At 63.2% G+C, this 225,616-nt stretch carries 210 protein-coding genes and 2 tRNA genes (2 of these 212 cut by a window edge); 136 read left to right on the plus strand and 76 right to left on the minus strand.

Annotated features, from left to right (window positions below):
* From dbpA to ABIE32_RS02820, 4 genes are all read left to right on the plus strand, one after another.
* On the plus strand, positions 1–513 hold the 3' portion of the coding sequence (gene dbpA / locus ABIE32_RS02805) for an ATP-dependent RNA helicase DbpA (RefSeq protein ID WP_224153103.1). 900 nt of this gene lie to the left of the window's left edge; only the last 513 of its 1,413 coding nucleotides appear in the window; the start codon falls outside the window, past its left edge; its stop codon occupies positions 511–513.
* Between the two features lie 48 nt (positions 514–561).
* Positions 562–1,491 carry a cation diffusion facilitator family transporter gene (locus tag ABIE32_RS02810; protein ID WP_377779589.1) on the plus strand — a complete coding sequence of 310 codons (930 nt, stop codon included), beginning with the start codon at positions 562–564 and terminating at the stop codon, positions 1,489–1,491.
* A 110-nt stretch (positions 1,492–1,601) separates the two neighbouring features.
* Positions 1,602–2,057 carry a D-aminoacyl-tRNA deacylase gene (dtd, locus tag ABIE32_RS02815; protein WP_377779590.1) on the plus strand — a complete coding sequence of 152 codons (456 nt, stop codon included), beginning with the start codon at positions 1,602–1,604 and terminating at the stop codon, positions 2,055–2,057.
* Between the two features lie 228 nt (positions 2,058–2,285).
* Positions 2,286–3,116 carry a hypothetical protein gene (locus tag ABIE32_RS02820; protein ID WP_429013739.1) on the plus strand — a complete coding sequence of 277 codons (831 nt, stop codon included), beginning with the start codon at positions 2,286–2,288 and terminating at the stop codon, positions 3,114–3,116.
* Between the two features lie 121 nt (positions 3,117–3,237).
* Here ABIE32_RS02820 and ABIE32_RS02825 read toward each other — a convergent pair whose 3' ends face one another.
* Positions 3,238–3,651 carry a hypothetical protein gene (locus ABIE32_RS02825; protein WP_429013741.1) on the minus strand — a complete coding sequence of 138 codons (414 nt, stop codon included), beginning with the start codon at positions 3,649–3,651 and terminating at the stop codon, positions 3,238–3,240.
* Between the two features lie 347 nt (positions 3,652–3,998).
* Positions 3,999–4,547: a hypothetical protein gene (locus tag ABIE32_RS02830; RefSeq protein WP_429014282.1), complete on the minus strand. Its 549-nt coding sequence runs from the start codon at positions 4,545–4,547 to the stop codon at positions 3,999–4,001.
* A 180-nt stretch (positions 4,548–4,727) separates the two neighbouring features.
* Between ABIE32_RS02830 and ABIE32_RS02835 the strand changes: the two genes are divergently transcribed.
* From ABIE32_RS02835 to ABIE32_RS02845, 3 genes are all read left to right on the plus strand, one after another.
* Positions 4,728–5,702: a quinone oxidoreductase family protein gene (locus ABIE32_RS02835; protein ID WP_429013743.1), complete on the plus strand. Its 975-nt coding sequence runs from the start codon at positions 4,728–4,730 to the stop codon at positions 5,700–5,702.
* A gap of 15 nt (positions 5,703–5,717) precedes the next feature.
* A complete protein-coding gene (locus ABIE32_RS02840; RefSeq protein WP_429013746.1) occupies positions 5,718–6,662 on the plus strand; it encodes a LysR family transcriptional regulator in 945 nt (314 codons plus the stop codon).
* A gap of 117 nt (positions 6,663–6,779) precedes the next feature.
* Positions 6,780–8,534, plus strand: a complete 1,755-nt coding sequence (locus ABIE32_RS02845) for a dipeptidase (RefSeq protein WP_429013749.1) — start codon at positions 6,780–6,782, stop codon at positions 8,532–8,534.
* Positions 8,535–8,606: 72 nt separating this feature from the next.
* Here ABIE32_RS02845 and ABIE32_RS02850 read toward each other — a convergent pair whose 3' ends face one another.
* The 3 genes from ABIE32_RS02850 to ABIE32_RS02860 all read right to left on the minus strand — a co-directional run bounded on the left by ABIE32_RS02850 (position 8,607) and on the right by ABIE32_RS02860 (position 10,730).
* On the minus strand, positions 8,607–9,245 hold the full coding sequence (locus ABIE32_RS02850; RefSeq protein WP_429013752.1) for a 2-dehydro-3-deoxy-6-phosphogalactonate aldolase: 639 nt from the start codon (positions 9,243–9,245) through the stop codon (positions 8,607–8,609).
* The gene (locus tag ABIE32_RS02855; RefSeq protein WP_429013755.1) at positions 9,242–10,210 is read right to left on the minus strand and encodes a 2-dehydro-3-deoxygalactonokinase; all 969 of its coding nucleotides are present in this window, start codon (positions 10,208–10,210) and stop codon (positions 9,242–9,244) included. The genes ABIE32_RS02850 and ABIE32_RS02855 overlap by 4 nt, the downstream gene beginning before the upstream one ends.
* A 133-nt stretch (positions 10,211–10,343) precedes the next feature.
* Entirely contained in the window at positions 10,344–10,730 is a 387-nt protein-coding gene (locus ABIE32_RS02860; protein WP_184708833.1) for a RidA family protein, read from the minus strand.
* Between the two features lie 135 nt (positions 10,731–10,865).
* Here ABIE32_RS02860 and ABIE32_RS02865 point away from each other — a divergent pair, with 135 nt between their 5' ends.
* The 12 genes from ABIE32_RS02865 (at position 10,866) to ABIE32_RS02920 (ending at position 24,285) form a co-directional block, all read left to right on the plus strand.
* The gene (locus ABIE32_RS02865; RefSeq protein ID WP_429013758.1) at positions 10,866–12,440 is read left to right on the plus strand and encodes an ABC transporter substrate-binding protein; all 1,575 of its coding nucleotides are present in this window, start codon (positions 10,866–10,868) and stop codon (positions 12,438–12,440) included.
* 30 nt (positions 12,441–12,470) lie between these two features.
* Positions 12,471–13,421, plus strand: a complete 951-nt coding sequence (locus ABIE32_RS02870; protein ID WP_224153115.1) for an ABC transporter permease — start codon at positions 12,471–12,473, stop codon at positions 13,419–13,421.
* Positions 13,421–14,326, plus strand: a complete 906-nt coding sequence (locus tag ABIE32_RS02875) for an ABC transporter permease (protein WP_429013761.1) — start codon at positions 13,421–13,423, stop codon at positions 14,324–14,326. Before ABIE32_RS02870 ends, ABIE32_RS02875 begins: the two co-directional genes overlap by 1 nt.
* Positions 14,326–15,453: an ABC transporter ATP-binding protein gene (locus ABIE32_RS02880; protein ID WP_429013763.1), complete on the plus strand. Its 1,128-nt coding sequence runs from the start codon at positions 14,326–14,328 to the stop codon at positions 15,451–15,453. The genes ABIE32_RS02875 and ABIE32_RS02880 overlap by 1 nt, the downstream gene beginning before the upstream one ends.
* 2 nt (positions 15,454–15,455) lie before the next feature.
* A complete protein-coding gene (locus ABIE32_RS02885; RefSeq protein WP_429014242.1) occupies positions 15,456–16,475 on the plus strand; it encodes an ABC transporter ATP-binding protein in 1,020 nt (339 codons plus the stop codon).
* A gap of 10 nt (positions 16,476–16,485) precedes the next feature.
* Positions 16,486–17,757 (plus strand): amino acid deaminase, encoded by a 1,272-nt coding sequence (locus tag ABIE32_RS02890; protein WP_429013766.1) that lies wholly within the window; start codon positions 16,486–16,488, stop codon positions 17,755–17,757.
* A 179-nt stretch (positions 17,758–17,936) separates the two neighbouring features.
* Positions 17,937–18,926 (plus strand): MurR/RpiR family transcriptional regulator, encoded by a 990-nt coding sequence (locus tag ABIE32_RS02895; protein ID WP_429013768.1) that lies wholly within the window; start codon positions 17,937–17,939, stop codon positions 18,924–18,926.
* 23 nt (positions 18,927–18,949) lie between these two features.
* Entirely contained in the window at positions 18,950–20,428 is a 1,479-nt protein-coding gene (locus ABIE32_RS02900; RefSeq protein ID WP_429013771.1) for an N-acyl-D-amino-acid deacylase family protein, read from the plus strand.
* A gap of 185 nt (positions 20,429–20,613) precedes the next feature.
* Positions 20,614–21,588, plus strand: a complete 975-nt coding sequence (locus ABIE32_RS02905) for a Bug family tripartite tricarboxylate transporter substrate binding protein (protein ID WP_429013774.1) — start codon at positions 20,614–20,616, stop codon at positions 21,586–21,588.
* Positions 21,589–21,670: 82 nt separating this feature from the next.
* Entirely contained in the window at positions 21,671–22,066 is a 396-nt protein-coding gene (locus ABIE32_RS02910) for a cupin domain-containing protein (RefSeq protein WP_224153121.1), read from the plus strand.
* 16 nt (positions 22,067–22,082) lie between these two features.
* Positions 22,083–23,258, plus strand: a complete 1,176-nt coding sequence (locus tag ABIE32_RS02915) for an acyl-CoA dehydrogenase family protein (RefSeq protein WP_224153122.1) — start codon at positions 22,083–22,085, stop codon at positions 23,256–23,258.
* A 112-nt stretch (positions 23,259–23,370) separates the two neighbouring features.
* Positions 23,371–24,285, plus strand: a complete 915-nt coding sequence (locus tag ABIE32_RS02920) for a LysR family transcriptional regulator (RefSeq protein ID WP_429013777.1) — start codon at positions 23,371–23,373, stop codon at positions 24,283–24,285.
* A gap of 34 nt (positions 24,286–24,319) precedes the next feature.
* On the opposite strand, the gene ABIE32_RS02925 is transcribed toward ABIE32_RS02920, so the two are convergent.
* Positions 24,320–26,356 (minus strand): site-specific DNA-methyltransferase, encoded by a 2,037-nt coding sequence (locus ABIE32_RS02925; protein ID WP_429013780.1) that lies wholly within the window; start codon positions 26,354–26,356, stop codon positions 24,320–24,322.
* Positions 26,357–26,497: 141 nt separating this feature from the next.
* Between ABIE32_RS02925 and ABIE32_RS02930 the strand changes: the two genes are divergently transcribed.
* On the plus strand, positions 26,498–26,968 hold the full coding sequence (locus ABIE32_RS02930; protein WP_224153125.1) for a transcriptional regulator: 471 nt from the start codon (positions 26,498–26,500) through the stop codon (positions 26,966–26,968).
* On the opposite strand, the gene ABIE32_RS02935 is transcribed toward ABIE32_RS02930, so the two are convergent.
* The 3 genes from ABIE32_RS02935 to ABIE32_RS02945 form a co-directional block, all read right to left on the minus strand.
* Positions 26,946–27,695 (minus strand): sulfite exporter TauE/SafE family protein, encoded by a 750-nt coding sequence (locus ABIE32_RS02935; RefSeq protein ID WP_429013784.1) that lies wholly within the window; start codon positions 27,693–27,695, stop codon positions 26,946–26,948. The two genes, ABIE32_RS02930 and ABIE32_RS02935, sit on opposite strands and share 23 nt — an antisense overlap.
* A 309-nt stretch (positions 27,696–28,004) precedes the next feature.
* Complete coding sequence (gene ybeY / locus ABIE32_RS02940) at positions 28,005–28,463, minus strand: rRNA maturation RNase YbeY (RefSeq protein ID WP_224153127.1); 459 nt, start codon at positions 28,461–28,463, stop codon at positions 28,005–28,007.
* Between the two features lie 68 nt (positions 28,464–28,531).
* The gene (locus ABIE32_RS02945; RefSeq protein ID WP_224153201.1) at positions 28,532–29,491 is read right to left on the minus strand and encodes a PhoH family protein; all 960 of its coding nucleotides are present in this window, start codon (positions 29,489–29,491) and stop codon (positions 28,532–28,534) included.
* A gap of 157 nt (positions 29,492–29,648) precedes the next feature.
* Between ABIE32_RS02945 and ruvA the strand changes: the two genes are divergently transcribed.
* The 4 genes from ruvA (at position 29,649) to ruvB (ending at position 34,967) form a co-directional block, all read left to right on the plus strand.
* Positions 29,649–30,221, plus strand: a complete 573-nt coding sequence (ruvA, locus tag ABIE32_RS02950; protein WP_377779603.1) for a Holliday junction branch migration protein RuvA — start codon at positions 29,649–29,651, stop codon at positions 30,219–30,221.
* Positions 30,222–30,298: 77 nt separating this feature from the next.
* Complete coding sequence (locus tag ABIE32_RS02955; RefSeq protein ID WP_429013788.1) at positions 30,299–31,783, plus strand: trypsin-like serine peptidase; 1,485 nt, start codon at positions 30,299–30,301, stop codon at positions 31,781–31,783.
* A gap of 211 nt (positions 31,784–31,994) precedes the next feature.
* The gene (locus tag ABIE32_RS02960; RefSeq protein WP_429013791.1) at positions 31,995–33,860 is read left to right on the plus strand and encodes a trypsin-like peptidase domain-containing protein; all 1,866 of its coding nucleotides are present in this window, start codon (positions 31,995–31,997) and stop codon (positions 33,858–33,860) included.
* A gap of 27 nt (positions 33,861–33,887) precedes the next feature.
* Positions 33,888–34,967 carry a Holliday junction branch migration DNA helicase RuvB gene (gene ruvB, locus ABIE32_RS02965; protein WP_224153131.1) on the plus strand — a complete coding sequence of 360 codons (1,080 nt, stop codon included), beginning with the start codon at positions 33,888–33,890 and terminating at the stop codon, positions 34,965–34,967.
* Positions 34,968–35,038: 71 nt separating this feature from the next.
* On the opposite strand, the gene ABIE32_RS02970 is transcribed toward ruvB, so the two are convergent.
* The 7 genes from ABIE32_RS02970 to ABIE32_RS03000 all read right to left on the minus strand — a co-directional run bounded on the left by ABIE32_RS02970 (position 35,039) and on the right by ABIE32_RS03000 (position 40,012).
* Positions 35,039–36,001 (minus strand): LysR family transcriptional regulator, encoded by a 963-nt coding sequence (locus ABIE32_RS02970; protein WP_429013794.1) that lies wholly within the window; start codon positions 35,999–36,001, stop codon positions 35,039–35,041.
* 85 nt (positions 36,002–36,086) lie between these two features.
* Positions 36,087–36,275, minus strand: coding sequence for a hypothetical protein (locus tag ABIE32_RS02975; protein ID WP_224153133.1), 189 nt, complete (start codon positions 36,273–36,275; stop codon positions 36,087–36,089).
* Between the two features lie 45 nt (positions 36,276–36,320).
* Positions 36,321–36,962, minus strand: a complete 642-nt coding sequence (locus ABIE32_RS02980; protein ID WP_429013797.1) for a histidine phosphatase family protein — start codon at positions 36,960–36,962, stop codon at positions 36,321–36,323.
* Between the two features lie 4 nt (positions 36,963–36,966).
* Positions 36,967–37,644 (minus strand): DUF4136 domain-containing protein, encoded by a 678-nt coding sequence (locus tag ABIE32_RS02985; protein WP_429013800.1) that lies wholly within the window; start codon positions 37,642–37,644, stop codon positions 36,967–36,969.
* A gap of 185 nt (positions 37,645–37,829) precedes the next feature.
* Positions 37,830–38,828 carry a tRNA 2-thiocytidine(32) synthetase TtcA gene (gene ttcA / locus ABIE32_RS02990; RefSeq protein ID WP_224153136.1) on the minus strand — a complete coding sequence of 333 codons (999 nt, stop codon included), beginning with the start codon at positions 38,826–38,828 and terminating at the stop codon, positions 37,830–37,832.
* Positions 38,829–38,832: 4 nt separating this feature from the next.
* Positions 38,833–39,207, minus strand: a complete 375-nt coding sequence (locus ABIE32_RS02995; protein WP_224153137.1) for a dihydroneopterin aldolase — start codon at positions 39,205–39,207, stop codon at positions 38,833–38,835.
* Between the two features lie 28 nt (positions 39,208–39,235).
* A complete protein-coding gene (locus ABIE32_RS03000) occupies positions 39,236–40,012 on the minus strand; it encodes an SDR family oxidoreductase (RefSeq protein WP_429013803.1) in 777 nt (258 codons plus the stop codon).
* Positions 40,013–40,045: 33 nt separating this feature from the next.
* On the opposite strand from ABIE32_RS03000, the gene ABIE32_RS03005 reads away from it, so the two are divergent.
* A complete protein-coding gene (locus ABIE32_RS03005) occupies positions 40,046–41,164 on the plus strand; it encodes a class I SAM-dependent methyltransferase (protein ID WP_429013806.1) in 1,119 nt (372 codons plus the stop codon).
* 14 nt (positions 41,165–41,178) lie between these two features.
* Here ABIE32_RS03005 and ABIE32_RS03010 read toward each other — a convergent pair whose 3' ends face one another.
* Positions 41,179–42,099 carry a hypothetical protein gene (locus ABIE32_RS03010; protein ID WP_429013809.1) on the minus strand — a complete coding sequence of 307 codons (921 nt, stop codon included), beginning with the start codon at positions 42,097–42,099 and terminating at the stop codon, positions 41,179–41,181.
* Positions 42,100–42,316: 217 nt separating this feature from the next.
* Positions 42,317–43,255: a hypothetical protein gene (locus ABIE32_RS03015; RefSeq protein WP_429013811.1), complete on the minus strand. Its 939-nt coding sequence runs from the start codon at positions 43,253–43,255 to the stop codon at positions 42,317–42,319.
* A 366-nt stretch (positions 43,256–43,621) separates the two neighbouring features.
* Here ABIE32_RS03015 and ABIE32_RS03020 point away from each other — a divergent pair, with 366 nt between their 5' ends.
* From ABIE32_RS03020 to trxC, 13 genes are all read left to right on the plus strand, one after another.
* Positions 43,622–44,590, plus strand: a complete 969-nt coding sequence (locus ABIE32_RS03020) for a TauD/TfdA dioxygenase family protein (RefSeq protein WP_429013814.1) — start codon at positions 43,622–43,624, stop codon at positions 44,588–44,590.
* A 255-nt stretch (positions 44,591–44,845) separates the two neighbouring features.
* A complete protein-coding gene (locus tag ABIE32_RS03025; protein ID WP_429013816.1) occupies positions 44,846–45,979 on the plus strand; it encodes an ABC transporter substrate-binding protein in 1,134 nt (377 codons plus the stop codon).
* Positions 45,980–46,153: 174 nt separating this feature from the next.
* On the plus strand, positions 46,154–47,209 hold the full coding sequence (locus ABIE32_RS03030) for an ABC transporter ATP-binding protein (RefSeq protein WP_429013819.1): 1,056 nt from the start codon (positions 46,154–46,156) through the stop codon (positions 47,207–47,209).
* A gap of 10 nt (positions 47,210–47,219) precedes the next feature.
* Positions 47,220–48,152: an ABC transporter permease gene (locus tag ABIE32_RS03035; RefSeq protein ID WP_429013821.1), complete on the plus strand. Its 933-nt coding sequence runs from the start codon at positions 47,220–47,222 to the stop codon at positions 48,150–48,152.
* A gap of 89 nt (positions 48,153–48,241) precedes the next feature.
* Positions 48,242–49,894 carry an amidohydrolase gene (locus tag ABIE32_RS03040; RefSeq protein WP_429013824.1) on the plus strand — a complete coding sequence of 551 codons (1,653 nt, stop codon included), beginning with the start codon at positions 48,242–48,244 and terminating at the stop codon, positions 49,892–49,894.
* A 27-nt stretch (positions 49,895–49,921) separates the two neighbouring features.
* On the plus strand, positions 49,922–50,116 hold the full coding sequence (locus tag ABIE32_RS03045; protein WP_429013826.1) for a DUF2905 domain-containing protein: 195 nt from the start codon (positions 49,922–49,924) through the stop codon (positions 50,114–50,116).
* A gap of 137 nt (positions 50,117–50,253) precedes the next feature.
* Positions 50,254–51,276 carry an ABC transporter ATP-binding protein gene (locus ABIE32_RS03050; RefSeq protein WP_429013829.1) on the plus strand — a complete coding sequence of 341 codons (1,023 nt, stop codon included), beginning with the start codon at positions 50,254–50,256 and terminating at the stop codon, positions 51,274–51,276.
* An 81-nt stretch (positions 51,277–51,357) separates the two neighbouring features.
* Positions 51,358–52,656: an ABC transporter substrate-binding protein gene (locus ABIE32_RS03055; RefSeq protein WP_429013831.1), complete on the plus strand. Its 1,299-nt coding sequence runs from the start codon at positions 51,358–51,360 to the stop codon at positions 52,654–52,656.
* 110 nt (positions 52,657–52,766) lie between these two features.
* Positions 52,767–53,666 carry a carbohydrate ABC transporter permease gene (locus tag ABIE32_RS03060; RefSeq protein WP_224153148.1) on the plus strand — a complete coding sequence of 300 codons (900 nt, stop codon included), beginning with the start codon at positions 52,767–52,769 and terminating at the stop codon, positions 53,664–53,666.
* Positions 53,663–54,490, plus strand: a complete 828-nt coding sequence (locus ABIE32_RS03065) for a carbohydrate ABC transporter permease (RefSeq protein WP_184705285.1) — start codon at positions 53,663–53,665, stop codon at positions 54,488–54,490. Before ABIE32_RS03060 ends, ABIE32_RS03065 begins: the two co-directional genes overlap by 4 nt.
* Before the next feature lie 81 nt (positions 54,491–54,571).
* The gene (locus ABIE32_RS03070; protein ID WP_429013835.1) at positions 54,572–54,964 is read left to right on the plus strand and encodes a VOC family protein; all 393 of its coding nucleotides are present in this window, start codon (positions 54,572–54,574) and stop codon (positions 54,962–54,964) included.
* Positions 54,965–55,047: 83 nt separating this feature from the next.
* Positions 55,048–55,887: an endonuclease/exonuclease/phosphatase family protein gene (locus ABIE32_RS03075; protein ID WP_429013837.1), complete on the plus strand. Its 840-nt coding sequence runs from the start codon at positions 55,048–55,050 to the stop codon at positions 55,885–55,887.
* A 130-nt stretch (positions 55,888–56,017) separates the two neighbouring features.
* A complete protein-coding gene (trxC, locus tag ABIE32_RS03080; RefSeq protein ID WP_224153151.1) occupies positions 56,018–56,455 on the plus strand; it encodes a thioredoxin TrxC in 438 nt (145 codons plus the stop codon).
* 134 nt (positions 56,456–56,589) lie between these two features.
* Here the strand turns inward: trxC and ABIE32_RS03085 are convergent, their stop codons facing one another.
* Complete coding sequence (locus ABIE32_RS03085; protein WP_224153152.1) at positions 56,590–58,542, minus strand: PhoX family protein; 1,953 nt, start codon at positions 58,540–58,542, stop codon at positions 56,590–56,592.
* 426 nt (positions 58,543–58,968) lie between these two features.
* Between ABIE32_RS03085 and ABIE32_RS03090 the strand changes: the two genes are divergently transcribed.
* The 3 genes from ABIE32_RS03090 (at position 58,969) to ABIE32_RS03100 (ending at position 63,861) form a co-directional block, all read left to right on the plus strand.
* Positions 58,969–60,891 (plus strand): PrkA family serine protein kinase, encoded by a 1,923-nt coding sequence (locus ABIE32_RS03090; protein WP_224153153.1) that lies wholly within the window; start codon positions 58,969–58,971, stop codon positions 60,889–60,891.
* A gap of 61 nt (positions 60,892–60,952) precedes the next feature.
* Entirely contained in the window at positions 60,953–62,221 is a 1,269-nt protein-coding gene (locus tag ABIE32_RS03095) for a YeaH/YhbH family protein (RefSeq protein WP_224153154.1), read from the plus strand.
* A gap of 11 nt (positions 62,222–62,232) precedes the next feature.
* Entirely contained in the window at positions 62,233–63,861 is a 1,629-nt protein-coding gene (locus tag ABIE32_RS03100) for a SpoVR family protein (RefSeq protein WP_429014245.1), read from the plus strand.
* A gap of 14 nt (positions 63,862–63,875) precedes the next feature.
* On the opposite strand, the gene ABIE32_RS03105 is transcribed toward ABIE32_RS03100, so the two are convergent.
* From ABIE32_RS03105 to ABIE32_RS03115, 3 genes are read right to left on the minus strand one after another with little or no spacing between them, the layout of a single operon-like run.
* Positions 63,876–64,385: a rod shape-determining protein gene (locus ABIE32_RS03105; protein ID WP_429013842.1), complete on the minus strand. Its 510-nt coding sequence runs from the start codon at positions 64,383–64,385 to the stop codon at positions 63,876–63,878.
* Positions 64,385–65,629: a multifunctional CCA addition/repair protein gene (locus ABIE32_RS03110; RefSeq protein ID WP_429013845.1), complete on the minus strand. Its 1,245-nt coding sequence runs from the start codon at positions 65,627–65,629 to the stop codon at positions 64,385–64,387. The genes ABIE32_RS03105 and ABIE32_RS03110 overlap by 1 nt, the downstream gene beginning before the upstream one ends.
* A 10-nt stretch (positions 65,630–65,639) precedes the next feature.
* Positions 65,640–66,506 carry a MurR/RpiR family transcriptional regulator gene (locus ABIE32_RS03115; RefSeq protein ID WP_429014248.1) on the minus strand — a complete coding sequence of 289 codons (867 nt, stop codon included), beginning with the start codon at positions 66,504–66,506 and terminating at the stop codon, positions 65,640–65,642.
* Between the two features lie 151 nt (positions 66,507–66,657).
* Here ABIE32_RS03115 and ABIE32_RS03120 point away from each other — a divergent pair, with 151 nt between their 5' ends.
* Positions 66,658–67,560 carry an amino acid ABC transporter substrate-binding protein gene (locus tag ABIE32_RS03120; protein ID WP_429013848.1) on the plus strand — a complete coding sequence of 301 codons (903 nt, stop codon included), beginning with the start codon at positions 66,658–66,660 and terminating at the stop codon, positions 67,558–67,560.
* A 151-nt stretch (positions 67,561–67,711) separates the two neighbouring features.
* Here ABIE32_RS03120 and ABIE32_RS03125 read toward each other — a convergent pair whose 3' ends face one another.
* The 4 genes from ABIE32_RS03125 to ABIE32_RS03140 form a co-directional block, all read right to left on the minus strand.
* On the minus strand, positions 67,712–68,395 hold the full coding sequence (locus ABIE32_RS03125) for a glutathione S-transferase family protein (protein ID WP_184705303.1): 684 nt from the start codon (positions 68,393–68,395) through the stop codon (positions 67,712–67,714).
* A gap of 51 nt (positions 68,396–68,446) precedes the next feature.
* The gene (locus tag ABIE32_RS03130) at positions 68,447–70,018 is read right to left on the minus strand and encodes an MFS transporter (RefSeq protein ID WP_429013852.1); all 1,572 of its coding nucleotides are present in this window, start codon (positions 70,016–70,018) and stop codon (positions 68,447–68,449) included.
* Positions 70,015–70,596 carry a MarR family winged helix-turn-helix transcriptional regulator gene (locus ABIE32_RS03135; RefSeq protein ID WP_429013855.1) on the minus strand — a complete coding sequence of 194 codons (582 nt, stop codon included), beginning with the start codon at positions 70,594–70,596 and terminating at the stop codon, positions 70,015–70,017. The genes ABIE32_RS03130 and ABIE32_RS03135 overlap by 4 nt, the downstream gene beginning before the upstream one ends.
* Positions 70,597–70,771: 175 nt before the next feature.
* On the minus strand, positions 70,772–71,344 hold the full coding sequence (locus ABIE32_RS03140) for a 5-formyltetrahydrofolate cyclo-ligase (protein WP_184705307.1): 573 nt from the start codon (positions 71,342–71,344) through the stop codon (positions 70,772–70,774).
* Between the two features lie 272 nt (positions 71,345–71,616).
* Here ABIE32_RS03140 and ABIE32_RS03145 point away from each other — a divergent pair, with 272 nt between their 5' ends.
* On the plus strand, positions 71,617–73,674 hold the full coding sequence (locus ABIE32_RS03145) for a transglycosylase SLT domain-containing protein (RefSeq protein ID WP_429013858.1): 2,058 nt from the start codon (positions 71,617–71,619) through the stop codon (positions 73,672–73,674).
* A 75-nt stretch (positions 73,675–73,749) separates the two neighbouring features.
* On the opposite strand, the gene ABIE32_RS03150 is transcribed toward ABIE32_RS03145, so the two are convergent.
* From ABIE32_RS03150 to ABIE32_RS03170, 5 genes are all read right to left on the minus strand, one after another.
* Positions 73,750–74,559: an SDR family oxidoreductase gene (locus ABIE32_RS03150; RefSeq protein ID WP_224153159.1), complete on the minus strand. Its 810-nt coding sequence runs from the start codon at positions 74,557–74,559 to the stop codon at positions 73,750–73,752.
* A gap of 63 nt (positions 74,560–74,622) precedes the next feature.
* Positions 74,623–75,624 (minus strand): Bug family tripartite tricarboxylate transporter substrate binding protein, encoded by a 1,002-nt coding sequence (locus tag ABIE32_RS03155; RefSeq protein ID WP_429013861.1) that lies wholly within the window; start codon positions 75,622–75,624, stop codon positions 74,623–74,625.
* 97 nt (positions 75,625–75,721) lie between these two features.
* Positions 75,722–76,486 carry a crotonase/enoyl-CoA hydratase family protein gene (locus ABIE32_RS03160; protein ID WP_429013864.1) on the minus strand — a complete coding sequence of 255 codons (765 nt, stop codon included), beginning with the start codon at positions 76,484–76,486 and terminating at the stop codon, positions 75,722–75,724.
* A gap of 75 nt (positions 76,487–76,561) precedes the next feature.
* The gene (locus ABIE32_RS03165) at positions 76,562–77,329 is read right to left on the minus strand and encodes an SDR family NAD(P)-dependent oxidoreductase (RefSeq protein WP_224153162.1); all 768 of its coding nucleotides are present in this window, start codon (positions 77,327–77,329) and stop codon (positions 76,562–76,564) included.
* 49 nt (positions 77,330–77,378) lie between these two features.
* Positions 77,379–78,563: a thiolase family protein gene (locus tag ABIE32_RS03170; protein WP_224153163.1), complete on the minus strand. Its 1,185-nt coding sequence runs from the start codon at positions 78,561–78,563 to the stop codon at positions 77,379–77,381.
* A 210-nt stretch (positions 78,564–78,773) separates the two neighbouring features.
* Here ABIE32_RS03170 and ABIE32_RS03175 point away from each other — a divergent pair, with 210 nt between their 5' ends.
* The 4 genes from ABIE32_RS03175 (at position 78,774) to ABIE32_RS03190 (ending at position 83,307) form a co-directional block, all read left to right on the plus strand.
* Positions 78,774–80,348, plus strand: a complete 1,575-nt coding sequence (locus tag ABIE32_RS03175; protein ID WP_429013868.1) for an AMP-binding protein — start codon at positions 78,774–78,776, stop codon at positions 80,346–80,348.
* Positions 80,349–80,411: 63 nt separating this feature from the next.
* Positions 80,412–81,554: an acyl-CoA dehydrogenase family protein gene (locus tag ABIE32_RS03180; protein WP_429013871.1), complete on the plus strand. Its 1,143-nt coding sequence runs from the start codon at positions 80,412–80,414 to the stop codon at positions 81,552–81,554.
* 61 nt (positions 81,555–81,615) lie between these two features.
* Positions 81,616–82,623, plus strand: coding sequence for a tripartite tricarboxylate transporter substrate binding protein (locus tag ABIE32_RS03185; protein WP_429013873.1), 1,008 nt, complete (start codon positions 81,616–81,618; stop codon positions 82,621–82,623).
* Positions 82,624–82,668: 45 nt separating this feature from the next.
* Positions 82,669–83,307 carry a response regulator gene (locus tag ABIE32_RS03190; protein WP_224153167.1) on the plus strand — a complete coding sequence of 213 codons (639 nt, stop codon included), beginning with the start codon at positions 82,669–82,671 and terminating at the stop codon, positions 83,305–83,307.
* Positions 83,308–83,319: 12 nt separating this feature from the next.
* On the opposite strand, the gene otnI is transcribed toward ABIE32_RS03190, so the two are convergent.
* Both otnI and ABIE32_RS03200 read right to left on the minus strand, forming a co-directional pair.
* Entirely contained in the window at positions 83,320–84,132 is an 813-nt protein-coding gene (otnI, locus tag ABIE32_RS03195; RefSeq protein ID WP_429013876.1) for a 2-oxo-tetronate isomerase, read from the minus strand.
* A gap of 61 nt (positions 84,133–84,193) precedes the next feature.
* Entirely contained in the window at positions 84,194–86,908 is a 2,715-nt protein-coding gene (locus tag ABIE32_RS03200; RefSeq protein ID WP_429013879.1) for a PAS-domain containing protein, read from the minus strand.
* 181 nt (positions 86,909–87,089) lie between these two features.
* Between ABIE32_RS03200 and ABIE32_RS03205 the strand changes: the two genes are divergently transcribed.
* Positions 87,090–88,421 carry a dicarboxylate/amino acid:cation symporter gene (locus ABIE32_RS03205; protein WP_224153170.1) on the plus strand — a complete coding sequence of 444 codons (1,332 nt, stop codon included), beginning with the start codon at positions 87,090–87,092 and terminating at the stop codon, positions 88,419–88,421.
* Between the two features lie 146 nt (positions 88,422–88,567).
* Here ABIE32_RS03205 and ABIE32_RS03210 read toward each other — a convergent pair whose 3' ends face one another.
* A complete protein-coding gene (locus tag ABIE32_RS03210) occupies positions 88,568–89,416 on the minus strand; it encodes a hypothetical protein (RefSeq protein WP_429013883.1) in 849 nt (282 codons plus the stop codon).
* Between the two features lie 103 nt (positions 89,417–89,519).
* Positions 89,520–91,241, minus strand: coding sequence for an FMN-binding glutamate synthase family protein (locus ABIE32_RS03215; protein WP_224153172.1), 1,722 nt, complete (start codon positions 91,239–91,241; stop codon positions 89,520–89,522).
* A gap of 190 nt (positions 91,242–91,431) precedes the next feature.
* Between ABIE32_RS03215 and ABIE32_RS03220 the strand changes: the two genes are divergently transcribed.
* Positions 91,432–92,241, plus strand: a complete 810-nt coding sequence (locus tag ABIE32_RS03220) for a UPF0149 family protein (protein ID WP_224153173.1) — start codon at positions 91,432–91,434, stop codon at positions 92,239–92,241.
* 99 nt (positions 92,242–92,340) lie between these two features.
* Here ABIE32_RS03220 and ABIE32_RS03225 read toward each other — a convergent pair whose 3' ends face one another.
* The 3 genes from ABIE32_RS03225 to ABIE32_RS03235 are packed head-to-tail and all read right to left on the minus strand — an operon-like array spanning position 92,341 to position 95,068.
* The gene (locus ABIE32_RS03225; protein WP_429013887.1) at positions 92,341–92,907 is read right to left on the minus strand and encodes a RidA family protein; all 567 of its coding nucleotides are present in this window, start codon (positions 92,905–92,907) and stop codon (positions 92,341–92,343) included.
* A 42-nt stretch (positions 92,908–92,949) separates the two neighbouring features.
* The gene (locus ABIE32_RS03230; protein ID WP_377780118.1) at positions 92,950–93,426 is read right to left on the minus strand and encodes a c-type cytochrome; all 477 of its coding nucleotides are present in this window, start codon (positions 93,424–93,426) and stop codon (positions 92,950–92,952) included.
* Positions 93,427–93,469: 43 nt separating this feature from the next.
* A complete protein-coding gene (locus ABIE32_RS03235; protein ID WP_429013891.1) occupies positions 93,470–95,068 on the minus strand; it encodes a flavin monoamine oxidase family protein in 1,599 nt (532 codons plus the stop codon).
* 329 nt (positions 95,069–95,397) lie between these two features.
* On the opposite strand from ABIE32_RS03235, the gene ABIE32_RS03240 reads away from it, so the two are divergent.
* On the plus strand, positions 95,398–96,498 hold the full coding sequence (locus ABIE32_RS03240; protein WP_224153175.1) for an SPFH and helix-turn-helix domain-containing protein: 1,101 nt from the start codon (positions 95,398–95,400) through the stop codon (positions 96,496–96,498).
* Positions 96,499–96,757: 259 nt separating this feature from the next.
* Positions 96,758–97,846 (plus strand): zinc ribbon domain-containing protein, encoded by a 1,089-nt coding sequence (locus tag ABIE32_RS03245; RefSeq protein ID WP_429014250.1) that lies wholly within the window; start codon positions 96,758–96,760, stop codon positions 97,844–97,846.
* A 79-nt stretch (positions 97,847–97,925) separates the two neighbouring features.
* Here ABIE32_RS03245 and ABIE32_RS03250 read toward each other — a convergent pair whose 3' ends face one another.
* The 7 genes from ABIE32_RS03250 to apaG all read right to left on the minus strand — a co-directional run bounded on the left by ABIE32_RS03250 (position 97,926) and on the right by apaG (position 104,647).
* Positions 97,926–98,159, minus strand: a complete 234-nt coding sequence (locus tag ABIE32_RS03250; RefSeq protein WP_224153176.1) for a glycine zipper domain-containing protein — start codon at positions 98,157–98,159, stop codon at positions 97,926–97,928.
* A 133-nt stretch (positions 98,160–98,292) separates the two neighbouring features.
* Complete coding sequence (locus ABIE32_RS03255; RefSeq protein WP_429013895.1) at positions 98,293–98,826, minus strand: CinA family protein; 534 nt, start codon at positions 98,824–98,826, stop codon at positions 98,293–98,295.
* Positions 98,823–99,386 (minus strand): phosphatidylglycerophosphatase A family protein, encoded by a 564-nt coding sequence (locus tag ABIE32_RS03260; RefSeq protein ID WP_429013898.1) that lies wholly within the window; start codon positions 99,384–99,386, stop codon positions 98,823–98,825. Before ABIE32_RS03260 ends, ABIE32_RS03255 begins: the two co-directional genes overlap by 4 nt.
* 32 nt (positions 99,387–99,418) lie before the next feature.
* Entirely contained in the window at positions 99,419–101,068 is a 1,650-nt protein-coding gene (locus tag ABIE32_RS03265) for a DUF4139 domain-containing protein (protein WP_429013901.1), read from the minus strand.
* Between the two features lie 78 nt (positions 101,069–101,146).
* Positions 101,147–102,124 carry a thiamine-phosphate kinase gene (gene thiL, locus ABIE32_RS03270; RefSeq protein WP_429014253.1) on the minus strand — a complete coding sequence of 326 codons (978 nt, stop codon included), beginning with the start codon at positions 102,122–102,124 and terminating at the stop codon, positions 101,147–101,149.
* A gap of 7 nt (positions 102,125–102,131) precedes the next feature.
* Positions 102,132–104,237 carry a site-specific recombinase gene (locus tag ABIE32_RS03275; protein ID WP_429013904.1) on the minus strand — a complete coding sequence of 702 codons (2,106 nt, stop codon included), beginning with the start codon at positions 104,235–104,237 and terminating at the stop codon, positions 102,132–102,134.
* Positions 104,237–104,647: a Co2+/Mg2+ efflux protein ApaG gene (gene apaG / locus ABIE32_RS03280; RefSeq protein WP_395025017.1), complete on the minus strand. Its 411-nt coding sequence runs from the start codon at positions 104,645–104,647 to the stop codon at positions 104,237–104,239. The genes ABIE32_RS03275 and apaG overlap by 1 nt, the downstream gene beginning before the upstream one ends.
* 29 nt (positions 104,648–104,676) lie before the next feature.
* Between apaG and rpe the strand changes: the two genes are divergently transcribed.
* The 12 genes from rpe (at position 104,677) to trpC (ending at position 119,402) form a co-directional block, all read left to right on the plus strand.
* Complete coding sequence (rpe, locus tag ABIE32_RS03285; RefSeq protein WP_224153181.1) at positions 104,677–105,360, plus strand: ribulose-phosphate 3-epimerase; 684 nt, start codon at positions 104,677–104,679, stop codon at positions 105,358–105,360.
* A gap of 336 nt (positions 105,361–105,696) precedes the next feature.
* Complete coding sequence (locus ABIE32_RS03290; protein ID WP_429013909.1) at positions 105,697–107,865, plus strand: TonB-dependent receptor family protein; 2,169 nt, start codon at positions 105,697–105,699, stop codon at positions 107,863–107,865.
* A gap of 230 nt (positions 107,866–108,095) precedes the next feature.
* Positions 108,096–110,171, plus strand: a complete 2,076-nt coding sequence (locus tag ABIE32_RS03295; protein ID WP_429013912.1) for a TonB-dependent siderophore receptor — start codon at positions 108,096–108,098, stop codon at positions 110,169–110,171.
* Between the two features lie 26 nt (positions 110,172–110,197).
* Positions 110,198–112,813 (plus strand): PepSY domain-containing protein, encoded by a 2,616-nt coding sequence (locus ABIE32_RS03300; protein WP_429013914.1) that lies wholly within the window; start codon positions 110,198–110,200, stop codon positions 112,811–112,813.
* A 110-nt stretch (positions 112,814–112,923) separates the two neighbouring features.
* On the plus strand, positions 112,924–113,628 hold the full coding sequence (locus tag ABIE32_RS03305; RefSeq protein WP_429013917.1) for a phosphoglycolate phosphatase: 705 nt from the start codon (positions 112,924–112,926) through the stop codon (positions 113,626–113,628).
* Positions 113,629–113,799: 171 nt separating this feature from the next.
* Positions 113,800–114,222 carry an adenosylmethionine decarboxylase gene (speD, locus tag ABIE32_RS03310; RefSeq protein WP_429013920.1) on the plus strand — a complete coding sequence of 141 codons (423 nt, stop codon included), beginning with the start codon at positions 113,800–113,802 and terminating at the stop codon, positions 114,220–114,222.
* A 324-nt stretch (positions 114,223–114,546) separates the two neighbouring features.
* The gene (trpE, locus tag ABIE32_RS03315) at positions 114,547–116,058 is read left to right on the plus strand and encodes an anthranilate synthase component I (protein WP_429013922.1); all 1,512 of its coding nucleotides are present in this window, start codon (positions 114,547–114,549) and stop codon (positions 116,056–116,058) included.
* Positions 116,055–116,384: a chorismate mutase gene (locus tag ABIE32_RS03320; protein ID WP_429013925.1), complete on the plus strand. Its 330-nt coding sequence runs from the start codon at positions 116,055–116,057 to the stop codon at positions 116,382–116,384. Before trpE ends, ABIE32_RS03320 begins: the two co-directional genes overlap by 4 nt.
* 2 nt (positions 116,385–116,386) lie before the next feature.
* Complete coding sequence (locus ABIE32_RS03325; protein WP_429013927.1) at positions 116,387–116,959, plus strand: anthranilate synthase component II; 573 nt, start codon at positions 116,387–116,389, stop codon at positions 116,957–116,959.
* Complete coding sequence (locus tag ABIE32_RS03330) at positions 116,959–117,468, plus strand: DinB family protein (protein WP_429013930.1); 510 nt, start codon at positions 116,959–116,961, stop codon at positions 117,466–117,468. Before ABIE32_RS03325 ends, ABIE32_RS03330 begins: the two co-directional genes overlap by 1 nt.
* A 42-nt stretch (positions 117,469–117,510) precedes the next feature.
* Positions 117,511–118,545 (plus strand): anthranilate phosphoribosyltransferase, encoded by a 1,035-nt coding sequence (gene trpD / locus ABIE32_RS03335; protein WP_429013932.1) that lies wholly within the window; start codon positions 117,511–117,513, stop codon positions 118,543–118,545.
* Between the two features lie 14 nt (positions 118,546–118,559).
* Positions 118,560–119,402, plus strand: a complete 843-nt coding sequence (gene trpC / locus ABIE32_RS03340) for an indole-3-glycerol phosphate synthase TrpC (RefSeq protein WP_429013935.1) — start codon at positions 118,560–118,562, stop codon at positions 119,400–119,402.
* Between the two features lie 25 nt (positions 119,403–119,427).
* Here trpC and ABIE32_RS03345 read toward each other — a convergent pair whose 3' ends face one another.
* Entirely contained in the window at positions 119,428–119,808 is a 381-nt protein-coding gene (locus ABIE32_RS03345) for a DUF5329 domain-containing protein (RefSeq protein ID WP_429013938.1), read from the minus strand.
* A gap of 369 nt (positions 119,809–120,177) precedes the next feature.
* Between ABIE32_RS03345 and ABIE32_RS03350 the strand changes: the two genes are divergently transcribed.
* The 3 genes from ABIE32_RS03350 to ABIE32_RS03360 all read left to right on the plus strand — a co-directional run bounded on the left by ABIE32_RS03350 (position 120,178) and on the right by ABIE32_RS03360 (position 124,891).
* Positions 120,178–122,283 (plus strand): TonB-dependent receptor, encoded by a 2,106-nt coding sequence (locus ABIE32_RS03350; protein WP_429014256.1) that lies wholly within the window; start codon positions 120,178–120,180, stop codon positions 122,281–122,283.
* A 41-nt stretch (positions 122,284–122,324) separates the two neighbouring features.
* Complete coding sequence (locus ABIE32_RS03355) at positions 122,325–124,121, plus strand: enterochelin esterase domain-containing protein (RefSeq protein ID WP_429013940.1); 1,797 nt, start codon at positions 122,325–122,327, stop codon at positions 124,119–124,121.
* A gap of 65 nt (positions 124,122–124,186) precedes the next feature.
* Complete coding sequence (locus ABIE32_RS03360) at positions 124,187–124,891, plus strand: uracil-DNA glycosylase (protein WP_429013943.1); 705 nt, start codon at positions 124,187–124,189, stop codon at positions 124,889–124,891.
* An 80-nt stretch (positions 124,892–124,971) separates the two neighbouring features.
* Here the strand turns inward: ABIE32_RS03360 and ABIE32_RS03365 are convergent, their stop codons facing one another.
* Positions 124,972–125,886, minus strand: coding sequence for a LysR family transcriptional regulator (locus tag ABIE32_RS03365; RefSeq protein ID WP_224153194.1), 915 nt, complete (start codon positions 125,884–125,886; stop codon positions 124,972–124,974).
* Between the two features lie 362 nt (positions 125,887–126,248).
* On the opposite strand from ABIE32_RS03365, the gene ABIE32_RS03370 reads away from it, so the two are divergent.
* The 3 genes from ABIE32_RS03370 (at position 126,249) to ABIE32_RS03380 (ending at position 129,621) form a co-directional block, all read left to right on the plus strand.
* Complete coding sequence (locus ABIE32_RS03370; RefSeq protein WP_429013946.1) at positions 126,249–127,256, plus strand: Bug family tripartite tricarboxylate transporter substrate binding protein; 1,008 nt, start codon at positions 126,249–126,251, stop codon at positions 127,254–127,256.
* 12 nt (positions 127,257–127,268) lie between these two features.
* Positions 127,269–128,870: a gamma-glutamyltransferase family protein gene (locus ABIE32_RS03375; RefSeq protein WP_429013948.1), complete on the plus strand. Its 1,602-nt coding sequence runs from the start codon at positions 127,269–127,271 to the stop codon at positions 128,868–128,870.
* Positions 128,871–129,057: 187 nt separating this feature from the next.
* On the plus strand, positions 129,058–129,621 hold the full coding sequence (locus ABIE32_RS03380) for an HdeD family acid-resistance protein (RefSeq protein WP_224152900.1): 564 nt from the start codon (positions 129,058–129,060) through the stop codon (positions 129,619–129,621).
* A 137-nt stretch (positions 129,622–129,758) separates the two neighbouring features.
* Here the strand turns inward: ABIE32_RS03380 and ABIE32_RS03385 are convergent, their stop codons facing one another.
* Complete coding sequence (locus tag ABIE32_RS03385) at positions 129,759–130,595, minus strand: DMT family transporter (RefSeq protein ID WP_429014258.1); 837 nt, start codon at positions 130,593–130,595, stop codon at positions 129,759–129,761.
* A gap of 618 nt (positions 130,596–131,213) precedes the next feature.
* Between ABIE32_RS03385 and ABIE32_RS03390 the strand changes: the two genes are divergently transcribed.
* The 5 genes from ABIE32_RS03390 (at position 131,214) to ABIE32_RS03410 (ending at position 135,629) form a co-directional block, all read left to right on the plus strand.
* Positions 131,214–132,185 carry a siderophore ABC transporter substrate-binding protein gene (locus tag ABIE32_RS03390; RefSeq protein WP_224152901.1) on the plus strand — a complete coding sequence of 324 codons (972 nt, stop codon included), beginning with the start codon at positions 131,214–131,216 and terminating at the stop codon, positions 132,183–132,185.
* A 46-nt stretch (positions 132,186–132,231) separates the two neighbouring features.
* Positions 132,232–133,254, plus strand: a complete 1,023-nt coding sequence (locus ABIE32_RS03395; RefSeq protein ID WP_429014260.1) for an ABC transporter permease — start codon at positions 132,232–132,234, stop codon at positions 133,252–133,254.
* Between the two features lie 61 nt (positions 133,255–133,315).
* Positions 133,316–134,290: an iron chelate uptake ABC transporter family permease subunit gene (locus tag ABIE32_RS03400; protein ID WP_429013952.1), complete on the plus strand. Its 975-nt coding sequence runs from the start codon at positions 133,316–133,318 to the stop codon at positions 134,288–134,290.
* A 21-nt stretch (positions 134,291–134,311) separates the two neighbouring features.
* Complete coding sequence (locus tag ABIE32_RS03405; RefSeq protein WP_224152905.1) at positions 134,312–135,067, plus strand: ABC transporter ATP-binding protein; 756 nt, start codon at positions 134,312–134,314, stop codon at positions 135,065–135,067.
* A gap of 211 nt (positions 135,068–135,278) precedes the next feature.
* Positions 135,279–135,629: an FHA domain-containing protein gene (locus tag ABIE32_RS03410; RefSeq protein ID WP_224152907.1), complete on the plus strand. Its 351-nt coding sequence runs from the start codon at positions 135,279–135,281 to the stop codon at positions 135,627–135,629.
* Between the two features lie 122 nt (positions 135,630–135,751).
* On the opposite strand, the gene queA is transcribed toward ABIE32_RS03410, so the two are convergent.
* Entirely contained in the window at positions 135,752–136,921 is a 1,170-nt protein-coding gene (queA, locus tag ABIE32_RS03415) for a tRNA preQ1(34) S-adenosylmethionine ribosyltransferase-isomerase QueA (protein WP_224152909.1), read from the minus strand.
* Between the two features lie 223 nt (positions 136,922–137,144).
* Between queA and ABIE32_RS03420 the strand changes: the two genes are divergently transcribed.
* Positions 137,145–138,173 (plus strand): ABC transporter substrate-binding protein, encoded by a 1,029-nt coding sequence (locus ABIE32_RS03420; RefSeq protein WP_224152910.1) that lies wholly within the window; start codon positions 137,145–137,147, stop codon positions 138,171–138,173.
* A gap of 853 nt (positions 138,174–139,026) precedes the next feature.
* Complete coding sequence (locus tag ABIE32_RS03425; protein WP_429013957.1) at positions 139,027–140,562, plus strand: glycine betaine ABC transporter substrate-binding protein; 1,536 nt, start codon at positions 139,027–139,029, stop codon at positions 140,560–140,562.
* A 57-nt stretch (positions 140,563–140,619) separates the two neighbouring features.
* Here the strand turns inward: ABIE32_RS03425 and ABIE32_RS03430 are convergent, their stop codons facing one another.
* Positions 140,620–141,021, minus strand: coding sequence for an FHA domain-containing protein (locus ABIE32_RS03430; RefSeq protein WP_429013960.1), 402 nt, complete (start codon positions 141,019–141,021; stop codon positions 140,620–140,622).
* A 279-nt stretch (positions 141,022–141,300) separates the two neighbouring features.
* On the opposite strand from ABIE32_RS03430, the gene recG reads away from it, so the two are divergent.
* The 4 genes from recG to ubiA all read left to right on the plus strand — a co-directional run bounded on the left by recG (position 141,301) and on the right by ubiA (position 146,780).
* Entirely contained in the window at positions 141,301–143,511 is a 2,211-nt protein-coding gene (recG, locus tag ABIE32_RS03435) for an ATP-dependent DNA helicase RecG (RefSeq protein ID WP_429013962.1), read from the plus strand.
* Between the two features lie 236 nt (positions 143,512–143,747).
* Positions 143,748–144,716 carry a LysR substrate-binding domain-containing protein gene (locus ABIE32_RS03440; RefSeq protein WP_224152918.1) on the plus strand — a complete coding sequence of 323 codons (969 nt, stop codon included), beginning with the start codon at positions 143,748–143,750 and terminating at the stop codon, positions 144,714–144,716.
* 166 nt (positions 144,717–144,882) lie between these two features.
* A complete protein-coding gene (locus ABIE32_RS03445) occupies positions 144,883–145,842 on the plus strand; it encodes a phosphatase PAP2 family protein (RefSeq protein ID WP_429014263.1) in 960 nt (319 codons plus the stop codon).
* A 50-nt stretch (positions 145,843–145,892) separates the two neighbouring features.
* On the plus strand, positions 145,893–146,780 hold the full coding sequence (gene ubiA / locus ABIE32_RS03450) for a 4-hydroxybenzoate octaprenyltransferase (RefSeq protein WP_429013966.1): 888 nt from the start codon (positions 145,893–145,895) through the stop codon (positions 146,778–146,780).
* 218 nt (positions 146,781–146,998) lie between these two features.
* Here the strand turns inward: ubiA and ABIE32_RS03455 are convergent, their stop codons facing one another.
* Together ABIE32_RS03455 and proC are read right to left on the minus strand one after the other, a co-directional pair.
* Positions 146,999–148,279, minus strand: coding sequence for an aspartate carbamoyltransferase (locus tag ABIE32_RS03455; protein WP_224152921.1), 1,281 nt, complete (start codon positions 148,277–148,279; stop codon positions 146,999–147,001).
* A gap of 164 nt (positions 148,280–148,443) precedes the next feature.
* Complete coding sequence (gene proC / locus ABIE32_RS03460; protein ID WP_429013970.1) at positions 148,444–149,277, minus strand: pyrroline-5-carboxylate reductase; 834 nt, start codon at positions 149,275–149,277, stop codon at positions 148,444–148,446.
* 651 nt (positions 149,278–149,928) lie between these two features.
* On the opposite strand from proC, the gene ABIE32_RS03465 reads away from it, so the two are divergent.
* Positions 149,929–151,098 carry an ABC transporter substrate-binding protein gene (locus ABIE32_RS03465; protein WP_429013973.1) on the plus strand — a complete coding sequence of 390 codons (1,170 nt, stop codon included), beginning with the start codon at positions 149,929–149,931 and terminating at the stop codon, positions 151,096–151,098.
* Positions 151,099–151,116: 18 nt separating this feature from the next.
* Here the strand turns inward: ABIE32_RS03465 and ABIE32_RS03470 are convergent, their stop codons facing one another.
* Positions 151,117–152,283, minus strand: a complete 1,167-nt coding sequence (locus tag ABIE32_RS03470) for an esterase-like activity of phytase family protein (protein WP_429013976.1) — start codon at positions 152,281–152,283, stop codon at positions 151,117–151,119.
* Positions 152,284–152,491: 208 nt separating this feature from the next.
* Between ABIE32_RS03470 and aqpZ the strand changes: the two genes are divergently transcribed.
* Positions 152,492–153,193 (plus strand): aquaporin Z, encoded by a 702-nt coding sequence (gene aqpZ, locus ABIE32_RS03475; protein ID WP_395028055.1) that lies wholly within the window; start codon positions 152,492–152,494, stop codon positions 153,191–153,193.
* Between the two features lie 118 nt (positions 153,194–153,311).
* Here the strand turns inward: aqpZ and glpK are convergent, their stop codons facing one another.
* Entirely contained in the window at positions 153,312–154,805 is a 1,494-nt protein-coding gene (gene glpK / locus ABIE32_RS03480) for a glycerol kinase GlpK (RefSeq protein WP_429013979.1), read from the minus strand.
* Positions 154,806–154,916: 111 nt separating this feature from the next.
* The gene (locus ABIE32_RS03485) at positions 154,917–155,678 is read right to left on the minus strand and encodes a DeoR/GlpR family DNA-binding transcription regulator (RefSeq protein WP_224152932.1); all 762 of its coding nucleotides are present in this window, start codon (positions 155,676–155,678) and stop codon (positions 154,917–154,919) included.
* Positions 155,679–155,907: 229 nt separating this feature from the next.
* On the opposite strand from ABIE32_RS03485, the gene ABIE32_RS03490 reads away from it, so the two are divergent.
* The 26 genes from ABIE32_RS03490 (at position 155,908) to ABIE32_RS03615 (ending at position 173,721) form a co-directional block, all read left to right on the plus strand.
* Positions 155,908–157,059: an ABC transporter ATP-binding protein gene (locus ABIE32_RS03490; protein ID WP_429013983.1), complete on the plus strand. Its 1,152-nt coding sequence runs from the start codon at positions 155,908–155,910 to the stop codon at positions 157,057–157,059.
* Between the two features lie 3 nt (positions 157,060–157,062).
* The gene (locus ABIE32_RS03495) at positions 157,063–158,148 is read left to right on the plus strand and encodes an ABC transporter ATP-binding protein (RefSeq protein ID WP_429013986.1); all 1,086 of its coding nucleotides are present in this window, start codon (positions 157,063–157,065) and stop codon (positions 158,146–158,148) included.
* Positions 158,145–159,035 carry a carbohydrate ABC transporter permease gene (locus tag ABIE32_RS03500; RefSeq protein ID WP_224152936.1) on the plus strand — a complete coding sequence of 297 codons (891 nt, stop codon included), beginning with the start codon at positions 158,145–158,147 and terminating at the stop codon, positions 159,033–159,035. The genes ABIE32_RS03495 and ABIE32_RS03500 overlap by 4 nt, the downstream gene beginning before the upstream one ends.
* Positions 159,036–159,049: 14 nt before the next feature.
* Complete coding sequence (locus ABIE32_RS03505; protein ID WP_395028064.1) at positions 159,050–159,862, plus strand: carbohydrate ABC transporter permease; 813 nt, start codon at positions 159,050–159,052, stop codon at positions 159,860–159,862.
* 51 nt (positions 159,863–159,913) lie between these two features.
* Positions 159,914–160,222, plus strand: a complete 309-nt coding sequence (locus ABIE32_RS03510) for a DUF2160 domain-containing protein (RefSeq protein ID WP_224152937.1) — start codon at positions 159,914–159,916, stop codon at positions 160,220–160,222.
* Positions 160,223–160,327: 105 nt separating this feature from the next.
* Complete coding sequence (locus ABIE32_RS03515) at positions 160,328–162,058, plus strand: ABC transporter substrate-binding protein (RefSeq protein ID WP_224152939.1); 1,731 nt, start codon at positions 160,328–160,330, stop codon at positions 162,056–162,058.
* Between the two features lie 471 nt (positions 162,059–162,529).
* A complete protein-coding gene (locus ABIE32_RS03520; RefSeq protein WP_429013991.1) occupies positions 162,530–164,128 on the plus strand; it encodes an FAD-dependent oxidoreductase in 1,599 nt (532 codons plus the stop codon).
* A 259-nt stretch (positions 164,129–164,387) separates the two neighbouring features.
* Positions 164,388–164,756 (plus strand): 50S ribosomal protein L14, encoded by a 369-nt coding sequence (rplN, locus tag ABIE32_RS03525; protein ID WP_184705451.1) that lies wholly within the window; start codon positions 164,388–164,390, stop codon positions 164,754–164,756.
* 10 nt (positions 164,757–164,766) lie between these two features.
* Positions 164,767–165,087 (plus strand): 50S ribosomal protein L24, encoded by a 321-nt coding sequence (rplX, locus tag ABIE32_RS03530; RefSeq protein ID WP_429013994.1) that lies wholly within the window; start codon positions 164,767–164,769, stop codon positions 165,085–165,087.
* 10 nt (positions 165,088–165,097) lie between these two features.
* The gene (gene rplE, locus ABIE32_RS03535) at positions 165,098–165,646 is read left to right on the plus strand and encodes a 50S ribosomal protein L5 (RefSeq protein WP_184705455.1); all 549 of its coding nucleotides are present in this window, start codon (positions 165,098–165,100) and stop codon (positions 165,644–165,646) included.
* Between the two features lie 8 nt (positions 165,647–165,654).
* Complete coding sequence (gene rpsN, locus ABIE32_RS03540; protein WP_184705457.1) at positions 165,655–165,960, plus strand: 30S ribosomal protein S14; 306 nt, start codon at positions 165,655–165,657, stop codon at positions 165,958–165,960.
* Positions 165,961–165,978: 18 nt separating this feature from the next.
* Positions 165,979–166,374 (plus strand): 30S ribosomal protein S8, encoded by a 396-nt coding sequence (rpsH, locus tag ABIE32_RS03545; protein WP_224152943.1) that lies wholly within the window; start codon positions 165,979–165,981, stop codon positions 166,372–166,374.
* A 28-nt stretch (positions 166,375–166,402) separates the two neighbouring features.
* Positions 166,403–166,936 (plus strand): 50S ribosomal protein L6, encoded by a 534-nt coding sequence (gene rplF, locus ABIE32_RS03550; protein ID WP_429013998.1) that lies wholly within the window; start codon positions 166,403–166,405, stop codon positions 166,934–166,936.
* 11 nt (positions 166,937–166,947) lie between these two features.
* Positions 166,948–167,313, plus strand: a complete 366-nt coding sequence (rplR, locus tag ABIE32_RS03555; RefSeq protein WP_184705463.1) for a 50S ribosomal protein L18 — start codon at positions 166,948–166,950, stop codon at positions 167,311–167,313.
* A gap of 15 nt (positions 167,314–167,328) precedes the next feature.
* The gene (rpsE, locus tag ABIE32_RS03560) at positions 167,329–167,847 is read left to right on the plus strand and encodes a 30S ribosomal protein S5 (protein ID WP_224152946.1); all 519 of its coding nucleotides are present in this window, start codon (positions 167,329–167,331) and stop codon (positions 167,845–167,847) included.
* 14 nt (positions 167,848–167,861) lie between these two features.
* Positions 167,862–168,044, plus strand: a complete 183-nt coding sequence (gene rpmD, locus ABIE32_RS03565) for a 50S ribosomal protein L30 (RefSeq protein ID WP_066475638.1) — start codon at positions 167,862–167,864, stop codon at positions 168,042–168,044.
* Positions 168,045–168,055: 11 nt separating this feature from the next.
* Positions 168,056–168,487, plus strand: coding sequence for a 50S ribosomal protein L15 (rplO, locus tag ABIE32_RS03570; RefSeq protein WP_184705467.1), 432 nt, complete (start codon positions 168,056–168,058; stop codon positions 168,485–168,487).
* A gap of 22 nt (positions 168,488–168,509) precedes the next feature.
* Complete coding sequence (secY, locus tag ABIE32_RS03575) at positions 168,510–169,829, plus strand: preprotein translocase subunit SecY (protein WP_184705469.1); 1,320 nt, start codon at positions 168,510–168,512, stop codon at positions 169,827–169,829.
* Between the two features lie 93 nt (positions 169,830–169,922).
* Positions 169,923–170,036, plus strand: coding sequence for a 50S ribosomal protein L36 (gene rpmJ / locus ABIE32_RS03580; RefSeq protein WP_003050535.1), 114 nt, complete (start codon positions 169,923–169,925; stop codon positions 170,034–170,036).
* 21 nt (positions 170,037–170,057) lie between these two features.
* Entirely contained in the window at positions 170,058–170,423 is a 366-nt protein-coding gene (gene rpsM / locus ABIE32_RS03585) for a 30S ribosomal protein S13 (RefSeq protein WP_184705471.1), read from the plus strand.
* Positions 170,424–170,440: 17 nt separating this feature from the next.
* Positions 170,441–170,845: a 30S ribosomal protein S11 gene (gene rpsK, locus ABIE32_RS03590; protein ID WP_054257670.1), complete on the plus strand. Its 405-nt coding sequence runs from the start codon at positions 170,441–170,443 to the stop codon at positions 170,843–170,845.
* An 82-nt stretch (positions 170,846–170,927) separates the two neighbouring features.
* Complete coding sequence (gene rpsD / locus ABIE32_RS03595) at positions 170,928–171,551, plus strand: 30S ribosomal protein S4 (protein ID WP_224152948.1); 624 nt, start codon at positions 170,928–170,930, stop codon at positions 171,549–171,551.
* A gap of 119 nt (positions 171,552–171,670) precedes the next feature.
* Positions 171,671–172,666: a DNA-directed RNA polymerase subunit alpha gene (locus tag ABIE32_RS03600; protein WP_224152950.1), complete on the plus strand. Its 996-nt coding sequence runs from the start codon at positions 171,671–171,673 to the stop codon at positions 172,664–172,666.
* A 105-nt stretch (positions 172,667–172,771) separates the two neighbouring features.
* Positions 172,772–173,158: a 50S ribosomal protein L17 gene (rplQ, locus tag ABIE32_RS03605; RefSeq protein ID WP_224152952.1), complete on the plus strand. Its 387-nt coding sequence runs from the start codon at positions 172,772–172,774 to the stop codon at positions 173,156–173,158.
* A gap of 222 nt (positions 173,159–173,380) precedes the next feature.
* Positions 173,381–173,457, plus strand: a tRNA-Met gene (locus tag ABIE32_RS03610).
* A 187-nt stretch (positions 173,458–173,644) separates the two neighbouring features.
* Positions 173,645–173,721, plus strand: a tRNA-Met gene (locus ABIE32_RS03615).
* Between the two features lie 102 nt (positions 173,722–173,823).
* Here ABIE32_RS03615 and ABIE32_RS03620 read toward each other — a convergent pair.
* On the minus strand, positions 173,824–174,237 hold the full coding sequence (locus ABIE32_RS03620) for a VOC family protein (RefSeq protein WP_429014005.1): 414 nt from the start codon (positions 174,235–174,237) through the stop codon (positions 173,824–173,826).
* A 105-nt stretch (positions 174,238–174,342) separates the two neighbouring features.
* Between ABIE32_RS03620 and ABIE32_RS03625 the strand changes: the two genes are divergently transcribed.
* Positions 174,343–175,128, plus strand: coding sequence for a PhaM family polyhydroxyalkanoate granule multifunctional regulatory protein (locus ABIE32_RS03625; protein ID WP_429014008.1), 786 nt, complete (start codon positions 174,343–174,345; stop codon positions 175,126–175,128).
* A 111-nt stretch (positions 175,129–175,239) separates the two neighbouring features.
* Positions 175,240–176,532, plus strand: coding sequence for an FIST signal transduction protein (locus tag ABIE32_RS03630; protein ID WP_429014011.1), 1,293 nt, complete (start codon positions 175,240–175,242; stop codon positions 176,530–176,532).
* 85 nt (positions 176,533–176,617) lie between these two features.
* Here ABIE32_RS03630 and ABIE32_RS03635 read toward each other — a convergent pair whose 3' ends face one another.
* A complete protein-coding gene (locus ABIE32_RS03635) occupies positions 176,618–177,370 on the minus strand; it encodes a helix-turn-helix domain-containing protein (RefSeq protein WP_184705485.1) in 753 nt (250 codons plus the stop codon).
* Between the two features lie 104 nt (positions 177,371–177,474).
* Between ABIE32_RS03635 and ABIE32_RS03640 the strand changes: the two genes are divergently transcribed.
* From ABIE32_RS03640 to ABIE32_RS03655, 4 genes are all read left to right on the plus strand, one after another.
* Positions 177,475–178,344, plus strand: a complete 870-nt coding sequence (locus ABIE32_RS03640; RefSeq protein WP_429014014.1) for a hypothetical protein — start codon at positions 177,475–177,477, stop codon at positions 178,342–178,344.
* 29 nt (positions 178,345–178,373) lie between these two features.
* Complete coding sequence (locus ABIE32_RS03645; protein ID WP_429014266.1) at positions 178,374–180,305, plus strand: MFS transporter; 1,932 nt, start codon at positions 178,374–178,376, stop codon at positions 180,303–180,305.
* Positions 180,302–180,823, plus strand: a complete 522-nt coding sequence (locus ABIE32_RS03650) for a hypothetical protein (protein ID WP_429014016.1) — start codon at positions 180,302–180,304, stop codon at positions 180,821–180,823. Before ABIE32_RS03645 ends, ABIE32_RS03650 begins: the two co-directional genes overlap by 4 nt.
* An 88-nt stretch (positions 180,824–180,911) precedes the next feature.
* Positions 180,912–181,199 carry a DUF333 domain-containing protein gene (locus tag ABIE32_RS03655; protein WP_224152958.1) on the plus strand — a complete coding sequence of 96 codons (288 nt, stop codon included), beginning with the start codon at positions 180,912–180,914 and terminating at the stop codon, positions 181,197–181,199.
* A gap of 131 nt (positions 181,200–181,330) precedes the next feature.
* On the opposite strand, the gene ABIE32_RS03660 is transcribed toward ABIE32_RS03655, so the two are convergent.
* The 3 genes from ABIE32_RS03660 to mdeB form a co-directional block, all read right to left on the minus strand.
* Positions 181,331–182,236, minus strand: coding sequence for a dienelactone hydrolase family protein (locus ABIE32_RS03660; protein WP_429014018.1), 906 nt, complete (start codon positions 182,234–182,236; stop codon positions 181,331–181,333).
* Between the two features lie 185 nt (positions 182,237–182,421).
* Complete coding sequence (locus ABIE32_RS03665; protein ID WP_429014020.1) at positions 182,422–183,627, minus strand: ABC transporter substrate-binding protein; 1,206 nt, start codon at positions 183,625–183,627, stop codon at positions 182,422–182,424.
* Between the two features lie 253 nt (positions 183,628–183,880).
* Positions 183,881–186,580 carry an alpha-ketoglutarate dehydrogenase gene (gene mdeB, locus ABIE32_RS03670; protein WP_429014268.1) on the minus strand — a complete coding sequence of 900 codons (2,700 nt, stop codon included), beginning with the start codon at positions 186,578–186,580 and terminating at the stop codon, positions 183,881–183,883.
* A gap of 183 nt (positions 186,581–186,763) precedes the next feature.
* On the opposite strand from mdeB, the gene ABIE32_RS03675 reads away from it, so the two are divergent.
* The 3 genes from ABIE32_RS03675 to ABIE32_RS03685 are packed head-to-tail and all read left to right on the plus strand — an operon-like array spanning position 186,764 to position 188,583.
* Positions 186,764–187,264 (plus strand): YiaA/YiaB family inner membrane protein, encoded by a 501-nt coding sequence (locus ABIE32_RS03675; protein ID WP_224152961.1) that lies wholly within the window; start codon positions 186,764–186,766, stop codon positions 187,262–187,264.
* A gap of 38 nt (positions 187,265–187,302) precedes the next feature.
* Positions 187,303–187,779 (plus strand): hypothetical protein, encoded by a 477-nt coding sequence (locus ABIE32_RS03680; RefSeq protein ID WP_429014022.1) that lies wholly within the window; start codon positions 187,303–187,305, stop codon positions 187,777–187,779.
* 24 nt (positions 187,780–187,803) lie between these two features.
* Positions 187,804–188,583, plus strand: a complete 780-nt coding sequence (locus ABIE32_RS03685; RefSeq protein WP_429014271.1) for a DUF2145 domain-containing protein — start codon at positions 187,804–187,806, stop codon at positions 188,581–188,583.
* A 65-nt stretch (positions 188,584–188,648) separates the two neighbouring features.
* On the opposite strand, the gene ABIE32_RS03690 is transcribed toward ABIE32_RS03685, so the two are convergent.
* Positions 188,649–190,034 carry a diguanylate cyclase gene (locus ABIE32_RS03690; protein WP_429014024.1) on the minus strand — a complete coding sequence of 462 codons (1,386 nt, stop codon included), beginning with the start codon at positions 190,032–190,034 and terminating at the stop codon, positions 188,649–188,651.
* Positions 190,035–190,522: 488 nt separating this feature from the next.
* Positions 190,523–191,695, minus strand: a complete 1,173-nt coding sequence (gene tgt, locus ABIE32_RS03695; RefSeq protein ID WP_224152965.1) for a tRNA guanosine(34) transglycosylase Tgt — start codon at positions 191,693–191,695, stop codon at positions 190,523–190,525.
* Between the two features lie 126 nt (positions 191,696–191,821).
* Between tgt and ABIE32_RS03700 the strand changes: the two genes are divergently transcribed.
* Entirely contained in the window at positions 191,822–192,262 is a 441-nt protein-coding gene (locus ABIE32_RS03700) for a universal stress protein (protein WP_429014028.1), read from the plus strand.
* A gap of 26 nt (positions 192,263–192,288) precedes the next feature.
* On the opposite strand, the gene ABIE32_RS03705 is transcribed toward ABIE32_RS03700, so the two are convergent.
* The 10 genes from ABIE32_RS03705 to ABIE32_RS03750 all read right to left on the minus strand — a co-directional run bounded on the left by ABIE32_RS03705 (position 192,289) and on the right by ABIE32_RS03750 (position 202,797).
* Positions 192,289–193,326 (minus strand): LLM class flavin-dependent oxidoreductase, encoded by a 1,038-nt coding sequence (locus ABIE32_RS03705; protein WP_429014031.1) that lies wholly within the window; start codon positions 193,324–193,326, stop codon positions 192,289–192,291.
* A 35-nt stretch (positions 193,327–193,361) separates the two neighbouring features.
* On the minus strand, positions 193,362–194,285 hold the full coding sequence (locus ABIE32_RS03710; protein ID WP_429014034.1) for an ABC transporter substrate-binding protein: 924 nt from the start codon (positions 194,283–194,285) through the stop codon (positions 193,362–193,364).
* 23 nt (positions 194,286–194,308) lie between these two features.
* A complete protein-coding gene (locus ABIE32_RS03715; protein WP_377779293.1) occupies positions 194,309–195,235 on the minus strand; it encodes an ABC transporter substrate-binding protein in 927 nt (308 codons plus the stop codon).
* A 44-nt stretch (positions 195,236–195,279) separates the two neighbouring features.
* Entirely contained in the window at positions 195,280–197,091 is a 1,812-nt protein-coding gene (locus ABIE32_RS03720; protein WP_429014036.1) for an amino acid ABC transporter permease/ATP-binding protein, read from the minus strand.
* A gap of 24 nt (positions 197,092–197,115) precedes the next feature.
* Positions 197,116–197,673: a GNAT family N-acetyltransferase gene (locus ABIE32_RS03725; protein WP_429014039.1), complete on the minus strand. Its 558-nt coding sequence runs from the start codon at positions 197,671–197,673 to the stop codon at positions 197,116–197,118.
* Between the two features lie 14 nt (positions 197,674–197,687).
* A complete protein-coding gene (locus ABIE32_RS03730; RefSeq protein WP_429014041.1) occupies positions 197,688–198,899 on the minus strand; it encodes a M20 aminoacylase family protein in 1,212 nt (403 codons plus the stop codon).
* Entirely contained in the window at positions 198,899–200,242 is a 1,344-nt protein-coding gene (locus ABIE32_RS03735; protein ID WP_429014044.1) for an LLM class flavin-dependent oxidoreductase, read from the minus strand. The genes ABIE32_RS03730 and ABIE32_RS03735 overlap by 1 nt, the downstream gene beginning before the upstream one ends.
* Before the next feature lie 20 nt (positions 200,243–200,262).
* Positions 200,263–201,276: an LLM class flavin-dependent oxidoreductase gene (locus ABIE32_RS03740; RefSeq protein WP_429014047.1), complete on the minus strand. Its 1,014-nt coding sequence runs from the start codon at positions 201,274–201,276 to the stop codon at positions 200,263–200,265.
* 252 nt (positions 201,277–201,528) lie between these two features.
* Positions 201,529–202,122 (minus strand): NADPH-dependent FMN reductase, encoded by a 594-nt coding sequence (gene ssuE / locus ABIE32_RS03745; RefSeq protein ID WP_429014050.1) that lies wholly within the window; start codon positions 202,120–202,122, stop codon positions 201,529–201,531.
* Between the two features lie 147 nt (positions 202,123–202,269).
* On the minus strand, positions 202,270–202,797 hold the full coding sequence (locus ABIE32_RS03750) for a MarR family winged helix-turn-helix transcriptional regulator (protein WP_377779290.1): 528 nt from the start codon (positions 202,795–202,797) through the stop codon (positions 202,270–202,272).
* Positions 202,798–202,911: 114 nt separating this feature from the next.
* Between ABIE32_RS03750 and ABIE32_RS03755 the strand changes: the two genes are divergently transcribed.
* The 13 genes from ABIE32_RS03755 (at position 202,912) to ABIE32_RS03815 (ending at position 216,257) form a co-directional block, all read left to right on the plus strand.
* Positions 202,912–205,278 (plus strand): bifunctional salicylyl-CoA 5-hydroxylase/oxidoreductase, encoded by a 2,367-nt coding sequence (locus ABIE32_RS03755; protein WP_429014053.1) that lies wholly within the window; start codon positions 202,912–202,914, stop codon positions 205,276–205,278.
* Entirely contained in the window at positions 205,268–206,038 is a 771-nt protein-coding gene (locus tag ABIE32_RS03760; RefSeq protein WP_429014055.1) for an SDR family NAD(P)-dependent oxidoreductase, read from the plus strand. Before ABIE32_RS03755 ends, ABIE32_RS03760 begins: the two co-directional genes overlap by 11 nt.
* A 12-nt stretch (positions 206,039–206,050) precedes the next feature.
* Positions 206,051–206,905: an enoyl-CoA hydratase family protein gene (locus ABIE32_RS03765; RefSeq protein ID WP_429014058.1), complete on the plus strand. Its 855-nt coding sequence runs from the start codon at positions 206,051–206,053 to the stop codon at positions 206,903–206,905.
* Between the two features lies 1 nt (position 206,906).
* Positions 206,907–208,073, plus strand: coding sequence for an acyl-CoA dehydrogenase family protein (locus ABIE32_RS03770; protein ID WP_429014060.1), 1,167 nt, complete (start codon positions 206,907–206,909; stop codon positions 208,071–208,073).
* Between the two features lie 11 nt (positions 208,074–208,084).
* A complete protein-coding gene (locus tag ABIE32_RS03775; RefSeq protein ID WP_429014063.1) occupies positions 208,085–209,704 on the plus strand; it encodes an AMP-binding protein in 1,620 nt (539 codons plus the stop codon).
* Between the two features lie 45 nt (positions 209,705–209,749).
* Complete coding sequence (locus tag ABIE32_RS03780; RefSeq protein WP_429014066.1) at positions 209,750–210,937, plus strand: ABC transporter substrate-binding protein; 1,188 nt, start codon at positions 209,750–209,752, stop codon at positions 210,935–210,937.
* Positions 210,938–211,096: 159 nt separating this feature from the next.
* Positions 211,097–212,017, plus strand: a complete 921-nt coding sequence (locus ABIE32_RS03785) for a branched-chain amino acid ABC transporter permease (protein ID WP_429014068.1) — start codon at positions 211,097–211,099, stop codon at positions 212,015–212,017.
* Positions 212,010–213,011: a branched-chain amino acid ABC transporter permease gene (locus tag ABIE32_RS03790; RefSeq protein ID WP_224152982.1), complete on the plus strand. Its 1,002-nt coding sequence runs from the start codon at positions 212,010–212,012 to the stop codon at positions 213,009–213,011. Before ABIE32_RS03785 ends, ABIE32_RS03790 begins: the two co-directional genes overlap by 8 nt.
* Positions 213,008–213,781: an ABC transporter ATP-binding protein gene (locus ABIE32_RS03795; RefSeq protein WP_224152983.1), complete on the plus strand. Its 774-nt coding sequence runs from the start codon at positions 213,008–213,010 to the stop codon at positions 213,779–213,781. The genes ABIE32_RS03790 and ABIE32_RS03795 overlap by 4 nt, the downstream gene beginning before the upstream one ends.
* Positions 213,778–214,488, plus strand: coding sequence for an ABC transporter ATP-binding protein (locus ABIE32_RS03800; RefSeq protein ID WP_429014072.1), 711 nt, complete (start codon positions 213,778–213,780; stop codon positions 214,486–214,488). The genes ABIE32_RS03795 and ABIE32_RS03800 overlap by 4 nt, the downstream gene beginning before the upstream one ends.
* 1 nt (position 214,489) lies before the next feature.
* Positions 214,490–214,945 carry an acyl-CoA thioesterase gene (locus ABIE32_RS03805; RefSeq protein WP_224152985.1) on the plus strand — a complete coding sequence of 152 codons (456 nt, stop codon included), beginning with the start codon at positions 214,490–214,492 and terminating at the stop codon, positions 214,943–214,945.
* A 24-nt stretch (positions 214,946–214,969) separates the two neighbouring features.
* Positions 214,970–215,368 (plus strand): RidA family protein, encoded by a 399-nt coding sequence (locus ABIE32_RS03810; protein WP_224152986.1) that lies wholly within the window; start codon positions 214,970–214,972, stop codon positions 215,366–215,368.
* A 13-nt stretch (positions 215,369–215,381) separates the two neighbouring features.
* Positions 215,382–216,257, plus strand: a complete 876-nt coding sequence (locus tag ABIE32_RS03815; protein ID WP_429014076.1) for an alpha/beta hydrolase — start codon at positions 215,382–215,384, stop codon at positions 216,255–216,257.
* 5 nt (positions 216,258–216,262) lie between these two features.
* Here ABIE32_RS03815 and ABIE32_RS03820 read toward each other — a convergent pair whose 3' ends face one another.
* The 3 genes from ABIE32_RS03820 to ABIE32_RS03830 all read right to left on the minus strand — a co-directional run bounded on the left by ABIE32_RS03820 (position 216,263) and on the right by ABIE32_RS03830 (position 220,039).
* Entirely contained in the window at positions 216,263–217,477 is a 1,215-nt protein-coding gene (locus tag ABIE32_RS03820) for a phospholipase A (protein ID WP_429014079.1), read from the minus strand.
* A gap of 52 nt (positions 217,478–217,529) precedes the next feature.
* Positions 217,530–217,850, minus strand: coding sequence for a hypothetical protein (locus ABIE32_RS03825; protein WP_429014082.1), 321 nt, complete (start codon positions 217,848–217,850; stop codon positions 217,530–217,532).
* 107 nt (positions 217,851–217,957) lie between these two features.
* The gene (locus ABIE32_RS03830) at positions 217,958–220,039 is read right to left on the minus strand and encodes an ATP-dependent helicase (RefSeq protein WP_429014085.1); all 2,082 of its coding nucleotides are present in this window, start codon (positions 220,037–220,039) and stop codon (positions 217,958–217,960) included.
* A gap of 268 nt (positions 220,040–220,307) precedes the next feature.
* On the opposite strand from ABIE32_RS03830, the gene ABIE32_RS03835 reads away from it, so the two are divergent.
* The 5 genes from ABIE32_RS03835 (at position 220,308) to ABIE32_RS03855 (ending at position 223,644) form a co-directional block, all read left to right on the plus strand.
* Complete coding sequence (locus ABIE32_RS03835; protein WP_224152991.1) at positions 220,308–221,015, plus strand: hypothetical protein; 708 nt, start codon at positions 220,308–220,310, stop codon at positions 221,013–221,015.
* Positions 221,012–221,584: a GTP-binding protein gene (locus ABIE32_RS03840; RefSeq protein WP_429014088.1), complete on the plus strand. Its 573-nt coding sequence runs from the start codon at positions 221,012–221,014 to the stop codon at positions 221,582–221,584. The genes ABIE32_RS03835 and ABIE32_RS03840 overlap by 4 nt, the downstream gene beginning before the upstream one ends.
* On the plus strand, positions 221,581–221,979 hold the full coding sequence (locus ABIE32_RS03845) for a roadblock/LC7 domain-containing protein (protein ID WP_224152993.1): 399 nt from the start codon (positions 221,581–221,583) through the stop codon (positions 221,977–221,979). Before ABIE32_RS03840 ends, ABIE32_RS03845 begins: the two co-directional genes overlap by 4 nt.
* Positions 221,980–222,082: 103 nt before the next feature.
* The gene (locus tag ABIE32_RS03850; RefSeq protein ID WP_224152994.1) at positions 222,083–222,442 is read left to right on the plus strand and encodes a hypothetical protein; all 360 of its coding nucleotides are present in this window, start codon (positions 222,083–222,085) and stop codon (positions 222,440–222,442) included.
* A 239-nt stretch (positions 222,443–222,681) separates the two neighbouring features.
* Positions 222,682–223,644 (plus strand): AEC family transporter, encoded by a 963-nt coding sequence (locus ABIE32_RS03855; RefSeq protein WP_429014091.1) that lies wholly within the window; start codon positions 222,682–222,684, stop codon positions 223,642–223,644.
* Between the two features lie 43 nt (positions 223,645–223,687).
* On the opposite strand, the gene priA is transcribed toward ABIE32_RS03855, so the two are convergent.
* Positions 223,688–225,616, minus strand: partial view of a replication restart helicase PriA gene (gene priA / locus ABIE32_RS03860; RefSeq protein WP_429014093.1) — the 3' portion only. It continues 252 nt past the right edge of the window; only the last 1,929 of its 2,181 coding nucleotides appear in the window; its start codon lies off the right edge, out of view — the gene reads right to left on this strand; it ends in the stop codon at positions 223,688–223,690.

Raw genomic sequence — 225,616 nt, forward strand, 5'->3', positions numbered from 1 at the left:
AACCGCAGCTGCAGCGTGCTGGTGGCCACCGACGTGGCCGCGCGCGGCCTCGACATCGCCAACCTCGAAGCGGTGATCAACGTCGACACCACCCCTGACCCCGAAGTGCATATCCACCGCATCGGCCGCACCGGCCGGGGCGATGCCGAAGGGCTGGCGCTGTCGCTCGCCAGCATGGACGAGATGGGCTCGGTCGGCAAGATCGAGCTGCTGCAGGGCCGCGAATCGGAGTGGCATCCGCTGTCGGAGCTGAAGCCGGCGCCCGGCGAGCCCATGGTGCCCGCGATGCGCACCATCCAGATCATCGGCGGCCGCAAGGAGAAAATCCGCGCGGGCGACGTGCTGGGCGCGATGACGCGCGACTTTGGCTACACCAAGGAGCAGATCGGCAAGATCAACGTCAACGACTTCTCCACCTACGTAGCCGTCGCGCGCGGCATTGCCCAGCAGGCCGTGAACAAACTCAACAGTGGCCGCGTCAAAGGCAAGAGCGTGAAGGCGCGTTTGTTGTAAATTAGCTGCTGGCGCTTACCCCACAAGCGCGAATAGCTATCATTTTTAATGACCGACGCCACACCATCCCGCTGGACCACGCCCGAGAACCTGCTGCGCATCTCGGTCGTCGTGGCCATTGCCACCATCGCGTTCAAAACCGTGGCCTGGGCCGTCAGCGGCTCCGTCGGTCTGCTGTCCGATGCGCTGGAATCGCTCGTCAACCTGGTGGGTGCGCTGTTCGCGCTGGGCATGGTCACCATCGCCAAGCGCCCGGCAGATGACGACCACCCCTACGGCCACACCAAGGCCGAATACTTCTCGGCTGGCTTTGAAGGCCTGCTGATCTTCGGCGCGGCCATGGCAATCCTGTGGGCATCTGTCGACCGGCTGCTGCACCCGCAACCGCTCGAACAGCTGGGCTGGGGCCTGGTGCTCTCGCTCATCAGCACCGCGCTCAACGGCGGCCTGGCCATGGTCATGCTGCGCGCCGCGCGGCAGCACCGCTCTGCCGCGCTGGAGGGCGATGGCCGCCACCTGCTGACCGACGTCTGGACATCCGTTGGCGTGGTGCTGGGCCTGCTGCTGGCCATGTGGACCGGCTGGCACTGGCTGGACGCGGTGCTGGGTATTGCCGTGGCGCTGCACATCCTCAAGGAAGGCGGCAAGCTGGTGTGGACCTCTTCGCAAGGCCTGATGGACGAAGCCATCGACGCCGACACCCTGGCCACCATTGATGCCTGCGTGCGCCGGTTTGAAGCCGAGAGGGGCGGCGCCGTGCACAGCGACAGGCTCAACACACGCCGCGCCGGTGCGCTCAATTTTGTCGACCTGCACCTGCACATGCCCGGCGACTGGAGCCTGGCCCATGCCACCCGCCTGCGCATGGAGCTCGAAGCAGCCCTGCTGCGCGACGTACCCAATGCCCGCATCACCGTCGAAGTACTGCCCATCGGCGTGCAGACGCAGAGCGAGGTTGCAGAGAAAAACATGCCCTAGCGATTGCAGGGAAAGCGCTATAAGCTATCAATAAAATAGCATTCGATTGAAGCAGAAAGCTGCGCATACCTGTAGTGCGTAGATCGGAAGCATTCGCCAGAGGAGTTGGAATGATCAGCGTATTGCAGCGCGTGCGAGAGGCGCGCGTCGAAGTCGATGGTGAAGTGATCGGCCAGATAGGCCAGGGCCTGCTGGCCCTGGTATGCGCCGAAAAAGGCGATACCGAAGCCGAGGCCGACAAACTGCTGGCCAAGATGCTCAAACTGCGCATCTTTCAGGACGAGGCCGGCAAGATGAACAAAAGCGTGCAGGATGTGGCAGGCGGCCTGCTCATCGTGAGCCAGTTCACCCTGGCCGCCGACACCAGTGGCGGCAACCGCCCGAGCTTCACCAACGCAGCGCCACCCGCCGAAGGAGAGCGCCTGTACAACTACGTGGTAGCCCAGGCCCGCGCTGCCCACCCGGTGGTCGCCACAGGCCGCTTTGCGGCGGACATGAAGGTGTATCTGATGAACGACGGGCCGGTGACGATTCCGCTGCGGGTGGCGCCGGCGGCTGGGGGGTGAGGAGAGGCGGTGATTGGCTGTGGATTCAACCGGTCGACGGTGAGGGCTTTATGCGGTGTTCTCGTATGCTGAACGCATCCATTGATGCTATGTACGGAGCCGTCCTTCGAATAGGTAGCATGCGTGCCATTTGTATTCGATGACCGCATAAAACCTTGATTGACCGCAGCCTACAGTGTGTTCAGGGAACACCGACACAGTTAAGGCATACAAGTTTTGAGGAGCAGCATGTCTTATCCGATGCATATCCTGGTCAACGACTTCGCAATTAGAAGTTTTCGCGAGACCGCAGACAAGGACTACATCACTGCACGAATGGCTTATCGAGCGCGGCTGATTCAGCCCTTCCGGTGGTCAGCCCTGCATTGCCTAGAGAAGTACGTTAAAGGCATTCTTTTACTCAATCGCCTGAATGCCAAAAACTTAGGACATAGTGTGCTTCCCGGCATCGAGAGGATGAATCAGCACGGCAAGTTCGAAATTAATCTCAGCGCAGATACTGCCAAGTTCATCAAAAACCTCGAAGACGATGGAGCAGAGGATCGGTATTACTTGGTCTCATACGACATTGAACCATTCGACATTTCCCGATTCGACCGTGCAGTTTGGGAAATTAGAAGGTACTGTCAGCCGCTGGACTATGACACCGTTGGCATGAACGGAAAGACCGTGAACTCTCTGGCCCATGAACTCGATCGCATTCATCGAGCGAAAGAAGTGTATGAAAAGGGGACATGTATTTCAGGAGGCATTCTGGAAAAAATCATCGCAAAGAGAGATCACCCTGCACGTGAAGCACTGATCTGGAACAATCTTTTCTTCGGTCCGTCACGACGCAAGTTCGTGAAAATGTGCCCCGACTGGGAAGCAGGTAACTCGCCGTTCTTCCTGCATCCTGAGATCATCGAAGAGGTGGTTGAATACGTGAATATTCCGAAGGATATTGCCGAGGGAGTACGCCAATTCGCGAAGCAGAAAGCGGCAGAGAAGGCGAGGGCAGAACTGGCTGCAAAGAAGGACACGAAGTTCGCAGTCAAACAGCCAGGAAATAAAGGTTAAGGGAAGCAAGAAGAGTGTCTTCAATGACAGCGGTTTCACTTTGGTGCGGTCGCATCGGGCCGATAAGAGGTTTTTGCAGTGCACCGAAGTAGAAATTTGGATCACCTGTTGTTCGGACCCTCTATATAGCCCCACCCCAAGTCGAGGAAGGCATCCAAAGGGCCCATAGACACAAAGCCAGTGCCAAGATAAATGCTGCTCCTGCGACATAGTGGTTGGGAATCAGCCAATAGGCGCTCAAAACTGCGGAAAACAGGCCCGCTACGAGAATGAGCGAGCGGGCTGCAATCCTAAAGAAAATATGGTTACGAGGCAGGCTTGCACTGATGAGTGCTGGGAGCAAGATGAACATGGAGTTCAGCACCGAAAAGGCAATGCCGATCATGATTGAATCTTGATCTGTGGGGTAGACCCCACCTGTCAAGTTCCTATCAAGAACGCAGATCGTCACCAGGTTGGCGAAGATTACTGCGCCGGAAATGGACAACGCTGTATAGCGGCGAGTCAATGGCTTTATCTTTATCATCAATCGCATACTGAAGGCGTTCGATGTTCAGAATTTGAGCTCCATGTGTGTTGGGTGTGAAATCATTTATCAGCCAATGTCGCTTTTGGATCGCTCTACGACAGCCCCAGACTGGCCCATCGTTGTTCCTCAACAAAAGTACGGCCGTGCACCAGTGTCCCCCGATAGGCCGCCATATCTGCACTCAATCCAACTGCCCCAACCCCACCGCGTTGCCATGGCGGTCGCGTAGGCGGACCATGGTGCCTCCACGGTTCATCAGCGGCTTGCTCAAAAACTGGTGCCATGCCCAGACGCCGTTCAGGTATTTTGCAAAGCGATCCACAGCGCGGGCGCAACGCGTATTCAGCGCCTTCTCAGCTGTACTGATCGGTGTAGTAATGGCGGGCGCAAGAGGCGCAGGCAAACAGGGATATTTCCCGCAGTGATTCGGGCGGGCCGCTGGAGCGAAAGTCTCGGGGCGTGGCACCGGGGCCGTTCTCCCAGTACTGGTGGGTTTGCTGCACGGCAAGCAGCTCCTGCAAGCTGGCTGGGCAGGCGACAAATTCGCACCAGGTGTCGCAGCAGAGCGGCCAGTCCAACCTTCCCTGAAGAAAAAGCGGCGCATCGGGCAGCTGGTGAAATTCGCGCCACGCCTTTTGCGGGTCTTGAGCCAGGCGCTGGACGCTGTGCTCGACAGCCCAGGTGTCGGTTCGCCGTACGTTGCCGCCATGGATGCAATCTGCGCACAGGTAATGCACTTCGGGCTCTTCTTGCGCCAGCAGGGTGTCAGCAGCTTTTTGGGGATCGATGATCTCGCCGGTGTAGCGGTAAGTGGGCACCTCGCAGCGTTCGCACTGCTGGCATACCTCGCCCTCCACGCTGCGTAGCGCGGCATCGGCAACAGATTTGAAAATCTTCCCCATTCTTTATCTCCATCAGCCATGAACATCACGCGCTCGGCTCGATTTTGAGGCATGACGACGGTCATTTCTGTATGTTTTATTGCTGCATACTATGCATTTATCATTTGCATTTGGCCATATTGATGCATGAATTCGATGTGCATACGATCACCTTCTCATTGTTTTTCAGGGATAGAAGCCATGGCCGTAGCGATTCGAATTCACAGCACCGGTGCGCCTGATGTCATGCAGATGGAAGAGGTGCATCTTTCATCGCCAGGGCCGGGCGAGGTATTGCTTGCGCAGACCGCCATCGGCATCAACCCGCTGGATGTCAGCCAGCGCAAGGGGGCGGTTGCGATTGCACTGCCTTCCGGGCTGGGGCTGGAAGGGGCCGCAACGGTCAGCGCCGTTGGCGCGGGGGTGGCGGGCTTGCAGGTGGGCGACCGCGTGGGTTATGCCACCGGCCCCTTGGGCGCATATGCGAGTGCGCGGGTGTTTCCGGCAGAGCGTCTGGTCAAGCTGCCTGATGCTCTTGGCGACGATGCCGCTGCGGCGGTACTGTTCAAGGGCATCACGGCACAGTACCTGCTCAAGGCCACGGGGCAGGTCGGCCAGGGCTCGCGGGTATTGATTTATGGCGCAGCGGGTGCGCTGGGGCAGCTCATGTGCGCGTGGGCAAAGCATCTGGGCGCGCATGTGCTGGGTGTGGTGTCCAAGGCGGCCAGTGTGGAGCGCGCGCGGGCAGCAGGCTGCGACGAAGTGTTTGTTTTCGATGCCCAAACGCTGGCCGCGCAGGTGGCGCAAGCCACGCAGGGCCAGAAGGTGGATGTGGTGTACGACTCCATTGGCAAGGCAACCTTTCTCACATCGCTCGACTGCCTGCGCCCCCGCGGGCTGATGGTGTCGCTGGGCGCGACATCGGGCCTGCCGCCCGCAATCGAGGTGGGAACGCTCAACGCCAAGGGCTCGCTGTTTCTCACCCGCCCCTCATTGGCAGCCCATACGGCCACGGCAGAGGAATACCAGAGCCGCGCGCGCGATGTTTTGAGCGCCGTGTCGAGTGGCATACTCACGCCCCGCATCTGGAAAAGCTATGCGCTGGCAGAGGTGGCACAGGCGCACGCAGACCTGGAGCAAGGGCGCTTGCAAGGCGCGATCATTCTCAAACCCTGATTGTGGAAGGACACCATGGAGATGCTCGACAGCCAGCACGCCGATGAGCTGGCCACACTGCTTGCGCTGGCAGACAAGGGCTCGTTTGCTGCGGCAGGGCGTGCGCTGGGGCGCCACCCCTCGGTGCTCTCCAAACGCATGCAGGCCCTGGAGCGCAGGCTGGGCGTGCGGCTGGTGGAGCGCACCACGCGGCAGCTGCACTTCACCAGCGAAGGCCGGCTGCTGGTCGACAAGGTGCGGCAGGCCACGGGCCTGATCCGCGAAGCCGAGCAAGAGGCGGCGCAGGGCGCACGCGACATACGAGGCCGCCTGCGCCTGTCGATGCCCGCCACGATGGGACGGCGCTGGATCAGCCCGATGCTGGCAGATTTTGCCCTGACCCACCCGCAGGTTGCGCTGGAGGTGGAGTACAGCGAGCGGATCGTCGATGTGGTGGGCGAGCGCTTTGATGCCGCCATCCGCATCGGCCATCTGCCCGACAGTGGGCTGGTGGCCACACGGCTGTGCGACCAGCACCGCATTCTGTGCGCTTCTGCCAGCTACCTGGCGCGCCACGAAGCGCCCAAGACACCGGCAGACCTGGCACGCCACAACTGCCTGGGCTACACCGGGCTGCGCTCCTTTCCGGAATGGACGCTGGTGCAGCCTGCCGCAAAGGGCAGGGCGAGGCTGGCAGAATCGGTGCGCATCAGTGGCTCAATGACGAGCAACGACAACGAGGCACTATTGCATGCGGCGCTCAAGGGTGTGGGCATCATCTCGGGCAGCGATTGGCATCTGATGCCTTCCGTGCAAACAGGCGCACTCGTTCGCATCCTGCCGCAGTGGACGCTAGGAGACCCGGGCGGCATCTACCTTGTGCGCCCATCGGCGCAATACAGCACGGCGGCCATGGGGGCGCTCAAGCAATGGTTGGCGCAGGCGTTTGAGGCCACGCCCTGGCGCAGCGTGGCTGCCTGAGGTGCCGCGCGCGCTGCGGTGATGGAGCAACCTCGCGGCGGATAAAACCGGGCATTTTCCCTTCATGGGCAGTGCAAAGCCGCTATTCTTTCGCTTTCCCCATAAGAGACCGATCCTATGAAGACCGTATTTCGCCACACCGCGCTTGCCATCAGCATTGCGCTGGCCTGTGCCGCAGCCCAGGCCGACACCCTGAAAAAGCCCGTACTGGATGCGATTGCCGCCGAGGCGATCAAGACGCCAGCGACCTTCCCACAGTTCTTGCAGAACGCAGCCAAGCAGGATGCGAGCGTGGCAGGTGCTGTGCAACGCTACGTGGATGGCGAGGCGTTGCAGGGTGACGACCTGACCAATGTGGCGCGCCTCTTGGGGCTGTACACGCGGCTGACGCAAGAAACCCAGGTACTGGGCAGCATCACGCAAATGGTGGCGCTGCCGACCGTGCGCGACGCCAAGGTTGCACCACACGACAGCCAGGCCATCATCGACTTTGGCGCGCTGGTGGAAAAGATGGCCAAGGACTTTGGCCTGCAGTACCGCAACGTGGACAACCGCATTTTTGAAGTGACCCTGCCCGCGACGGCTGCACAGGCCGGGGGACAGGAGTTCGGCATCCTCACCCACGCCGATGTGGTGCCCGTGGTGCCTGCGGAATGGGTGATCGACGGCAAGCAGCTCGATCCTTTCAAGGTCACCCGCATTGGCGACAAGCTGTACGGGCGTGGCACGATTGACGACAAGGGATCGATTGCCACTGTGATGTACGCCATGAAGGCGGTGAAGGACGCCAAGCTGCCGCTGCAGCGCGGCATTCGCCTCATGATCGAAACCACCGAGGAAACCGGTGGCGACGCCATGAAGTACTACCGTGCCAAGACCCAATTGCCCGAGTACAACATCGTGCTCGACAGCAAATACCCGGCCGTGGTGGCCGAAAAGGGCACGGGCGCGATCAAGGCCTTTTTTGCCGATGTGAAGACCGATGGCCAGCAGCCCGCAATCACCGCCATGGTGGGCGCGGCTTCGTCTAACGCGATTGCGCAGACTGCAACGGCCAGCATCGAGGCGGTTAACGCCGCTGCACTGGCAGCCGTTGCGCAGAAACTGCAGGCGGCCAAGGATGCCTATGTGGCGCAGAACCAGCCGTACGGCAAGTTCAGCATCGATATTGCGCCTGCCGCCAACAAGATCGACATCAAGGTCACCGGCAGCTCGGCACACGGCTCGCGCCCCGAAGAGGGCGTGAACCCGGTGCCGCGCCTGGCGATGTTCCTGCAGCAAAGCCTGATGGCCGACGGCGCGCAGCCACTGGTGGCGCGCAACCAGTACAGCGATGCGGTGCGCTACATCAACGGCGTGTACGGACTGGATTATTTTGGCAAGGGCCTGGGGCTGGCGTATGCCGATGACTTCATGGGCCCGCTCACTATTTCGCCCAACTTCATCAAGGCGGCAGGCGGCCAGTTGGAGGTGACGGCCAACGCCCGCATGCCGCGCGGCAAGACGCCCGAGCAGCTCAAGGCCGAAGTGGAAAAGGGCATTGCCAACTGGAGTGCCGCTGCCAAGGTGCCGGTGAAGATCGACTACACCCAAGGCAACTGGATGGCGCGCGACCCCAAGGGCGCGTGGCTGACAACCTTGCTGAACATCTTTGGCGACACCACGGGGCTGGATGCCAAGCCGGTGCCGACCGCTGGCAGCACCACCGCCAAGCTGATGCCCAACGCCATCAACTTTGGCCCCGCCATGCCCGGCAAGAAGTACACCGCGCACAACGCGCTGGAGTACAAGGAGCTGCCTGACCTGCAGGCCGACATGCAGATGTTCACCGAAATGCTGGTGCGCATCGGCAACCTGCAGTCGATGCAGTAATCACTCCGTTTTTTGTAGCAAGGCCCGCGCGCTTCACCAGCGCACCGGGCCTTTTTATTGGAAAGCGAAGGCTCAGGCCTTGTGCAGAGCCCGGTAGTTGCTGGCAAACGCCTGCGCATCGGCGGCCACCTGCGCGGCCGTCTTGCCGGGCTTGAACAGCGATGAGCCGATGCCAAAACCAGCTGCACCGGCCTGCAGCCACGGCGCCATGTTGTCGGGCGAGATGCCGCCCACGGGGTAGATGCCGGTGCCTTGTGGCAGCACGGCCAGCAGGGCTTTGACCACAGCGGGCGAAGCCAGCTCGGCAGGGAAGATCTTCAGGCCATGCGCGCCATGCGCCAGCGCCGTGAACGCCTCGGTGGGCGTCAGCACCCCGGGCAGGCTGATGAGGCCGAGCTTGACCGATTCATCGATCACCGCCGGGTTGCAATTGGGCGAGATGATGAGTTGGCCGCCTGCAGCATGCACATCGCGCACCTGCTGCGCCGTCAGTACCGTGCCTGCGCCCACCAGCACATCGGGATAGGCGGCGCGCATGGCGGCAATGCTGCGAAGCGGATCGGGCGAGTTCAGCGGCACCTCCCACAGGCCAAAGCCTGCGCTGTGCAGCGCGGCGCCGATTTCTACCGCCTCGGCAGGCTGCAAGCCACGCAGAATGGCGATCAGCGGCAGTTGCGCCTGCAGGGTCTGAAAACGGGTGAGCAGATTCATGATGGCGTACCTGTCAGATATTGGTAGATGGCCTGGTGGCCGGCCCAGGTGGCTTCATCGCCAAAGGCCACGCCCTCGCAGCCCGCGTGGCGCAATGCCAGCGTGTAGCGCTGCACGAGTGCAGAAGATCCGATCAGCGCAACGCGCGTACCGGCGGCAGGCTGCATGGTGGCCATTTCCTGGCCGATCAACAGACCCGACAGGTAGCTGGCCGATTGCGCGGGGCTCAGCGCCCCAAACAGGCTGAGGGCGCGCGTGCCAAACAGCAGGTGGCTGAGCGCGTCGCTGCTGCGTGCACGCTCCAGGCCCTGTGCAAACGCGCTTTCGTCCAGCGGTGCACTGCCATCCAGCGTCTTGCCCAGAATGGAGTGCTGCGCCAGCACGGCAAACAGCTCGCCGGTCATGAAGGTCTTGAAACCGGTGATGCTGCGCCCCTGCGCCTGCACCCATTTGCTGTGTGTGCCGGGCAGCACCAGCAGGCCGCTGTCCTGCCCCATCAGCTGCAGCGCGCCAATCACCTGAATCTCTTCACCACGCATCACATCGGGCACGCCATGCGCTGCATCCACCCCGGCCTGCGGCACCACGCTCATGCCCGGCACGATGGCAGTGGGAATGCCATGTGCAACTTCCAGCCACAGCAGCTGGCTGCACAGCGCGCCAAAGTCTGCGGGGCAGGGGCAATAGGCGGCTTCCTGCCAGCCCTGGCGGCTGCCGACCATGCCCGAGAGCATGCACATATCGGGCTGCAGCGCAAGCCAGTCGCCAAAGTGCCTGTCAAAGGCCGCGGCAAAGCCGCCGGGCTCTACCTGCAAAATGCCTTGCGGCAAGGCCCTTTGCTGTGCAATGTGGCCCTGCGCATCGATGAGCACGCCGCGCAGCGAGGTGGTTCCCCAGTCGATGGCAATGAGGCGCGGGCGGTTGTCGCCCGGCGTGCGGGCGGTGAAGGTGGGTGGACGAGGCATGGAGCGAGCTCAGAAAAAACAACGCACCAGCGTGCGGTGCAGGCGCTGGTGCGGATTGTAGAAGTGGGTGCTGCAAAGCGGCGTCGCGTGTAAGACCCTTACAGCGCTCGTGGGCCGCGTTGCCCGTGGCACATCACAGCGGCTTGTACGCCGTTACATCGATCTCGACCTTGGCGTCGATCATCAGGCGCGATTCGACCGTGGAGCGCGCGGGGCGGTGCTCGCCAAAGCATTCCATGTACACGCGGTTGAAGCTGCCGAAATCGCGCGGATCGTCAAGCCAGACATTGACCTTGGCGACATCCTGCAGCGTGCAGCCAGCCAGTGCCAGCGCTTCTTCCAGGCGCTTGAAGACCTGGCGCGTCTGCGCTTCGATGCCGCCTTGCACGACCTGGCCCTGGTCATCGGTCGGCACGGTGCCCGATACGAAAACAAAGTCGCCAGCGCGCACGGCGGGCGAGAGCGGGCGCGCCAGACGGTCGGACGCGACGGGGGATTGGCCTAGGGTAACTACTGGCATGGTTTCATCTCCTTTGTGTAAAGATATTACATCAACAACACCAAAAACTGTCAATGTTTTGACGAAAAGCCGGTTTTTAGGGGTTGTGATGTAAAGAATTTTCCTTATTAAACGCCCTTGATGAAAGCCCGCACCATGAACGCCTTCGCACTGCTTCCCCGGACATCACGTCGCCAACTGTTGGCTGCCGCCCTGGTGGCGGCAGGTTGCGCCAGCCTGCCGGCGGGCAGCGCCTGGGCGCAGGCGGGCGCCAAAGGCGGTGCTGCCAACCTGGCGATGATTGGTGAGCCGCAGAGCCTCGACCCGATGGTCAGCTCCACCGATCTGGTGGGCACCATCATGCAGCACGTGTTCGAGCCGCTCTACACCTTTGATGCGCAGTGGAACATCAAGCCGATGCTGGCTGAAGGCATGCCCACCATCTCGGCCGATGGCCTCACCTACACCATTGCCCTGCGCAAGGGCGTCAAGTTCCACAACGACAAGGACATGACGGCCGATGACGTGGTGGCATCGCTGCAGCGCTGGATGGATGTGTCGGCGCGCGGCAAGGCCGTGGCGCAGGAAATTGCCAGCATGACGGCCAAGAATGCCACTACGGTCGAGATCAAGCTCAAGGCCGTGTATGCGCCGCTGCTGGCGCACCTGGCCATGCCCAGCGGCATGGCAGGCATCATGCCCAAGGAGGCGATTGCGCCGGTGCTCAAGGATTTCATCGGCACGGGCCCCTACAAGCTCAAGGAGCGCAAGCCAGACCAGTTCACCGTGCTGGCGCGCTTTGACAAATATGCAGCCCGCAGCGAGCCGGCAAGCGGTTACGCGGGCAAGCGCGAGGCACTGCTTGATGAACTGCGCTTTGTGCCCGTGCCCAACGCCACTACGCGGGTGGAGGGCGTGCTGTCGGGCCAGTTCCAGTACTCCGACCTGCTGCAGGTCGAGTCGATGGGGCGCATCGAGAAGGGCGCGCCGAACGTGGTACCCATCGTGACGCAGAATTTCGGTTTCCCCTACATCGTCTTCAACACCAAGGAAGGCGTGCTCGCCAAGAAGGAGCTGCGCCAGGCGGTGCAGACGGCCATGGGCCCGGCCGAGATGCTGCAGGCCGGTTTTGGCGACAAGCGCTTCTTCACCGCCGAGCCCAATTTCTTCCCCAAGGGCACACCGTACTATTCGGACGCCGGTGCCAAGCAGTACAACCAGAAGAATCCACAAGTGGCCAAGGACCAGGCCGCCAAGGCGGGCTACAAGGCCGAGCCGATCCGCATCATGGCCAGCCGCCAGTACGAGTTCCACTACAACATGGCGCTGGTGATGGCCGAGCACCTCAAGCGCGCAGGCTTCAAGACCGATCTGCAGGTGGTGGACTGGGCAACGCTGGTGCAGCGCCGCAACGACGCCAAGCTGTGGGATGTGTATGTGACGCACTCGGGCCTGTTCCCCGAGCCCATGCTCTCGCCCCCTCAAATGGGCAGCGGCGCCCCCGGCTGGTGGGAAACCGACACCAAGAAGGCGGCGCTCACCGCGTTCAACAGCGAGCCTGATGTGGCCAAGCGCGGACCGCTGTGGGGCAAGGTGCAGGGCCTGATCTACGACGAAGTGCCGTTTGTGGAAGTGGGCAAGTTCAACGCGCTGTCGGCGCGCTCGTCCAAGCTGCAAGGCTATACCGCCATGCCGTGGCCGTTCTTCTGGAACACGTCGCTCGCCAAGTAAACAGCGCGCCCAGAGGCTCCGAGGTTTTCCATGCTGCATTTCTTACTCAAGCGCCTGGGCGGCGCGCTGGTGGTGCTCGCCATCGTCGCCGTGCTGGTGTTTCTGCTCACGCGCCTTGCGTCGGGTGACCCGGTGGCACTGCTGCTGGGCGACCAGGCCACTGCTGCTGATATTGCTGCCGCCCGCGTGCAGTACGGGCTGGACAAGCCGCTCACCACCCAGTTCGTGCTGTGGATCGGCCAGGTGCTGCAAGGCAATCTGGGGCAGTCGCTGTTTCTGCAGATGCCGGTCACCCATGCGCTGCTCGAACGTGCCGAGCCCACCTTGTTCCTCGCGCTGTTTGCGGTATCGATTGCAGCGCTGATCGGCGTGCCCTGCGGCATGGCTGCGGCCGTGTGGCGCGGCAGCTGGGCAGACCAGATCGTCAGCACCGTGGCCATGCTGGGCGCCAGCATTCCCAGCTTCTGGTTCGGGCTCATCCTGATCCAGATCTTTGCCGTGCACCTGGGCTGGTTTCCGGCGTCGGGCTATGGCGACCCGGATTCGACGCTGGCCCAGCGCCTGCAGCACCTGCTGCTGCCCGCGCTGGTGCTGGGCGTGCTCAATTCGGCGCTGATCATCCGCTTCACCCGTGCTTCGGTGCTCGACATTCTGGGTGAAGACTACGTACGCACCGCCCGCGCCAAGGGTCTGGCCGAGGGCGTGGTGCTGTGCAAGCATGTGCTGCGCAATGCGCTGGTGCCCATCGTCACCGTGCTGGGCCTCACGCTCGCGCTGATGATCGGCGGCACCGTGGTGACCGAGACCGTGTTCAACCTGCCAGGCGTGGGCAACCTGGTGGTGCGCGCCGTGCTGCGGCGCGATTACCCGGTCATCCAGGGCACTTTGCTGGTGATCGCTGCCATCTACGTGTTCATCAACCTGGCCATCGACCTGCTGTACACCGTGGTCGATCCGCGCATCCGCCTGGAGAGCAAGTGATGAACGCACCTACTTCCTCCGCATCGACTCCTGTTTCCGTAGCTGCTGGCGCAGGCTGGGCGAGCGCTGCATGGGTGAAAACCTTGAAGCGCCTGTTTGCCCGCAAGATCGTGCTGGCCAGCGCCATCGTGCTGCTCCTGATCGTGGCGACTGCCGTGTGCTACCCGCTGCTGACCGATGCCGACCCCAATGACATGAACATCAGCATGCGCCTGCATGCACCGTCGTGGGCGCACTGGGCGGGCAACGACGAGCTGGGCCGCGACGTGATGGTGCGCATCATCTTCGGCGCGCGCTATTCGCTGATGATCGGCTTCTTCACCGCGCTGGGCGCCGTGGTGCTGGGCACCCTCATCGGCATGCTGGCAGGCTACTTTCGCAGGCTTGACGCGCCGCTGATGCGCCTGGTGGACGCAATGATGGCCTTCCCCGACATTCTGCTGGGCATTGCGCTCGTATCCATCCTGGGCGCTTCGCTGTGGAACGTGATCCTCGCGCTCACCATCGTCTATACGCCCCGGGTGGCGCGCGTGGTGCGCGCATCGACCCTGGTGCTGCGCGAGCTGCTGTTTGTCGATGCGGCCAAGGCGCTGGGGGTGAGCACGCCGATGATCCTGTGGCGCCACATTCTGCCCAACCTGCTCTCGCCGGTGCTGGTGCAGGTCACCTTCATCTTTGCCTACGCCATCCTCGCCGAAGCGGGCCTGTCGTTCCTGGGCGTGGGCGTGCCGCCCGAGATTCCCACCTGGGGCACCATGATCGCCGGCAGCCTGGAATACGCCGACAAGGCGTTCTGGACGATCCTGACCCCTGGCATCGCCATTGTGCTCACCGCCCTGTCGCTGCAGTTGCTGGGCGACGGCGTGCGCGACCTGCTCGACCCCAAGCTGAAGAAGAAATCATGATGAGCACCGCCACGCAAACTGCTGCTGTTGCAGCCCACGCAGCCAGCGCTCAGCCACCCGCCACGGCCACGCCACGGCTCGATGTGCGCTCGCTGTCGACCTCGTTCGCCACCGATGGCGGGCGGGTGCAAAGCGTCTCGGACGTGAGCTTTCGTATCATGCCGGGCCAGACGCTGGCCCTGGTGGGCGAGTCGGGCTCGGGCAAATCCGTCACCAGCCTGTCGCTGATGGGCCTGCACGCCAAGACCTCGCACGCACAGGTGCAGGGCGAGGCGCACTTTGTGCTGCGCGATGGCCGCACGGTCGACCTGCTCCGGCTGGACCATGCCGCCCTGCGCGCACTGCGCGGCAATGAAATGGCCATGGTCTTTCAGGAGCCAATGACCAGCCTGAACCCGGTGCTCACCGTGGGCGAGCAGATCGCCGAATCGGTGCGCCTGCACATGGGGCTGGACAAGGCCGGGGCCCTGAAGCACGCGCAGCGCATGCTGGAGCTGGTCGAGATTCCGGCTGCGGCACAGCGCGTGCATGAGTATCCGCACCAGCTCTCGGGCGGCATGCGCCAGCGGGTGATGATTGCGCTGGCCATGGCCTGCAACCCGACCTTGCTGATCGCCGACGAGCCCACCACGGCGCTGGATGTGACGATCCAGGCCCAGATTCTGGCGCTGATGGGGCGGTTGCAGAAAGAGACGGGCATGAGCATTCTGTTTGTGACCCACAACCTGGGCGTGGTGGCGCAGTACGCCGATGCGATTGCGGTGATGTATGCCGGCCGCATTGTCGAGACCGCCAGCGTGCACGATCTGTTTGCCGCGCCCAAGCACCCCTACACCCAGGGCCTGCTGGGCTGCCTGCCGGGCATGGCGCGCAAGCGCGAGCTGGAGGCTGCCGCCTCTGCCATGCGCGCAGGCGGCAAGCCCGCCTTCGTGCCCAAGCGCAGGCTTGACGCCATTCCCGGCCAGGTCTCCAGCCTGCTGAGCCCACCTCCCGGTTGCGCCTTTGCACCACGTTGCAGCCTGAAGCTGCCCGCTTGCGAAGCCGCCATGCCGGGCCTGGATGTATTGAACGCAGACAGCTGGCCCGCGCGCCAGGTGCGCTGCATCCGCGCGGGAGAAAGCGCATGAGCATGACCGATACCCTGGACCGCGCCGCTGGCAGCGCGCCCGAAGCCGCCGCCGCGCAACCGCTGGTCCGCATCCAGCAGCTGAGCAAGCAATTTGGCTCTGGCGCGCACCCGGTGCGCGCGGTCGACAACGTCTCGTTCGACATCTTTCCAGGCGAAACACTCGGCCTGGTGGGCGAGTCGGGCTCGGGCAAGAGCACGATTGGCCGTCTGCTCACGCGCCTGATCGAGCCCACCGCCGGCAGCCTGCAATACCGCAAGGACGGCAAGGTGGTGGATCTGGCGCATCTGAGCCAGCGCGAGCTGCGGCCCCTGCGCTCCGATATCCAGATCATTTTTCAGGACCCGTATGCCAGCCTGAACCCGCGCATGCGCATCCGCGATGTGCTGGGCGAGGCCTTGTCCACCCACGGCATGGCGACCGGCGCGGCACGGCAAAAGCGCATCGAAGAGCTGCTGGAGCAGGTGGGCCTGCGGCCCGAGCATGCCGAGCGCTTTCCGCACGAGTTTTCGGGCGGGCAGCGCCAGCGCATCGGTATTGCCCGCGCGCTGGCCGTGCAGCCGCGCTTCATCGTGGCGGACGAGCCGCTGTCGGCGCTCGATGTGTCGATCCAGGCACAGGTGGTCAACCTGCTGGGCGATCTGAAAGACCGTTTGGGGCTGACCTTGTTGTTCATTTCCCACGATCTGGATGTGGTGGAATACCTGTGTGATCGCGTGGTGGTGCTGTACCTGGGCCGCGTGGTGGAGGTTGCTCCCACCGAGACCCTGTACGCCCGGCCACGCCATCCGTATACACAGGCGCTGCTGGCGGCTGCGCCGATTCCCGATCCGGCGCAACGCCGCACGATTCCGCTGCTGTCCGGCGACCTGCCCAGCCCCAAGAATCCGCCCAGTGGCTGCGTGTTCCGTACCCGCTGCCCGCAGGCGGAGAGCCAATGTGCGCAGGCCGATATGCAGCTGCGTGCCGTGGGCGGCAGCCATACGGGCCATCTGCAGGCCTGCTGGAAAGTACAAGACTGAGGAGTTTGAGATGCAACCCGATTTTGTTGTGGACCACCGCTGCAAGAGCTATCCACTGACCGCCGCGCCCACGCAGGCCTCGCAACTGGCCGCGCGCGGCTGGAATGTGCTGCGCGATGACCTGCCGTACCCGCTGGCCGTCATTCGCCGGTCCGCGCTGGAGCACAACGCGCGCTGGATGCAGGATTACGCCGCGCGCCGCAACATCCAGTTTGCGCCGCACGGCAAGACCACCATGTCGCCCCAGCTGTTTGACATGCAGCTCAAGGGCGGCGCCTGGGGCCTGACCTTTGCCACGATCTACCAGTTGTCGGTCGGGGTGGAGGCGGGCATGCGCCGTGCCATCATCGCCAACCAGGTGGTGGCGCCTGCCGATCTGGATGGGCTCGATGCCCTGCTGGCGCGGCACAGCGATCTGCGGGTGTGGTTTCTCGTCGATTCGATTGCGCAGCTGCGCTGCATTGAAGACTGGGCCAAGGCCCGTGGCAGCCAGCGCGCCTTCGATGTGCTGATCGAAGTGGGCATTCCTGGCCAGCGCACTGGCGTGCGCACGCTGGAGGAAGCCGTGGCGCTGGCGCAGGCCGTGCATGCATCGCCTGTGGCGCGCCTGGGCGGTATCGAATGCTACGAGGGGGGGCTGGCCCAATGCAATTCTGCGCATGATGTGCCAGCGGTGGCCGAGATGGTGCGCCGCGTGGTGGATATTGCCAAGGCCTGCGATGCGCAGGGCCTGCTGCCCGATGCGCAGCCCATCCTGAGCGCGGGCGGCTCAGCCATTTTCGACCTGGTGGTGCCGCTGCTGCAGGGCGCGGGCCTGTCGCGCAGCTTCATGGGCGTGCTGCGCTCGGGCTGCTACATCACCCACGACCATGGCAACTACCAGCGCTTGCTCAAGCTGGTGGAGCAGCGCGAGGGCCTGCAGGATTCGCTGCAGGCGGCGCTGGAGGTCTGGTCGGTGGTGCAGTCCGTGCCCGAGCCGGGCCTGGCGCTGCTGACCTGCGGCCGCCGCGATATCTCATATGACCTGGAGATGCCTTCGGTGCAGCGCCTTGCCGTGCGCGGTAGCACCACGGCGCAGGCCGCGCCTGCCGGCTGGAAGATCAGCGCGCTCAACGACCAGCACGCCTACCTGCGGTTCGATCCCGCACAGGGCGCGCCCGCCGTGGGCGATCGCGTGTCGCTGGGCATCTCGCACCCTTGCACCACATTTGACAAATGGCGCTGGATTGCCGTGGTGGACGACGCCTGGAACCTGGTGGATGCCATCGAAACAAGGTTCTGAATGTGCAGAATACAACCCCCTGAGGCGCTGTGCGCCTTCCCCCTTCTCTCATGCTGCGCATGGGAAGGGGGACGCAGCCCTCGCTGTGGCGCGGCGCGGCCGGCCCCGGCCCTTGCTCGGCTGCCCGCGCATGGGCCATGCCCGTCTCATGCGCTACGCCATGGATGGTTGACATGGTGATGAATCGTCCCGTTCTCACCCTGCAGGTGCTGCTGCAGCAGCAGTCCGCGTTGCCGCTGGCGCAGCGCCAGGTGATTGATGTCATCCTGCAAGACCCGGGCGCTGCCGTGCTCGCCACGGTGGAGCAGCTGGCTGCACAGGCCCATGTGTCCATGCCCACCATCGTGCGCATGTGCCGCCGCTTTGGCTATGACTCGGTGCGCGAGTTCATGGTGGCGCTGGCGCAGACGCTGGCAGTGTCGGGTTCGCACCTGCACCGCAGTGTGCGCGAGGACGACTCCACGGGCGATGTGGTCAGCAAGATCGTGCATGCCGCAGCGGGTGCGATTGCCAACCTGGGGCAAAAGCTCGATGCCGCGTTGATCGACGAGGTGGCGGCCAAGATGGCAGCGGCCACGCGCATCGACTGCTATTCGGTAGGCGCCGCATCGTCCTTCATGGCGCAGGAGCTGCAAAGCCGCCTGTTCCGCCTGGGGCTGACATCGAACGCGATCTTTGATGCGCACCAGCAGCTGGTGTCGGCATCGACGCTGGGCAAGAAGGGCGTGGCCTTTGTCATCTCGCACGTGGGGCGCATGCCTTTCACGCTGGAGGCCGCGCAGTTTGCCCGCCAGCAGGGCGCCACGGTGGTGGCGCTGACCCAGCCGGGCACGCCGCTGGCCGAGCTGGCCGACCATGTGCTGGCCGTCACCGTGCCGCAGGATGCGGTGATGCGCGTGGGCACCGAGGCCTATCTGGCGCACCTGGTGGTGATCGAGATTCTGATGGTGCGGCTGGCGCAGATTCTGGGTCCGCGCGTCATCACCGGCATGCAGCAGTACAAGCGGCTGCTCGAAACCCATGGTTTCGACAGCTACGAATACATGGGTTTTCAGCAGCCCGCGCAGCAGCGCCGTAGCGCAGCGCTGGGCGCAGAGCCCGCACCCATGCCGCGCAAGAAAAGCGCCAGCGCCCGAAAGGACGGCGGCCAGGGCCGCAAGCAGGATTGAAGAGAGCTTTTGGAAAGCAGAGCATGGATCGCAAAGTGTGGTTGAAGAATGGCCTGGTGGTAGATGGCACCGGCAGCGCCGAATTTGTGGGCGACGTATGGTTGCAAGGCGATCGCATTGTGGGCGTGCTTGCGAAAGATGCGCCGGCCGATGCGGCCTTGGCCGAGGCTGTGGCGGCCTGGCAGCAGCAGGACCCGCAGACCATTGACTGCAGCGGCAAGGTGATTGCCCCGGGCTTCATCGATGTGCACACCCACGACGACGCTGCCGCGCTGAACAACCCGGGCATGCTGCCCAAGCTCTCGCAAGGGGTGACGACGGTGATTGCCGGCAACTGCGGCATTTCGCTGGCGCCGGTGGTGACCGATGCGCCGATGGCGCCGCTGTCGCTGCTGGGCGACCGGCAGTTCCGCTTTTCCACCATGAAGGACTATGCAGCGGCTGTGGATGCAGCGCAGCCTGCCATCAATATTGCGGCTTTGCTGGGCCACACGGCGCTGCGCATCAAGCACATGGCTGATCTGAACCGGCCCGCCAACGAGGCCGAGCGCGCAGCAATGGCGGCCGACATGCGCGAAGCCATGGAGGCGGGGGCCCTGGGCCTGTCGAGCGGCATTTTCTACCGCGAAGCCTATGCAGCCGACATGCAGGAGCTGGTGGCTGTGGCGACCGAGGCGGCCCGCCACGGCGGCGTGTACGCCACGCACATCCGCGATGAGCTGGAAGGCATTCTGGAGGCCATGCTGGAGGCGGCAGGCACGGCCCAGCAATCGGGGCTGCCCCTGGTGCTGTCGCACCACAAGTGCGCGGGCTCGGCCAACTGGGGCCGCACGCTGCAAACCTTGCCGCTGGCCGAAAAGCTGGCCCAGCAGCAGGAGCTGTCGATGGACGTGTACCCATACACGGCGGGCTCCACCGTGCTGCGCGAAGACCTGGTGGATGGCGTGATCGATATCCTCATCACCCGCAGCGAAACCCACCCCGAGGTGGCGGGCCGCTACCTGCGCGATATTGCGGCAGCGTGGGGGCAGAGCGAGTACGACACCTGCGTGCAGCTCAAGCCCGGCAACGCCTGCTATTTCCAGATGCGCGAAGACGACGTGCAGCGCGTCATCACCCACCCGCTGTCGATGATCGGCTCGGACGGCCTGCCCAACGACGAGCGCCCGCACCCGCGCCTGTGGGGGGCGTTCCCACGCGTGCTGGCCATGTACTGGCGCGACAAGGGCGTGCTGAGCCTGGCGCAGGCCATCCACAAGATGACGGGGCTGTCGGCCCAGCGCTTTCGCCTGGCCGGGCGCGGCGTGCTGGCCGCTGGCAAGGCGGCCGATGTGGTGGTGTTCGACCCGGCGCGCATCCAGGACCGCGCCACGTTTGAAGACCCCAAGCAACTGAGCGCGGGGGTGGAGGCCGTGTGGGTCAACGGGGTACTCAGCTATACCGAGCAAGATGGGGCCTTGCCCCAGCGCGGCGGGCGCTTTGTGCGCCGTGCCACGGCCTGACTGGCTGGCTACCCGAATGCAGCAGCGCCCCACGAGGGCGCTTTTTGTTGCTGGTGGCACACCCAGCCAATCATTCGATTTGTGAATCAGACCATCCGTACAAAACATTGGACGCGAATCGTCAAACCTTGCACCATCGATAAAGCCCACAGAGGCTCAAGCACAACTGCACAGGAGACAACACGATGCAACGACGCCAGACAATGGTATGGGCAGCCGCCGCGCTGGCTGCGGCTATGGCTGCGCCGGTGAGCCGCGCCCAGGGGAGCTACCCGAGTGCTCCGATCACGATGATCGTGCCGTTCGCGGCAGGCAGCGGCACCGACGCGGTGGCGCGCGCCGTGGGGCAGAAGCTCGGCGAGCGGCTGGGGCAGCCGGTGATTGTGGACAACCGCGCGGGCGCGAATGCGCAGATTGCCGTGGCGGCGGTGCTCAAGGCCAAGCCGGATGGGCAGACCCTGTTCATGACCACCAACACCTCGCATTCGGCCAATCCCTGGCTGGTCAAGAACCTCAAGTACGACCCGATCAAGGACTTCACGCCCATCGCCCGTGTGGGCGAGCTGCCGTTCGCGCTGGCGGTGAATGTGGATTCGCCCATCAAGTCGGTGCAGGAGCTGATCGACTACGCCAAGGCCCATCCGGGCAAGATTTCGTACGCCACGCCCAACAGCACCTCGCTCGTGGCGTCCGAGACGCTGCGCTTTCTGACCAAGACCGACATCGTGGGCGTGCCATACAAATCAAGCCCGCAGGCGCTGACTGACCTGATGGGCAACCAGGTGCAGATGTATGTGGTGGATCTGGGCTCGGGCGGCAGCATGCTCAAGGCGGGCAAGGTGCGCGCGCTGGGCGTGACGGCGGCCAAGGGCTCGTCGCAGTTGCCGGGCGTGCCACCCGTCGGCAAAACATTGCCGGGTTTTGACATCACTTCGTGGAACGGCATCTTTGCGCCTGCGGGCACGCCGCCCGCCGTGGTGAACAAGATCAACACCGAGCTGCAGGCCGTGCTGGCCGACCCCGAGGTGCAGAAGCAGCTGGCGGTGATCGGCTTCGAGGTCTGGCCCACCAAGACGCCGCAGGAGTTCGCCACCTATGTGGCCGACCAGTTGCAGTACTGGGGCAAGCTGGTCAAGCAGGCAGACATTCCTGCACAGTGAATTTTGAATGAAAACAGCCCTTGGCGCTTTCCCATCAGGCGCCATTAGCTATTGATTTTGTAGTAATTCGGTTGTCCTCACCATGGTTTCCAAATACCTGATCCGCGCCGCCGATGTGCCGGCGTACAGCCCGGCCAACCACACCGGCACCTTCAACCGCCGCCTCGTCAGCAGCGCCAATGTGGGCGCGCAGCACATGGAGGTGGTGCTGGGCGAAATCGCCAAGGGGGGCGGTGCGCTGCCGCATGCCCACCCGGGCATGGAGCAGGCCTGCTACCTGCTCGAGGGTACGGCGCATGTCGAGGTCGAGGGCGAATCGTTCGAGATGGTGCCGGGCGATACCTGCTTTTTTCCGGCAGACGCCATGCACATCTTCCAGACCACCAGCGACACGCCCGCGAAGCTGCTGGTGATCTACAGCCCACCCTATGGCGAAAACCCGGCGCGCGTCCGTCGCCCGGAAGGCTCCGGCCACTGATATTGAGGAACACACCATGGATTTCGCACTGACCGAAGAGCAGCAGCAGATCGTCGATGCCATCGAAAAAGTCTGCGCACCGTTTGATGCCGATTACTGGCATGCGCGCGATGACGACGGCGAGTTTCCCGAGGCCTTCTACCGTGCGCTGGCCGATGCGGGCTGGCTGGGCATTGCCATGCCCGAGGAGTTTGGCGGCGCGGGTTTGGGCATCACTGAGGCGGCGCTGATGATGCACACCATCTCTGCCACGGGCGCGGGCCTCTCGGGAGCCTCTGCTGTGCACATGAACATTTTTGGCCTGCACCCGGTTGTGGTGTACGGCACGCAGGAGCAGAAGGCGCGCATGCTGCCGCCGCTGATCGCGGGCAAGGACAAGGCCTGCTTTGGCGTGACCGAGCCGAACACCGGCCTCAACACGCTCAAGCTCAAGACCCGCGCCGTGCGCGGCACGGACAGCGAAGGCGATCACTACCTGGTGCACGGCCAGAAGGTGTTCATCTCCACTGCGCAGGAGGCGAGCAAGATCTTGCTGCTGGCGCGCACCAAGCCGGTGGAGGAATGCAAGGGCACCGAAGGCCTGTCGCTGTTCTACACCGACTTTGACCGCAGCAAGATCGAAGTGCACGAGATTCCCAAAATGGGCCGCAAGTGCGTGGACACGAACCAGCTCTTCATCGACGGCCTGCGCATTCCGGTGGAAGACCGCATTGGAGAGGAGGGCCGAGGCTTTGAGTACATCCTGCACGGCATGAACCCCGAGCGCATCCTGATTGCCTGCGAAGCCATCGGCCTGGGCCGCGCTGCGCTCTCGCGCGCTGCCAAGTACGCCGGTGAGCGCGAGGTGTTCAACCGCCCCATCGGCAAGAACCAGGGCATTCAGCACCCGCTGGCCGAGCGCTGGATCGAGCTGGAAGCCGCCTTCTTGCTCGCCATGAAGGCCGCCTGGCTGTACGACCAGCACAAGCCTTGCGGCGCCGAGGCCAATGCGGCCAAGTACTTGGGGGCAGAGGCGGGTTTTCGTGCCTGCGAGACGGCGATCTTCACGCACGGCGGCATGGGCTACGCCAAGGAATTCCATGTGGAGCGCTACATGCGCGAGAGCTGGATTCCGCGCCTCGCGCCAGTGAGCCCGCAGCTCATCCTGTGCTTCATTGCCGAGAAGGTGCTGGGCCTGCCCAAGTCGTATTGATGGATCAATGACGGGTACGCCGGGCGAGGCGGTCACGATGCATTCGCGCGCCGCAGGGCCTTCAACCCGGCGAAAACCGGCGGGGCAGCACAGGCTGGGGCATGATACGCAGATGAAAACCCATCTGCTGCGTTACTTTGTGGTGCTGGCCGAAGAGCTGCATTTTGGCCGCGCCGCCGAGCGCCTGGCCATCACACAGCCGCCGCTGTCGGTCGCCATCAAATCGCTGGAGGAAGACCTGGGCGTGCGCCTGCTGGAGCGCGACGCCAAGCAGGTGCGGCTGACCGATGCGGGGGCGGCTTTCCTGATCGAGGCGCGCCTGGTGCTGGGGCAGATACAGCGCGCCGCCGATGTGGCGCGCAATGTGGCGCAGGGCAAGCAGGGGCAGCTGGCCATCGGCGTGACCGGCTCGATGATTTACCGCGACCTGCCGCGCGTGATGCAGACCTTTGGCGCCCAGCGCCCCGATATCGACATCACCTTGCACGAAATGTCCACCACCGAGCAGCAGGCAGCCATTGCGCGCGGCCAGCTGCAGGGTGGCTTCGTCAACATCATCACGCCCGCGCCGGGGCTGGCGCTGTGGCCTCTCGCCCCCGACACCCTGGTGTGCTGCCTGCCCGAGGCGCACCCCCAGGCGCAGCAGGCCAGCATTGACCTGCGCAGCCTCGCGCATGAGCGCTTTGTGATGTTTGTGCGCGAGGTCAGCCCTGCCAACTACGACAATGTCATCGCCTGCCTGCACAACGCAGGCATTCATCCCCGCACCAGCCATGCGGTGCGCCAGTGGCTCACGGTAATTGCCCTGGTGGCCATCGGCCAGGGCGTGGCGCTGGTGCCTTCGTGCCTGCAGCGCGCGGGCATGGCTGGCGTGCGTTTTGTGCCGCTGCAAAGCAGCAACAGCCTGGCCGCGCATACGGCAGGGGCCTTTGTGTGGCATCCGCAGGCGGTATCGGCGCCGCTGCAGGCGTTCATCGATGTGGTGCGCGGGCCTGTTGCAAAAGAGCAGGCGCCCTCAGCGCAGTAGCGGAGGTTGCTGCATTGCAGCAGCCGTGCAAGGCTCAGTGCGGCGCGCCCAGGATGGTGATGACTTCTGCTTCGAATCCCAAGACGTCCACCGCTCGCACACATACCACGCGCGGCGGGGCATGTGCAGGTACGGTCAATATGGCTTGTGCGCTCACGCGCAGCGCATCACTGCCGTTGGCAATGCGGGCCACATGGGCGGTATTGCCCCGGTAGTCGTGCCAGGCGGGCCGGAAGACCCGTCCGTCATAGCTGGGGTCGACGGCCCAATACTCGATCAAGGCCAACGGCTCGGCACGGGCCACGGCCTGGAGCTTGGCGCGGTTGGTGCCTTGCAGGGGGATGGCGTCTGGCGAGAGCAGTGCATAGTCTTTCAGGCGCACGGACAGAATGTCGTGCACGCCCTGCGGCTGGCATTGCACGGGGTGCAATGTCAGGTGTGCCAGTGACGAGAACCGCACTTGGCCGCGCAACCTGTCTACGCCGCCCTTCCTGTGTAGGCAGTCGAGCAGATCGGGCGGAATGGCCAGCACTTCGAGACGGCTGTCATGGAGCGCGGTGATCGTCTGGCTGATTGAGGGCTCGAAATTCCAGCCCAGCACCACCACCCGGTCCCAGCGGCCCCATCGGTTCCAACTGCCGGGCAGGTGATCTCGCAAGAACTGGGCCATGTGCAATGTGGCAGCGCAGGTTGTCCTGTCGGGGCTGTCGGCCAGCACCAAGGTTTTGCCACCTTGCGCGCCCGAAGTGACGCGGCGCGCGACCTGCCCCAGCGGGTACTGCGGGTGCAGGCCCGGCGGCAACGGGGTCGCGCCATACAGCGACAGCACCATCTGCGAGAGTTCGTCCACGCAGAAATCGCGCTTGCCAAAATGGGCCCGGGCGGCTTCCTCCGGGTAGCTGGCGATGGTCTGGCAGGCAAATGGTTCAGCACCCTGGCACATCAGGCGCTTGCGGGTGACCATGCACGCGGGCTTGCCGATATCAATGCTGATCCAACGGCGCCCCAGCTTTTGCGCGACGGCGGCGGTGGTGCCCGAGCCGCCGAATCCGTCAAGGACGAGGGCGCCTTCGGCAGAGGAGGCCTGGATGATCCGCTCCAGCAGTTTGGCGGGTTTCTGGGTGGCGTAGTGAACGCTTTCGCTCGCGCGCGAGGCGGTGGAGGTGCTGATGTCCGTCCAGAGGTTGCCAATCACCTCGCTGGCTTCGTCCAGGTAGTACTTCTTGTACCGGCTGCCTGACGGTGTTTCATGGATCAGGCCTTGCGCATGCATGCTTTGGATGGTTGCCTCGCAGTAGTTGCCCAGTGTCACCAGCTTGAATCTGCGGCCGGTGGCCGCTTCCACCTTGTTGTAGGCGGCCTCCTGCTGGCTGTTCAGCGCCCGCCGCAGCTGGTTGAAGGTGTGGCGACCGCTCTTGCTGTACAGGTAGATGCCGTCGGTGACGCTGTCGAACTTGCGCTGGTGCTCTGGCCCCATTCTCCCGACGGTGGCCGCGCGGTGCCAGATGTTTTCATTGAGGAAGGCGTCCTTGCCAAAGACTTCGTCCATCACGATCTTGACGTAGTGCCCCACATGCCAGTCCAGGTGCACGTAGATCGAGCCGGTGTCGGCCAGCAACTCGCGCATCAGAATCAAGCGCGGCGTGATCATGGCAAGGTAGGCGGCCGTGCCTTCGCTCCAGGTGTCCGAGAAGGCCAGTTGCTCGATGACGGTGGGGCGGTGTTCCTGTTCAATGCCGGGCAAGGTGGCCCTGGTGCGGTAGTCGGCCTTGCTGTCAAAAGGCGGGTCGGTGTAGATCAGGTCGACCTTGCCGCGCAGGCTGGGTGTCTCCTCGTCGCCTGCGAGCAGCGCCGCCATGGCCAGCAGGTTGTCGCCATGGATCAGGCGGTTCATCCATCGCGGGCTGGGTGGGCGGGCGTCCGCGCAGGCGCCTTTGCCATCTGGCAGCACCACTTCGCGCGTCTGGAGGCGAACGCGCTCACAGGTGTCCAGGCTTTCAAGGATGCGCTGCGCTTGCCTGCGTCCCTGGGCGATGATGTTCGGAAGCTGTTCGATGAGTGACTGGGGCATGGGGACTGGGCGGCACCTTGCTTGCATCCGAGTGGGGATTCGAATGACCGAGAGCACGCGATCTATCGATTAAAGTGATAATTCAATATATTTATTAACAAGAAGTTGAATCTGAATTCTACAGAACTTTAATTTCAGGGGATGGATAACAAGCTTGAATTTGCCCAACGGCTGCGCGATGCCATGCAGGCGGCAGGGTTGGAGCCGAGGCCCGGTGTGCTGTTGACCTTGTTCAACACCCACTACTGGGGCCGCTCCGTCACGTTTCAGGCGGTGTCGCGGTGGCTCAAGGGCGAATCAATCCCCGCGCAGGACAAGCTGGTGGTGTTGGCGAGCCTGCTCAAGATCGAGCCGGAAGTGTTGCGTTTTGGGGAAGAGGTACGCCGCTCGGCGCAGGAATACCGGCAGCGCTGGGATGTGGGCGTTGGCTATCTGGAGCGCGAGGCTTTTGATGCATTCCTGCAGTTGCCACCGCCGCAGCGCAAGGTGGTGCGCGAGGTGATTCTCACGTTCGCCAAGGTGCACGGCAATGCAGAGGTGATGGCCGCCGAGCCTTCGCCTGCCTATGAAGTGGCGGCGGACGCCGCTGTCAGAAAAAAAGCGCAGCCATGACGAGGCCGGTGGCCACGATGCCGCCCCGCAGCCATGAGGGCGGAATCTTGCGTGCCACGCGCGCGCCCAGGTAACCGCCCAGGGTGGCCGCCACCATCATGATCAGCGCCTGCTTCCACTGCACCACGCCGCCTGCGGCATAGATGGCGACGGCAATGGCGGTCAGGAGGGCGGAGACCAGATTCTTGGTGCCGTTCATGGCATGCAGGTTGGTCTGGCCCAGCAGGCCGAGCAAGGCCAGCAGCAGAATGCCCAGGCCGCCATTGAAGTAGCCCCCGTAGATGGAGACAGCCAGCATGCCCAGCCCGGCCTTCATCGCCGACGGCGTACCCGCGCCTCCGCCATTGCGGCGCGAAGCCCAGGCGCGCAGCTGCGGGCCAAAGGCGAACATGGCCGTGGCAGCCAGCAGCAGCCAGGGCACGATCTTGCGGAAGGTGGCGTCGGGGGTGAACAACAGCAGCGCCGCGCCCAGCGCTCCCCCCACCAGCGCCAGTACGACCACGGCCTTCATGGACAGGCCGGGCGGCGATGCCATGTCATCCTTGAAGCCCCAGGCACCTGCCGCATAGCCCGGCAGCAGTGCAACCGTGCCGGTGGCATTGGCCACCACAGGGGGCACGCCGGTGAACACGAGTGCCGGCAAGGTGAGAAAGCTGCCGCCACCGGCGACGGCATTGAGCGCGCCAGCCACAAAGGCGGCGGCCAGCAGGATTGCGATATCGGCCATGGGGGAGTCTCCTGTTGTAGAGGCTGCGCAGGGGCCTTGTGCCACGTGCCTGGCAGGCACCTGCCGTGCGCAGCGGGCCGCTTCCCAGCGCCGTCTTGCGGAACGACGGCGGAGGGTGCAGGCTGTTTTAGGAGGATTCTAGGTGCGAATGCTGCGTTGCAACCATTGGATTGGTCGCGCAAAAGTCATTACTGCTTACTGGTACCCGGGCTGAATGCTGCAAGGCACAGGCCTGTTTTTGCTACAGAATCAGGAGTTGATGCGCTTGACAGGCATGTGCTGTAGGCCAGATTTTTCTATTTTCTATTTTTATTTCTTGTAGGGGTCTTCAAACCCCAGCTCCTGCATGATGGCGGTTTCGTAGTCTTCCATCTCCTGGGCGTCCTGCTCGCTGGTTTCGTGGTCCCAGCCCTGGGCGTGCAGGGTGCCGTGCACCAGCAGGTGGGCGTAGTGCTCCTCAAGCGTCTTGTTCTGCTCCTGGGCTTCGCGCGCGACCACCGGGGCGCACAGCACCAGGTCGGCCAGCACGATGGGTTCCTGCTGGTAGTCGAAGGTCAGCACATTGGTGGCGTAGTCCTTCTTGCGGTATTCGCGGTTGAGTGCCTGGCCTTCTTCCGCATCCACGATGCGCACGGTGATTTCGGCGTCATCGGCCAGCGCGTGGCGGATCCAGCGCGTGACCTGGCTGCGCCCCAGCGCGGCGCGGTGCTCGGCCACGCCGTCAAAGCGGGCAAATTGCAGGGAGAGGGTGAGTTGGTTCAATGCCATGGTTTTTGAATGTTTTTGGCGGCTGGCGCAGGTGGGTTCTGCGCTACCAGCTATTGATTTGTGAGTTCTCAGTCTCTGCGGCTGTGCGCGCGCGCCGGGCGGCTTTGCTTGTCGTAGGCGTCCACGATGCGGGCCACCAGTGGGTGGCGCACCACGTCGGCGCTGGTAAAGCGGGTCACCGCAATGCCTTTGACGCGCTTGAGCACTTGTTCGGCATCGATCAGGCCGCTCATCTGGCCCTTGGGCAGGTCGATCTGGCTCACATCGCCCGTCACCACGGCCTTGGCGCCAAAGCCGATGCGGGTGAGGAACATTTTCATCTGCTCGGGCGTGGTGTTCTGCGCCTCGTCCAGGATGATGAAGGAGTTGTTGAGGGTGCGCCCGCGCATGAAGGCGAGTGGCGCAATCTCGATGGCGTTGCGCTCAAAGGCCTTTTGCACCTTGTCGTAACCCATCAGGTCGTACAGGGCGTCGTACAGCGGGCGCAGGTAGGGATCGACCTTCTGCGACAGGTCGCCGGGCAGAAAGCCCAGGCGTTCGCCCGCCTCGACAGCGGGGCGCGTGAGCACGATGCGCTGCACGTTGCTGCGCTCAAGCGCATCGACCGCGCAGGCCACGGCGAGGTAGGTTTTGCCGGTGCCGGCAGGGCCGATGCCGAAGGTGATGTCGTGCGCGGCGATGTTTTCCAGGTAGATATTCTGGTTGGGGGTGCGCGCGCGCAGGTCGGCGCGGCGGGTATTGAGCACCATGGCGCCTTCGGGCGCGGTCATCAGCTCGGCGTCGCCCGCGAGCATCAGCTGGATATGGTCTTCGCTGATCGGGCCATCCGCCATCTCGTACAAGGCCTGCAGCAGCTCCAGCGCTTCATTCGCAGCGGCCTTGGGGCCGTCGATCTTGAACTGCTCGTGGCGGTGCGCAATCTTCACGGCCAGATGGGTTTCGATCTGGCGCAGATGGGCGTCGGCCGGGCCGCACAGGTTGGACAGGCGGTTGTTGTCGTGGGGCGTAAAGGTGTGGCGCAGGATCACGCGGTGGGTTCCATCCAAAAATCAGTATGCTTGTGCCTTGGCACAAAACAGGCGCAACTCAGGCAGACCAGAATGCACGCAGCGCATTGTCCGTTGTCATCAGGCAGCCGTCCTGCCGGAGCCTGGTTTGCATGAGCCGTAACAAGGAAAGATACGAATGATAGGCCGATTGAGCGGAACCCTGGTGGAAAAGAACCCCCCCGAAGTGATGGTGGATTGCAACGGCGTGGGCTACGAGGTGCAGGTGCCCATGAGCACCTTCTACAACCTGCCTGCTGTGGGCGAGAAGGTGGTGCTGCTGACCCAGTTCATCGTGCGCGAGGATGCGCAGCTGCTCTACGGCTTTGGTACGGCGCAGGAGCGCCAGACTTTCCGCGAGCTGATCAAGATATCGGGCGTGGGCCCGCGCACGGCGCTCTCCATCCTGAGCGGCCTGGGGGTGAATGACCTCGCGCAGGCTGTGTCGCTGCAAGAGGCCGGGCGCCTGGTGAAGGTGCCGGGCATCGGCAAGAAGACCGCCGAGCGTCTGCTGCTGGAGCTCAAGGGCAAGCTGGGCGCAGACATTGGCGCCAAGGCGGTGGCGGTGAACGACGCGCAGGCTGATATCCTGCAGGCGCTGATCGCGCTGGGTTACAGTGACAAGGATGCGGCAGCCGCGCTCAAGGTGTTGCCGGCCGACATCGGCGTGGCAGAGGGTATCAAGCAGGCGCTCAAGGCGCTGGCAAAATGACCGCGGCAGCGGCGCGCGGGCCTGCGGGTTCGGCACAGGTTTCCTTTGATATGGCAACAACGAGAGGTAGCAAGACCATGAACAATTCCAAGCACGCAATGCGTGGCCTGGCGTGGGCCTGCGGCATTGCCGCAGTGATGGCCGTCGCAGGGTGCGGCGGCGGCTCCAGCGACGACGACAATGGTGGTAATCCGACAACACCCACCAGCCCCACTGCCTTCGTGCTGGATTCGATCGTGCTGCCGGGCTCCAAGGCCCAGGCCCAGGCCGAAACCCAGGTGCAACCCCTGGGCGTGACGCTGCGCAGCACGCGCATCGCGCTGCCGCAGCTCGACACCACCAAGTCCGAGCAGGCGGGGCTGGGCCAGCCTGCCATGCAGATCGGCGTGCCGCGCGCGGTGGCGCAGACCACATCGGTTGCCAAGACCCAGGCGGCGCTGCAATGGCAGCCGTTGCCGGACGGGCGCACCGCAGCTGCCGTGCATATTGCTTCAGAAGGCGCGTATGGCCTGCGCATGGGCGTGCTGGTCGACAGCCTGCCCGATGCCGCGCAACTGCGCATCTACAGCGACGAGCACCCTGATGCCGTGGTGCAGGTGAGCGGCGCCTCCGTCAATGCATTGCTGGCGCAGAACCGCAAGGCGGGCGAAGGCGGCCAGGCAGCAAGCACCTGGTGGACCCCCGATGTAGGCGCAGGCAATGCCACGCTGGAAGTCGTGCTGCCTGCGGGCACGGCTGCCGAGGCGGTGCGCATCGCGATCCCTTCGGTCTCGCACATCTACCAGAACCTGTCCCTGCCGACCGAGGCGGAACTGGCTGATGTGACCAAGGCGCAGCAAGCCGGTGCCTGCAATCTGGATGCCAGCTGCACCAGCAATTACCAGCTGGAGCGCAATGCCGTGGCGCGCATGGTCTACGTCGCCGCCGATGGCATTTCATATCTGTGCACCGGCACGCTGGTCAACAACACCAAGAAGGATTTCACCCCGTATTTCCTGACGGCGAACCACTGCATCTCGACGCAGACCTCGGCATCAACGCTGCAGACCAGCTGGTTCTACCGTTCGAGCAGCTGCAATTCGGGCATTCCGGGCACCTTTGCCAGCCGCAACGGTGGCGCCACCTTGCTGTATGCCACGGCCAGCACGGATTCGTCCTTCCTCAAGCTCAATGACACGCCACCTGCTGGCGTGACGCTGGCGGGCTGGGATGCGCGCAACACCGCCAAGGAAGGCACCGCCATCTACGGCCTGCACCACCCCATGGGCGATCTGCTGAAGTACAGCGTGGGCGCCATCAATGGCTACACGAACTGCGTCTCGACTGGTGGCATCAACGTGTCGTGCCCTGCAGGCGATACACAGAGCAATTTCTACTCTGTACGCTGGAGCCAAGGGGTGACCCAAGGCGGTAGCAGTGGCTCGGGCCTGTTCAGCGATGGCCGCGTCATCGGCACCCTGTATGGCGGCTCCAGCGCGTGCACTGCACTCAATGGCACGGACAACTATGGCCGCTTCGACAAGGTCTTCAACAGCAAGATCTGGAGCTGGCTGGCAGGCTGAGAGCCGCCGTCACCCGCAAGGTATTGATGTCTGAAGGGGCCTGCTCGCAGGTCCCTTTTTCTTTGCCTGGGCGGCGCATTGTTTCTTGTGTTTCAAAGTGAGGGCTTGCCATTATCTTGACTTGTGTCTAGATTGGGGTCTATGGGCGGGTTGGCTCCGATAGCGGAGGGGTGGAGCTGGCGTCGCTGCGAGCACTGAAAAGGAGTCCGCTATGTCCTTTTGCACAGTGTTTTCGAGCCTGCGTCGCTGCGGGCCGCTTGCGGCGTTGTGGCTGTTGGGCATGGCCTGGTCGGCCCAGGCCGGTTTGCAGGTGGATGCGCTTCGCATGGAGCCGCAGATTGGCGCCAGTCTGGCCAGACAGGCTGCCACCCTCACCGCCCGCGAGGTGACCCTGGTCGAGATGCCTCCCTGGCAGGCAGGCAAGGCCGAACCTCGGGAGGCCGCTGGTGCAGACCAGATCGGCGTGGGGCGGCCGCTTGCCAGCCTGCAGACGCCCGGGCTAACGCGCAATCTGCTGGTATGGCATCGCCTGCCCAATGGCGGCCGGGCTGCAGCGTTGCAGTGGGCGCCCGATGGCGCATTCGGCCTGCGGCTGGGGCTGGTGCTGACCGCATTGCCCGAGGCGGCGGTCTTCCGCATGTATGCGTCGGTGCAGGCTGCGGCCAGCTATGAAGTGACCGGCGCAGCGCTGCTGGAGAGGCTGCCGCCCGATCCGGCCACCGGCTCGCGCACCTGGTGGACGCCGGATCTGGGGCCGACGCCGGTGCTGGAGATCCTGCTGCCGGCCACGGTGGCCGACGAGCAGCTGGCGCTGGCGGTTCCGTGGGTGTCGCAGATGGTGGTGCCCCCCACGCCCCTGCCGCAAGCGGAGTCTGCCAAGCGGCTCTCCAATGGCTGCCAGCAGGATGTGAATTGCCAGGCCACCTTGCTGGACCAGCGGGACGCGGTGATCCGCATGGTGTATGTGAACGGCACCAACACCTTTCAGTGCACCGGTACCCTGGTCAATAACCTCAAGCAGGACCAAACGCCTTATGTGCTGACCGCAGCGCACTGTGCGAGGGACCAAGCCATGGCGTCCACGCTGCAGACCATGTGGTTCTATTACTCGCAGTCCTGCAACAGTGAGAATCCGTCAACCAGCTATACCGAGCGCTATGGCGGCGCGCGCTGGCTGGCGACCAGCTTTGCCAACGACATGACGTTGCTGCAGCTCAATGATGCCCCGCCCCCCGGGGCCTTGTTCGCAGGCTGGGATGCGTCTGCCGTTCCCCTGGGCACGGCAGCCGCAGGGCTCCACCATCCGCACGGCGATCTGCTGATGATTACCAAAGGGCGGATTCAGGAGTTGGCGTCCTGCTACATCGACTACACCGCTGCGCGCCCGCCGCTCAGCTGCGCCCCGCAGGCGGTGAGCGATGGCGGGTTCTACCGCGTGGCCGTGGACAGCGGCGGCATAGAAGGGGGAAGCAGTGGATCGGCCCTGTTCGTCGATGGCCGCGTGGTGGGCACCTTGACGGGGGGCGACAACTGGTGCCCCGCCAAGGGCGTGGTGTTCGGTCGCCTGGACCAGGCCGTTGTCGGCAGCTTCTCGCCATGGCTGGGCACCTTTGCCGCGCTGGACAGCAGCATGGCGGCGCCGGTCTACCGCTTCCATATTCCGAGGTCTGGCGCGGATTTCTATACGATCTCCGCCGAGGAGCGCGATGCGGTGATTGCCGGGCTGCCGGACGCACTTCACTACACGGGGATCGCGTTCTACGCATCTGCCCAGCAGCGTCCCCGGATGCTGGCGGTGTACCGCTATTTCAATCCCGAGGTGGTGGCCCATTTCTACACGACCAGCGAGGCCGAGAGACAGTTCGTGCGGCAATACCACCCGTCATGGCAGGAAGATGGCATTGCCTGGTGGGTCCCCGAGCAGGGCGGCGATGGCGCGGTGCCGGTCTACCGCTCCTACCAGTACAGCACCGGTGCCCACCACTATGCGCTCGATCCTGCAGCGCGCGATGCCTGGCTGGGCAATCCGGACCTTTTGTACGACGGACTGGCTTATTATGTGTGGGCTGCGCCGTGACCGGATCGCGGCGCACGCTGCTGACACATGACCATCCACACCGATTCTTTCGACACTTCTTTCACCAAACAGCCTGACAGCCGGGTGATCTCTGCGAGCCCGACCTCATCACAGGAAGAAGCGCTGGAGCGCGCGCTGCGTCCCAAGCTGCTGGACGAGTACGTGGGCCAGGCCAAGGCACGCGAGCAGCTGGAGATCTTCATCGGTGCGGCCAAGAAGCGCAGCGAGGCGCTGGACCATGTGCTGCTGTTTGGTCCGCCCGGTCTCGGAAAGACCACCCTGTCGCACATCATCGCGGCAGAACTCGGTGTCAATCTGCGCCAGACCAGCGGCCCGGTGCTGGAAAAGCCCAAGGACCTGGCGGCGCTGCTCACCAATCTGGAGCGCAATGATGTGCTCTTCATCGACGAGATTCACCGCCTCTCTCCAGTGGTGGAGGAAATTCTCTACCCCGCGCTGGAGGATTACCAGATCGACATCATGATCGGCGAAGGCCCGGCGGCCCGCTCGATCAAGCTCGATCTGCAGCCTTTCACCCTGGTGGGGGCCACCACGCGCGCCGGCATGCTCACCAATCCGCTGCGCGACCGCTTTGGCATCGTGGCCCGGCTGGAGTTCTACACGACGGCCGAGCTGACAAAGATCGTGATGCGCAGTGCCGGCTTGCTGAACACGCCGATTGACGATGAAGGCGGGCAGGAGATTGCGCGGCGCTCGCGCGGCACCCCGCGCATTGCCAACCGGCTGCTGCGCCGGGTGCGCGATTACGCCGATGTCAAAGGCAATGGACGCATCACGCAGGACATGGCCAACCGTGCGCTCGCCATGCTGGATGTGGACCCACTGGGCTTCGACATCATGGACCGCAAGCTGCTGGAGGCGGTGGTTCACCGCTTCGACGGAGGGCCCGTGGGGCTGGACAATATCGCGGCGAGCATTGGCGAGGAGCCCGGCACGATCGAGGATGTGATCGAGCCTTACCTGATCCAGCAAGGCTTTCTGCAGCGCACGCCGCGTGGCCGCATCGCCACGCAGGCCGCCTACCGCCACCTGGGTTTGGCCGGGGGAGATGCGCCAGGGCAGGGCGGCCAAGGCTCGCTGGTGTAGGCCCGGCGGGCTGCACCTTCATCGGCCAGAAGGGGTGAACGCAGCGCTGCGGCGCTCACCGCAGCCCGTGTTCAGAGGCCGTGGCCCCGCTTGCTGGTCTTGGGGCTGGGCACGCTGCTGCCCATGTTGCTGCACAGGTAATCCCAGCATTGCTGCACCACCGGGCGGCGGTTGCCATGGGCGCTGCGCGTCATCAGGCAGATGCGGCGCGACAGCAGGGGCGCCTTCAGCGGCATGGTGACCAGGTCGTTGTCGACATGGCACTGGGTGTAGAGCCGCGAAATCAGGCCGATGCGCAGGCCGCTGCGTACCAGGGCGTACAGCGATTCGGTGTAGGTCAGGGTTTCGGTGTGGCTGATGCCCACGCCCTGCTGCTCCAGCACCGACACGATCATTTCATAGGTGCTGCCGCGCGAGAGGATGACGAGCGGCTCGTCGTTCAGATCCGTCCAGCGCAGCTCAGGCATCTTGGCCAGGCGGTGGCTGGCGGGCATCACAGCCATCACTTCGTCTTCGGTAACGAACTGGGTATCCACGGTGGAGGGCACGGTGAATTCCAGGCCCAGACCGATGTCGGAGCCCCCATTGGCCACCGAGTGCAGCAAATCCTCGTTGCGCAGATCCTGCAACTGCAGGTCAACCATCGGATTTTCCTTTTGCCAGATGGCCAGCCATGGGGCGAGCAGATGGATGGCCGACGGAATGCAGCTGACGCGTACCGTGTCGGCCTGGTACTTGAGCAACTGCTGCAGATCCTGCACGCCCTGCACGAAGTTGTTGATCATCCACTCCACCTGCGGGCGCACGGCCTCGCCTGCGGGTGTCATCCGCACATGGTGGGTACTGCGGTCGAACAAAGGTGTTCCCAGCAGGTTCTCCAGCTCCCGGATCGCCGACGACAACGCGGGCTGGCTCATGGAGAGCGCTTGCGCGGCACGGCTGAAGCTGCGGTGATTGGCCACCTCCTTGAAGCAGCTCAACTGGCGCAGCGAGGGCGTTGGTGCAGATTTGCGAGGCGGTTCAGCGTCGGTCATAAAAGCCAGATCGGTTCAGTACGACAAGCAGGCATGCTGCGGCATGGTGGCACTGGGCGCCTCCAGGTGCAAGCAGCATGTTTTGTCAAAAGTAATCGAGTGTTATTCCTGCGTTCAATTGCAAATATACATCGATTTTCATATCGCCATTGGAGATAAATTGCGGTAATTCCATCGGAATCTCTTCTTGAATCGCAAATGATGCTGATGTGCACAAAAGCAATGGTTGGGCGCACCCCTCATTGAAAATTGTTAATACTTGCTTCGCCGCCATCCGTTTCTGCAAAAGGGCCCACCCCGACCGCATCATCCGGCTGCATCACCCGGCCAGTTCGTCCAGACCGGTCTGCTGCAGGTGGCTGGTGTCTCCCCAGCCCACCAGGGCGAGGCCGCTGTCGGGGGTCCAGAGCAGGCGGTTGATGCTGGTGTTGGCCAGCTCCCAGGTGCGGGGAGCCTGCAGGCCCTGGTGTGTGGACAGGCGGTACAAGGTGTCGAGTACCCCGCCATGGGCCACGATGGCAATCTGCTGGCCCAGGTGCTGCCGGGCCAGTGCGTCGACGGCATGGGCTACGCGTGCCTGCATATCCTGCAGGGATTCCCCACTGGGCGGTGCAAAGGCTGGATCGCGTTTGCGCCAGCGCAGTGCAGCATCGGGGTCGGAGACTTCGATATCGGCAAAGCGCTGGCCTTCATAGCTGCCAAAGCAGCGTTCGCGCAGGCGTGCGTCGATGGTCAGCGGGGCGCCGTTGGCATCTGCCAGGGCCTGCGCCGTGGCGAGCGCACGCTGCAGATCGCTGCTGTAGATGTGGTGCAGCGGCTCGTCGGCCAGGGCAGCCGCCATCTGCAGGGCCTGCCTGCGGCCCGTGCCGTTGAGTGCGATGTCGGTGTGGCCCTGGATGCGGGCGCCGAGGTTCCAGTCGGTTTCGCCGTGGCGAATGGCAATGATCCGGGTGGCGTTCATGTCGTCAGGGTTTCACTACCGCTGGTGCGGCGTTGCCTGCAGGGGGCGCTCCCACGGTGGCGGTCACCTTGCGCACGCCAGTGGGCGGCTTGGGAAAGCCATTGAGTGCAGAGTCGAACAGGATGCGGTAGATCACCTTGTCGTCCACCCACACGTCTTCGTAGCGGGCCGAGGTTTCGTACACCACCTGCTGCGTCTGGAAATCGCGCAAGGTCAGTTGCACGGCGCGGTAGTGCAGCGAGGGGCCGGTGTCGCGCCACATCATGCCGCCGCGCCAGCCAAACCCGGCACCCCAGCCAAAGCCGCCGTAGGGGCCATAGGGTGCATAGGGGCTGCCGGGCAGCAGCCAGCTGTCAGGAATGTAACGCGCCTCGGCGGCAATCTGGGCCACCAGGGTGCCCTGGGCATCATCGCGCTGCAGGCCTACGCCTGCGAGCGAGGTTTGCGCCTGCTGCACCACGTTGTCAAAGGCGGCGCCCTGCGCCTGCTGCGATGGCAGGAGCTGCAGGCGGTAGGTGGGGGGCTTGGGCAACTCGGCCAGTGTGGAATAGCTCTGCACTTCGCTTTCCACATTGCGCACGCTGGCGCAACCGGTCAGCCACAGGGCCGAGAGCAGCAATGTGCAGGCAAGCACACTGCGATGCAGGCTGCCGGTCTGGCCGCCTGGTAGGGATAGGTTCATATCGCCTCCTTCAAAACGCGATCCTGGAGATTCTCCGCCGGTATGCCAACCTCCGGGGCCCCCGCGCCCGGCACCAAAAGCAAATGCGCCGGCCCCAGAGGGCGCAGCGCATGCACAAGGACGCGGTACAAGGCGCAGCATCTGTCAGTCCGGGGAGAGCGTGGATGCTGCAAGGCCATGGTGCGTCAGCCCAGCTGGATCACCTGCATGCCGCCGGGCAGGCTGGGGGCGGCGGGCAATTCGTCGTGGTCAAACGCCTTGTCGCCGTTTTCATCGGCCACGCCCGTGGGTTTGGCATTCTGAAAGTCGTACAGCTTGGTATCGGCCAGATGGGTGGGGATGACGTGCTGCAGTGCGCGGAACATGTTGTTCACGCGGCCAGGGTGCTTTCTGTCCCATTCGCGCAGCATGTCGCCAATCATCTGGCGCTGCAGGTTTTCCTGGCTGCCGCACAGGTTGCAGGGGATGATCGGGAAATCGCGGTACTGCGCCCAGCGCTCGGTGTCTTTTTCGGGCACATAGGCAAGCGGGCGGATCACCACATGCTTGCCGTCGTCGCTCACGAGCTTGGGGGGCATGGCTTTCATGATGCCGCCGTGGAACATGTTGAGCATCAAGGTCTGCACGATGTCGTCGCGGTGGTGGCCCAGGGCCACCTTGTTGCAGCCCAGCTGGTCGGCCACCTTGTACAGGATGGCGCGGCGCAGGCGCGAGCACAGGCCGCAGGTGGTCTTGCCCTCGGGCACCACGCGCTTGACGACGCTGTAGGTGTCCTGGTTCTCGATGTGGAAATCGACGCCCACGCTTTTCAGGTACTCGGGCAGCACATGCTCGGGAAAGCCGGGCTGCTTCTGGTCGAGGTTGACGGCCACGATGTCGAACTTGATCGGTGCGCGGGCGCGCAGCTTCATCAGGATGTCGAGCAGGGTGTAGCTGTCCTTGCCGCCGGACATGCAGACCATCACCTTGTCGCCGTCCTCGATCATGTTGTAGTCGCCAATGGCGCGGGCCACTTCGCGGCACAGGCGCTTTTCCAGCTTGTGGTTCTCGCGCTGGATCTTCAGGCGCTTTTCGTTCGAGACGGCATCGCCCGCCTGGCCTTCGGCCTGGTCGGCCTCGTCGTCAAAATTCCAGCCCTGGCTGGCGGCAGCTTGCAGTTGTGCGGTGTCAGTGGGTGCGTTCATGGGGTCACCATTGTCCGGTTTCGGTGCGAATTGCAACTTCGCAATCGTCAAAAATCTCCAGCTTGGCAATCTTGATGCGCACGCCGCGCACATTGGGCAGCAGCATCAGGCGCTGCGCCAGCTTGCCAATCAGGGTCTCCAGCAGGTTCACGTGTTCGGCCGTGCATTCGTCGATGATGATCTGGCGCACCTTGCGGTAGTCCAGCACATGCATGATGTCGTCGTCGCTGGGGGCCAGCGGCTGCTGGCCCAGGTTCAGCTCGGCATCGACCTGGATGGGCTGGGGGTCTACCTTCTCGTGCGCGAGGATGCCCAGATTGGCATCAAAGCGCAGGCCGGTCAGCGTCAGGGTTTGCAACCCGGTGTCAAATGTTGTCATAAAAGCAGACGTTGTGGCGTTGTTGCCGTCACATCATCGAAAAATCGCGGTCAAACCGCATCAGGTGCTGGCCGCCGTCCACCAGCAAGGTGGTGCCGGTGATCGACCGGTTCTCCAGCGCAAAACGCACGGTGGCTGCCACGTCGTCCGGGGTGGACGAGCGGCCCAGCGGGCTCATGCGGTGCAGGGCCTCGAACTTGTCGTCCGTCAGGTAATCGCTGGTCAGGGTCAGGCCCGGGGCCACGCCCACCACACGCAGCAGCGGCGCGAGCGCCTGCGCGAGCAGGGTGCCTGCTGCCTCCAGCGCGGCCTTGCTGAGCGTGTAGCTGACGAAGTCAGGGTTCATGTTCCACAGCTTCTGGTCGAGCAGGTTCACCACCACGCCTTGCGCATTGCCGCCGCGCTGGGCGATGTGCTGGTGCAGCACCTGGGCCAGCACCAGCGGCGCGCCCGTGTTGCTGCGCATGTGGCGCTCCAGTGCGGCGTAGCCAAAATCTGCGGCGGTATCGTGCTCGAAGAGCGAGGCGCTGTTGACCACGGCATCGACCGGCCCGAGTTCATCCACCACCCGGGGCAGCAGTGCGCGCACGGCCGATTCCTCCTCAAAATCTGCATCAAAGTAGCCGCTGGCGCCCGACAGATCTGCGCAAGCAGCTGCAGTTTCGATAGCATCTGCCTTCGATCCCCGGTAGTGCACGGCCACCTGCCAGCCGTGGGCTGCCAGATCGAGCGCAATGGCCCGCCCCAGGCGCTTGGCAGCGCCGGTGACCAGTACGGTGCGTGGGGTCGAAGAAGGCAAAGACATGGCAGGCACTGTGTGAACAGCGACAATACAGGGGTGAATACAGAACCCTCTAGTTTAACGATTGTGCTCGCCAAACGCGTGGCTGAGGCTATTGCCCAGGCTGGCGGCTGGCTGGCTTTTGATGAATTCATGCGCATGGCGCTGTACGAGCCGGGCCTGGGCTACTACGCCAACACGCGCAGCAAATTCGGTGTGATGCCCGAGGAGGGCAGCGACTTCGTCACCGCGCCCGAGCTCTCGCCCGTGTTTGGCGAGCTGGTGGCCGCGCAGGTGCACGATGCCTTTGCCCATACCCAGACGAGCGAGGTATGGGAGTTTGGCGCAGGCACCGGTGCGCTCGCCGAGCAGATCCTGTCTGCGCTGGGCGATGCCTGCACGGGCTACACCATTGTTGATCTGTCGGGCAGCCTGCGCGCGCGCCAGCAGGAGCGGCTGGCCCGTTTTGGCGACAAGGTGCGCTGGGCCAGTGAGTTGCCTGCGCAACTGCAAGGCGTGGTGGTGGGCAACGAGGTGCTCGATGCCATGCCTGTCAAGCTGCTGCTGCGCCGCCAGGGCGTGTGGCTGGAGCGCGGCGTGGTGGTGGCGGCGCAGGAGGGCGACGCCATCAGCTTCGGCTGGGCCGAGCGCCCCACCGTGCTGCGTCCGCCCGTGGAGCCCGATCTGCCCGCCGGTGCCGACTACTTGACCGAAATCCACCCCCAGGCCGAAGCCTTTGTCGCCACCCTGGGCGACCGCATGACGCGCGGCGCGGCCATCTTCATCGACTATGGCTTTGGCGAGAGCGAGTACTACCACCCGCAGCGCCACATGGGCACGCTGGTCTGCCACCATCTGCACCAGGTGGACAGCGATCCGCTCGCCTTGATCGGCCTCAAGGACCTCACGGCCCACGTCAACTTCACCGGCGTTGCCGTGGCAGCGCAGGATGCGGGCTTTGACGTGCTGGGCTACACCAGCCAGGCGCATTTCCTCATCAACTGCGGGTTGGCCGCCAAGATGGAGACGCTCGACGTCATCGCCCGCAGCAAGGCCGCCAAGCTGATGCTGGAGCACGAGATGGGCGAGTTCTTCAAGGCCATCATGCTGGCCAAGGGCGTGCCATTCTGGGACGCCGCAGGCTTTGTGCAGGGCGACCGGATGCACAGGTTGTAAACAGGCAACAAGCGCTAGCTGCAGTATTTGGCAAGTGCTGCCGGGGCGTAGTCGGCTGGGCGCAATTTCCTGGCGTCATCTCCCGCTATCCTGGCTATTTCTGCCTGCAGCACGAAATCGCATTGCAGCGGGTGGTTTGCCAGAGGCCCGTCTCCCCAGCTGACGCGGGCAGGCCACCGCTTGTCTGCCAGGGCCATGTAGTGGTCGCCAATGGCTTGGGCATATTGGGGCAGCTTTTTGCTGGTATCCAGCAGCGTCCTGCTGGTTCTTGGGTTTCTCAGATACTGAGCGTTGATTTTCATCAATTGCGATCCCAGCTCGGGCTGGGCCTGTGTCACCGCCTGAATGACGGTGGGGAGAACACCCGCCTGACGCAGCCCTTGTACGACCAGAATGATGGGTATCGCTGTCGGAGTGCCTGTGCGGGCATCCACGTTCCAGTCCGGTTCCGACCAATGGCTCAAAAGACGCTCTGCGCGCATGCTCTGGAGTGCAGATGAGGCTTCAGGCGCTGCAAGCCAGTTGCTCCAGCGCTGGCGCTCCTGAGAGGAAAGCTCTCTCCAGACCTGATCCGTGGCTTCGAGCCAGGTTTGTACGAATACCCGTTGAAAAACCGGCAGCGTGTGGATTTGCCGGCAGTCTTGCATCAGCGCCGCCTGGAAATCGGGCTCCCATTCCAGCTCGGCAAGTGGCCGCTGCCCCAGCTTGCAGCGAGACAGGACGGCCGCGCGCTGTGCCTGCTCGGCCAGCAGCAGCCAAAGCCGTGCCACTTGCATGTCGTCCCCCAGACCTCGATAAAGTACTTCCCGCAGCGGGGATTCACTGGCTTTGAGTGGTGCCTTGGCATGCAGCGAAGACCCTGCAACGGCGCTGAGTGTGGCAACCAACATCTGGCGGCGGGAGGTGATCGACAAGGACTGGACTGAGGGCGACATGGCAGGGAATCAGTGATCAAGAAGATTTGATTATTTACGCCAAGATCAATAGGTTGTTGTTATGGGTCATGAAGACGACGGCAGGGCAGATGGGGCAGGTTCTTCCAGGCCTGCTGGCCAAGGGCGTGCCATTCTGGGACGCCGCAGGTTTTGTGCAGGGCGACCGGATGCACCGGCTCTGAGAACATCAACACGTTCCGAGCCCGGGCGGAGGGCGTTATCCCAATCTGCTGCAGTAGCGTCCCAGCGTGGTGGGCACAAAATCGGCGGACAGCATGGGCGCGGCCACGACGCCGCGCGTCACAAAACTGCACTGGGCAGGCACCATGCCCAGCGGGCCTTGCAGCCAGTCGATGCGCTGGGGCCACTGCTGGTTGGCGGTTTGCGCCAAGCCCTGGGTGATGACCGGAGCCAGTTGCTGCAATGCCGATGCCAGCGGGTGCAGCCAGCGGCGGTCATCCACCGTCAGCTGGCGCCCGGGGTGCAATTGCAGCCAGGCCTGGGCGACGCTGGCATCGAGCTGGCGGATCACCTCGGTGACGGCATGGTGCATGCCCAACTGGCGCAGCGCATGGGCAGCCACCAGCATCGGGGCTGCCACCACCATGCCGCTTCTCGGGTCGATCGGCCAGTTGGGCTGGCCCCAGGAGAGGGTGATTTCCTCGGCACGCAGGCTGTTGAAGACAGGCGCGGCCAGGTCGGAGTTGAGCCACATCGTCCAGCGGGCCTGCAAGGTGGCGTCGAGTGTGTTCCAGGCGGCCTCTGCAGCCAGACCCCAGGGCTGTACATAGCTTTGCTGGATGGCTGGCAGCAGATGGAACTGCCGGGCATCCTGGTCGATGCTGACCTGAAACAGGGTTTCCCACTCCATATCCGCCAGCCGCTGCTGTCCGAGGGCGCAACCCATGGTATGGGCTGCGCGCTGTACGTGCGTGGCCACCGTCCACCACAGCAGGGCCACCTGCGTGTTGTCGCCCAGGCTGCGCTGCATGGTCTTGAACCACGGATTGGCAAACAGGCGCTCCTGCGCGGCCCCCACCTGTCCAGCCCCCAGGCCCGCCCCGGCGGTCAGCAAGGCGCCCGCAGCCATCTGGCGGACAAACTGGCGCCGACTCTGGGCCGTGGATGGAGGCGAAGATGGGGTGAAATTCGTCATAACACACGCATTCATGGAGGAATGAAATGCATTATGTCGTTATGAGTGGCAATTAACCTGTCTTTTTGACGAAAATTGGTAAGCATTCGCTGGCTGCCGGTGCAGAGCCCTGACATACCGCGCCAGCGCCGCACGCGGAGCAGGCGAGGCGGGCGTCTGGTGCCGTACAGAATGGCTCATTGCGCACCGGCAGCCTCCAGTATGGCTGCCCAACATGAAAGGGCGATGACGAGGCAGGCAGGGGTACGGCCGCATTCTGCAAAATTTGCATAAAGATAGCCATTTTTATTCGTTTTGCTTTTATGGAGTGGCTTCTACAGTGGCATCACCGCGATGGATTTGCCACCGCCCCTTGAGGAAGCCGCCATGTCTGCCCTGTTCGATGCCCTGACCGCTCACCCGTTCTCCTTCCGCCGCCCGGTACCGGACTCGGCCCTGCGCCAGGCGCCAGCGCGCGCTGCCGGCCCCGCGTTTGAAGTGCGCCCCATCAGCCAGCCCGATGGAGCCAGCAGCCGCCTGGGTGTGGAGGTGGTGGGGCTCGATCTGGCCGAGCCGCTTGGCAGCGACGATTTTGCCCGTCTACACGAGGCGCACCTGCAGCACAGCGTGGTGGTGTATCGCAACCAGCGCATCACCCCGGCTGAGCACATTGCGTTCAGCCGCCGCTTTGGCCCGCTGCAGCGCCATGTGCTGCGCAATTTCAAGCTCGATCAGCATGACGAGATTCTGGTGGTCTCCAACATCATCGAAGGCGGCCAGCCCACGGGGCTGGGGGATGCCGGGGCGTACTGGCATTCCGACCTGTCGTACAAGCCCAAGCCAGCCCTGGGTTCGCTCCTGCACGCGCAGGAGCTGCCCGAGGTGGGCGGCGATACCCTGTTTGCCGATCAGGTGGCAGCCTACGACGCGCTGCCATACACGCTCAAGCAGCAACTGGCGGGCCTGCTTGCCGAGCACAGCTATCTGCTCAAGTACGAAGAGTTGCGCGCGCGCAACCCGTTCCGCCCCAAGCTGAGCGATGAGCAGGTGGCCGAGGTCAAGCCCGCCATTCACCCGGTGGTGCGCACGCACCCCGAAACCGGGCGCAAGGCGCTTTTTGTCAGTGAGCATTTCACCACCCGCATCGTCGGGCTGCCGCAGGCCAGGTCCGACGCGCTGCTGGCCGAGCTGTTTGCACACAGCACGCAGCCGCAGTTTGTGTACCGCCACCTCTGGCAGCCGCACGATCTGCTGTTCTGGGACAACCGCGCCGTGCTGCACCTGGCCACCGGCGTGCCCGAGGGGCAGCGCCGCAAGCTCTACCGAACCACCATCGAAGGCGATGTGCCGGTATGAAGAATTTGAATGAAAACAACCTATCGCGCCCATCCAGAAAGCGCGGACAGCTCCTGTTTTTGATGTCGATGTGCATGGCTGCCGCGTGTTGATGCCAGATGGAAAGCGCGGCCATTGCGGCCCCTCAACGGCTTTCACCTCCTGCCTCTTCGCGGCGATTGACGCCCTGCCCCCGGCACGTACCTTCACGCGCCTCCTCGCACCTCGCAAGGTGCGCCTGCCGGGGCCATTTACCCCTCGCATCGTATTTAAGCCATGAAATTCAGCAACCAATGGGCGCCTGCCGCTCGCCAATCGAAGCAAGAACATTCAAAAACCATAGCGGACAGCGCGCAGCCATCCTCTGCCGCCAGCCGCCGCCGCGCCCTGCGTGGTGCCCGCAAGAACGCGGCCGCCGTGCTGGCCGCCACGGCCCTGCTGTGGGGGCTGGGCACCGGCGTGGCGCAGGCGGCCGAAGGCCAGCTGCGCATTGCCCAGCAGTACGGCATCGTCTACCTGCTGCTCAATGTGGCGCAGGACCAGCAGCTGATCGAGAAGCACGGCAAGGCCCAGGGCGTGGACATCAAGGTCAACTACCTGCAGTTCTCGGGCGGGCCGGCGGTCAACGACGCGCTGCTGTCCGGCAACGTCGATATCGCAGGGGCAGGGGTTGCGCCGCTCTTCACGCTGTGGGATCGCACCAAGGGCAAGCAGAACGTCAAGGGCGTGGCCTCGCTGGGCAACTTTCCGTATTACCTGGTCAGCAACAACCCGGCCGTCAAGACGATTGCCGATTTCACCGACAAGGACCGCATCGCCACACCGGCGGTGGGTGTCTCGGTGCAGTCGCGCGTACTGCAGTACGCATCGGCCAAGCTGTGGGGCGACAAGGAATACCAGCGGCTCGACAAGCTGCAGGTGGCCCTGCCGCACCCGGATGCAGCGGCAGCCATCATCAAGGGCGGCACCGAGATCAGCGCGCACTTTGGCAACCCGCCCTTTCAGGAGCTGGAGCTGGCGGGCAACCCCAACGCCCGCATCGTACTGAACAGCTACGACGTGCTGGGCGGCCCCGCTTCATCCACGGTGCTGTACGCAACCGAGAAGTTCCGCCAGGAGAGCCCCAAGACCTACCGCGCCTTTGTCGATGCGCTTGACGAATCGGCACAGTTCATCAAGGCCAACCCGGACAAGGCGGCCGACATCTTCTTGAAGAGCGGTGGCGGCGGCAAGGTGGACAAGGCACTGGTACTGCAGATTCTGAAGAACCCGCTGGTGCAGTTCACCATCCAGCCGCAGAACACGGTGGGCCTGGGCCAGTTTCTGTACAAGGTCGGCGTCATCAAGACCCGGCCGGAAGCCGCCAAGGATTACTTCTTTGACGACCCACGCATTGCCGGAGGGAGTTGATCGGAGCACCACTCTGAGGCGCTGCGCGCCTTCCCCCCCGCTCTCGCTTTGCTTGCGCAAAGCGGGCAGGGGGACGACAGCCTCGGTGCGCGGCGGCGCTTCCTCGCTGTCTCGCAGATGGGCGACGCCGGTTGGATGCGCTGCTTGTGGCGCACAGCACGATGGAGAACAGACATGTGGCGAAATTTTGCTTTGGGAAATCTGGGTGGTCTGGGGCGTGATGCAGGCGGGCAGGACAGCGATGTGGCCGTGGGCCCCTCTGCCTGGCTGCGCAGCGCGGCCGAGCCTTTTGCCAGCCAGGCAGAGGCGGAGCTGGCGGGTCGCCTCTCGGCTTCTGCACAAACTTATCCACAAGCGGGCTCGGAGCCGCAGCGCAGTGGCGCCTTGCTGGAGGTAGACCGGGTCAGCATCGACTACGCCACCCGCGAGCGCGTGGTGCGGGCCACGCACCAGGTGAGTTTTGGCGTGCACGGGGCCGACCGTTTTGTACTGCTGGGCGCCTCGGGCTGCGGCAAATCCACCCTGCTCAAGGCCATGGCGGGGTTTGTTCCGGTGAGCGAGGGCGCGATTCGCCTGGGCGGCACGCCGGTGCACGGCCCGGGGCCGGACCGGGTGATGGTGTTTCAGGAATTTGACCAGCTGCCGCCCTGGAAGACCGTGCGCGAGAACGTGATGTTTCCGCTGCTCGCCTCGCGCCGCGCCAGCCGGAAGGAAGCCCGCGAGCGCGCCGACTGGTACCTGGACAAGGTGGGCCTCAGCCGCTTTGCCGATGTGCACCCGCACCAGCTCTCTGGCGGCATGAAGCAGCGCGTGGCCATTGCGCGCGCGCTGGCCATGCACCCCCAGGTGCTGCTGATGGACGAGCCCTTTGCCGCGCTCGACGCGCTGACGCGCCGCCGCATGCAGGAGGAGCTGCTGGCGCTGTGGGACGAGCTGCGCTTTACCCTGGTGTTCGTCACCCACTCGATCGAAGAGGCGCTGGTGGTGGGCAACCGCATTGCCATCCTCTCGCCGCACCCCGGGCGCCTGCGCGCCGAGATCAACGCCCACAGCTTTGATCTGGCCAGCAGCGGCAGCGCCGCCTTCCAGGCCGCGCACCAGCGCATTCACCGGCTGTTGTTTGAAGAAGAGCTTGCTATAGATATTGATGATGAGGCGCGCGCCAGTCGGGTGGCAGCGGCCAAAAACATCGCAAATGTTCCAGATGGCGGCCTGCGCCGCGCGGCATGAAAGGACTCCCATGACATCCGTCACGATTGCCGCAATCGCCCCTGCCGGTGGCGCGCCTTCTTCCGCACCCGGCAGCGGCCAGCAGCAGCCGCCCATCCGGCCCGAGGCTGAATACGCGCTGCCTGCTGCACCCGCCGACATCCAGGTGCGCGCGCTGCCACTGGCCACACGGCTGCTGCAGCACCCGCTGCTGCGCAAGGCCATCATCCTGGCCGTGCTGGCACTGGTATGGGAGGTTGCCGCCCGCTGGCAGGACAACGACCTGCTGCTGCCCACCTTCACCCAGACCGCCGCCACCCTGGTGCGCGACCTGGCCAATGGCGAACTACTGGCCAAGGCGGCGGTGTCGCTCGGCATTCTGGTGCAGGGCTATGTACTGGGCGTGGCGGGGGCGCTGCTGCTCACGGTGCTGGCTGTCTCCAGCCAATGGGGGCGCGATCTGCTCACTACCTTGACCAGCATGTTCAACCCGCTGCCCGCCATTGCCCTGCTGCCGCTGGCGCTGCTGTGGTTTGGTCTGGGGCAGGGCAGCCTGCTGGTGGTGCTGGTGCATTCGGTGCTGTGGCCGCTGGCGCTGGCCACCTACGCGGGCTTTCAGTCTGTGCCCGACACCTTGCGCATGGCGGGCCGCAACTATGGCCTGCGGGGTGTGCGCTATGTGCTGCAGATTCTGGTGCCTGCGGCGCTGCCTTCCATCCTGTCGGGGCTCAAGATCGGCTGGGCCTTTGCCTGGCGCACCCTGATCGCGGCAGAACTGGTGTTCGGCGCCTCGTCGGGCAAGGGGGGCCTGGGCTGGTACATCTTCCAAAGCCGCAACGAGCTTTACACCGACCAGGTGTTCGCCGGGCTGGCGCTGGTGATCATCATCGGCCTCCTGGTGGAGACCTTGGGCTTTCACCAACTGGAGCGGGTCACCGTCAGGCGCTGGGGCGTGCAGCGGTAGAACGGGTTATCGGGTGGTGGATTCGCGGACAATGGCTGCTTCAGCGCCTTGTCCGCTTTTTTGCAGCTTTCTGAACCACCGCCTCCGCCATGCCTTCCTGCCTGTTCACCAATGCCAAAGTCTTCACCGGGCGCAGCGAAACCGAGTTTGCCTCCGCCTTTACCGTCAGGGACGGCAAGATCACCTGGGTGGGTCATGTAAACGATACGGGCGGTGCGGGTGATGGGCAGCAGCCCGCCGCAGACCTGCAGATCGATCTGCAGGGCAAGACCGTGGTGCCGGGCTTCATCGATGTGCACACCCACCCCACCTTTCTGTCGCAGATCGTGGATGCCGTGCCCTGCACCGTGCCGCTGGTCGAAGACATTCCGGGCCTGGTTGCCGCGCTCCGCAAGCACCCCAAGGCAGGCATGGGCCCGAACGACTGGATCGAAGGCTGGGGCTATGACGAATCCAAGCTGAAGGAAGGGCGCACGCCTACGCGGCATGACCTCGATCAAGTCTCCACCACACAACCGGTCTATGTGGGGCGCTCCGACTGCCACTCGGGCATCTGCAACACCCGGGCACTGCAACTGGCAGGCATTGGCCGGGAGACTCCCGATCCCATCGGCGGCCACTTTGGCCGCGACGCGGATGGCACCCCCAACGGCGTACTGACCGAGCTGGCCGCCAACAGCGTGGTGCAGCGCGCCAAGGCCGTGCAGGATTACGCGCAGGCCGTGGGCAGCCTGGCGCGCACCTCGCAGCGTTTCAGCGAACGCGGCATCGTCGCCGTGACCGACATGATGGCCTTCACCCAGCCGTTTCACCACCTCGATGTGTACCGCGATGCAGCGCAGGCGGGCTTTAGGCAGCAGGCGGCGCTGTATTTTTCGTGGGAGCCCTGCAAGGGCGATCTGCTGGCAGGCCTGCAGGCCGCGCAGAAGGAGGGGCGCGTCAAGATTGCCGGCATCAAGCTGTTTGCCGATGGCTCCATCTCCGGCAAGACCGCCTGGTGCAGCTGCGCCTACAAACATACCGGCAGCCAAACCGGCAGCCTGTTTGGCATGTCGCTGCTCACCAGCGCGGCGCTGGAGCAGGCCTACGAATGGTCGCGGGCCAACGGCGTGCAGATGGCTGTGCACGCCATGGGCGATGCCGCGCTGCAACTGGTGATCGATTTCTTTGCCGACAAGCAGCCCTGGCTGCCCGGCGGCATTCCGTCGGTGCGGCTGGAGCACGCCACCTTGCTCAAGCCCGCGCAGATCGCGCAGATGAATGCCATGCCCATGCAATGGGGCGTGGCCACGCAGATCATCTTCATGTTTGCCGAGTACGACGCCTATACCGAGAACCTGGTCGATTCGGAGTTTGACCAGTCCTACGCGCTCAAGACCTTCTACCAGGAGATTGCGCACGTGGCGCTGTCGTCCGATGCTCCGGCCACCACCTGGGCCGATCCGGACAATGTCTTCGTCTCCATCCAGGCGGCCGTGCAGCGCCGCGCCTACAACGGCGCGCCCATTGTGGACAGCCAGGCGCTGACCGTGCCACAGGCCGTGCTGCTCTACACCGCGCGCGCAGCCAGCCTCTCGCCCTTCGAGGGGCAACTGGGCCAGATCGCCCCGGGCTTTGAAGCGAGCTTTGCCGTGCTGAGCGGCGACATCTTCAGCATGCCCGCCGCAGACATTGGCACGCTGCGTGTCGATGCCACCTGGGTGGCAGGCGAGCAGGTGTACGGGGTAGAGCAGGGCTTGTAAGGCCTCGCAAGCCCTACACTGGCAGCTATGTTCCGCTGGCTGATCGTCGTCTTTCTTGCGCTGTTGCTGCTCAACGGCTTTTCTGCGCTGCTGCGCAAGATCGGCCTCGGGCGCCTGCCGGGCGATTTCGAGATCACGGTCTTTGGCCGAAAGATCTGGCTGCCGATTGCCACCACGGTGCTGCTGAGCATGGTGGCGGCGGGGATTGCGCGTTACGTCTAGCGCCGGGCCTGCGCCGCCAAACTGTCATAGATGTAACGCAATCAGCCCACCCATGCGACCGCTGGCACTTTGATATCGCACGGATATGCGGGAAAGTTTGTAAACAAATTGTCATCGTACCTTCATACACTGGGGCGATGTCATCCATTGAGTTAACGCAGGTTGCCAAGTCCTGGGGCAACACCACGGCCTTGCATTCCGTGGATCTGAAGATCGCGCCGGGCAGTTTCTGTGTGCTGCTGGGGCCGTCGGGCTGCGGCAAATCCACCACCTTGCGCATCATTGCGGGGCTGGAGAATGCCACCTCCGGCAAGGTCTTGATCGGTGGCAAGGACGTCACCCATCTGCCGCCTGCGCAGCGCGGCATTGCCATGGTCTTCCAGAACTATGCGCTGTTTCCCCACCTGAGCGTGGCCGAGAACATCGGCTTTGGCCTGTCGGTGCGCAAGGTGCCCAAGGCAGAGGCCGACAAGCGCCTCAAGGACGCAGCCGATCTGCTGGGCCTGTCGCACCTGCTGGACCGCAGGCCCGGCCAGCTCTCGGGCGGCCAGCAGCAGCGCGTGGCCCTGGGGCGTGCGCTGGTGGCGCAAGCCCATGTATGCCTGATGGACGAGCCGCTCTCCAACCTGGATGCACAACTGCGCCAGGAGATGCGCGCCGAGCTGCGCGAGCTGCAGCAGCGCCTGGGGCTGACCGTGGTCTATGTAACGCACGACCAGGCCGAAGCCATGAGCATGGCCGACCAGGTGGTGCTGCTGCACCAGGGCAGGGTGGAGCAATGCGCCGCGCCGCGCGACATGTATGCGAGGCCCGCCACCACGTTCGCGGCGCGCTTTATCGGCACGCCTGCCATGAACCTGCTCAAGCTCGACGACGGCGCCATTGCCGGCAGCGACGTGCGGCTGGCCGCGCCGCTGGGTGCTGCCTGGCTGGGCCTGCGGCCCGAAGCCGTGGCGCTGGGCCAGGGCGGCGTGAACGCACAGCTTGCCGGGCAGGAATACCTGGGCGCCGATGTGGTGCTGCGCTGCGCAATCGGCAGCGAGCAGATCACCGTGCGCGCGCCCGGCCAGCACCACATCAGTACCGGGCAGGCCATGCCATTGGCCTGGCAGGTGGAAGACATGCACTTTTTTGACGCCGAAGGCCGGCGCATGCAGTGAGGCCGCCCAGCTTCCGGTTCCCTTTTCTGACCTTTTTGGTCTTTCGCACTTTGCTTTTTTGCCGATAACAGGAGTGATCCCGTGCAACGCCATACGTTCTTGAAAACCATTCTCGCCACCAGCGCCGCCATGCTGGGCCTGACCGCCACGGTCGCCCACGCTGCCGATCCGCTGGAAGTGCCGTTCTACTACCCGGTGGCCGTGGGCGGCCCGATCACCAAGGTGATCGACGGCTATGCGGCGGATTTCAACAAGGCGCATCCCCAGTACAAGATCACGCCGATCTATGCGGGCACCTACCAGGAAACCATCGTCAAGGCACTCACGGCCAACAAATCGGGCAAGGCGCCAGCCACCTCGGTGCTGCTGTCCACCGACATGTTCACGCTGATCGACGAAGACGCCATTGCGCCGATTGACGATTTTGTGAAGACCGACGCCGACAAGGCCTGGCTCAAGGGCTTCTACCCGGCCTTCATGGCCAACAGCCAGACCGGCGGCAAGACCTGGGGTGTGCCTTTCCAGCGCTCGACGGTGGTGATGTACTACAACAAGGACGCCTTCAAGGAAGCGGGCCTGGATCCGAACAAGGCCCCCGCCACCTGGAAGGAGCTGAACGAGGCTGCCAAGAAGCTCACCAAAAAAGATGCCAATGGCAACGTCACGCAGTACGGCATCCAGATTCCATCCACCGGCTTTGCCTACTGGATGCTGCAGACCCTGACCACCCCCAACGACGTGCTGCTGGCCAACGAGGCGGGCACCAAGGTCACCTTCGACAACCCCAAGGTCATCGAGGCACTGGATTTCTGGGTCAACCTGACCAAGGAAGGCGTGCACCCCAAGGGCGTGGTCGAGTGGGGCACCACCCCCAAGGACTTCATGGAGAAGAAGGCCGCCATCATCATTACCACCACCGGCAACCTGACCAACCTGAAGGCCAACGCCAAGTTCGATTTCGGCGTGGGCCAGATCGCTGGCAATGTGCGCAAGGGCGGCTCGCCCACCGGCGGCGGCAATTTCTATATCTTCAAGAAGGCGCCCAAGGAGCAGCAGCAGGCCGCGTTCGAATTTGCCAAGTGGGTGACCCAGCCCGAGCGCGCCGCGCAGTGGAGCATGGACAGCGGCTACGTGGCCGTGTCGCCTGCCGCGTACGACACGCCAGCCCTCAAGAAGTACGGACAGGAGTTCCCGCAGGCGCTGGTGGCGCGCGATCAACTGCCCGTGTCGGTGGCCGAGTTCTCGACGCATGACAACCAGCGCGTGACCAAGGCGCTGAACGACGCCGTGCAGGCTGCGCTCAATGGCACCAAGACTTCGGCGCAGGCCATGAAGGATGCGCAGAAAGAAGCGGATCGCATCCTGCGCAGCTACCAGTGATGACCGCGGGGCGTGCATGCAGGCCCTGATGCGTCATTGCCGCCTCAGCGTTTGTATGCATGCCCGTGCGGTGCGATAGCTTCACCACGTAGAAAAAGAAATCGATTGGAATGAGTGCATCTTCCTCCTCCGCCGCCGGCTCGGGCCAGCGCAGCATCCACGCCTGGCTGCTGCTCCTGCCTGCGCTGGTGCTGCTGGTCACCTTCACCCACTGGCCAGCGGTGGCCACCTTCATCGACAGTTTCTATTCCACCCCCAAAGGCGCGCGCGCTGCCGTGTGGGTGGGGCTGGAAAACTATGAAACCATGGTCGATGACCCGGTGTTCTGGCAGGCGGTGCGTAACAACCTGTGGTTTGCGGCGGCCACCATTCCGGCGTCCATCGGTCTGGCGCTCTTGATGGCGGTGTGGGTGAACGAGCGCATCGCGGGCCGCACCTTCATCCGCATGGCGTATTTCACGCCCACGGTGCTGCCGATGATTGCGGTGGCCAATATCTGGCTGTTCTTCTACACGCCGCAGTACGGTCTGCTGGAGCAGGTCACCACGGCGCTGGGCCTGCCGTCGCACAACTGGCTGGGCAGTCCGTCCACGGCGCTGGGCGCGGTCACCCTGGTGGCGGTGTGGAAGGAAGCGGGCTTTTTCATGATCTTCTACCTGGCCGCGCTGCAGACGCTCAACCCCAGCCTGAAGGAGGCGGCTGCCATTGAAGGCGCATCGCGCTGGTATTTCTTCCGCCGCGTGCAGTGGCCGCTGCTGATGCCGACCACCTTGTTCGTGCTGGTCAACGCGGTGATCAACGCCTTCCGGCTGGTGGACCACGTCTTCATCCTGACGCGCGGCGGCCCGGACAACGCCACCACCTTGCTGCTCTACCACCTGTACGAGGTGGGTTTCAAGTTCTGGGACACCGCCTACGCGGCGGCGATCACCGTGGTGCTGGTCGTGGTGCTGGCGAGTGTTGCGCTGTTCCAGTTTTTCGTGCTCGATAAAAAGGTGCATTACAAATGAACGCCGCACCTGCCGTGATCTACCGCCACACCTGGTTCGACACCCTGGCCGCCTGGCTGCTGGCGCTGCTGTGGATACTGCCGCTCGCCTACGCGTTCTGGACGGCCTTCCACCCCAGCGACTACGCCATCCGGTTCGACCTGACCGCTCCCTGGACCTTGCAGAACTTCCGCAATGCCTGGGAAGCGGCGCCCTTTGCGCGCTACTTTCTGAACACCACCTTGCTCGTGGCCATCATCCTGGCCGCGCAACTGGTGCTCTCCACCCTGGCTGCGTTCGCCTTTGCGCGCTACCAGTTCCGTGGCAAGAACATTGCCTTTGCACTGGTGCTGGTGCAGCTGATGATCATGCCCGACATCCTGCTGGTGGAGAACTACCAGACCATGGCGCGCCTGGGTCTCGTCGACACCCTGTTTGCCATCGGCCTGCCGTACTTTGCCTCGGCCTTTGCCATCTTCTTGCTGCGCCAGACCTTCATGGGCATCCCCAAGGAGCTGGACGAGGCCGCGCGCGTGGAAGGCGCAAGCACCCTGCAGATCCTGTGGCGGGTGTACGTGCCGCTGGCCAAGCCGGTGTACACGGCGTTTGCGCTGGTGTCCGTCAGCTTTCACTGGAACAACTTTCTCTGGCCGCTGATCATTACCAACAGCGTGGAGTCGCGCCCGCTGACCGTGGGGCTGCAGGTGTTCTCCAGCGTGGAGCAGGGCGTGGACTGGTCCACCATCACCGCCGCCACCTTGATGACTTCGGCGCCGCTCCTGGTGGGGTTCATCCTGTTCCAGCGGCAGTTTGTGCAGAGCTTCATGCGCGCAGGTATCAAGTAAACACCTTCCAGTAACCGCTAATACGGTTGTGTTAATGGCACTAGGCCGGTTACAGTCAGCGCATCTTTCTGGGAGCAACCCATGTCCGGACCTGCAGCAGCTGGCGTGCTGATCTACGCCAAAAACCTTGACCTGTTGGCGCAGTTCTACGCGCAAATCCTCGGTATGCGCGAGCTGCACCGCAGGGATGAGATCGTGGTGCTGCAATCGGCGCACTTGCAGCTGCTGATTCACGCCATTCCTGCACCGATTGCCGAGCATGTGCATGTGTCCACGCCGCCCGCCAAGCGCGACAATGTGGCGCTGAAGTTTTTCGCCACCGTGGATTCCATGGCAGCAGCCCGCGCCTTGGCCGCGCAGCTGGGCGGCCAGGTGTTTGACGACGAATGGCAGGGCCCCGGCTTCGTGGCTTGCAACGCCATGGACTGCGAAGGCAATGTGTTTCAGCTGCGCGCGCCTGCCGACGCCGTGTAGTGCAGTTGCTTTCTCATGTTTTTGTAGCATTTGGCGCTTGATGGGTGGGCGCCTGGTCTTCATTCGACGAGGTATTGGGGCGCATGCAGATACTGACCTGGAACGTGCAATGGTGCTGCGGGCTCGATGGCGTTGCCGACCCGGCGCGCATCATCCGCCATGCGCAGGGCATGGGCGACATCGACGTGCTGTGCCTGCAGGAGGTGGCAGTGGGCCACCAGGCCTTGGCAGGCGGCCCGGGCGATCAGGTGGCCCAGATCCAGGCTTTGCTGCCCGGCTGGCAGCTGTTTTTTGCGGCAACCACCGATGGTTTTGATGCGCACGGCCGGCGCCGCAGCTTTGGCAACCTGGTGGCCACGCGCCTGGCGGTAGCCGAGGTGGCCCAGCACCGGCTGCCCTGGCTGGCGGAAGCTGGCGTGGTGAGCATGCCGCGCGGCTGCCTGGTGGTGACGGTGCGCGACCCGCACCTGGGCCTGGTGCGGGTGATGACGACGCACCTCGAATACCACAGCGCCACGCAGCGCATGGCGCAGGTGCGGGCGCTGCAAGGCATCCACGCCGAGGCGCTGGCGCAGTGCGGCGCGCCGCCCGGCAGTGCGCCCGCTGCCACGCCCTACACCACGCCGGTACACACACCACATGCCGTGCTGTGCGGTGATTTCAACATGGGCCCGCTTGACGCCGAATATGCGGCCCTGGTAGCGCCTGGGGTGGCCAGCCTGCACAACAGCTGGCAGGTGCTGCAGGGCGATGCGCCGCAGCCTGCCACCTTCTGCGTGTTCGACCACACCTGGGGCCCGGCACCGGTGGCCTGCGATTTTGCGCTGGTCAGCGACAGTCTGCGCGGCCATGTGCAGGGCTGGCGCAGCGATGGCGCCACGCAACTCTCTGACCACCAGCCGGTGCTGCTGACCCTGGCCTGACGCGGCCCGGCTTGACGCGGCGCGGCCTGACGTGGCCAGGCCTGACGTGGCGCGGCTTGAAAATGCTGCAATCGCCTTCAGTTGCAAGGCAGTCGCCTGTCCAAACTGTGCAGGCCAAGGAGAAAAGCCGATGCATGAAGACAGCCTGCACATTGTGTGCCCCCATTGCCATACCACCAACCGCGTCAAGCGCGAGCAGTTGAGCGCACACCCCGATTGCGGCAGCTGCCACCAGCCGCTGTTCACCGGCGAGCCGGTGCAGCTTGATGCAGAAAGTTTTGCCAGGCAGGTGGGGCGCAACCAGATTCCGGTCGTGGTGGATTTCTGGGCACCGTGGTGCGGGCCCTGCCGCCAGATGGCGCCCGGCTTTGCCCAGGCCGCCAAGCAGCTGGAGCCCTATGTGCGCTTTGCCAAGCTCGATACCGAGGCCTATCCGCATGTGGCCCAGCCCTTCAATATCCGCAGCATTCCGACCATGGTGGTGTTCAAGGGGGGCCAGGAGGTGCAGCGCATCTCGGGCGCCCTGCCGCCGGGCGATATCGTGCGCTGGGTGCAGTCGGTGGTCTGACGCGCTTTCGGTAGCTGCGCCGCCGGTGTACAGGGCCGCGAGCCAACGGCTTTCACCCCATCCCGATCAAAAGAAAAAAGGGCCATCCGAGGATGGCCCTTTTGGTGCTCCAGCGCGGCTGGCGGAGCGTGGGATTACAGCTTGATGCCTTGTGGCGCGCCGGTCAGGTAGCCCACGGCAGCGCCGAACTTGTCCTTGTAGTTGGCCTTGATCAGCGGATCGAGCTTTTCCTTGACCACGTTGTGGATGGCGCCCCAGTCACCGGCGTGCTGGAAGTTGCTCATGATGTAGGTCCAGCCGTTGATTTCGTCCACCGCATGCAGGCCGGTGGATTCGCCGCCCGCAGGGATCGACAGGATGCGCGAGAGCTGCTTGGTGTCGACGTTGTAGGCCCACAGGAAGTTGTTCACGTGCTGGCCGCTGTCTTCGCCGATGAACAGGGTGCGCATCTTCTCCGAAAACTTGAGGTTGTCAGGGTTGCAGATCTTGTTGGGGTTGCCGGTGTTGCCCAGGGCGTCTGCAGCAATGTCTTCGCCTGCCAGCAGGGCCTTGGTGTCGATGGGCATCCATTCGCTGTCGATGGCGGCGCCGCTGGTGTCCTTCTGGCCGCCGCGCAGGTTCAGCGCCATCACGGCACCGGCCTTCAGGGTCTTGGGGATGGAGACGCCGTTGCCTGGCACGTTGGCGGCATCACCTGCCACCATGGATTTTTCGCAGTTCTGCAGTGCAGAGTAGGCGATCTTGTCCTTGGCGTTGACGGTGGTGCCTTCCATCTTGGTGAAGCCCATGCTGGCGCCCTTGTAGGCAGCATAGCGGTGGGTTTCGAGGAAGGCAGCGGCCTTGTCCATGCCGGGGTTGATCTTGATCCACTCGGTCTTGCCATTGGCCACGATCTTGGTGAAGCTGGCATCTGCCGGGTCCTTGCTCGCCACGGTCATGATGTCGGTGGGCTTGAGCGTGTTCGCCAGGTTTTCGATTTCGGCGCTGGTGGCCGAGCCGAGCTTGATCCAGGTGAGGCCTGCAGCGCTGCCGGTGGCAGGGTCGATGGAGAAGCCTGCACCCACCTGGGCTGCGTACAGCGAGCCGGAGGACAGGTCCTTGGCCTTGTCGGCCACGAACACGAAGTAGGCGCTGTTGGTGGCGTCGTCGCCCATCAGTGCGGTGCGCGCGTCGGGCATCACCTGCACCAGCTCGTGCGAGATGCGGCCCATGCAGAAATGCTTCTTGATCGACGCGGTGCCGTCCTTGTTCACCGTCACTTCCGGCATGTGGCCGTAGTGGTAGGGGTTGGCCTTGGTTTCATCGCCGTACAGGTTCTTGCTGTAGGCCTTGAACTGGGCGTTGCTGGCAGCGGTGAACGCATCGGGCTCGTATTCTTCGCTGGACAGGTGGGTGCCCCAGGGCGACAGGCTGGCGCCGCAGGTGATCCACAGGCCGTGCACCTTGGAGGTGTCCACGTTGTGGTACTTCACCAGGCTCAGCTTGCCGCTGTCCTGGTCTTGGTCGAGTGTCAGCACAGCGATGGGCGAGGGTAGCTTGCCGTACATGTCGGTCTTGCCATCGCGTGCCCAGGTGGTGTATTCGAACTGCACCACGGCAAACACGGGCTTGCCCTTGACGCCGTCCACCTTGGCATCAGGCACGGTCAGCAGGGAGGTGCCGTCCGGCGAGTCGGAGAAGAACTGGCGTTCGCTGCCGGCGACGGTGGTGTCGGTGATGGGCTTGTTGTTGATGTCCACATAGCCACCCGCCAGGATCTTGCCGCCCTTGCCGTCGGAGACCATGTCGCCGGTCACGAAGAAGGGCTGGTAGGCCAGCTTGACTTCACGGGTGCTGTTGTCGGCGTAGAGGATGCTCATTGCCGCGTTGGTGGTAGTGGTGGCCATGGCAGCAGGTACTGCCAGGGTGGGAGCAGCCATGCTGACGAAGCTGACCGACTTGAATGGCGCGGAGGGGGTGTCGTCATCGCCACCGCCGCCGCAGGCGGTCAGCAGACCGGCTGCCGACAGCGAGCCGGAGAGCGGCAGCAGGGGCGCACCGCCCAATAGTTGCAAGAGACGACGACGCGATGTCAACACTGCGCTCATAACGGTAACTCCGTGGGATTTGTGGTGTATTGGAAAGTCCACAGAGGCCCCAACAAGCGGGGCGAAGTACTCTGTGGCGCGCACCGAGTATCCGACCGCAAAATGGCAGCTTCATGACAGTTGCATAACGATTTGATGACGATGGAGGGGCGCCGCCCAACGTAGGAGTGGCGCGCTTTGGCGAGGGATTGGAGGGGTGTCGGAGGCGCGTTGGCGCGCACGAATCCGAAGGGGTGCGGGCGTCTTTACAGGCCCCAGGCGGGTGGTGGTGCTGGAACCAGAAATACTGCCCCCATTGCGGACATCCGTGTGTAGGACAGGTGGACTGGTCAAAGCTGGTGTAAGGTGCTACAACCAAGTCACGATAACGAATGTGTTGCAACTTTGCGGCATGGTCAGCCCCTTTGGTGCCGCCACGGAGGTCGTATGGATGTCATCAGCAACTCTGCCGCCCGCTACGTGCGCCTGCGCGAAGAGGAAATGTCGCTCGACGAGTTTCTTGTTCTGTGCCAGCGCGACCCGATGGTCTACGAAGGGGCTGCGCACCGCATGCTGGCCGCCATCGGCGAGCCGGAGATGATAGATACCCGCAATGATCCACACCTCTCCCGCCTGTTCGCCAACAAGGTGATCCGCCGCTACCCTGCGTTTGCAGAGTTCTACGGCATGGAAGACTCCATCGAGCAGGTGGTGAGCTTCTTCCGCCATGCCGCGCAGGGCCTGGAAGAGCGCAAGCAGATTCTTTACCTGCTGGGCCCAGTGGGGGGCGGCAAGAGCTCTATCGCCGAGCGCCTGAAGTACCTGATGCAGAAGGTGCCGTTCTACGCACTCAAGGGCTCTCCCGTGAACGAATCGCCGCTGGGCCTGTTCGATCCGGTGGAGGATGGCCCGCTGCTTGAAGAGCAGTTTGGCATTCCGCGCCGCTGCCTCAACCACGTGCTCTCGCCCTGGGCCGTCAAGCGCCTGGAGGAATACGGTGGCGATATCCGCCAGTTCCGGGTCGTCAAACGCTACCCCAGCATCTCCCGGCAGGTGGCCATTGCCAAGACCGAGCCGGGCGATGAGAACAACCAGGATATATCGAGCCTCGTGGGCAAGGTCGACATCCGCAAGCTCGAGAACTTTGCCCAGGACGACACCGACGCCTACAGCTACTCGGGAGGCCTGTGCCTGGCCAACCAGGGCATGCTGGAGTTTGTCGAAATGTTCAAGGCGCCCATCAAGGTGCTGCACCCGCTGCTCACAGCCACCCAGGAGAGCAATTACAAGGGAACGGAGGGCTTTGGCGCCATTCCCTTTGACGGCCTGGTGCTGGCCCACAGCAACGAGAGCGAGTGGAAGGCCTTCCGCAACAACCGCAACAACGAGGCGTTTCTCGACCGGGTCTACATCGTCAAGGTGCCGTATTGCCTGCGCGTGTCGGAGGAAGTGCGCATCTACGAAAAGCTCATCCGCGAATCCTCGCTGGCCAGCGCCGTCTGCGCGCCCGGCACGCTCAAGATGATGGCGCAGTTTGCGGTGCTCACGCGCCTGAAGGAGCCCGAGAACTCCAGCATTTTCAGCAAGATGCAGGTCTACGACGGCGAAAGCCTCAAGGACACCGACCCGCGCGCCAAGAGCTACCAGGAATACCGCGACTACGCCGGTGTGGACGAAGGCATGTCGGGTATCTCCACACGCTTTGCCTTCAAGATCCTGTCCAAGGTGTTCAACTACGACAGCACCGAGGTGGCGGCCAATCCGGTGCACCTGATGTATGTGCTGGAGCAGCAGATCGAGCGCGAGCAGTTCCCTGCCGAGCTGGAGACCCGCTACACCAGCTACATCAAGGAATACCTGTCGCCGCATTACGCCGAGTTCATCGGCAAGGAAATCCAGACCGCCTATCTGGAAAGCTACAGCGAGTACGGCCAGAACATCTTCGACCGCTACGTCACCTACGCCGACTACTGGATCCAGGACAGCGAGTACCGCGACACCGACACCGGCGAGGTGTTTGACCGCAATGCGCTCAACGCCGAGCTGGAGAAGGTGGAAAAGCCTGCCGGCATCGCCAATGCGAAGGATTTCCGCAACGAGATCGTCAACTTCGTGCTGCGCGCGCGCGCCAACAATCAGGGCAAGAACCCGAGCTGGACCAGCTACGAAAAGCTGCGCCTGGTGATCGAGAAGAAGATGTTCTCCAACACCGAAGAGCTGCTGCCCGTCATCAGCTTCAACGCCAAGGCCAGTGCCGAGGATGCGCGCAAGCACGAGGATTTCGTCACCCGCATGGAAGCCAAAGGCTACACGCCCAAGCAGGTGCGCCTGCTGTGCGAGTGGTACCTGCGCGTGCGCAAGAGCAGCTGAGGCAGCGGGAACGGCGCGCCGGTACCGAACGCGCCGGGCCGACCATGCATGGGGGGCATAGATGGCATTGCAAATCATCGACCGCAGGCTCGCAGGCAAGAACAAGTCGGTGGGCAACCGCGAGCGCTTCGTGCGCCGCTACAAGGAGCAGATCGCCGAGGCGGTGCGCCGCGCCGTCTCCAAGCGCGATATCCGCCATATCGAGCAGGCCGAGAACATCACCATCCCGCGCAAGGACATCCGAGAACCCGTCTTTCACCATGGCCAGGGCGGCGTGCGCGACACCGTGCACCCGGGCAATACCGAGCATGTGCGGGGTGATCGCATCGCCCGGCCCCAGGGCGGAGGCGGCGGCCAGGGCTCGCAGGCCAGCGACAGCGGGGAGGGCGAAGACGACTTCACCTTCACCCTGACCAAGGAAGAGTTCATGGAACTGTTCTTTGAAGATCTGGCCCTGCCGCGCCTGCTGCGCACCCACATTGCCAGCACGATGCAGTACAAGACGCGCCGCGCCGGCTACAGCCACGACGGCACGCCGCACAACCTGGCTGTGCTGCGCACCATGCGCGGCGCGCTGGGCCGGCGCATCGCCCTCACCAAGGCGCCACACCGCGAGCTCAAGGCGCTCGAAGACGAGCTGGCGTCCCTGCTGGAGCAGGATGACGGCACGAGCGAGGCCGTGGCCGAGCTGCAGCAGCGCATTGCCGGGCTGCAGGCACGCATGGGCAAGGTGGCGTTTCTCGATCCGCTGGATCTGCGCTTTCGCAGCCGCACCAAGGTGCCCGAGCCCAGCAGCCAGGCCGTGATGTTCTGCGTGATGGACGTGTCGGGCTCGATGGACCAGGCGCGCAAGGACCTGGCCAAACGCTTCTTCATCCTGCTGTACCTGTTTCTCACGCGCCACTACGAGAAGATCGACATCGTCTTCATCCGCCACCACACGCAGGCTGCCGAAGTGGGCGAGGACGAGTTCTTCCATTCCACCGAGAGCGGCGGCACCGTGGTCAGCAGCGCGCTGGTGCTGCTCGACCAGATCATCCGCACGCGCTACCCCGTGGCTGACTGGAACATCTACGTGGCCCAGGCCAGCGATGGCGACAACTTTGGAGACGATGGCGGCAACTGCCGCAACCTGCTGACCGAAAAGATTTTGCCGCTGGTGCGCTACTTTGCCTACGTGCAGGTGGTGCAGGAGGAGCAAAGCCTGTGGGAGGAGTACAGCCAGCTCTTGCCGCTGTTCCCGCACTTCGCCATGCGCAAGGTGTCGGAGCCCGGCGACATCTACCCCGTGTTTCGTGATCTGTTCAAGAAGGAGGGGGTGGCGGTATGAACCTTTCTCGCATGAACCCTGCCCAATACCCGGTGCTGGCGCGGCGCAAGGGCTCGCACCACTGGAAGCTGGCACTCTCCAGCGACCGCTCCCAGCGCGACGTGCCTGCCACGCCCCGGCCAGCGGGCAAACGCCCGGGGCAGCCATTGCCCGATCCGAGCGACTGGACGTTCGAGCTGATCGAGCGTTACCACGCGGCCATTGCCGCCACGGCCGAGCGCTATGGCCTCGACACCTACCCCAACCAGCTGGAGGTGATCTCGGCCGAGCAGATGATGGACGCCTACGCCAGCGTGGGCATGCCTGTCGGTTACCGCCACTGGAGCTATGGCAAGGAGTTTCTGGCCACCGAGCGGCGCTACCGCCGTGGTCACATGGGCCTGGCCTACGAGATCGTCATCAACTCCAACCCCTGCATCAGCTACCTGATGGAGGAGAACACCACCGCCATGCAGGCCCTGGTGATTGCCCATGCGGCCTACGGGCACAACAGCTTCTTCAAGGGCAACTACCTGTTTGGCATGTGGACGGATGCGGGCAGCATCATCGACTACCTGCTCTATGCCCGCGACTTCATCGCCCAGTGCGAGGAAAAGCACGGGCTCGATACTGTGGAGCAGTGGCTGGATTCATGCCACGCCCTGGCCAACCTGGGCGTGGACCGCTACCGCCGTCCTTCCAAGAAAACCCTGGCGCGCGAGCGCGCCGAGCGCGAGCAGCGCGAGGCCTACGCCCAGCAGCAGATCAACGAGCTGTGGCGCACCCTGCCCGCGCGCCCGGACAAGAACAGCCCGGCGCAGCACCACGAGCGGTTTCCCAAGGAGCCGGAAGAGAACCTGCTGTACTTCATCGAAAAGAACGCCCCGCTGCTGGAGCCCTGGCAGCGTGAAGTGGTGCGCATCGTGCGCAAGATTGCGCAGTACTTCTACCCGCAGCGCCAGACCCAGGTGATGAACGAGGGCTGGGCCACCTTCTGGCATTACACGCTGCTCAACACGCTGTACGACGAGGGGTGGCTTACCGATGGCGTGATGATCGAATGGCTCTCGTCGCACACCAATGTCATCTACCAGCCGCCTGCCGGACACCGCGCCTACAGCGGCATCAACCCCTATGCGCTGGGTTTTGCGATGTACCGCGACATCCAGCGCATCTGCGAACACCCGACCGACGAAGACCGGCGCTGGTTCCCCGATCTGGCGGGCACGCCGTGGCTGCCTGCGCTGCACCACGGCATGCAGAACTACAAGGACGAGAGCTTCATCGGCCAGTACCTGAGCCCGAAACTGATGCGCGACATGCGTCTGTTCGCCATCCACGACGACGCCAGCGAGCGGGAGTTGCTCGTGAGCGCCATCCACAACGAAGACGGTTACCGCACGCTGCGCCAGACGCTGTCGCAGCAGTACGACCTGGGCGCGCGCGAGCCCAATATCCAGGTGTGGAACGTGAATCTTCGCGGCGACCGTTGCCTGACCCTGCGCCACACCCAGTACCAGGGCCGTCCGCTGGCCGACGATGTGCAGGAGGTGCTCAAGCATGCGGCGCGCCTGTGGGGCTTTGGCGTGCAGCTCGAAAGCGTCAATGGAGACGGAGAGGCACCCGTGCTGCTGCACTCCGTGGCGCCTCCGCCTTCGTGAAGAGGTTCGTGGCGCTAGCCACGAACAGGCCCCCGTTGCATCAGTGCCTGAATCTGTGCCTCGCTCAAGGCTGTGGATGCAATCAACTCCACACTGCGGGCCCCGCAGCGTTGGCCCAGCTCTCGCAAGGCGCGGTGCTCTACCCCGGTCAGAGCCCCAATTGCCTGGGCGGGCGCAGGGCAAGGATGCAGCAGCATGTGTGGCGATGGCATCAACCAGCGATTGACGCGCTTGAGCTTGAGATAGGACAGCAGTGCACGTTTCAGAAACGCTTCCGCTGCTGCGTAATCGCTGATCAGACAGCGCGGGTGGCCAAACGGCTCGCACAGGATGGCCCCCGGGGTTTGCGCCACTGCCAGCCGCGCGGCGGCACCAGCGGCCAAAACACTGGGTTGGGGGCCTGCACGCAAGGCAAGCAATGCCTCATCGCTCCATACGGCGTCGCTGTTGCTGCTGCGGATCAGGACCGCATCGGGTGCAATGCGCACATACAGCGTGGGCGTCAGCAAGTTCCCAAAAGCCATTACTGCTCGGCCTTCATCTCCTGCGCTACCGCGTGGCAGCGTGCCTCGTGCACCATCGCGCCAATCTCGGCGCCTTTTCGGCCCAGCTGGGCGGCGCGCTCCGCGACTTGCTTGGTGCTGACGGCTTGCGCCACTGCCAGCAGGCGCTGCAGCTGTTCGCGCTGCGGGTAGGGCTTGTCTTGCAGTCCCAGCCGCCCCTGCGCATCGCACTGGCAGGCGAGCAGTGCTTCGGCAAAGCGCTCGGGTTTGCGAAAGGCGTCGCAGCGCTCCAGCAGCCGCACCACGGCGGCGGGGGCGATGCCCGGGCTGCGGTGGATGTTGCCATGCTCGGCAGCCACCAGCAGGGCGAGGTCGGCGCACTCGCTGGGCACACGCAGGCGCTGCTGCACGGCACGGGCCAGCTCCACACTGCGCTCCTCGTGGCCGAGGTGGCGCGGCAATATATCGGCTGGGGTCGTGCCCTTGCCCAGGTCGTGCGCAATGCAGGCCCAGCGCACGGCCAGCGGGGCATTCAGCTGGGCGGCGCGGTCCAGCACCATCATCACGTGTACGCCGGTGTCCACCTCGGGGTGGTAGTCGGCCCGCTGGGGCACGCCCCACAGGCGATCCAGCTCGGGCAGCAGGCGGGCGAGGGCGCCACATTGGCGCAGCACCTCGAACATCCGCGAGGGCTGCGCTTCCATCAGGCCGCGCGCCAGCTCCTGCCAGACGCGCTCGGGCACCAGTGCGTCCACTTCGCCCTCTGCCACCATTTCGCGCATCAGCGCCAGGGTTTCGGGGGCGACGGAGAAATCATGAAAACGTGCGGCAAAGCGCGCCAGCCGCAGAATGCGCACCGGGTCTTCGCGAAAAGCTTGGGTCACATGGCGCAGCACCTTGGCCTGCAGGTCCTGCTGGCCGTGGTAGGGATCAAACACGGCTTCGCTGCCCGTCCAGTCTGCGGGGGCTGCCATGGCGTTGATCGTGAGGTCGCGCCGCGCCAGGTCTTCTTCCAGCGTCACGTCGGGCGATGCGGCAATCGAAAAGCCGTGGTAGCCACGGCCCGATTTGCGTTCGGTGCGCGCCAGCGCGTATTCCTCGTGGGTCTGCGGGTGCAGAAACACCGGAAAGTCCTTGCCCACGGGCACAAAGCCCTGGGCCTGCATTGCCTCGGGCGTCGAGCCCACCACCACCCAGTCGTGGTCATTCACGGGCAGGCCCAGCAAACGGTCGCGCACAGCGCCACCCACCATGTAGATTTTCATCCGGGCAAGTTTACCTGCGGGGCGCCTGCACATACACGCCGCTGTCGTGCAGCTCGCCCTCGGCGGCTTCGATGCGGGCGACGGCCTCCGGCCCGGCGCGGCTCACCAGCACTTCCAGCAGCGATTCGGCCAGGGCCTGTGCAGCGGTGACCGAGGGGAAGAACGATGGGCTGTTGACGGCAAACAAGAGGGTTTCGTCGGCGGCCAGCGACAGGGGCGATGCCAGGCTGTCGGTCAGCGCCAGCACCTTGCAGCCGCGCGCGCGGGCCAGCTCCACGGCCTGCACGGTTTCCTGCGAGTACGGCGCAAAGCTGATGGCCACCAGCACATCGCCCTTGTCCACGGCACGCAGCTGCATTTCACGAACGCCGCCCATGCCTTCGAGCAGATGCACCGACTGGCGGAACAGGCGGTACACATAGACCAGGGAGAACGCGACCGGAAAGCAGGCGCGCATGCCCATCACATGCACCTGGGCCGCTTTTTCCAGCAGGCGGGCGGCGTTTGCGAGGCGCGGCGCGCTGTGCTGCTCGGTGGTGTCCAGGTTGCTGCGCTGCATGGCAAACATCTCGGCGGTGAGCTGCTTGTCGCGTGCGCGGCCGATCAGGCTGCGCGCCTTGTCGCCGTATTGGTTGGCAGCGTCGCTGCTCAGGCCCATGTCACTCGTCAAGGCCTGCTTGAACTCGTTCCAGCCCGCGAATCCGCAGGTCTGGGCAAAGCGCACCAGGGTGGTGGGCGGCACCTGGGCGTGTTGGCCCACGGTGCGCATCGATTGGGTGACGACATCGCCCGGGTGGTCGAGCACATAGCGGGCCACTTGCTGCAGCGAGGGGCTCAGGGATGCAAAACGGTCGCGCAGCTGGTCGATCACGCCCATGGTGGATTGGCTTTGTTGGGGGTTGAGGGAAATCACGGGTAGCCATTGTCGTTCATGGAGCATGTGATCCAATTTAAAAAAATTAGGAACATTAGTTCTGTTGCAACGCCATAGGGCATTGAGGCGCCAAGAGGGCGCGAAAGGAAAGTCGATGACGCAAATCAAGTACACCGTGGCACGCCTGGCGATGGCTGCCGCGATGACGTGCGCCGCTGCCGGTGCCATGGCGCAGAGCGCGCCCACGCTGGACAAGATCAAGAGCACCGGAGCCATCACCCTGGGGTACCGCGAGTCGTCGTTCGGCTTTTCGTACCTGGACGCGAATTTGAAGCCCGTGGGCTACAGCATGGACATCTGCTACAAGATTCTGGACGCGGTCAAGGCCAAGCTGGGCTTGACTGACCTCAAGGTGGGCTACCAGGCGGTCACTTCGGGCAACCGCATTCCACTGGTGCAGAACGGCACGGTCGATCTGGAATGCGGCTCCACCACCAATCTGGTGGAGCGCCAGAAGCTGGTGGCATTTTCGCCCGACATCTTCCGCTACAACGTGCGCATGCTGGTGAAGAAGGATTCGGGCATCAAGGGCATTGCCGACCTGCAGGGCAAGGCCGTGGCCACCACCACGGGCACGACCTCGTTCCGTCTGTTGCGCCAGGCCGACAAGGCCAGCAACCTGGAGATCACCAATGTGCCGGGCAAGGACCATACTGACTCCTTCCTGCTGGTGCAGGGCGGCAAGGCCCAGGCCTTTGTGCTGGACGATATTCTGCTCGCGGGCCAGATTGCCAACGCGCGCGATCCGCAGAACTACGAGATCGTCGGCGAGAGCCTGCGCACCGAAAACCAGGCGCTGATGCTGCGCAACGACGACCCGGCCTTCAAGAAGCTGGTGGACGATACCGTGGCGGGCATGATGAAGTCCGGCGAGATGGAAAAGCTCTACAACAAGTGGTTCATGTCGCCCATTGCGCCCAAGGGCATCAACATCAACTACCCGCTGAATGCGGAGACGCGCGATGCGTTCGAGCATCCAACGTCCAAAGGCATCTGAGCGCGCAGTCAGAATCTGAGGCGTTCTGCACCGTTGCCCTTTTCCTGCATGTCTCGCGGCAAGGAAAGGGGTGCGCTCAACGGTTACTTTAATTTTGATAGCTGTCAGCGCTTTGCGGATAAGCGCTGACAGCTATTTTTATTGAAAATTTTCAACGCTCGGCGCGGTAGGGCTCGTCCATCGGTACGAAATCCTTTTCTGCCAGGGCACCGTCGATCCATGCCTTGACGCCGGGCAATTGGTGCACGCGTTCGACGTAGGCGGCGATCTCGCCGGGCACGGGCAGCTGGTAGGTTTTCAGGCGCATGCAGACGGGCGCGAAATAGGCGTCGGCAACACTGAACTGGTCAAACAGCAGGGGGCCACCATGCTGGGCCAGCAGGTGGCTCCACATGCTGCACAGGCGTTCCACGTTCTTGCGCACGCCAGCGTTGTCGCGCCAGACGATCTTGCCCACTTCGGCCAGATCGGCTTCGATGTTCATCGGGCAGGCGCCGCGCAGGGCGGTGAAGCCGCCGTGCATTTCGGCGCAGATGCTGCGGGCAGCGGCGCGGGCGGCCTTGTCCTTGGGCCACAGTGCCTTGTCTGGAAACTGCTCGGCCACGTATTCGGCGATGGCCAGGCTGTCCCAGACGGTGACGTCACCATCGCGCAGCAGCGGCACGGTGCCCGTGGGGCTGACGGTGGCCATGGTGCGCTTGAACTCGGACTGGCTGTCGAAACTGTCGAAGCGCACGTATTGCTCGTCGAAGGGAATGCCCGCCTGGCGCAGCAGCACCCAGGCGCGCATGGACCAGGAGGAGTAGTTTTTGTTGCCGATGTAGAGCTGCAGCATGGTCTGGGCGCAAAGAAGTGAGGGGAACCCGATTTATACCGCAGCCGCCCTTCAACGCAACTTCCGCTGCACCACGACAATAACCGCCGTGACGGCAGCGACCGCTGCCAGCCACTGGTACAGCTGCTGGCAGGCCATGAAGAAGGCCTGGTGATCCACCATCTGGGCCAGCATCTCCAGCGCCGCGTGCCGTGCCTGCTGGGCAACCATGCCGTGGTGCTGCAGGGTGTTGGCCGTGGTGTCGAGCCACTGCACTGCCATGCTGTTGCCTGGGGTGAGGCGGCTGGCAAGGTCGGAATACTGGGCGAACTTGCTGTCCTGCAGCGCAACGGCGGCCACGGCCGATGCCAGCGAGGCGGTCATCTGGCGCAGGATGTTCTTGCTCTGGTAGCCCTTGGCAAAGTGCCGGGCGTCGAGCGCCCGCCAGGTGAGCGCCGCCACGGGCAGCACCATCAGCACGCCAAAGCAGCCCTTGATGGCGAGGGCGCCGTACAGCGCGGTGGCGGGCGCGTCTGGCGGCAGGCGGCTCATCCACCACGCGGCGGCGGCCATGGTCAGGCACCCGGCCATCATCAGCGTGCGCTTGTTGGCAATGGCGGCGCTGTAGCGGATGTAGACCACCGCCACCACCAGGCTGGTGAGCGCCGAGAAGCTGTTGAGCCAGCCGGTGGTGATCAGCGGAATGCCCAGGCCCCGCTCGGCATACTGGGGAAACAGGTAGTTGCTGAAGTTGACGACAAAGTAGTACACCGCGTAGAGCGTGAGGCCCGCCAGAAAGCCGGGGCTGGTGAGGTCGCGCAGGTGCAAAAGCGGCTCGTCGTGCCGCCACTGGTGCAGGCCGAACAGGCCCAGCAGCAGCACGCCGGCGAGTACCAGCAGCGCCAGATGCTCGGGGCGGTCGAACAGGGCATAGCGCGCCTCCGAAAAGCTCCACTGCACACAGCCGATGGCCAGCACAAAGAGCAGGAGCGGCGTGATGCTCCAGCGCACGGGCTGCTCGCTTTTGCCCAGGGCGGCAGGCAGCAGGCCGTAAACGCCCAGCGCCATCAGCGTGGACAGCGGCAGCACGCTCCAGAACACCCAGCGCCAGCCCCAGTTCTCCACCAGCCAGGCGGCGCCCAGCGGTGCTACGGCACCCACGGCAAAGATCATCAGCATGTAGATGCGCGTGGCCTGCGGGCGTTGCTGCACGCCGAACATCATCGGAATCAGCACCCGCGTGCTGATGAAGAAGGCGCCGCCACCCATGCCCTGCACCAGGCGCGCGGTGGTGATCTGCGCCAGCGAATTGGCGCTGGCCGAGGCCACATCGCCCAGGCCGAACAGCAACAGCGCCAGCAGCAGGTAGTTGCGGTAGCCGAAGTGGCGCGAGAGCCACTGCTGCAGCGCAATCATCAGCATGCTGCCGACGGCGTAGGCGGCCTGTACCTGGGCAAACTCGCGCGGCGCGGCGCCGATGCCGCCCAGAATGTGGCTGGAGCCGAAGACGAACATGCCGTTTTCGAGAAACTCCATGCCCACCAGGCCGCCAAGCAGGAGCATCAGCAGCCGCTGCTTTTCCCAATGCTTCCAATGCGCCAGGTGAACGCTGCGCGCCCAGCCGTGCTGGCGGGCGGCGGTCATGGCGCTGCCGGATCGTCGGTGCGTGCTATGTTTTTTGATGTGCTGGCGCGCGCAGAGCGGGCGCTGGCGGCCTTTTTCTTCTGGGCATCATCGGCAATGCCGGTTTCCAGGCCAGCGAGCACCTTGCGCAATTGCTGGCGCATGGCGCCCGTACCGTCCTCGCCCAGCACGGCCCAGGTCTGCAGATGCACGGCTTGTACCAGCGGAATGGCCTGCTCCAGCAGATGGGTGCCGCGTTCGGTCAGCGCCAGCTGCAGTGCGCGGCGGTCCTGCACGTCTGCGGTGCGCACGGCCAGCGCCTTGGCTTCCAGGCTGTCGAGCAGGCGGGTGACCTGGGTGCGCGTGGCGTCCAGCGATATGCTGAGGGTGGAGGGGCTGATGGGTTCGTGCGCGCTGTCCGAGAGCAGGTACAGCGCCAGATACTCGCGCATGTGCAGGCCCAGCGGCGCCAGCGCCGTATCCATGCGTTGCTCCAGCAGGGCGGCGGTGTGCTTCAGGAGCCGGGTGGATGCAACCGCGTCCACCAGGGACTGCGGCTTGCCAGCCAGAATGCGCTCAAGTCGGGAATCGAAGCTCATGGGGTGTTGGTGTATTTAATTTCATTTGTAATTATATCGTTTGAAATTAAATTTGCAAGCACCCGCAGGAGCAGCTAGGCTCCTGCACGTATGGTTTTTTGCCCAAGGCAGCCCTGGCGCACAGAGGATGGGCGCGGGCTGCTATGGTTTTGTTTTCAAGGCGCGGCGCAGAAAGTCACACCGGCCAGACGACGCCATTGTCGTTCAGGATCGCGTCGAGCGGCAGATCATGCGGCTCGGGCTCGAAGTCGTCGACAAAGCCGTCGGTAAAGCCCAGGCCCACGGTGAACGGCCGAGGCTCCAACGCAGCCAGGGTGCGGTCGTAAAAACCGCCGCCGTAACCCAGGCGGTAGCCGCCCGGCCCGTAGCCCACGCAGGGTACGAACAGCAAGGTCGGCACCACCAGTTCGGTGTTCTGTGGCTTGGGAATGTCGTAGGCGTCCAGCTCCATCGGGCAGCCGGGGTACCAGGCATGGAAGGTGAGGGTCTTGTGCTGCTTGTTGACCACGGGCAGGCCGATGCGGCGCAGCAGCGGTTCGTCCATCAGCGCACCGTCTTCCTTCCAGCGGTGCAGGGCGGGCAGCGGGTCGAACTCGCCCTTGATCGGCCAGTACGCACCAATGACGGTATCTTCTCGCTCGGTGAGCCAGAAACGCAGCACCTGCTGCAGTTGCTCGGCGCGCTCCAGGCGGTTGGGCATATTCAGGCGTTTTTCGATCAGCGCCTGACGCACGGCTTTTTTATCCATCGCGGGGAACCCTCCAAAAACTCTCGCGGTCGTTCCATTCTGACACCTGGCAGCCCCCCGCCAGGAAAAACGAGCTAGTAAAAACACCAGTCTGCTTGATGCATGTTGCCTATCGAAGTAAGCGCTTGTAAATGCCTGCAAGCCCCCAAAACTGCGGCCCCTGCGCTTTTGCGGGCCTGCCCGGATGTGTATGATTTTGTGATTCTTTCGCGGCGCCCGCTTTCCATCCTCCGGCCAGTGCTGGCGCCGCCTTCTTGCGAGAGTTCGAGCCCATGCGTTGGAAAGTTCTGTTCACGCCGCTGATGGCGGCCCTGTTGGCAGCCGGTGCGCTGCCGTTGCCCGCCCAGACCATCTTGCAGGGCGCCGTCCAGGTGCAGCCGCCCGTGCAGGCATCGGCCGCTGCGGTGCCGCAGACGGCTTCGCAGATGGCGAGCGACGATGTCATCGTGGACATGCAGCAGGCCTTCCGCAAGCGCGACAAGACCAAGCTGAGCCAGCTGCTGCCATCGACACGCGGCCATGTGCTGGAGCCGTGGGCGGCCTATTGGGAGCTGCGCGCGCGCCTGCAGGAAGCCACGCAGGACGAGGTGCAGGCCTTTCTCACCCGCTGGGCTGGCACTTACCAGGAAGACCGCCTGCGCAACGACTGGCTGCGCCTGCTGGGCCAGCGCCGCGACTGGGGCAATTTCGACGCCCTGTACCCGGCCTTCCGCATGGGCGACGACCGCGAGCTGCGCTGCTATGCGGCGGTGATCGATCTGGCCAAGGGCAAAAAGACCGAGCAACTGGGCCAGACCGTCAAGGCCAACTGGTACGCGCAGCGTGATTCCGAAGACGGCTGCAATCTGGCCGCCTCCGAGATGTATTCGGCAGGCAAGCTGCAGGCCGACGACATCTGGCGCCGCGCGCGCCTGACCATGGAGACCGGGCGCACCCGCGCCGCGCGCGCTGCGGTGGAGATTGCCGCGCCCGTGCAGCTGCAGGCCTTCTCCACCATGCTGCAGTCGCCCGCCAAATACCTGGCCACCAAGGCCAAGCTGCAGACCAAGGAGCAGCAGGAGCTGGCCACCTTGGCGCTCATCAAGATGGCAGCAGACAACCCCGAGGGCGCAGCCAACCTGATGGACAGCCGCTGGGGCGAACTGCTCAGCCAGGACAAGCGCGATTGGATCTGGGGTGTGATCGGCAAGACCCAGGCAACGCGCTTGTCGCCCGATGCGCTGGCCAGCTTCGCCAAGGTGGGCAAGGACAGCCATCTGAACGATGACATGCTCAACTGGAAGGCCCGCGCCGCGCTGCGTGCCGGCCAGTGGCAGCAGGTGCGCAAGAGCATCGAAGCGATGAGCGAGGAAGAGCGGCGCGACCCGACCTGGGTGTACTGGCGCGCCAAGGCCTTGCAGGCAGGCAAGGTGAGCGACACGCAGTCGGCCGAGGCGCGCGAGCTGCTGCAGACCATTGCCGGCCCGCAAGGCTTTTACGAACAGCTGGCGCAGGAAGACCTGGGTCAGAAGATCAGCGTGACCGCCGCGCCGGTGGCGATAGACGAGCCTGCCCGCCAGGCAGTGCGCAGCAACCCCGGGCTGGCTCGCGCGCTCTACGCCATTCAGCTGGGTCTGCGCAGCGAAGGCGTGCGCGAGTGGAACTACACCACCAACCTGCACGAAAACGGCGGCATGGGCGACAAGGAGCTGCTCGCCGCCGCCGAGCTGGCCTGCCAGCGCCAGATCTGGGACCGCTGCATCAACACCAGCGAACGCACCAAGTCGGTGGTCGACGTGGGCCAGCGCTTTCCCATGCCTTTCAAGGATGCGGTCGTCAGCCGTTCGCGCGAGATCGGGCTCGATCCCGCCTATGTCTACGGCCTGATCCGGCAGGAGAGCCGCTTCATCATGGATGCGCGCTCGGGCGTGGGCGCATCGGGCTTGATGCAGATCATGCCTGCCACGGCGCGCTGGACGGCACGCAAGATCGGCATGACCGATTTCACCCCCGGCAGCATCAACGACCGCGACACCAACATCACCCTGGGCACCGCGTACCTGAAGCTGGCGCTCGATGATTTCGACGGCTCCATGGCCATGGCCGCCGCAGGCTACAACGCAGGCCCCGGCCGACCGCGCAACTGGCGCAACGGCCCGGTGCTGGACGGCGCGATCTGGGCCGAGAACGTGCCCTTTGCCGAGACGCGCGATTACGTGAAGAAAGTACTCTCCAACACCACCAGCTATGCGGCCATCCTTACCGGCCAGCCGCAGTCGCTGCGCGCGCGCCTGGGCACCGTGGGCCCGCGTGCGGAAGGCGAGCCCGATCCGTCCAAGGATCTGCCATAAGCTGTAATTTGCTCTGTTTCTGATAGCTGCTGGCGCTTTGCTATAAAGCGCCATCAGCTATTTTTGTATAGGCGGCTACGCTTCGGCGCGCGGCACGTAGGAGGCGCGCATGTCGCGCCCGCCGCGCAGCGCGGCGCCGCCGTCCACAGGAATGATCGCCCCCGTCACGTAGCTGGCGAGCGGCGACGAGAGGAACAGCGCCATGTGGGCCACGTCATCCAGGCTGCCCATGCGCTGCAGCGGCACGGTGTCCGTGGCGCGCTGGAGGGCTTCGGGCGAGGGCGCAAGGCGCCGCATGCCCTCGGTATCGGCAATCGGACCGGGCGAGATGGCGTTGACGCGCACGCCCACCTCACCCCATTCCAGCGCCAGCACGCGGGTCATCATGTCGATACCCGCCTTGGCGGCGCAGGCGTGCACCTGGTACATGGTGGGGTTGACGCCCTGGGGCGCCGAAATGCTGATGACGCTGGCGCCGGGCTTGCGCAGCAGCGGGTAGGCCATGCGCAGCACGTGAAAAGTGCCGTTCAGGTCGATATCGACCACCGTCTTGAAGCCGTTGGCCGACAGGTCCTTGGCCGGGGCAATGAAGTTGCCCGCTGCGCCCGATACCAGCACATCGATGGGCCCGAACTGTGCATGCGCCTGGGTGAGCGCGGCCTGCACGGCGGCGGCGTCGCGCACATCGGCGCTGATGCCCAGGGCCTGCGCGCCCAGCGTCTGCAGGCTGGCTTCGGCCTGCTGCACCTTGTCGGGGGAGCGGCTCATCACGCTGACGCGGGCGCCCGCGCGGGCAAAGGCCTGCGCAATGCCCAGGTTGATGCCGCTGGTGCCGCCTGCGACGAAAACATGCTGCCCGGAGAAGGAGAAGGGTGGATTTGTCATGTGAGGTGGTTCCATTGCGCTGCGCCATCGTTCGAGTGCGCGACGGATGATGGAGAAATGAGGTCAGTCGAGCTGCAGTTTCTGGCTCAGGATCAGCTCGCCCCAGGTCTTCTGGTCATCTGCCACCTGCCTGGCAAACGCGGCCTGCGGCTTGCCGCCGGGGTTGCCGCCCAGGTCGCGGTAGCGCTTCTGGATGTCGGGGTCGTGCAGCACGGCCTGCAGGTTGTCAGTGAGCTTCTTGACGACGTCGGGCGGCGTCTTGGCGGGCACGAAAAAGCCCATCCAGCCGACCTTGTTGAAATCCTTCATGCCCAGCTCGGTCATGGTCGGCACCGTGGGCAGCTCGGGCTCGCGCTGGTCGCCGGTCACGGCCAGCGGGCGCAGCTTGCCATCCTTGATGTGGGCGAGCGAGGCGGTCATGTTGTCGAACATGAACTGGGTCTCGCCCGTCACGATGGCCATGGTGCCGGGGGCCGAGCCCTTGTAGGGCACATGCACCACATCGGTGGCGGTGCGTTCCTTGAACAGCTCGCCCATCAGGTGCGTGGTCTGGCCCATGCCGGCAGACGAGAACGACAGCTTGCCGGGCTCCTTCTTCGCTGCCGCAATCAGATCGGGCAGGCTTTGGATGGGCGATTTGGCGGGCACGACCAGCACGTTCGAGAAATAGATCATGTCCGTCAGCGCCACAAAATCGCCGGGTTTGTAGCTGAGCTTCTTGTACGCCGTGTAGTTGATGGCGTTGCTGCCCGTATTGCCCACCAGCACGGTATAGCCATCGGGCTGGGCGCGTGCCACGAGGCCCGTGCCCAGGCTGCCGCCGGCGCCGGGTTTGTTGTCCACGATCACCGGCTGGCCCAGCCGTTCGCCCAGCTTCTGCGCCAGCATGCGCGCAGGAATGTCGGTGGAGCCACCCGCAGCGCCGGGAATGACAAGGGTGATGGGGCGCGAGGGCCAGTTGCCATCTGCCAGGGCGGGCAGGCTGAAGGCCGCGGTGCCCAGGGCCAGCGCGCTGGCCGCCAGGCTGGCAAGCGCGCTGCGGCGGGGAATAGAGGCGCGGGTCATGCGGTTGTCTCCTTGGGGTTTTGTGCCGGGCTTGCTCTTCTTTTGAGAGTTGATGCGCAAGCTGGTATTGCGCTGGCGGCCCGTTTGGTTGAAATGTCTACTGGCCTTTCCACACCGGTTTGCGCTTTTCGGCAAACGCTGCGGCGCCTTCGCGCGCGTCCTGCGATTCAAAGACGGGCGTGGTGATGACGGCCTGCCGCTCCCACATCTCATCGCGGCGCCATTCGGCCGATTCGCTCGCCACCTGCTTGCTGGCGATCAAGGACAGCGGCCCGTTGGCTGCCACGGCGGCGGCCAGCTGCAGCGCGGCATCGAGCGCGCCGCCCACATCCGCGAGCCGGTTGACGAGGCCCAGCTGCGCCGCGCGCTCGGCGCCGAGCATGTCGCCGGTCAGAATGCATTCCATCGCCACGTGGTAGGGCAGGCGCTTGGGCAGCCGCATGAGGCCGCCAGCCGTGGCGGCCAGACCGCGCTTGACCTCGGGCAAGCCGAACTGGGCGTTGCGCGCGGCAACGATCAGGTCGCAGGCAAGCACCACCTCAAAGCCGCCAGCGAGCGCGTAGCCTTCGACGGCGGCGATCAGGGGCTTTCTGGGCGGGCGCATGGTGACGCCGCAAAAGCCGCGCCCCGGCACGCTGGGGCGCTTGCCCTGCAGAAAGCCCTTGAGATCCATGCCTGCGCAAAAGCTGCCCCCGGCGCCGGTGATGATGCCGACCGACAGGGCCGGGTCGGCGTCGAGCGCATCCAGCGCCGCCACCATGGCCTCGGACATTTCCAGCGTGGCGGCATTGCGCGCCTCGGGGCGGTTCAGGGTCATGATCTGCACGTTGCCGCGCACTTCAACCAGCAGGGGAGATGTCATGGAATGCCTTTCGAAATTCGACGGAGAGCCGGACGGAGCCCGGCGCGGCCCCGTCGGCGGAGGCGGCGCTGGCAATCAGCGCGGCTGCATGCGGATGGCGCCATCGAGGCGAATGGTTTCGCCGTTGAGCATGGGGTTCTCCAGAATGTGCAGCGCCGTGAGCGCGTACTCGTTCGGGCGGCCCAGGCGCGCCGGGTTGGGCACCGATGCTGCGAGCGACTGGCGTACGTTCTCGGGCAGCTTGGCGAGGATGGGCGTATCGAACAGGCCGGGCGCAATGGTGCAGACGCGGATCATCTTGGAGGCCAGGTCGCGTGCGGCCACAATGGTCATGCCGATCACGCCTGCCTTGGACGATGCGTACGGTATCTGGCCGATCTGGCCTTCGTAGCCCGCCACCGATGCCGTCAGCACGCAGGCACCGCGCTCGCCCTCGATGGGCTCGTTCTTGGCCATGGCCACGGCCGACAGGCGCAGGGTGTTGAAGGTGCCGATCTGGTTGATGCGGATGATGTTGGTGTATTTTTCCAGCGATCCGGCGCTGCCATCTTTCTCGATCAGGCGCACCGGGCCACCAATGCCTGCGCAGTGCACCAGCGCACGAAACTCGCCGAACGCCTCGGCAGCCGCCACGGCTTGCTGCATCTGCTCGCCATCGGCCACGTCGGCCTTGACGAACCGGAGCTGGCCGCCGTACTGCTTTTGCATCGCGGCACCGCGCTCCTCGTTCAAATCCACGGCCACCACATTCAGCCCGCGCGCCAGCAGCGCCACCGCGCTGGCCTCGCCCAGGCCCGACACGCCGCCTGTCACCAGGGCCGTCATTCCTTTTTGCAGTTGCATCTCCAAAGTCCTTTTATTCAATGATTGGCGTCAATGCACGCGCAGCGCCTCAGGGGGTGATTTCCAAAATAGTTGCGTTGGCCATCCCGCCTGCTTCGCACATCGACTGCAGGCCGTAACGCTGGCCGCTGTCTTCCAGCGCGTGCAGCATCGTTGTCATGAGGCGGATGCCCGAAGCGCCCAGCGGGTGGCCCAGTGCGATCGCGCCGCCGCGTGGGTTGAGGCGCTCGCCGTCGGCGCCCAGCTCCTTCTGCCAGGCCAGGGGCACCGAGGCAAAGGCCTCGTTGATTTCGTAGTGGTGAATGTCTTGCAGCTTCATTCCGGCCTTGGCCAGCACGCGCTGTGTGGCGGGAATGGGTGCGGTCAGCATCAGCAGCGGGTCGTCGCCCACCACGTCAAAGGCGACAAAGCGGGCGCGGGGCTTCAAGCCCAGTTGCAGGGCACGCTGCTCGCTCATGATGAGCATGGCGCTGGCGCCGTCGGTCATCTGTGAGGCATTGCCTGCCGTGGTGGACCACTGAATCTGCGGAAAGCGTGCCGAGAGTTCTTCGTTCTCGAACACCGCCTTGAGCCCGGCGAGCTTTTCCGCCGTCGTGCTGGCGCGGATGGTTTCGTCGGCAGTCACCAGGCCTGCGGGTGTATTGATGCCGACGATCTCCCGCGCGAAGCCGCCGCCGGTTTGCGCCGCGTGGGCACGCTGGTGCGAGCGCGCGGCGTAGGTGTCCAGATCGGCGCGGGAGAGGCCCCATTTGGCCGCCACCAGATCGGCAGACACGCCCTGGCCAACCAGACCGGGGGCATAACGTGCGTCAAACCGCGCGCCGGTCGTGTTCTTGCCCATGCGCGAGCTGCCCATGGGCACGCGGCTCATCGATTCCACGCCGCAGGCGATCACGATGTCCTGCGTGCCCGACATGATGGCCTGCGCCGCAAAGTGCACCGCCTGCTGGCTGGAGCCGCACTTGCGGTCAATGGTGGTGGAGGGCACATGTGTGGGCAGGCCCGCCGCCAGCCAGGCCAGGCGCCCGGGCGTGCCAGCCTGCTCGCCCGCCTGGCTCACGCAGCCGCAGATCACGTCATCGACCTGGCCGGGGTCCAGCGCGGCATTGCGGCCCATGAGCTGCTGCAGCACCTGCGAGAGCAGATCGACCGGGTGCAACTCGGCCAGTGCGCCGTCGGGTTTGGCCCTTGCCATGGGGCTGCGGATGGCATCAACGATGACTGGAATGTTCATTGGATTAATGAGACTTGAGGATCATTATTTAAATAATAGGTTTCAAAAAAGTGAAGATGTACTGGTGTTTACCCGCGATGTATTTGGTGAATTCTGCTGAATACTGCTTTCTGAAACAAATAATGTGAGACAGCAGATTCGAAATAAATTCGATCTGTAACGCAGGTGATTGCGCATTCCGATCGCTTGTGAAATGCGGAGACCAGGGATATGCACAACTTTTTCAGCTGGGCCGATGCACAGCCCGACCGGGTCGTCCTGACCCAGGCCGACAGCGGCAAGTGCCATACAGCGGGCGACATTGCCCGGGGCGCGCGGCGCCTGGCGCAGTGGTTTGCCGCGCAGGGCCTGCAGGCGCAGGACACCGTGGCCGTGCTGCTGGAGAACCGGCGCGAGATCGTCGAGCTGGTACTCGCCGCTCGCGAGGCGGGTCTGTATGCCGCCGTCATCAGCACGCACCTGACGCCCGCTGAAGTGGCCTACATCATCCAGGACAGCGGCGCGCAGATGCTGCTGGTGTCTGGCAAGACCTGGCCCAACGCGCAGCAGGCGGTGCAGGCGCTGGGTGTCGCGGCCTATTCGGTCGATGAAGACACCCCCGGTGTGGCTGCACTTGCCAGTGCCGTAGAAGCGGCCAACGCAGCGCCCGTCGACCTGAGCGACCGGCCGCTCGGGCGCGATCTGCTGTATTCCAGCGGCACCACGGGCAAGCCCAAGGGCATCAAGAAGCCGCTGCTGGGCGCACAGTACCGCACCCAGGCCGACCCGGAAGTGGCCGCGTGGATGCGCAACATGCGTTTTGACAGCAGCGCGGTCTATCTCTCGCCTGCGCCGCTCTACCACGCAGCGCCCCTGCGCTACAGCCTGCGCACGCTCGATGTGGGCGGCGCCGCCGTCATCATGGGGCGTTTTGACCCGCAAGAAGCGCTGGCACTGATCGAGCGCTACCAGGTCACCCACAGCCAGTGGGTGCCCACGATGCTGAGCCGCATGCTCAAGCTGCCCGATGCCGTCAAGACCCGCTACCGGCTGGACAGCCACCGGGTGGCCATCCATGCCGCGGCGCCCTGCCCGGTGCCGGTCAAGCAGGCCATCCTGGACTGGTGGGGCGACATTCTGCTGGAGTATTACGCTGGCTCCGAAGGCTGCGGTACCACCTTGATCACCTCCGAGGAATGGCGCGCCCGGCCGGGCTCGGTGGGCCGCGCCATCACCGGCCAGCTGCACATCGTGGGCGACGACGGGCAGGAGCTGGGCACGGGCGAGGTGGGGCGGGTGTACTTCTCGGGCGGCAGCCCGTTCCAGTACCTGAACGACGAGGCCAAGACGCGCGAGGCCATCAACGAGCGCGGCTGGGCCACCTATGGCGATATCGGCTACGTGGATGCCGAGGGCTTTCTGTTCCTGAGCGACCGGCGCGCCGATCTGATCCTGTCGGGCGGGGTCAATATTTATCCACAGGAAATCGAGACCGCGCTCGCCCGGCACGAAGCTGTGGATGAAGTGGCCGTGGTCGGGGTGCCGCACGAGGATTTCGGCGAGCAGCCGATGGCCGTGGTGGTGCTCAAGCCCGGGTTCGAGGCGAGTGCGGCGACGGCCGGTGCGATTGTGGCGCAGGCCGCAGGCCAGCTGTCGAAGGTGAAATGGCCGCAGCGCCTTGTGTTCGAGGCCAGCCTGCCACGGCTGGAGACCGGCAAGCTGCTGCGCCGTGTGCTCAAGGAGCGTTTTCGGCAAACCCCCGATGCGGGCCACGATGTGCGCAGCGCCATGGCGCAAAAAGCATAGCAATCAGCGCTTGCTGGACGTGCGCTGGCAAGCATTTTTAATCAAAAATATTCATTTACCACCATGCAAGACCTGATCCAGCGCACCGTGTTCCGCGAAGACCACGAGCAATTCCGCGACGCGGTTCACCACTTCTTTGAAAAGGAGATCGTCCCTTTCCATGCGCAGTGGGAGCGCGACGGCCTCGTTCCCAAGGAAGTGTGGCGCAAGGCGGGCCGTGAAGGCCTGCTCAACACCATGCTGCCCGAGCCTTATGGCAGCGGCGGCGATTTCGGCCACGCGGCCGTGCTGATCGAGGAGATTGCGCGTACCGGCGCCAGCGGCCTGGGCTTTCCGCTGCACTCGGACATTGTTGCGCCCTACATCAATGCCTATGGCAGCAAGGTGCAGAAAGACCGCTGGCTGCCCAAGATGGCGGCGGGCGAGCTGATCGGCGCCATTGCCATGACCGAGCCGGGCGCGGGCAGCGACCTGAAATCGGTGCGCACCACGGCCAAGCGGGAAGGCGACCACTACGTCATCAACGGCGCCAAGACTTTCATCACCAACGGCATCAATTCCGAGATCGTCATCGTCGTCTGCAAGACGGCGCCGGAGCTGGGCGCCAAGGGTGTGTCGCTGATCGTCGTCGAAGAAGTCACGCCCGGTTTCAGCAAGGGCCGCAAGCTCGAGAAGATCGGCCTGATGGCGCAGGACACCTCCGAGCTGTTCTTCGACAATGTGCGCGTGCCGGTGGACCACCTGCTGGGCGAGGAGAACCAGGGCTTCAAGTACCTGATGCACGAGCTGGCGCAGGAGCGGCTGGTGGTGGCCGTGCGCGCGGCCATGTCCATCGAGGCCTTTCTGCAAAAAACCATTGACTACACCCGCGAGCGCAAGGCCTTCGGTCAGGCGGTGTTCGAGTTCCAGAACACCCGCTTCAAGCTCGCCGAGGCCAAGGCGCAGGCGACGATGCTGCGCGTCTTTGTTGACGACTGCATCACGCTGCACCTGGAGCGCAAGCTCACGCCCGAGCGCGCCGCCATGGTCAAGCTCAACGCAACGGCGCTGCAGAACCGGTTGCTGGACGAATTTCTGCAGCTGCACGGCGGCTACGGCTACATGACCGAGTACCAGGTGGGCCGCGCCTGGACGGATGCGCGCATCGGCCGCATCTACGGCGGCAGCGATGAAATCATGAAGGAAATCATCGCCAGGGGGTTGTAGCCCCTTCAGACATTGCGCGCCCGCGTTGGCCCGTCACCCAAAAATGATCAGGAGACTAGACATGCACCACCGTCGTTCGGCCCCGGGCCGCATTCTGAACCGTATTGCCAGCCTCGTGGGCACTGCCGTGCTGGCGGCGCTCGCCGCCGGGGGCACCACGGCCTACGCGGCTGATGCCTATCCAAGCAAGCCGATCCGGCTGGTGGTGCCCTACCCGGCAGGGGGCGGCACGGACATCATTGCCCGCCTGATGGGCACGCAGCTGAGCCAGCGCTGGGGCCAGCCGGTGATTGTGGACAACAAGCCCGGTGCGAGCGGCATGCTGGGCAACGACATCGTGGCCAAGGCGCCGGGCGATGGCTACACCGTTCTGCTGGGCATCACGGCGCTGGTGCAGATACCATCGCTGTACAAGAAGGTGCCCTACAAGCTGAGCGACCTGACGCCGGTCTCGCAAACCGCCAAATCGGCCGATCTGGTGTTTGTGCCGCGCAGCTCCGGCATCACCAGCCTGCAGCAGTTCGTGGCCAAGGCCAAGGCAGAGCCGGGCCAGCTCAACTACGGCTCGTACGGCAATGCCACCTCGTCGCACCTGCATGGCGAGCAGCTCAAGCTCAAGGCCGGTATCGACATGGTGCATGTGCCCTACCAGGGCTCGGGCCCGGAGACTGCCGCCATGCTGGGCGGCCAGCTCGCGTCGGCCTTCATCGATGCCACAGCGGCCTACCCGCATATCAAGTCCGACAAGGTCAACATCATTGCCGTCACCGGCGCACAGCGCCACCCCGCCTTGCCCCAGGTGCCCACCATGGGCGAATCCGGCTATCCCGGCTTTGAGGCCAATGGCTGGTTTGGCTATTTTTTGCCCGCCAGCACGCCGCAGCCGATTGTGGACAAGCTGGGCAATGAGCTGGCTGCGATCGTGAAATTGCCCGAGGTCAACAAACGCCTGGTGGACATGGGCCTGATCCCGGTCGGCTCCACGCCTGCGGAGTTCAAGCCGGTGCTTGAACGCGACGCCGCGCACTGGAAATCCATCGTCGACGCGGCCAGGATATCGCTGGATTGACGAGGCGGGTTGAGCGGGGCGGGCCAGCCGTGGCAGACTATGCACATGCCCCAGCCCGCCTTGCTTGTTGCCGACGACCATCCCCTGCTGCGCGCTGCCGTTGTGCAGGTGATCCGCAGCCGCTTTCCGTCGTTCGAGGTTCTGGAAGCCTCCAGCGCCAGCACGCTGAGCGCCGCGCTGGCCGAGCACCCGCAGATTGAGCTGGTGCTGCTGGATCTGACCATGCCGGGCACCCACGGCTTCTCGGCGCTGTTGCATGTGCGTGGTGAGCATCCGCAACTGCCCGTGGTGGTCATCTCGTCGAATGATCACCCGCGCGTGATTCGCCGTGCGCAGCAATTCGGGGCCTCGGGCTTCATCTCCAAATCGGCGTCGGCCGATGCGCTGACCCAGGCCTTGAGCGCGGTGCTGGACGGGGACACGGCGTTTCCCTCGATCCACGCCGAGCGCTCCGAGGCCGATGCGGAGCTGGCCATGCGGCTGGCCCAGCTCACGCCGCACCAGTTCAAGACGCTGCTCTATGTGGCTGACGGCCTGCTCAACAAGCAGATTGCGCAGGAGATGGGCGTGACCGAGCACACCGTCAAGGTGCATGTGACGGCCATCCTGAAAAAGCTGGAATGCCACAGCCGCACCCAGGCGGCTGTGCTCGTCAAGAGCCTGGAGCCTGAAAGCCTGGGGTAGCAGGCGGCTGATTCAGTCTGCGCAGGCTTGCAGCCATGGCTGTAGCCAGCCCAGGCCATCGCTGGTTGCATGCGGCGCGTTGCCGCGCGCAGGGCGGTATTCGCAGCCAATCCAGCCGTCCCAGCCCAGGCTGTCCAGCAGCTGGAACAGGTAGCCGTAGTTGAGCTCCCCCACATCGGGCTCATGGCGCTCGGGGACGCCCGCGATCTGGAAGTGGGCGATGTTGCCGGTGGGCAGGTACTGGCGAATCTTTGTTGCCAGGTCGCCTTCGACGATCTGGCAGTGGTACAGATCCATCTGCACCTTGGCGTTGGGCTCGGCAATTTCGGCCAGCAGCGCGTGGGCCTGGTCCTGGCGGTTCAGAAAGAAGCCGGGCATGTCGCGGCCATTGATAGGCTCCAGCAGGATATGGATGCCGTGCGGCGCGGCCAACCTGGCGGCGTATCGCACATTGGCGATGTAGGTGCTGCGCACCGTGGCTGCATCGGCGCCCTGCGGCACGAGGCCGGCCATCACATGGATGCGGGGGCAGCCCAGGGCGAGAGCGTATTCCACGGCCTGGGCCATGCCGTCACGAAACTCCGCCTCGCGCCCCGCCATGCATGCGATGCCGCGCTCGCCCGCGTCCCAGTTGCCGGGCGGCGCGTTGAACAGCACCTGCTGCAGGCCATGCGCCTGCAGCAGCGCAGCCAGTTGCGCAGGCGCGTAGGCATACGGAAAGAGAAACTCCACAGCCCGGAATCCATCGCGGGCGGCGGCGGCAAAGCGATCCAGAAAGTCCACATCGTTGTAGAGCATGGACAGGTTGGCGGCAAAGCGGGGCATGGTGTATGTCTTGGTGTGTTACAGGCATTGGCGGGTGCAAACTGCCAATGTATTTTCAGTGTCATTGCGCAGGCGCTTCGCTCTCTCCGCCCTCGCTGGTATTGGAGGCATCGCCCCGCCGCAGCAGCATCTGGCTGGCCAGTGCGCGCAGTGCCGCTGGCCGCACGGGGGTGCGCAGAAAGCCCCAGCCGCGGTCGGCTGCCAGGCGGCGCAGCGCGGCATCGTGTTCGTCGCCCACCAGAATGGCCTGCGGCCGCTGGCCCCAGGCCTGGCACAGCTGCTGGTACAGATCCTGCACGGGTGCGGCTGCAGCGTGCGCACCCAGCAGGAGCAATTGCGGCGCTTGTTGCGGTGCAGCAATTGCCAAGGCTGCCAGCGCAGCCTGTGCATTGCCTGCCAGCGGAACGCTACAGCCCCAGCGCTGCAGCAGCGCGGCCAGAGCTGCGCTGGCTTCGGCGCTTTCGTCAATGCACCAGGCACTGGCGCCCTGCAGTGGTGCGTCCTGCTGTGGCGCGTTTTGCGGTGGTATTTGCAGCGGAGGAGCCATGCTGGGGGCGGCCTGGGCGAGCGGAACGCTGACCCAGAAGACGCTGCCGCGCCCCAGTTCCGAGCGCAGGCCGATCTCATGCCCCAGCAGCCGGCCCAGCCGCTGCACGATGGACAGGCCCAGGCCGGCGCCGCGGTCGTGCTGGTGGCCGGTTTCCAGGCGGCGGAATTCCTCGAAGATTTCGGTCTGCAGGCTCTCGGGTATGCCCGGCCCCTGGTCATGCACTTCGATGCGCACGTGGGCGCCGCTGCGGCGGCAGCCCAGCACGATCTTGCCGCGCCGGGTGTAGCGGATGGCGTTGGAGACGAAGTTCTGCACAATGCGGCGCAGCAGCACCGGGTCGCTGTGCACGGTGGCCTGAGAGGCCACCACATGCAGCTCAAGGCCATGCTCCTGCGCAATCACGCCCAGGTTGTTGCCCAACTGCTGCAGCAGGGGCGGCAGGGCGAAATCGGCCCAGTGCACCTCCATCTGGCCCGATTCCATGCGCGAGAGATCGAGCAGGCTGCCCAGGATATCGTCCTGCGCGGCCAGCGCGCCTTCGACCTGGCTGGCAATCTTGAGCGCTGGGCCATCCGGCACATGCTGGCGCAGCAGGGACGCGAACACGCGCGCGGCGTTCAGTGGCTGGAGCAGGTCGTGCACCGCTGCGGCGACGAACTTCGATTTGGAGCGGTTGGCCTGCTCGGCCTCGCGCTTGGCCTCGGCCAGGTCCTGCGTGCGGTCGGCAATGCGCTTTTCCAGGGCGTCGGCCAGCGAACGCAGCTCGCGCGCGGCGTTCTTGTAGCTGGTGATATCGGCGTAGCTGGTGACAAAGCCGCCACCCGGCAGCGGGTTGCCGCGTATCTCCAGCACGGTGCCGTCGGCCTTTTCGCTTTCGCGCGCGTGCGGCTGGCCGCTGCGCAGGTATTGCATGCGCCGCTCGATGGCGCCGTCGAGCTCGCTGCCGCTTTGCTGGCCCCGGCCCAGCAGGCCGCGCCGGGCGTTGAAGCGGTACAGCTCTTCCACTGGCATGCCCACCTTCAGCATGCCGGCAGGCAGGCGGAACAGCTCGCGGTAGCGTGAGTTCCAGGCCACCAGGTTCAGTGCGGCGTCGACCACGATCACCCCCTGGGGGAGGTGCTCCAGGCTCTGGCTTTTGCCGGCATCGGCCTGCTTGGCGGCAGCCACGATGCCGTCCTGCGCGGTGCGCAGCTCCTGCGCATGCTGCTGCAGCAGGGCTTCGAGCTCTTCCCGGCTGCGCTGGCGCAGGGCAGACAGGCGTTGGCGCTGGCGCACATACAGCACCAGCAGCGCCAGGGCCAGCCATGCGCCGCCCGCTGCCGAGGCGGCCCACCAGGCCGCTGCGTGGCTGCTGTTCACATCGTGGATGATGTGCAGCTGCCACCGGGTTTCGGGCAGATCTACCGCCTGCAGCAGCTTGTCGCCCAGCGCAGGGGTTTGCCAATGCACCAGCTCGCCGCCCTGGTCCAGGCTCTGCAGGATGCGCATCTGCAGCGGGTGCAGGGTTTCGTTGCCGTATTGCTGGGTGCGTTCGATGGCCTGCTGGGCACTGGGGCTGAGCGGGTGCAGCAGCCGGTACCGCCAGGCCGGATCACTGGCAAGAAACACGACACCGTTGGCATCGGTGGCAAACACGGTGTCGGGCGTCTGTATCCATTCGCGCTCCAGCTCCTGCAGGGCAATCTTGATGACGATCAAGCCCACGATGCGGTCCCCGGCATCGTGGATGCCGCGCGAGAGAAAGTAGCCCGCCTCGCCCGTGGTGACGCCAATGCCGTAGAAACTGCCTTTGTCTTGCTGCAGCGCCTCTTGCACATAGGGGCGGAAGCTGTAGTTTTCGCCGACGTTGCTGTGTGGGGTCTGCCAGTTGCTGGCGGCCACCGCGATGCCGGTCTGGTTGATGAGGGTGAGCGTGGAGGCCTGGCTGGCACCGTTGGCGCGTTCGAGTTTCTGGTTGAGCTGTCGCACTGCCGACGCCGCAGGGGGCGAGACCAGGGCGGCGCGCAGTTCAGGGTCCAGCGCCAGCACATCGGGCAGGGCGCGGTAGCGGTCGATGCGCTGGGCGAGCGCCTGGGCATAGAGGCTCACCTGGCGGTGGGCCAGCAGGTTCTCTTCGGCCAGGCTGTGCTGGAGCATCCAACGCCCGGCCAGCGTGGCAGCCCCGGCCGTGGTCAGCAGCACGGCGCACAAGGTCCAGGCGGGGTGGAAGGGTCGGTGCAAAGGCATGGGCGCGGAAGGCAAAACGCAAAATGGCAGCCGCCAAAGTCTAGGTGTTTTCCCTTGGTTGGATTTTTCCATAGCTCGGGAGCGGCGCAGCCTAATACTAATGTGTAATGGGCATCTGGCATGGGCTGCGATACAAACCCGCCTCAGCGCACCGCTCAGGTGCAGCTTCCCTGGAGACACCATGCAGATCCCATCCACGCCTGCCGCACCTGTGGCGCACCCGCCGTTCTACCGCAGCCTGTACTTTCAGGTGATCGTCGCCATTGTCCTGGGCGTGCTGCTCGGGTACCTAGAGCCCCAGTATGGGGCAGCGCTCAAGCCGCTGGGCGACGCCTTCATCAAGCTGGTCAAGATGATCATCGCGCCGGTGATCTTTCTGACCATCGTCACCGGCATCGCCAACATGACGCACCTCAGTGCCGTGGGCCGCGTGTTCGGCAAGGCGATGGCGTATTTCCTGTTCTTCTCCACGCTGGCGCTGATCGTGGGTCTGGTGGTGGCCAACACCATGCAGCCGGGCTCGGGCATGCACATCAACGTGGCTGATCTGGATCAGAAGGAGGTCAACTCCTATGTGGCCAAGACGCATGACATGACGGTCACCGGTTTCTTGATGGACGTCATCCCCAAGACCCTGGCCAGCCCCTTTGTTGGCGACAACATTCTGCAGGTGCTGTTTGTGGCGGTGCTGTTCGGCATTGGCCTCGCTATGGCGGGCGACCGTGGCAAACCGGTGCTGCAGTTCTTCGAGGCGCTGACCACGCCCGTGTTCAAGATCGTGCATATCGTGATGAAGGCTGCTCCCATCGGCGCGTTTGGCGCCATGGCTTTCACCATCGGCAAGTTCGGGCTGGGCTCGCTGCTCAACTTGGCAGAGCTGGTGGCTACGTTCTACATCACGTCGCTGCTGTTCGTGCTGGTCATTCTGGGCGCGGTGGCGCGCCTGTGCGGTTTTTCGGTGCTCAAGCTGATCCGCTACCTGAAGGCCGAGCTGCTGCTGGTGCTGGGTACTTCGTCTTCTGAATCAGCACTGCCTGCGCTGATGGAAAAGATGGAGCGGGCCGGTTGCAGCAAATCGGTGGTGGGCCTGGTGGTGCCTACCGGCTACTCGTTCAATCTGGACGGCACCAACATCTACATGACCCTGGCCGCGCTCTTCATCGCCCAGGCCACCGATACGCACCTCACCCTGGGGCACCAGCTGGCACTGCTTCTGGTGGCGATGCTCTCGTCCAAGGGGGCCGCAGGGGTAACGGGTGCGGGCTTCATCACGCTGGCGGCAACTCTGGCCGTGGTGCCCGAAGTACCAGTGGCCGGCATGGCGCTGATCCTGGGTGTGGACCGCTTCATGTCCGAATGCCGCTCGCTCACCAACTTCATCGGCAACGCCGTGGCTACCGTGGTGGTGTCGCGCTGGGAAAACGCACTGGATTACAACAAGCTCAACGCTGCGCTGAATGATCCCAATGCAGTGGATCCGGACGACGAACCCATTCGCGCCGCGACACACTGATACCGACAGGGGTGCATGAGGGGCAGAACTCTGCCCCGCTACCCATGAAACAGCAAGGCCCGCCGTTCAAATGGCGGGCCTTGCTGTTTTTGCCGGGTTGGAGATAAAAAGGCTTTCAGCGCACATCCATTAGGCGCTATAAGCTCTTATTTTTGTAGCAATCCGTGCATCGCGCGTAGCCGCAGCACGTCGCGCCCCAGCTTGCGGCTGTCGGGCAGCCGGGCCACCCAGCGCATCTGCTGCAGGGTGCGTTCCATGGCGCTTTGCACGGCAGGGTCGGATTGCGCGAGCCAGCTGTGCCACTGCGTGCGCGCAGCGTCCAGCGTGCCCGCGTTGCGCAGGAACAAAGCGGTGGAGTGCGCATAGCACAGCGCGTCCTTGACGATGCACAGCGCGGGCGGCAGGGTGGCCAGCGGGTCGTCCTCGAAGTCGATGTAGCCAATCACCCCGTCGGGGCAGCGCACCATGTTGCGGGCAAAGGCCTGGCTCAGGCAGGTGCCGCTGGCGTGCACCAGCTGCATGGCGGCAAAGCCCTGTTGCCACAGGAGAAGGGTTTCCTGCGGCGCTTCGCGGGCTGCCGCTTCGATCTCGTCGCTGAGCGACGGGCTGGGCAGGCCCGGCATACCCAGGTGGCGCATCAGAAAACCGTCCGGGCTGCTGGCCAGCACCTGCGGCACGCGCAGGCCACGGGCATGCAGGTCGCGCAGGCGCCGCACTTCGGTGGCCAGGGCTTCGCGCCCACCGGGGTTGACGACGGGTTGCAGCACCGGCACATCAAGCACGCGCGCAGCAATGGCAAGCGCCCGGTAGCGCCAGGCGGCAATCGGGGGGCCAGCTTTCTTCAGCCAGACCGATTCGCCCGGCAGCTCATACCGCACCACATTGAAGCTTTGCTGCGAAAGGTGCTGCTGCAGAAACTGCGCGTAGTCCACGCGGCGAGCGGTGCTGGCAAGGGCGGGCGGTGCAGCCTGTGGCAAAGGGGTGGAGTCAGTCATGCGCAGCGGAATGGCTGGCGCCCGGAAAACCCTCCCGGGCGCCGCAAACAGAATACAAACCGCGCATTATCACCAAGTTGGCCGCATTGCCTTCCATGGGCTGTCAGAGCGTGCCCGCCGCTTGCGGTGCCATGGCCTGGTGGTCGCGCGGCGCAGAGGGCTTGACCTGGGGCGCCGTCACGGGCTGGAAGCTCTCGGCGCTGGCCAGCGGCCAGTAGGTGCGGAAGACGTCATGCTGGTGCGCCAGGTCTTCCAGCAGGGCGCCGGGGCGCACCTGCAGCAGCAGGTTGGACAGCAGGCGCACCTCGGTATCACTGATGCGGCGCACGATGTGGTGGGCGTTCAGCTCGCTGGGGTGGTGCAGCCCGGCGGCCTGCACCAGCTCCTGCAGGGCATGCAGCGTGCTCTTGTGGAACTGGGCCACGCGGGTGGCCTTGTCGGGCACCACCAGCGCCTGTTGGCGCACGGCGTCCTGCGTGGTCACGCCGGTCGGGCAGTTGCCGGTGTGGCAGGTCTGGGCCTGGATGCAGCCCAGCGCCATCATGAAGCCCCGGCCCGCGTTGCACCAGTCGGCGCCCAGCGCCATCATGCGGGTGATGTCGAACGCGGTAATCACCTTGCCTGCGGCGCCCAGCTTGATGCGGTCGCGTAAATTGACGCCAATCAAGGTGTTGTGCACCAGCAGCAGGCCTTCCTGCAGCGGCACGCCGACGTGGTCGGTGAATTCCACCGGCGCCGCGCCGGTGCCACCCTCGGCGCCGTCGACCACGATGAAATCGGGCGTGATGCCGGTCTTAAGCATGGCCTTGACGATGCCGAACCATTCCCAGGGGTGGCCCAGGCAGAACTTGAAGCCTGTGGGCTTGCCGCCCGAGAGGGTGCGCAGCCGGGCGATGAAGTGCATCATCTCCTCGGGCGTGCTGAATGCGCTGTGCTTGGCGGGCGAGATGCAATCCACGCCCACGGGAACGCCGCGCGCCGCCGCGATTTCGGGCGTGACTTTGGCGCCGGGCAGCACACCGCCGTGGCCAGGCTTGGCGCCCTGGCTCAGCTTGAGCTCGATCATCTTGACCTGCGGCTGTGTGGCGTTGGCGATGAATTTCTCTTCGCTGAACGTGCCATCGTCGTTGCGGCAGCCAAAGTAACCCGAGGCCACCTCCCAGATCAGGTCGCCGCCATGCACACGGTGGTGCTGGCTGATCGAGCCTTCGCCCGTGTCATGGGCAAAGCCGCCCACCTTGGCGCCCTTGTTCAACGCCAGAATGGCATTGGCCGACAGCGCGCCAAAGCTCATGGCCGAGATATTGAACACGCTGGCATGGTAGGGCTGGGTGCAGGGCGATACCGATGGCGATGGCGCATCGGGCGAGCCCCCGATCCAGACGCGGAAGTCATGGCCATCCAGCCGGGTGGGCGACATCGAGTGGTTGACCCACTCATAGCCGCGTGCGCCCACATCCATCAGGGTGCCAAAGGGGCGGTTGTCGGGGTCGCCCTTGGCGCGCTGGTACACCAGCGAGCGCTGTGCGCGCGAAAACGGCAGGGCCTCGGTGTCGCTTTCGATGAAGTACTGGCGCATTTCCGGGCGGATGAACTCCAGGAAGAAGCGCATATGGCCGATGACCGGGTAGTTGCGCAAAATGGCATGGCGCGTCTGCTGCAGGTCGTAGACGCCCAGCAGGGTCAGCGCGGTGCCGGCGGCCACCGCCAGCCACCACCAGGGGCTGCCGTCCGCCACCAGGGCAGCAACGCCCAGCAGCAGCAAAAACATGCACAGCACCATGACGGTGTAACGAACGGGGAAAATCTTGTTGAGCTGGTTCATGGGGGCGTGTCGCGCGTCGAGCCATGGTGCCGCCTGTCAAAACCCGGGCTGCAGCAAAGTGCCGGTAGCGGCGCTACACTGCATGCCCTTCCTTGCCCGGCGGCCATCTGCCATTGCGCTGTTGTTACGAATCCAGGCCCCATCATAGGGGCTGTGCGCTCGGGCGGTACCCGTATTGGAGAGAACCACCATGACCAAGCCCCAGATTCCCGCCGGACTGAACGACGACCAATTGGCCGAGATCGACCAGATGCTCGACGACATGCGCGAGCGCGCCGAAGAGATTCCGCAGTGGGAATTTGTCGATGGCGTGCTGACGGCGCTGGTCTGCACCCGCCGCGCCGTGCCCGAAGAAGAGTTTTTGCCCATGCTGGTGGGCGATGGCGAAATGCTGGAGCGCAGCGCCGACGGCAGCCTGCCCGTGCTGCCCGCCTTTGCCGACCGCGCCCAGCAGGACCGTTTTCTGGCGCTGTGGAACATTCGCTGGGCCGAAGTGGTGGCCCAGCTCGATACCGATGTGAAGAGCCTGGAAGAGGACGACACCTTCCAGCCCGATGCCATGGACATGCGCGGCGCCGTTGCCAGCCTGCCCGAGGAAGAGCGCAAGGAGATGGAAGGCCAGGACATTCCGTCGTTCGGCCAGGTCTGGGCGCTGGGCTTCATGTTTGTGGTGGAAAACTGGGCCGAAGAATGGGCCGCGCCACGCGACAAGGACGCCGCGCGCTGGCTCAACGATGCGCTCGACTCCGTGGTGGCACTGACCGAGGATGACACCGGCACCCCCACCGTCTGCATGTACGACGAGAACGGTCCCGCCAGCACCAGCCAGGAGCGGGTGGAAACCTTTGGCGAAGCCATCTGGGCGGTGTACGACCTGCGCCAGATCTGGAAAAGCATGGGCCCGCGCCAGGCCACCGTCATCAAAGGCGATGTGCCCGGCCGCAACGACCCCTGCAGCTGCGGCAGCGGAAAGAAGTATAAAAAGTGCTGTGGCGCTTGATAGGTAAGCGTCTGGTGCTATAAAAAAAGAGGCATTGCGCACGCAATGCCTCTTTTTGTATGTGCCAACGTTTGCCTGGGGCTTGCAGTGACCCGGTGCCTACTTGGGCATGCGCACTGCGGTCACCTCGATCTCGACATACCAGGCCGGGTTGGCCAGTGCGGCAATCTGGAAGGCGGAGCGCGAGGGCAGGTTGGGCTGCTCGGCCGTACCAAAGAACTGGGTGTAGCCCTGCATGAAGCCGGCAAAGTCCATCTTGTTGCCCTTGGCCGGGTCGGCCACCAGGAAGACCTGCATCTTCACTACATCCTTCATGGTCAGGCCCATGGCCTTGAGCTGCTTGTCGATGGTGGTCAGCACGCCAATGGTCTGGGCGCGTGTGTCGCCGCCATAGGCGGCAGGGTCATTGGCAGGCTTGGAGGCATCCACCACCGGCGGCACCTGGCCAGAGAGGTACACCGTTGTTGCGCCGGGCGGTATTTCCACGGCATTCGAGATGGGGAAGTTGGAGCCCGGAATGCCGTGGCGCACCACGGACTGCGAGCGGCCGTCGCCCATTGAAGAGCTGGCGCAGCCCGCCAGGGTGCTGATGGCGGCCGCGGCGGCTGCCAGGGTCATCCAGGTGCGCAAGGCGGTGCGGGAAGAGGCGCGATGGGAAGGGGGCATGGGTAGGGGTCTCCTTGGGTTGGGATGGTTGCAACAGGGGGATCAACCCCATGAATCCTTGAAGGATGCGGCGTCCGGGCGCATCGGTTTCACATCTTCGGGCTTGACGGCGTCCTTGTAGTCATTGCCAAAATGGGTGCGTACGTAGTTGACCACATCGGCAATCTGCTCGTCGGTCAGCCGGTTGGCAAACGATGGCATGCCATGCAGGCCGCGCGATACGACGATCACCGGATAGGCGCCTGCCGCGAGCTTGGGGTTCTTGGCCAGCGCAGGGTAGAAGCCCGCGCCCTGCGCACCCTGGCCGTTGACCATATGGCAGCCCTGGCACAGCGATTGGTAGATCTTCTCGCCGCCCTGCTGCGAAAACGTGATCTTGTTGTCGGAGAAGCCGCCAAACGGGCCGGTGGGAGACGATTGCGCCTTCACTTCCTCGGCTGTGGGAGCGTGGTTGCTTTGGGCGTAGGCGAGGCCACAGGCTGCAGCGCCTGCGGCAAGAAGGAATGCAAGGGTTTTCATGGTGAAATCCTCGTGGGTGTCATCGGTGCTGGGTCGGGGCAGATCAGGCGGTGGCCTGGGCTTTGTCGTGCAGGCGCTTGACGGCGTCGAGCGAAGAGAGAATCGCCCCCTCCTGCCAGGCTGGGATGTACGAGCAGTGCTCGCCCGCGAGCACGATGCGGCCATCGATCTCGCACAGATTCTTGTAGTGCTGCTCGCGCAGGGCATCGGTCCACAGGCCAAAGCAGCCGTTGATCCAGGGCACGCGGTGCCAGCCCACGGAAAAGCCGCTCAGGAACTCCTGGGGGTACTGCGCATGCAGTTTGGCGCCTTGCTCCACCGCTGCCTGTATGCGCTGGGCCGGCGACATGGCGGTGTAAGCATAGGCATGGGCGTTTTCGTACTGGTAGCCCCCCAGCAGCACGGCAGGCCCCTTGCTGAAGAAGTTGGTCGAGGGGTAGGAGATCTGGCCAATGGGCAGATCGGTGTAGCTGATGCCGCCGTAGATGCGCTCGTCTTCTTCCCAGAAGCGGCGCTTGAACTCCAGCCCCACCTTGAACGAGGCGCCGTAGGGCAGCGACTGGATGGCCTGCTTCATCGCATCGCCCACCTGGATATCGATCTGCGCCAGGATGGACGCCGGAATCGTGCACACGCACCAATCGGCCTTGACCTGCTGCGCGGCACCTCCCCTTTTTGTGTCGCTGAAGGTCACGGTCACGCCCTTGTCGTTCTGCTCGATGCGGGTGACCTTGCAGTTGTGGCGCACGAGGCTGCCCACCTCCTTCTCGAAACCCTTGGCAATGGCATCCATGCCGCCCACCGGCTCGAAGATCGCCGTCTGGAATTCCATCAGATGGCCGTCATTGATCTTGTTCCACAGGCCCGACTGGAGCAGGCTGCTCATCTCGATGGGGGTGGAAGGCTGCGCCACCGGCATCAGGCCGCCGGCGGGCTCGATCTTGAAGCCCCGGTGGTTGCTGACCTCATGGCTTTGCACGTAGCGGAAATCCTTGTCGAGCGCGCCCCAGCCGCGCAGGCTCTCAAGCAGCTTTTCCTTGTCTTCCTTGGTCACGCCCTGGTCCAGCGCGCCCTGGTTGGTGGCCTTGGCCAGCAACTCGGCCACATAACCGTAGGCATCGGCCTGCACCTCGCGGAACTTCTGCGGCTTGCCGCCAAAGGCCTTGCTGTTGTGAACCAGGGCGTTGTAGTTCACCTGCATGAAGGGTTCGAGCTTGACACCGAATTTCTTGCAGTAATCCAGCACGGCATAGTGGTGGTAGGGCACGCGCCAGGGGCCGGGGTTGATGTAGTTGCCCTTGGCAAAGCTGCAGGTCTGTTTGGCGCCGCCCAGTTCGGTAAAGCTGTCGCCGCCGCGAACCGTCCAGCAGCGGCCGCCTGATCGCTCCTGAAACTCCAGCACCTGCACCCGGTAGCCTGCAGCACGCAGCTCATAGGCGGCCGTCATACCTGCCAGGCCTGCGCCAAGGATGACCACCGACCCGCCACGCTTGGCCTTGGACAGCTCCAGCGGGCCGCGGTAATTGGATTCCTGCGCGTAGCCCAGCGACGACATGGCCTGGTACATGACACTGCCGCCAGCAGCCTTTCCAATCATGGACAGCCAGTGGCGGCGACTCAAAGTGGGGATCGATGTAGACATGCTCTCTCCTTCAGGCGCAGAGCGATGTGCAGGCAAGAGCGGGAAAGCCGGCACATGTGTTATGGGTTGTGGGGGGAGGGCCCCGTGCTTTCTCTGCCAATTGATGATAGAAGTTAACAAATGTGGCAGCCTGTAGGCCAGGCCTCGGCGCCTCGGTAGGATCGGTCTGACCCCCATTGCCGTGCGGCCGTTGCAGCCCGCCGGGCGAGAGGCCGGAAAGCGAGCCCTCCGGAGCGCGCACGGGTTGGTCTGCGATGTGGTGGCGTAGGGATGCCAAACACGTTCTAAAATGGGCCGGTTTTCTCCTTTTCACAGAGCAAGGATCATCCATGAACCTCATGAATATCATCACCAAGCAACTGATCGAGATCATCGAGTGGACCGATGATTCGCGCGACACCTTGTCGTATCGCTGGCCTGATGAAGACAAGGAAATCAAGAATGGCGCACAGCTGATCGTGCGCGAGTCGCAGCAGGTGCAGTTTGTCTCCGAAGGCCAGTTTGCCGACCTGTTCGGCCCCGGCCGCCACCAGCTGACGACGCAGAACATCCCGATCCTGTCCACGCTGCGGGGCTGGAAGTACGGCTTCAACTCGCCCTTCAAGTGCGATGTTTACTACATCAACACCCGCCTTTTCACCGGCAACAAATGGGGTACCTCCAACCCCGTGATGATGCGCGACAAGGATTTCGGTGTGGTGCGCATGCGCGCCTTCGGCACCTATGATTTCCGCATCGTGAATCCGGCGAAGTTCCTCAAGGAAGTGGCAGGTACCGACCAGAACTTCCGCATCGACGAATTTGCCGACACCATGCGCTCGCGCATCGTCAGCATCTTCAGCGAAGCCCTGGCCAAGGCCCAGGTGCCGGTGCTCGATGTCGCGCAGCGCTATTCCGAACTGGGCGATGCGCTGCTGCAGCTGATCAACCCCGCCGTCACCGAAAAATACGGCCTGGAGATCACCAGCTTCCTGCTGGAAAACGTGTCGGTGCCGCCCGAAGTGGAAGAGGCCATCGACAAGCGCTCGTCGATGAGCGCCATCGGCAACTTGAACGACTACGTGAAGTACCAGATGGGCCAGGCCATGGCCAATGGCGGCGAAGGTGCGGCTGCGGCCACCATTCCCGCCACCATGGCCATGGGCTTTGGCATGGCGCAGGAGATGATGAAGGGTATGCAGCAACCCGCAGGCGGCGCTGCCACCGATCCCTTCTCGCCCGCTGCGGCGCAGGCTGCCCAGGCGGCGCAAGCCCCTGCTGTGGGTGGCGGCGTGCAGGTGCTCACCCCCGAGCAGGCCGCGCAGGTGCTGGGGGTGACGGTGCAGGATGTGGTGGCCGAGCTGGAATCGGGCGCGCTCAAGGGCCGCAAGATCGGCAGCGCCTGGCGTATCTCGCAGGAGTCGTTGAACGAATTCCTGCGCGGTGGGTAAACGCCACCCCCTGTGGCGCTGCGCGCCTTCCCCTGGCCGGGCGCCCCCTCTCTGTAGTGGAGGGGGACGACACCCTCGCTGGGGCAGCCCTTGCTTGGTGTCTGCATCTGCGCTGTGATAGTGCAGGCGCATTGCCCATTTGTGTTGTATTGCTATGATTTTGATGGCTATTGGCGTAGACTGATTGTGCGCTAGAGCCTGATTAGCTGTGAATTCATCTACCCCCGTCCCCGATCCATTTGCGCCGCCCTCGACCACGATGGTGGCCAAGCATGTCTGCCCCGAGTGCGGCGGCAATCTGGAATGGGATGCCAAGGCGCAATCGCTCAAGTGTCCCTACTGCGGCACTGTGGTGCCCTGGAGCGAGGAGCAGCAAAAGCAGCTGGGTGGCGACATCGTCGAGCAAGACCTGGCGGCAGCGCTGGCCAACCCTGCCACGGGCAGAGGCTGGGGAGAGGCGCGGCGCGAATATCAGTGCCAGAACTGCCGGGCGATTTCGGTTTTTGTTGATGGCCGGGTGGCTGCGCGCTGTGACTTCTGCGGCTCCCCCGCGATCCAGGCGCACGAAGAGCGCAACGACGCCATCACGCCGCAAAGCCTGCTGCCGTTCAAGATCAGCGATGGCCAGGTGCGCGATTTGATCCGCAAGTGGTATGGCAGCCGCTGGTTTGCGCCGAACAAGCTCAAGAATGCGGCGCTGACCGATACGCTCAAGGGCATCTACCTGCCGTACTGGACGTTCGACGCCCATGTGCAGGCCCAGTGGCGTGCAGATGCCGGTTACTACTACTACACGACCGAACAGTACCGCGACAGCAATGGCAACATCAGCACCCGCCAGGTGCAGCATGTGCGCTGGGAGCCAGCGGCAGGCAGCCTGCAGCATTTCTTCGATGACGAATTGGTGGCAGGCACGGTGGGCGTACACCCTGCGCTGCTGCACAAGGTGGAGCCTTTTCCCACCACCACCGATCTGAAGCCGTATTCGCCCGAGTTCGTGCGTGGCTGGACGGTGGAGCGTTACCAGGTGGATCTGCGCCGGGCTGCCGATGTGAACGAAGGCGATATGGACCAGCAGGTGCAATCGCTGTGCGCGCAGCAGGTGCCGGGCGATACGTACCGCAATCTGCAGGTGCAGCGCGCCTACCAGGGCCGTACCTTCAAGCATGTGCTGGTGCCGGTATGGCTGGTCAGCTATACCTATGGCGCCAAAAGCTACCAGATCGTGGCCAATGGCTACACCGGCCAGATTGCGGGCGAGCAGCCGTACAGCTGGGTGAAGATTGCGTTTGCGGTGCTGTGCGCAATCATCCTGATCGGAATTTTTCTGTCGTTGTCACAAAACTGATGCGCGGCCCCGGGGCGGGCAGCGCGGAAAAAACAACAAAGCCGGGCAAGCCCGGCTTTGTTGTCTGTGCACGGTGTGTTTAGCGGCGGCGTTTGCCGTCCATGTTGTCACCCACCTGGTTGCCGAAATAGGCACCTGCTGCGGCGCCACCAATGGTGCCCAGGGTGGAGCCAAATACCGCGTCACCCAGCACGCCGCCAGCCACGGCGCCGATGCCGGTACCGAGTTGTGCATTGGTAGGGTTGCTGGAGCAGGCACTCAGCCCCGATACGGCCAGAACAACAGATGCAATGGTGATAGCAAATTTTTTCATGCGGAACTCCTCGTAAGCGCTGCGAGCAATCATGCCGGATGGCATTGTTGCACACATGCGGTCATGCTTTAGTGTCGCGCGGCGACGGCATTGTTTCCATCGGTCAAGACTCAACCGTGGTGTGGGACAAGACTTACCCGGCGTGCGCGTCCGCTGCTTCCACCAGGGCCAGCAGGCGGCGCAAGGCGTGCTGCACGGTCTGCTGGCGGATGCTGTGGCGATCGCCCTCAAAATGCATGGCTTCGCTGTGCAGCCTGCCGGCCACCTGCCAGCCAAACCACACGGTGCCCACGGGTTTGGCGGCGGATCCGCCATCGGGCCCCGCAACCCCGGTCACGGCCACACTCACCTGGGCCTGCGATTGCGCCACCGCGCCCTGGGCCATGGCGCGTGCCACAGGCTCGCTCACAGCGCCGTGGGTGGCAATCAGGGCGGCGGGCACATCCAGCATGGCTGATTTGGCGCGGTTGGAATAGGTGACAAAGCCGCAATCGAGCCACTGGCTGGAGCCGGGCCGCTCGGTGCAGGCACCGGAGATCAGGCCTCCGGTGCAGCTCTCGGCGGTCGCCATCAGCCAGCCCCTGTGCGTCAAGGCATGGGCCAGTTGCGCAACGTATTCGTGCGTTGGCAGCGCATCTTTGGACAGCAAGGCAGCGGTGGTACTCATACAAAATGCCTCCACAGTGCAATCACCAGCAGCGTACAGAACGCGGCCACCAGATCATCCCACATGATGCCCCAGCCGCCTCCCCAGCCAAAGCCCTTGAAGCAGCGGTCGGCCCAGCGCACGGGCTGGGGCTTGGCGGCATCAAAGTAGCGGAACAGCGCAAATGCGATGAGCTGGCCCCAGAAGCCCACCGGCATCACCAGCCACAGGATGATCCAGAAGGCGACTACTTCATCCCAGACGATGCTGCCCGGATCGGCAATGCCCATGTTTCTGGCCGTAGCCGTGCAGGCCCACCAGCCCAGTGGAATGGACACCGCAATCAGAATGCCGATGGCCTGCGGTGTCAGCCACAGCTGCAGCACCAGATAAGCCACCCAGGCCCACAGGGTGCCCACCGTACCAGGCGCCTTGGGGCTGAGGCCGGAGCCAAAGCCCATGGCGATCCAATGCAATGGATTCTGCAGCATGAACGCCCAGCCGGCTTTGCGCGGGGCCTGCATGGGGCTGGCAGATTCCGCCGGGGCGGCATGCGGCGTGGAAATTGGCGTATCGCTCATGGCGCCAATGATAAGCCTGCATGCACCGGCGACTATTGAATCTCTTCGACGGCCACATCCTGCGGATAACGGATGTCATGCTGCGCGCTGAACTCCGCCGTGTCGCCAGCGGCCAGCGGCTGCCACCACTCCACCATGCCGGCCTGGTCTTGCCAGCGCTGGCTGCGCGGCTCGGGCCGGTAGGTGGAGGCCACGGCGATCCTGTCATTGCGCGATACCGGTGCAGCTTCCAGCACCTGCAATTGCACGGTGCTGTCATGCCGGTTGGTAATGGCGTAGCGGTGCAGCACCTTGCGTGCAGTCTTGCTGGCCAGAAAGCCGCCGCTGCCCGTGTCCTGCTCGGAAGGCAGCTGGCGCACGCTGATCTTGTCATCGCGGCCAAACGACAAGCCGTGCGCCAATGCCGTGGCATTGCCAAAATCCAGCTGGCCATTGCCGACGAAGGCTGCGTCGCGGAACAGCGCCACCGGGCCCGCAGGCCATACGCCGGGGGGCGCTGCCAAGGTGGCAACCAGGTAGGCCGCTTCTTCCACCGCCGGTGTGCTGCGCGTGATCAGGCTCACCGGCTGATTCACGGAGCCCAGAGACAGGGTGATGCGTTCGCTGCTGGCGGGCACGGTGATCTTGTAGGGCACCACAAACTGGGTGCTGTAGGCGGTGTTGATGCTGGAGACATCCAGCTCCGGCAGCACAGGGCTGGCCTTTGCATCTACCGCACCAAACAAGGTCACCGAACTGGGAGCCGGTGCTGGCATTGCAGCGGGCGCGGCTGCGACTTCATACGCGCGCTGCTGCCGCACATCCAGTGTCCAGGGCCGGGGCAGGCGGGCCTGCGTGTTGCGCCCAGGCTGGCCGGTGGACAGCGTCAGTTGCACATTGCTCCAGTCTTCGCCGCTGGCCTGCACTACCAGGGCCTGGCGCTCCAGCTGCACCTGGTTTTTGGCGGTATCGAGCTGCGCCCGATAGCTGGGCTGCCAACTGGGGCCGCGCACCTGGTAATTCAGGCGCACGGTGGCGTCAGCATTGGTGGCCAGTTGCACTGTTACGCGCATCACCTGGGCGCGTTGTGCGCCAGTGCGGTCGCGTTCCAGGCGCAGTGGTTTGAGCTGTTCCTCGATCAACTCTTTCTGACGCAGCAATTGATGGGCGCGCAGCGCGTTGTCGCGGCTGGTGGTGCGCAGGGCGTCGCTGGTGGCACCAATCTGGCTGGACGGTGTGGGCTTGCTGCCTTCGCTGCCGGGCTGGGTGAGGCCCTGCAGATAGCTGGCCACCAGGGTCGATGCGCCGGTGTCGGCATTGATCGCGGCAAGCTGGTCTTCCAGTGCGCGGATCTGCGTATCGAGCGGGCTGGCACAGCTTTTTCCGGCTACATCGCGCGGCTGGAGCAGGGTTTTGTAGTCTCCGATGCGAACCTGGGCATCGGCGCTGACCTGCAGGCTGGTCACATCGATGGCGGCAGGCAGACATTCGAATGTGAGCTGGCGCGTGCCTGCATTGATGCGGGCCGTGCGCTCGACTGCGGCCACGCCGGGGTAGAGCACCACCTGGCTGATGGGCGCCTGGGCGCCAGCCAGTACCTGCGCGCCCGGGTCAGCCGCGAATGCAGGGGTGCATGCTGCAACCAGAGCTGTGGCCAGGGTGATGGGGGTGGCGTGGGTGAATTGCCGGGGCTTGCGTTGCATGAAATCTCCTGTACCGTCGCACGATAGCAGGCTTGGCGCCTGCCGTGGTTGCTGGCGCGCCGCAGGCAAGCGGCCCCTTCAGAACTTGAAGTGATCGAACGACCGCCAGCGCTGTGCGACAGGCTGGCCTTGTGCATCCAGCACGCGCAAGCCGGGCGCGGCAGTGATGCGGCCGATGCGGTGGACAGGTGTCTGCGCGGTGGCACTTGCGGCCTGCACGGCAGCGCGCTTGCTCACGGCTGCGGTAAAGCACAGTTCGTAGTCATCGCCGCCGGCCAGGGTGCATTGCTGCAGAAGATTTTGGTCAAAACCGGATACGGCGCTTTCCCATAAAGCGCTTGAAGCTATCAATTTGGTAGCTTCTTCCAGATGAATCTCGGCTCCCACCTGGCTCGCCTGCAGGATGTGCGACAGATCGCCCAGCAGGCCGTCGCTCACATCCAGCGCGCTGTTGGCAATGCCGCGCAATGCTGTACCCAGCGCCACGCGTGGCGTGGGGCGCTCCAGCCTTTCGCGGGTGGCAGCCAATGCTTGGGCAGGCAGGGTGATGTGGCCGAGCAGGGCTTCCAATGCGAGCCGCGCGTCGCCCAGGTTGCCGCTCACGTAGATGTCATCGCCTGCCTGTGCACCGCTGCGCAGCAGTGCCTGCCCGGCGGGGACATCGCCGAACACCGTGATGCAGATATTGAGCGGGCCTTGCGTGGTGTCGCCGCCGATCAATTCGCAGCCATGGGCATCGGCCAGTGCAAACAGGCCTTGGGCAAAGCGCTGCAGCCAGGCCTCCTCGACCTGCGGCAGGGCCAGCGCCAAGGTGAAGGCGCGCGGCGCGGCACCGCTGGCGGCCAGGTCGCTCAGGTTGACGGCCAGCGCCTTGTGGCCCAGGGCGTGCGGATCCACATCGGCGAAAAAGTGGCGGCCCTGCACCAGCATGTCGCAAGAGATGGCCAGCTGCATGCCGGGAGCGGGGGCGAGCAGGGCGCAGTCGTCACCAATACCCAGCGCGGCGCGGTGCACCGGTCGCTTGAAGTATTTGGCAATCAGATCGAATTCGCCCAGCACCATGTCAGCGGCCTCCAACGGGCTCTGCCGTTGCGCCCTTGTTCAGCCGCAGCGGCAGCAAGAAGCTCATCGGGCGTGAGAAAAAGCGCTTGGTCAGCGCCTTGTAGATGTGCGAGCGCTCGACGTTGCTGACGTTCTGCGCGCGCAGTGCCAGGCGGAAGGCGAGGTAAAAGCTCACCAGAATGTTGAAGCCCCCCATGAAGGGCAACGCGGCAATCGCCAGCCAGAAACCGGGGTAGTGCAGGGCTTGCAGGCCCATGCTCGCCGCTGCAGCCGCTGCCTGGCCCGACGCCAGGGTGACGTGGCGGATGTCGATGGGCAGGCCGAAGAACTGCGCCGTCACGGGAATCAGCCCGAGCATGAAGCCCAGCGAGATGTTGGAGGCAAACCCCGAGACATTGCGCCGCATGAAGCGGGCCCAGCGCGCGGCGCGTGCCTTGCCCAGAAAGCCGGTGATGCGGGGGTTGTAGCGGATGGCCGAATCCATATGGTGCAGCACGAACCAGTTTTCCGTCCAGCCGGCAATGATGCTCGACGAGAACAGCAGCACGCCAGTGAAGGCGGCATACAGCACCGACGGCCCCAGCAAGCTGATGGAGTGCAGCGTCTGCGCGGCATAGATCTTGTCAATGAACGGCGTGCCTTTGGCGTAGGCCCAAGCCAGGGCCAGAACCAGCACCGTAGGGAACACCACCAGCACATTGCCCAGTACCGCAGCCACCTGCGAGCGCACCAGATAGCTCACCTCATCGACAAACGACGCAATGCCAGCATCGGTGTTGCCCGATTCCTTGAGCTTGGCCGCCATGGCGGGCGCAGTCATGGCCGGTTGCTTGGTGGCAACGGTGAAATGCAGCAGCTGGATCAGCACGAAGCTGATCGCGTAGTTGATGCCTGCAATGAAGCCGCCCCAGAAGGCCGAAAGCGCCACCGCATGCAGTGCAAACTTGATGAGCGTGGTGAACGCCATCACGAAACCGCCGCCTGCGGCCTTGCGCACCATATGCGCATATTCGCGGCTGTCGCGGGTGATGTAGTGCTCGCCCGTCTCGGCGCTGCGCTCGGCCACCTTGGAGGCCAGCAGTGAGGAGTTGGACGAGATCAGCGCGCGCACGCTCTGGCGTTCCAGCCCCACCACGACCAAGTGGGCCAGCAGCTTGGCGGTGATGGTGTTGGGGTTGGCGGACAGCAGGCAGTCGAGCAGCTCACGCACCCGCAGGATACGCATGCGCAGCTGGCGCAGGCGGAAGACGACACCGACCGACACGCCGTTGTCCTCGAAATGCCCATAGATCGATGCGACGGCGGCACGGCACTCGTCCAGGCTGCTGCGCACGCTCACCTCGGCCTCCAGAACATCGGTGGCCTTGGGGCTGTGGTGCAGCATGGCCTTGCGCAACTCTTCCACATGGCTGATCAAGGTGTAGAACGGTTGGGTGTTCTGCGCGCTGCCGCTCATGCGCAGGCGCAGCTCGGGTGTGAAGCCGGAGGCCAGAATCTGCCCGGCGCAGTAGGTGACGGCATTGAGCACCAGCATCTGCCAGGGCGAGAGCCGGTTGCCGTAGTGCTCCTGCCCGGCGATGACACCTTCATGCACATCGCTCTGTGCGATCTGGGTGGGCACCACCACGGGCGTTTCAATCGCCGCAAAGCCGGGCGAGAGCAGGGCGGCAATGCGCTCCAGTGTCTTGGCATCCAGTGCCTTGAGCCACTGCGCGTCAAACGGCGTGTGCAGCGCCATCGAGAACAGCACGGTGGCGTCGATTGTCTCGGGCGTCGAGGGCAGCAGCTTCCAGCGCAGCCGCTCGGCCAATTCATTGAAGAAGGCAGTGCGCGGTGCAAAACCGAAATCGGCCAGCAGCGCCGTCAGATCTACCGTCTGCAGCAGGCATGCCCACCAGGCCTGCAGCTTGCGGCGCAGCTCGGGGTTGGCCTCCATGGCATCCAGCAGCAGGCCCACGCGGGCGACGGCCGCATCCACCGACACCTGCTCGCCCCGGATCCAGTCGGCCACCTCGATGATCCACAGGTTGCGCTCGGCCAGCGGTGCATCGGGGTTCAGGCTGGCCAGCAGGGCAGGCAGCCGCTCTTGCTTCTTTTTGCCAAACATCAGTGCAGAACCCGTCCTTGGGCCAGATCGTCATCCTGCTCGGGGTACTGCGTGGCATCCAGCACAAAGCGGGGAATCGGGCAGTCAAAGGTTTCGGCATCTTCGGTGATGCAGAAATACGTGCCCTCCATGCTGCCCTGCGGCGTCGCCAGGCGGCATTGGCTCTGGTACTGGAAGGATTCACCGGGCTGCAGCAGCGGCTGGTGGCCGACTACGCCCAGGCCATGCACTTCCTGCAGCTTGCCGCTGGCATCCTTGATGATCCAGTGGCGCGCGATCAGCTGCGCAGCGGTGGCGCCGCTGTTGCGGATGGTGATGGTATAGGCGAACTGGTAGACCCCGGCTTCGGGTGCCGAGTGCTCGGGCATGTATTGCGGTGTCACTGAGACATCAAACTGGTGCTTTGGCATATGGAAATACTAACTGCGACAATAACGGGATGAGCTCCCCTTACCGAATTGCCCCCTCGATCCTGTCCGCAGACTTTGCCCGCCTGGGTGAAGAGGTGCGCTCCGTGCTGGCTGCCGGCGCCGACTGGATTCACTTTGACGTGATGGACAACCATTACGTTCCCAATCTGACATTTGGCCCCATGGTATGCGCGGCCCTGAAGCCGCACGCGGTGCTGCCCAATGGACAGCCTGCGCCCATCGATGTGCACCTGATGGTGCAGCCCGTCGATGCGCTGGCAGCCGCCTTTGCCGAGGCGGGTGCTGACTATATCAGCTTCCACCCCGACGCCTCGACCCACGTCCACCGCAGCATACAGGCCATCAAGTCACAGGGCTGTAAGGCGGGTCTGGTATTCAATCCGGCAGCGCCGCTGGATGTTCTGGACTGGGTGATCGAGGACATCGACCTGATCCTGCTGATGAGCGTGAACCCCGGTTTCGGCGGCCAGAGCTTCATCGACAGTACCTTCCGCAAGATCGAGGCGGCCCGTAAGCGCATCGAGGCGAGCGGCAAGGACATTCGCCTGGAAGTGGATGGCGGCATCAAGGAAAGCAATATCCGCAAGGTGGCGGATGCCGGCGCAGACACCTTTGTGGCCGGCAGCGCCATTTTCGGCAAACCGGACTACAAGGCGGTGATCGATCAGATGCGTACGGCCTTGGGGGCCTGAGGCAAGCCAGATTCCGTTTGGGCCGGGCTTGCCCCGTGCCACCAGCATTCCACGGCGGCCGCCTCTTTTTCGGGGTGGCTACCGTCGCCTGTCTGCAATCGCTGCATTTCATCGCCCGGACGCATTTGCGGCGGGTGCCGCGCTTTCGACCCGATTTTCTGCGCCTTATGTGCTGTACTTCAGGTTGATAGTTGCGGCTCACTCACACTTTTGTCGATGCAGCAAGAATTCTGATGTGTGGCAAGTAAATATTGAATGAAATTGATTATCATTTGAATTCAATATCAAAAGTTGGCGTAAATTCCTGCTGCAAATGCCGGGTTGCCACAAGAATCCATGGTCAACCTGACTGCTTCATCCTTAAGCGCTGTGCGCTCATCTCGTCCATTTCCACTCCCTGTGCTGCATTTGAGCCGTTTGACGGCTGCGGTGCTGGTCGGCTTGTCGGGGCATTCGCTTGCTGCGGCGCAAACGGTGGAGGACACGGCTTCGTCCCCGGAAAAGGAGGCGGCGCCTTCCGAGGCAACGCTGGAGACCATTCAGGTCTCTGGGGACTGGCTGGGATCGGGCCTGCAAAACGGCGTCAAATCGTTCCCAGGCGCACGTACCGTCGTCGACAAGAACGTCATCGAAAGCAGCGGTGCCTCCAGCATTGGAGAGGTGATGCGGCGCATACCGGGGGCGCAGTCCACCGACAACTCGGGCACCGCCGGCAGCGCCATATCACTCAATATTGGTATCCGAGGTCTGACGGGCCGCTACTCGCCGAGATCGACGGTTCTGCTGGACGGAGTTCCGCTGGCCGTTGCGCCCTATGGGCAGCCTCAGCTATCGTTTGCGCCGGTCAGCCTGAGCAATATCGAATCGATTGACGTCGTGCGCGGAGGCGGCGCTGTGCGCTATGGCCCCCAGAATGTAGGCGGCATCATCAACATGAACACGCGTGCCATCCCGACAAGCTCCGCGATCACGGGTGACGTATCCGCTCGCTACAACGGCTTTGGCAAGGGGGGCGAAAGCAATACGCACTACAGCGCATTTCTGGGCTCCCAACTGGACAACGGCCTGGGCTGGGCGCTGCTCTATTCCGGAATGGAGGGATCGGAGTGGCGCAAAGACAGCAATGAGCGACTGAACGACGTGGCCCTGAAGTTCCGCTATGAGCTGTCGCCCAGTTCGGAAGTCTATGGCAAGGTTTCCTACTACGATGTGCGCTCCCGTACTCCGGGAGGCCTGACTGTGGCGCAATACAAGGCCAATCCGTTTCAGAACACCCGTCCTACGGACTTCTGGGAAGGCGAGCGCAAAGGCCTCGATCTTGGCTATCTCAACACCATCTCCAGCACACAGGAGTTCGAGGTCAGGGCCTATTACAACGACAGCACCCGAACAAGCGGGCTCATCAACGCCGCCCAGACCCAGCTGACCTACCAGCCACGCAACTACCAGACGCTGGGGGTCGAGCCTCGTTACACGCAGCGTTTTGCCTTGGGGTCGACCACCAACGATGTGACGGTGGGCTACCGCTACATGCGTGAGCGCGGTGATGACAACAGCTACATCAAGACACTGGCCAGCGGCGCCACAGGGCCAACCACCTCTTTTGACAACGCCACGGACGCGCATGCCTTCTACATCGATGATCGCATCGCCGTCGGCGCCTGGCGCATCACACCTGGCGTGCGGTTTGAGCACATCGATACGGAGCGCGATGACCGCTCGGGTGCGCAGAACTTCTCCACCCGCAACAACAAGTGGCTGCCATCGATCAATGTGTCCTATCTCGTGAACCCGGCCTTGACGGTGTTTGCGAACTACACCACGTCGTTCGGGCCGGTGCAGAACATCCAGCTGAACTCGCAGACGGCATCCAATCCGCTTCGCCCGGAGGTTGCCAAGACCAAGGAGCTGGGGATGCGCTGGCAGGACAGCCAGTGGCGAGCCGAGGCAACGGTGTTTGACCTGCGGTTTGACAACCAGATCCTGCAGATACCCGGCGTGACTCCGCCCACCTTTGCCAACATTGGCGCCACCAAGCACAACGGTATTGAAATGGCGCTGGAGTATTCCTTTGACAAGGGCGGGGCCCTGGCAGGTACGAGCGTGTATGCCAACTACACCTATACCAAGGCCATCCAGAAATCGGGCGCAACGGCAGGAATGGACGTGCCATTCTATTCACGCAATACAGACACGGTCGGCGCGAAGTACGAACGCGACGCCTGGAGCTTCAATCTGTCCACCACGCACCAGAGCAGCCAGTACTCCGACACTGCCAACACCGAGACAGAATCGGCCAATGCCAATGTGGGCCGCATCCCCGGCTTTCGCCTGTGGAATGTGCAGGCGGGCTGGAAAGTGCCTGGGCACAAGGGCTCACAGGTCCTGGTGGGGATCAATAACCTGGGCGACAAGCGCTACTACACCCGCAACGTGGATGGCAACCCGGGCCGCATGGTGGGCGCACCGCGCACGTTCTATGTACAAGGGCGCTACGCGTTCTGACGTCTGAGGGCGGAAAGGCCGGGTCAGCCCCTTGGGAGGTGACGAAGGCCATTTCCGCCACAGGATGCGCAAAACCACCGCGTTTCACCACGCTCCATCCATTCAACCGCGACCCCTTGCCCGCGGTTTGCCAGCCCCGGCACCACCTTATGCGAAATCCCCTGGATTCATCCTCCCTCTTTGCCAACAGAGCTCCTGACGCTCTTGGTGCTTTAGGGACTTTCGGCACCGTGGGTGCCTGCGCCGTACTGGCCGTATCGCCATCCTTTGCGCAGGTGCAGGAAGAAGCGCTTCTGCCCCAGGTCATCATTCAGGAAAAAGCCCAGGAAGACGGCTACCAGCCACGGCACGGCACAACCGCCACGCGCACAGACACTGCCTTGCGCGACACACCGCAGGCCATTGCCGTGGTGCCTGCGCAAGTGCTGCAAGACCAGCAGGTGCGCTCCATTGACGAGGCCTTGTACAACGTGAGCGGCATCACCCAGGCCAATACCCTGGGTGGAACGCAGGACGCGGTCATCAAGCGAGGGTTTGGATTCAACCGCGACGGCTCCATCTTGCGAGACGGCATCCGCACTGTGCTGGCGCGCAACCTCACCTTCACGACTGAGCGCGCCGAAGTCCTGAAAGGGCCGTCGTCCGTGCTGTACGGCACGATGGACCCTGGCGGTGTCATCAACATGGTGACCAAAAAGCCGCAGCTCGATTTTGCGGGCCAGGTGGGGGCTTCGCTGTCGAGCTATGGCGGTGGGGGCGGGTCGCTGGATCTGACCGGGCCGATCGGCAGCAACGGCCTCGCCTATCGACTCATCGCCGACACCAGCCATGTGGACTACTGGCGCAACTTCGGCGTGAACAAGCAGACCGTGATTGCACCCTCACTCGCCTGGTATGGCAGTGACACCTATGTACGCGTTTCCTATGAACACACCGAGTACGAGCAGCCCTTTGACCGTGGAACCGTGATCGACTCCCGCACAGGCAAGCCGGTGGACATCAACCGCCGCATCCGGCTGGATGAGCGCTACAACCGCACCCTGGGAGACTCCGATTTCTTCACGGTCCAGGCCCAGCATTCGCTCGGCCCGCAATGGAAGCTCAATACCGCGTACAGCTATAACCGCAACCGCTATGACGACTACCAGGCACGGCCGGTCTCGCTCAACCCGGTCACAGGCATTCTCACCCGCAGGCCCGATGGCACGCGCGGGGCCTTGAGCCAGCAGCATGTGGGTCAATTCAACCTCCAGGGCGATCTGCGCTGGGGCGCCACAAGACACGAGATACTGGCAGGGCTGGATGTCGAGGACAGCAATATCTTCCGGCGGGATCTCATTCGCGGCAGCAACGCCGGCGGGTTCAATGTGTATGACCCGGTGTATGGATTGTTGCCAAATTCCACGAACATCGATGCGGCGCAGAGTGACCAGAGCGACAGGATTCGCCAGCAGGCACTGTTTGCACAGGACTCCATCCGTCTGACGGACCAATGGGTTGTGCAATTGGCGGGCCGTTGGCAGCGCTACGATCAGATTGCGGGCAAGGGCCGCCCGTTTGTCGTGGGCAGCGAGTCCGACGGCACCCAATTCGTGCCGCGGCTCGGCATCGTCTGGCAGCCTGATCGTGCATGGTCGCTGTATGGCAGCTACAGCGAATCGTTCAAGCCGCAAAGCAGCATCGGCAATGTGATTGGAACACTGGCGCCGGAGAGTGCCAAATCCTGGGAAATGGGGGCCAAATGGGAGTCTCCGCAAGGGATGACCGCAACCGCTGCCGTCTACGACATACGCAAGCGCCATGTGGTGGTGAATGAAACCATCGATGGCCAGAGCTATGCACGGGCCGTGGGCGGCGCCCGCTCACGGGGTTTCGAGCTCGATGCTGCCGGGCGGCTGAGCAGGCAATGGCAAATCATCGGCAGCTATGCGTATACCGACGCGTCTGTCACCGATGATCCGCAATACCTGGGCAACCGGCTGGCCAATGTGGCACGACACACGGCGTCGCTGTTTGCCGCCTACGACTTCATGCCTTCAGCGGCAGGCCGCTGGCGAGCGGGCGCAGGGGTACGGCATATTGGCAGCCGCGCAGGCGATGCGGCCAATACGTTCGACAATGGTGGCTACAGCGTGGCTGATGCGTTTGTGAGTTGGGAGCGCCCTTGGTCGGGGCGCATGGTCAAGCTGCAGTTCAATATCAAAAACCTTTTTGACAAGAACTACGTGGCCTCGTCAGGCAGCCCGATCTATGTTTCGCTTGGCGAGCGCCGGCAGGCAGTGCTGCGTGCGGTGGTTGATTTTTGAGGCTCCCTGGAGCGCTGGGTGGGTGAATGTGGAGTTTTAAGAAGATATGGTTCCAGGTGCACTGGTTTGTGGGTATCACGGCAGGGGTCGTGCTCATCGCCATTGGCCTGTCGGGATCCATCTACGCGTTCCATGAGGAAATTCTGGATTGGCTCAATCCCGGTACCGCCAGCGTGCCTGTGCAGAACGCACGCATGCTCTCGCCGCCGGAGATCGCGCAGGCCATGGTGGACGCAGGAGAAACGCGGCGCATGGACCGCATCAGTGTGTATGCAAAGCCTGGGCAGAGCGCACAGGTGAGTTTTGTTCCCGAGCATGGCCAGCGGCGTGGCGCCAGTGTTTTCGTTCACCCCTATACCGGCGTGCGCCTGCCGCAACAGCATGGCGAGGCGTTTTTTGAATGGATCGAGCGCTTGCACCGCTGGTTGCTGCTCACGCGCGAGAATGGAAAACCGATCACCGGCACGCTGGCTGGTTGCCTGTTGCTGCTGTCGCTCTCTGGCCTGTATCTGCGCTGGCCTGCCAAGCCTCTTTCGCTGCGAACCTGGCTCACCTTCAACACCCGGCGCAAGGGCCGCTCATTTCTCTGGGGACTGCATTCGGTGGCTGGAACCTGGGCGCTGGTGGTGTATGTGATGCTGACGCTCACAGGCATGTACTGGGCATTCGATGCGATCCGGGCCCCGGTGGATCGGCTGGCCGGCGCTCCGTCTCGCTCTGCTGCCCGTGCGCAGGCCCAGGCAGAGCAGGGCACGGCAAACAAGGTTTTACCCATGGCCCCGGCGCAGTGGAAACCGGCCTGGGCGGCTTTCACGGGGGTTGCCGATTCCTGGGAGTTCGCGCAGGTGCGCCTGCCGCAAAAGCCTGGCCAGGCAGTACAGGTTCATTGGTATGACGCCAGCGCGCCGCACGACCGGGCCCGCAACCAGCTGTTTCTGGCCGCCGATGGATCGGTGCAGCGTGATGAGCGCTTTGCCGCGCTGCCTGCAGGCCGAAGAGGGCTGCTGGCGCTGTACCCGCTGCATACGGGGGCGTATTTTGGACTGCCGGGGCGCATCATTGTCACCCTTGCGGGGTTGATGCTCCCCCTGTTCGCCATCACCGGCTGGATGCTGTACCTGGACCGCCGCCGCAAGGCGCGTGCAGCCAGACAGGAAAGCCGCAGGCTGGCCGAAAATCCGGCCACCGCAGCCAGCGCCATGGCGGTAACGGCTGTCGTGTATGCCAGCCAGTCCGGCCATGCGCAGCGCCTGGCGGCGCAAACCGTAGGGCGTCTGAGCCATGCGGGCAAGCCTGCAGAGCTGGTATCCATCGCGCAGCTGGATATGGCTGCGCTGCGGCGATTCTCCGATGTCGCGTGGATTGTCAGCACCTTTGGCGACGGCGAGCCGCCGGATGATGCCCGGCATTTTGCATCGCTGCTGCGACAGGCCCCCTCCGACGCGCTTGTCGGGCAGCGTTTTGGCTTGCTGGCGTTGGGTGACCGGCAGTACACCTCGTTCTGTGGCTTTGGGCTGGAGCTGCATGCGCAACTGCAGCGGGCGGGGGCGGAGGCCTTGTTTCCCGCTGTGACCATGGATGATGACGATGCGCAGACCTGGAGCGACTGGATGCAGCTGCTGGCTGGCCCATGGGGTTTGAAGATGCCGCAGGCAGAGGCACTGATGGAGACGGACGCAGTGTCTGCCGAGCCCGGTTTGGAGGCATGGACCCTCAGCCGCCGCATGCATTGCAACCCGGGAAGTCAGGGGGCGCCTTTGTACCGTGTGGAACTGCAGCCAGCCCAGCAGACTGCAGCCCACTGGCAAGCGGGCGCACTGGCCGAGATACAACCGCGAAACGCCACGTCCGCCGTGCAGGCTTGGCTGCAATCCCACAATCTCGATCCGCAGGTACCTGTGACTTGCCGTGGGCAGCGCCACACGCTGGCCGAAGCCCTTGCTGTGAGCCTGCTGCCCGATACCGTGCACGCGGGAAGCTCTGCACAATCGATTGCAGACAGGCTGCAAGCTTTGCACGGGCGCAGATACTCTGTGGCATCGCTGCCGGAGGACAAGGGTATCGAGCTGTGGGTGCGGCAGGCCATTGCGCCCGCCGAAGCCGGTGGGGAGCCGCGCCTGGGCCTCGCTTCTGGCTGGCTCACACAGCACGCGGAGATTGGCGCAAGCCTGGTGCTGCGGGTTCTCGCCAATCCAGGCTTCTCGCCAGTGGAGGAGCCGGGGCTGCCTGCGATTTTCATTGGCAACGGTTCGGGCTACGCGGGCCTGCGGTCGCATCTGCTGGCTCGCATGCGCGCGGGAAACCACAACAACTGGTTCATTTTTGGAGAGCGGCAGCAGGCATTCGACCACAGCGTGGAGAAGGAAGTCCGCGCATGGCTGGTCGGTGGCCAGTTGCAGCGGGTTGATTTCACCTACTCGCGTGACGCCGGTGCGGAACCTTCGCTGCGCTACGTGCAGGATGTGCTGCGCCAGAACGCCGCAACCCTGAAAGAGTGGATCGCCCGTGACGCCACCCTCTTTGTCTGCGGCAGCCATGCAGGAATGGGCAGCGATGTCGAAAGGGCTCTGACCGACATTCTGGGAGAGGATGGGGTGCAGGCGCTGAGGGCGCGCAGGCGCTACCGGCGTGACGTATATTGAGATGCGCACAGGCAGGCTGCTCTGCCGTGGGTGGTCTGGCTTTGGGCGGTGCGCAAACTTTATACTTCGGGTCGTACGATCGGTACGGCACACATGGCAGAGCGCATTCAGTGATTCGAAACTCCTCTTTATTGGCCCAGCTCCGCTGCGAAGCCGTGATCGTCGACCTGGACGGCACCATGGTCGACACCATGGGTGATTTTGCCGAGGCCCTCAACCGTATGCTGGCGGATCTGCAACTGCCCGCGATCGACGCGCAAGCCATCGAGCCCATGGTGGGCAAGGGCTCGGAGAATCTGCTGCGGTCGGTGCTCCAGCACGTGCTGTCGCAGCAGGGGCGCGCGCCTGCTGCTACCGAAATCGACAACTACTACGCTCGCGCCTGGGAGCAATACCAACACCACTACCTGGCGATCAACGGCCGGTTCTCCAGGGTGTATGACGGCGTCGAACAAGGCTTGCGCCAGATGCGCAACCTGGGTCTGAAGATGGCCTGCCTGACCAACAAGCCGCTGTCGTTTGCCGAGCCGCTGCTCAAGGCCAAGGGCCTGCGTGATTATTTCGACTGCGTCTTTGGCGGTGACTCGTTCGAGCGGAAAAAGCCCGACCCGTTGCCGCTCATCAAGACCTGCCAGGCCCTGGGCAGCCAGCCCGCCACCACGCTGATGGTGGGCGACAGCAGCAACGACGCAGAAGCAGCGCACAACGCAGGCTGCCCTGTGGTGCTGGTGAGCTACGGCTACAACCACGGCCAGCCGATCCGGCAGGTGCAGGCCACCGGCTACGTAGACTCGCTGGCTGAACTGGTGCGGTAGTTGCTATTGATTTAGGAGTTGTTGTGCGCACAGGCAAACCGCTGGCATTCGGTTTCATCTGCACAGCCGCTGTGCCGCACAAGCCTCTGCCGCTATGATGGCGCTATTGCCAACCGCCTGCATGGCGGCCTTGGGCGCATCTTCACCCTTGCCAAACTACACTCTTGCCCCATGGATGGATTGCATCTGACCGCCGATTTGTACCAATGCCAGTGCGCGCCGTCGCTGCTGACCGAGCAGGTGCAGCTGGCGCAGCTGTGCGTGGGGCAAACCATGCGCTCGGGCCTGACCGTGGTGGCGCAGCGCTGGCACAGTTTTGCGCCGGTCAACGACCAGCCGGCGGGGGTGACCGGCACGGTGTTGCTGGCCGAGTCGCACCTGGCGATCCATACCTGGCCCGAAAGCGGCAGCGTGTCGCTGGATCTGTACGTCTGCAACTTCTCTGAAGACAACACCGCCAAGGCCCACGCGCTCATGCAAAGCCTGCTCAATGCACTGGCACCCACCCGCGTGCAGCAGCAGCAACTGCGGCGAGGAGACGCCAGCGCGGCAGTTGCCTTTGGCGCCGGCAGTGGCAGCGATGGTGACCGCTGATTGGCATATCTGCAACGCTGCCTGACAGCACGATCACACCGCATCATGGGCCAATACTCGGCATTTGCGGGAATTGGCACTGGCGCCTCCAATCGTTTGCTACACTAAAGCCCATGTTCATCCATCACGCAGTCATTGCAGGTCTCGCAGGCCGGGGAGCTTGGCCCTGGCGTAAGCCTGCGACCATGTCTGTTTGATTGCCGCTGGGTGACACGCCCCAGCGTGCGCCCGAGGCCATGCCGACCGGTATGGCCGCCAAGATGAACTGCAGCGCACGATACGCACACATCCAGCGTGCGCTGCCAAAGCTGGGGACGATTCTTCGTGATCACCGAACTCGAATTCAAAAGTCTGGCCAACCAAGGCTACAACCGCATTCCTCTCGTCGCTGATGCGTTTGCGGATCTCGAAACACCTCTATCGCTGTATTTGAAGCTCTGCCACGCGCATGACGATGGCAAACACAGCTTTCTGCTGGAATCCGTCGTGGGCGGTGAACGCTTTGGCCGCTACAGCTTTATCGGCCTGCCCGCGCGCACTCTGCTGCGTGCCACCGGTTTTGGTGCTGCTGCCAAGACCGAAGTGGTAACCGACGGCCAGGTGGTGGAGACGCACCAGGGCAACCCGCTTGACTTCATCGCTGCGTACCAGCAGCGCTTCAAGGTGGCGCTGGGGGCGGGTCTGCCGCGCTTTTGCGGCGGCCTGGCGGGTTACTTTGGCTACGACGCCGTGCGCTACATCGAGAAAAAGCTCGAAAACAGCTGCCCGCCCGATACCCTGGGCACGCCTGACATCATGCTGCTGCAGTGCGAAGAGGTCGCTGTCATCGACAACCTCTCGGGCAAGCTCTACCTGATCGTCTACGCCAACCCCGGCGAGGCAGAGGCCTACAGCAAGGCCAAGAAGCGCGTGCGCCAGCTCAAGGAGCAACTGCGCTATTCGGTCAGCGTGCCACGCATCCGTGCGGGCGAAAGCTACCCGGCCGAGCGCAGCTTTGCCAAGGCGGATTATCTGCGTGCCGTTGAAGAGGCCAAGGAGATGATTGCTGCAGGCGACTTCATGCAGGTGCAGGTGGGCCAGCGCATCCACAAGCGCTACACCGAAAGCCCGCTTTCGCTGTACCGGGCGCTGCGCTCGCTCAATCCCAGCCCTTACATGTATTACTACCACTTTGGTGACTTCCAGGTGGTGGGGGCCAGCCCCGAGATCCTGGTGCGGCAGGAGCAGGTCGAGCACGAAGGTGGCGTGGCCAAGAAGATCACCATTCGCCCGCTGGCTGGCACGCGCCCGCGCGCATCCACGCCAGAAAAGGACAAGGCAACCGAGCACGAGCTGGTGAACGATCCCAAGGAGCGTGCCGAGCATGTGATGCTGATCGATCTGGCGCGCAACGACATCGGTCGCATCGCCAAGACCGGCAGCGTCAAGGTGACCGAGGCCTTTGCGGTGGAGCGCTACAGCCATGTGATGCACATCGTGAGCAATGTCGAAGGCATTCTGAAAGACGGCATGACGAGCATGGATGTGCTCAAGGCCACCTTCCCGGCGGGCACGCTGTCGGGCGCCCCCAAGGTGCATGCGATGGAGGTGATCGACCAGCTCGAGCCCGTCAAGCGTGGCATCTATGGCGGCGCCTGCGGCTACCTGAGCTATGCCGGTGACATGGACCTGGCCATTGCCATCCGTACTGGTGTGATCAAGGACGGCATGCTGTATGTGCAGGCCGCAGCCGGTGTGGTGGCCGATTCGGTGCCCGAGCTGGAATGGAAAGAGACTGAACACAAGGCGCGCGCACTGCTGCGCGCGGCCGAACTCGTAGAGGAAGGACTGGAATGACCCGCGCTATCGACAAAGTGCAAGACTGCAACACCATGACCGACGTGCGCCGCCATGTGAATGCGCTCGACGACATCCTGGTGCCGCTCTTGGTGGAGCGCGGCGGCTACATGACCCAGGCCGCCAAGGTCAAGAACAACCCCGATCTGGTGCGCGACGAAGAGCGTATCGAAACCATCGTTGCCCGCGTGCGTGAGCGCGCCGCACTGGAAGGGGGCCAGCCCGACGTGATCGAGGCCATCTACCGCGCGATGATGGAAGCCTACATCGCCTATGAACACCGTGAACTGGCGCGCCTGCAGGCAGGCGGCACACCGAGGAAGTGACGATGAAAAAACTGTTGATGGTCGATAACTACGACAGCTTCACCTACAACATCGTTCAGTACTTTGGCGAATTGGGTGTCGATGTGGTCGTGGTGCGCAATGACGAAACCTCGCTCGACGAGATTACCGCCCACCAACCGGACTGGCTGGTGATATCCCCCGGGCCCTGCAGCCCGGCGGAGGCGGGAATTTCGGTGCAAGCCATCCAGCACTTTGCCGGCAAACTGCCCATTCTTGGCGTGTGTCTTGGCCACCAGGCCATTGGCGCAGCCTTTGGCGGCAATATCATCCGCGCGGTCCAGCAGATGCACGGCAAGACCAGTGTCATCCACACCACGCAGCAAGGCGTGTTTGCCGATCTGCCAGAGGAATTCACCGTCAACCGCTACCACTCGCTGGTGATCGAGCGCAGCACCTGCCCCGATTGTCTGGAAGTGACGGCGACCAGTGAAGACGGCGAAATCCAGGGTGTGCGCCACAAAACACTGCCGATCCAGGGCGTGCAGTTCCACCCCGAGAGCATTCTGACCGAGCATGGCCACGCCATGCTGAAGAACTTTCTGGAGCAGCGCTGATGACTGGCGCCGCCGTCCTGGCTTCGCAATTTGCGTACAAGCGCTGGGCCAACGAGGAATTGGTGCAATTGGGGTTGGCGTCGCAGCATCTGCTCTCCGCCGATGAACTGCGCCTCTTCACCCGCATCCTCAACCACACCTGGGTGGTCGATCAGATTTTTGCTGCGCACATGCAGGGTGCCGCGCACCACTTCGGCTCGACCAATACCGAGGACACACCAACGCTGGCCGATCTGCAGGCACGTCTGGCCCGTTCCGACGCACAGTTGGAACAGTACGTACAAGACCTGCAGGATGCGCAACTGGGTGAGCTGATCCGGTTCCGCTTTACCGACGGCGATACCGGCAGCATGACGCGCAGCGAAATGCTGCACCACCTGATCGTGCATGGCACCTACCACCGAGGGGCGGCCGGACGTGTTCTGGCGCCTCATGGCGTGGCCTTGCCACGTGATTCACTCACCACCTTCTTGCACCGGCTGGAGCCGGGGCGCCGATGGCAGGCCTAGCTTCCATTTGCCTCACTCCACTTGAATGTTCTAGGAATCTCCATGTCGATTACCCCCCAGGAAGCGCTGCAGCGCACCATCGAGCACCGCGAAATCTTCCACGATGAAATGCTGCATCTGATGCGCATGATCATGAAGGGCGAGCTCTCGCCGGTGATGACGGCATCCATCCTCACCGGCCTGCGCGTCAAGAAGGAAACCATTGGCGAGATCAGCGCGGCTGCCGAGGTGATGCGCGAGTTTTCCAACAAGGTGCATGTGAACGACCGCACCAACCTGGTCGACATCGTCGGCACGGGGGGCGACGGCGCCAACACCTTCAACATCTCCACCTGCTCCATCTTCGTGATCGCGGCTGCTGGCGGCAAGGTCAGCAAGCACGGCGGGCGCAGCGTATCGAGCAAATCCGGCAGTGCCGATGCGATGGAGGCGCTGGGCGTCAACATCAACCTCGCTCCGGAACAGATTGCGCAGAGCATTGCGCAGGTGGGCATCGGCTTCATGTTCGCGCCCAACCACCACCCGGCGATGAAGAACGTGGCGCCCGTGCGCAAGGAGCTGGGCGTGCGCACCATCTTCAACATCCTGGGCCCCCTCACCAATCCGGCGGGTGCGCCCAACATCCTGATGGGTGTGTTCCACGAGGATCTGGTCGGCATCCAGGTGCGCGCGCTGCAGCGCCTAGGCGCCGAGCACGCACTGGTGGTGTACGGCCGCGACGGGCTCGACGAGATCAGCCTGGGTGCTGGCACCCTGGTGGGCGAGCTGAAGGACGGTGTGGTGCGCGAGTACGAAATCCACCCCGAAGACTTCGGTATCCAGATGGTCGGCACCCGTGCTTTCCGCGTGGACAACCCTGAGGAGTCCAAAGCCATGCTGCTGGGCATTCTGCAGGGCGAAAAAGGCCCGGCGCGCGACATCGTCTGCCTGAACGCAGGCGCGGCGCTCTATGCGGCCAATGTGGCGGAATCCATCGAAGACGGCCTGCGGCGCGCGCGCGAGGCAATCGACACCGGCGCTGCACTGGCCAAGCTCAAAGCGCTGGTGGCATTCACCCAGCAGTACGCCAACGCCTGAAGAAAGTAATACCTATGTCCGATATCCTGAAAAAAATCTGCGACGTCAAAGTCGAAGAAGTCGCTGAAGCGAAAAAGCGCTTGTCGTTTGAAGGCATGCGCCGCGATGCGGAAAGCCGCGCTGTGACGCGCGATTTTGTAGGGGCCTTGCGCGCCAAAATTGCAGCCGGTGAGGCGGGGGTGATTGCCGAGATCAAAAAGGCGAGTCCGAGCAAGGGAGTGATTCGTGCAGACTTTGACCCTGCCGACATTGCTCAAAGCTACATGGTGGGCAATAGCAACAACAAGGCCAAAATTCACGGTAACGCGACGGCGGCTTGCCTGTCGGTGCTGACGGACCGCCAGTTCTTCCAGGGAGAGCCCGACTTTCTGAAGCAGGCGCGTGCCAGCACTTTGCTGCCGGTACTGCGCAAGGATTTCATGGTCGATCCCTATCAGATCTATGAATCGCGGGCGATGGGCGCCGACTGCGTACTGCTGATCGCTGCCTGCCTGGATGATGCGCAGATGGCCGAGATGGAGCAGATCGCACGCGGCCTAGACATGGCCGTGCTGGTGGAAGTGCACGACGGGGCTGAGCTGGAGCGCGCCCTCAAGCTCAAGACGCCGCTGGTGGGCATCAACAACCGCAACCTGCGCACGTTCGAGGTGGACATCCAGACGACGCTCGATCTGCAAAAGCACGTGCCTGCCGACCGCCTGCTGGTGACGGAATCGGGCATCATGACCCGCGACGATGTGAAGACCATGCGCGATGCCGGTATCAACGCCTTCCTGGTGGGGGAGGCGTTCATGCGTGCGGATGAGCCGGGCGAAGCGCTGGCTGCCTTGTTTGCCCATCCGGTCGAACGCGCTTAATTTACTATCAAAAAAAGAGCTGGTGCTATTTTCGGGCGCGGATCTGCTCCAGTTGCTCGGTAAACCACTGCTTGCTGTCGATCTCGGGCTGGCCGGGGCAGCGCACCCGGTAGGGTTTGCTAGACATGCTGCTTTGGCTGGCGGCGTGGTCGATGAAGGCTTCGCTCGTGGGCACCAGCTTTTTCTTGAGCAGATAGTCGTACTTGCCCTGCAGATGCTGGCTGGCCTGTTTGGCGTTGTACCAGCTGCCGTTGCGGTTGAACTCACAGCCGGATGTGAGCAGGGCCGAAAACAGGCCGTCAATTTCGATGGCCGTGGCGGCTTGCGTTGTGGCATGCACCGAGGCAGCTGACAGGCAGGTGGCGGCCAATGCAGCCTTGGCGAAGGTGAGAATGGAAGATGGCATGCGCAGATATTGCCGTGAACTGCTCCTTTACGCTGTAAACCTGTGTTAACATTTTATTGAGAATTATTCGCATTCATTGGTGCGAATCGCCACAGCATGCCATTCTGCTGCTCTGCAGGGGGCCCTTGATGGCGACTCGCACGCTCGCCTCAGCCAGGCAGACTTCTGCCGTGCCCAGCCAGCAGGCTTGATCCATCTCCCCACCCAGCGATTGCTCTGACGACCTGCCAGCCGTACCGGGTAGGGCTGTGTCGTCTTCGCGCGCCGGGCGGGTGGATAGATGGAATGACACCATCGCCGAGGTCTATCTTGAAAACCAAACTCTTGAGCGCGCGCAAGGCGCGTCGTCTGCATGGCGTGGCTGCTGCCATGCTTGCCATCTCTCCTGCCGCATGGGCGCAATCCGCACCCCTGGCCTCCTCTTCTGCGCAAAATGTGCCGGAGTCCACCTTGAGTGAAGTCAAGGTGCAGGCCGCGCAAGACAAGAGTCAGCTGCCGCGCCTTGCGCCCGGTGGCCAGGTGGGCAAGGCTGCAGGCCTGGGCCTGCTGGGCAATGTCGACACCATCGATGCGCCCTTCAACATCACCGCCTACAGCAGCGAACTGATGCAGGACCAGAATGCATCCACCGTGGCCGCCGTGCTGGAGAACGACCCCTCGGTGCGCTTTACCACCAACACCGGTCACATCAACGAGAACTACCTGATCCGCGGCTTTGACATCAACGCCAGCGAGGTGGCCATGAATGGCCTCTATGGCATTGCGCCGGACAGCAACATCCCTACGGAGTTCATTGAACGCGTCGAGCTGCTCAAGGGGCCGGGCGCATTGCTGAGTGGCATGTCTCCGGCAGGCGGCGTGGGCGGCGTGGTCAACATCGTCACCAAGCGGCCCACTGCGCAGCCGCTCACACGGGTGACAACCTCCTTCACTTCGGGCTCGCAATGGCAGGCGCATGCCGATGTGTCGCGCCGCTTCGGGCCCGAAAACCGCCTGGGCATCCGCTTCAACGGCCTGCTGGGCAATGGCGAGACCTCGGTGGGCGACCAGAAACGCCGCCGCAACCTGGGCGCGCTGGCGCTCGATTACCAGGGCGACCGCTTCAGCCTGGGGCTGGACGCCTACCGCTACCGCGCACACATGAACAATGGCAGCCCGGTGATGGTGAGCTTTGCCAAGATGGACCACCTGATCGCCGCACCCGATGGCCGCAACAACCTGTTCCGGGGTGTCAATTCGGTGGTCGAGAACGAAGGCGTGGTGCTGCGTGGCAGCGTTGACCTGAATGACCGCTGGCAGTTGTACGGCAGCGCGGGCCGCGCGCTGCACCACTACGAAGGCCAGCCCACGGGCACGCGCGTGGTGCTCAATGCGGTGGGCGATGGCTCGGCCATCGGCCAGACCTACAACCTCGAAGGCTTCACCAACACCACTGCCTGGGAGACCGGCGTGCGAGGCAGCTTCGAGACCGGGGCGGTCAAGCACCAGGTGGTGGTGGCCTACAACTTCATGAACCAGAAGAGTGGCCGCGCACTGCCGATCACTGTCAGCCCCAACTACACCACCAACATCTACGATCCGGTCGACCCCATCCTGGCACCGGCGCGCCAGGGCATGCGGCGCGAGAACGACAACGACATCAGCAGCCTGGCGCTGGCCGATACGCTTTCGTTCGCGCAGGACAAGGTGCTGCTGACGCTGGGCCTGCGCCACCAGCGCGTGCACCAGAAGATGAAGGGCTACGACGAATCAGCCGTGACACCCGCTGTGGGCCTTGTCGTCAAGCCGTGGGGAGACGACGTATCGCTGTACGCCAACTACATCCAGGGCCTGAGCCCAGGCGTAGAAGTGGGCTCCACCTACGCCAACGCGGGCGAGGTATTTCCGCCCTACAAGACGAAGCAGATGGAGATGGGCGTGAAGTGGCGTGCTGGCGCATTCACCAATACGCTGGCGCTGTTCCAGATCGAAAAACCATCGACCGTGATCGACAGCGCAACCAACACGCTGCAGCTGGGCGGCGAGCAGCGCAACCGGGGCGTGGAATGGAACACCTCGGGCGAGGCGCTGCGTGGCTTGCGTGTGCTGGGCGGCATCGCCTACCTGCAGCCTCGGCTGACGGGCACGCAAGGCGGCAAGAACGACGGCAACGATGCCTTTGGCGCGGCGCGCTGGACGGCCAACCTGGGTGGCGACTGGGACATTCCGGGCCTGCCCGGCGCCGCGCTGAGCGGCCGCGTGGTGCACACCGGCAAGCAGTGGGTCAACGCCGCCAACACCTTGCGCGCCCCGAGCTGGACGCGGGTGGACCTGGGCGCGCGCTATGCCACCACGATTGCAGGCAAGAAAACCGTGTTCCGCGCCAATGTGGACAACGCCTTTGACCGCAAGTACTGGGCGGGCGCCTTTGCCGACAACTTCCTGACCGTGGGCGCACCGCGCACCTACCGTGTCAGCGCCTCTGTGGATTTTTAAGAATGATAGCTACGAGCGCTTTACTGATGTGCGCCGACACCTTGTCTTATCCGAAGTCATGGCGCAAATCCGCGTGCCGCATCGCCGCCGTACTGGCGGCTGCCAACCTGCTGGCGGCTTGCACTCCGAGCCACCGCATGAATACTGAAACCGCACCATCGACCACCCAGGCCTCTGCGTCCTTTTCCATATTGGCAGTCGGCACGGCCGTGCAAGGAAGGCTTGCACCGGGCACGCAGCAGCGCTGGCAGCTCGACGCCCGCGCGCTGCCCGCAGGCAGCGTGGTGCGCGGCGAGATCGATGCCACCGGTCTGCAGCTGGATGTGCAGGATGCGCAGGGCCGCCACGTGCGGCGCCTGCTGGGCAAGGATGCCAGGGGCGAAGGCTTTACCTGGCAGGTACAGGCGGGCGAGCAATTGGTGCTGAATGCCAGCGATGCCGCGCATGTGGAGTATGTTGCTTCGAAAAAGATAGCTGGTGACGCTCTACCTGTGGGAGAAACTCCAAGAATCGGCCAATACCGCCTGCTGCTGGAGCAGGCCTGGCAGCCTGCCGCAGACCAGCAGGTGAAACTGCCTGAGAGCCCGTTGCGAAGCCCACGTCTGCAGGCGCTGGCCCAGCAGTTGCAGGCCGGAGGCAATACCGATGCCTTCTGGCGCGAAGTGGCGCAACAGGGCGCGCCGTTGGTCGAGCCATGGAGCGAGCGCGAGCGCCTTGTCACCTTTGTGTGGCGCGGCGCGCAGCACAGTGTGCGGCTGTTCGGGTCGCCCAGCGGCAACCATGAGTCACTCCAGCGCATGGGCGCGTCCGACGTGTGGTGGGCCAGCTTTGTGATGCCGAGCGATGTGCGGCTGAGCTACGGCTTTGCGCCCGATGTACCCAATATCGATGCCCCGGCGCTGGAGCAGCGGCGCAGCATTCTCGCCACCTTGCAGCGCGACCCTTTCAATGCCCGCACCTGGGGCGCAGGAGCAGACGGCGCGCCGCCAGTGGATCGCTACCAGGGCCGCTCTGTGCTGCAACTGGCCGATGCGCCGCCCCAGCCGTGGGGCCAGAAGCGCGCAGGCGTGCCGCGCGGCGATCTGCAGCGCCACTGGTTTACCTCGCAAGCCCTGGGCAACGGGCGCGATGTATGGATCTACCGCCCGAAGGGCTGGTCGCAGGCGCCAGCGGCGCAGCGCAGCGTACTGGTGCTGTTTGACGCGCACGCCTACCTGTACGACGTGCCCACGCCGCAGATCGTGGACAACCTGGTTGCCGACCAACTGGTCCCCAGCACCGCCGTGGTACTGGTAGCCAATGCCAGCAGCGCGCTGCGCGGCAAGGAACTGCCGCCCAACCCTGACTTTGCCCGCATGATGGGCGAGGAGCTGATGCCCTGGCTTGTTGCGCAAGGCATCGAGGTGCCTGCGGCGCGCACGGTGCTGGCCGGGTCCAGCTATGGCGGCCTGGCCTCCAGCTATGTGGCGCTGCAATACCCCGGGCGCTTTGGCAAGGTGCTGAGCCTGTCGGGCTCGTACTGGTGGGCGCCCCAGGGCGAAGCGCCCAATGCACTGGCCCGCTGGTGGGAGGCCGCGCCCCGCCTGCCGGTGGCGTTCTACTTTGACGCGGGCCGGTATGAAAGCGCACGCGGCGGCCAGGCGGGCATTCTGGAGACCAGCCGCACCCTGGGCGATGTACTGCGCGCCAAAGGCTACCGCGTGACGCAGGTAGAGCACAGCACGGGTCACGACTATGTGCACTGGCAGGGCTCGCTTGCCTGCGGACTGGTGGCGCTGTTGCAGCCTGCCAGCTGGAGCCGGGTGCAGGAGGCATGTGCGTCTGCAGGCGCACACTGAGCATTGCGTTTATCCCGACCGCCCTGTACCTTGTATCAGACTGGCAAGTGCGCACAAAGTGCACAATGCGGCCCATGCAACTGACAACCGAAGCCTTTCACAACCACCAGGTCGCCCCGGGCTGGCAGCCCGTGGTGGACGCCTTCTTTGCAAGCCCCAAGGGCCAGCAGCTCACGCAGTTTGTGCAGCAGCGCCTGGATGCGGGCGCGGTGATTTTCCCGCCGCAACCGTTGCGAGCGCTTGAGTTGACGCCGCCCGAGGAGGTGCGCGTGGTCATTCTGGGGCAGGATCCGTACCATGGCCGGGGGCAGGCCGAGGGGCTGGCCTTTTCGGTGGCGCCCGGTGTGCGCATGCCTCCGTCGTTGCAGAACATCTTCAAGGAAATGCAGCGCGACCTGGGCGTGCCGTTTCCGCCGTTTCCCGAGCCCGGCGGCAGCCTGGTCAAGTGGGCGACGCATGGCGTGCTGCTGCTCAACACCTGCCTCACGGTGGAAGAGGGCCAGGCTGCCAGCCACAGCGGCAAAGGCTGGGAGCAACTGACCGATGCCGTCATCCAGCAGGTGGCAGAGGGCGACAGGCCGGTGGTCTTCATGCTGTGGGGCAGCCATGCGCAGAGCAAACGCGTCTTCATTCCGCAAGACCGGGGCCATCTGGTACTGACCAGCAACCACCCGTCTCCGCTGTCCGCGCTGCGGCCGCCGGTGCCATTTATCGGCAACGGCCACTTTGGCAAGGCCAAGGCGTTTCGCGAGGCGCAGCAGGCCGGTTAGTTCTGCAAAATTTCGAAGAAATTGGCTGATTGCGTATGTTGGATAGGTGCCAGTAGCTATTAAAAAAGGAGCGTCTGGCGTCAAGGCGCCAGTTGCGCCACCAGCAACTCCAGAAACGCCTTGGCCGCCACCGGCAGCTGGCGTCCGGCCAGCGTCTGCACTTCGATGTCGCGCAAATCCATGCCCGCATCGGAAAGCGGTCTGGCGACCAACAGGCCCGCTTCCAGCATGTGCCGCGCGCCCACCTCGCTCGATACGGTGACGCCGCCGCTGTGCAGCACAAAGTTCAGCAAGGTCTTGGCGTGGTTGGTGGTGAGCACGGCATCGAGCTGCAGGCCCTGGCGGCTGCAGGCGAGGTCGATCATCTGGCGAATGGTGGTTTCGGCTGGCGGCAGCGCCAGTGGATGGCGGGCCAGATCGGCCAGTGTGAGCGTGGCTTCCCGGGCCAGTGCATGGTCGGGCCGCAGCACAGCCAGCACGGGGGCGCTCTGGCGGTAGACCACGGCAATGTTCTGCACCGGCGACATGCTGAAACGCAGGCCGATGTCGGCATCGCCCGCCAGCACCCGGGCCGAGACCTGCAAGGTCGGCACCATGGTCACCTCAAATCGCACGCCGGGATGCTGGCGTTGGAAGGCGGCACAGGCCTGCGGCACCAGCTCGTTGGCAAAGGCGTCGGAGGTGGCTATGCGCACCGTGCCCGCGCGCAGGCTGTCGAGCGCGTTGATGGCATCAATGGCCTGCTCTGCGTCGAGGCTGATGCGGCGCGCCAGTTGCGCCACGATGAGCCCGGCCTCCGTGGGTACCATGCCACGCGCATGGCGCTCGAACAGGGGCGTACCCAGCTGCGCCTCCAGCCCGCTGATCTGGCGGCTGATGGCCGAACTGGCGACATGCAGGTTGGCTGAAGCTGCACTGACCGTGCCGCACTGCACCACCTCAAAAAAATAGCGCAGGGCGGTGTCTTGCAGGTGCGAAGGATGGCGCGTGGGCATGGCGGTGTTGCTGAAAATATGCTGATTGCAATTATTGTATTGCCGAATCGGCAAACACCCCTTGCCAAATCAGTGATGGCGCCTTGCAGCCGCTGCTTTTACTATCAATGCCTTGAATTGATTCAGAAGCACCACACCGCAGCGCACACAAACACCCAGGTAGGCGCGATGGCTGGCGTTAAGCACGCAGGGCCAATGGCGGGGCAGGGCTTTTTGGTATCCGGTACTTGCGCGGTACGCCTTCGGCGCCCCGCAGTGCCTCGTTGTCAGCCACGCTTTTCCCGCTTTTCTGCTTTTTCAGCCTTCTCATGCCACGCACTACCACTCCATCTCTCTGCTCCTTCCATAGCCCTCAGCCGCACATGCAGCGCTCTCCATCGCGCCGGGGCGCAGTTGCCGCTTTGCTTAGTCTCATGGGCCTGGCCGCCTTCGCGGCGCTGCCGCAAGCTGCGCTGGCGCAAGGGGGGGGCTGGCCCGACCATGCCATCCGCGTGATCGTGCCCTTCCCGGCGAGCGGCGCCACCGATCTGGTGGCGCGCGTGGTGGCCCAGAAGGTGGCGCACGAGCTGGGCCAGTCGCTGGTGATCGACAACCGCCCGGGCGCAGGCGGCACCATTGGCACTGCAGAAGCGGCCAAGGCGCCCAACGATGGCTATACGCTGCTCTTTACCACCAGCAGCACGCATGCGATCTCTCCGCACCTGATGCCCAAGCTGGCCTACAAGGCAGACAAGGATTTCACCCCCATCGCCCATGTGGCTGATGCCGCCAGCGTGTTGCTGGTCACGCCGTCGCTGCCCGTCAAGAATGTGCAGGAGCTGATTGCCTACGCCAAGGCCAACCCCGGCAAGCTCAACTACGCCACCAGTGGCAACGGCACGATCGTGCACCTGAATACCGCAGCCTTTGCGGCGCAGGCGGGCGTGCAGCTGACGCATGTGCCTTACAAGGGCACGGCGCAGTCCATCAGCGATCTGGCCACCGGCCAGGTGCATATGCTGTTCGACTCCATCCCCACGGGCATGCCGCACGTGGCCAGTGGTCGCCTGCGTGCGCTGGCGGTGACGAGCGAGCAGCGCACCAAGCTGGCGCCTGACCTGCCCACGATTGCGGAATCCGGCCTGCCGGGCTATTCGTCCGTCACCTGGTTTGGCGTGTATGGTCCCGCAGGCATGAAGCCCGAACTGGTGGCCAAGGTGAATGCGGCTTTCAACAAGGCGATCCAGACGCCGGAGGTGGCCGCCAACCTGGCCAAGCTGGGCGCCGATGTGGTCAAGCCTGGCACGCCTGCGCAGTTTGCCGATATGGTGAAGGCAGACAGCGCGCGCTGGGCCAAGGTCATCAAGGACAACCACATTACTTTGGAATAAGAAGGCAAAGACATGACAACCATCCGTGATTGGGCGCTGCCCTATGCATCGCACCGCTCGTCGGTGCTGGGCCGCAATGTGGTCAGCACCTCGCAGCCGCTGGCGGCGCAAGCCGGCCTGCGCATGCTGCTGGCCGGTGGCAATGCGGTGGATGCCGCGCTGGCAGCCGCCATGGCCCTGACGGTGGTGGAGCCTACCGGCTGCGGCATTGGCAGCGATGGCTTTGCCATCGTATGGGACGGCAAGGAGCTGCATGGCCTGAACGCCTCGGGCCGCGCGCCCGCAGGCTGGACGCCCGGGTACTTCGACAAGCTGGGCGGCATTCCCGAGAAGGGCTGGAACGCCGTGACCGTGCCGGGCGCGGTGTCGGCCTGGGTCGAACTGTCCCGCCGCTTCGGCAAGCTGCCCTTTGCGCAGGTGGCGCAACCGGCCATCGACTACGCGCGCCATGGGTTTGCCGTCTCGCCCACCATCGCCAGGCTGTGGGAGCTGGGGCTTGCCAAGCTGGGCGATCAGCCCGGCTTCCAGGAATGCTTTGCTCCAGGCGGCAGCGCGCCCAAGGCGGGCGAGGTGTTCAAGAGTGAAGCCCATGCACAGACCCTGGAAGAGATTGCCGCCACCATGGGCGAATCCTTCTACCGGGGCGCGCTTGCCAAGAAGATGGCCGCGCACAGCCAGGCCAACGGCGGCGTGATGACCGTCGAAGACCTGGCCGCGCACCGCTGCGACTGGGTGGGCACGGTCTCCCAGCCGTTTGGCGATTCGGTGATCCACGAAATTCCTCCCAACGGCCAGGGCATCGCCGCGCTGATGGCGCTGGGCATGCTCGATAGCCTCGACATCGGCAGCGACCCGCTGGACAGCGCGGAAACCGTGCACCTGCAGATCGAGGCGATGAAGCTGGCGCTGGCCGATCTGGCGCAATACAACGCCGACATCGACCACATGCGCGTCAAGCCGCAGCAGGAGCTGCTGAACCCCGCCTATCTGGCAGAACGTGCGCAGCTGATCGACCGCAGCAAGGCCCGTGTGGCCAGCTATGGCGCACCCCGTCCCGGCGGCACGGTGTACCTGTGCGCGTGTGACGAGAGCGGCATGATGGTGTCCTTCATCCAGTCCAACTACATGGGTTTTGGCTCGGGCGTGGTGGTGCCGGGTACCGGCATCAGCCTGCAGAACCGTGGCGCGGGCTTTACCACCGAGGCAGGGCACGCCAACCAGGTGGCGCCGGGCAAACGGCCTTCGCACACCATCATTCCTGCGTTTGCGATGAATGCCGACGGCACGCCGCAGATGGCCTTTGGCGTGATGGGCGGGCCGATGCAATCGCAAGGCCATGTACAGATGGCGGTGCGCGTGCTGCGCTACGGCCAGAACCCGCAGGCTGCTGCCGACGCTCCGCGCTGGCGCGTGACCGGGGGCAACAAGGTCTCGGTCGAGCCCGGGTTTGATCCGCAGGTGGTGGAGGCGCTGCGTGCGCGCGGCCATGAGATCACGGTCGAAGAAGGCAATGGCGTGTTTGCCTTTGGCGGCGCGCAGCTGATTCAGCGAGAGGGCGGCCACTACATCGCGGGCTCCGACCCGCGCAAGGACGGGCAGGCTGTTGCCTACTGACCAGGAGAACACACCCAGCCAGCGCCGCAGTGCCATTGCCTGCGGCGTTTTTTTTGCCCCGGCAGCAGCCATATGTAGCGGGCAGGCCACGGCACAACCCCTGGCAGGGCAGGTCGCGGCATTGGACGACGCGCCGCCCGCGCAGGCCTTTGGATAATCGGATGGTTTTATCCACAAGGAGTGAACCATGGCTACCAATCTTCCACTGTCTGATTCATTGCGGCACACCGTCGGCCGCAGCTGGTGGGTGATCTTGCTGTTCGGCATCGTCTCTGCGCTGTTTGGGGTGATGGCGCTGGTCAACCCACTGTCGATGGGCGCGAGCATGACCTGGGCCATCGGCATTCTGGCGGTGGCAGAAGGCGTAGTGGGTCTGATTGGCGCATTTGGCAAGAACGCCGGGGTTTCGCGCGGCTGGATGATTCTCTACGCGCTGATTTCGCTCGCCTTTGGCGTGATGGCGATCGCCAACCCGGTCTCGATGGCGGCCAGCATCGTCATGGTGATGGCGGTGTGGTTCATCGTCTCGGGCGTGATGCGCATCGTATTTGCCATCCGCGTGCGCGAGGAGATCGACAACGAGTGGATGCTGATTCTGGGCGGCGTGCTGGGCGTCATTCTGGGCGGTCTGATGCTGGCCGCGCCGCTGGCTGGCCTGATCGTCGGCGTGATCTGGATTGGCGTGGGGGCGCTGGTGTACGGGCTCTTGCAGATTTTTGCAGCCTTCAAGGTGCGCAAGCTGGCGTCTTGATGCGTAATGTGCTGTGACCGTTTCTGGCCCCGCCTTGGCGGGGCTTTTTGCTGGCCGCAATCAGGGGCCAGCAAAACAATGAATAAAAGCGTCTCTGGCGCTCATCTGTAAAGCGCAAGATGCTATCAAATAAATAGCTAACGCGATTCCCGTACCGACAGCCAGGCGCTCAGCGCGCCGCCCACGGCAATGGCCACCATCCCCAGCACCGCCCAATGGTCTGGCATGTGGCCGTACAGCAGCCAGCCGGAGAACACGGCGAACGGGATCTGGCTGTAGAGGAAGGGCGAAATGGTTGCCGGCTTGGCGTGTTCGTAAGCCTTGAGCAGCATCAAGTGGCCAATGGTGCTGCCCACGCCCATGGCGAGTGCGCCCAGCCACAGGGCCGCAGTATCGGGCATCTGCCAGAACCAGGGCAGGCTCGCGGTGGTCAGCACCAGGGCGAGCAGGCTGGTGTAGATCTGCGTGGTCAGCGGCCGTTCCTTGCCAGCCATCTGACTGCTGACGATCTGGTAAGCCGTATTGGCGGCCAGTTGCAGCAGGGGCCAGACCAGGGCGCCGCCGCTGAAATTGGCGCCGCCGGGGCGGATGATGACCACCGTACCGACAAACCCCATGGCCACCAGCACCCAGCGCAGAGGACTCACCGGCTGGCGCAGCCACAGTGCGGCCACCAGGGTCATGGCGAGCGGCGTCATCGCCACCACGGCGGTGAACTCGGCCAGCGGCAGGTAGCGCAGGCTCATCATGGCGCAGGCATTGCTGCTGCAAAACAGTGCGGCGCGCATCACCTGAAAGCGCGGGTGCGTGGTGCGGAAGATATCCATACCGCTCTGTGCCAGCCCCCAGCTCACCGTGAAGATCGATTGCAGCACGTAGCGCAACCACAGAGCCATGAGCAGCGGCAAAATGGCGCCCACGTACTTGGAGCCGGTGTCCAGCAGGCAGAAAAAGGCGCAAGCCGTAACCGTCATGGCAATGCCGGTGAAGGCCGATCCCTTGCCCGGACGGGGAGCGCCTGGCGATGGCAAGGTCGCGGGTGCTGCGGCGGCCGGGGCTGCAGGCAGCGCTGACGCGGAGGGTGGGGTCACGGTCAAATCGCCTGGGCGCAGGGCCACAGGCGCGGGTGAGGCGGTCGGGGAGGTCACGCGGGCTGGTGCAAGGCGCGGCAGCCGGTCTCCTGCGGAGTCGAAGGGCTGGCGCAATGACTTGTCCATTGTAAAAAGCCTGCCGCCATTGGCGAGCCTGCCGTGGCTCCCGGCAGGCGATTTCGTGGCGCTGTTGTCCGGCCTGCGACACCTGCAAAGCCGCACGCGCCATGCAGGAATAAAGGCCTTGCGTTTGGTTGAGGTAGCAACAGCGTGTTACCATTAAATGAGAATGATTCGCATACGTGTTAATTTGCGTAAAGCTCATGCAGCGGTGCCCTTTTTTCGCGGGGTTTGCGGTCATTCCAGTAAATCAACCGCTGGAGCATATGTGGCGGGCGCAAGAAGCTATGAATTGGAGAGCAATCAATAGCATCACGTAGCGATACGGGCTTGGGTCGGATGCATGCATGGGCTGCCAGCTCACCGACCAAAGGATGTTCCATGTCGCGCTTTGCCTTGTCTTCTTCGGGGACTTCGACGTTTTCCGTCAACCGCCGCCAGTCGCTCCTGCAACTGGGTGCGTTGGTGACCCTGCCCTGGGCGGCGGGCTCGGCCCTGGCACAGCAAAGCTTCACGGTGCAGCAATCCAATGGTGCGGTGCAGATTCCCGTCAAACCGAAAACCATTCTGGTGTTCGACATGGCGGCGCTCGACTGCCTGCGGGCGCTGGGCGCGCAGGTCAAGGGCGTGCCCGAGGTGGTCAAGTTTCCCCAGGTGCTGGAGCAGTACGCCAGCAAGGACTACACCCGTATCGGCAGCCTGTTCGAGCCCAACTACGAAGTGGTCAAGGGCCTCAATCCCGATGTGATCGTGGCCGGTGGCCGTTCGGCAGCGAAGGTGCCCGAGCTGTCAAAGATTGCCCCAACGCTTGATCTGACGGTGAACAACGCCAAGCCGGTGGAAAGCGCTTTCAAGCACCTGAAGATTCTGGGCCAGATGGTGGGCGCCGAGGCCAAGGCGGATGAACTCATCGCCGCCATGCAGGCCGATATCGACAAGCTCAAGGGCTTGACGGCGGGCAAGGGCACGGGCCTGATGGTGATGACCAATGGCGGCAAGCTCAGCGCCTACGGCCCTGGCTCGCGCTTTGGCATGCTGCACGATGTGTACGGCATTGCGCCTGCCAACAAGGACATCCAGGTGGCGGGCCACGGCCAGGCGATCTCGTTTGAATTCATCCTCAAGACCAATCCCGACTGGCTGTTCGTGCTGGACCGCGATGCCGCCATTGGCCGCGAAGGCGCATCGGCGTCCAAGCTGCTGGACAACCCGCTGGTCAACGCCACCAAGGCGGCCAGGAAAAAGCAGATCGTCTATCTGAACTCGGCCAACTGGTACCTGCTGGGCAACGCCAGCCCCGGCTCGCTGCACGACGATGTGACGCAGCTGATCAACGCATTCTCCCAAGCCTGATGGCTGGGCTGCAGCCAGCCTTGCCGCGAGCCACAGCATGACAGACATGGTTTTGAAAGCGCCACGCAGCGAGCGCAGCCCGGTGCTGCGCCCGCTGGCTTTCGCGCTGCCCGCCGTGGCAGCCCTGGCCGTTCTGGCCTTCATCAGCCTGCTGGTGGGGGTGAGCGATGTGTCGGTCGCCACCATCGTGCGCCTTTTCTCGCACAACGAAGACGACCTGGCCACGCAGGTGCTGGTTGCCAGCCGCGTGCCGCGCACCCTGGCGCTGCTGCTGGCGGGCAGCGCCATGGCCGTGGCGGGCCTGTTGATGCAGATGCTGGCGCGCAACCACTACGTGGAGCCGTCAACCATGGGCACTGCCGAATCCGCTGGCATGGGCATGCTCGTGGGCGTGCTGCTGTGGCCGGACATGCCGGTCTTTGCCAAGATGGGGCTGGCTGCGGTGTTTGCGCTTGCGGGCACGGCGCTGTTTCTGGCGGTGCTCTCGCGCATCCGCCTGCGTGCTGCGCTGATCGTGCCGCTGGTGGGGCTGGTGCTGTCAGGGGTGATCGAGTCGGCCACGACCTTCCTCGCCTACCGCTTTGACCTCATGCAGACGGCACGCTCGTGGATGACGGCGGATTTTTCCGCCATCGTGCAAGGCCGCTACGAGCTGCTGTGGCTGTCGCTGGTGGTCACCGTCGTGGCCATGGTGGCAGCCGACCGCTTTACCGTGGCCGGCATGGGGCAGGACTTTGCCACCAATCTGGGGCTCAACTACAAGCGCCTGGTGGCGCAGGGCGTGGCCGTGGTGTCGGTGGTCACGGCATCGGTCATCGTCACCGTGGGCATCATCCCGTTTGTCGGCCTGATCGTGCCTAACCTGGTGCGGCTGGTGGTGGGCGACAACGTGCGCAAATCGGTGTTGTGGGTAGCCTGGGCCGGGGCCTTGATGGCGCTTGTCTGCGACCTGATCGGCCGCCTGGTGATTGCGCCCTACGAGGTGCCGATCGGCACGGTGATGGGTGTGATCGGCAGCGCCATGTTCCTCGCCCTGCTGCTGGCGCGGCGCAAGCGCATGGGAGGCTGATGTGAGCAAGGCATCCATGCAAAAAATGCCTGCAGTGCTTGCAGATGAAGCGCCATCAGCTATGAAAAAAGCAGCAAATTTGTCGCTGTTGGGAACCCCCGTACGTCGCCTCTGGCTGCTGCTGGCGCTTGCGCTGTTTGCCAGTGGCCTGTTCATGACCATTGACGTGCAGGCTGAATGGAGCTTTGTGCTGCCGCTGCGGGGTACCAAGCTGGCCACCTTATGGGCAGTGGCGTTTGCAATTGGCATATCGACGGTGCTGTTCCAGACGGTGACGGGCAACCGCATCCTCACGCCTGCGGTGATGGGCTTTGACGCGCTGTTCCAGCTGATCCAGTCGGTGCTGGCGTTCACCGTGGGGGTGGCGGCCATGCAGATACCCGAGCTGGCGCGCTTTGGCATGAACGTGGGGCTGATGGTGGTGCTGTCCACCACGCTGTTCGTCTGGCTGTTTCGCGGGCAGGCCAGCAATCTGCATCTGCTGCTGCTCGTGGGCATTGTGGCGGGCATCTTCTTTCGCAGCCTGAACAATTTCGTCTGGCGCGTGATGGACCCGAATGACTTTGTGGTGCTGCAGGACCGTCTGTTTGCCAACTTCAACACCGTCTCGCGCCCGCTGCTCGCGCTGTCGCTCGTGGTGATTGCGGCCATGGGCCTGTGGGTATGGCGCCAGCGCCATGTGCTGGATGTGCTGGCGCTGGGCCGCGAGGTAGCCATCAACCTGGGTGTGGACTACCAGCGCGCGGTGATGGGCATCCTGGTTGTGATCGCCATTCTGGTGTCGGTCTCGACCGCGCTGGTGGGGCCGGTCACCTTCTTTGGCCTGCTGGTGAGCAACATGGCCTACCAGCTGATGCACACGCACCAGCACCGCTACACGCTGGCGGCCACCGTGCTGCTTGGGGCCTTGCTTCTGGTAGGCGGGCAGATGGTGCTGGAGCGCATGTTTGGTTTCAACACCTCGCTGTCGATCGTGGTGGAGTTTCTGGGCGGGCTCACCTTCATCTACCTGCTGGTACGAAAAACCAGGCATTGAGAGCCGGAGAGTCAGAAAGTCATGATCGAAACAGAAAAACTGTGCAAGACGCATGGCACCACCACGGTGCTGCATGGGGTGGACCTGCGCATTCCGCAAGGCAAGCTCACCGCCATCATCGGCCCCAACGGCGCGGGCAAGTCGACCGCCCTGGGCCTGATCAGCCGCCTGGTGCCAATGACCTCGGGCCAGGTGCGCATCGAAGGGCAGGACATTGCCACCACGGCCAGTGATGCGCTGGCACGCATTCTGGCCATTCTGCGACAGGACAACCAGAGCGCGTTGCGCCTGACGGTGCGCGATCTGGTGGCCTTTGGCCGGTTTCCGCATTCCAAGGGCCGACTGAGTGCGGAGGACAAGACCCATGTGGACCGGGCCCTGGCCTATCTGAACCTGGAATCGCTGGAGACGCGCTTTCTCGACGAACTCTCGGGTGGCCAGCGCCAGCGGGCCTACATTGCCATGGTGCTATGCCAGGACACGCGCTACATCCTGCTCGACGAGCCGCTCAACAACCTGGACATGGCCCATGCCGTGGGCATGATGAAGCTGCTGCGCCAGGCCGTACAGGACACGGGCAAGACCGTGGTGGTGGTGTTGCACGACATCAATTTTGCGGCCACCTACGCAGACCACATCATCGCCATGAAGGACGGCCACCTGTACCGTGAGGGCCCGCCGCAGACGGTGGTCTGCAATGAGGTGCTGAGTGACCTGTACGCCATCCCGGTGCGGGTGCACGAGGTGGCGGGGCGCCGGTTCTGCGACTATTTCTGACCGTTCCCCATCGCGATTCTTCAAGGTTGGATGGCGGAAAATAGGTACTTATCTGCCTATAAGCAGCAGATATTGACAGCGAGTGCGTTTGGTGATTTATTGTGAAATTGTTTAATTAACAATTAAGTAAGAAGAATTTCGCGCCGTGAAATTTTTACTACTTAGTATAATTAATAGCAATTTGATGCAAAAAACCTTCAACGATCTTCCCATGACCACCGAATTGCTGATCAAGGAGCACAACAGGCTTGCGTTGCGCTCGCTGTTCCTGGAGGACGGCTTTTCCACCTTTGGCCGTGAAGCCAGCAGCGCCATCGTGATGGACCATGCCAGCGTCAGCCGCCACCATGGCGCCTTTTTTCTGCGCGAGCGCTTCGGCATTCTGACGGTGGAGGACCATGACAGCACCAACGGTACCCTGGTCAATGGCGTGCGGGTCAAGCGCAAGATACTGTTTGCTGGCGATGTGGTGCAGGTGGGAGACTTCCAGGTCTACGTGCGGCACGGGTCAACCCAGGCGGGCGGTGCCTCGGCGGACGAGGGTAGCGCCCAGCAGGGCTGAGTGCTCTCCGTCTTCCCCTGTGCAACTGCATGTTTTTGGCGCTTCGGGAAGCACTGCTACAAGTGCCCAATGACAAAAAGCTGCTGAAGGCAGCAGCTCTTAGTGGGCGATGGGCCAGTGCCTCAGGCCGCAGTGCCGGTGTTGGCCGCTGCTGGCTCTTCGCTGCCAGGTTGGGGCTCTTCGCCCGTTGCCATGTGCTTCTTGCGCTGCAGCAGCATCGAGTCGCCGTAGCTGAAGAAGCGGTACTGGTGTGCGACCGCGTGCTTGTACAGATCCATGATGTGTTCGTAGCCCGCAAAGGCGCTCACCAGCATCATCAGACTGCTTTTGGGCAAGTGGAAGTTGGTGACCAGCATGTCAACCACGCGGTAGGGAAAGCCGGGCGTGATGAAGATGTTGGTGTCGCCCGAGAGCTGGCCGGTGCGCGCCCATGATTCGAGCGTGCGCACGGTGGTGGTGCCCACGGCAACCACGCGGCCGCCGCGCTGGCGGCAGCGCTCCAGCGCGGCCAGGGTGGGCAGCGGAATGTCGTACCACTCGCTGTGCATCTGGTGGTCTTTGAGGTTCTCTGTCTTGACGGGCTGGAAGGTGCCTGCGCCGACGTGCAGGGTGACGCTGGCGCGCTCCACGCCTTTGGCTTCCAGCGCGGCCAGCACCTTGTCGTCGAAGTGCAGCGCAGCGGTGGGGGCTGCCACTGCGCCGGGGTTCTTCGCAAACACCGTCTGATAGCGCACTTCGTCTTCGGCCTGGTTCGGGTCCTGGCCCGATTGCTGTTCGCGCTCGATGTAGGGCGGCAGCGGAATGTGGCCGTGCTGCTGCATCAGCTCCCACGGGGTTTCGCCATGGGGGCCATCGAGGCGCAGGCGGAACAGGGCACCCATCTCGTTGGGCCAGCGGCCCATCAGCACGGCGTCAAAACCGCCGGCCTTCTTGCCGCCCATCATGTGCAGAACGCCGCCCACGGCCGGTTTCTTGCTCACCTTCATGTGGGCAACGACTTCATTGCCGTCCAGCACGCGTTCGATCAGCAATTCGATCTTGCCGCCGCTGGATTTTTCGCCGAACACGCGCGCCTTGATCACCTGGGTGTCGTTGAAGATCAGCAGGTCGCCCGCTTGCAGCAGATCGGGGAGTTCGTAGAAGTGGCGGTCTGCCAGTTCGGGCTCGCGTGCATCCAGAAGGCGCGAGGCGCTGCGCTCCGCAGCGGGGTGTTGGGCAATCAGCTCGGCGGGGAGCTCGAAATCGAAATCACTCAGGTGAAAGGTGCGGCGGGCACCGGAAAAGGCAGTCATCTTCGGCTCTTGCAGGCGGTACACACCCGCAGCTCACAGGGATCAAACAAGGGGGCGATTGTGCCACCGCACAAGTGACACAGCAGGCAGCGCGGGAAACGCCGAAAGTTGTCATAAATTTGTCACAATTGGCATCTGGGGCGGGATGCTGCCATCCACCCGATTTCGAGACCGCAAAAACGTTCTACCAACGTATTGAGACAACACAACCAGGAGCAAGCCCATGGCACCCTTCAACATCCGCAGTCTTTCCGCAGCCGCCGTGCTGACAGCACTTGCCGCGAGCGCCCAGGCGCAAGGCGTGGTCAATGCGCTGTGCAGCACCGATGCGCCCTGGTGCGAGGCTGCGGCCAAGGAGTTCACCAAGAAGACCGGCATCAAGGTGAACCAGGCGCACAAGGGCACCGGCGAGATCGCTGCCCAACTGCGTGCCGAGGCCAACAACCCCAAGACCGATATCTGGTGGGGCGGCACGGGCGATCCTTTCCTGCAGGCGGCCGAGCAAGGCCTGTTGGCTGAATACCGTCCGGCCTACATCAACGACCTGCGCGACTGGAGCGTGCGCCAGTACGCCATGTCGGGCAACCAGGTGGGCGGTTTCTACAGCTCGGCCATCGGCTTTGGCTACAACACCGACATCCTGAAGAAAAAGAAGCTGCCCGAGCCACTGTGCTGGGCCGATGTGATCAAGCCCGAGTTCAAGGGCGAGGTAGAGATTTCGCACCCCGCCTCCAGCGGCACGGCCTATACGGTGATCGCCGGGCTGGTGCAACTGATGGGCGAAGACCAGGCGTTTGACTACCTCAAGAAGCTCCACAAGAACACCACTACCTACACCCGCAGCGGCCAGGCCCAGGCCCCCAATGTGGCCAAGGGTGAGGTGGGCGTGGGCATCACCTTCATGTTCAATTTCGAGAAGTGGAAGGCCGACAAGTACCCTGTGAAGACCCATGCGCCCTGCGAAGGCACGAGCTACGAGGTGGGTGGCATTGCGCTGGTGAAGGGCGCGCGCAACATGGACAACGCCAAGAAGTACTACGACTGGCTGATGGGCCCCGAGGGCCAGGCCGTGGGCGCGAAGGTGGGCAGCTACCAGGTGCCTGCCAACAAGACGTTCAAGATGGACCCGCGCATTCCGACCATGGACGATGTCAAGCTGATCAAGTACGACTTCGAGAAGTACGGCAAATCTGCTGAGCGCAAGCGTCTGATTGACCGCTGGACCAAGGAAGTGGAAGCGCTGCCACGCTGAGTTGTTGAATTCCTTTGAAGCAAAAATAGTTGCCGATGTAGATGTAATTTGCGTCGGCAGCTATTGTTTTATGGATTCCAGTTAGGCGCGGATATTCTTTTTCTGCGCTGGCGCACAGATGCCGGGAGTTCGCCCCGGCGGGCGAGGCACTTTCTTGTCTCGCAACAAGAAAGTACCCAAAGAAATGTGCCCTGCTGCCTGCGTCCCTGCGCTTCGCTCCGGGCAGCCTGCGCCGTGGTATCTGCGGGGGTGCCGCATAACTCACTGCGCGCTACGCGCTCCGTTCAAACAGATGCGGCAAGCCAGATAACGAAGCACTGGCACTCTGCGGTGCCGGTGCCACCCCGCAAACACCACGTCACAGGCGCATGCAAAAGGGATAAGCAAGCCGACAGCCAGACATCCATACGGGCCGAGCGTAGCGATGGCCCGGGTTGGTTCTCAACCCCCTTTTGCCTGCGCCGAGGAGCACAGGGTGTGGGCTGGGCAGTTGCACCGCAGAGTGCAACTGCATCGTGAACTGACTTACCGCATCTGTTTGAACGGAGCGCTGTAGGCGCGTAGTGAGTTATGCGGTACAGCCCGCACCCGCGCACCGCAGGTTGCCCGAAGGCGAAGCCGCAGGGACGCAGGCAGCAGGGTGGCCTTCTTTTGGGTACTTTTCTTGGCCGCCAAGAAAAGTGCCTCGCCCGCCGGGGCGAGACCCGGCCAGCAGTACCCAATAGAAAACCATGCGCCTGCACTGCACTGCCTGCCCGCGTGCATGCCGTAACCTTACAGTCCCCCATAACCAGCCACCACCCCAGCCTCACCACCTACAGGTGCACTCCCCACGACTTGCTATAGTGGCCCGATGAAGCGTGCCTACCCACTGCTCGTGGCCGCCCTGTCGGCCTGGTGTCTGCTGCTGTCTGCCTGGGCCCAGGCCGAGCCCTTGCGGGTGGGCTCCAAGCGCTTTACCGAGTCGTACATCCTTGCCGAAATCGTTGCGCAGACCGCGCGGGCGGCGGGCACCACCACCGAGGTGCGCCAGGGCCTGGGCAACACCGCCATCGTGTACGAGGCGCTCAAGAGCGGGCAGATCGACGTGTATGCCGAATACACCGGCACCATTGCGCAGGAGATCGTCAAGGACGCGGCCCATACCTCGCTCCCCGATCTGAACCGCGCACTGGCGCCGCTGGGGCTGGCGGTGGGGGTGCCGCTGGGCTTCAATGATGGCTATGCATTGGCGATGCGGCGCGATCTGGCAGACAAGCTGGGCATTCGCAGCCTGAGCGATCTGGCGCGCCATCCTACGCTGCGCTATGGGCTGTCGAACGAGTTCGTGGGCCGTGCCGATGGCTGGAAGGGCCTTTCGCAGCGCTACGGCCTGCAGGCGCAGCCGCAGGGGTTGGACCATGGCCTCGCCTACGAGGCCATTGCGCAGCAGCACATCGATGTGATGGACATCTACACGACCGACGCCAAGATCGATCACCTGGGGCTGTTGGTGCTGGCGGATGACCGCCAGTATTTTCCGCGCTACGACGCCGTGCTGCTGTACCGGCTGGATCTGCCGCAGAAGCACCCGGCTGCGTGGGCTGCGCTGCAGCCGCTCGCAGGCCGCATCAGCGAGGCAGGCATGATCCGCATGAACGCGCAGGCAGAGCTGCAAGGCCAGGGTTTTGCGGCCATTGCGCAGCAGTTTCTGGCAGGTGGCTCCACGGGCGCTGCGCCCGCTACGGATACAGCCGGTGGCCGCGCCGGCTTTGCGGCACAGCTGTGGCAGCGCCTCGTGGCCGATGACCTGTGGCGGCTGACCGGCCAGCACCTGCTGCTGGTGCTGCTCTCGGTAGGGGCCGCGGCACTGATCGCAGTGCCTGCGGGGATTGCGTTGTTTCCGCACACGCGCCTGCGTGCGCTGGCGCTGGGAGCGGCGGGTGTCATGCAGACCATTCCGTCGCTGGCGCTGCTGGCCGTGCTGATTGCCGCGTTGGGGATGATCGGGCGTATTCCTGCGCTGGTGGCGCTGACGGCGTACTCCATCCTGCCTATCTTGAGCAACACCTGCGCGGGCCTGGCCGAGGTGTCGCCCGGCCTGCGCCACGCGGGATCGGCCCTGGGCATGACGCACCCGCAGCGCATGCGCTGGGTGGAGCTGCCGATTGCCATGCCCACCGTCATTGCAGGCATCCGCACTGCCTGCGCGATTGCCATCGGCACCGCCACCATTGCCGCCTTCATTGGCGCGGGTGGACTGGGCGAGCGGATCGTGACGGGCCTGGCGCTGAACGACAGCGCACTGATGCTGGCCGGTGCCCTGCCTGCGGCGGCACTGGCACTGCTCAGCGAGCTGTTTTTCGAGCTGTGGGAGCGCTATCTGCGCCGCAAGCGCTTGCGGCGTTAGAGAGCCTCTGCAAAATCCTCGTCAGATGGGATGGACGCGGATCGCCCGAGGCCACGTTCAGCCCACGGCAGGGAGTTTTGCAGAGAGTCCCTGGAGGGTGACATCTCCGGCACGTCCTTCCCGGCGCGCCGCCACACTGTCCATGCCCGGTGGACCGGAGGAGCCGGTGCGTACATGGATCAGGTAGTTGCCCACGCGCACCACGTCGCCCGTGTACAGCACGCTGCGGCGCATTTGCAGGCCGTTGACGAAGATGCCGTTTTTGCTGCCGTGGTCTTCCACCGCGAGCACACCAAAATGGCTGCTGTGCGTGAAGGCCGCATGGCGGCGGCTGATATCGGGTGAGGACAGCACGATGGCGCAGCCCGGCTCGCGGCCGACGCTGAACAGGCCGTCCTTGACGATCAGCGAATGCAGCAGTTGCGCATTGGCATCTTTGACGAGCAGTTCAGGCAGCATGGCAGACAGACCTTGTTGGAAGGGAGGCATTGCAGGGGCGCGCGCCACTCTACAAAGCATGGCTGCAATGCGCACCCTCCAATCGGAGGGGAACGCAGTAACAGATTGCATCTCCCTGAAGCTTGCACGGCACCCATGGCATGCAAAAGCCAGTGAAAAAAGGACCGCAGGCGCTTGATGGACTGGCGCAGTCAGCTACCAATATGGGAGTGCTTTTACTGGATTTATAACCAGTGACTGTGCAAACCATGCCAGAATGTGCGGTGATTGAACCTGCCCATGCCTGCAACGCCCGCATCTCCTGCTGCTGACAGTGCCGCACCCAAGGCACGCAAACCCGGCCGCCCGCGCAAAGCGGCTGCGGCCGATGGCGGCGCAGCGCCGCCTGCCAAGGCAGTGGCAAAAAACCCGGCGCAGCAGGCGCTCGTCAAACTCGGGCTCACCCGCGATATCGATCTGGCCCTGCACCTGCCGCTGCGCTACGAAGACGAGACACGCATCATCGCGTTGCGCAATGCGCGCGACGGCGAGGTGGCGCAGATCGAGGCGACGGTCATCTCCAGCGAAATACAGATGCGCCCGCGCCGCCAATTGGTGGTGCAGGTGGAAGACGCCAATGGCGACCAGTGCGAGCTGCGTTTCTTCAGCTTCTACCCATCGCACCAGAAGACGCTGTCCGTAGGCGCCACCTTGCGCATCCGTGGCGAGATCAAGGGCGGTTTCTGGGGGCGCCAGATGGTGCACCCGGCTTTCCGCCAGGCGGGTGGCGAGTTGCCGCAGTCGCTCACCCCGGTGTATCCCACCACAGCCGGCCTGCCGCAGCCCTATTTGCGCCGTGCGGTGATTGGTGGCTTGCAGCGCGCCGATCTGGGCGAAACCCTGCCGCCGGGCGCAGATTTGCCCTATGCCCGCTATTTGGGTGAAAACGGTAGATCGCGTGCATACAGCCTGCGTGAAGCGCTACAGTTTTTGCACCACCCGACGCCTGATGTATCGATTGCCGCGCTCGAAGACCACAGCCATCCGGCCTGGCAGCGCCTCAAGGCCGAGGAGTTGCTGGCGCAGCAGCTGTCGCAGCTGACGGCCAAGCGCGAGCGTGACCGCCTGCGCGCCCCGGCCCTGCAGGCCCGGCGCATGGAGGACGGCAGCCTCAATCTGCATGAGCAGTTTCTGGCGGCGCTGCCCTTTTCGCTGACAGGTGCCCAGCGCCGTGTGTGCGAAGAAATTGCCCGCGATCTGGCGCGCCATGTACCCATGCACCGCCTGCTGCAGGGCGATGTGGGCTCAGGCAAGACGATCGTGGCAGCGCTGTCGGCCGTCATTGCCATCGATGCAGGCTGGCAATGCGCGCTGATGGCGCCGACCGAGATTCTGGCCGAGCAGCACTTTGCCAAACTGGTGGGCTGGCTGGAGCCACTCCTGGCGCCGCGCGGCCTGAAGGTGGCGTGGCTGGCCGGTGCGCAGAAAAAAAAGGAACGCGCCGCCATGCTGGCACTGGTGGAGAGTGGCGAGGCCGCGCTGGTGGTGGGCACGCATGCGGTCATCCAGGAGCAGGTGCAGTTCAAAAAACTGGGTCTCGCGGTGATCGACGAGCAGCACCGCTTTGGTGTGGCGCAGCGGCTGGCGCTGCGGCAGAAGCTGCTTTCAACGGGGATGGAGCCGCACATGCTGATGATGAGCGCCACACCCATTCCGCGCACTCTGGCGATGAGCTACTACGCCGACCTCGATGTCTCGACCATCGACGAACTGCCGCCCGGCCGCACGCCGGTCGTCACCAAACTGATCAGTGACAGCCGGCGCGACGAGGTGGTGGCGCGCATTGCCGACCAGATCGCCCAGGGGCGACAGGTCTATTGGGTGTGCCCGCTCATTGAGGAGAGCGAGGCGCTGGATTTGAGCAACGCCACGGCCACCCACACCGATCTGAGCGAGGCTTTGCCCGGTGTCATGGTAGGGCTGCTGCATTCGCGCATGCCCACCGCAGAGAAAAAGGCGGTGATGGAGCTGTTCACCGCTGGCGTCATGGGCGTGCTGGTATCGACCACGGTGATCGAAGTGGGCGTGGATGTGCCCAACGCCAGCCTGATGGTGATCGAGCATGCCGAGCGCTTTGGCCTGTCGCAACTGCACCAGCTGCGCGGGCGCGTGGGGCGGGGCGCTGCGGCATCGGCCTGCGTGCTGCTGTATGCCGTGGGCGACAGCGGCAAGCTGGGGGAAACTGCCAAGGAGCGCCTCAAGGCCATGGCCGAGACCAGCGACGGGTTCGAGATCGCCCGGCGTGACCTGGAGATCCGTGGCCCGGGCGAGTTTCTGGGCGCCCGCCAGTCCGGCGCTCCCCTGCTGCGTTTTGCAGACCTGGAGGCGGACAAGCACCTGCTGGAATGGGCGCGCGAGTTGGCTCCCGACATGCTGGACCGTTGGCCCGAACTGGCAGTCACCCATGTGTCACGCTGGCTGGGGGGCAAGGCGGAGTACCTCAAGGCCTGAGTTCGGTCCCCTGTGATGCCGTTGCTTTTTGTCATAGATATTTGTTTTTCTTATAAGCAAACGCTCGCAAACATTTATAATAGAGAATTCCTATTTTGTCCGTAGGACATTCCCAAACCGGTTTCGGCCAGAATAGGGTACAACTGTACGCTTGCGTCTTTCAGAATCTCAGCGCAGCGCTCTGTTTTCCGGAACCGAACGCATGTACTATTCAGCGATTCTTATAAAAAACCGACATGACACTTACAGAGCTCAAATATATTGTTGCCGTGGCACGTGAGAGGCATTTTGGCCGTGCTGCTGACGCGTGTTACGTGTCCCAACCCACTTTGTCGGTTGCGATCAAAAAGCTGGAAGAGGAACTTGAGGTCAAGCTGTTTGAACGCAGTGCCTCGGAAGTCTCCGTTACCACCTTGGGCGACCAGATCGTGCGTCAGGCGCAGATCGTGCTGGACCAGGCTGCTGCGATCAAGGAAATTGCCAAGCGCGGCAAGGACCCGCTCGCCGGCGTCCTGACGCTGGGCGTGATCTACACCATCGGCCCCTACCTGCTGCCCGAGCTGGTGCGCCAGTCGATCGAACGCACTCCGCAGATGCCGCTCATGATCAATGAGAACATGACGGCCAAGCTGCTGGAGATGCTGCGTACCGGCGAAATCGACTGCGCCATCGTGGCCGAGCCGTTCCCGGATACCGGTCTGGCCATGGCACCCCTGTACGACGAGCCCTTCTTCGCCGCCGTGCCCAGCGTACACCCGCTGGCCACGCGCGACAGCATTTCGTCGAACGAACTCAAGAACGAAACCATGCTGCTGCTGGGCGCGGGCCACTGCTTCCGCGACCATGTGCTGGAAGTCTGCCCCGAGTTTGCCCGTTACTCCAGCAATACCGAAGGCATTCGCCGCACGTTCGAAGGCTCTTCGCTGGAAACCATCAAGCACATGGTGGCTGCCGGCATGGGCGTGACCCTGGTGCCGCGCCTGTCGGTGCCCAAGGATGCGCTGGAAAAGGGCGTTCGCCGCCGTAAATCGGACGAAACCCACATCCGCTACATTCCGCTGACCGATGACTCCCAGGGCGAAGCGCCCAAGCGTCGCGTGGTGCTGGTGTGGCGCCGCAGCTTCACCCGCTACGAAGCGATTGCCGCATTGCGCAACGCCATCTTCGCCTGCAATCTGCCCGGCGTGGAGATGCTGCAGTCCTGAGCCTCTGCGCTTCGGCTTCGGTTTCTACCCGGCTTCCACACCACCCCATGCCAGGCCCGCCTGCATGGGGTTTGTTTTTGCCTGTCTACTCTCAATACCATAGCGTTTGGTGCTTTCCAGTCAAGCGCCAAAGGCGATTTTTACTGGAGGAATTGCATCCTTGCCTATGATGGCGGGCATGCGCAACCACCTCACCTTCCCGCATGCCTTCTCTCCATTGCTCTTGCGGGCTATGGGGCGCACCCCTGCCCGTGCGGCGCCCTGGTGGCTGTGCCTGTTGCTGCTGCATGCAGGCTCGGTGCAGGCCATGGTGCCGGCGCAGGCTGCGCAGCAGGTGGCCGCGGGGCTGGCGCGCATCGATCCCTGGATACCGGCCTTGCTGTCGCTGTGGCTGCTGCTGGGTGCGTATTGTTGGATGCGGGCCACACGACCTCTGCGTGCGCAGCGGCGGCTGCGCGCGCAACTGGGGGCCGGTGCGCCCGTGGCGCCGCCGCTGTCGCCATGGCCCCTGGCGGGTGCTGCGCTGTGCGTGGCGGCGGTGCTGTTGCTGGGGCAGGCGCTGGCCAACCCGGCCCACGCGCTGCATGCGCTCCTGGTGGGTTGGGACGAAGCGGCGCAACGGTGGTCGCAGCAGCATGTCAGTGTGTCGGTGCGCGCCTATCTGCGGCATGTGACGGATGTGGGCGATGTGCTGTGGCTGGGGACGCTGTCGGTGTTGGTGGCGGCGCTTCTGGCGTTGCGGCGGCGTTGGCTGCTCTTGCAGGTCTGGGTATTTGCCATCGGCTTGAATGGCCTGTCCACCCGGGTGTTGAAAAATGCCTTTGACCGGGCGCGGCCCGAGGCGCTGCACGAACTGGTGACCTCGGGCGCCAGCTTTCCGAGCGGCCACACGGCGGGCTCCGTCGTGGTGTATGGCCTGCTGTGGTGGCTGCTGCGGGGGCGTGTGCCACGCCGCTTCCGCGCGGTGCTGGGCGCCGGGCTGGCGGTGCTGGTGGCGCTGATTGCTGCCAGCCGCATCTGGCTGGAGGCGCACTTTGCCAGTGATGTGGTGGCAGGGGGCTTGCTGGGCCTGGCCATCCTGGGCCTGGCGACAGGCGCGCTGGAGCGGGCCCGGGCGCAGTCCTGAAGAATCGAGAGCCTGCCTGGGATACCGCTTGCGCGCTATGCTGGGCGCCTATGTCAGCCGCACCCCGCCCATCCGTTTCCCTGCCCGAGCGGTTTTCGCTCTACCTCGATCTGATCCGCTTCAACCGCCCTGCGGGCTGGCTGGTGCTGGTGTGGCCCACCCTGGTAGCGTTGTGGGTGGCGTCGGGCGGCTTTCCGGGCTGGCATCTGCTCATCGTGTTTGTGCTGGGCACCTTCCTGATGCGCAGCGCAGGCTGCTGTATCAACGATATTGCCGACCGCAAGTTTGACAAGCACGTCAAACGCACGGCGAACCGGCCCATCACCACGGGCAAGATCTCGGTGTTCGAGGCGGCCATGGTGGGTGTGGTGCTGGCGCTGGTATCGCTGGGGCTCGTGCTCACCACGCGCTGGGAAGCGGTTGCCTGGTCGGTGCCTGCGGTGCTGTTCACCATCCTTTACCCCTTCACCAAGCGCTTTTTTTCCATGCCGCAGGCATTCTTGGGCATTGCCTTCAACTTTGGCGTGCTGATTGCATTTGCTGCCGTTCGGGGCGCGGTGCCGCTCACGGCGTGGCTGCTGTGGCTGGCCAACATGTGCATGGTGCTGGCCTATGACACCGAGTACGCCATGGTGGACCGCGACGACGACCTCAAGATCGGCATGAAGACCTCGGCCATCACCCTGGGCCGTTTCGATGTGGCCGCCATCATGGGTTTCTTTGGGCTGTGCCTGGTGCTCACCATTGTGGCCATCGCCCCTCAGCACCTGGGTTGGCCCTGGTGGGCAGGCGTGGCCGTGGCTGGGGGTCAGATGGCGTGGCACTACCGCCTGATCCGCACGCGTACGCGCGAAGGCTGCTTTACGGCCTTCAGCAAAAGCCACTGGATCGGTGTGGCGCTGTTTGCCGGGGTGGTGCTGGCGTACGCCATTCGCTGATTGCCGGGCAGGCCGCTATTGCGGCAAATACCAATGGCGGGAGTTGTGCGTTTTTGCGATTTTTTCCTGTAAATTCATAGGCAAAGCACAGAAAAAAGCGGCCATCAATTGATGGCCGCTAACACTGGAGTCGCAGGAAAAAACCGTTAGATGTGGTAGTTGCTTGAGGACATGTTTAGAAAAAATGTCTCAAATCATGGTGTTGTGTAAGGCAGAGTTTAATCCAAAGTATCAAACACTGCATCGTCAGGGCCAACAAAAGCCGGAGAACGCCAGGTGACATCACGCAAATTACGTGTAATCTGGTTCTCCACGCCCATCAGAACCGCGAATAAAGCCATACGAACTGGTATGCCATTATCGGTCTGGCGGAAGATGGCCAGGCGCGGATCGAGGTTCAGATCGGTCGACAGATCGTTGGCGCCGGGGCGCGCATCACGCGGCAGCGGGTGCATGATGATGGTGTCGGGCTTGCAGACTGCATCGACCAGCGACTTCTGCACCTGGAACTCGGGCGTGTAACCCTCGATGTTCTCGCCGGCAAAACGCTCTTTCTGGATGCGGGTGGCATACACCACGTCGGCGCCCTTGAGGTCCTGCAGCGAGGTGGAGATTTCCACCACATGGCCGTTGGTGGAGGCCAGCTCCACCAGGTAGGCGGGCATTTCCAGCGAGGCGGGCGAGATCAGGGTGAATTTCATGCCCTTGTACAGCGACAGCAGGCGGATCAGCGAGTGCACGGTGCGGCCGTACTTCAGGTCGCCCACCATGGCGATGTGCGCGCCGTCCATCAGTTTGCCCAGGCGCGAGAACTCGCGCTGGATGGTGTACATGTCGAGAATCGCCTGGCTGGGGTGCTCGCCCGGGCCGTCGCCGGCATTGATGACCGGGATGTTGGTGGCGCGGGCGAATTCGGCAACCGAGCCTTGTTCGGGGTGGCGAATGACCAGGGCGTCCACGTAGCCGGCCATCACGCGGCTGGTGTCATAGATCGATTCGCCCTTGGCCATCGACGAGAAGGTGAAACCCGTCGTATCGCAGACCGAGCCACCCAGGCGGCTGAAGGCGGCGCCAAAGCTCACGCGGGTGCGGGTGCTGGCCTCGAAGAACAGGCTGCCCATGACAGCGCCTTCCAGCACGCGGCACACCTTGTGGCGGCGTGCAATCGGCTGCATCACATCGGTAATGCGAAACAGCTCTTCGAGGCTTTCGCGCTCGAGTTGCGCAACGGACAGCAGCTGCGGACGGCCATCTGCCGACATGCGCTCGGCCAGCGGGCGGTTGTGCTTTTGCGTGTCGGTGCCTGCGGCTTCACGCGAGAGGATTTCGGAGACAAACTTCTGCGCCATGTCAGGCATGGCGCGGGCTTCGCCCGAAGCCTCGGGCAGCAGCCATGTGTCCAGCGTGCGGCGGCGCACGCCCAGGCGCTCGGCAAATGCATCGCGCGTCAAGTTCAAACGGCGCATTGCGTCGCGGAGGAAATCCTGCTGGCTGTCCATGTGTGGGCTCCGGTAAATGGCGAACGGGCAGAATTATACGCTTTGCGTTTGTGTTTTGGTGAAAATATACGCTTTGCGTTTCATGGCGTTGCCAATGCCTGCAAACCTTGATGCGAGGTGGCGCGAGCAGCCTTTCGCGTTGGACGGCCCGCGCGAGAGGGGGCTCAGGCGCCGAATTCGTCGCCCAGCTCCACTGCGCGCTTTTCGGCGGCCTTCATGGCGGCGATGAAATGGGCGCCCATGTGGCTGGCGCGCATGCTCTCCAGCGCGGCAAAGGTGGTGCCGCCCTTGCTGGTGACCCGTTCACGCAGCACGGCAGGCGGCTCGCTCGATTGCGCGGCCAGTTGCGATGCGCCGGTGAAAGTTCCGATCGCCAGTTGCAGCGCCTGTTCGGCAGGCAGGCCCATTTCGACGCCGGCTTGCTGCATGGCTTCCAGAAAATAGAACACATAGGCGGGGCCGGAGCCCGAGAGCGCCGTCACTGCATCGAGCTGCGACTCCTGCTGCACCCAGATGAATTGCCCGGTGGTGCCGATGATCTGCTCGACCAGCGCCTGCTGCGCGGGCGTCACGCCCTGCCGTGCAAACAGTGCTGTCATGCCCTGGCCCACCAGGGCGGGCGTGTTGGGCATGGCGCGCACGATGTGTTCGTTGGCGGCCCACTGGGCGATGGAGCTGCTGCGGATGCCGGCAGCCACGCTCAGGTGCAGGGCGTGGCTGGTGAAGGATGCGACTGAAGCGGCCGCATCCTTGAAGGTTTGTGGTTTGACAGCCCAGACCACGACCTGCGCACTGGCCAGCGCACCGTCCGCCGCCGGCAGCGCAGTAATGCCAAACTGCTGCAGCAGCACGGCGCGCTGGGGCTCATAGGGCTCCACCACCATGATGCGTTCTGCGGGCACGCCCTGGCGGATCAGGCCGCCGATGATGGCACTGGCCATATTGCCGCCGCCGATGAAGGCAATGGGAGGGAATTGGGAAAAGTCTGTGGTGCTCATGAATGAAGGCCGATGGGCCGAAAAGAGGGTGGGGCTGGCATGGGCCAGCGCTTCTGTCGTTGACTATAGCGGCGGCAGCGGCACGGCCCAAGCGCTTCGTGCAACCCCCAAGTTGGCAGGCGGGTTTTTGCTATGTAATTTGATGCCTCTGCGCTTGCCTGTCGTGCGCTGGAAGCACATTTGCCTATCTTCTGCCGCCAAGAGGTGGGTTCAATGCGTTTTTTGGTGTGCAGCAAGCTCGCCACACCTGGGATAGCCTCGGCAGCGATTGAAATAACAATTGAACAGAGTTCTAGAACGTGTTTACGATCTCCTCGCGCCGCGACAGTGGCGTTGCGGGGCGCCCGGCTAGGGAGGGGATGCGAGGCGCAATACCGCAGCAATAGCCCCGCTATTGCGAGGATTTGCAACAACGCAGACCGCCCCTAGCCGGGCGCCCGCAAGCCCACTGTCCCTCTGGGTTGGAGTGAAATCGGGCGATTTCTGCGCGCTGACCCTTGCTTGCCCCCCGGTGCAAGCTGCGGCCCATCGCTTCGAACTCATCCCGATTGCACTCCAACGCGGCTGCGTAGAGATCGTAAACACGTTCTTGGTAAATTATTGCAATCCGATGGCAGCCCAAGCTGCCACGCCCCACTTGGAGGAAAAGAGATGACGAGTTTGAATCGCAGGCATTTTTCGGTACTGGCTGGATCTGCCGCTTTGACGGGCCTGGGCTCGCTTCGCGCGCATGCGGCAGATGCGCCGCTGGTACTGGGCCAGTCGGCGCCATTTACCGGGCCTGCTGCGCAATTGGGTATCCAGTTCAACCAGGGTGCGAACCTGTTTCTGGAACAGTACAACGCGCAAAGCGGTCAGCGTCCGGTGACGATTCGCCATCTGGATGATGGCTATGACCCCGAGCGTACGGCTGCCAACACGCGCCAGCTGATTCAGGAGCAGGTGTTTGCGCTGTTCGGCTACATAGGCACGCCCACGAGCCTGGCCGCACTGCCTCTGACGGCCGGCGATAACATTCCTTTCTTTGCCCCGTTCAGCGGAGCCATGTCATTGCGCAACCCATTCCGGCGCAATGTGTTCCATGTGCGCGCCTCGTACAACGACGAGACGGCACAGATCGTGCGTCACCTGACCACCATTGGCAACAACCAGATTGCGGTGTTCCATCAGAACGATGCCTATGGCCATGCGGGATTGGATGGCGTGACGCTGGCGCTGGCGCAGCTCAAGCTGCGGCCTGTTGCCACTGGTGTTGTCGAGCGCAACTCGGTCGATGTCGGCGCTGCCGTGCGCACCATCGTGGCTGCGCAGCCCCATGCCGTGGTGCTGATCAGTACCTACAAATCCTGCGCGGCCTTCATCCGTGCAGCGCGCAAGGCCGGTTTCAGCGGCACTTTCTACAACGTGTCCTTTGTCGGGGCAGAGGCCCTGGCCAATGAGCTGGGCAAGGAGGGCTCGGGCGTCGTGGTGTCGCAGGTCGTGCCTTCTCCCTCAAGCGGTTCGTCGGCCCTGGCGCGCGAGTACCAGGAGGCCATGCGCAAAGGTGGCGGGGGCGCCGCAGGCACCTATGCCAGCATGGAAGGGTTTTTGGCTGCCAAGGTGCTGGTGGAGGGCTTGAAGCGCGCCAAGTCGCCAACGCGCGAGGGTTTGATAGCTGGCCTGGAGACGCTGGATCGCCAGTCCTTTGGCGGCTTTGATGTCACCTTCACACCGCGCAGCCACATGGGCTCGAAGTTTGTCGAGATGAGCATGCTGACGGCAGAGAAACGGGTGATCGGCCTGGGGCCTCATGGCGACCCATCGCGCGCCGTGGCTGCTTGACTGATAGCAAGGAGCCATTCAGCGCGAGCAGGATGGGGTTTCGGCCAGGGCGACGAACTGGGTCACTTCGGCAGGGTTGAAGTTGTTGTCGCTCACCAGTAGCAATACGCGTTCGCCGCTGGCAAGGCGCGGGCCCCAGGTCATGCCCTCGATGTTGTCCACGGTCTGCAGGCCTGCCTGGGCAAAGTCCAGCAGCAGTGTCTTGGCGGCTGGCTCGAACTGGCCGGGCACCAGTGCATCCATGGCCAGGGTGTCGGTGGTTTCGGTAGAAATGCGGTAGAGCCGCACCGAAAAGCCCGTGCCCAGAACGTAGGAGCGCTCCAGCACCAGCAGGTGTTTCGGCCCATCGGCCAGGATTTCGCTCACACCATTGACCGCCACCAGGGGCAGTGTCAGGTTGTCCAGAGGCAGGGCGTCGGGCACATAGGCGATCTGGCGCTGCGGCTGGCGCGTTGCCAAGTCGTACTGCGTGATGCGCAAGGGGCCGCCCGGCAGGCCGCGTGCGGGCAGCGGGCCATCCTGCTTCAGGGCGCCTTCCATGGCCAGCCACAGCGTTTTCTGGTCATCACCGATGGCCATGCCTTCCAGCGTCATGTTGTTGCGCGGGCCGGTGCTGGAGCCCTTGTTGGCGGGCAGCTGCAGTTGTGGCGGCAGCGGCCAGGCCTGCTGCCAGCGGCCATCGAGCGTGGCTTCGTTCACCTCCGGCCCAAAGCCTCGCGCAAAATCGCCTTCGCTGCTCCAGGCGAGGCGCTGGCTACCGGGCAGCACGCGCAGCGCTTCGGGGTCGGGCACGGCAATGCCTGCGCGGGCAGTGCGCCTGGAGGCGTAAGGCTGGCCATCGGGCGCGCCCAGGTAGCGGGCTTCGTCCAACTGCACGCTGTGCAGGCCGCCTGCATCGTAGTGGATGCGGGCGGTGTAGAAGCGCGCGCTGTCATGCGCCGAGCGGTCATCGCTCACCAGGTAATAGCGGTCGTCGGCGGTGTTGTAGTCGATGGACGAGAGACCGCCCACCGGTACCCCGGCAAACTGCACATCCAGGCCCCAGCGCGTTTCACCCAGCAGACGGAAGGAGGCTGGATCGGTGCATGGCAATGCGGGTGGTGGGGCATCTGCCTGGGTCTTCTGGCCGGTGTCCGGCGCGTGAAACGGCGCATGGCCGCAACCGGCCAGGGCGCTTGCCACCATGGCAATGGCAAACCGGCGACGGCTTGTAGTAAAAATATGAGGGTTGTGCTGCATCTGTTGCTGGCGTATAAATTCTCGGGAACGCCACGGTACTACCCGGCAATTGTTCACATTTTCTCGGTGTTGCGAGGGTACAGGGGTTCCTATCATCGCGGCTGGAGGTGACAGCCATGAGGTGGCTGCGCCCGTAAATAAGAGGAGTGATGTAATGGCAACCCAAGCACAAAAGTGGTCGGCGGAATTTTTAGGAACCTTCTGGTTGACTTTCGGAGGCTGCGGCAGCGCTGTATTGGCCGCCGCGTTTCCACAGGTCGGTATTGGCCTCCTGGGCGTGTCGCTGGCCTTTGGCCTCACGGTGCTGACCGGCGCCTATGCCTTCGGCCCGGTGTCGGGCGGGCACTTCAACCCAGCGGTGTCGGTGGGCCTGACGGTGGCTGGCCGCTTCAAGGCGTCTGAGCTGCCAGGCTACATCATTGCCCAGGTGCTGGGCGCGATTGCCGCCGCCGCTGTGCTGTACCTGATTGCTTCCGGCAAGGCTGGCGCCACGGTCACCGACCTGGCAACCAATGGCTTTGGCGAGCATTCGCCCGGCAAGTTCTCGATGGTGGCTGCACTGGTGACCGAAGTGGTACTGACAGCAGTCTTCCTGCTGGTGATTCTGGGCTCCACCGCGAAGAAGGCTGCAGCGGGCTTTGCAGGCATGAGCATCGGCCTGTGCCTGACCTTGATCCACCTGATCTCGATCCCCGTGACCAACACCTCGGTCAACCCCGCACGCAGCACCGGCCCTGCATTGTTCGGCCCATCGATCGCGCTGGAGCAGCTGTGGCTCTTCTGGCTGGCACCGATCGTGGGCGCTGTCATCGGCGCGCTGATCCACAAGGCACTGCTGGCAGGTCAGGAAGACTGAGCAGGCAAACGGCTCAATGCAAAAGGGATGCTGATGCATCCCTTTTTTTATGGGTTATTTTGCTCGCTGGCGCTTACCTATAAAGCGCAAATTGCTATCAAATTAATAGTGACGAGGTTTATTGCGCCGTAGTCTGGCGCACGGCCTGCTCCCAGCGGGCCATCAGGGCGTCGGCGCGGGCCTTGTCCTGGGTGGGGACGAAGCGGCGTTCGGCCTTCCACAGCGCCGACAGCTCGTCGGTGCTCTGGTAGACGCCGGTGGACAGGCCCGCGAGGTAGGCGGCGCCCAGTGCGGTGGTTTCCACGCAGGCGGGGCGCACCACGGGAATGCCCAGCAGGTCGGCCTGGAACTGCATCAGCAGGTTGTTGACGCAGGCGCCGCCGTCCACGCGCAACTCGGTCACGGGCTGGCCACCGTTGGCCACGGCGTCGCGGCTCATGGCCTGCAGCAGGGCGGCGCTTTGGTAGGCGATGGATTCGAGCGCGGCGCGGGCGATGTGGGCCAAGGTGGTGCCACGGGTGAGGCCGGTGATGGTGCCGCGCGCATCGGCATTCCAGTACGGCGCGCCCAGGCCGGTGAAGGCGGGCACCATCATGACGCCGCCGCTGTCGGGCACGCTTTCGGCCAGCTGCTGCACCTGGCCGCTGTGCTCGATGGCGCGCAGGCCGTCGCGCAGCCATTGCACCACGGCGCCACCGACGAAGACGCTGCCTTCCAGTGCGAACTGGGGTGCTGAGGATACCTGCGCGGCGCTGGTGGTCAGCAGGCCATTGCGCGAGGTCTGGAAGGTGCCTCCGGTGTGCATCAGCATGAAGCAGCCGGTGCCATAGGTGTTCTTGGCCATGCCTGCAGAGAAGCAGGCCTGGCCGAAGAGGGCGCTTTGCTGGTCGCCCGCCATGCCGCCGATGTGGATGGGCGCGCCCAGAAAATCGTCCGTGGTATCGCCAAAGTGGCTGGCCGAGGGTTGGACCTCCGGCATCAGCGAGCGCGGAATGCGCAGGAGCGCCAGCAGCTCGTCGTCCCACTGGTTGCTGTGCACATTGAAGAGCATGGTGCGGCTGGCGTTGCTCACGTCGGTTACATGGCGTTGGCCGCCAGTCAGCTGCCAGACGAGCCAGGTATCCACGGTGCCAAAGGCGAGCTCGCCGCGCTCGGCGGCGGCACGCGCGCCGGGTACGTGGTCCAGCAGCCACTGCAGCTTGGTGGCGGAAAAATAGGCGTCGACGAGCAGGCCGGTCTTCTGCTGGATCAGACCAGCATGACCTTCTTCGCGCAGCTGGGCGCACACGGGCTCTGCCCGCCGGTCCTGCCAGACCAGGGCATTGTGGATGGGCTGGCCGGTCTTGCGATTCCACACCACGGTGGTTTCGCGTTGGTTGGTGATGCCAAGCGCCGTGATCTGGCTGGCACTGATGCCGCTTTTCTTGAGGGCCTCGCGCGCGGTGGCGAGCTGCGTGCCCCAGATCTGCAATGGGTCGTGTTCCACATGGCCGGGGCTGGGGTAGATCTGTGGCAGCTCCTGCTGGGCCAGGGCGACGATGTTGCCGCGCGCGTCAAACACGATGGAGCGGGAGCTGGAGGTGCCCTGGTCGAGGGCAAGCAAGTAGGTCATAGGTTTTCCGTGATTCATTGCGTGCTACGCACGTCGATGGCGCTGGAGCGGCCGGGGCCAGCGCAGCCAGACAAGGGCCGTCCCGCAGCAGCTCAGGCGGGTGTTCATATTTCAGGCCACGGTGCAGCGCACATTGGCATCCTGCAGCAGGCGCGGAAAGGGCTCGGGCGGCGGCGCATCGGTGAAGAGGCGATCAATGCGCGAGAGCGGGCCCACCTCCACCATGGCCGGGCGGCCGAATTTGCTCTGGTCGGCGGCCATCCACACTTCGCGGGCCTGCTCCATGATGGTCTGGGCCACTTTCACTTCTCTGAAATCAAAGTCGCGCAGACTGCCGTCTGATTCGATGCCCGAGATGCCGATCAGCGCAATATCGACGCGGAACTGGCGGATGAAATCCACCGCCGCCTCGCCGATGATGCCGCGATCACGCCCGCGCACCACGCCGCCGGCGACGATCACTTCGCAATCGGCATTGCTGCTGAGCGTGGCGGCCACGTTGAGGTTGTTGGTGATGACGCGCAGGCCGCGGTGCTGCATCAGAGCGCGGGCAATGGCCTCGGTGGTGGTGCCGATGTTCAGGATCAGCGAGCAGTTGTTGGGCACCTGGGCAGCCACCGCCTTGGCGATGCGCGATTTGCCGTCGGCATTGAGTGATTCGCGCTGCGTATGGGCGAGGTTCTCGGTGGTGGAACTGGGCACGCGCACGCCACCGTGAAAGCGCACCAGCAGCCCCGTGTCTGCGAGCTTCTGGATGTCGCGCCGCACGGTTTGCAAGGTGACGCCCAGGATCTCTGCCAACTGCTCGACCGTGGCAGATTGGCGGCGGCGCACCTCGTCTATCAATTGGAGTTGTCGTGGATTGGTGTTCACAGCGCAGGAGGTGTTGATAGGGGCAGTGAGGAGGGCGTGGGTGCAGCAGGAACCGTCTGCGGCAGTTTGCTCCCAAACACTGTAGATCGAATTAAAACGAACCCTTACTAGGGTAACTTTCTATTGGAGGCGCGTTCAAAAGAACAAAAATGAACGAATTCGAAAGCACGAGGCTTTCATTTTCACAGATTTGCAGGCTTGCTCTTTCATTCGGAGCAGAGAGGCGATGATGCAGCTGGTGTTGGAGAATGTGGTCCAACGGGTCGGAGGGCAGACATGGCTCTATCCGCTGGATTTATCGCTGCAGAGCAATGCTGTGACGGTGCTGCTGGGCGCAACGCAGGCGGGCAAAACCAGCTTGATGCGCATCATGGCGGGTTTGGACAAACCCGCTGGCGGCCGGATGCTGGTCGATGGCCAGGATGTGACCGGCGTATCGGTGCGCCAGCGCGATGTGGCCATGGTGTACCAGCAGTTCATCAACTACCCTTCGATGACTGTGGCGCAGAACATTGCGTCTCCCTTGCGGCTGCGTGGTGACTCTGAAATTGATAGCAAGGTGCGCAGCCTGGCTGAGCGCCTGCATATCGATATGTTTCTGGATCGCCTGCCTGCCGAGCTCTCAGGCGGCCAGCAGCAGCGCGTCGCCCTGGCGCGCGCCCTGGCCAAGGACGCGCCGCTGATGCTGCTTGACGAACCACTCGTCAACCTCGATTACAAGCTGCGCGAAGGCCTGCGCGATGAACTGAGCCAGTTGTTCGAGGCAGGCCGCTCCACCGTGGTCTACGCCACCACCGAGCCGGGCGAGGCCTTGCTCCTGGGCGGCTACACCGCTGTTCTGGACGCGGGCGAGCTGCTGCAGTACGGGCCGACGGCCCAGGTTTTCCATGCACCGCGCTCGCTGCGAGTGGCGCGGGCTTTCAGCGATCCGCCCATGAACCTGGTGACGGCACAGGTGCAGGCTGGCGGCGCGCAGCTTGCCTTGCCGCAAGGCGCCACGCTGCCGCTGCAGCAGCCATTGCCCGCAACCGCCACCACCAGCGAGGTGGTGGTGGGCGTTCGCGCGAGTGCGCTGCGCCTGCAGGAGCGCCCGGGCGACATCCATCTGCATGGCCAGGTGTACCTGGTGGAAATCTCCGGCTCGGACACCTTCGTGCATGTGCAGCTGCCCTGGGGCGGTTGGGTGGCGCAATTGACGGGTGTGCACAAATTGGCAGCCAATGAGCAAGTCAGCCTTTATCTGGCGCCCGTTGACTGCTATGTTTTTGAGACGGAGCGTGCAGGCAACCAGGGCGGCGCCCTGCTGCAGCTGCCGCAACAGCAGCAACAGCCACAGCGGTCATCGTCGTCACAGTGGCCCGGTGCGGCGCAAGAGGTGTAAGCCATGGCTCGTATTTCCCTGGATCTGGCGCACGCCTACCGCCCCCACCCGCAGCAAGACAGCGATTACGCCCTGCTGCCGCTGCAGATGGAGTTTGCCGACGGCGGCGCCTATGCGCTGCTGGGCCCGTCGGGCTGTGGCAAGACGACCTTGCTCAACATCATGTCGGGCCTGCTAACGCCATCGCACGGCAAGGTGCTGTTTGACGGGCGCGATGTGACGCAGGAGAGCCCGCAGCAGCGCAATATTGCGCAGGTGTTCCAGTTTCCGGTGATCTACGACACCATGACGGTGGAGCAGAACCTGGCCTTTCCGCTGCGCAACCGCAAGGTGCCGGAGGCCGAGATCCGCAAGCGCGTGGGCGCCATCGCCGAGATGCTGGAGATGAGCGGGCAGCTGAATCAGCGCGCAGCCGGCCTGTCGGCCGATGCCAAGCAGAAGATATCGCTGGGCCGGGGGCTGGTGCGGCCCGATGTTGCGGCCGTGCTGTTCGACGAGCCGCTGACGGTGATCGATCCGCACCTGAAGTGGCAGTTGCGCCGCAAGCTCAAGCAGATTCACCAGGAGTTCAAGCTCACGCTGATCTATGTGACCCATGACCAGGTGGAGGCGCTGACCTTTGCCGAGCAGGTGGTGGTGATGTCGCGCGGGCGGGTGATGCAGGTGGGCGCGCCCGAGGCCCTGTTCGAGCGCCCGAGCCATACCTTTGTCGGGCACTTCATTGGCTCGCCGGGCATGAATTTCCTGCCCCTGCAGTGCCGGGATGGCGCCATGTGGGTGGCAGGCCAGCGCATGGCCGTGCCTGCAGGGCTGGAGGGCGCTGCCGCCGCGCAGCAAGCCCTGCATCTGGGTATACGGCCTGAATACATGCGCCTTGCGCCCGCAGGCTCCGCCGGTGCCGTGCCCGCGCAGGTCCAGCGCGTGCAGGATGTGGGCACCCACATGCTGCTGACCGCTGCCGTGGACGGCAAGGCCCTGAAGGCCCGGTTCATGGCCGATACGGCGCTGCCCGCGCCTGGCGCCACGGTCTGGCTGGAGGTGGTGAATCCGCACACCTGCTACTACCGCAATGAGGAGCTGATGGCATGAACCCCTCCAACAAGCCGGTCAACCAGAAGGCCTGGTGGCTGATCCTGCCGGTGATCCTGTGCGTGGCCTTCTCCGCCATCCTGCCGCTGATGACGGTGGTGAACTACTCGGTGCAGGACATCATCGACCCCGAGCGGCGGGTGTTCGTCGGCACCGAATGGTTTGCGGCGGTGATGCGCGATGAAGAGCTGCATTCGGCGCTGTGGCGGCAGATCACGTTCTCGCTGGCAGTACTGGCGGTGGAGATTCCACTGGGTATTGCGCTGGCGCTGGCCATGCCGGCCAAGGGCTGGAAGTCGTCTGCCGTGCTGGTGGTGGTGGCACTGTCGCTGCTGATCCCCTGGAACGTGGTGGGCACCATCTGGCAGATCTATGGCCGTGCCGATATCGGCCTGCTTGGCCACACTCTGCAGAAGCTGGGTATTGACTACAACTACACCGGCAGCGCCTCGGATGCGTGGCTCACGGTACTGGTGATGGATGTGTGGCACTGGACACCCCTGGTGGCGCTGCTGTGCTACGCCGGGCTGCGCTCCATTCCCGACGCCTATTACCAGGCGGCGCGCATCGATGGCGCGAGCAAGTTTGCCGTGTTCCGCTACATCCAGCTGCCCAAGATGCGGGGCGTGCTGATGATTGCCGTGCTGCTGCGCTTCATGGACAGCTTCATGATCTACACCGAGCCCTTTGTGCTGACCGGCGGCGGGCCGGGCAATGCCACCACCTTTCTGAGCCAGTACCTCACGCAGAAGGCCGTGGGCCAGTTCGATCTGGGGCCTGCGGCAGCGTTCTCGCTGATCTACTTCCTCATCATCCTCTTGTTCTGCTTTGTGCTCTACAACTGGATGCAGCGCGTAGGCACGCAGGAAGCAGAGGTGGAGCAATGAGTGCAGGAGCTGACATGAGCGACAAGCGGTTTCACAAGCGCAGCATCTTCCTGGTGCTCTACATCGTGTTCGCACTGCTGCCCATCTACTGGATGGTGAACATGAGCTTCAAGACGAATGAGGAGATTCTTTCGAGCTTCTCGTTCTTTCCGCAGCAGTTCACCTGGTCCAACTACGTGCGCATCTTTACCGATGAGTCGTGGTATTCGGGCTATATCAACAGCCTGATCTATGTGGCCATCAACACGGTCATCTCGCTCACCGTGGCTCTGCCCGCGGCCTATGCCTTCTCGCGCTACCAGTTTCTGGGCGACAAGCATGTGTTCTTCTGGCTGCTGACCAATCGCATGACGCCGCCGGCCGTGTTTCTGCTGCCGTTTTTTCAGCTCTACAGCACCGTGGGCCTGATGGATACGCACCTGGGCGTAGCGCTGGCGCACCTGTTGTTCAACGTGCCGCTGGCGGTGTGGATTCTGGAAGGCTTCATGAGCGGCATTCCGCGCGAGATCGATGAAACCGCCTATATCGATGGCTACTCCTTTCCGCGCTTCTTCCTGACCATTTTCTTGCCGCTCATCAAGGCGGGTGTGGGCGTGGCGGCATTCTTCTGCTTCATGTTCAGCTGGGTGGAGCTGCTGCTGGCGCGCACGCTGACCAGCGTGAACGCCAAGCCCATCGTGGCAACCATGACACGCACGGTGAGCGCCTCGGGCATGGACTGGGCCACGTTGGCGGCTGCGGGTGTGCTCACCATCGTGCCCGGCGCCATCGTGATCTGGTTTGTGCGCCACTACATCGCCAAGGGCTTTGCGATGGGCCGGGTGTGAGGCCGGGCGATGCGGACGCCATGGGCATCGGAATGAAAGAGGAGAAGCGCCATGTTTGACTGGATGGTCTGGACCACCCCGGTGGCGGTATTTTTCACCTGCATCGTGCTGATGCTGATCGGCATGACTGTATGGGAGCTGAAGTCGCCCACCACGCTGCGGCGGGGCTGGCTGCCCATTGCCACCACGCGCGGGGACCGGCTCTTCATCGGGCTTCTGGCAGCCGCCTACTTCAATCTGATCTTTGTTGGCATTGCAGGCAAGCTGCAGGAATGGATGTCGCTGGAGGCAGAGCCTTCGGTGTGGATCAGCTTTGTCCTGTCGATGCTGCTGCTCGCATTGATCATGCGCAAGGGCTAGTCGCAGGCGGAGAGAGATCGAACGGTATTTTTCAACGTATCCGGCTCTCCGCCTCCCCGGAGCCGCGATCGGACACCCCGGGGAAGCGCCACCTAGGAGACATTCATGAAGATGCGATACACAGCATTGGCGGCGGCAGCGGCGATGCTCGCCATGCACGGCGCGTGGGCCGCAGAGGCCGATGCCAAGAAGTGGATTGACGGTGAGTTTCAGCCCTCGACCTTGAGCAAGGACCAGCAGGCGGCCGAGATGAAGTGGTTCATCGATGCCGCCAAGAAGCTGCAGGGCAAAGGGGTGAAGGAGATTGCCGTGGTGTCCGAAACCATCACCACGCACGAATACGAATCCAAGACGCTGGCCAAGGCGTTTGAAGAGATTACCGGCATCAAGGTCAAGCACGACCTGATCCAGGAAGGCGATGTGGTCGAGAAGCTGCAGACCTCGATGCAGTCGGGCAAGTCGATCTACGACGGCTGGATCAGTGATTCCGACCTGATCGGCACGCACTACCGCTACGGCAAGATGATGAACCTGACCGACTACATGGCAGGCGCGGGCAAGGAGTGGACCAATCCGGGCCTGGACATCAAGGACTTCATCGGCACCAAGTTCACCACCGCGCCCGACGGCAAGCTCTACCAGCTGCCCGACCAGCAGTTTGCCAACCTGTACTGGTTCCGCGCCGACCTGTTCGAGCGCAAGGACCTGAAGGACAAGTTCAAGGCCAAATACGGCTATGACCTGGGCGTGCCGCTGAACTGGAGCGCCTACGAAGACATTGCCGAGTTCTTTACCAACGATGTCAAGCAGATCGACGGCAAGCCCATCTATGGCCATATGGACTATGGCAAGAAGGACCCATCGCTCGGCTGGCGCTTTACCGATGCCTGGCTGTCGATGGCGGGCTCGGCCGATATCGGCAATCCCAACGGCATGCCGGTGGACGAATGGGGCATCCGCGTGGCTGATGACAAATGCACGCCGGTTGGTGCATCGGTATCGCGCGGCGGCGCCACCAACTCGCCTGCGGCCGTCTATGCGCTCACCAAGTACATCGACTGGATGAAGAAATACGCGCCCAAGGAAGCCATGGGAATGACCTTTGGCGAGGCCGGTCCCGTGCCCGCCCAGGGACAGATTGCGCAGCAGATCTTCTGGTACACCGCCTTTACCGCCGACATGACCAAGCCCGGCCTGCCCGTGGTGAATGCCGATGGCACCCCCAAGTGGCGCATGGCCCCCGGTCCGAACGGCCCCTATTGGAAGCAGGGCATGCAGAACGGCTACCAGGATGTGGGCTCGTGGTCTTTCTTCAATGGCCACGACGCCAACAAGACCGCCGCTGCCTGGCTGTACGCGCAGTTCGTGACCTCCAAGACCGTGTCGCTCAAGAAGACCATTGTCGGCCTCACGCCGATCCGTGAGTCGGACATCCAGTCCAAGGCGCTGACCGACATGGCACCCAAGCTCGGTGGCCTGGTGGAGTTTTACCGCAGCCCGGCCCGCGTGGCGTGGACGCCGACCGGCACCAACGTGCCCGATTACCCCAAGCTCGCGCAACTGTGGTGGAAGAACGTGGCCGAGGCTGTGACGGGTGAAAAGACGCCGCAGAAGGCCATGGACAACCTGGCGGATGAAATGGACAACGTGATGGCCCGCCTGCAACGCGCCGGCATGGCCCATTGCGCGCCCAAGCTCAACCCCAAGGGAGATCCCAACAAGTGGCTGAGCGATGCGCATGCGCCCTGGAAGAAACTGGCCAACGAAAAGCCCAAGGGGGAAACCATTGACTACAACAAGCTGCTGAGCGCCTGGAAGGAAGGCAAGGTGCGCTGACATGAGCTGCTGCTGACATCACCCTGCAAACCGGCAACTGCAGACTGGCTGCAGAGGCAAGACTTGACGCCCATGTCCCGGGGCGCAGGGGGTGTTGGTGGCGCTTGGGCCGCGCGGCAGCGAAGCGGAGCAAGGCCGCTGATGGATCCTTACCGCTGGCTGTAGACCGTACGGCACTGACGGCGCAATGTCAGAAACACAAAAACGATAGCTGTCAGCGCAAGGTAGTACACATTTTGGGCTATAAAAATATCTAAAACTCCATAAAAACAAGCGCAGACAGCTCTTCTTTTTATCAACCGCGACATCTGTCCTTGAATGCTTGTTTGAGGATGGTTTTGTTACGTTTGATCAAAATTTATCAAAAACGAATCATTGTTTCCGGCTAGATTGCATCAAAAACGAAAAAGAGCGAAAATTTAGGAAACGCAACGCGGGCATGCCGCCGTCTGATCACCAGTTTTCCTGTTCATGAATACCTCGACCTCTCCCCAAGCAACGGTTCGCGCTGAGCTACTCCAGCAGCTGGCGCAGACGCCTTCTTTTGACCTGGCCGTGGTAGGCGGAGGCGCAACCGGCCTGGGCGTGGCGCTGGATGCAGCGGCGCGCGGTTTCAAGGTGGTACTGCTGGAGGCCATGGACTTTGCCAAGGGCACATCCTCGCGTGCCACCAAACTGGTGCACGGCGGTGTGCGCTACCTGGCGCAAGGCAATATCGCACTGGTGCGTGAGGCGCTGCATGAGCGCACCACCTTGCTGCACAATGCGCCGCATATTGCACAGCCGCTTGCCTTCGTCATGCCTTCGTACCGGCTGCTGGACACGCCTTTCTACGGCATCGGCCTCAAGATGTATGACGCACTGGCGGGCAAGGCGGGGCTGGGCTCGACCCAGTTCCTGTCGGCTGGCGCTACCCGTGGCCTGCTGCCAACGGTACAGGGCAAGGGCCTCAAGGGGGGCGTCAAATACTGGGACGGTCAGTTCGACGATGCCCGCCTGGCACTGGCGCTGGCGCGCACGGCTGCGGCCAAGGGCGCGTTGCTGATCAATTACTGTCCGGTGACCGGGCTGGTGCAGGAAGGTGGCCGTGTCGTCGGCCTGGAATGCAAGGACGCGGAGACCGGCCTGGCATATACGGTGCGTGCACGCTGCGTGGTCAACGCCACCGGCCCCTGGGTGGATCAACTGCGCCAGGAAGACGCGCAGATGCTTGGCAAGCCAGTCAAAGCCATGGTCGCCCCCAGCCAGGGGGTGCACCTGGTGGTCGACCGTGAGTTCCTGCCCAGCGACCACGCGCTTCTGGTGCCCAAGACCGCCGACGGTCGGGTGCTTTTCGCCGTGCCGTGGCTGGGCAAGGTGATCCTGGGTACCACCGATACCCCACGCCATGACTTGGCGCGCGAGCCGGTGCCGTTTGACGAAGAAGTGAACTTCATCCTCAGTGAAGCGGGCAAATACCTCAGCCGCCAGCCTACGCTGGCCGACGTGCGCAGCATGTGGGCAGGCCTGCGTCCCCTCGCCAAGCCGCAGGATGACGACGGCGAAAACACCAAGGGCATCAGCCGTGAGCACACTGTGCTCACCAGCAAATCGGGCATGGTGACCGTGACAGGGGGCAAGTGGACCACCTACCGCGCCATGGCAGAAGACGTGCTCGAGGCCTGCTTCAATGCGGGGGAGCTGCCGCGCAAGCCTGGCGGGGTGACGGTGAACCTGCCGCTGGTGGGCTCGCCTGCCTCAGGCCGCTCGCAGCACAGCATGCACATGGGGCAGGGCATGCACTCCTATGGCAGCGAGGCAGAGGTCATCGAAGCTCTGCCGGGTGCATCCGTCTGGCTGGCTGATGGCCTGAGCGAAGCCATGGTGCGCTTTGCCGCGCGCCATGAGTACGCTCGCACTGTGGAAGATGTGCTGGCCCGCCGCAACCGGATGCTGTTTCTGGATGCGCGTCTGGCTGCCAAGCTGGCCCCTCGGGTGGCCGAAATCCTGCGCGAGGAATTGGGGTCAGATCCTGCGCTGGAGTCTTTTTTGGCATTGGCGCAACAGTACACAGGCAAAAAACTGGCGTAAAACCGCCAAAGCGGAACCGGACGGTGGTTACGCTATTGACAGAGGAGAGGCGCTCTGTCAGAATAATCAGCTTCGCGCGTAATTTGGCGACCATTTCTTGGTTTGACTGAATTCACGCGTGAGGTTTCTGCCCAGGAGAAGCATCGTAAATGGTTGCGGTGTGGACGACGGGCCCAAGACTGACTGGCTGCTTGGCTGTCCATGAGGATTAATTCTTATTGGGCTGTCCGGTCTGCTGGTGCAAGTTGGGAATATTGAAATGATCCAGACAGAATCTCGACTCGAGGTTGCCGACAATACCGGCGCGAAGTCTGTCCAGTGCATCAAAGTGCTGGGTGGCTCGCACCGTCGCTATGCGAGCGTTGGCGACATTATCAAGGTGAGCGTGAAAGAAGCTGCTCCACGTGGCCGCGTCAAAAAAGGCGAGGTCTACAGTGCTGTGGTGGTGCGTACCGCTAAGGGTATTCGCCGTGCTGACGGTTCGCTCGTCAAATTCGATGGCAACGCTGCAGTGTTGCTCAATGCAAAGCTGGAGCCTATCGGCACCCGTATCTTTGGCCCCGTGACGCGTGAACTGCGTACCGAGCGCTTCATGAAGATCGTGTCCCTGGCCCCTGAAGTTCTCTAAGGACAGCACCATGAACAAGATTCGCAAGGGCGACGAAGTGGTCGTGCTGACTGGGCGCGACAAGGGCAAGCGCGGCGTTGTGACGCTGCGCGCTGATGACTCCCACCTGGTGATCGAAGGCATCAACCTGGTGAAGAAGCACGTCAAGCCAAACCCCATGAAGGGCACCAACGGCGGTATCGTGGAAAAGGCCATGCCTATCCACCAATCGAACGTGGCGATCTTCAATGCGGCGACCGGCAAGGGTGACCGCGTGGGCATCAAGGTGAACGCTGACGGCGCACGTGTTCGCGTGTTCAAGTCCAATGGCGCTGAAATCAAGGCAGTCTAAGGAGTAAGACATGGCAAACGTTGCACGACTGCAAAAACAATACCGTGAGCAAATCGCTCCCGAACTGATGAAGAAGTTCGGCTACACCTCCCCAATGGAAGTGCCTCGCCTGACCAAGATCACCCTGAACATGGGTGTGAGCGAAGCCGTTTCCGACAAGAAGGTGATGGACAACGCCGTGGCTGACCTGACCAAGATTGCTGGTCAGAAGCCTGTGGTGACCAAGGCCAAGAAGGCTATCGCTGGTTTCAAGATCCGCGAAGGCCAGGCTATCGGCTGCATGGTGACCCTGCGTGGCGTTCAGATGTATGAGTTCCTGGACCGTTTCGTGACCGTGGCACTGCCTCGCGTGCGTGACTTCCGTGGTATCTCTGGCCGCGCTTTTGATGGCCGTGGTAACTACAACATCGGCGTCAAAGAACAGATCATCTTCCCTGAAATTGAGTACGACAAAGTCGACGCACTGCGTGGTCTCAACATCAGCATTACGACGACTGCGAAGAATGATGACGAAGCCAAGGCTTTGTTGCAGGCTTTCCGCTTCCCGTTCAAGAACTGAGGTGATGCATGGCTAAACAAGCACTGATCCAACGCGAACTGAAGCGTGAAAAGCTGGCTGCAAAGTACGCAGCCAAGTATGCAGAACTGAAGGCAATCGCCGGTGACAGCAAGCGCACCGACGAAGAGCGTGAAGCAGCCCGTCTGGGCCTGCAGAAGCTGCCTCGCAATGCAAACCCCAATCGTCAACGTGCACGTTGCGAAATCACGGGTCGTCCCCGTGGCACCTTCCGTCAATTCGGTCTGGGCCGCGCCAAGATTCGTGAACTGGCATTTGTCGGCGCCATCCCCGGCGTGACCAAGGCCAGCTGGTAAGCAGTCAGGAGATTAAACATGAGCATGAGTGATCCAATCGCTGACTTGCTGACCCGTATCCGCAACGCCCAAATGGTGTCCAAGGCCACCGTGTCGGTGCCATCTTCCAAAGTGAAGGTTGCCATCGCCCAGGTGCTGAAGGAAGAGGGTTACATCGACGGCTTCGAAGTGAAGACCGAAGATGGCAAGTCTGAACTCGCAATTACCTTGAAGTACTACGCCGGTCGCCCTGTGATCGAGCGTATCGAGCGCGTGAGCCGTCCTGGCCTGCGTGTGTACAAGGGCCGCAATGCAATTCCTCAAGTCCAAAACGGCTTGGGCGTTGCTATCGTTACCACTCCCAAGGGCGTGATGACGGATCGCAAGGCGCGCGCTACCGGTGTCGGCGGCGAAGTGCTTTGCTATGTGGCTTAACCCGTGGCATTGAAGGAGAAATACTGAAATGTCCCGCGTAGCAAAAATGCCTGTGAGCATCCCCCAAGGTGTGGATGTCTCCATCAAGGAAGACCAAATCAGCGTGAAGGGCGCCGGCGGTACGCTGGCTCTGACCCCTAACGCCCTGGTCAAGGTGACCAATAGCGAAGGTAAGCTGGCTTTCGAGCCAGTGAACGACTCCCGCGAAGCCAACGCCATGAGCGGCACCATGCGTCAGCTGGTGAACAACATGGTGGTTGGTGTGAGCAAGGGCTTCGAAAAGAAGCTGTCTCTCGTCGGCGTGGGTTACAAGGCTGCAGCCTCTGGCAGCAAGCTGAACCTGAGCGTTGGTTTCTCCCACCCAGTCAACTTTGAAATGCCTGCTGGCATCACCGTTGCCACCCCTACCCCTACGGAAGTGGTGATCAAGGGTGCTGACCGCCAACGTGTTGGTCAGCTGGCAGCAGAGATTCGTGCCGTTCGTCCTCCCGAGCCTTACAAGGGCAAGGGCATCCGTTATTCGGATGAGAAGGTCACGATCAAAGAGACTAAGAAGAAATAAGGAGCTGCATGATGTTCAACAAGAAAGAGCAGCGTCTTCGTCGTTCCCTGCAGACCCGCATCCGCATTGCCAACCAAGGCGTTGCGCGTTTGACGGTGAACCGTACGAACCTCCATATCTATGCCACGATCATTTCCGGCGACGGCACCAAGGTAATCGCTACTGCATCGACGGCCGAAGCCGAAGTGCGCAGCAACCTGGGCGCTTCCGGCAAGGGTGGCAACACCGCAGCAGCGACTCTCATCGGCAAGCGCATCGCTGAAAAGGCGAAGGCAGCTGGCGTTGAAAAGGTTGCTTTCGACCGTGCAGGTTTTGCATACCACGGCCGCGTGAAGGCTCTGGCTGATGCAGCCCGCGAAGCCGGCCTGCAGTTCTAAGCGGAGTGGATAGAAATGGCTAAATTTTCCCCCAAAGTGCAAGACGAAGGTCGTGACGACGGTTTGCGCGAAAAAATGATCGCGGTGAACCGCGTCACCAAGGTTGTGAAGGGTGGTCGTATTCTCGGCTTCGCTGCACTGACCGTGGTTGGCGACGGTGACGGCCGCGTTGGCATGGGCAAGGGCAAGTCCAAGGAAGTGCCTGCTGCCGTGCAGAAGGCTATGGAAGAAGCCCGTCGCAACATGATCAAGGTGTCGCTCAAGAACGGCACCCTGCATCACACCGTGATGGGTCACCATGGCGCTGCCAACGTGATGTTGGCTCCTGCTCCCAAGGGTACCGGTATCATTGCCGGCGGCCCAATGCGCGCCGTTTTCGAAGTCCTGGGCATCACCGATATCGTGGCCAAGAGCCATGGTTCGTCGAATCCCTACAACATGGTTCGCGCCACTTTCGACGCTTTGAACAATTCCACGACCCCTTCGGAAGTGGCAGCAAAGCGTGGCAAGTCGGTTGAAGACCTGTTCGCCTGATCGGAGTCGTCACTATGACAACGCAACAAACTGTGAAGGTCCAACTGGTGCGTAGCCCGATTGGTACCAAGCAAGACCACCGCGCCACCGTGCGTGGTCTGGGTCTGCGCAAGCTGAACAGCATCAGCGAACTGAAGGACACCCCCGAAGTGCGCGGCATGATTAACAAGATCGCCTACCTGGTGAAGGTTCTCTGAAAGGATTGATGATGGAACTCAATAGCATCAAGCCTGCAGCAGGTGCCAAGCACGCCAAGCGTCGTGTGGGCCGTGGTATCGGTTCGGGTCTGGGTAAGACCGCCGGCCGTGGCCACAAGGGTCAGAAGTCGCGTTCGGGTGGCTACCACAAGGTAGGCTTCGAAGGCGGTCAAATGCCTCTGCAGCGTCGTTTGCCAAAGCGCGGTTTCAAGTCGACCACGCTGAAGTTCAACGCCGAAGTGTCGCTGGCTGCTCTGGAGCGCCTGGGCGCCGCAGAAGTGGATCTGGCAGTGCTGAAGCAAGCTGGCCTGGTTGGTCAGCTGGCCAAGGTCGTGAAGGTGATCAAGGCTGGTGAACTCACCAAGGCCGTGAAGCTCAATGGCATCGGTGCCACCGCTGGTGCCAAGGCTGCGATCGAAGCCGCTGGCGGCAGCATCGCCTAACCTTTTCTGAAAGAAATCATCAGTGGCTACGAACACCGCAACCATTGCAAAGACCGGTAAGTACGGCGATTTGCGTCGTCGTTTGGTTTTTCTGTTGCTGGCGCTGATCGTCTACCGCATCGGGGCTCATATCCCGGTGCCTGGTATCGATCCAAACCAGTTGCAGCAGCTGTTCAATAGCCAACAGGGTGGCATTCTCAATCTGTTCAACATGTTCTCGGGCGGAGCGCTCTCGCGCTTCACCGTGTTTGCACTGGGGATCATGCCGTACATCTCGGCATCGATCATCATGCAATTGATGACTTATGTCGTCCCGACATTCGAGCAGATGAAGAAAGAGGGCGAAGCCGGCCGTCGCAAGATCACCCAGTACACCCGCTATGGTGCACTGGCCCTTGCATTGTTCCAGTCACTCGGCATTGCCGTTGCACTGGAAGGCACTGCCGGTTTGGTTCTCAGCCCTGGATTCGGGTTCCGTCTTACTGCTGTGGTCAGCCTGACTGCCGGTACGATGTTCCTGATGTGGTTGGGTGAGCAGATCACAGAGCGTGGTTTGGGCAACGGGATCTCGATCCTGATCTTCGCTGGTATTGCTGCGGGTCTCCCCAGCTCCATCGGCGGTTTGCTCGAATTGGTGCGCACTGGTGCGATGAGCATCATTGCCGCGATCTTCATCGTCCTCGTGGTGGCAGCCGTGACGTACTTCGTCGTGTTTGTCGAACGCGGTCAACGCAAGATCCTGGTGAATTACGCGCGCCGTCAGGTTGGAAACAAGGTGTATGGTGGCCAGTCGTCGCACTTGCCGCTGAAGCTGAACATGGCAGGTGTGATTCCTCCCATCTTCGCTTCGTCGATCATCTTGCTGCCTGCTACGGTTGTGAACTGGTTCAGCGCTGGCGAATCGATGCGTTGGCTCAAGGACATTGCTGGGACGTTGACTCCTGGTCAACCTATCTATGTGATGCTCTACGCCGCAGCGATCATCTTTTTCTGCTTCTTCTATACGGCTCTGGTTTTCAACAGCCGCGAAACGGCCGATAACCTGAAGAAGAGTGGTGCCTTTATTCCCGGTATTCGACCAGGGGATCAGACAGCACGCTATATTGATAAGATTTTGGTGCGTTTGACACTTGCAGGGGCGATCTACATCACCTTTGTGTGTCTGCTGCCAGAGTTCTTGATCCTGAAGTACAACGTTCCGTTCTATTTCGGTGGCACTTCCTTGTTGATCATCGTGGTGGTGACTATGGACTTTATGGCCCAGGTACAAAACTACATGATGTCTCAGCAGTATGAGTCGCTTCTGAAGAAGGCGAACTTCAAGGCCTCAGCCAAAAACTGAGATCGACAGGAAAGTGTGCCCTCCAGTCTGTTCGGGCTAAAAATTTGAAATGCCGTCACAGACTGGAGCGGATGGAAGTTTTAGGAGAATGAAATGAGAGTTTCAGCTTCGGTAAAGAAGATTTGCCGTAACTGCAAGATCATCCGTCGCAAGGGTGTCGTACGCGTGATCTGCACCGACCAGCGCCACAAGCAGCGCCAAGGTTGATTGAAAGACTAGAGGACGCAAATGGCACGTATTGCTGGTATTAACATTCCTCCGCACCAACATGCGGAGATCGGCCTGACCGCTATCTATGGCATCGGTCGTACCACGGCTCGCAAGATCTGCGAAACCACGGGTATCGACTACGCCAAGAAAGTAAAGGATTTCACGGACGCTGATCTGGAAAAGATCCGTGACGCGATTGCTCACCTGACCCTGGAAGGTGACCTGCGTCGTGAAACCACGATGAACATCAAGCGTTTGATGGACATCGGCTGCTACCGCGGTTTCCGTCATCGTCGTGGTCTGCCCATGCGTGGTCAACGTACCCGCACCAATGCCCGTACCCGCAAGGGTCCGCGCAAGGGCGCAGCGGCTTTGAAGAAATAAGAGATTGAAGGTACACAATGGCTAAGTCTCCTGCAAACAACGCAGCTGCTCGTGTACGTAAGAAAGTTCGCAAGAACATTTCTGACGGTATTGCACACGTTCACGCTTCGTTCAACAACACCATCATCACGATCACCGACCGCCAAGGCAATGCTCTGTCTTGGGCTTCGTCCGGTGGCCAGGGTTTCAAGGGCTCGCGCAAGTCGACGCCTTTTGCTGCCCAGGTTGCTTCCGAAGTGGCCGGCCGTGCTGCCATGGAACAAGGTATCAAGAACCTGGACGTCGAGATCAAGGGCCCAGGCCCAGGTCGTGAATCCTCGGTTCGCGCCTTGGGTGCGTTGGGCATCCGCATCACGTCGATCTCCGATGTGACGCCAGTGCCTCACAACGGCTGCCGCCCTCAAAAGCGTCGTCGTATCTAATTCACCATAAGCCCACCGCCGCCAGTGCATGGTGCTCTGGCGGCTCCCGCATTTATGCGGTAGCTGAAAAAAGGATATTCAAGTGGCACGTTTTATTGGCCCTAAGGGCAAACTTTCCCGCCGCGAAGGCGTAGACCTGTTCCTCAAGAGCGCACGTCGCTCGATTGCGGACAAAGTCAAGCTGGACACCAAGCCAGGCCAACATGGCCGCACTTCGGGTGCCCGCACTTCCGACTACGGTCTGCAACTGCGCGAAAAGCAGAAGGTCAAGCGCATGTACGGCGTGCTGGAAAAGCAATTCCGCCGCTACTTCGCTGAAGCCGATCGTCGCCGTGGCAACACCGGCGCCAATCTGCTGAGCCTGCTGGAAAGCCGTTTGGACAACGTGGTGTACCGCATGGGCTTCGGTTCGACCCGTGCTGAAGCGCGTCAGCTGGTGTCGCACAAGGCAATCACCGTGAACGGCCAATCCGTCAACATCTCTTCCTACCTGGTCAAGGAAGGCGATGTGGTTGCCGTGCGCGAAAAGTCCAAGAAGCAAGCCCGCATCGTGGAAGCTCTGCAACTGGCTGGTCAAGTGGGTTTCCCTGCTTGGGTGGAAGTGTCGGCAGACAAGGCTGAAGGCGTCTTCAAGAAGGCTCCTGACCGCGACGAATTCGGCGCTGACATCAACGAATCGCTGATCGTCGAACTGTATTCCCGTTAATTTCGACGGTCGGTTTTCGACTGCAGAAGTATCCGTCCCAGAACCGCGAGGCATCGCGGTTCTGGTGCTTCACCAGCCTTACCGGTGTAACGAGCCGGGGGTATTGAGAGGAAGTTTGCATGCAAACCAATTTGCTGAAACCCAAGACAATCAACGTAGAACAGCTGGGCCACAATCGTGCCGAGGTGGAGCTGGAGCCGTTCGAGCGTGGTTATGGCCACACTCTGGGCAATGCCCTGCGCCGTGTTCTGTTGTCGTCCATGGTGGGTTATGCAGCGACGGAAGTAACCATTGCAGGCGTGCTGCACGAATACTCGTCCATCGATGGCGTCCAGGAAGATGTGGTCAACATCTTGCTGAACCTCAAGGGCGTGGTCTTCAAGCTGCACAACCGTGATGAAGTCACCCTGAGCCTGCGCAAGGATGGCGAAGGTGTGGTGACGGCCGCTGATATCCAGACGCCGCACGACGTTGAAATCATCAACCCTGATCACATCATTGCCAACCTGTCGCAAGGCGGCAAGCTGGACATGCAGATCAAGGTGGAAAAGGGCCGTGGCTATGTGCCCGGTAACGTCCGCCGCTACGGCGACGAGTCGACCAAGTCGATCGGCCGCATCGTGCTGGACGCATCGTTCTCGCCTATCAAGCGCGTGAGCTACACGGTGGAATCCGCTCGTGTGGAACAGCGTACCGATCTGGACAAGCTGGTTCTCGAGATCGAAACCAACGGCGCCATTGCTGCAGAAGATGCAGTGCGCTCGTCGGCCAAGATTCTGGTGGAGCAGCTGGCTGTGTTTGCCCAACTGGAAGGTGGCGCGCTCGACGTGTTCGATCAACCTGGTGGCCAGGCACGCAACAACGCCACGTTCGATCCGATCCTGCTGCGTCCTGTGGATGAGCTGGAGCTGACCGTGCGTTCTGCCAACTGCCTGAAGGCTGAGAACATCTACTACATCGGTGATCTGATCCAGCGCACCGAGAACGAGTTGCTCAAGACGCCTAACCTGGGTCGCAAGTCGCTCAACGAGATCAAGGAAGTCCTGGCTTCCCGTGGTCTGACGCTGGGCATGAAGCTTGAAAACTGGCCACCTGCCGGTCTGGAAAAGCGTTAAGTTATAATGGCGGGCTTCCCGTTTCGGGAAAGCCCATTTGTAGTGCGTCAGACAGTACCTGATACGGCTGTTTGATTGAATCAATGATTTAAAAGGAAAAGCACCATGCGTCACGGACACGGCCTCCGTAAACTGAACCGCACCTCGTCTCACCGTAAGGCGATGCTGCAAAACATGATGAATTCGCTCATCGAGCACGAAGCCATCAAGACCACTGTGCCCAAGGCCAAGGAACTGCGCAAGGTGATCGAGCCCATGATCACCCTGGCCAAGGTGGACACCGTTGCCAACCGTCGTCTGGCGTTTGACCGTCTGCGTGACCGCGACAGCGTCACCAAGCTGTTCAACGTGCTGGGTCCTCGCTCGGCCAACCGTCCTGGCGGTTACACCCGTATCCTGAAGATGGGTTACCGTGTGGGCGACAACGCTCCTATGGCGTTTGTCGAGCTGGTGGACCGCGCTGAAGAAGCCGGTGAAGCCGCTGCTGAATAAGCTTTCGCAATTTTTGCAAAGCTGATGAAAGAGCCCACTTCGGTGGGCTTTTTCTTTTTTTGATGTCTATATGTGGGTGGCGCCGCGGCTTTCGTGACCTGCAGGACGACGGACTCCTGCTTGCTGCTGCTTGGGCCGAGGCTTCGCATGCTGCAGTGCAAAATATTTCCAAAATATGGCAATGGACTTCATATCAAGGAAATCCCTGGGTTATAATTGCGGTGCGCGATGGAGCAGTCTGGTAGCTCGTTGGGCTCATAACCCAAAGGTCGGAGGTTCAAATCCTTCTCGCGCAACCAGAACACCAAAAGCCAGCTTTTCAGCTGGCTTTTTTGTTGTTGCTGCAAGCAGTTCGCCCTCTCTGCAGGCGGTTCGTCATTCCAGCCGGACCTGTCATGGACGCGCTATCAAAGTTGCAGCTGCGAAAATAATCAGGAAAAGCGCAAGACTCCAGAAATGCCACCCCATATCGCGCTATAATTGCGGTGCGCGATGGAGCAGTCTGGTAGCTCGTTGGGCTCATAACCCAAAGGTCGGAGGTTCAAATCCTTCTCGCGCAACCAGAACATCAAAAACCAGCTTTCCAGCTGGCTTTTTTGTGCCCGCCATTCAGCAGAGCGCTGGGCACATTGGCAGGCTGAGTTGCTGCCAATGTCATACCGCCGTCAGTTGGCATACAGCTGCTTCAGTGACCGGAAGCCCTTGACCTCAATCGGGTTGCCTGAAGGGTCGTAGAAGAACATCGTCCACTGCTCGCCCGGCTGTCCTTCGAAGCGCACCTGGGGCTCCAGCACGAATCGGGTATGCGCATCACGCAGGCGCTGCGCCAATTGCTGCCAATCCTGCAACTCCAGCACCAGACCAAAATGCGGCATGGGCACCAGGTGATCGCCCACATGGCCGGTGTTGGTGGTCTCGAACGGCTTGCCGAGATGGCATGAGATCTGATGGCCGAAAAAATCGAAATCCACCCATGTATCGGTACTGCGGCCCTCGGTGCAGCCCAGAGTGGCGCCGTAGAACTGTCGTGCGGCATTCAGATCGTGGACGTGGAAGGCAAGGTGAAAGAGGCTTTGCATAGAGGGAAACCTGGATGGAGAAGCGGATAGCCAGCGGTCGGCCGATCGGATAAGCTGCCACAACGCCTTGGGCGGAAACAGCGGCAACAACAGGAGGCTATTTTCATGGCGACGAGCAGCGATTCATTCAATCCTTTTGCACCCGGCTTTGATTTTTTGCAGAAACTGGCCCAGGGCGGAGTGGCAAGCAGCGCCTCGGCATTTCCCCAATGGAGTGACTGGGTGGCCCCGACCATGAGCGTGGACGACCTCGAAAAGCGCATTGGCGAGCTCAAAACCGTGTTGTTTTGGCTGGAGCAGAACCAGCGTGCCCTGGCGGCCACGATCCAGGCGATGGAAGTGCAGAAGATGACACTTTCTGCACTCCAGACGATGAACGTTCCGGTGGAGAACTGGGCCACTTCGGTGGTGCAGAACTGGCAGCAGTTCGCCAACGGCTCGGGCGCGGAGGCTGCGACGGCCGGGCAGAAGGGCGCCGCACCAAAGGCGCCTGCCGCACAGGAGGCTCCGCCACCCGCTGCAAAGTCGCCTGTGGCCGCAAGCGCGCCCCCCGATGCATCCACCAAAAAGGATGGCCCGGGCACGACTGCCAATGCTTCTGGTGGTACAGGTGCAGATCCCCTGCAGTGGTGGAGCGCCCTGACCCAGCAGTTTCAGCACATCGCGCAGCAGGCTGTGCAGGATGTGACCCAGCACGCCATGCAGCATGCAGCCACCACGCAGGAAGCGGCCGCCACGGCGATGGAGGCGATGGGTGCGACAGGTGGTGCAGCCAAGGCGAAGGCCAAGGCCAAGGGCCCCGTTGCCAGGAAGCCGGCAGGCAAGGCTGTAGCGCCACGGGCTCCCGCCAAGCGCGCTGCGGCCAAGAAACCGGTGTCCGGCCGAAAATAGGCGCCGGTCTGCTCTGCGAGGAGGCCACGGCCGCAATTCCGGTTTGCAGCGACCCCGAAGCGGTCATGGCTGACACCGTCATGGTGGCGGCCGGACCGTAGAATGATCCGCATGAAACGGTTTCCCTATGGTCACGCCACCCACCCCGATTGGCGCATGGCCGTCTCGCTGGTGGTGGCGCAGATACGCGGTCGCATGGCGCAAAGCGGCTATGCCCGCAATCCCAGCCTGGGGATTGCATATTTCAGTGACGCCTTTGCCAGCCACGCCGAGGCGTTGCTCGAAGCCTTGCAGGATGAATTCCCCGAAGTGAGCGACTGGTCAGGCGCCGTGGGGGCTGGCGTCATGGCGACGCGTGCGGAATACCTGACAGAGCCTGCACTGGCCGTGATGCTGCTGGATCTACCGCGCCACGCGTATCGGGTGTTTTCCGGCATTGCGCCCTTGCGCTCGGAGGGGGGCGTTCCTCACGGCGCTTCTGCCGCGCTTTTCAGCACGTGGCAACAGGCGCTGGTACATGCAGATGCCAATCTGCCTGATTTGCCAGATCTGCTGCAGGAACTGGCTGCCCGCACCGGGGCTGGTCAATTGCTGGGCGGGTTGTGCTCCGGCTCGGCGCCCCCCTTGCAACTGGCGTGGAGCAAAGCGCTGGAGCCCCGGCACAGCGGCGTGTTTCATGGCGGGATATCGGGCCTTGCCTTCGGTGCAGATGCAGCGGCCCTGCAGTCCGTGACCCAGGGCTGCCAGCCAATCGGCGGGCGGATGCGCATCACTGCCTTGCAGGACAATGTGCTGCTGTCGCTGGATGGGCGCCCGGCGCTGGAGGTGCTGGAGGAGATCATGCTGGTGCGCATGGACACCCATCCGGAGCTGGCGACGCGCAAGATGCGCAACATGCAGGTGGCCCTGGAGAATATTGACCACCCTCAAAGCGTGTACGAAGGACAACTGCCACCGCAGGCACGCGTCTGTTCACTGCTGGGCGTGGATACACGCCGGGGTGGGATCGTACTGCCCGAATCGGCGCTGGAGCAGAAGTATCTGCGCTTTTGCCAGCGCAATTGGACCGCCGCCCGCGCCGACCTGTTGCGCATGTGTGCCGAACTGCGTGAATCGCTGGCGCCCGCCAATGGCCAGCCGCTGCTGGCGGGCGGCTCACAGCTTGCTGTTGAGGCAGAAGGCGTGCCGGAGGCGGTACAGGAGCGCGCCATTGCCGGCGCCATCTATATCAGTTGCACGGGCCGCGGCGGTAGCTATTTTGGCGCGGAGAACGGCGAACTGGAGCTGCTGCACCATGTGCTGGGCGATATTCCGCTGATCGGCTTTTTCAGCCAGGGCGAAATCGCGGGCCAGCAACTGCATCGCTACAGTGGTGCGTTGCTGGTGTTCACGCAAGAAGTTTAGTAAAAATGCCTGCTGACGCTTGAAGGAAAAGCGCAAGCAGCTATCGTTTTTGAAGATGGGGCTTGCAGAGGCGACAGCGCAAGACTCACCGTTCGCCGCCGGTTCCGGTGCGGCGCATGGCGGTGAACACTGACAGCTCCCACCCACGCATCGCCAGCAGCAGGGTATAGCCTTCGCGCTCCTTCTCAGACAGGCGCTGGTCAGTCAAATGCTGCTGGGCAAAGTCCTGCGCCACCCGTTGCAGCCGCTCCAGAAAAGCAGGGGCCAGGGTGCGGCTGATCGAGCCGTGCACCAGCATCAGGCCTTCGCCCGCCTTGTCGAAGGTACCAGAGTAGTAATCGTGCAGCGCGTTCTCGCGGAAGTACTCCATCACCGGGCCATGCGGGCGCCAACGGAAGGTCTTGGCCAGCTTGAGGCGGTAGCGGTTCATTGGCCGCAGCTCGATGATGCCGATGCGGTCCAGCTGTGCCAGGTACTTGATGCCTTCGGCCTCGGTCAGGCGGTAGGTGGCCAGCACCTGCTCCAGCGTCCACTGGCTGAGCACGCAGATGGCCATCAGCAACAGCTTCTTGTCGGCAATCACCGCCTGCTCTTGCTGCTGCGTCAGCTCCTTGATCAGCGGCTGGTTGTCGGCTACCCGGCGCGCCAGGTCGGCAAAGTCCAGCCGCAGTACATGGCAGATGGCATCGATGCGCGACAGCGGCATATCGCCCTTGGCCAGCATGCGCTTGACGCTCGACTCCGCCATGCCCAGCGCGTCGGCCAGGTCGGCATAGGTCATCTGTGCGGCTTTGAGTTCTTTCTTGAGGGCGGTGACCAGGTCAGCAGTGGTGCTCATGGATTTTGCGAAATAGTATCGAAAATTGCTACTCTGGGCGCCATCATAGGCGATCACTGCATGAATTCGAGACGCCGTGATGGCACCTCGCCACAGTGGCGGCCATGACCGATACATCCATGCCTTCACCCCTCTTGTATCGCGTGACACCTGCCGAATGGCTGTTGTACGCGAGCTACGCCGCTTTGCTGGCGCTGGCCTGCCTGGGCCCTTATGTGCCACAAGCTGCGCATTACCATGATTTTGCGGACCAGCGCGCGCTATGGGGCGTGCGCAACGCGCTGGACGTGCTCAGCAATTTGCCGTTTGCGCTCATTGGTGCCCTGGGCCTGTGGCGCGGCGTGTGGCAGGCGCCGGCTGCGGTGCGTGCCGGCAGCGCGCCCCCCTGGCTGGCCCTGGTGTTTGGCGGCCTGCTGCTCACTGCGGCTGGCTCCAGCTATTACCACCTGATGCCTGATGACTGGCGCGTGTTCTGGGATCGCCTGGGCATGGTGCCCGTGTTTGCCGGTGTGCTGGCCCTGGCGCTGCAGTCGGTGCTTTCACGGCGTGCGGCCGTGGTGACGGCCGTGCTGGTGTTGGCGCTTGGGCCGCTGTCGCTGTGGATATGGCTGCAAACCGGCCAGTTGCTGCCCTGGGCGGTGCTGCAGGGAGCAGGCATGGTGCTGCTGCTGGCGGTGGCGCTGTGGCAACGTTTCTCTGCCGTCAATGCGCGGGCCGCTGAAGGGCAATTGTTGTGGCCATGGGGGGCTGTTGTGGCCTGGTATGCGCTGGCCAAGGTGCTGGAGTTGGGCGATTCCTTTGTCTGGAGCATCAGCCACCATTGGGTGGGCGGCCATGCGTTGAAGCATGTGGCGGCAGCGCTGGCACTGGTGCCGCTTTTGATAATGGTGCGGCGTGTGCGCAACGCAGAGCGCCTGCCTGCGTCTGCCGCAGGCACAATCAGGCCCACGCTGGTGCAAGGGCCTCAGCCATGATCAAAACCACCAGCCAGGAGACCCCGGAAATGAGCCGTCAGGAAACAAGCGCCGCTGCGGATGCGCCCACCCACCCCAATCAGTTTGCCTTGTTGGGCCAACGCCGCTTTGCGCCATTTTTCTGGACCCAGTTTGCCGGCGCGGCCAATGACAACCTGTTCAAGTTCGCCTTCACGGTGATGGTCACCTACCAGTTGCAGGTGGCATGGATGCCACCCTCCATGGCGGGCCTGGTGATTGGCGCCTTGTTCATTTTGCCGTTTTTGTTGCTGTCGGCCACCTCGGGGCAGCTCACCGACAAGTTTCCCAAGCACCGGATGATCCGCTTTGTGAAGGATCTGGAAATCGGCATCATGCTGATTGCAGGTATCGGCTTCTGGATCGAGAGCCCGGTGATCCTGCTGGCCTGCGTGTTCCTGATGGGGGTGCATTCCACCTTGTTCGGCCCGGTCAAATACGCCTACCTGCCCCAGGTGCTGCGCGATGACGAGTTGACGGGCGGCAATGGCATGGTCGAGATGGGCACCTTTGTCGCCATTTTGCTGGGCAATGTGGTGGGCGGTCTGCTGGTGGCGCTGCCGCAGATCGGGCATGCATCGGTCGCTGTTGCCTGCATCGCCTTGGCGCTGGTGGGCCGTCTGATGGCCCAGGGCGTGCCGGTGGCCGCCGCCACCGATCCGGGCCTGCAGATCAACTGGAACCCGCTGACCGAGACCTGGCGCAATCTCAAACTGGCCAAGAGCAATGTCGTGGTGTTCCGCTCGCTGCTGGGCATCAGCTGGATGTGGTTCTTCGGTGCCGTGTTCCTGAGCCAATTTCCCAGTTTTGCCAAGGAAGTGCTGCACGGCAACGAACATGTGGCATCGCTGCTGCTGGTGGTGTTTTCCATCGGCATCGGCATCGGTTCTCTGCTGTGCGAGGTGATGTCGCGCCGCCAGGTGGAAATCGGCCTCGTGCCCATGGGGGCCATCGGCATGAGCGTATTTGCAATCGACCTCTACTTTGCTTCGCGCAGCCTGCCCGCGGCGCCGCTGATGGATGTGGGGGCTTTCATCTCGCAGCCAGCCCATTGGCGGGTGATGGCCGATCTGCTGCTGCTGTCGCTGTTTGCGGGTCTCTACAGTGTTCCCATGTATGCGCTCATCCAGATGCGCAGCCAGCCTACGCACCGTGCCCGCATCATCGCGGCCAACAATATTCTCAATGCGCTGTTCATGATTGCCAGCTCCGTCAGCGCGGGTGCATTGCTGGGTGCGGGTTTCAGCGTGCCACAGATATTTTTGATGACGGGCATCGCCAATGCCATCGTGGCGGGCTATATCTTCTTCCTGGTGCCGGAATACCTGCTGCGCTGCGTGGCCTGGGTGGCCACGCACCTGGTCTACCGGTTCAGGGTGGCGGGCGCGCACCACATTCCCACGGACGGGCCGGCGCTGCTCACCTGCAACCATGTGAGCTTTGTGGACCCGATCCTGCTGATGGCAGCGAGCCCGCGTCCCATCCATTTCGTGATGGATTACCGCATCTTCCGCACTCCGCTGCTGGGCTGGTTGTTCCGCCTGTGCAAGGCCATTCCGATTGCGCCGCAGAAGGAGGACCCCGCCGTGTACGAAGCAGCCTTTGCCCGCGCCGCCCAGGTGCTGCGTGAAGGCGACCTGTTGGCTATCTTCCCCGAAGGGGCGATTACCCGTGACGGCCAGTTGCAGGAGTTCAAGGGCGGCATGATGAAGATTCTGGAGCAGGCGAAGGCCGATGGCCTGCAGGTTCCGGTGGTGCCGATGGCGCTGTCGAATCTGTGGGGTTCGTACTTCAGCCGGGTGGAGCCGAAGGGCGCCATGACCCGGCCTTTCCGCCGTGGCCTGTTCAACCGGGTGACGCTGCGCGTCGGCGAGCCCTTGCCGCCCGAGCAGTGCCAGCCAGCGCGTCTGCAGGAGCGCGTGCGAAGCCTGCTGGACCAATGAGCGCCGGCGCGGCTGCCTTGACCGATGCGCAGGCCGCCGAGCGCATCCTGCAGTTTCTGCGGCAGATCGGTCTGGAGGTACGCGAGGAGCTTCTGCCCGGCGACTGCTTTCTGCCAGGCATTCGCATTGTGCAAGGCGGGCTGGTGGTGGATCGGCTGCAACTGCGCTGGCCTGGTGACCTGTTGCACGAAGCGGGGCATCTGGCGGTGGTGCCTGCCGCCTTGCGGCCTCGTATGGACGACGCCCTGGCGCAGCTACCCGTCATCGAGCATGGCGGAGAGATCGAGGCCACCGCGTGGGCCTGGGCGGCACTCACGCACCTTCAACTGCCGTCACAGGTGCTGTTCCATGAAGGCGGTTACCGTGGCCATGCCGCTGGCCTGCGCATCAATTTTGAGATGGGTATCTATCTAGGGGCATCGGGCCTTGTGCATGCGGGTCTCGCCTGGTTGCCGGGCCCGGATCTGGCGGTTGGTGCACCCATTTATCCGCGTCTGCGGCAATGGCTCAGGGACTGATGCTGCTTTGGGATAATGGGCCCATCTGCAACGCAGCCCGCCGAGGCGCTTCAATGCCTGGCTGCTGCTAGAAGGAATGGAGAAGATTTTGATCGCTCGCTTTGCAAAAGGCACTGCTGCGCTGCTGGCGTTTGCGGCGCTGGCAGCCTGTACCAGCACGTCCGGCCTCAAGCCTCTGGAGGACCCCAACGAGAAAAAGCAGGAGTCGTACGCCACCACATACAAGGGCCCGCGCAGCCCGGCTTCGGCCTACTGCGTGCAGATGGGGGGCTCCCTGGTCGACACCCCCAAGGGCAAGAACACCTTGTGCCGCTGGCCGGATGGCAAGGAAATGGACCCGTGGGATCTGTTCTGGCGCGACAACCCGCTGAATTGAGCTTGCTGCAAATCCCAGGCTCGCTGCAGCTAGCCTGGATTCGGGGTGCTCAACGATATAAAAATAATAGCTGCCAGCGCTGAATGGTAAAGCGCTGGCAGCTATTTTTTTTGAAAAGGGCTTGCCCGGGCCTATGCAACGCCCTTGGCCTTGAACCAGTCCTGCATGCGCTTCCAGCCGTCTTCTGCAGCGTCCTTGCGGTAGCTGGGGCGGTAGTCGGCGTGGAAGGCGTGGCCAGCGTCAGGGTAGATGTGGAAGCTGGAGGCTCCAGCAGCAGCGTTGCCTGCGCTGGCGGCTTTTTGCAGGTCCTGCTTCATCACATCGACGGAATCCAGCGGAATGCCCTGGTCCTTGCCGCCGTATAGGCCGAGCACGGGTGCCTTCAGATCGGCCGCAATATCGGTCGGGTGCTTGGGCTGCAGGCTGCCTGCGGTGCCTTCCAGGCGGCCATACCAGGCCACACCGGCTTTCACCTTGCCGGTGGCCGCATACAGCCAGGTGATACGGCCACCCCAGCAAAATCCGGTGATGCCCGCGCGGCTTACATCGCCGCCATTGGCAGCGGCCCATTCCAGCGCGCCATCCAGGTCTTTCATCACCTGCGCGTCGGGCACCTTGCTGACCAATTCGGCCTGCAACTGGCTGATTTCGGTGTACTTGCGCGGGTCGCCCTGCCGGGCAAACAGTTCGGGGGCAATGGCCAGATACCCCAGCTTGGCCAGACGCCTGCAGGTGTCGGCAATGTAATCATGCACGCCAAAGATTTCCTGGATGACAAGGATCACCGGCAGGCTGGTTTTGCCCTCGGGCGCCGCACGGTACGCGCTGACCTGAAAGCCATCGACCGTGTACTGGATGGTGCCCGCCGTCAGGCCTGCATCGGATGTCTTGATGGCCGTTTGTGCCATGACAGGCGCAGCGGCTGCGGCGTAACCCACGCCCAGTGCCATCTGCAGCGCGCTGCGGCGTGTGCTGCCTGCCGCAGTCGCGCGGCCGGGCAGGAGGGAGTCGAAATCGGCATTGGGAGAATGGGGCATGGGAATTCCTTTTCTGCGGATTGCAGTCCCATTATGGGGGACGATGAAAAATGGCCTGTCGCCCGCTTCGCAGGTCTGCACTTTCGCTGCCGTGCGGGGTGAAGGAAGGCATTGGGCGCCAAGTGCCCTTTGGCAAGAAAAATGCCTGGCAGGCGCCAGGCATGGGGGCGTAAGAACGTGTCAGGTCACTTCCACAGCGCGCACTTGGTTTCTTCCTTGGTGGTGAACACCTCGTCGCCGGGCAGCTTCTTGACGATCTTGTAGTAGTCCCAGGTGCCCTTGGATTCCTGTGGCGTCTTGACCTGGACGAGGTACATGTCGTGCATGTAGCTGCCGTCGGCGCGGATGGAGCCCGAGGCGAAGAAGTCGTCCATCTTCATGCCACGCCAGGTTTCCATCACCTTGTCGGCATCGGTGGTGCCGGCAGCCTGCACGGCCTTGAGGTAGTTCATGGTGGCCGAGTAGTCGGCGGCCTGGATTTCGGTGGGGCGACGCTGGGTTTTCTTCATGTAGGCATCGGCGAACTTGCGCGATGCGTCGTTCATGTCCCAGTACCAGCTGGTGACGAACTGCATGCCAGCCGTGTTCTTCAGCCCCAGGCTGTGGATGTCGCTGTAGAAGACGAGCAACGGTGCGATCTTCATCGATTTGTCGATGCCGAATTCCTTGGCGGCCTTGATGGCGTTGATGGTGTCGCCACCTGCATTGGCCAGCGCCAGCACCTGGGCCTTGGAGTTCTGTGCCTGCAGCAGGAAGGACGAGAAATCCGACGCATTGAGCGGATGGCGCACGGCGCTTGCCACGGCACCACCCTTGGCTTTGACGACCTTGGAGGCATCGGCTTCCATCGCATGGCCGAAGGCATAGTCGGCGGTCAGAAAGAACCAGTTCTTGCCGCCGTTGTCGACGATGGCGCCTGCCGCACCCTTGGAGAGGGCCACGGTGTCGTAGGCATAGTGCACCGAGTAAGGGGTGCAGGCCTCGTTCGTCAGGGCGGAGGAGCCAGCTCCGTTGTTGATCATTACGCGTTTTTTCTCATCCGCCACCTTGGCAAGCGCCAGGGCGGTGCCAGAGTTGGTGCCGCTGAAGATCATCGTCAGGTTCTGCGTGTCGATCCACTCGCGCGCCTTGCTGGCGGCAATGTCGGCCTTGTTCTGGTGGTCGACGGTGAGCAGCTCGATGGGCTTGCCCAGCACCTTGCCGCCAAAATCATCGATGGCCATCTGAATGGCGGTGGCGCCACCCTTGCCTTCGAGGTCAGCGTACAGGCTGGACATGTCGGAGATGTAGCCGATCTTGACCTTGTCCTGCGCGTGGGCCGTGCCCATGGCGGCGGTCAAACCCAGCAGTCCCAAGGTGGCCAAGGCCTGCGCCAGGCGTGTGCGTTGCATAGTTGCTCCTGATGTTGTGATGTTGTTCCAATGCGGCAGCCGCATGGCCCGATACTGGCACGCGCAGCGACGGGCGGTATTGGGGCAATTACTGCGCCGCACGCCAGACAGTTGGCTGCAGAATTTGCATGAAAATAGCCATTGGCGCTCAACTGGTAAGCGCGAATAGCTATCAATTCAGGAGTTATCAGGCGTGGTGCGCAGGCCTGGGCGGTTGTGCACAATGGCTTGGCTTTTTTGCCCAGATCAAGCTTTACTGTTGCTGGCTGCGCACATAGGTCTGCACGATGGCTGCCGCATCCACCGCAAAGTGGCGGCGCAGGGCTGCGCGCGAATCGCTGCGGCCGAAACCATCAGTGCCCAGCGTGTAATAGCGCTGGCGCGGCAGGCCCAGCGCATCGGCAGGCAGGTAGGCGCGCACCAGCTCGGGCAGGGCGCGCACATAGTCGCAGGCGGCGATGATGGGGCCTTGCGAGTGCTGCAACTGCTGGGCAAACCAGCCGGGCTGCAGCGGCTGGCCATCCGGGGCGTTGCGCCAGGCTTCGAGCTGTGCCTCGCCGTCGCGTGCCAGCTCGGTGTAGCTGGTCACGCTCCAGACATCTGCTGCCACGCCATGCTCGCTCTCCAGTATGCGGGCGGCTTTCAGTACTTCGCCCATGATGGCGCCGCTGCCCAGGAGTTGCACGCGCTGCGTGCTCTCTTTTTTGCCAGCTTGCAGCAGGTACATGCCGCGCACCACACCCTCGTGCGCATCAGGCGGCAGGCTGGGGTTGGCCACGTTTTCGTTGGTGACGGTGATGTAGTAGAACTCGTCGCACTGCTGCTGCAGCATGCGGTGCATGCCGTGGTCGATGATGACGGCCAGTTCGCCAGCAAAGGCCGGGTCGTAGCTTTTGCAGTTGGGCACGGTCGAGGCCGTCAGCAGGCTGCTGCCATCCTGGTGCTGCAGGCCTTCGCCGCCCAGTGTGGTGCGGCCGCTGGTGGCGCCGATCAGAAAGCCGCGTGCCCGCTGGTCGGCAGCGGCCCAGATCAGATCACCCACGCGCTGGAAGCCGAACATGCTGTAGAAGATGAAAAACGGCAGCATGGCGGTGCCGTGCGTGCTGTAGCTGGTGGCCGCAGCTGTCCATGAGGAGATGGCACCGGCCTCGCTGATGCCTTCTTCCAGAATCTGGCCCGTGGTCTCTTCGCGGTACAGCAGCATCGATGCGTTGTCTTCCGGCTGGTACAGCTGGCCGAACGGCGCATAGATGCCGACCTGGCGGAACAGCCCCGCCATGCCGAAAGTACGGGCTTCATCGGCCACGATGGGAACGATGCGCGGGCCCAGCTCCTTGTCCTTGAGCAGGTTGCCCAGCTGGCGCACAAAGGCCATGGTGGTGCTCATGGGCTTGCCATCGGCCTCCAGCGCAAACTGTGCGGTAGCCTGCAGGCTGGGCACCGCCACCTGCGGGGCCTGGGTCTTGCGTGCGGGCAGAAAACCGCCCAGGGCCTGGCGGCGCGCATGCAGGTAGCGCATCTCGGCGCTGCCGTCGGCGGGTTTGAGGAAGGCCGCAGAGGTTGCCTGTTCGTCGGTCAGCGGCAGGCTGAAGCGGTCGCGGAAGGCGAGCAGGTCTTCGGCACCCAGTTTCTTTTGCTGGTGCGAAGTCATGCGGCCCTGGCCGATGCTGCCCATGCCGTAGCCCTTCATCGTCTTGGCCAGCACCACGGTGGGCTGGCCGCTGTGCGCGGCGGCGCTGGCAAAGGAGGCATGGATCTTGACCGGATCGTGCCCGCCCCGGCGCAGGCGGTCGATGTCGCTGTCGGAGAGGTGGGCGACGAGGGCGGCCAGCTCGGGGCTCTGGTTGAAGAAATGCTCGCGGTTGAAGGCGCCATCGTTGGCCGACAGGGTCTGGAACTCGCCATCGACCGTGTGCGCAAAGGTGCGTGCCAGCACATGGCTGTGGTCGCGTGCCAGAAGCGCATCCCATTCCGAGCCCCACAGGCATTTGACGACGTTCCAGCCCGCGCCGCTGAAGAGCGATTCCAGTTCATCGACGATGCGGCCGTTGCCGCGCACCGGGCCGTCGAGCCGCTGCAGGTTGCAGTTGATGACGAAGATGCAGTTATCCAGCCCTTCGCGGGCAGCGAGGGTGAGTGCCGCGATGGATTCGGGCTCGTCCATTTCGCCGTCGCCAAAAAAACCCCACACCTTGCGGCCAGCGGTGTCGGCCAGGCCCCGGTGCGCCAGGTAGCGCATGAAGCGCGCCTGGTAGATGGCGTTGATGGGGCCGATGCCCATCGAGCCGGTGGGAAACTGCCAGAACTCCGGCATCAGATAGGGGTGCGGATAGGAGCACAGGCCCTGAATGCCCTGGCTGGCGGCCACCAGCTCCTGGCGGTAGTGGCTCAGGTTGTCTTCTCCCAGCCGCCCCTCGAGAAAGGCGCGGGCATACACGCCGGGCGACGAATGCGGCTGAAAGAACACCAGGTCGGCGGCCTGGTGGCCGTCATCGGCGCGGAAGAAGTGGTTGAAGCCGGTCTCGAACAGATCGGCCGCCGATGCGTAGCTGGCGATGTGGCCACCCAGCTCGCCGTGCGCGGCATTGGCGCGCACCACCATGGCCAGTGCATTCCAGCGCAGGATGGCAGAGAGTCTTTTTTCCAGGTCCACATCGCCCGGATAGGGCGGTTGCTCATCTACGGTGATGGTGTTGACATACGGCGTGTTGCCCGAAGGCTTCCATGCCACATGGCGCTTGCGGGCATGGGCAAGCAACGCATCCAGCAGTGCGGCTGCCTGCTCCTTGCCCTGTGTTGCACCATAGGCGGCAAGCAGTCCATCGAAGGCCTCACACCATTCAGCTAGTTCGGCGGGGTCGGCTTGCGGGGCGGCAGGCAAATGGGTAGGGGGCTGGCGCACGGCGGTCTCCTGTCTGGCGCGGGAATGCGGGGATGCAATGGGCCCGATCATGCCATGGAAGGCTTTCTCTGCCCGATGGCCCGGCGACAGACGGGCGGTGACGAAAGTATCATTTTTCAATACCATTTTTATTGAAAGCTGCTACCGGCATTAAAAGGGGATGCTGGCAAGGCCGCTGGATTGCATGATGGCGCCGTGTTCAACCAACGCGGGGCCCGGATGCTCCGATCACACATGTCTCACTCATTCAACCCTGTTCAACGTGACACCCGTGCATGGCAATACCAGGTATGGATTTCGTTCGGTATTGCGATCTCGATGTGCGCGATCGGCCTGGCCTGGCTGCCGGGGCAACACCTGGAGCAGGCGTTCATGGTGATGGGCTATATGTTCTGTCTCTCGGCGGCCTTCGTGCTGGCCAAGTTTGTACGGGACAAGCAATCGGACAGCGGCAAGTCTGCTGGTGACACCCCAATGTGGCGCTTTGTGGTCTGGGGTGGCTTTGCCATCGCCATGGGCCTGACGGGCTGGGGCCTGCTGAGCATGGACATCAACCCCACCTACAAGGCGTTCCTGGGCGTGAGCTGGCTGTACATGATCACCACGGCCTTCACCCTGGCCAAGATGCTGCGCGACAAGCATGAATCGGATCTGGCTGCAGCCTTGTACAGTGCCCGCGCCATGCGCAGCGAGCAGCGCAACCCAGAAGTGAGCAGCAGCCAGGAGCGCGTGTGAACGCGGGCCGCATACACCAGCCAACACGGGAGCACAGCATGAAGAGCCCAGTCCTTGCCGGATTGCAACGTACTGCCACAGCAGCCATCGCTGGCGCCGCCCTGGTGCTGGGGCTGGCCACGGCCCCCGCCGCCCATGCGCAAAGCGATGCATCGCTGATGGTGTCGGCCCTGCCCATTGCCTCGGTCGTGGTGGGGACTGCGGTGTCGGTGGGCGCATCCACCGCCGTCGTGGCGCTGCCGGTGGCTTTGTCGGTCGATGGTGCCAAGCTCGTCGTCAAGGGCGTCAAGGCATCGGCCAAGGGCACAGTGTTGCTGCTGGAGAGCGCTTCGGACGGTGCAGCCGCCAGCATTGAGCTGTCGGCCGGCGCATTGGGCGCCAGTGCTGCCAGCGTGGGCACGGCCATCTTCGTGAGCGTGATCGGCACAGGAGTTCTGCTGTCGGCAGCGGGCGAAGTGATCGCCTTTGTGCCGAACGAAATCGGCAAAGCGTTGCTCTACAGCGAGCGCCTGTAAGAACGCCCCAAGGAGATTGCGATGATGAAACCATTCCGCGTGACCCTCATGGCAGCAGCGATGCTGGCTGCAGCAGGTGCCCAGGCCGGGCGCAGCTGCGAAGTGCAGAAGCCGACGGTGGAAAGTGTGCGCAAGAGCCTGGACTTGGCGCAACACGTGGCACAGGCGCTGGATGCCAGCGGCGCGCAGGTTGTGCTGGTGGGCCGCCAGGGGCAGGATCTGAGCAAGTACCAGCTGCAGTACTCGCACATGGGCTGGGCCTACAAGTCGGCCACAGGTGCCTGGCGCGTGGTGCACAAGCTCAATGACTGCGGTACTGCCGCTTCTCACGTGTACCGCCAGGGTCTGGGGGAGTTCTTTCTGGACGACCTGTGGCGTTACCAGGCGGTGCTCATGGTGCCTGCGCCTGCGGTACAGCAGAAATTGCTGCAGGCGCTCTCTGGCAATGAGCAACCTCTGCAACTGCATGAACCGCACTACAGCATGGTGGCCTATCCATGGAGCCTGCGCTACCAGCAAAGCAACCAGTGGGCGTTGGAAGCGCTGGCGCAGGCCATGGAGCCTGCAGTGCACAGCCGCGGCCAGGCGCAGGCATGGCTGCAGCTGCAAGGCTACCAGCCCAGCGATTTGCGCATTGGCGCCATGACGCGCCTGGGCGGCCGCATGACGCGCGCCAATATTGCCTTTGACGACCATCCACCCGAGAAGCGCTTTTCGGGCCATATCGAGACCACGACGGTGGATTCGGTTCTGCAGTTTCTGCAGCGAAGGCAGTTGGCTGCGGCCCCGCAGCTGGTGCAATAGCGATTCAAACCATGACTGGACAGGCTGCCAGCGCACGATTGGCGTGCGCTGGCAGCTATTATTTTTTATCGAGCCGGGCCCAGCATCACGCAGTCGCGGCCACGGCTCTTGGCCTGGTAGAGCGCCACATCGGCATCGCGCAGCAGATTTTCGATGGAGTCGTACTGTGACAGCTGCGCCACGTGGGCGACGCCAATACTGACCGTGGCAGACAGCGATTCGTTGCTGAGGGTCTGGAACTTGCCGGCCCGAACGGCAAGGCAGAGCCGCTCGGCAATCGTAGCGGCATCCTGGGCGCTGATGTGCGGCAGCACCACGGCGAATTCTTCCCCGCCGATACGGCCAAACACGTCCTGCGGGCGCAAGGTATGAACCACGGTGCGGGAGAACTCGCACAGCAGGTGATCTCCGGTGGCATGGCCGTGGCTGTCGTTCACGCGCTTGAAATGATCCAGGTCAAGCATCAGCACCGCCACGGATCCGCGCTCGTGCATCAGCCGCTGGAGCAGCAGCTCGCTTGCCTGCACGAAACCGTTGCGGCTGAGCACGCCGGTCAGGCTGTCATGGTGGGCCTGGTAGCGCATGCGGTTGAGCAATTCAGAGCGCGCAGCGTGCGCTCCGGCCACCGACAGTGGGCCCAGGATCAGCATGGTGACCCCCAGACGGAAGGTGGCTACGTCCACAAACTGCGCTGGCGTGAAATCGAGCCTGGAGGCCACGATGATCTTCGTGGCAAACACCAGCATGGTGATGATGGTGGTGGGCAGGATGCGGTAACTCAGGGCACACCACAGAAGCGCAGGCAGCGAAAAGGCCAGGGCCCCGACCTTGCCGGCGACCGTATAGCTGGCTGCTTCCAGCACGACGACAGCCGCCACCGGCAGCACACGTGCGGCGATCGACAGAGCCTCCTGCGCCAGGGTGGCTTTGCGTGCCGTGGGCAGCGCCAGCAGGAAAGGCAGCAGGATCATCGCGTTCATCCACTCGCCGGTCCACCACATCAGAGTTCCCTGCAGCAGCGGAACACTGAAGGCATAAGCGCTGATGGGACCACCAATGGCGGCCGATACCGTGGTGGCGACGCCGCTGCCATAGAACACCAGGAGCGCGGAGAACTGGCCTTCCATCTGCAGATCGCGCTCGGAGTGCTTGTGCATGACCCACCAGGCAGAAGCAGCTCCTACCATGTTGGCGACCGAAAAACCCATGGACACCCACAGATTGCTGCCGGTGAGCACATCCGCCGCTACATAGCTGACAAAGATGGCAGCCATGCCCAGGGGTTGCAGCAGTACACGCGGGTAGCGCAAAAACAGTACCAGCAGCAACTGATTGGCTGGCCAGAAAACGGAGAGAAAACCGATGGGCCGCAGCACAATCCCCAGCAAGCACGCGGCAAATATGGCGGCACAGGCATAGGCAAGCAAGCGGCCACTATGGGGCGTGCTCATGGAGGTAGCGGATGTGGCAAGCAACATGGTCGTGTAAGCAGATGTTCGGAATATACCTGCTTGTGAACATTTTTGACGCACATCATTTTTAGGGCAGGGTGCTTCCGCGGCTGTGGCCGAGGCGCATCCAGATTGAGCTGCCACATTCCGATAGAGGGCGCTCGCCTTCATCCACCTTCTGCACCAGCTGGCCTCTGCTTGCATTACAGGCATAAAAAAGGATAGCGGCCTGCGCCCGTCGGTATTGCGTTGTAGGCATTTTTGGTGCGCGACACATCGGAACAGGGCGCGCCGCAACGGTGCAGATGACCGGTGCCTGCCCTCGGTGGATGCGCTGGTTGTGGGGCCTGGAGCGCAGCAGGCAGGCATGGACGGGCTCTTCAATGACGAATGTCAATCCTTGTCAAACCTGTATCGTGCAAGGCACGGTATGGTCGCCAAGCTGCGCCAGCCACCGGATGGTCTGCAGGCGGCTGGCTCAGGGGCGGCTACACCCCGCGGGCCCGGTCTGCCTTGAAGCGGGCGCGGAATTCGGCAAAGGTGCCGGTATCGAGCGCATTGCGGATTTCCTGCATCAGGTTCAGGTAGTAGTGCAGGTTGTGGATGGTGGTGAGCATGGGGCCCAGCATCTCGCCGCAGCGGTCCAGGTGGTGCAGGTAGGCACGGCTGAAGCCGCCTCGGCCGCCATCGTCCCAGCTCACGCCTGCGGTGCCAGCGCAGGCATGGCAGGTGCAGGTGGTGTCGATGGGCTGATGATCGCTCTTGTGGCGCGCATTGCGGATCTTGAGATCGCCGTAGCGCGTGAAGATGGTGCCGTTGCGCGCATTGCGGGTGGGCATCACGCAATCGAACATGTCCACGCCGTCGGCCACGCCTTGCACCAGATCCTCCGGCGTGCCTACGCCCATCAGGTAACGGGGCTTGTGGGCCGGCAGCAGGTGCGGGGTGTGCTGCATGATGTCCAGCATCTCGTCCTTGGGCTCGCCCACCGAGACGCCGCCCACGGCGTAGCCCGGGAAATCCATCTCGACCAGGGCCTGCAGCGATTCCTCGCGCAGATTCTTGAACATACCGCCCTGCACAATGCCAAAGAGCGCATTGGGGTTGCCCAGACGCTCGAATTCGTCCTTGGAGCGCTTGGCCCAGCGGCGGCTCATCTCCATGCTCTTGCGCGCTTCGGCCTCGGTGGTCTTTTTGCCGTTGGTCTCGTAGGGCGTGCATTCATCGAGCTGCATGACGATGTCCGAATTCAGGATCGTCTGGATCTGCATGCTGACTTCGGGCGACATGAACAGCTTGTCACCATTGACCGGGCTGGCGAAATGCACGCCTTCCTCGGTGATCTTGCGCATGGCGCCCAGGCTCCAGACCTGAAAGCCGCCCGAGTCGGTGAGGATGGGCTTGTCCCACTGCTCAAAGCCGTGCAGGCCGCCAAAGCTCTTCATGATGTCCAGGCCCGGACGCATCCACAGGTGGAAGGTGTTGCCCAGAATGATCTGCGCGCCCATTTCATGCAGGCTGCGTGGCATGACGCCCTTGACGGTGCCATAGGTGCCCACGGGCATGAAGATGGGGGTCTGCACCACGCCATGGTTGAGCGTGAGCGTGCCACGGCGCGCGTGGCTGGTCGGGTCGGTCTTGAGCAGGTCGAATTGCAGCATAACCGCGCATTTTCGCAGATGTGCCGGGAGCCCTGCAGCGCGGCAGATTTTGCCGTGCTGGTACCTCAGGCTTTGTGGCGCAGGCGTCTACACTGGGCCTATTGCCATTACGCCAAGGAGCGAGCCATGTTGACCATGATGATTGCGGTAGACGGATCCGAGCATTCGCTGGAGGCCGTGCGCCACGGGCTGCACCTGATCGGCCAGGGCCTGCGCGCCCAGGTGGTGCTGGGCCATGTGCAGGAAAGCGCCACCCTGACGGAGCTGGCCACCGTTGGGCCCGCAGCCGCTGCGGATGCCAGCGTGGATGCAGGCATGGATTTGCTGGCGCCAGCCGTCGCGCTTTTGCGCGCCGCAGATGTCGATCACGAGGTGGACGTGCGCATCGGCGATGTCTACCCGACGCTGCTGGAGATTGCGGAAGAGCACGAATCTGCCATGATCCTGATCGGCTCTACCGGCGAAGGCGCGCTGTCGCGTATCTTTCTGGGGTCGGTGGGCAGTGACCTCGTGCGCCACAGCCAGGTGCCGGTCACCGTTGTGAAAGTGCCGTACACGGACGACTGATGCCATCGGCAAGCACCTTGATGCATTCAACCGCCCACGGTCTGCTGCGCGTGGGTGTGCTGCCAGCCCAGGGTTGGCGCGATGCGCTCGGTGAAATCACTCAGGATCTGCAGGTAGTCCTCGTGCGGCAGGTTGTAGGGTAGCTCCAGCCGCAATTCGTCAACCAGAGGTAACACTGGATCAACCAGGAGCGACTCCAGAATCTGCGCACTGCTTCCCACCAGATCGCGTGCAAACAGCACCCGGCGTTCCCCCTGCGGTGCCAGCGTGCGTGCATGGCGGCCCTCGGCAAAGGCCTGGTAGCGCTTGCGGCTGCCCGCATCGGCGCTGTCGGTGGGCACGATCACCCGGCCCAGGGCCACCCGTGGGGCGTGTGGCGCCGTCCAGTGATTGCGAAAGCGCTGCAACTGGGCGAGCTGCGTTTCGAAGAAATGGTCGCTGTGCTCGCCCCGGTTCAGATTGCCGATCAGCAGATGCAAGCCGTTGCGCCCGGCCCATTCGGCCGAGTGCAGGGAGCCGCCGCCATACCACAGCCGGTGCGCCAGGCCCGCTGCGTGTGGATAGATGCGGGGTGTGTGCTGGCCGGCTGGCGATTGCACCACGGCGCCCTCGGGCCCCAGGGACTGTCCCTGCAGGTTGCGGCGCAGGCGCGCGACGCGCTCGTGTGAGAAGTCGATGTGTGCGGGATCTCCGTCATACAGGTGCACGCCCAGCAGATCGCCATGGTTGGGTGCACCGGCGCTCACCCCGACCTGGAGCCTGCCTTGCGAGAGCACATCGACAGTGGAGAGGTCTTCGGCCAGACGGAAAGGGTTTTCATACCCCAGCTGAATGACGGCGCAGCCCAGCTCCAGACGCTCTGTGCGCTGGGTTGCTGCGGCCAGCAAGGTAGGGGCAGACGAAACAGCGGGCTCCAGATGGCGCTGGCGCACCCAGCCTCCGTCAAAGCCCAGCTGTTCACCGTATTCGAACAATTGCAGCGTGTGCTCGAGCCCGGACCAGGGCGCGTTCTCCGCATGGTTGCCCGGCGTGAGGAATGCGATGCGGGAGATATGGATGCTCATGGAGAGGCCTGCATAAAGAAGATTGAAGGCATGGGTCAGAACTTGGGCAGTCCCGGCGGATTGGTCTCCGAGCGGGGCAGGGCTTCTTCGGCGAGTTTCCAGCGGTCCAGCACCTGCGCGTACTGGCCGCTTTTGATCAAGCCGTTGGCCGCCTGCGTCAAGGCGTCGGCCAGGCCACTGCCTTTGCGGGTGGTGATGGCCACATCCGACTTGTTGGGCCAGCCTGCGTTGACGGTGCCCACAAGGCGTATCTGCCCATCCCTGGCCGCCTGGTAGGCCTGCGGAGCATTGGGGTTGAAGTTCACATCCGCCCGGCCGGACACGAGGGCAAGCGTGCGTGCGGTTTCGTCGTCGTAGTACTGCAGCTCGGCCGGTTTCAGGCCCGCTGCAATGTTCAGGCGGTTCCATTCCAGTGCAATGCGTTCCTGGTTGGTGCCCGAGGCCGATATCACGCGCAGGCCCGCAATGTCCTTGGGCTCCTTGATCGAGGTGATCTTGCTGCCGGCCTTGACATAGAAGCCGTGCAGCCCCAGGCGGTAGGTGGAAAAATCAAATTTCTCCTTGCGTTGCTCGGTCACGCCGACGTTGGAGATCACCGCATCGTATTTGCCCGAAGTCAACCCCAGTGGCCAGTCTGCCCAGGCAATCGGCTGCAGATCGAGCTTCAGCCCCAACGCATCGGCGATGAGCAGGATGAAGTCCGGGTCAAAGCCCACGATGGTTTTTGCATCGGTGGCATAGGTGCCGGTGGGTGGCGCCGCAGGATGGATGGCCACGGTCAGCACACCGGATTTCACGAATTTGAAGTCCTTGGAGAGGGCGGCAATTGCGGTCTCGTCCTTGGGTGCGCGCAGACGCCCCTTCTGCTCGGGGCTCAGATCCACGGCAGTCTGTGCATGCAAGGCGCTGCAGACTGACAGAACGGCAGACAGGACGAGGCGGCGGTGGAGATTCTTCATGGTGAATGGGGTGTGTGCGGTTTTCATTTCCGGGGCAGGCCGGGCGGGTTGGTGCGCGATGCCGTGATGGCCTCGGACTGCAGGCTCCAGCGCTCCAGCGCCTTGGCGTAGTTGCCGTTGCCGATCTGCGCGTTGAGTGCGGTGGTGATGGCATCGGCAATGCCCGAGCCTTTGCGCGAAGTGACTGCGATTTCAGCCGACTGTGGCCAGCCGCCCGAGAACAGGCCGACAAGACGCGTCTTTCCATCGCGGGCGTTGTAGGCAGCAATGCCATTGGGCGCGAAATACGTATCTGCGCGGCCCGAAGCCAGGGCCAGATACAGCACCACATCGTCGTCGTAGTACTGCACTTCCACCGGCTTGAGGCCGGCCTTGATGTTCTGCTCATTCCAGCGCAGCAGCACTTGCTCCTGGTTGGTGCTGGCGCCGACGATCACCTTGAGGCCAGCGACATCCTTGGGCTCCTTGATGGCCTGCACCTTGCTGTTCCTGGCGACGTAGAAGCCCAGGGTGTCATTGCGGTAGGTCGAGAAATCGAACTTCTCCTTGCGCTCCTCGGTCACCGTGACGTTGGAGATCACCACATCGAACTTGCCCGATTGCAGGCCCAGAGGCCAGTCGGCCCAGGCCACCGATACCAGCTCCAGCCTGCGGCCCAGGCTGTCGGCCACCAGTTGGGCGATGTCGGGGGCGTTGCCCACCGGGGTCTTGTTGTCGGTGGCGTACGCGCCAAACGGCAGGCGGCCCGTGGTGGTACCCACCACGAGAGCACCTTCCTTGGCAAACCTGAACTGCGGGTTGAGCTGGCGAATGGCTTCCTCCACCTTGTCGGACCGTGGACGGCCTGCCTGCTCGGGGCTCAGGTCGGGAGCGGCGGGCTGCGCCCAGGCAGGCAGAGCAAGCAGGGACAGCGCTGCGACTGTGGTGTGGATCAGATGACGACGTTGCATGTTCTCGATTCTTCGATGTCAGTGGGAAGGAATGATTTGGCGATCTACAGCACCTTGGCGAGGAACTCGCGCAGGCGCGGGTGGTCGGGCTGCTGCAGTACTTTGTGGGGAGAGCCGCTTTCGAGGATGCGGCCCTGGTCCATGAAGACCACGGTGTCCGCCACCTCACGGGCAAAGCCGATTTCATGGGTGACGATGAGCAAGGTGGTGCCAGTGCGGGCCAGCTCCTTGATCACATCGAGTACCTCGTTGACCAGCTCGGGATCGAGGGCCGAGGTGGGCTCGTCAAACAACAGCACCTTGGGCTTGAGCGCCAGTGCCCGGGCAATGGCCACGCGCTGCTGCTGGCCGCCGGACAGCTGGCGGGGGAAAGCGTCTGCCTTGTGCGCAAGGCCTACACGGGCCAGCAGCTCCCGGGCCAGTGCTTCGGCTTCGGCACGGGGCAGGCCACGCACCGAGACAGGTGCTTCCGCCACGTTGTCCAGCACGCTCAGGTGCGGGAAGAGGTTGAAATTCTGGAACACCATGCCCACATCGGCGCGGCGGGCAAGGATGTCCTTTTCCTTCAGTTCATACAAGGTGTCGCCGTCCTGGCGGTAACCCACCAGGTCTCCGTCAATGCCGATGAATCCGCTGTCCACCCGCTCCAGATGGTTGATGGAGCGCAGCAGCGTGGACTTGCCCGAGCCCGACTGGCCCAGGATGACCGTCACGCTGCCTGAAGGAACGTGCAGCGACACATTGTTGAGCACGCGAACGCCGTTATAGCTTTTGGAGACGGCCTGCACCTCGACATTCCCGCCACGGGTGTTGGTATGGGTCCATGCAGCGGCGCGCGCAGGGGGCTCGTCGGTGGCTGCCGGGGCTGCGTTTGCGGAGGGTGCTGCTGCAGGGCGCAGCCAGGCCCAGGCCCGCCCCAGCAAGGTGGGAGGCAGCTGGCGCAGCGCGCCGCGTGCGTAGTGGCGCTCCACTTGCGCCTGAATGACGGAGAGCACCGAGAGAATGATCAGGTACCAGACGGTCGCCACCATCAGCAGAGGGATCACTTCCAGGTTGCGGCGGTAGATGATCTGGATCGTGTAGAACAGCTCGGGCAGGGCCAGGATGTAGGCGTTGGATGTGCCCTTGGCCAGACCGATGATGTCGTTGAACGCAGAAGGCAGGATGGAGCGCATGGCCTGAGGCAGGACGATGCGGAAGGCCTGGCGGCGGCGCGGCAGGCCCAGTGCGGCGGCGGCCTCATGCTGGCCCTGGTCCACCGAAAGAATGCCGCCACGGATGATCTCGGAAGAGTAAGCCGCCTGGTTCAGCGTCAGCCCGATCACCGCTGCCAGAAACGGTGTGACCAGTTGCGTGGTGCTCCACTCGGCCCAGGTGATATTGGTGAAAGGAACGCCCAGCCATACGGTCTCGTACAGGTAGCCCAGGTTGTTCAGAATGAGCAGCAGCACGATGAGCGGAATGGAGCGGAAGATCCACACAAACGTCCAGGCCAGTGCGCGCAGCAGCGGTGAACGCGAGACGCGCGCCAATGCCAGGCCGGTGCCCAGCGTGAAGCCCAGCGCCGCCCCCAGTGCTGTCAGCACGAGTGTGCGGCCCAGGCCCACCAGCACGGGTTCGGCAAAAAACCATTCTGCAAATACCGGCCAGCCCCAGCGGGGGTTGCCGAGCACGGAGTTCAGAACGGCGCCAATCAGAATCAGCGAAATGATGGTGCCAATGGTGCGTGCAGGGTAGCGCGCTGGAACAATGCGCAGCGACGCATAGTCGCGGCGGCGTGAAGCAGGTGCCGGTGCGGGTGCTGTGGGTGCCTGCTCGATGGCGACGTTGGGTGGTGCCAGGGTGGTGGTGTTCATGGTGCAGTTTGTTTCTAGTGGGACTCAGACTCCGGCGAGCAGCGGCGCTTGCAGTGCGTTTGAGGAGTGCAGGTGCGGATGGTTGTGGAGCGCGGAAGACAGGTGCTTTTCAAAAGGCAGTTTTCGCAACGCCTGCAGATCTGCGCCGGGGTCGAACAGACGCTGGTAGCCATGGCCCAGGTACAGCCCCACGGCTTCGGGCTGGCGAAAGCCTGTAGTGAGAAAGACCCGTTGGTAGCCCTGGCGCAAGGCCTGCGCTTCCAGCTCGGCCAGGACCGAACTCGCCAAACCCTGGCGGCGCAGACGGCTGTCCGTCCAGATGCGTTTGAACTCTGCGGTGTCCGCATCCAAGCGCTTGAACGCACCGCCAGCGACCGCGTGCCCATTGCGCAGCAGCAGCAGAAAATTGCCGCCCTGGGCGGGTGTAAACACTTCGGCCGGGTAGCGCTGGATTTCCGGAACACCTGATTCCTGCAGATAGAAATCGCCATAGCGGCTTTCATACTCTCGCCCCAATTCCTCGATCAAAGGCTGGGCGCGCGGGTCTTGCAAGCTGGTGTAGACAAAGATGTCAGAGCGCATGAAAACTCCTTGAATCATGGGGCGAGAAAGCGCTCTACCAGGTGCACCCAGTAGGCGGCGGCCGGTGCCAGAACGGCGTCGTTGAAGTCATACCGGGGGTTGTGCAGAGAAGCGCTTTCGCCGTTGCCCAAAAACAGGAAGCTGCCGGGCCTCGCTTGCAGCAGGTAGGCAAAATCCTCGCTGGCAGTGCGGGGGCGAAAGTGCGAATCCACAAAGTCCTCCCCCAGTGCATCCATGGCCACATCGCGCGCAAACTGTGTCTCCTGCGGATGGTTGATGACAGGCGGAAAGCCGTTCTTGAAATCCACATGGGCCTGCGCGCCCAGGCTTTCCGCCTGGGCTTGCGCCAATTCCCGCAAGCGGTTTTTCAGCGTGCTGCGTACCTCGGGCTTGAACGAGCGCGCCGTGAGCTGCAGCTCCACCTGATCGGGGATGACATTGGCCGCATGGCCGCCGTGGATGGAGCCCACCGTGACCACCCCCATCTCCAGCGGATCGACGTTGCGGGAGACCACGCTCTGCAAGGCGGTGATCACATGTGCGCTTGCCAGAACCGGATCGACAGCCTGGTGCGGCTCGGCACCGTGGCCGCCCTGGCCGGTGATGGTGACCTTGGCATAGTCGATTGAAGCCATGGCGGGGCCTTCCACGCAGCCCAGGTGCCCGGCGCGAACGCCCGGCCAGTTGTGCAGGCCATAGATGGCGTCGCAGGGAAAGCGCTCGAACAGCCCTTCGCTGATCATCTTTTTGGCGCCTGCGCCCAGTTCTTCCGCAGGCTGAAAAATCAGGTGCAGCGTGCCATCGAAATTGCCTTGCTCGGCCAGAAAGCGGGCAGCTGCCAGCAGAATGGCGGTGTGGCCATCGTGGCCGCAGGCATGCATCACGCCTGCATTCTGGCTGGCATAGGGCAGGCCGGTGGCTTCCTGGATCGGCAGCGCGTCCATGTCGGCGCGCAGGCCCAGGGTTCTGCCGCCCTGGCCTTTTTTCAGCCGGCCAACGACCCCCGTTCCAGCGATGCCGGTGAACACCTCGTAGCCCCATTCGGCCAGAACTCTGGCCACGAGGGCAGAGGTTCGATGCTCCTGAAACGATAGCTCGGGGTGCTGGTGGATATCGCGGCGCAGGGCAATGAAGCTCTGTGCATGGCGGGCGATGCCGTTCTCCACCCGCAGGCGGTCTGTGCTGCGAATCTGGGCGGCGGGTTCGGTGATGGCGGCGCTGTTCATCAGGCGACCCGTCGGGATTCAAGCGTGTCTTCCACTGCTTCGTACCGGCTGGCCTTGCGCGGCAGGCCGAGATGGTCGCGCAAGGTCTGGCCTGTCAGCGTGCGCTCATAGCGGCCGCTGGCTTCGAGCTCGGGCAGCACGTGAGTGACGAAGTCATCCAGGCCTTCGGTGCTGACGGGGAACTGCAGGATGAAGCCGTCTGCTGCGCCTGCATCCACCCAATGGATGATCTGCTCAGCAATTTTCTTGCCGGAACCCACGAAGTTGGATTTGGGCGTGGCCGCTTGCAAGGCCACCTGACGCAGGGTCAGCCCTTGCGCCTTGGCATCAGCCTTGATGCGGTCGGTGGTGGAGCGGAAGCTGTTGCGGCCAATGTCGCCCAGCTCGGGGAAAGGTGCATCCAGCGGGTATTGGGTGAAATCGTGGTGATCGAAGTAGCGGCCCAGGTAGGCCAGCGCTTCATCAATGCCGAGCAGGTTGCGCACGCGTTCGTATTTGGCGTTGGCTTCTTCATCGGTGGCGCCGGTCACCACGTTGATGCCCGGGAATATCTTCACATCGCTGGCCAATCGGCTGTGGCTGATGGCACTGGCCTTGACCTTGCGCGAGAACTCGCGGGTCTCTTCCAGCGACGGCGAATGCGTGAATACGGCGTCTGCGTATTTGCCGGCGAGATCAATGCCGGCATCCGAAGAACCGGCCTGGAAGATCACCGGTTGGCCCTGGGGCGAACGCTGGATGTTGAGGGGTCCGGCCACCTGGAAGAAGCGGCCTTCGTGATCGAGCGTGTGCAGCTTGCTGCGGTCAAAGAACTGGCCGCTTTCGCGGTTGCGGACAAAGGCAGCATCGTCCCAGCTGTCCCACAGGCCTTGGGTGACTTGCAGGTATTCATCGGCGATCTGGTAGCGCTGCGCATGTTCGGGGTGCTTGCGGCTGTAGTTCAGCGCCGAGCCTTCGAGCGGCGTAGTGACCACGTTCCAGCCTGCACGGCCACCACTGATCAGATCGAGCGAGGCGAATTGCCGCGCGACGGTGAAGGGATCGCTGTAGGAGGTGGATACCGTACCGGCGAGCCCGATTTTGCTGGTGACTGTTGCCAGTGCCGAGAGGATGGAAATCGGCTCGAACCGGTTGAGAAAGTGGGGAATGGATTTTTCGTTGATGTAAAGGCCATCGGCCACAAAGGCGAAGGCGATGCCATAGGCCTCGGCCTTCTGGGTGATGCGGATGTAGTGCTGCAGGTTGACGCTGGCGTCTGCCGGTACGCTGGGATGGCGCCATGCATTCATGTGGGCACCTGCGCCGTGCAGCATCAGGCCGAAACGGATGGGGGATTTGCTCATGGTGGGCTTTCGGTCAAGGTTCAGGCGGCCGCCAGTTCGGCCACGGCGGGTTGCGCCTTGGCAATCAGCTCTATCGATGCCAGGCGCTCTTCAAAAAATGGAACCGGCGTGTCGATGACGAATTCATCGATGCCGTGTTGCTGGTGCAAGGCAGTCAGCGCCTCGTGCACGTCGTCGGCGGTGCCCGCAATGACATGGGGGCGTGTTTCTTCCAGTCGGTAATCGCTGATGCCGGCTTGCTGCGCAAACTCTGCGGCGGCTTCGCGGCTTTGCAGGTTGAAGCTCTGGCCGGTGGGCAAATGCAGCTTGAAGATGCGCACGTTCGCAACCAACGCTTCAGCCTTGGCGCGGTCATTGGCAGCAAAAGCATAGACGGCCATCGATGGAGCATGGCCGCTGCTCTTGCGGTAGGAGGCCGTGGTGCTGGCGAGCAAGGCAGGGTCATCGTTGAAGTGCCCTGCATAGGAAAAGCCCCAGCCCAGGTGCGATGCAAGTTGGGCGCTGTCGGGAGAGGCCCCGAGCAGCACGCATTGCGGCAAGGTGCCAGGTGTGGGTAGCGCGCGCGAGGCGGCCAACGGGTGCCCGGCGGGCAAGTCGTCGCGCAGAAAGCCGTTCAGATCGCTGAGCAGGCTGTCGAAATTGAATGGCTGTGATTGGTCGTGGCGCGCTTGCAACGCGCGTGTGGACTGTGGCAGACCGCCGGGCGCCTTGCCAATACCCAGGTCCACCCGGCCCGGCGCCAGTGCCGACAGCAGCTTGAACACCTCGGCCACTTTGTAGGGGCTGTAGTGCTGCAGCATGACGCCGCCTGAGCCGATGCGGATGCGCCTGGTATGCGCCAGCAGCCAGGCGACCAGGATTTCGGGGGCGGAGCCCGCCACCTGGGGGTTGCCGTGGTGCTCTGCCACCCAGAAGCGGTGGTAGCCCAGCGCTTCGGCGCGCTGTGCCATGGCCAGGGTGGAGCGAAGCGCCAAGGCGGCGGTGGCGCCCGGCGGAATGGGGCTTTTGTCGAGCAGCGAGAGGCGGTAGGTCATGAAAAAGTAGCGCTAGGCTGGCAGCGGTGAATATGTCAAAAATAATATCTTTCAATATTCATTGCTGCTGCTACTTATTCGCAGATGGTCATGCGTAAATCGATTTATATGTTGGAGTTGAGTAGTTTTTGGTATTTGATTATTTGTTGAGGTTTTATGCGATTGGTGATGGATTCTTGATAATGCGGGCCCATAGAAAAAGCCTTGAGCATTGGCTGCTCAAGGCTTTTCGGGAAGACTCTGGTGGGGGCTTTATGCCGCTGCGGGTGTTTGGTCTCTGGCAGCGCTGTAGATGTAGGGCCGTGCCTGGGTCAGCAGGGCAAGAGACTCATCAAGGCGGGCGTGGATGTCGTGGGCTATCTGGTAGCCGCCCAAGGTCTGGGCGGTGATCTGCGCATCGGTGGCATACACACTAGGCAACACCAATCGCGGGCCCATGGACTGCAGTACTGGGCGCAGCGCATAGTCGAGTGCAAGCATGTGGTGGGGGCTGCCACCTGATGCCAGCGGTAGAACAGCTTTGTCTCTCAGCCCGTATTGCGGCAGCAGATCCAGAAAGGCCTTGAGCAGGCCGCTGTAGGCCGCTTTGTAGATGGGTGTGGCAATGACCAGTGCATCGGCTGCATCTACCGCCGCAATGGCCTGGGCCAGGATGGCGTTGTTCCAGTCGGCGTGCAGCAGGCTTTGCGGGGGCAGATCGCGGATGGACAGTGACGAGGCTTGGATGCCCGTCATGCTTTTGAGCCTTTCGCCGAAGCTTGCCAATAATGCGGCTGAGCGGGAAGGAAGTGTCGGGCTGCTGCTGATTAGGAGGATATTCATGCCGATATTGTCATGGGCACCCATTTAATGGCGAATACCCATGTTGAAAATCAATATGAAATATTCTGAGAGGCTTGCCAGCCAAACGCAACGAAGCTTATTGCATATCTAATGGCGAAAAATGCGTATACCGGGCAATATCTCGAAAATGAGCGATTGCCAGGGCACCTATCAGTTGGAAGAGGCGAGGCCATCTGTCTGTGCCAGGGTCTGGCGTAGTTTGCCGAGCTGGTCATACAGGTCGCGCGCTGCTTGCGTGCCCAGCGGGGCCAGCAGCTGATCGAGCCACTGCTCATGGGCTTGCGCCATGGCGCTGAAGTGTTTTTTTCCGTCGCGCGTCATGCGCACGATCATGGCACGCCGGTCATCGCCATCCGCCACTCTTTCCACCCAGCCCTCGGCCACAAGCTGGTCGGTCAGGCCCGTGATGTTGCCGCCGGTCACCATCAGGTATTCCGACAAGGTGCTCATGCGCAGGCCTTTGGGAAAGCGGCTGAGCTGCGCCAGGTAATCAAAGCGCGGCAAGGTGGTGCCGAACTGCGTGCGCAGGTTGCTGCGGATCACTTGCTCTATCTGGGTGCTGCAGGTGAGCAGACGCAGCCACAGGCGTACGGCCTGGTGGTCGTCGTGTGACAGACCGGCTTCGCGCCCGGGCGCATCGGTAGCAGCAATCGAATGCATATCTGGAATGGCGGCCATAGGGGTATCGTGCCTCAACGCGGGTACAGGAGACTCAGGGTTACTTCGTATTCTATTCAAATATTCATTCATAAATAATTTAGACATAAAGCAATTTGAAGGAGCTCGGTCGCAATGAAAATTGTCTGCATCGGTGGCGGTCCCGCAGGTTTGTACTTTGCACTGCTGATGAAGCAGATGGACGCTTCGCACGACGTGACCGTCGTGGAACGCAACAAGCCCTACGACACCTTTGGCTGGGGCGTGGTGTTCTCCGACGCGACCATGGACAACATGCGCGAATGGGATCCGGCTACGGCTGCGCAGATCGAGGAGGCCTTCAACCATTGGGACGACATCGAGCTGCTGTTCAAGGGCCGCAGAATCCGATCGGGCGGCCACGGCTTTGTGGGTATTGGCCGCAAGCACCTGCTCAACATCTTGCAGGCGCGCTGTGAGCAACTGGGCGTGAAGCTGGTGTTCGAGACCGATGTGCAGTCCGATGAAGACTATCCCGATGCCGACCTCATCATCGCCAGCGACGGCGTGAACTCGCGCATCCGCACCCGATATGCCGACACCTTCCGACCCGACATCGTCACGCGTCCCAACCGTTTCATCTGGCTGGGCACGAACAAGGTCTACGAGGCCTTCACCTTCGATTTCGTGCGCACCGCGCATGGCTGGTTCCAGGCGCACATCTACAAGTTCGACGACAAGACTTCGACCTTCATCGTCGAGACCACCGAAGACACCTGGAAAGCCAGTGGTCTCGATACGGCGGATCAGCAGCAATCCATCGACTTCTGTGAAAAGCTCTTTGCAGACAATCTGCAGGGCGAGAAGCTGATGACCAATGCGCGCCATCTGCGTGGCTCGGCGTGGATCAACTTCCAGCGCGTGGTGTGCGACCAGTGGTGGCTCCAGAATGCCAAGGGCAGTCATGTGGTGCTGATGGGCGATGCCGTGCACACGGCGCACTTTGCCATTGGCTCGGGCACCAAGCTGGCGATTGAAGACGCGATCGAACTGGCGCGCCAGTTCAAGACCCTGGGCGCTGCGCCGTCGCGCATCCCCGAAGTGCTCGCGGCCTACCAGGAGGCGCGCCGCGTGGAGACGCTGCGCATCCAGAACGCAGCCTGGAACGCGATGGAGTGGTTCGAGGCCTGTGGCCTCCGCTACTGCGACCAGTTCGAGCCCGAGCAGTTCATGTACTCCATGCTCACGCGCAGCCAGCGCATCAGCCACGAGAATCTGCGCTTGCGCGACGCGGCGTGGCTGGGTGGCTATGAGCGGTGGCTGGCGGAGAAGAATGGCGTGCACATCGATGCCGACAAGGGGGGCAAGGCGCCGCCGCCGATGTTTTTGCCTTATACGCTGCGCGGCCTCACGCTCAAGAACCGTATCGTGGTCTCCCCCATGGCGCAGTACTCGGCCGTGGATGGCGTGCCCGGCGATTACCACCTGGTGCACCTGGGTGCGCGTGCCATGGGCGGCGCAGGGCTGGTGTTTGCCGAGATGGCCTGCGTCAGCCCCGAGGGCCGCATCACCCCCGGCTGCCCGGGTACCTACAGCGAGGCGCAGAAAGTGGCCTGGAAGCGCATTGCCGACTGGATCCATGCCAATACCGATGCCAGGTTCGCCATGCAGATCGGCCATGCGGGCGCCAAGGCATCGACACGCCTGGCCTGGGATGGTACTGATCTGCCGTTGCCTGAGGGCAACTGGCCCATCCTCTCTGCCTCGCCGCAGCAATACCTGGACGGCGTGAGCCAGATATCCCGGCAGATGACGCGAGCGGACATGGACGAAGTCAAAGCCCAGTTCGTGCATGGCGCGCAGATGGCGGCTGATATTGGTGCCGACTGGCTGGAGCTGCACTGCGCCCACGGGTACCTACTCTCCAGTTTCATCTCGCCACTGACCAATCACCGCGACGACGAATATGGCGGCAGTCTGGAAAACCGGCTGCGCTATCCGCTCGAGGTTTTCCGCGCGGTGCGCGCCGTCTGGCCCGAGGACCGGCCCATGTCCGTGCGTATCTCGGCCCATGACTGGGTACCGGGCGGCATCACGCCCGAAGACGCGGTGGAAATTGCCAAGGCTTTCAAGGCTGCAGGTGCGGATCTGATCGACTGCTCGTCGGGCCAGGTCAGCAAGCAGGAAAAGCCGGTGTATGGCCGCATGTTTCAGACGCCATTCGCCGATCGTATCCGCCAGGAGGCAGGCATTGCCACCATGGCCGTGGGCGCGATCAGCGAGGCAGACCATGCCAACTCCATCATCGCGGCGGGCCGCGCTGATCTGTGCGCGGTGGCCCGACCGCACCTGGCCAACCCGGCCTGGACGCTGACCGAGGCGGCGAAGATCGGCTACACCGCCATTGCCTGGCCCAAGCCGTACTTTCAGGGCAAACGCCAGATGGAAACCCTGTTCGAGCGCGAGAAGGCACAGCAAGCCGCCGCGTTGGCTCCAGCCGGGGGGCACCGAGATGAGCGGTGATCTGAGCGATCAACACGCGTTGGTGACCGGCGCGGGCCAGGGTATTGGCGAGGCGATTGCGCGGCAATTGCTGGCGCGCGGTGCCAGGGTTACGGTGCTGGGGCGCAGGGCCGAGCCGCTGCGCAGGCTTGTGGATGAATTCCCCGGGCAATGCCGCATGGAGCTGGCTGACGTTGCCCAGGAGTCCGAAGTAAAGACGGCTTTTGCACAGGCAGTGCATGCGCAAGGCGCTATCAATATCCTCGTAAACAATGCAGGCCAGGCGCAGAGCGCTCCGTTCATGAAGATGGATGCGGCGCTGTGGCAGCGCATGCTGGCCGTCAACCTGACGGGTGCCATGCTGTGCATGCAGCAAGTGCTGCCCGCGATGGTGGCAGCGGGCTATGGGCGCATCGTCAATGTGGCGAGCACGGCGGGGCTGGCGGGCTACGCCTATGTGGCCGCGTACTGTGCAGCCAAGCACGGCGTGGTGGGGTTGACCCGCTCGCTGGCGCTGGAGTTTGCCACCAAGGGCGTGACCGTCAATGCGGTCTGCCCCGGCTATACCGAAACCGAAATCGTGCGCGAGAGCATTGCGCGCGTGGTGGAAAAGACCGGCCGTACGCCCGAGCAGGCAATGGCTGAATTCGTCAAAAGCAACCCCCAGGGCAGGCTGGTGCAGCCGCAGGAAGTGGCCGACGCCGTGCTGTGGCTGTGCGGCCCGGGCGCTGGCGCCGTCACCGGCCAGGCCATTGCGGTGGCTGGCGGCGAAGTGATGTGAATGGAGACCAAGATGAGTGAATACACAATCGATCCCGCCCTGGTGGCGGGCAACCACCAGCAACTGGCGGGCTACCAGGCTCAGCACTTTCTGTGGCAGGTGGAAGACGGCGTCGCCACGATCACGCTCAACCGCGCCGAGCGCAAGAACCCGCTGACCTTTGAGTCCTATGCCGAGCTGCGCGATCTGTTCCACAACCTCAAATGGGCGCAGGATGTCAAGGCGGTGGTGCTGGTAGGGGCGGGCGGCAACTTCTGCTCGGGCGGTGATGTGCACGAGATCATCGGCCCGTTGGTGCAGCTCAAGGCGCCTGAGCTTTTGATGTTCACCCGCATGACGGGCGAGCTGGTCAAGACCATGCGCGCCTGCCCGCAGCCTATTGTTGCTGCCGTCGATGGCGTCTGCGCCGGTGCGGGCGCCATCATGGCGATGGCTTCTGACATGCGCCTGGGCACGGCGCGCAGCAAGACGGCCTTTCTCTTCAACCGCGTGGGTCTGGCGGGCTGCGACATGGGCGCCTGCGCCATCCTGCCGCGCCTCATCGGCCAGGGCCGGGCGAGCGAGCTGCTCTATACGGGCCGCAGCCTGGGCGGCGAAGAGGGTGAGCGCTGGGGTTTCTTCAACCGCCTGTGCGAACCCGATGCCTTGCTGGAGCAGGCGCACAAGCTGGCCAGCGACCTGGCTGCAGGCCCGACCTTTGCCAATGGCATCACCAAGACCATGCTGCACCAGGAATGGGCGATGACGGTGGAGCAGGCCATTGAGGCCGAAGCCCAGGCGCAGGCTCTTTGCATGCTGACCGAAGATTTCTCGCGCGCCTACCATGCGTTCGTCGCCAAGCAAAAGCCGCAATTCCAAGGAAACTGACATGGCAGACAGCAGCTATCTGAAGTGGCCTTTCTTTGAGGCCCGCCACGCACAACTGGCGCAGGGGTTGGATGCCTGGGCGGCCCGGCATGCAGCGCATGTGCACAGCAGCGACACCGATGGCGATTGCCGCCAGCTGGTCAAGGCTCTGGGCGCTGGTGGCTGGCTGCGCCATGCGGTGGCGGGGGCAGAGCACGGCGGCGCAGGCCCACAAATTGACACGCGTGCTATCTGCCTGATCCGCGAAACACTGGCGCGCCACAATGGGCTGGCCGACTTTGCTTTCGCCATGCAGGGCTTGGGCTCCGGCGCCATCAGCCTGGCTGGCACGCCAGATCAGAAGCAGCGCTACCTGGGCAAAGTGGCGGCGGGCGAGGCGATTGCGGCGTTTGCACTGTCCGAGCCCGAGGCTGGATCGGATGTAGCGGCGATGGCCTGCGAGGCACGGCTCGATGGCGACCACTACGTAGTCAAAGGCGAGAAGACCTGGATATCCAACGGCGGTATCGCAGACTTCTATGTGGTGTTTGTGCGCACGGGCGAGGCGCCAGGTTCGCGCGGCATCTCGGCGCTGATCGTCGATGCGGGTATGCCGGGTTTCGAGATCGCCGAGCGCATCGACGTGATCGCGCCGCACCCACTGGCGCGGCTGAAGTTCACCGATTGCCGGGTACCTGTGGCCCAGCGCGTGGGCGCGGGCGGCGAAGGCTTCAAGGTAGCCATGCGCACGCTGGATGTATTCCGTACCTCGGTGGCCGCAGCCGCGCTGGGCTTTGCGCGCCGCGCGCTGGATGAGGCACTGCAACGCGCCACCACGCGCAAGATGTTTGGCGGCGTGCTGGCCGATTTTCAGCTCACCCAGGCCAAGCTCGCGCAGATGGCCACGCTGATCGACAGCGCGGCCCTGCTCACCTACCGCGCGGCCTGGCAGCGTGACCAGGGCGAGAACGTGACGCGCGAAGCCGCAATGGCCAAGATGACAGCCACCGAGAACGCACAGCAGGTCATCGATGCGGCGGTGCAGATCTGGGGCGGGCTGGGCGTGGTCAGCGACCAGCCGGTGGAGCGGCTGTACCGCGAGATTCGTGCGCTGCGCATCTACGAAGGCGCGACCGAGGTGCAGCAGCTCATCATTGCACGCGAGCTGCTCAAGAGCGTACAGGCCTAGGAGACCAAGCCATGTCCCACACCGCCCATATCGATACTTTTGCTGCCGACAACCTGCCGCCTGCCGAGCTGCAGCCCGACTATGTGTTTGATCTGCCGGAGCTGCAGTTTCCCGAGCGGTTGAACTGTGCCGCCGAGCTGCTGGACCGCCATGTGAAAGAGGGGCGCGGCAACCGGCTGTGCATACAGGCCGAGGGCGTGCGCTGGAGCTATGCCGATTTGCAGGACAGAGCCAACCGCATCGCCCGTGTGCTGACCGGGGAGATGGGCCTGGTGCCTGGCAACCGTGTGTTGCTGTGCAGCCCCAACAACCCCATGTTGGTGGCCTGCTGGTTCGGAGTGGTCAAGGCCGGTGGCATTGCGGTGGCAGCCATGCCCCTGCTGCGTGCCAAGGAACTGTCCACCATCGTGGATATCGCAAAGATCAGCCATGCGCTGTGCGCTGATGCGCAGCGCGCCGAGGTGCTGGGGGCGCAGCAAAAGAGCCCGGCTCTGCAATCGATCCGTTTTTTCAATGTGCCGGCCAGGGAGGCCGACTCGCTCGAAGTGCTCATGGAGCAGGTACCACCGGATTTCGATGCCGTGGATACGGCGGCCACCGATACCTGCCTGCTGGGCTTCACCTCGGGCACCACGGGTGTGCCCAAGGCAACCATGCATTTCCACCGCGACGTGATGGCCATCTGCGCCTGCTGGCCGCAGAGCACATTGCGCGCCCATGCAGATGATGTGTTTGTTGGTAGTCCTCCGATTGCCTTCACCTTTGGCCTGGGCGGGCAGGTACTGTTTCCGATGTCCATCGGTGCATCGATGGTACTGCTGGAGAAGGCGGGACCGGCCCAACTGGCGGACGGCATAGAGCGCTTTGGCGCCACGGTGGTGTTCACGGCGCCCACGTCCTACCGCGTCATGGCCCAGCAGGGCGAGCGCATCCGCAACACCCGGCTGCGCAAATGTGTTTCGGCGGGCGAGGCACTGACGGCATCCACGCGTGCATTGTGGAAGGATGCGACTGGCATCGAGATCATCGATGGCATTGGTTCCACCGAGATGCTGCACATCTTCATCTCGCACCGCGAGGAAGACGCACGGCCCGGCGCCACGGGCAAGGCCGTGCCCGGCTACCATGCCAAGGTGGTGGACGAGCAGGGCAACGAGGTGCCACCCGGCACCGTGGGCCGACTGGCCGTGCTGGGCCCCACGGGGTGCCGCTACCTGGCCGACAGCCGGCAGACCCAATATGTGCAGCGGGGCTGGAATCTCACGGGTGACGCCTACCTGATGGATGCCGACGGCTACTTCGTCTACCAGGCGCGTACCGACGACATGATCATCTCTGCGGGCTACAACATCGCAGCCCCCGAGGTGGAAGACGCGCTCATGGCCCATGCGGCCGTCGCCGAATGCGCAGTGATTGGCGTGCCCGACAGCGAGCGTGGCCAGATCGTCAAGGCCTTTGTCGTGTTGCGTTCCGGGCACGCGGGGGACGAAGCCATTGCCAAGGAGCTGCAGGACTTCGTCAAGCGCACTGTTGCCCCCTATAAATACCCGCGTGCGGTGGCCTTTGTAGAGCAACTGCCGCGCACGGCTACGGGAAAACTACAACGGTTTCGGCTGCACAGCCCGGCATAGTATCGGCTCGGTGAAATTTTCACGAACAGCAACGAGGAGAAAACCATGAAGCGCCATTCCTTGCAACACAGTCTGGTGGCCCTGTCCATCGGTGCCCTGATGGCTGGCGGGGCCTACGCAGCAGACCAGGTGAAAGTCGGCCTGCTCAGCACGCTCTCCGGCCCGGGCGCGGGGCTGGGTGTCGATATCCGCGATGGGTTCAACCTGGCCGTCAAGCACATGAACGGCAAGATCGGCAATCTACCGGCTGAGGTGGTGGTGGTCGACGACCAGCAGAACCCCGAAGTGGCCAAGCAGACCGCAGAACGTCTGCTCAAGCGCGACAAGGTGGATTTCATGACCGGTACGGTGTTCTCAAACGTGATGCTGGCCGTCGGGCAGCCAGCCTTTCAGAACAAGACCTTCTTCATCAGCCCCAATGCGGGTCCGTCGCAGTACGCCGGCGCGCAGTGCAACCCCTACTTCTTCAATGTGTCGCAGCAAAACGACGCATTGCACGAAGCAGCCGGCAAGACCATGCAGGACAAGGGCTTCAAGCGTGTGGCGCTGATTGCGCCCAACTACCCGGCGGGCAAGGATTCGATCGCAGGCTTCAAGCGCTTCTACAAGGGTGAGATCGGCATGGAGACCTATACCGCGCTCAACCAGCTCGACTACGGCGCGGAACTCTCCAAGATGCGCGCGGCCAATGTTGACGGCGTGTATATCTTTCTGCCCGGCGGTCTGGGTGTGAACTTCATCAAGCAGTTCGTCGGGGCAGGCCTGTCCAAGGACATGACCCTGTACGCTCCTGGCTTCTCGGCGGATGAGGACGTGATCCGCGCGGTGGGCGAGTCGATGCTGGGCACCTTCAACACCTCGCAATGGGCGCATGACCTGGACAACGCGGCAAACAAGAAGTTTGTGGCGGATTTTCAGAAGGAGTTTGGCCGCATGCCGTCGCTGTATGCATCGCACGGCTATGACGCCGCAAAGTTGATGGATGCAGCCGTGCGGGATGTCAAAGGCAAGCTCGACGACAAGGCTGCACTGCGCAAGGCGCTGGAGGCGGCCAAATTCGAATCGGTGCGTGGTGCGTTCAAGTTCAACACCAACCATTTCCCGGTGCAGGATTACTACCTGCGTGTGGTGACCAAGGATGCCCAGGGCAAGCTGACCAATCGCACGGTGGGCACGGTATTCAAGAACCACCAGGATGCCTATGCCAAGGACTGCAAGATGCAGAACCTGTGAGCAACCCTCAGGGTCGCTGCGCGGTTTTCCTCTTTGCACCGGCTGTCACCGGGAAAGGAGGTGGTCACCCTGCTGCGAAGCGGCCCTTGCCCGGCGCCTGCGGTTGGATCACACCGTCGCATGTGCCTTGAACCATGCCTTCATGAATAGCCGACTTCGATGAACGCCATCTTGATTTTGGAGCAATCGCTCAACGGACTGCAGTTCGGCCTGATGCTTTTCCTGCTGGCGGCCGGGCTGACGCTCGTCTTCGGCATCATGGACATGATCAACCTGGCCCATGGCTCGCTCTACATGATCGGTGCCTATCTGGTGGCCACCTTCAGCCAGGCCACGGGCTCGTTCTGGCTGGGCCTGGGCCTGGGTGTGCTCGCCACGGTGGTGGTGGGTGTGCTGCTGGAGTGCACCATCCTGCGCAGGCTCTACCACCGCGACCATCTGTCGCAGGTGATGGGCACCTTCGCCATCTTGCTGATGAGCAACGAAATCGTGCGCATCATCTGGGGAGCGCAGCCGTTGATGCTGAACCCGCCCGCGGCCCTGGCCGGGCCTGTTGAATTGATGAGCGGTTTCTCCTACCCCGCGTACCGCCTGCTGATCATCGGTGTGGGTCTGCTTGTGGCCTTGCTGCTGTGGCTGCTGGTCACGCGAACCCGTTTTGGCATGCAGGTGCGCGCCGGTGCCGCCAACCGCGAAATGGCGACCGCCATGGGGGCGAATGTGCGCCGTCTGTTCACCCTGGTGTTTGCGCTTGGGGCCGCCTTGTGCGCCGTGGCGGGCGGGATGCTTGGGCCGCTGCTGGCGGTGCAGGTGGGCATGGGCGAGAGCATTCTGATCCTGGCGTTTGTGGTGATCGTGATTGGCGGCATCGGCTCGATCCGCGGCGCGCTGCTGGGGGCTTTGCTGGTCGGTGTGGTCGATACGGCAGGCCGAACCCTGGTGCCGCTGCTGTTCGAAAAAACCATGGGGCCGGATGTTGCCGCCAACGCGGGCCCGGCTGTTGCCTCGATCCTGATCTATGTGCTGATGGCAGCCGTGCTGTTCTACAAACCCCAAGGCCTGTTTCCCGCCCATGACTGACACTTCCGCTTCCTACTCGGCTGCCAGCGGCCCCGCGCGGCCCAGTATCCTGGATCATCGCCTTCACTGGCGGGTGATGCTGCCCGTCTTTCTGCTGCTCGTGGCATTGCCGCTGCTCGCCCGTGCAATGAATGAGGATTTCTACATTGGCGTGGCCAGCCGCGTGCTGGTGTTTGCGCTGGCCGCGGCAAGCCTCAATTTCATCCTCGGCTTTGGCGGCATGGTCAGCTTCGGCCACGCGGCCTTCATGGGCCTGGGCGCCTACACGGTGGGCGTGCTGATGCAGCAAGGCGTGGCGTCCGCCTGGCTGGCCTGGCCGCTGGCGATGCTGCTGGGGGCTGGCTTTGCACTGGTGGTGGGGGCGATCAGTCTGCGCACGCAAGGGGTGTACTTCATCATGATCACCCTGGCATTTGCGCAGATGCTGTATTACCTGATCATGTCGTTCAAGGCCCTGGGCGGAGACGACGGCCTGTCGCTGCCCGCCCGTTCTCAGATTGGCTTTGGACTGGATTTGGGCGACGACACGACTTTCTACTACGTGGTGCTGTTGCTGGTGACCCTCTGCGTGCTGCTGATGGCGCGCATGCTCAATGCGCGTTTTGGCCATGTGCTGCAGGCGATCAAGGAGAACGAGATCCGCATGTCCGCGATCGGATTTCCTGTCTATCGCTACAAGCTTGCGGCTTTCACGATTGCCGGCGCCTTTGCCGGACTGGCGGGCGCCATGCTGGCCAACCAGAGCAGCTTTGTGGGCCCGGGCATGCTGCAGTGGACGCAGTCCGGCATTTTGCTGATCATGGTCATTCTGGGCGGGGTGGGGCATCTGTATGGCGGCCTGCTGGGGGCTGCGGTGTTCCTGCTGCTGGAAGAGGTGCTGGCCGCCTACACCATGCATTGGCAACTGGGCCTGGGGGCGGTGCTGCTGATCGTGGTGCTGGTGGCACCCAATGGATTGCTGAGCCTACGGCGCGGCATGTGGAGAAAGCCATGAATACAGTGGCGACACCTTTGCTGCAGGTGCAGGGCCTGGTCAAGCGCTTTGGCGGGCTCACGGCCACCGACCATGCCAGCTTCGATGTGCATGCTGGCGAAATCCATGCGCTGATCGGCCCCAATGGCGCGGGCAAGACCACCTTGATCCACCAGCTGTCGGGGGCCCTCGCTTCCGATGAGGGGCGGATACTTTTTGCGGGCGATGCAATCCACGCCATGGCGATGCCCGCGCGGGTGCAGCGCGGGCTGGTGCGCTCCTACCAGATCACCAGCATTTTCAAGCGCCTGTCGGTGTTGGAGAACATTGCGCTGGCCGTGCAGTCACGCGATGGCTCGAGCTGGCGCTTCTGGCGCCCTGCGCGCCTTGAAAGCGCGCGCTATGCGCAGGCTGCCGAAGTGGCCGCACGGGTGGGGTTGTCAGCCCAGCTGCAGCAACCAGCCGGCCTGCTTGCACATGGCGAGCAGCGCCAACTGGAAGTGGGGCTGGCGCTGGCCACGCGGCCACGCATGCTGCTGCTCGACGAGCCCATGGCAGGCATGGGGCCTGAGGAATCCGAAAGCATGGTGACGCTGTTGCAGCAGTTGCGGGGGGATACCACGATCCTGCTGGTTGAGCATGACATGGATGCTGTGTTCCGCCTGGCCGACCGCATATCGACTCTGGTGTTTGGCAAGGTGATCGCCAGTGGTACGCCCCAAGAGATCCGCAACCATGCCGAGGTCAAGCGTGCTTACCTGGGCGATGAGGCAGAGGAGGTGGCGCCATGACGGCTCTGCTGGAAGTCGAGCAACTGCAGACCAGCTACGGCAGCAGTCAGGTGCTCTTTGGCATGCACATGCAGATTGGAGCGGGCGAGGTTGCCACCTTGCTTGGGCGCAATGGCATGGGCAAGACCACGACGGTGCGCAGCCTGCTGGGCATCACCCCGGCGAGCAGCGGCAGCATCCGTTTTCGCGGCGAGCGCATCGAGCGGCTGGCGGCTGACCGCATTGCACGCATGGGCATGGCCGTGGTGCCTGAAGGGCGGCAGATCTTTGCAAATCTGACCGTGCAGGAAAACCTGCTGGCCTTTGCCGCCAACCGCAATGCCTCGGAAAACCCCTGGTCGCTGGAGCGGGTGTACGCGTTGTTTCCGCGTCTGGCTGAGCGTGCGGGCAATCTGGGCAACCGCCTGTCGGGCGGAGAGCAGCAGATGCTGGCCATTGGCCGGGCGTTGATGACAAACCCGCACCTGCTGATTCTGGACGAAGCCACCGAAGGCTTGGCGCCATTGATTCGCGAGGAAATCTGGAGCTGTCTTGCTGCCTTGCGTGCGCAGGGGCAGACCATTCTGGTGATCGACAAGTACGTCAAGCGCCTGATGGGGCTGGCTGATCGCCACACGATCATCGAGCGCGGCCAGGTGGTGTGGCAGGGCCCTTCGGCGCAGCTGCAAAGCCAGCCCGAGGTCTGGCAGCGCTATATCGGAATCTGAAATGGCAGCCTTGACCTGGCCCGAGCACGGCCCGTTTTTCCGCAGCAGCATGAGCATCCGCTTTGCTCACTGCGACCCGGCAGGCATCATTTTCTTCCCGCAGTACCTGGTGCTGTTCAACGGATTGGTGGAAGACTGGTTCAACCAGGCGCTGAAGCACCCCTACGCGCAGATGCTGGGGCCGGAGCGAACGGGTCTGCCCATCGTGCATCTGGAGTGCGATTTTCGCGCCATCGCCCGCATGGGCGATGCCGTGCACCTGGATCTGGCCGTGCAGAGGCTGGGCAGCCGCTCGCTGGAGCTGGTGCTGCGCTGCATGGGCACGGATGGTGTGCTGCGCGCGATGGCCCGCAAGGTGCTGGTCTTTACCAACCTGGACAGCCACGCAGCCGTGGCTGTGCCCGCTCCCATTCGTGCGGCGATCGAGCGCTGGATGGTGGGCGATGGCGTGCAATAGTTTTTGATCTGGAAAGGAATCGCTATGCAAGTACTACTTCCCCAGGGCTGGCCCCGCCCCAAGGGTTATGCCAATGGCGTGACGGTCACCGGGCGCCAGCTGTTCGTGGCCGGCATGATCGGCTGGGATGCGCAAGGCGTGTTCCACACGGATGATCTGGCGGGTCAGGTGCGTCAGGCACTGCAGAACATTGTGGCCGTGCTCGAAGAAGGCGGCGCCCGGCCCGAACACATCGTTCGCATGACCTGGTACATCACCGACAAGCAGGAATACCTGGCCCAGCAGGCCGAGATCGGCAAGGCCTACCGCGAACTGATCGGCAGCTTCAACGCCGCCATGACGGCGGTGCAGGTGGCGGCCTTGATCGAAGACCGCGCCAAGGTCGAGATCGAGGTGACGGCTGTGGTGCCGGATGCCAACTGAGCGGGCGGTTGCCGTGGCTCCTTCGCCTTTCAAGCTTTACCGCGATTTTGAATCGCAGGCGCAGATTGACGCAGCCTACGATCCGCTGCGGCCTGTGGCAGACCCGGCAGCGGCGCGCCAGCATTTTGTGCAGCGCAGTGCCCTTGCCCGGGCCCAACTGCGCTGTGAGTTGGACGTTGCGTTTGGTGCAACCCTGGCCGAGACGTTGGACATCTTCCATGCGCCAGACGGCGCGGCGGCTCCGGTGTTCGTCTTCTTCCACGGCGGGTACTGGCGGGCCAATACCTCCAAGGAGTTCAGCTGTCTCGCATGGGGGCCGCAGGCCCTGGGCTTTTGCACGGTGGTGGTGAACTATGCCTTGTGCCCGCAGGTCAGCGTTGATGAAATCGTGCGCCAGTGCCGGGCCAGCCTGGCATGGGTTTTCCGCCATATCGAAGCCTATGGCGGAGATCCGGGCCGGGTGGTGGTGGGCGGGCACTCTGCGGGCGGACAGTTGGGCGCCATGTGCCTGCAAACGCCCTGGGCCAGAGACTACGGACTGCCCAATGACCCGCTGCGCGGTGCGCTCCTGATCAGCGGTATCTACGACATTGCCCCGTTACGCTACAGCTATCTGCAGCCTCTGATTCAGCTCGATGAAGGGGTGATTACCCGCAATTCCCCCGCGTATGGCGCCCGCAGTTGCGCCACGCCGATGCACCTGGTGTGGGGTGGGCGCGAACAAAGCGAGTTCGAGCGCCAGTCCCTGCTGATGCATGCCGGATGGCAGGCTGCGGGCAATGTGTCGGAGCACGCAGCCCTGCCTGGCTGCGACCATTTCTCGGTGCTGCGCGGGCTGGAGGATCCGCAATCGGATCTGTGCCAGCGGCTGGTGCGTCTGGCGGCTTAGAACGGTCAGAAATCCAGCAGGCTGAAGCCCAGCGAGAACACCGTGCGCTTGTAGTTGTAGTCGATCAGGCTGTCACCATAGCCGTGAAACAGCTGGGCGTGCAGGCGCAGATTGCTCTTGCCGCCCATCCAGCCTTCGCCCAGCGTGTGCATCCACTCCAGGCGCCCCGAGCCCTTGCCGTGGCCGTTGAGCGAGCCGCGAGCGGTGAGGCCCATCCAGTTGCGCTGGTTCACGTTCCAGCCCAGCTTCAACTCGCCGCGACCGATGTAGTTCTGGATGCCGGGGTTGTTGTCGTCCTCGGCGCTTTCCTTGATGCGATGCCAGACCTTGGCCTGCAACTGCAGTCGGTTGTCCAGCTCGAAGCCGGTCATCAAGTAGGTGCGGTTCCAGCTGCGCGAGAGCGGATCGCTCTGGCCATTGGACTGGTGCACCAGGCCCACCCCGCTGTAGCGCCAGCGCCAGCCAAACGGCAGCTGTGCCGTAGTGGGGTAGACATAGAAAATCTCGGGCTCATGATCAGTGGTGCGGAAGGGGCGCGACATGTCCGAGTTGAACACCTGCCAGTACGACAGACCGGTGTAGCCGATCCACAGCGAATCGCGCAGCTTGCCATTGGGGTCGGTCAGCAGATTCTGCGCGAGCTTGGTACGCACCGACAGCTGGATGCGCATTTCCTGCTTCTGGTAAGGCTCGGCGGTAGGGGCCGAGTTGCCGGGGTTGCCCGAGGTCGGTTGCTGGTTGACATGGTCACCGGCTGCAATCGACACGGAAAGCGGGCGGTAGCCACGGAAGCTGAATTTGCCGCAATCGGTGCCGGCTTCCAGTTCCCAGAAGCGTGACATCTCGGTGTAGGCATCGTTACGGCAACCCCCAATGGGAGGCGCAATCTCTTCGGTAGCCGCCAGCGCTGTGGCGGGAGCGCGCAGGCCGGTGCTGGCAGGGCTTGCCTCGGCGGCCAATGGGGCCGTTGCTACAGCGGATGCGGGAGCCGGTGTCGGCTCTGCCGCCACTTGCTTGCTTTGCTGCTGCGCCCACTGATCGAAACAGGCCAGGCGTGCGTTGCTGTCCTGCTGCTGGGTGCACTGGCGCCAGGCGGTGTCCGTGGTATTGCTTGCAATGGCGGAGGCATTCTGTGCCCAGGCAGCGGGCAGGCCCAGGCAGGCGCCCAGTGCAGAGCAGGCGAGCGCCAGCGGGGTGCGCGCAAAGAAAGTGGTGTTCATGGGTGTTGGAGGGAGGTGCGTGCAGACGCGAGCGGGGCTGCACGGTCGCACATTATTGCTGCTGTTTGCGCATGACGAAAGGGACACTGTTGTCTTTATCATCCAGCCAGTCGCCACGGATCTCGCGTGCACAACTGCCTTCCACCACATCTCCGAGCCAGGTGCCGCTCACTTTTTTGCCGTCCGCTGATTCTTCCATCGTCAGCTTGCCCTGGTTGACATCGCCCACGACGACAGATCGGCCCGCAGGGCGTGCAATGCTGCCCTTGACCGTGCCGTTCCACTCCGGATGCGGTGCGAGCTGCAGCTGGATGGGGTCGGGCTGACCATCCATGGTGGCTGTCCAGCGACCCAGCAGCTCCGGCTGGTCCATTTGGGCTGCCGTGGGGCAGGCTGGACGTGGTTTTTGCTGATTTGTAGCGCATGCGCTTACCAGTAAAGCGCTTGCAGCTATTAAAAGTATAGTTTTATTCATGCGGATCAAACGGTGCCGGGACTGGCATTGTTGCTGGCGTTCTGCGCCTTCTTGGCAAATTCCTCACGCAGCTTGCGCAGCTTCTCGCGGGGGTCTTCGCGGGCGGTGCTTTGGTCCAGTCCCATTTCTTCAATAAAGCGGCTGGGCAGGGCGGAGACAAGCTCGCGTCCCTTTTTGCGGCGCTTGGTCCAGCTCACGGCCAGCGAGCGTTGCGCGCGGGTGATGCCTACATACATCAGGCGGCGCTCTTCCTGCAGCCGCAGGGCGACGTCTTCGGTCACTTTTTGCTGGCGGCCTTCGTCGTCTTCCAGCTTGAAGGGCAGCAGTCCTTCGTTGACGCCGATCAACATGACATGGGGCCACTCCAGCCCTTTGCTGGCATGCAAGGTCGACAGCACCACCATGTCCTGCTCCTTTTCTCGCTCGCTGATGGTCGAGAGCAGCGCGATGGTCTGCGAGACTTCCAGAAGGCTCTTGGCCTCGCTGGTGGTGGTGATGTCGGCGGTCGTCGAGGTCTGGCCACCCGCACGCTGGGCCATCCACTCACAGAATTCGAGCACATTGGTCCAGCGCGCGGCCGCAAGCTTTTCGCTGTCTTCGGCGTCGTACAGGTGCTGTTCGTAACCAATCTCCTTGAGCCACTCCATCAGGAACGCAAGCGATTCCTCGGCGCCGCGGGTCTGGCGTGCCCGGTATTCCAGGTCGTTGATGTAGCGGCCGAACTCCAGCAGGCTTTCACGACCCTTGGCGGGCATGGCGTCTTCGAGCATGCTGTTGAAGAGCGCACCGAACATGCTGCAGTGGTGCGCTTTCGAGAATTCGCCCAGCCGGCCCAGGGTGGTGTGGCCGATGCCGCGCTTGGGGTTGGTGATGGCGCGCAGGAACGCCGGATCGTCATCGTTGTTGATCCACAGCCGGAACCAGGCACATAGATCGCGAATTTCGGCGCGGTCGAAAAAGCTGGTGCCGCCCGAGACCTTGTAGGGCACGTTGGCGCGGCGCAAGGCCTTTTCAAACGGCTTGGCCTGGTGGTTGGCGCGGTACAGAATGGCAAAGTTCTTCCAGTCCGGCGGCGGGTTGGCGCTGGCGCGCAGGCTCATGATGCGCGCCACGACGCGCTCGGCCTCATGCTCCTCGGTATCGCAATCCACGATGCGCACCGGTTCGCCTTCGCCGAGTTCCGAGAACAGCGTCTTGGGAAACAGCTTGGGGTTGGGCTGGATCACATTATTGGCCGCGCGCAGGATGGCGCTGGTGGAGCGGTAGTTCTGCTCCAGCTTGATGACCTTGAGCTGCGGAAAATCCACCGGCAGCTTCTTGAGGTTATCGAGCGTGGCACCGCGCCAGCCGTAGATGCTCTGGTCGTCGTCGCCCACGGCGGTGAAATGGGCCCGCTCACCGATCAGCAGCTTCAGCAGATCGTACTGAGTGGCATTCGTGTCCTGGTACTCGTCCACCAGCACATGGCCGAGATGGGCCTGCCATTTGGCGCGCACGGCCGGGTGGTCGCGCAGCAGGCGCAGCGGCATGCCGATCAGGTCGTCAAAATCCACGCTCTGGTAGGCGGTCAGGCGCTCTTCATAGCGCTGCATGATGACCGCAATGGCGCGCTCGTTGTCATCGGCGGCCTGGGCGAGGGCCGCCTTGTAGTCCAGCCCCATGTTCTTCCATTTGCTGATCGTCCACTGCCACTGGCGTGCGGTGGCCGCATCTGCGGTGCCTCCGGCCGCATCTTTCAGGATGCCGACGACATCGTCGCTGTCGAGGATGCTGAACTGGGGCTTGAGGCCCAGCACATGACCGTCTTCGCGCACCATTTTCACGCCCAGGGCATGGAAGGTGCAGATCAGCACATCATTGGCGGCACGGCCGATCAGCCCCTTGGCACGCTCGCGCATTTCGGCGGCAGCCTTGTTGGTGAAGGTGATGGCAGCAATCTTGCGCGGTGCAAGGCCTGTCTCAATCAGCCGGGCAATCTTGTGCGTGATGACGCGCGTCTTGCCGGAGCCCGCACCTGCGAGCACCAGGCAAGGGCCTTGCGTGTAATGCACTGCTTGCAATTGGGCGAGATTGAGGCCTGCTGCCATGGAGCGATGAAACCTTGCGGATAAAAGATGAAGAAGGTGCAGAAGAATAGCGGCAAGCTCCGCCGACTGCAGACATGGGACTTTGTATATTTTTTTGTTACACAAAGCACACGTTTCGCCGGGCTGAATGTCAATCAATGTAGGTAGATGCTTTCCACCTTGACGAAAGACTTGCGCCTAACTTACAAGCTTTTAGAATGTGCGATAGCATCGTTGTTGTTCAACGAAAGTGCTAATAAATTTAGACAATAAGTTACGAGTCACATCCATGCAGACCGCCGGTATTTCCGCAGATTTGCTCACCCCCAATGTCAGGCACCGTTTCGTGCAACTGTTCGGGGTGGCTGCACGCAAGTCGGTGCTTCCCTGGAAGGAGGTGCCTCGAGACCGTGCTCAACTGGTTCTCGTGGACCAGGGCATGGCTGATGTCGTTTCTTCGCTGGGCAACAGCCCTTGCGTGGTGACCGTCGGCAATGTAGGGGGCAACCTCACGGGCAATGCCTCCTGGGCGGGGCGCCTGGAGGTGAACTACACGCTGAGCGACCTGATCGATACGCTGGACCGTGCCGCCGTCTTTCTGCTGGACTGGGAAGCGCGCCAGAAAGTGATTGCCCGGAGTGCGCGTGCGCAGACTCAGGTGGCTGACGCCGCGCCTGCAGCCAAGCAGGAATATCTCTACCAGCTCAAATCCTGGGTATCGATGGGCGCGCCCTTCAACACCGGTGCTTGCATCCGGGCACTGGCCCTGCTGTCGCGCGAGCCTATTTCCCTTGCCCAACTCTGCACCCATAGCGGAATGGATTCCGCTACCGCCCGCCACATGCTGGTGGAACTGGGTCAACGCGGCGTGCTGCGTGGTGTCGCCATGTCGTCTCAGCGCGCAATTGCTTCTGCGGGAAGCCGTGAGCCAGTACACTCCGGTGGATTACTCGGCCGTTTGAGCCGATGGATCCGCGGAGGAGGAAAAGCGGCATGATTCAGGAGTTGGACTGGGGCACGCGGCAAAAGCTGGCGCTGCCCCGCATTGCGCTGTGTGGGCCCATGGGCATAGGCAAGACAACAGCCGTGCGCACCTTGTGTGGCGAGCTGATGTCCCATTCGGATGTGCGCAATCTCGACCTTGCCGCCCACACCAAGGACTTCACCACGGTCGGTACCGAATTCGGTGAAATCGACCTGGGCGATGGTGATCGCGTCCAGATCTGCGGCTGCCCGGGGCAGGAGCGTTTCAGCTTTGTGCGTCAATGGGTGTTGTCGGTGTCCATGGGTGTTTTCATCATGGCCGACGTGAATGCCGCTGGCAGCCTGGCGGAAACCACGCACATTCTCGGCGAGATCAGCAAGTTGGAGACGGCGCCTGTCACCTTGATTCTGAGCGCGCGTGACGCGGGCGCTACACAAATTGAAACATTCGCGCAAGGTGTGTATTCTGCCGGCTATGGCGTGATTCCCGTGTTGCAGGCCGATCCCCGTGATCGCGCCCAGATGCTGGAAGTAATGAGTGTGCTAGTTTCCATGCTGTCTTTGCAAAGCGAGAATCCATGACCGCATCACAACCCATGATCCCTGCCCAGGTTGTCACAGCGGGCCAACAGGCGCTGGATAAATTGATCGGGCCCGTCGATGGGGTTCGTGTTGCTCTGCTCAGCACTCCCGATGGTTTTGAGATCGCATCGCTGCGCACGAACAGCGAGTTGCAGCTCAACCGCCTGTCGGCCATGGCCGGCTCGCTGATGGCGATGGCACGTGCCGTAGGCCGGGAAATCAACCACGCGGGCTGCAAACGCCTCACGTTTGAAACCGACAGTGGCGTGGTTGTGTTTCAATCGGTATCATCCGAGTTCCCGTGTATTTTGTGCATGGTGCTCGATACCAATGCCATCCTGGGCCGTGTGCTCTGGGCGGCTGCGGAAGTCGGTGCGGAAATGAACAAACCCTGATGGCGCCGCCTGCATGGCGCCGGCAGGGAGAAAGCTGGCCCATGCGTTGCATTGGCCGAATGAGCCAGCGACGACAATCAGCCAGTGCGTGAAGGGGAGATGAATGGCATCGGTACAAGAAGCTTTGACACAACTGCTCACCGTTGATGGCGCCATGTGCGCAGCACTGGTGGACAGCGCCAGCGGCATGCTGTTGGGCAGCGCAGGCTCCGGTCTGGACCTCGAACTGGCTGCGGCGGGCAATACCGAGGTGGTACGCGCCAAGCTCAAGACGATGAAGTCGCTCGGCCTCAACGACTCGATTGACGATATTCTGATTACCCTGGGCACGCAGTACCACATCATTCGTCCCATGGCGCAAAAGGAAGGCCTCTTCCTGTATCTGGTGCTCGACAAGCAGCGCAGCAATCTGGCGCTGTCCCGTCGCAAATGCGCAGATGTGGAAAAGCTCGTGTCGATCTGATCCCTTGAAGCGAGCGCTTGGCGCTCGTTTCGCCAATAGCCGATACCCAGAACCTGCCGCATCGCTGGCAGGTTTTTCTATTTGTACGGGCTATATCGATGCAGGAATGCTCTTTTTTGCGCTGGTAGAGGCGCGGTGTGAGCGGGGTTGGGCGCTTTGGGGATGTCCCGGGTGCCTGAAAGCCCGCGCTGGTCCCTCGCGCTACAGCAGCAGCGCAGAGGCATCGGCACAATACGCGGGTGCTGTCTGTCTTTCTTGTCACCTTTCCATTCTTTGCGCTGGTGCTGTGCGGCTATCTGGCCACGCGCCGCGGCATATTTCCGCTGCCCGCCATCGCCGGGGTGAATGCCTTCGTGCTGTTCTTTGCACTGCCGTGCATGCTGTACAAGGCGGGCTCGTCGCTGCCGTTTGCACAGTTGATGAATATTCCCACGCTGTTGCTGTACATGCTGGTGCAGCTCTTGATGGTGGGTGGCTGTGTCTGGTTCTCGCGCAGAGGCGGGCTGGACTGGAACAACAGCGCCTTTGGCGCACTGGTCACGGCTTTCCCCAATACCGGGTTCATGGGGCTGCCGCTTCTGGTGGCGCTGCTGGGCGAGGCGGCTGCCGGGCCAGCCATCCTGTCGATGCTGGTGGACATGGTGATGACAACCTCGCTGGGCCTGGCCCTGTCTCGCATGGATGGCGCTGCAGGCAATATCCGCCCGGCGCTGGGCAAGGCGCTCAAGGGCGTGCTCTCCAATCCCATGCCCTGGTCGATCCTGCTGGGCGCGCTCGCCTCTTACCTGCAGTGGCAACTGCCTGTGGCCATCGACAAGACGGTCGGGCTGCTGGCGAGCGCGGCAACGCCGGTCGCGTTATTTGCCGTGGGCGCGGTACTCGCGCGCTCCAAGATGGTGCAGGCCGAGTACGCGGCCCCAGGCAGCTATGTACCGCTGGCGCTGGTCAAATTATTTGTGCATCCGCTGCTGGTGCTGGCGCTGGGCCATGCTGCCATTGCGCTGGGCCTGCCACTGCCGTCCTTTTCGGTCATGGTGCTGGCGCTGGTGGCTGCCCTGCCCAGTGCCAGCAATGTCACCTTGCTGGCCGAACGCTATGGCGCGCACAACGGCCGCATTGCGCACATCATTCTGGTGAGCACGGCGCTCGCCTTTGTCAGCTTTACGCTGGCGGTCAGTGGGTTTGTAGAATTTTTTCAATAAAAGTGGCTGTAGCGCTTGCATGTCAAGCGCTGTTTGCTATTGATTAGATAGCTTGCGGATCCACATCCACCAGCCAGCGTACCAAGGCTTTGTGCTCCGGGTGGCTGCGCAGCCAGTGCAGCGTGGGCTGCCAGGCGCGCAGGAATTGCTGCAAGGCCTTGCGCGATGGGCTCTCGATCAGCATCTGCGCCCGCTCCACATTGGCAACGCGCTGCACGGCGAGCGGAATGGGCGGGTAGACGAATACATCTTCCGCTCCGGGCATGGGCTGGCTGGTTGCGGCAGCCGCAGCGGCACGCAGAAAGCCCTGCGCCACCTCCTGCGTTCGGGCATCGGCGCGGATGATGGCCTGGTGGGCAAATGGTGGCATGGCAGCGTCGCGCCGCTCCGCCAGTTGCTGGGCGGCGAAGCCTGCGTAATCCCAGCGGCGCAGCGCCCGGTAGACGGCATGGTCGGGCTGCAGGGTCTGCAGCCACATTTCCACCTTGCTGCCTTGCGCTGCCACGTAGGCAGCGTCGCGCCCGGCACGGCCCGCTGCCTGCAGCAGCAATGAGAAAAGGCGTTCAGGCGCGCGAAAGTCGCTGGACATCAGGGCGCCATCGGGCTGCACGGCGGCCACCAGGGTGACGCGCCGGAAATCATGGCCCTTGGCCACCATTTGCGTGCCAACCAGCACGTCGACATCGCCTGCGTGCATATGGGCCAGCTTTTCTTCCAGTGCGCCCTTGGCCTTGGTGGTGTCGGCATCGATGCGTGCAATGCGGGCTGGATCGCCGTCGGGGCGCTGTACGTTGCGCAGCAGGCGCTCCAGCTCTTCTTCGAGCTGCTCGGTTCCCTTGCCCAGTGGCAGGATGTCGGGGTTGCCACAGCTGGGGCAGGCGTGCGGTACGCGCTGGGTGTATCCGCAGTGGTGGCAGCGCAGCGTGCGGTCATTCTTGTGAAAAACCTGGTGCGCGCTGCAATGGGGGCAATCGCTTTTCCAGCCGCAATCGCCGCAGAAGAGCACCGGGGCAAAACCGCGCCGGTTCAGCAAGACCAAGGCCTGCTCGCCGCGCTCCACACGTTCTGTAATGGCTTGCAGCAGCGCAGCGGAGAACACCGTGCGACGTGGTTGCTGCCGCATATCGACCATGCGCAGGCGTGGCATGGCGCCTGCGCCGGATTCGGTGGCACCTGGGCTGGCCACCCCTAAGCTGGTAGCACCTACGCCGGCCACACCGATACGGCTGGGCATGGCTAGCCGCAGGTAGCGGCCGCCGGCATCCTGCGGTCCTGCGGTTCCGGCAGGGCGGCTGGCCCACCAACTCTCCAGCGAGGGTGTGGCGGATCCCAGTATGACCTTGGCATTCAGATCATGGCCGCGCCATATGGCCAGATCGCGTGCCGAGTACCGCGCTCCCTCCTGCTGTTTGTAGCTGGGGTCGTGCTCCTCATCGACGATGATGAGCTGGAGCTGCGGCATCGATGCAAATATCGCCATGCGCGTGCCGAGCACGATGCGGGCCTGGCCTGTATGCGCAGCCAGCCAGCTTTTCAGGCGCTGCGGCGGCGTCATGCCGCTGTGCATGCTGACAACGGCGCTTTCACCCAACTGGGCCGTGAAGCGGGCTTGAAAGCGTGCTTCCAGCTGTGGGGTCAGGTTGATCTCGGGCACCATCACCAGCACCTGGGCAGTTGGATCGCGCTGCAGCAGCTGCGCGGCCTGGTGCAGGTAGACCTCGGTCTTGCCGCTGCCAGTGCTGCCAAATAGCAGGAATGGCCCTGCATTGGCATCGATCTGCGCACAAACAACGGCTTGCTCGGGGCTCAAGGCCAAGGCGGTGTCAGTGGCTGTATTTGTTGGCGCGGCCTGGCTTTTGCGTTTGAGTCGCCGGGTCAGCTGCTCTGCTGTCAAATCGCGCAAGGCGGGCGGCAAGGCGGTGATGGCCATCTCACCCAGACTGCGCTGGTAGTAGCGTGCAGCAAACTGCAC

The sequence above is a fragment of the Comamonas sp. 4034 genome (genome assembly GCF_050434545.1).
GTDB classification, from domain to species: Bacteria; Pseudomonadota; Gammaproteobacteria; order Burkholderiales; family Burkholderiaceae_C; genus Comamonas; species Comamonas odontotermitis.

Coding starts and splice junctions, on each gene's coding strand:
- ABIE32_RS02810 (WP_377779589.1), top strand. CDS start 562: ATGACCGACGCCACACCATCCCGCTGGACCACGCCCGAGAACCTGCTG.
- dtd (WP_377779590.1), top strand. CDS start 1,602: ATGATCAGCGTATTGCAGCGCGTGCGAGAGGCGCGCGTCGAAGTCGAT.
- ABIE32_RS02820 (WP_429013739.1), top strand. CDS start 2,286: ATGTCTTATCCGATGCATATCCTGGTCAACGACTTCGCAATTAGAAGT.
- ABIE32_RS02825 (WP_429013741.1), bottom strand. CDS start 3,651: ATGCGATTGATGATAAAGATAAAGCCATTGACTCGCCGCTATACAGCG.
- ABIE32_RS02830 (WP_429014282.1), bottom strand. CDS start 4,547: ATGGGGAAGATTTTCAAATCTGTTGCCGATGCCGCGCTACGCAGCGTG.
- ABIE32_RS02835 (WP_429013743.1), top strand. CDS start 4,728: ATGGCCGTAGCGATTCGAATTCACAGCACCGGTGCGCCTGATGTCATG.
- ABIE32_RS02840 (WP_429013746.1), top strand. CDS start 5,718: ATGGAGATGCTCGACAGCCAGCACGCCGATGAGCTGGCCACACTGCTT.
- ABIE32_RS02845 (WP_429013749.1), top strand. CDS start 6,780: ATGAAGACCGTATTTCGCCACACCGCGCTTGCCATCAGCATTGCGCTG.
- ABIE32_RS02850 (WP_429013752.1), bottom strand. CDS start 9,245: ATGAATCTGCTCACCCGTTTTCAGACCCTGCAGGCGCAACTGCCGCTG.
- ABIE32_RS02855 (WP_429013755.1), bottom strand. CDS start 10,210: ATGCCTCGTCCACCCACCTTCACCGCCCGCACGCCGGGCGACAACCGC.
- ABIE32_RS02860 (WP_184708833.1), bottom strand. CDS start 10,730: ATGCCAGTAGTTACCCTAGGCCAATCCCCCGTCGCGTCCGACCGTCTG.
- ABIE32_RS02865 (WP_429013758.1), top strand. CDS start 10,866: ATGAACGCCTTCGCACTGCTTCCCCGGACATCACGTCGCCAACTGTTG.
- ABIE32_RS02870 (WP_224153115.1), top strand. CDS start 12,471: ATGCTGCATTTCTTACTCAAGCGCCTGGGCGGCGCGCTGGTGGTGCTC.
- ABIE32_RS02875 (WP_429013761.1), top strand. CDS start 13,421: ATGAACGCACCTACTTCCTCCGCATCGACTCCTGTTTCCGTAGCTGCT.
- ABIE32_RS02880 (WP_429013763.1), top strand. CDS start 14,326: ATGAGCACCGCCACGCAAACTGCTGCTGTTGCAGCCCACGCAGCCAGC.
- ABIE32_RS02885 (WP_429014242.1), top strand. CDS start 15,456: ATGACCGATACCCTGGACCGCGCCGCTGGCAGCGCGCCCGAAGCCGCC.
- ABIE32_RS02890 (WP_429013766.1), top strand. CDS start 16,486: ATGCAACCCGATTTTGTTGTGGACCACCGCTGCAAGAGCTATCCACTG.
- ABIE32_RS02895 (WP_429013768.1), top strand. CDS start 17,937: ATGAATCGTCCCGTTCTCACCCTGCAGGTGCTGCTGCAGCAGCAGTCC.
- ABIE32_RS02900 (WP_429013771.1), top strand. CDS start 18,950: ATGGATCGCAAAGTGTGGTTGAAGAATGGCCTGGTGGTAGATGGCACC.
- ABIE32_RS02905 (WP_429013774.1), top strand. CDS start 20,614: ATGCAACGACGCCAGACAATGGTATGGGCAGCCGCCGCGCTGGCTGCG.
- ABIE32_RS02910 (WP_224153121.1), top strand. CDS start 21,671: ATGGTTTCCAAATACCTGATCCGCGCCGCCGATGTGCCGGCGTACAGC.
- ABIE32_RS02915 (WP_224153122.1), top strand. CDS start 22,083: ATGGATTTCGCACTGACCGAAGAGCAGCAGCAGATCGTCGATGCCATC.
- ABIE32_RS02920 (WP_429013777.1), top strand. CDS start 23,371: ATGAAAACCCATCTGCTGCGTTACTTTGTGGTGCTGGCCGAAGAGCTG.
- ABIE32_RS02925 (WP_429013780.1), bottom strand. CDS start 26,356: ATGCCCCAGTCACTCATCGAACAGCTTCCGAACATCATCGCCCAGGGA.
- ABIE32_RS02930 (WP_224153125.1), top strand. CDS start 26,498: ATGGATAACAAGCTTGAATTTGCCCAACGGCTGCGCGATGCCATGCAG.
- ABIE32_RS02935 (WP_429013784.1), bottom strand. CDS start 27,695: ATGGCCGATATCGCAATCCTGCTGGCCGCCGCCTTTGTGGCTGGCGCG.
- ybeY (WP_224153127.1), bottom strand. CDS start 28,463: ATGGCATTGAACCAACTCACCCTCTCCCTGCAATTTGCCCGCTTTGAC.
- ruvA (WP_377779603.1), top strand. CDS start 29,649: ATGATAGGCCGATTGAGCGGAACCCTGGTGGAAAAGAACCCCCCCGAA.
- ABIE32_RS02955 (WP_429013788.1), top strand. CDS start 30,299: ATGAACAATTCCAAGCACGCAATGCGTGGCCTGGCGTGGGCCTGCGGC.
- ABIE32_RS02960 (WP_429013791.1), top strand. CDS start 31,995: ATGTCCTTTTGCACAGTGTTTTCGAGCCTGCGTCGCTGCGGGCCGCTT.
- ruvB (WP_224153131.1), top strand. CDS start 33,888: ATGACCATCCACACCGATTCTTTCGACACTTCTTTCACCAAACAGCCT.
- ABIE32_RS02970 (WP_429013794.1), bottom strand. CDS start 36,001: ATGACCGACGCTGAACCGCCTCGCAAATCTGCACCAACGCCCTCGCTG.
- ABIE32_RS02975 (WP_224153133.1), bottom strand. CDS start 36,275: ATGGCGGCGAAGCAAGTATTAACAATTTTCAATGAGGGGTGCGCCCAA.
- ABIE32_RS02980 (WP_429013797.1), bottom strand. CDS start 36,962: ATGAACGCCACCCGGATCATTGCCATTCGCCACGGCGAAACCGACTGG.
- ABIE32_RS02985 (WP_429013800.1), bottom strand. CDS start 37,644: ATGAACCTATCCCTACCAGGCGGCCAGACCGGCAGCCTGCATCGCAGT.
- ttcA (WP_224153136.1), bottom strand. CDS start 38,828: ATGAACGCACCCACTGACACCGCACAACTGCAAGCTGCCGCCAGCCAG.
- ABIE32_RS02995 (WP_224153137.1), bottom strand. CDS start 39,207: ATGACAACATTTGACACCGGGTTGCAAACCCTGACGCTGACCGGCCTG.
- ABIE32_RS03000 (WP_429013803.1), bottom strand. CDS start 40,012: ATGTCTTTGCCTTCTTCGACCCCACGCACCGTACTGGTCACCGGCGCT.
- ABIE32_RS03010 (WP_429013809.1), bottom strand. CDS start 42,099: ATGTCGCCCTCAGTCCAGTCCTTGTCGATCACCTCCCGCCGCCAGATG.
- ABIE32_RS03015 (WP_429013811.1), bottom strand. CDS start 43,255: ATGACGAATTTCACCCCATCTTCGCCTCCATCCACGGCCCAGAGTCGG.
- ABIE32_RS03020 (WP_429013814.1), top strand. CDS start 43,622: ATGTCTGCCCTGTTCGATGCCCTGACCGCTCACCCGTTCTCCTTCCGC.
- ABIE32_RS03025 (WP_429013816.1), top strand. CDS start 44,846: ATGAAATTCAGCAACCAATGGGCGCCTGCCGCTCGCCAATCGAAGCAA.
- ABIE32_RS03030 (WP_429013819.1), top strand. CDS start 46,154: ATGTGGCGAAATTTTGCTTTGGGAAATCTGGGTGGTCTGGGGCGTGAT.
- ABIE32_RS03035 (WP_429013821.1), top strand. CDS start 47,220: ATGACATCCGTCACGATTGCCGCAATCGCCCCTGCCGGTGGCGCGCCT.
- ABIE32_RS03040 (WP_429013824.1), top strand. CDS start 48,242: ATGCCTTCCTGCCTGTTCACCAATGCCAAAGTCTTCACCGGGCGCAGC.
- ABIE32_RS03045 (WP_429013826.1), top strand. CDS start 49,922: ATGTTCCGCTGGCTGATCGTCGTCTTTCTTGCGCTGTTGCTGCTCAAC.
- ABIE32_RS03050 (WP_429013829.1), top strand. CDS start 50,254: ATGTCATCCATTGAGTTAACGCAGGTTGCCAAGTCCTGGGGCAACACC.
- ABIE32_RS03060 (WP_224153148.1), top strand. CDS start 52,767: ATGAGTGCATCTTCCTCCTCCGCCGCCGGCTCGGGCCAGCGCAGCATC.
- ABIE32_RS03065 (WP_184705285.1), top strand. CDS start 53,663: ATGAACGCCGCACCTGCCGTGATCTACCGCCACACCTGGTTCGACACC.
- ABIE32_RS03070 (WP_429013835.1), top strand. CDS start 54,572: ATGTCCGGACCTGCAGCAGCTGGCGTGCTGATCTACGCCAAAAACCTT.
- ABIE32_RS03075 (WP_429013837.1), top strand. CDS start 55,048: ATGCAGATACTGACCTGGAACGTGCAATGGTGCTGCGGGCTCGATGGC.
- trxC (WP_224153151.1), top strand. CDS start 56,018: ATGCATGAAGACAGCCTGCACATTGTGTGCCCCCATTGCCATACCACC.
- ABIE32_RS03085 (WP_224153152.1), bottom strand. CDS start 58,542: ATGAGCGCAGTGTTGACATCGCGTCGTCGTCTCTTGCAACTATTGGGC.
- ABIE32_RS03090 (WP_224153153.1), top strand. CDS start 58,969: ATGGATGTCATCAGCAACTCTGCCGCCCGCTACGTGCGCCTGCGCGAA.
- ABIE32_RS03095 (WP_224153154.1), top strand. CDS start 60,953: ATGGCATTGCAAATCATCGACCGCAGGCTCGCAGGCAAGAACAAGTCG.
- ABIE32_RS03100 (WP_429014245.1), top strand. CDS start 62,233: ATGAACCCTGCCCAATACCCGGTGCTGGCGCGGCGCAAGGGCTCGCAC.
- ABIE32_RS03105 (WP_429013842.1), bottom strand. CDS start 64,385: ATGGCTTTTGGGAACTTGCTGACGCCCACGCTGTATGTGCGCATTGCA.
- ABIE32_RS03110 (WP_429013845.1), bottom strand. CDS start 65,629: ATGAAAATCTACATGGTGGGTGGCGCTGTGCGCGACCGTTTGCTGGGC.
- ABIE32_RS03115 (WP_429014248.1), bottom strand. CDS start 66,506: ATGGGCGTGATCGACCAGCTGCGCGACCGTTTTGCATCCCTGAGCCCC.
- ABIE32_RS03120 (WP_429013848.1), top strand. CDS start 66,658: ATGACGCAAATCAAGTACACCGTGGCACGCCTGGCGATGGCTGCCGCG.
- ABIE32_RS03125 (WP_184705303.1), bottom strand. CDS start 68,395: ATGCTGCAGCTCTACATCGGCAACAAAAACTACTCCTCCTGGTCCATG.
- ABIE32_RS03130 (WP_429013852.1), bottom strand. CDS start 70,018: ATGACCGCCGCCCGCCAGCACGGCTGGGCGCGCAGCGTTCACCTGGCG.
- ABIE32_RS03135 (WP_429013855.1), bottom strand. CDS start 70,596: ATGAGCTTCGATTCCCGACTTGAGCGCATTCTGGCTGGCAAGCCGCAG.
- ABIE32_RS03140 (WP_184705307.1), bottom strand. CDS start 71,344: ATGGATAAAAAAGCCGTGCGTCAGGCGCTGATCGAAAAACGCCTGAAT.
- ABIE32_RS03145 (WP_429013858.1), top strand. CDS start 71,617: ATGCGTTGGAAAGTTCTGTTCACGCCGCTGATGGCGGCCCTGTTGGCA.
- ABIE32_RS03150 (WP_224153159.1), bottom strand. CDS start 74,559: ATGACAAATCCACCCTTCTCCTTCTCCGGGCAGCATGTTTTCGTCGCA.
- ABIE32_RS03155 (WP_429013861.1), bottom strand. CDS start 75,624: ATGACCCGCGCCTCTATTCCCCGCCGCAGCGCGCTTGCCAGCCTGGCG.
- ABIE32_RS03160 (WP_429013864.1), bottom strand. CDS start 76,486: ATGACATCTCCCCTGCTGGTTGAAGTGCGCGGCAACGTGCAGATCATG.
- ABIE32_RS03165 (WP_224153162.1), bottom strand. CDS start 77,329: ATGCAACTGCAAAAAGGAATGACGGCCCTGGTGACAGGCGGCGTGTCG.
- ABIE32_RS03170 (WP_224153163.1), bottom strand. CDS start 78,563: ATGAACATTCCAGTCATCGTTGATGCCATCCGCAGCCCCATGGCAAGG.
- ABIE32_RS03175 (WP_429013868.1), top strand. CDS start 78,774: ATGCACAACTTTTTCAGCTGGGCCGATGCACAGCCCGACCGGGTCGTC.
- ABIE32_RS03180 (WP_429013871.1), top strand. CDS start 80,412: ATGCAAGACCTGATCCAGCGCACCGTGTTCCGCGAAGACCACGAGCAA.
- ABIE32_RS03185 (WP_429013873.1), top strand. CDS start 81,616: ATGCACCACCGTCGTTCGGCCCCGGGCCGCATTCTGAACCGTATTGCC.
- ABIE32_RS03190 (WP_224153167.1), top strand. CDS start 82,669: ATGCCCCAGCCCGCCTTGCTTGTTGCCGACGACCATCCCCTGCTGCGC.
- otnI (WP_429013876.1), bottom strand. CDS start 84,132: ATGCCCCGCTTTGCCGCCAACCTGTCCATGCTCTACAACGATGTGGAC.
- ABIE32_RS03200 (WP_429013879.1), bottom strand. CDS start 86,908: ATGCCTTTGCACCGACCCTTCCACCCCGCCTGGACCTTGTGCGCCGTG.
- ABIE32_RS03205 (WP_224153170.1), top strand. CDS start 87,090: ATGCAGATCCCATCCACGCCTGCCGCACCTGTGGCGCACCCGCCGTTC.
- ABIE32_RS03210 (WP_429013883.1), bottom strand. CDS start 89,416: ATGACTGACTCCACCCCTTTGCCACAGGCTGCACCGCCCGCCCTTGCC.
- ABIE32_RS03215 (WP_224153172.1), bottom strand. CDS start 91,241: ATGAACCAGCTCAACAAGATTTTCCCCGTTCGTTACACCGTCATGGTG.
- ABIE32_RS03220 (WP_224153173.1), top strand. CDS start 91,432: ATGACCAAGCCCCAGATTCCCGCCGGACTGAACGACGACCAATTGGCC.
- ABIE32_RS03225 (WP_429013887.1), bottom strand. CDS start 92,907: ATGCCCCCTTCCCATCGCGCCTCTTCCCGCACCGCCTTGCGCACCTGG.
- ABIE32_RS03230 (WP_377780118.1), bottom strand. CDS start 93,426: ATGAAAACCCTTGCATTCCTTCTTGCCGCAGGCGCTGCAGCCTGTGGC.
- ABIE32_RS03235 (WP_429013891.1), bottom strand. CDS start 95,068: ATGTCTACATCGATCCCCACTTTGAGTCGCCGCCACTGGCTGTCCATG.
- ABIE32_RS03240 (WP_224153175.1), top strand. CDS start 95,398: ATGAACCTCATGAATATCATCACCAAGCAACTGATCGAGATCATCGAG.
- ABIE32_RS03245 (WP_429014250.1), top strand. CDS start 96,758: ATGGTGGCCAAGCATGTCTGCCCCGAGTGCGGCGGCAATCTGGAATGG.
- ABIE32_RS03250 (WP_224153176.1), bottom strand. CDS start 98,159: ATGAAAAAATTTGCTATCACCATTGCATCTGTTGTTCTGGCCGTATCG.
- ABIE32_RS03255 (WP_429013895.1), bottom strand. CDS start 98,826: ATGAGTACCACCGCTGCCTTGCTGTCCAAAGATGCGCTGCCAACGCAC.
- ABIE32_RS03260 (WP_429013898.1), bottom strand. CDS start 99,386: ATGAGCGATACGCCAATTTCCACGCCGCATGCCGCCCCGGCGGAATCT.
- ABIE32_RS03265 (WP_429013901.1), bottom strand. CDS start 101,068: ATGCAACGCAAGCCCCGGCAATTCACCCACGCCACCCCCATCACCCTG.
- ABIE32_RS03275 (WP_429013904.1), bottom strand. CDS start 104,237: ATGTTTGGCAAAAAGAAGCAAGAGCGGCTGCCTGCCCTGCTGGCCAGC.
- apaG (WP_395025017.1), bottom strand. CDS start 104,647: ATGCCAAAGCACCAGTTTGATGTCTCAGTGACACCGCAATACATGCCC.
- rpe (WP_224153181.1), top strand. CDS start 104,677: ATGAGCTCCCCTTACCGAATTGCCCCCTCGATCCTGTCCGCAGACTTT.
- ABIE32_RS03290 (WP_429013909.1), top strand. CDS start 105,697: ATGGTCAACCTGACTGCTTCATCCTTAAGCGCTGTGCGCTCATCTCGT.
- ABIE32_RS03300 (WP_429013914.1), top strand. CDS start 110,198: ATGTGGAGTTTTAAGAAGATATGGTTCCAGGTGCACTGGTTTGTGGGT.
- speD (WP_429013920.1), top strand. CDS start 113,800: ATGGATGGATTGCATCTGACCGCCGATTTGTACCAATGCCAGTGCGCG.
- ABIE32_RS03320 (WP_429013925.1), top strand. CDS start 116,055: ATGACCCGCGCTATCGACAAAGTGCAAGACTGCAACACCATGACCGAC.
- ABIE32_RS03325 (WP_429013927.1), top strand. CDS start 116,387: ATGAAAAAACTGTTGATGGTCGATAACTACGACAGCTTCACCTACAAC.
- ABIE32_RS03330 (WP_429013930.1), top strand. CDS start 116,959: ATGACTGGCGCCGCCGTCCTGGCTTCGCAATTTGCGTACAAGCGCTGG.
- trpD (WP_429013932.1), top strand. CDS start 117,511: ATGTCGATTACCCCCCAGGAAGCGCTGCAGCGCACCATCGAGCACCGC.
- trpC (WP_429013935.1), top strand. CDS start 118,560: ATGTCCGATATCCTGAAAAAAATCTGCGACGTCAAAGTCGAAGAAGTC.
- ABIE32_RS03345 (WP_429013938.1), bottom strand. CDS start 119,808: ATGCCATCTTCCATTCTCACCTTCGCCAAGGCTGCATTGGCCGCCACC.
- ABIE32_RS03350 (WP_429014256.1), top strand. CDS start 120,178: ATGCTTGCCATCTCTCCTGCCGCATGGGCGCAATCCGCACCCCTGGCC.
- ABIE32_RS03360 (WP_429013943.1), top strand. CDS start 124,187: ATGCGGCCCATGCAACTGACAACCGAAGCCTTTCACAACCACCAGGTC.
- ABIE32_RS03365 (WP_224153194.1), bottom strand. CDS start 125,886: ATGCCCACGCGCCATCCTTCGCACCTGCAAGACACCGCCCTGCGCTAT.
- ABIE32_RS03370 (WP_429013946.1), top strand. CDS start 126,249: ATGCAGCGCTCTCCATCGCGCCGGGGCGCAGTTGCCGCTTTGCTTAGT.
- ABIE32_RS03375 (WP_429013948.1), top strand. CDS start 127,269: ATGACAACCATCCGTGATTGGGCGCTGCCCTATGCATCGCACCGCTCG.
- ABIE32_RS03380 (WP_224152900.1), top strand. CDS start 129,058: ATGGCTACCAATCTTCCACTGTCTGATTCATTGCGGCACACCGTCGGC.
- ABIE32_RS03385 (WP_429014258.1), bottom strand. CDS start 130,595: ATGACGGTTACGGCTTGCGCCTTTTTCTGCCTGCTGGACACCGGCTCC.
- ABIE32_RS03390 (WP_224152901.1), top strand. CDS start 131,214: ATGTCGCGCTTTGCCTTGTCTTCTTCGGGGACTTCGACGTTTTCCGTC.
- ABIE32_RS03395 (WP_429014260.1), top strand. CDS start 132,232: ATGGTTTTGAAAGCGCCACGCAGCGAGCGCAGCCCGGTGCTGCGCCCG.
- ABIE32_RS03400 (WP_429013952.1), top strand. CDS start 133,316: ATGAAAAAAGCAGCAAATTTGTCGCTGTTGGGAACCCCCGTACGTCGC.
- ABIE32_RS03405 (WP_224152905.1), top strand. CDS start 134,312: ATGATCGAAACAGAAAAACTGTGCAAGACGCATGGCACCACCACGGTG.
- ABIE32_RS03410 (WP_224152907.1), top strand. CDS start 135,279: ATGACCACCGAATTGCTGATCAAGGAGCACAACAGGCTTGCGTTGCGC.
- queA (WP_224152909.1), bottom strand. CDS start 136,921: ATGACTGCCTTTTCCGGTGCCCGCCGCACCTTTCACCTGAGTGATTTC.
- ABIE32_RS03420 (WP_224152910.1), top strand. CDS start 137,145: ATGGCACCCTTCAACATCCGCAGTCTTTCCGCAGCCGCCGTGCTGACA.
- ABIE32_RS03425 (WP_429013957.1), top strand. CDS start 139,027: ATGAAGCGTGCCTACCCACTGCTCGTGGCCGCCCTGTCGGCCTGGTGT.
- ABIE32_RS03430 (WP_429013960.1), bottom strand. CDS start 141,021: ATGCTGCCTGAACTGCTCGTCAAAGATGCCAATGCGCAACTGCTGCAT.
- recG (WP_429013962.1), top strand. CDS start 141,301: ATGCCTGCAACGCCCGCATCTCCTGCTGCTGACAGTGCCGCACCCAAG.
- ABIE32_RS03440 (WP_224152918.1), top strand. CDS start 143,748: ATGACACTTACAGAGCTCAAATATATTGTTGCCGTGGCACGTGAGAGG.
- ABIE32_RS03445 (WP_429014263.1), top strand. CDS start 144,883: ATGATGGCGGGCATGCGCAACCACCTCACCTTCCCGCATGCCTTCTCT.
- ubiA (WP_429013966.1), top strand. CDS start 145,893: ATGTCAGCCGCACCCCGCCCATCCGTTTCCCTGCCCGAGCGGTTTTCG.
- ABIE32_RS03455 (WP_224152921.1), bottom strand. CDS start 148,279: ATGGACAGCCAGCAGGATTTCCTCCGCGACGCAATGCGCCGTTTGAAC.
- proC (WP_429013970.1), bottom strand. CDS start 149,277: ATGAGCACCACAGACTTTTCCCAATTCCCTCCCATTGCCTTCATCGGC.
- ABIE32_RS03465 (WP_429013973.1), top strand. CDS start 149,929: ATGACGAGTTTGAATCGCAGGCATTTTTCGGTACTGGCTGGATCTGCC.
- ABIE32_RS03470 (WP_429013976.1), bottom strand. CDS start 152,283: ATGGTGGCAAGCGCCCTGGCCGGTTGCGGCCATGCGCCGTTTCACGCG.
- aqpZ (WP_395028055.1), top strand. CDS start 152,492: ATGGCAACCCAAGCACAAAAGTGGTCGGCGGAATTTTTAGGAACCTTC.
- glpK (WP_429013979.1), bottom strand. CDS start 154,805: ATGACCTACTTGCTTGCCCTCGACCAGGGCACCTCCAGCTCCCGCTCC.
- ABIE32_RS03490 (WP_429013983.1), top strand. CDS start 155,908: ATGCAGCTGGTGTTGGAGAATGTGGTCCAACGGGTCGGAGGGCAGACA.
- ABIE32_RS03495 (WP_429013986.1), top strand. CDS start 157,063: ATGGCTCGTATTTCCCTGGATCTGGCGCACGCCTACCGCCCCCACCCG.
- ABIE32_RS03500 (WP_224152936.1), top strand. CDS start 158,145: ATGAACCCCTCCAACAAGCCGGTCAACCAGAAGGCCTGGTGGCTGATC.
- ABIE32_RS03505 (WP_395028064.1), top strand. CDS start 159,050: ATGAGCGACAAGCGGTTTCACAAGCGCAGCATCTTCCTGGTGCTCTAC.
- ABIE32_RS03510 (WP_224152937.1), top strand. CDS start 159,914: ATGTTTGACTGGATGGTCTGGACCACCCCGGTGGCGGTATTTTTCACC.
- ABIE32_RS03515 (WP_224152939.1), top strand. CDS start 160,328: ATGAAGATGCGATACACAGCATTGGCGGCGGCAGCGGCGATGCTCGCC.
- ABIE32_RS03520 (WP_429013991.1), top strand. CDS start 162,530: ATGAATACCTCGACCTCTCCCCAAGCAACGGTTCGCGCTGAGCTACTC.
- rplN (WP_184705451.1), top strand. CDS start 164,388: ATGATCCAGACAGAATCTCGACTCGAGGTTGCCGACAATACCGGCGCG.
- rplX (WP_429013994.1), top strand. CDS start 164,767: ATGAACAAGATTCGCAAGGGCGACGAAGTGGTCGTGCTGACTGGGCGC.
- rplE (WP_184705455.1), top strand. CDS start 165,098: ATGGCAAACGTTGCACGACTGCAAAAACAATACCGTGAGCAAATCGCT.
- rpsN (WP_184705457.1), top strand. CDS start 165,655: ATGGCTAAACAAGCACTGATCCAACGCGAACTGAAGCGTGAAAAGCTG.
- rpsH (WP_224152943.1), top strand. CDS start 165,979: ATGAGCATGAGTGATCCAATCGCTGACTTGCTGACCCGTATCCGCAAC.
- rplF (WP_429013998.1), top strand. CDS start 166,403: ATGTCCCGCGTAGCAAAAATGCCTGTGAGCATCCCCCAAGGTGTGGAT.
- rplR (WP_184705463.1), top strand. CDS start 166,948: ATGTTCAACAAGAAAGAGCAGCGTCTTCGTCGTTCCCTGCAGACCCGC.
- rpsE (WP_224152946.1), top strand. CDS start 167,329: ATGGCTAAATTTTCCCCCAAAGTGCAAGACGAAGGTCGTGACGACGGT.
- rpmD (WP_066475638.1), top strand. CDS start 167,862: ATGACAACGCAACAAACTGTGAAGGTCCAACTGGTGCGTAGCCCGATT.
- rplO (WP_184705467.1), top strand. CDS start 168,056: ATGGAACTCAATAGCATCAAGCCTGCAGCAGGTGCCAAGCACGCCAAG.
- rpmJ (WP_003050535.1), top strand. CDS start 169,923: ATGAGAGTTTCAGCTTCGGTAAAGAAGATTTGCCGTAACTGCAAGATC.
- rpsM (WP_184705471.1), top strand. CDS start 170,058: ATGGCACGTATTGCTGGTATTAACATTCCTCCGCACCAACATGCGGAG.
- rpsK (WP_054257670.1), top strand. CDS start 170,441: ATGGCTAAGTCTCCTGCAAACAACGCAGCTGCTCGTGTACGTAAGAAA.
- ABIE32_RS03600 (WP_224152950.1), top strand. CDS start 171,671: ATGCAAACCAATTTGCTGAAACCCAAGACAATCAACGTAGAACAGCTG.
- rplQ (WP_224152952.1), top strand. CDS start 172,772: ATGCGTCACGGACACGGCCTCCGTAAACTGAACCGCACCTCGTCTCAC.
- ABIE32_RS03620 (WP_429014005.1), bottom strand. CDS start 174,237: ATGCAAAGCCTCTTTCACCTTGCCTTCCACGTCCACGATCTGAATGCC.
- ABIE32_RS03625 (WP_429014008.1), top strand. CDS start 174,343: ATGGCGACGAGCAGCGATTCATTCAATCCTTTTGCACCCGGCTTTGAT.
- ABIE32_RS03630 (WP_429014011.1), top strand. CDS start 175,240: ATGAAACGGTTTCCCTATGGTCACGCCACCCACCCCGATTGGCGCATG.
- ABIE32_RS03635 (WP_184705485.1), bottom strand. CDS start 177,370: ATGAGCACCACTGCTGACCTGGTCACCGCCCTCAAGAAAGAACTCAAA.
- ABIE32_RS03640 (WP_429014014.1), top strand. CDS start 177,475: ATGACCGATACATCCATGCCTTCACCCCTCTTGTATCGCGTGACACCT.
- ABIE32_RS03645 (WP_429014266.1), top strand. CDS start 178,374: ATGAGCCGTCAGGAAACAAGCGCCGCTGCGGATGCGCCCACCCACCCC.
- ABIE32_RS03650 (WP_429014016.1), top strand. CDS start 180,302: ATGAGCGCCGGCGCGGCTGCCTTGACCGATGCGCAGGCCGCCGAGCGC.
- ABIE32_RS03660 (WP_429014018.1), bottom strand. CDS start 182,236: ATGCCCCATTCTCCCAATGCCGATTTCGACTCCCTCCTGCCCGGCCGC.
- ABIE32_RS03665 (WP_429014020.1), bottom strand. CDS start 183,627: ATGCAACGCACACGCCTGGCGCAGGCCTTGGCCACCTTGGGACTGCTG.
- mdeB (WP_429014268.1), bottom strand. CDS start 186,580: ATGATCGGGCCCATTGCATCCCCGCATTCCCGCGCCAGACAGGAGACC.
- ABIE32_RS03675 (WP_224152961.1), top strand. CDS start 186,764: ATGTCTCACTCATTCAACCCTGTTCAACGTGACACCCGTGCATGGCAA.
- ABIE32_RS03680 (WP_429014022.1), top strand. CDS start 187,303: ATGAAGAGCCCAGTCCTTGCCGGATTGCAACGTACTGCCACAGCAGCC.
- ABIE32_RS03685 (WP_429014271.1), top strand. CDS start 187,804: ATGAAACCATTCCGCGTGACCCTCATGGCAGCAGCGATGCTGGCTGCA.
- ABIE32_RS03690 (WP_429014024.1), bottom strand. CDS start 190,034: ATGAGCACGCCCCATAGTGGCCGCTTGCTTGCCTATGCCTGTGCCGCC.
- tgt (WP_224152965.1), bottom strand. CDS start 191,695: ATGCTGCAATTCGACCTGCTCAAGACCGACCCGACCAGCCACGCGCGC.
- ABIE32_RS03700 (WP_429014028.1), top strand. CDS start 191,822: ATGTTGACCATGATGATTGCGGTAGACGGATCCGAGCATTCGCTGGAG.
- ABIE32_RS03705 (WP_429014031.1), bottom strand. CDS start 193,326: ATGAGCATCCATATCTCCCGCATCGCATTCCTCACGCCGGGCAACCAT.
- ABIE32_RS03710 (WP_429014034.1), bottom strand. CDS start 194,285: ATGAAGAATCTCCACCGCCGCCTCGTCCTGTCTGCCGTTCTGTCAGTC.
- ABIE32_RS03715 (WP_377779293.1), bottom strand. CDS start 195,235: ATGCAACGTCGTCATCTGATCCACACCACAGTCGCAGCGCTGTCCCTG.
- ABIE32_RS03720 (WP_429014036.1), bottom strand. CDS start 197,091: ATGAACACCACCACCCTGGCACCACCCAACGTCGCCATCGAGCAGGCA.
- ABIE32_RS03725 (WP_429014039.1), bottom strand. CDS start 197,673: ATGCGCTCTGACATCTTTGTCTACACCAGCTTGCAAGACCCGCGCGCC.
- ABIE32_RS03730 (WP_429014041.1), bottom strand. CDS start 198,899: ATGAACAGCGCCGCCATCACCGAACCCGCCGCCCAGATTCGCAGCACA.
- ABIE32_RS03735 (WP_429014044.1), bottom strand. CDS start 200,242: ATGAGCAAATCCCCCATCCGTTTCGGCCTGATGCTGCACGGCGCAGGT.
- ABIE32_RS03740 (WP_429014047.1), bottom strand. CDS start 201,276: ATGACCTACCGCCTCTCGCTGCTCGACAAAAGCCCCATTCCGCCGGGC.
- ssuE (WP_429014050.1), bottom strand. CDS start 202,122: ATGGGTGCCCATGACAATATCGGCATGAATATCCTCCTAATCAGCAGC.
- ABIE32_RS03750 (WP_377779290.1), bottom strand. CDS start 202,797: ATGGCCGCCATTCCAGATATGCATTCGATTGCTGCTACCGATGCGCCC.
- ABIE32_RS03755 (WP_429014053.1), top strand. CDS start 202,912: ATGAAAATTGTCTGCATCGGTGGCGGTCCCGCAGGTTTGTACTTTGCA.
- ABIE32_RS03760 (WP_429014055.1), top strand. CDS start 205,268: ATGAGCGGTGATCTGAGCGATCAACACGCGTTGGTGACCGGCGCGGGC.
- ABIE32_RS03765 (WP_429014058.1), top strand. CDS start 206,051: ATGAGTGAATACACAATCGATCCCGCCCTGGTGGCGGGCAACCACCAG.
- ABIE32_RS03770 (WP_429014060.1), top strand. CDS start 206,907: ATGGCAGACAGCAGCTATCTGAAGTGGCCTTTCTTTGAGGCCCGCCAC.
- ABIE32_RS03775 (WP_429014063.1), top strand. CDS start 208,085: ATGTCCCACACCGCCCATATCGATACTTTTGCTGCCGACAACCTGCCG.
- ABIE32_RS03780 (WP_429014066.1), top strand. CDS start 209,750: ATGAAGCGCCATTCCTTGCAACACAGTCTGGTGGCCCTGTCCATCGGT.
- ABIE32_RS03785 (WP_429014068.1), top strand. CDS start 211,097: ATGAACGCCATCTTGATTTTGGAGCAATCGCTCAACGGACTGCAGTTC.
- ABIE32_RS03790 (WP_224152982.1), top strand. CDS start 212,010: ATGACTGACACTTCCGCTTCCTACTCGGCTGCCAGCGGCCCCGCGCGG.
- ABIE32_RS03795 (WP_224152983.1), top strand. CDS start 213,008: ATGAATACAGTGGCGACACCTTTGCTGCAGGTGCAGGGCCTGGTCAAG.
- ABIE32_RS03800 (WP_429014072.1), top strand. CDS start 213,778: ATGACGGCTCTGCTGGAAGTCGAGCAACTGCAGACCAGCTACGGCAGC.
- ABIE32_RS03805 (WP_224152985.1), top strand. CDS start 214,490: ATGGCAGCCTTGACCTGGCCCGAGCACGGCCCGTTTTTCCGCAGCAGC.
- ABIE32_RS03810 (WP_224152986.1), top strand. CDS start 214,970: ATGCAAGTACTACTTCCCCAGGGCTGGCCCCGCCCCAAGGGTTATGCC.
- ABIE32_RS03820 (WP_429014079.1), bottom strand. CDS start 217,477: ATGAACACCACTTTCTTTGCGCGCACCCCGCTGGCGCTCGCCTGCTCT.
- ABIE32_RS03825 (WP_429014082.1), bottom strand. CDS start 217,850: ATGGACCAGCCGGAGCTGCTGGGTCGCTGGACAGCCACCATGGATGGT.
- ABIE32_RS03830 (WP_429014085.1), bottom strand. CDS start 220,039: ATGGCAGCAGGCCTCAATCTCGCCCAATTGCAAGCAGTGCATTACACG.
- ABIE32_RS03835 (WP_224152991.1), top strand. CDS start 220,308: ATGCAGACCGCCGGTATTTCCGCAGATTTGCTCACCCCCAATGTCAGG.
- ABIE32_RS03840 (WP_429014088.1), top strand. CDS start 221,012: ATGATTCAGGAGTTGGACTGGGGCACGCGGCAAAAGCTGGCGCTGCCC.
- ABIE32_RS03845 (WP_224152993.1), top strand. CDS start 221,581: ATGACCGCATCACAACCCATGATCCCTGCCCAGGTTGTCACAGCGGGC.
- ABIE32_RS03850 (WP_224152994.1), top strand. CDS start 222,083: ATGGCATCGGTACAAGAAGCTTTGACACAACTGCTCACCGTTGATGGC.